Origin of the sequence: Mesorhizobium sp. WSM3859, from assembly GCF_002295065.1 — a bacterium.
Lineage (GTDB): Bacteria > Pseudomonadota > Alphaproteobacteria > Rhizobiales > Rhizobiaceae > Mesorhizobium.
Map to the genome: position 1 here is coordinate 273389 of NZ_NSGG01000002.1, position 226629 is coordinate 500017.

Here is a 226629-nt window from a genome sequence, read left to right on the forward strand (position 1 = left end):
GATCTGCGCGAGCTCGGCGGCCTTGCGCACTTCCTCCTCGCGCGCGCCGACGCGGCCGTAGCGGATGTTGTAGGCGATGGTGTCGTTGAAGAGCACGGTGTCCTGCGGCACCATGCCAAGCACGGCGCGCAGGCTCTCCTGGGTGACGTCGCGGATGTCCTGGCCGTCGATCATCACCTGGCCGCCCTGCACGTCGTAGAAGCGGAACAGAAGCCTGGAAATGGTCGACTTGCCGGCGCCTGACGGGCCGACGATCGCCACCGTCTTGCCGGCGGGCACCTCGAAGGAGACGCCCTTCAGGATCTTGCGGTTCAGATCGTAAGAGAAATGCACGTCGCGGAACTCGACCTTGCCGGGGCCGACCTTGAGCGGCGTGGCGTCCGGCTTATCGACGATCTCCTGGGGCACGTCGAGCAGGTCGAACATGTGCTCGATGTCGGTCAGCCCCTGCCGGATTTCGCGGTAGATGAAGCCGATAAAATTGAGCGGCACCGAAAGCTGGATCAGCATGGCGTTGATGAAGACGAAGTCGCCAACGCTCTGCGTGCCGGCCTGCACTTCCAGCGCCGACATGCACATGACGACGACGGTCCCGACGCCGAAGATGACCCCTTGGCCGAAGTTCAGCCAGCCGAGCGAGGTCCAGGTCTTGGTCGCGGCGATCTCATAGCGCGCCATCGAGCGGTCGAAGCGCTCGGCCTCCATGCGCTCATTGGTGAAATATTTGACCGTCTCGAAGTTGAGCAGCGAGTCGATTGCCTTGGTGTTGGCGTCGGTGTCGCTGTCATTCATGTCGCGGCGGATCGAGATGCGCCAGTCGCTGGCCTTGACGGTGAACCAGACATAGAGCCAGACGGTGGCGGCGACGACCGCGACATATTTCCAGCCATAGGTGAAGGCGAAGATGCCGGCCGTCAGTGCGAATTCGAGGATGGTCGGCGCCGTGTTCAGCATGATGAAGCGCACGATCGTCTCGATGCCCTTGGTGCCGCGCTCGATGATGCGCGACAGGCCGCCGGTGCGACGCTCGAGGTGGAAGCGCAGCGACAGCTCGTGCATGTGGACGAAGGTGCGGTAGGCGAGCTGACGCACCGCATGCTGGCCGACGCGGGCAAACAGCGCGTCGCGCAACTGGTTGAAGCCGAGCTGGATCAGGCGCAGCACGTTGTAGGCGATGACCAGCGCCACCGGCGCCAGCAGGAAGGACGGCAGCGGGGGCGGCGTCTTCGAGGCATGAGCCAGCGCATCCGTCGCCCATTTGAAGAAATACGGGCCGGCGACCAAAGTGAGCTTGGCCACGACCAGAAGCAGCGTCGCCCAGGTCACACGAGCTCTGAGATCGGCGCGCTCGGCCGGCCACATATAGGGCCAGAGGTTGCGCAGGGTCGTGAGAGTGCCGGCTTCGGCGGATACGGTCTTTTCGGCCACTAGTCTTGCCTTTTGGGTGCGGGGCAGCAGGAAGCAACGGGTTGGTTGAGCGAGGCGGAGACGCCCGCGAGCGCGATATGGTCGACCGCGTAGCGGGAGCGCTGGCGGTCGGCCTCGAAGCGGACGAGCCCGGCCTCGACCAGGATCTTCAGGTGCTGCGAAACGGTCGATTGGGCGAGATCGAGATGGTCGACCACCTCACGGCACGAGCAGCAGGCGCTGGCCGAGAGATGTTTCAGGATCTCGATGCGCGCCGGATGCGAGAGCGCCGCCAGGCGCAGCGCGATGGCGCGGCTGTCGGCGCAACGGCTTTCGGGGGATTCGGTCATCGTTCATCGGCGATAGACGATGGATACCGAGAGGGCAAGCTAGGCGGATGGGTAGAGGGAGCAATCTCCCCCCTTGAGGGGGAGATGTCGCCGAAGGCGACAGAGGGATCGCCGCGCGTAGAGCGCTTACCTGGCTGTGAGTAAGGGACGTCGGCGCTTCACGCGCGGCGGCCCCCTCTGGCCGTTTTGCGGCCATCTCCCCCTCAAGGGGGGAGATTACGCGCTCAAACGCCTCGCTCCTATTCCGTCTTCGGCGTGGTCATCTGCTCGCCCATGGCCTTCATATCGGCGTCCTCGCCTTCCTTGGACTTGGACGGCACCTTGAATACCTGGCCGGGCCAGATGCGGTCGGGATCGCGGATCTGGTCCTTGTTGGCGAGATAGATGGTCGAGAAGCGCGTGCCATGGCCGTAGACGCGGCGCGAGATGCGCCAAAGCGTGTCGTTGCGGCGGATGATGACGGCGCTGTCGGCATGTTCGAGCTTCGGCGCGACCGTCTCGGCCACGTCGGTCGACGGCGTCGCCTCGGCGACCTTGGCCGGAGCTTCGGCGGGCTTAGCCGCTTCGGCCGTCGCCGCCGGCTTGGCTTCCGCGGCCTGGGATCCGGCACCCTGGACCTGGGCGAGTTTGGTCTCGGCCGGCTTGGCCTCGCCCGTCTTCGTCTCATTCGGAGCGACGGCTGCGATCGACTCGCCAGGCTCGCGCTCGAACGGCACAGCGGCGCGAGCGACGACCTTGACGCCGTCGCTGTCCAGGCCATCGACATGGATGGTGTAGTTGCCGACCGGGATGTCGCGGGTCGCTTCGATCAGGAAATGGCCGTCAGCGGAGGTCCGCGCATCGCCAAGCAGGATGGCGTCGGCATAGGCGCGCACCTTGCGGCCGGGATCGGCCGTGCCGGCGACGAAGATCTTGCTGCCGTCGATCTCGACCGCTTCGACGGCGATCTTGGGCTCCGCCGACGCCGAGGCCGTGTCGGATGCAGCCGGCGCGGTCGTTGATGGAGCGGTCGATGCGGGGGCCTGGGCTGCCGGTGCCGCCTGCCCGGTGGCGGCCGGCGCCGCCGGCTTGGTCTCGGCCTGCGGCACGGTGATCAGTTGCGAGGCCTTGCCGGGCTCCTCGACCATGGCCAGCACCTGGCCGGTCGGGCTTTGCGGCACCGAGACGACAGCGGTCTGAGCCGAGGCGATGGCCGTGCCGCCCACCGTCTGGCGCAGCGTGATCGTATAGTCGCCCGGCTTCAGCGGATCGTCGAGCACGATGGCGAAGGCGCCGTCGGGGCCGGAATCGGTCGAGCCGAGCACCGTGCCGCCATTCAGGATCTCGACCTTGGCGTTGGGCGCGGCGCTGCCGGCGACGACGATCGAGCCATTGCTTTCGACGCGCACGACATCGAAGGTCGGCAGCGTCGGACCGGCCGCGGCTGCGGGCGCCTGGGCGGCCGGTGCCATGGCGTTGTTGGCCGGCGCCATCGTGTTGGCCGGAGCCTGGGGCACGCGCCCCTCTGTACTCGTGCTCGAGGATTCAGCCGGTTTTGCATCGGTCTGCGGCAGCGCCGCGACCTGCGCCGGCTTCTGGTTGTTGATGTAAGGGTCGAGCGCGCCCGACCCGTAGGCGACCGCCGCGACGACGACAACGCCGCCCGCCGCGAACAAAAACGCCTTCGAAGGATTGATAGCCATAACTTTATATTGCCCCCTTAGCCACCTAACGCCCGGTCTAGCGTGTTTTCCTGAGTCCGACAAGAAAAAGCCCGCCCGCGGGCTTGACCCCGCCGACCGTCCCTATAACCAATCATCGCCATGAACACGATTCGATCCGTCTGCGTCTATTGCGGCTCGTCTCCGGGCCGCGACGAGGCCTATATCAAGGCCGGCCACACGCTTGGCCGCTCGCTTGCCAAATCCGGGTTGCGCCTCATCTATGGCGGCGGCACCAAGGGCATCATGGGCGCCGTCGCCGATGGCGCGCTCAAGGCCGGCGGCAAGGTCACCGGCATCATCCCGCGCTTCCTGATCAACAGAGAAGCGACCGAGACCGCGCTCGACAAGCTCGACGAATTGCTGATCACCGACAACATGCACGAGCGCAAGCACAGCATGTTCGAAAAATCCGACGCCTTTGTGGCGCTGCCGGGCGGCATCGGCACGGTGGAGGAGATCGTCGAGATCATGACCTGGGCGCAGCTCGGCCATCACCGCAAGCCGATCGTCTTCGCCAACGTCAAGGGATTCTGGGACCCGATGCTGTCGCTGATCGAGCATATGTCGGAGGAAGGCTTCATCCACACCGCGCATCGCGTGAAGCCGCTGGTGGTCAACGACCCGGAAGCGATCGTCGCCGCCATCATGGTGGCGGGCTCGTCCGTCGACGCGCCGACGGAAGGCGTGCAGTCGGTGATAGACAAGATGTAGAGTGAATAGTGAATAGTGAAATGGGTGCATCGCAGATCGAAGTCTGTCGACTGCTAACTACTCACTACTGACTACTGACTACTGACTATTCACCATTCACCACTCACCGCCCTCCTCAAATCCCCAATCACCGACCGCCGGTCATTGCGCCGCCAGGCGAGATGGATTGACACGCTGCGCTTGAACCAGGGCAGGTCGCGGAAGATCACGCCGGGAGGGGCTGCGCTTCGCAGGCTTGCCTGGACCGTGGCGAGGCCGAGGCCGGTGCCGACCAGGCCGAGCGAGGTCAACGGGTCGGCCGTCTCATAGGCGATGTCGGGCATGAAGCCCGATTCGGCGCAGGCCGCCAGGAACTGCGCCCGGTTGGTGTCGCCGGGCTGGCGCACGACCGTGATCCAGACGCGGCCGTCGAGCAGGCCGGGCGTAATGTCGGCGACATCGGCGAGCGGGTCGCCCTCCGGCATTGCCAGCACCAGCGGCTCGCGCCGCACCAGCATGCTTTCAAGGTCGGGATCGCCCTCAAGCACCGGGGAATAGACGAAGCCGAGATCGAGCACGCGCTGCCGCAGATCCTCAAATTGCGCCGCCGTTCGGCGGCTGCGCAGTTGAAGGTGGAAATGCGGGCGCTCGTGGCGAAAATCCCGCAGCATCTTAGCGACCAGCCCCGAATGCACCGCGCCCTCGACATAGCCGATGGCGAGGCTGCCCGCGGCTCCGCTGGCGAGGTTGCGGCCGAGCTCTTCCAGCCGCGCCGCGTTGGCAAGCAAGGCGCGCGCCTCAGCGAGGAAGGCCCTGCCCTCGGCGTTGAGATGGACGCGCTGTTTCACCCGCTCGAACAAAGTGACGCCGAGCTGCTCCTCGAGCTGCATGATCTGCCGGCTCAAGGGCGACTGCGAAATGTGCAGTTGCTCGGCGGCGCGGCCGACATTGCCGGCCTCGGCGACGGCGACGAAATATCTGATCTGGCGCAGGTCGAGCATTTTTTCGCCCTCCGGATTAAGACCATGAAGGTCTGAACTGTAGCCTAATCAGTCTTAGACAGTCTGGCCAGCTAGCGCGATATCTCCAGCAATCAACCAGCCCAAAGGAGACCGCCATGCAGTTCTTTGCCCTGCTCACCCGCAACACCCAGAAATTCAGCGACGCCGATTTCGCGCCGTTGCTCCCGCCGGAGTCCGAACAGCGCAAGACGCTCTACGTGCAAGGCGCGGTGCGCCAGATCTGGAATCGCGGTGACGTCCCCGGCACGGGCATCATGTTCGAGGCGGCCGAAGAGAAGGAAGTGCGCGGCCATCTCGCCACGCTGCCGCTGATCGAGGCCGGCATGATGGACATAACGGCGATCGTGCCGCTCAACCCTTACCCGGGTTTTGGACCGAAGCGGTGAGGCAACGGCAGCATTAGCTGCCGCCGCCTTCCTGGCAGCGCCTATCCGCGACCGAAGAGACGGCCGAAAAGTCCTGGGCGCGCGCCGCCATAGCGCTCGGGCAGCGGGCGGGTGAGCAGGAACTGATCCAGGCCCTCGACGGTCTCCGTGCCGCAATAGCTGCATCGGAGCGAGCGGGCCAAGGGAACGATTTCCTTCAGCACGGCGCGGAATCCCTCACCATCGATCGGCACGTCCTTCGCCATCCTGAGCTCGTGCGAGACTATTTCCATGCCAAGGAAGCGATAGCCACGCTTTTCGAGCGCGGCGCGCAGCTTTGCCAGAGACGGCTCAGCGCCCCAGAACTCGAAGCGCGTCGGCCGGATGCGGGTGTCCGCCGCGATTTCCAGTCCGAGATCGCCGATCGCTTCGGTCGGAAGAATGAGCGGCGCCAACGCGGCAAGCGAATGCCGTTCCACGGCGAGCGGAAAGGCCAGCGCCTCGGCGACCCTGCCGGCTATCTGTTCGAAACCAGCGATTTCCTCGGTCGTGAAGTAGAAGTCGCGGCGGCCCTCGCCATGCTGCTCGGCGATAAAGCAGGCCGGGCAGTTTGCGGCGACCAGATCCTCGCAGAGCTTTTCCAGAAAAGCATAGTTGCGCTGCGACCCTTTGGGCGTCAGCAGCCCATCGCGCGGCATCAATTCGTTTGGCCGGGGTGTAATCTTCAGGCGCAGGATCGGCATCGACGCGGCGGCGCGCAGCAGCGCCATGTTCACCCTGGTATGGATGAAAAGCTCGCCGCCATCGGGGCGGTAGCGGACCAGGCCGCGATGCGGTTCCGCCTCGCGGATGACTTCTTCCGTCTCCTCGTTTGAGACCTGTTCGCCGGTGACCGGAAATTGCAGCAAGGTCATGCGATCGCCCCCAATCGCGGTGGTCGGGTCATCCTGCCAGTTTGTCGGGCCGGAGCCTAGTGGCTTACGGCCAGGCGTCCTGCATCGCGTTCACCGACAACCAGGCCATCATCGGCAACGCGACCAGCAGCGCCAGCCGCAGCCCCGCGGATCGCGCCTGGTCGGGCTCCTGACGCTGAAGCCGGCGCCAGATCTGGAATGCAGCGGCAAGGATGAGCAGCGCGTAGAAGCCGGCCAGCAGCCACAGCGCCGTCTGGCCGGATATCGCGATGCCGTTGTTCTCGAGCACCTTGCCGAGCAGCATAGCCGGCCCGGCGACGAAGAAGGCGATGGTGATGCCGAACAGGATGCCGATCATCGCGCCTGGAAAGGACGTCGCCGAGAGCGCGACGAGCAGCGCCAGCAGGATGAGCAGGGTGATGAACGCGCGCTGGCTCATGGCCACATTCCCCTATCGGATGCGGCGGAATGTACTGGTTCGGCCTTAATTGTACGTAACGGCAACGACCTGTCTTTCGAAGCGCTCCGGGCGCAGCTTGGCCAAAACCGCCCTCCCCTTGCCGGCAACGAAACCGTCGCTATTGTCGGCGGCGATCGAAGACGGACGCGGGTGAGAAACTCAATGAAACTTGGCTTTGTCGGCACGGGCGCGCTGAGCTCGGCCATCGTCACCGGGCTGAAGTCGCTACCGGGCGAGACGACGCCAGTGGTGGTCTCGCCGCGCAACGAGGCGATCGCCGCCGAGCTTGCCGCTCGCTACCCGGATGTGCGCATCGCCGCAGACAATCAGGCGGTGCTCGACCAGTGCGACACGGTCATGCTGGCGGTACGGCCGCAGATCGCGCGCGAGGTGCTGAAGGAACTGCGGTTCCGGCCGGACCATCACGTCATCAGCCTGATCGCCACCATGTCGCGCGAGGAGATCGCCGGCCTCGTGGCGCCGGCGGCGCATGTGAGCAAGGCCCTGCCCATGCCGATGATCGCGCGCCTGCAGGGCGCGACGCTTATCTGCCCGCCGGACCCGATCGTGGCGGGGTTCTTCGGCAGGCTGGGCGGTGTGATCGAGGTCGAGGACCAGGGCGAGTTCGACGCGCTCAGCGTCGTCACCGCGACCTATGCCAGCTATTTCAAATATCTCGACACGATCCATGCCTGGGTGCGCGGCCAGGGTGTGCCGGGCGACAAGGCACGCGACTACATCACCAGCATCTACAAGGCGCTGGCCAACGCGCCGGACACGGCGCCGAATGACGATTTCATGCATCTTGCGCAGGACTATGCGACGCGCGGTGGGATCAACGAGCAGGTGCTGCGCGAGCTGACCGAGTGTGGCACCTTCGAAGCCTTCGCGGAGAGCCTCGGCAGCGTTCACCAGCGTATTGTGGGGAAGTAGTCGTCGCTCCGCCGGAGCAAGCCGCAGCGCACCGTTACGGTCGAAAGCGGCGTGCTCCTACACGGACCATGGCCAGCAAGTCGCCTGGGGATTGCCGGAGAGATTCTCGCGAAAGCGTGCCTATCCGCCAGTCTAGAGCGTTTCACCGTTTCACGGAAACGGCGAAGCGCTCTATCTCTTTGTTTTTACGCAGTTCCGGACGGAAAACCGATCACACTTTTCCTGGAACTGCTCTAGCGCCGCTCCGGCAGCATCCGCAGAACAAAGCCGACCATCAGCCCGAGAATGAAGCCGAGCGGGCCTGTGATGAAGATGCCAAGCAGCGGACCCTGATTTGCTTCCGGCGTGAAGATGACCGGACCGACGAAACCGCCGAGAAAGCCGATCGCACCCAGGATGACACCCCATTTAAGCATTGGTCCCTCCGTCCGCTGCAGCAACCTCAACAGATTCCCGCATCGGAACCAAGCCACTGCATTAGCGTTGCCTCAGACACGACAACAATCTTTGGAGATCGTCATGCTGCGAGGCGGATTGCTTTGGCTTATCGGGATTCCGTTGCCCATCATCCTTATTCTTTGGCTCCTCGGCTATCTACACTAGCCAATGATGAAAGCAGGCCGGGACGGTAGCCGTTCCGGCCTTGCAGGCTCAGGCCGCGCCGGTCAATTCGACAGCCGTGCGCACGCGGGCGAGCACCTCACACAGCATGTCGTGCATGGCCTTGCGGGCCCCGGCGGGGTCGCCGGCCTCGATCGCTTTCAGCACCTTGCCATGCGCGTCGAGATCGCCCACCGGGTGACCGAACAGCGCGTTGGTGGTCGGCACGCTATATTGCAGCGCGGTGTGGATCAGCGCCGAGAGCGGCAGGAAGAAGCGGTTGCCGGTGGCGGCAAGCACCGCTTCATGGAAAGCGGCGTCCGACAGGACCGGATCGCCCTGGCCGCAGGACGCGGCGCGCATCGCTTCGAAGGCCTTGCGGATGGCCGCGATCTCGTCCGGGTTGTTGCGACTCGCGGCAAGGGCCGCTGCCTCGCATTCGAAGCCCAACCGCACTTCCAGAAGCTCGATGATGAAGTGGCGAGGTGTGGCGCTGGCGCGCAGCCAACCCAGCACGGAAGGGTCCAAAAAATTCCAGTCCTTCAGCGGGCGGATGCGCGAGCCGCGCCGCGGGCGGGTGAGCAGCAGGCCTTTGGCCCACAGGATCTTCACCGCTTCGCGCGCCGCACTTCGGCTGGCGCCGAAGCGGGTGCAGATCTCTTCCTCGCCGAGCAGCGTCGCGCCGGGCGGAAACAGCCCGCCGAGAATCTCGCGGCCGAGACTGTTGGTTATCTCGTCTGTCACCGACGCGGTCTGGTTGCCTGCCATTTGTCCCGGCCCGTTTTTAGCCTGCCAACAACCGGTCGGTGTTACCTCACCGAGCCGCGTCTGTCCATATCATCTGATTTGTCAGATAAATGCAGTTGAAGCCGCCGCGGCTTTCCTGTTAGCTGCGGGAAGAGAAAATTAGAGCGGAGCAGCGGAGAGCCGGTTTGTCGCCAACATCCTCCATGCGGGCTGTGGTGCTACGCCAGCCGCTCGACCTCAACGTCGAGGAGCGCACGACGCCGGAGCCCGGCCCCGGCGAGGTGCTGATGCGCATCGCGCGCGGCGGCATCTGCGGCTCCGACCTACATTATTTCCGCCATGGCGGCTTCGGCACCGTGCGCATGAAGGAGCCTATGATCCTCGGCCACGAGATCGCCGGCCGCGTCGAGGCGCTCGGCGCCGGCGTTTCCGGGCCGGCGGTGGGCACGGCGGTCGCCGTCAATCCGGCCAATCCTTGCGGCGTGTGCGCCTTCTGCCGCGCCGGACAGCCGATCCATTGCCTCGACATGCGCTTCCTCGGGTCTGCGATGCGCACGCCGCATGTGCAGGGCGGCTTTGCCGAGCATCTGGTCTGCCGCGCCGAAAACGCCGTGCCGCTGGCGAAGGGCTCCGATCCTACCGCCGGCGCCTTCGCCGAGCCTCTCGCCGTGACGCTGCATGCGGTGGCCCAAGCGCCGGTCTATGGCAGCCGCGTGCTGATCATGGGCGCCGGACCGATCGGCACGCTGCTGGTGCTCGCGGCGCGCTTTGCCGGCGCGCGCGAAGTGGTCGTCACCGACGTGCAGGACAGGCCGCTGCAATATGCCGCCAAGGCCGGCGCCGACCGCACGATCAATGTCGCCACACATGCCGAGGCGATGGACAGCTACGCCGCCAACAAAGGGTATTTCGACGTCGTCTTCGAGGCCGCCGGCCAGGGCGCGACAGTGGCCAGCGCCTTGCCTATCATCAAGCCGCGCGGCACGCTGGTGACCGTGGGCCAGGGCGCGACGGCGGAGCTTTCCATGTCGATCATCGTCACCAAGGAGATCCAGGTGAAAGGCAGCTTCCGTTTCGACACCGAATTTGCGCTTGCGGTCGACCTGATCGGCTCCGGCCGCATCGACGTCGCGCCGCTGCTCAGCAACACTTTGCCGCTAGCCGAGGCTCGAAAAGCCTTCGATCTGGCCAGCGACAAATCGCAATCGATGAAGGTGCAAATTGCGTTCGACTGATTATCTCGGCCGTCTCTTCGGCCTCGAAGGCAGGCATGCCTTCGTCACCGGCGCCAGCCGCGGGTTGGGCCTCGCCTTCGCGGAGGCGCTGGCCGCCGCCGGCGCGCGCGTCACGCTCGGCGGCCGCAAGATGGAGGAGCTGAACGCTGCCGGCGACAGGCTGCGTGCGGAAGGCCACACGGTCGCGGAATCCGTGATCGACGTCACCGACACCCAGTCGGTTGATGCGGCGATCGCGGCTTCGGAAGCCGGCACCGGGCCGATCGATATCCTTATCAACAATGCCGGCATCCAGCGCCGCGCGCCGCTCGAGACTTTTTCCGACGCCGACTGGGACGCGCTAATGGCGACCAATCTCGACGGCGTGTTCAAGGTCAGCCGCGCCGCGGTGAAGGGCATGATCCAACGCCGCAAGGGCGTCATCATCAACGTCTCGTCGGTGCAGAGCGCGCTCGCCCGCCCCTCGATCGCGCCTTACGCGGCGAGCAAGGGGGCCATCACCATGCTGACCAAATCGATGGCCGGCGAATGGGGACAGCACGGCGTGCGCGTCAACGCCATTGCCCCCGGCTATTTCAAGACCGAGCTGAATGCAGCGTTGGTCGCCGACGAAAAATTCTCGACCTGGCTCAGCGGCCGCACGCCGATGCGGCGCTGGGGGGATGTCGAGGAACTGGCGGGTGCTGCCGTGTTCCTGGCGTCGGATGCGGCAAGCTTCGTGACGGGGCAGACGCTGCTGGTGGATGGCGGGATCACGAGCGTGTTGTAGCCTCATAGGCAACAGTCAAACCGGCAAGCTTGTCTCCCCCACCAACAGATGCTGCTCGATGGGCGGATCGATCTTGGTGTCCTTCGAGAACCCGGTCAGCACCCTTTCCACCGAAAGCCTGCCGGCCCCGCTGAGCGCCAGGATGAACATCCCGCCGGCAATGGCGAGGTCCTTCTCAAAATGCAGCAGCTCGTTCTGGCTGGTGAAATTGGTGTGGAAGAGACCGGCTGTCATCAGGCAGAACAGGCCGAGCCCGATCGCGCCCAGTCGCGCCAGGACGCCGAGCGCCACCGACAAGCCGGCGCCGAGCTGCAGCAGGATGGTGGCGATGAGCAGCGGCGTGCCGACGCCAAGCGCGGCCATGGCCTTCTGAGCGCCCTCGAAATGCGTCGCCAGTTGCAGTCCCTCATGCACGAAGATCAGAGACAGGAGCAGTCGGCCGGCCAGCAGGACGACGTCTTTGGCGTGCAGCTTTTCGGCAAGTTCGATCGGTGTCATCGTCGGTTCCAATCTTTGGAAACAGGCGGGCGCCGCACGTCCCGGTGGACGTGTGCCGGCGCGCTCGACGTTGAAAGGTCGGAGCCGGCGCGAGGGAGAGAAACGCCGGCTCCGGTTTTCGGGCGCTACCGCCGTGCGCCCAAAATGTTGGCACTGAAAGGAGAGGTCAGCGCCAGGCCCCCTCTCCGGCCGCTTCGCGGCCACCTCTCCCCCACTTTGTGGGGGCGAGGAAACAGGCGGCTTTACTTCGTCACCTTGGTGTCGATGGCCTGCTTGAGGTCGGAAAGCTCCTCGCAGCCCGACGGGCACAGCTTCTCCAGCGAGGCGAGCTGCTCGTTCGCCTTGGCCATGTCGCCGGTCTCGACATAGAGCTCGCCCAGATATTCATGCGCGGCCTTGTGGTCGGGCTTAAGCTCCAGCGCCTTGGTGTAGTAGGTCAGCGAGGTCTGGTAGTCGCCGGTCTTGCGCAGCGTGAAGCCGAGCAGATTGTAGACGTCGGCCTGCTGGGTGTCCTGCGCGAGGTCGCGCAGATCGGCCAGCGCGCTTTGATAGTCCTTGGCGTCGATCTTGGCCTTCACGGCCGTCAGGTCGGGCGCATCGGCGCCTTCGATGTCATCCACCGCATAGGCCGGAACGGCGATGGCGATGGGGGCCGCGGCCAGGACCGCAATGGCGCCGAGCACCGCGAAAATTAAGTGTTTCATGGGAGTTGTCGCTTTCTGTTCAGGATCCGATTCAAAGTCAGATCTCGGTGGGGGTGAAGGCGTAGGCGTTGCCGTCCTTGACGAAGCTGCCTGTGCCGGGGAATGGGAAATGCGAGCCGCAGATGCGGACATTGTCGGCGATCACCTGGTCGATGATCCGGTGGCGCGTGGCGATCGCCATCGGCCCGTCCTGGTCGTAGGCGCCCTGCCATTCGGGATGCGGGGCAAGCAGCGCCGGCACGTACATGGTGTCGGCCGAGACGAGGAACTGCTCGGCGCCGGCATCGACATGATAGACGGAATGTCCAGGCGTGTGGCCGGGCGCGGCCATGAGGCGGATGCCTGGCACCACTTCCGCGCCGTCGTCGACCAGCTTCCAATTCTTCCATTTCGGGAAGTTCTCGGCGATGCGCTTGCCCGCGGGCTTGCGGCCCTCCGGCAACTTGGCGAGGCGGCTCGGATCCGTCCACCAATTGTACTCGGTGGCGTTGACGATCATCTCGGCATTCGGGAACACCGGATCGTTGGTGCCCTTCTCCATCAGGCCCCAGACATGGTCCGGATGGAAATGCGAGATCAGAATGGTGTCGATCGCCTTGTAGTCGATGCCGGCGGCCTTCATGTTGGCCGGCAGATGCGTGGCGTTGGCCTGCCATTGGCCGACGCCCGAGCCGGCGTCCATCATGATGGTGCGGCCGTTCATCTTGAGCACGACGACGGTGAGCGGGATCGGCATGAACTCGGTGGTCAGCCCCGCCTGGGCGAGCGCCGCCTTGGTGTCGTCGACCGACACGTCCTTGATGAAGGCCGGGTCGTGCGGCTTCCGCCAAATGCCGTCATAGACGGCGGTGACCTCGAGCGAGCCGACCTTGTATTTGTAGAAGCCGACCAGCGGCTCGACCGGGGTTTCGGCGTGAGCCGCGGGCACGAATTCCAGCTTGCCGGCAATGCCGAAGGCGGCAGTGGCGGCGGCGGATCCGAGCACCATGCGGCGTGTCATGTTGAACATCAGAAATCTCCTCTAGTGGCTGCGTGCAGCGGTGGTTCCCTGGAAAGGGCACCCTGCGGACTGGCGGCGCGAGGCCCGGGAAGGTTCGCCTCACTACCGCCAAGACCCGGAAGGCCCCGGCTTTATTCCCGGGGCGCGGAAGAATTTTTTTGGGGGCACGGAATCGGCGCGGGGGCCGGCAGCGCATCGGCCGTCATCTGACTGTCACACGCGGGCCGACGGCACGTGCTAGAAGGAGCGCTGGCCGCCCCCGCGACCCGACCGCATCAAGAGCCGGCGAAGCCCGCCATGAACATCGCCCTCCCCGCCGAAGGCACTGATCTCTCGCCCTACCTGCCGGACGAGCACGGGCTGTTCTTCATCTACCATTTCAAGGCCGACGGTTCCCGCACCACGGATCCAGCCGAGGCGCATTGGAGCTGGCGCAGCTACCAGATCACCGACATGCGCGCCCGCCGGGAGATCGGCGCGGAGCAGGCCTTGCCGGCGCCGGTGCGCGAGGCCTTCCTGTCGCCCAGCCATGGCTGCCAGATCGACTTCGAGGATGACTTCCTCTATGGCGACCTGCCCGACCTCAGGCACGATTTCGCCGAGGCGCGCGGGCTCACGCATTTCCGCTTCGCCTTCAACGACAGGATGCTGGTCGGCGCCCGCAAGCAGCCGCTGGAATCGGTCGACAGGATCCGCAAGCTGGTGGAGAGCGGCACGAGGAAATTCCGCACGCCAGCCGAGCTGATCGAGGCGGTGATGGGCCAGTCGCTCGACGGCATGGCGGTCGAGCTCGACAAGATGGGCGACACGCTCGACGGCATCGAGGACCGCATCGTGTGCGATGCATGGCACAATGAGCGCCAGGCGCTGGTCGACGCGCGCCGGCAGCTGGTGCTGATCCACCGGCAGATGGCCACGCTCACCAACCTTTTCCGCCACCTCGACCACTCGCATCGCAACGAGCTGCCGGACACGATCAACGACATGGCCACACGTCTCTCGCTCCGGGCGCATACGCTGCATCACGACGGCGAGCAGTTGCAGGCGCGAACGCGCCTGTTGCAGGACGAGCTGATGGCCAAGCTCACCGAGCAGTCGAACCAGCTGCTCTATATCCTCTCCGTCATGACGGCGGTGCTGTTGCCGACGACCATCATCTCCGGCCTGTTCGGCATGAATGTCGGCGGGCTGCCACTGGTCGACACGCCGCACGGCTTTTGGGTGGTGACCGCGATCTCGGTCGTCATCGCCGGCATCGTTTACAAGATCGTCCGGCGGCTGGGGCGCGTCTGAAGCAATCGGGACTACGCGGTTGCCCGCAGATCCACGACGATCGTGCCCGCGGCAGCGACTTCGGCTTCGTGGCCGGGCTCACGCCATGTCTCGGCCAGGCCGGCCGCGTACCATTCGCGCATGGCCGGCAGGTCGAGCAGCCGCTGTGGGTAGGCAGCGGCCGAGCCGTCGAAAGTCAGGCCATAGGACTGCGCCCGGAACGCGACGGGAGCGAAGAAGGCATCGACGGCGCCAAAGCGGTCGCCGGCCAGGAACGGCCCCCCGAAACGCGCAAGGCCGTCGTTCCACAAGTCTCCCATGCGAAAGAGGTCGTGCTTCAGCGAGGCGGACATCGGCAATGGCTCGACACGCACGCCACAACTCATCGGGCAGTCGTTGCGCAGCGCGGTGAAGCTCGAATGCATCTCGGCGGCGGCCGAGCGCGCCCAGGCGCGCGCCTTCGCGTCCGCCGGCCAAACGCCCGGATGGCGTTCGGCAAGATACTCAACGATCGAAAGTGAATCCCAGACCGCCCAGCCGTCATCGACCAGGCAGGGCACGCGACCGTTGGGCGAAAACTGCCTGTAGAGGTCGAAACTCGGCGCGGCCGGGAATGGCGTCAGCCGCTCCTCGAAGGGAATATCGAGGACGCGCATCAGCAGCCATGGGCGCAGCGACCATGACGAATAGTTCTTGTTGCCGATATGCAGAACGTACATCGGATGTCCTCCTCTGTTCGACGCGGTTGCGGACGGAAAACCGTCTCGCACTTTTGCTTATCTCGCAGGCGCCGCCGGGCGAACCTCGCGACCTCTGAACATCGACCAGCTGTACATCGCCAGCGCCATCCAGATCAGCGCGAAGGCGATGGCCTGCGTGGTTCCGAACGGCTCGTCGAAGATCAGCACGGCGATCAGGAATACCATGGTCGGCGCGATATATTGCATGATGCCGATGGTGGACAGGCGCAGCAGCCTGGCACCGAAGGCAAACAGCAGCAGCGGCACGGCGGTGATGGGACCGCAGCCGATCAGCAGGGCCGTGTCGGAACCGGTGCTGGAGATCAGATGATCCTGGCCGGTGGCGATCAGGTAGACGATGTAGCAGAGCGCCGGCATCGACAGCAAAAGCACCTCGAGCAGGAACCCCTGGCTCGGGCCGATCGGCAGCGTCTTGCGGAAGAAGCCGTAGGCGGCGAAGGAGAAGGCGAGCGCCAGCGATACCCAGGGTAATTTGCCTGCCTCGACGGTCAGCACCGTCACCGCGATCGCGGCCAGCGCAACAGCCGCGATCTGCAGCCGGTCGAGCCGCTCGCCGAGCAGCACGGCACCGACGACGACGTTGACCAGCGGGTTGATGTAATAGCCCAGCGCGGTCTCGACAGTGCGATCGACCGCGATCGCCCAGACATAGATGCCCCAGTTGACCGAGATCAGCACCGCCGTCAGCGCCGCCATGGCAAGGCTTTTGGGCGAGCGGATCGCCGCCTTGAAGTCGGCGGTGCGGCCGGCCCAGATGAGCACCGCCGCCGCGATCGGCACCGACCAGACGACGCGGTTGGCGATCACCTCGGCAAGCGGCAGATGCGCCACCGCCTTCATATAGAAGGGCAGCAGTCCCCAAAGGAAATAGGCGCCAAGCGCCAGAAGGAAGCCGCGGCGGCCCTTGGCGTCTTGATCGAGATCGGCTGTAGCGGTGACCATGGCCCGACGCTATGGCCCAGCGGATCGCCCAAGACCATCACAAAATTATGATGGATCAACGGACTTTTCGTGATGGTTCAAGACGCTACGCAAGTTCCTCGCCCCACGCAGTGGGGAGAGGTGGCCCGGCGAAGCCGGGACGGAGAGGGGTCAGCGCGGCGATTGACAATTACCGCTTCGGGATAAGTGTCTTTGTGACAAGCCTCGCATCCTCTCTTGCATCGACTCTGGCTTCGCGGAGGGCGTCCCCCGCTCCGTCCCGGCTTCGCCGGGCCACCTCTCCCCCGCTTAGCGGGGGCGAGGAAGGAGCCCTACTCCGCCGCCACCAATCCCGCCATCTCGCGGTTCTTCATCAGTTTGTAGATGATCGAATCCATCAGCGCCTGGAAGGAAGCGTCGATGATGTTTTCCGAAACGCCGACCGTCCACCAGCGGGCGCCGGTGGAATCATGCGATTCGATCAGAACACGCGTGATGGCCTCGGTGCCGCCATTGAGGATACGCACCTTGAAGTCGGCCAGTTCGAGGTCGACGATCTCGCTCTGGTATTTGCCGAGGTCCTTGCGCAGCGCGATGTCGAGCGCGTTGACCGGGCCGTGGCCTTCGGCCACCGACATCTTCTCCTCGCCGTCGACCTCGACCTTCACGATCGCCTCGGAGACGGTCTTCAGATTGCCGTTGGCGTCGAAACGGCGCTCGACCATGCAGCGGAAGGAGGTGACGTTGAAGAACTCCGGCAGGCCGTGTAGCATTTTTCGCGCCAGCAGCTCGAAGGACGCGTCGGCGCCTTCATAGGCATAGCCCTCGGCCTCGCGCTCCTTGACCACCGCGATCAGGGAGTCGAGCCGGTTGTCGTCCTTCGGTACATCGATCCCGCGCCGCTTCAGCTCGGCGAGGAAGTTGGCCTTGCCGCCCTGGTCCGAGACCATAACGCGGCGGCGGTTGCCGACGGCTTCCGGCGGCACATGTTCATAAGTCGCCGGCTCCTTGGCCAGAGCCGAGGCATGGATGCCGGCCTTGGTGGCGAAGGCGGAGGAACCGACATAAGGTGCCTGCGCTTCCGGCGCGCGGTTGAGCAATTCGTCGAAGGCGCGGGAGAGCCGCGAGATGCCGGTCAGCGCTTCGGCCGAAATGCCGGTTTCGAAACGGTCGGCGAAGGCAGGCTTCAGCGAAAGCGTCGGAATGATGGTGATCAGATTGGCGTTGCCGCAGCGTTCGCCGATGCCGTTCAGCGTGCCCTGGATCTGACGCACGCCGGCCTCGACGGCGGCGAGCGAATTGGCGACCGCCTGGCCGGTGTCGTCATGGGCGTGGATGCCGAGATGGTCGCCGGGGATGCCGCCGGCGATCACCTTCGCGACGATCGCGCGCACTTCCGAAGGCTGCGTGCCGCCATTGGTGTCGCACAGCACCACCCAGCGCGCGCCAGCATCGTGAGCCTTCTTGGCGCAGGCCAGCGCGTAATCCGGATTGGCCTTGAAACCGTCGAAGAAATGCTCGCAGTCGACCATGGCTTCCTTGCCGGCGGCGACCGCCGTCTCGACCGAGGCCTTGATCGATTCCAGGTTCTCCTCATTCGTGCAGCCGAGCGCGACGCGGACATGATAGTCCCAGCTCTTGGCGACAAAGCAGATGGCATCCGACTTCGATTGCACCAGCGCCGCCAGCCCCGGATCGTTGGAGGCCGAGACCCCTGCCCGCTTGGTCATGCCGAAGGCGATGAATTTGGCGCTCTCCGTCCGCTTCTGCTGGAAGAAGGCGGTATCGGTCGGGTTCGCGCCGGGATAGCCGCCCTCGACATAATCCATGCCGAACGTGTCGAGCAGCCTGGCGATCGCGATCTTGTCCTCGACGGAGAAGTCGATGCCCGGCGTCTGCTGGCCGTCGCGCAGCGTGGTGTCGAAAAGGAACAGTCTTTGTTTTTTCATCGTGGCAAGGCGCTTGAGCACCCCCCTCTGTCCTGCCGGACATCTCCCCCGCAAGGGGGGAGATCAGCAGCTTTGCCGACGGAGCTCGTCCTGCAACGTCGGCGATTGGCGAAAGCGAAGGCGACAGCCAATCTCCCCCCTTGCGGGGGAGATGGCCGGCAGGACAGAGGGGGGTGTGACGGAACGCCGTACATCGACTAGTTCTTCCCCGCAAACCGATCCGTCGCCCGGATCAGCCGATCGAGAATCCCTGGCTCGGAATAGGCGTGCCCTGCCCCTTCGATGAGGTGGAAATCCGCTTTCGGCCAGGCCTTGTGCAGCGCCCAGGCATATTTCGCCGGGCATGGCATGTCGTAGCGGCCGTGGACGATGGTGCCGGGAATGTCCTTGAGCTTCCAGGCGTCGCGCAGAAGCTGCCCTTCCTCCAGCCAGCCGGCATGGACGAAGTAGTGGTTCTCGATACGCGCGAAGGCGACGGCGTAGTCGTCCTGGGCGAACGGGTCGCTGGTCTCGGGTTCGGGAAGCAGCGTGATCGTCTCGCCCTCCCAGATGCTCCACGTGCGAGCGGCCTCGATCTGCGCCTTGGGGTCGGAGCCGACCAGCCGCTTGCGATAAGCGGCCATCATGTCGCCGCGCTCGGCCTCGGGGATCGGCGCCAGGAACCGCTCCCATTTGTCGGGAAACATCTCCGAGACGCCGAACTGATAATACCATTCGAGCTCGGCGCGGGTCAGCGTATAGATGCCGCGCACGATGAGCTCACTGACGCGCTCGGGATGCGTCTGCGCATAGGCGAGCGCCAGCGTCGAACCCCAGGAACCGCCGAAGACCAGCCATTTGTCGAAGCCGGCCATCTCGCGCAGGCGCTCGATGTCGGCTACGAGATGCCAGGTGGTGTTGGCCTCGAGCGAGGCGTTGGGCGTCGATTTCCCGCAGCCGCGCTGGTCGAACAGGATGACGTCGTAGAGCTTCGGGTCGAACAGCCGCCGGTGCTTTGGCGAGATGGTGCCGCCCGGACCGCCATGCAGGAATACGGCAGGCTTGGCGCCCCTGGTGCCGCAGCGCTCCCAATAGACCCTATGGCCGTCGCCGACATCGAGCATACCTGACTCGAACGGCTCGATTTCGGGATAGAGCGTGCGCAACGTACCGCTGTGGATCGTCATAGTTTCAAGCCTTGCTGCGGCCAGTTGGCCGTCTCGTGGTCGGGGTGCTGGAAGGAGATGATCTGCTCCTGCCGCCGATAGAAATCGGGATCGTCGAGGGTCGGCGCCTCGAAGATCTTCTCCACCCAGGGCAGGCGAACCGCGTAGTTGACCTGGATCTGCGGCGCGAGATCGGAGCGGTCGTCGAAGGCGCCGATGGCAATCTCCAGCGCGCCGGGCTGGCGATAGGTCAGCGGCGTGCCGCAGCGGGCGCAGAAGCCGCGGTCGATGTTGACCGAGGACTGGAAATAGCTCGGCTCCTCATGGGTCCATTCGACCCCGTCCTTCGGCACCGTCACGAGCGCGCCGAAGAAATTGCCGAACTGTTTCTGGCACATGCGGCAATGGCAGATGGACGGGCGTCCGAGCTTGCCGTGCACGCGGAAACGCACGGCGCCGCACTGGCAGCCGCCGGTTCGAACTTGATCGGTCATGGTCTTTCCTCCGGCGGCCATTGGTCGGTGTCGTGGTCTGGATGCTGATAGGAGACGAGCTCGGCAAGGTAAGGCGCAGAGCCGATATCGGCCATCGTGTCCTCGGACGGCAGCTTCGGGATGCCGTCGACATAGGGGAGCTTCGCTTCCGTCCCCCACTGGATGGTGGGCGCGATGCCGGTCGGATCGTCGAAAGCAGCGATCGCCAGCGCGATACCGTCGGGCGCCTCGAAAGTCAGCGGCGTGCCGCATTCGGCGCAGAAGCCGCGCCAGGCGGCGTTGGACGAACGGAAGCGCTTCGGCTCACCGCGCGTCCAGTCGAGCATGGCGCCGCGCACCGACACCAGCGGCAGATAGAAATTGCCGCTCGCCTTCTGGCACATGCGGCAATGGCAGATCGACGCCTCGCCCAGCGCGCCTTCGACGCGGAAGCGCACGGCGCCGCATTGGCAGCCGCCGGTGTAGACCGGCCTGTTGTCGAGGCTCATCGCTCACTCCGTTTCATGGGCTGCTTTAGGGGCTCACTCCGGTTCATGGCAGACAGCCTCGACATTGTTGCCGTCGGGATCGAAGACGAAGGCGCCGTAATAGTTGGGGTGATAATGCGGACGCAGGCCCGGCCCGCCATTATCCCTGCCGCCGGCGGCAAGCGCTGCCGCATGGAAGGCGTCGACCTCGGCGCGGCTGCGCGCGGTGAAGGCGATGTGCTGATGGTCCTTCGGCTTCTCCTTGCCGGCGCTCACCCAGAACACCGGTCGATCGCGGCCATAGCCGCCGACCTTGTCGCCGCCGGTATATTCCTGCGGCACTATGTAGAGCAGCGAAGCGCCGAGCGGCGCCATGGCCTTGTCGTAGAAGGATTTCGACGCGTCGAAATCGGATACGGTGATGCCGAGATGATCGATCATATGACGAGCTCCTCCCTTGGTGGCGCGGGCGCATCGGCCAGGCCGGCCACGATGACGATGTGCTGGCAGACATTGTCGATATCGCGGATCACGTCGTCGTTCCAGAAGCGCAGGATGGTCCAGCCGAGCGCCTCGATGGTGGCGGTTCGCGCAGCGTCAGACGCCGAGTTTTCAGGCGAAGCATGTTGCGAGCCGTCCAGCTCGACGATCAGCTTCTTCTTGGGGCAGGCAAAATCGACGATGTAGCCAGCTATGGGCATCTGACGCCTAAACGCCATTCCCATCAGCCTATCGGCGCGGACCTCATTCCAGAGCTTCAATTCGGCGTCTGTCATCGCCTTGCGCATCTTGCGCGCATTGCCGCGGTTGACAGGAGATATCCGGTGATGAGTCATCGCGAGGCCCCCCTCTCTGCCCTGCCGGGCATCTCCCCCTCAAGGGGGGAGATCAGCAGCTTCGCCGACGGCATCTCATCTGCCACGTCGGCGATTGGCGAAAGTCCGCGTGACATCCAATCTCCCCCCTTGAGGGGGAGATGCCCGGCAGGACAGAGAGGGGGGCCTCGCTCCAACCTCTCCCGCATGGGGGCAACCACCCTCACCGCTTGATCTCCCACGTCGTCACGCGCGCCCCGGTGACGGGATCCTTGCCGTCCTTCAACTGCACGCCCTGAGCCAATAGCTCGTCCCGGATGCGATCCGCCTCCGCCCAGTTCTTGGCGGCGATCAGCGCGAGCCGATCCGCGATTGCCTTGGCCACCGCATCCTCGTCCACCTTGGCCGCGCCGACATCGAAGCCGAGGAAGGCCAGCGCCGCCTTCAGCGAAGCGGCTGCGCCGTTCCCGACATCGCCGCCAGCCTCGACCGCCTCACCGGCCAGCTGCGTCAGCCGCTGGAAGGCGGTGTAGGTGGCGAGGTCGTCGGATAGCGCTTCCACCACCTCGACCGGCAGGTGCTTCGCGGCCACAGGCGCAAGATCGGCGGCGCGCTTCCATTTGCGCAGCGTGTTTTCCGCTTCCTCCAGCTTGCGCACGGAAAAGTCGATCGGCTCGCGGTAATGCGTCATCAGCATCGCCAGCCTGAGCACCTCGCCAGGCCATTTCCTACCGCCGAAAGTCTCGGTCTCCAGCAGCTCATGGATGGAGAAAAAATTGCCGAGGCTCTTCGACATCTTCTGGCCTTCGACCTGCAGGAAGCCGTTGTGCATCCAGACATTGGCCATGACCTTGGTGCCGTGGGCGCAGCGGGACTGGGCGATCTCGTTCTCGTGGTGCGGGAAGATCAGGTCCAGCCCGCCGCCATGGATGTCGAAGACCTCGCCAAGATAGGCGGCAGACATGGCCGAGCATTCGATGTGCCAGCCGGGCCGGCCCCTGCCCCACGGGCTTTCCCAGCCGGGCTCTTCCGGGCTCGACAGTTTCCACAACACGAAATCGCCGGGGTTCTTCTTGTGCGCGTCGACGGCGATGCGCGCGCCCGCCTGCTGCTCGTCGAGATTGCGCTTCGAGAGCTCGCCATAGTCCGGCATCGATGCGGTGTCGAACAGCACCTCGCCGCCGGCGACATAGGCATGGCCGCGCTCGATCAGCTGGCGGATCAGCGACAGCATGTCGGCCTTGCCGTCGGCGCGGGGCGCGACGAACTCGGTGGCCCGCGGCTCGAAGGTCGGCTGCAGGCAGCCGAGCGCCGCGACATCCTTATGGTACTGGTCGGCGGTTTTTTCGGTGACCTTGCGGATGGCGTCATTGAGCGACAGCTTGCCGGCCGCGATCTCGCCGCCGAAGTCTCGCAGCGCCCTAAGATTTATCTTGTCGTCGACATCCGTGATGTTGCGCACATACGTAACGTGCTGTTCGCCGTAGAGTTGGCGCAACAGGCGGAAAAGCACGTCGAAGACGATCGCCGGCCTGGCATTGCCGATATGGGCAAAGTCGTAAACGGTCGGGCCGCAGACATACATGCGCACATTTTGCGGGTCGATCGGAACGAAAGGTTCCTGCGTCCGCGTCAGCGTGTTGTAGAGGCTGAGGCCCTTCGATGCGTCAGACATGCGTGCCCTTCCGATCCCTTAGATTTGGATGGAGCCTTGCCTGCGCCACGGCGCAAAACGGACTCCAGCCTGCTGGCCGGGGCGTTTTTTCCGATCTGGGGAAAGATGAGGCGAAAACGTCCGGACCAGCGCGAGGCTAGCCAATAACGCAAATGCCACAAATGGCGAAAGACGTTTTCATGGCCGGCTTTATCGCGCTGGCGGGTGTTGCCGTCAAGTCGCTCGGCTTAGGAAAGATGTCGTTGGATCACAGGTAAAGACGAGGCGAAACATTTTATTAAACATGTCGGCACAGTGATGAAACATTCGCCGGCTAGACCGCCCGGTGTCACGATTTGGTCCGAATCGACCCGCAAACGCTGAACACGAAACCGTTACCAGGGAAGAGAACCATGGCTCGCAACAAGCAGGAACAGAACCGACAAACGCAGCCCGCGCTGGCCAACCACTACCGCGCGATCGGCCCGGCGGCCATCGTCGCCGCCCTCCTCCACACAGCGAAGAAGAAGAAGCCCGCGCAGAAGATCGTTTCGCCGCGCGCTGCCTAAGAAGGCACGACCGGCACGGTCCCGACGATGGGACGCCGGTGATGAGGGCGCCACAAGCGCCCTGGAGATGAAGGCCCCAAAGCAGCCTTTCGGGCAAGCAGCCTTCGCTAAAACAAAGTCATTTGGTTTTCGTCCGCGCCAGGCTTCTGGCGCCTGGCCTTTTCGGCTTGCGGCGAAACGATGCCGCGATCCTGGATTTCCGGCCCGGTGTTGGCGACCTTGTTGACCAGGTCGGAAACCGGTATCGCCTCGAAGAAATCCGGCTCGGCGGGTTTAAGCAGATCGAGCACGTGGCGCGGCTCCTGTGTGCGGCAATCGAGCCAACGAGCGAAGTCGCGTTCCTCGATGACCACCGGCATGCGGTCGTGGATATGGGCAATGCCGGCATTGGCCTCAGTCGTGATGATCGCGCCGGTGTCCATCTCGGAACCGCCCGGTTCTGAAAAAGTCTCGATCAGGCCGGCGAAGGCGATCACCCCACCACGCTTCGGCCGGATCCAGTAAGGCTGGCCCTTATTGCCGCCAGACTGCTGCCACTCGTAAAAGCCCGACGCAGGCACAAGAGCGCGGCGGTGGCGCATGGCGGTCTTGAACGAGGCCTTTTGCAGCACGCCCTCGGCACGGGCGTTGAAGAGCAGCGGGAATTCCCTGGTGTCCTCGACCCAGGCCGGGATCAGGCCCCATCGCACCAGCATCGCCTGACGGTCCGGCAGATTTGAGCCCGGCTCGCGCTGTGGGCCGGCAAGCGCCATCAGCACCGGCTGCGTCGGCGCAATGTTGTAGCGGGGCGGAAATGCCTCCAATTCGGCCAGGCCGAGGAACGCCGCGGTCTGTTCTGGCGTGGCGGTCAAGGCGAAGCGTCCGGCCATGGATCTGGGCTCGTCAGTTGGTGTTCGATGAAAGTGGCGATGGAACCGCGATGTCGCAACGGCTAAAGCTAGATTGGACCAACCGGTCCGCAACAAGGCTGCTAACAAATCGGCTCTCATGCAATCCAGAAAGATCGTCCCGGCCGTCTCCGTTGCCGTCGTGCGGGCCAAGACCGTATTATTGGTCAAGCGTGCACGCGCACCTTCCAAAGGGCTTTACGCCTACCCCGGCGGCAAGGTCGAGCAGGGCGAGACGCTCGAGGCGGCGGCGGCACGCGAATTGCTGGAAGAGACCGGATTGCGGGCCATCGGCTACCGCCCGTTGCGCGACATCCATATCGACGGCAGCGGCGAGAATCACGCTGTCGACTACCTGCTGACGGTGTTTGGCGCCGCCTATGCCGGCGGCGAACCCGTGGCCAGCGACGATGCCGAGACCGCGGCGTTCTACACGCTGGCGGAAATGGCAGAGATGCCGCTTGCCGGCGACGTGTTCTCGGTCGCCGAGGGATTGCTCGGTCCCGCGCAACGCGCCACGCGGTGAGCATCCAGAATGGCCTTGCAGGCGACAAAATGTTTCGCCACAAAGCCTTGCCCTTTCTTCGCAAGGCTCAGATGACCCGCGCTTCCCCACTTCTCGCCGCGTGCCTCGCCGTCGGCATCGCCGCCTCGCCGGCCCCGGCGCGCGCCACCGAGGCGCCGTTCGAGCCGGGGCTGATGCGGCTGGCGGAAGTGCTGGGATCGCTGCATTTCCTGCGCAACCTGTGCGGCGAAAAGGGCGACCAGTGGCGGGTCGAAATGGAAAAGCTGCTCGAGTCGGAAAATCCGGACCCCGACCGGCGCGCCCGCTTCATCGCCTCCTTCAACCGCGGCTACCGCTCCTTCAGCGGTACCTACACACAATGCACGCCTTCGGCGACCGCGGCCATTGCCCGTTACATGAAGGAAGGCGAGACGCTGTCGCGCGACATCGCTTCGCGCTACGGGAACTGAGGCCGGCTCGGCCGACAGCAAACGTTTTGCGCGGATTTCTTGCGACAATTGGCGTCAATGTGACCTGCCTTATTGTCTCCTGTCCCGCTCTGGTGCAATCATCTGTTGCGGTTTCGCAACAGTGTTAATGAAACGTTAGCGCGCGATTGCGGAATTAACTCAAACTGAAGGTTTTGATGCCGCAAGCCTGCCTAATCGGCTAAGCTCGGCATCGAGTGAGCGCAGTCTCACCGACAATGTGAATTTCGACCCTAAAAATGTCGTATTTACAATGACTTAATTGAGACTGCGGACGAACTGAAAGCCCAAGCTCGGTCCACTGTCGGATCGTCGCTTGCAGTAAGGTGGACATCGCAATGGAACATGGTGTCAGCGACATCGACGCATTGGTCAGGGAAGAAAAACGCCTGACCGCTGTTGAGAGCCACAGCGAGGCTTGGGCGGAAGGCCTGTCGGCTGGCATCGAACCGGAGATCATCGCCGAGGCAGCGCTGGAGACGGCTTTCGGCGAGATGTTGCGCGCCAATGGCGAGACCTCGGCGCTGGCGCTGCTCGACCGCATGCGGGAAAAGGTGATCGCCGGCGCCTTCGAGCCGGAACGGCTGAAGCACTAGTCATCCGTTTTAACGGCGACTTTTCGACAGTGACTTTTGACGGGGGCACGCCGTTTGGGCATCATGCCCATGCGCTTGACCATTCAAGGCGCCGCCCGGACCGGCCCGGGTAACAGAGGCAAGCGGTGAGATTTTCGATGTCAGGCCGGCCGCGTGGGCTGACCCTCAACATCCTGATCACCGCTTCCTGCCTGGCGCTGCCTTTATGCCTCGCCAGCACACCTTCCCACGCCCTGAGCGAGATCCAGCGCGAGGACCTGCCTTCCCCGGTGACCCCGCCCGCCAACAGCGACAGCGCCGCGCCCGGCAGCACCGCGCCGATACCGGAGGCCCCTGGCACCAAACCCACGGACGGCGGCCAGCCGGCCGACGACAGCGACAAGTCGGAGCCGGAAACGCCGCCTGCCAATGGCGGCATCACGAGCCCGCGCGCCGATCCTGATCAACCGCCGTCGGCGGTCGTCTATGACCTCGACACGCTCCCCGAACCCGTCAAGCGCATGCATGGGCTGATCATCGAGGCCTGCCGGACCGGCGACATCGAGAAGCTGCGGCCGCTGATCGGCAAGGGCGATGCCATGACGCAATTGTCGCTGGGCGACATCGACGGCGACCCGATCACCTTCCTCAAGGGCCTTTCTGGCGACAGCGACGGCCAGGAAATCCTCGCCATCCTAGAAGAGGTGCTTTCGGCCGGCTATGTGCATGTCGACACCGGCACGCCGCAGGAACTCTATGTCTGGCCGTATTTCTTCGCGCTGCCGCTCGACAAGCTCGATGCCAGGCAACGCGTCGAATTGTTCAAGCTGGTCACGGCCAGCGACTATGACGACATGAAGCAGTTCGGCGCTTACATCTTCTACCGCGTCGGCATCACGCCGACGGGCCAGTGGCTGTTCTTTGTCGCCGGAGATTGAGGCAGACCAGGTATGGCAATGTGGCGGGGCAACGAAACGATGTCCGTTAAGCCTATTGGTAGGGCCGTCGCGACGGCTTAGGCAGTGGTCAGAAGGATGCCATGGCCGAATTCGTCAGCCAACTTCATGATAAGCAGCTTCTCACGCGCCGTGAGGCCCTTTTGATCGACAAAGCGCCAGTTGCGCTCATAAAGCGCAAAGGCCTCTTTGGCGGGGATGGGGCGCGCGACATCGCGGTTCCATGCCAGCGCCTGAAGCTCCGGAAACTCTGCAGGAATGATCGGCGCGATGTTCTCGGTCATAGCGCATTCAAGATAATGCAGAGCGTTTAACAAATCCAATTTTGGCGGAGATGGAGCGTTTCACGGAAACGGTGAAACGCTCCATCCTTTTGTTTTGGCGCAATTCCGGACGGAAAATCGCTCACGCTTTTCCTGGAATTGCTCAAGCCGGCAGCGCCTCAGAAAACTCCACCGCTCTGCCCTGGCCGGGTGTCGCGATCTCACCTTCCCACATGACGCGCGTGCCGCGCAGGAAGGTGCCGACCGGCCAGCCGGTGACCTCCCTGCCGTCATAGGGCGTCCAGCCGGCCTTGGAGCCGGCCTGGGCGTTGGTGATGGTCTCGCGCCGCTTCAGGTCGACGATGGTGAAATCGGCATCGTAGCCGGCGGCGATGCGGCCTTTCCTGGCCATGCCGAAGATGCGCTGCGGACCGTGGCTGGAAAGGTCGACGAAGCGCTGCAAGGTGAGCCGGCCGGCATTGACGTGATCCAGCATGATCGGCACCAGCGTCTGCACGCCGGTCATGCCCGAGGGCGAGGCCGGATAGGGCTTTGCCTTCTCGGCCAGCGTGTGCGGCGCGTGGTCGGACCCCAGCACGTCGACGATGCCTTCATGAATGCCGTGCCAGACGCCGTCGCGGTGGCGCGAGGCCCGCACCGGAGGGTTCATCTGGATCAGCGTGCCAAGCCTGGCATAGTCGTCGGCGCTTAGCGTCAGATGGTGCGGCGTCGCCTCGCAGGTCGCGACGTCCTTGTGCTGTTCGAGGAAGACGATCTCCTCGGCCGTCGAGATGTGCAGCACATGGATGCGCGCGCGCGTCTGCCTGGCGATGCGCACCAGGCGCTCGGTGCAGCGAAGTGCTGCGATCTCGTCGCGCCAGACGGGATGCGACGACGGATCGCCCTCGACGCGCTCGCCGAGCCGCTCGCGCAGACGGAATTCGTCTTCCGAATGGAAGGCGGAGCGGCGGCGGGTGTTGCGCAGGATCGAGGCGACGCCTTCGTCGTCCTCGACCAGAAGGTCGCCGGTGGACGAGCCCATGAACACTTTGATGCCGGCCGCTCCCGGCAGCCGTTCCAGCTCGCCGACATCGCGAGCGTTGTCGCGCGTGCCGCCGACCCAGAAGGCGAAATCGCAATGCATGCGGCCGGTGGCGCGGCGCACCTTGTCGGCGAGCGCCGCCTCGCTGGTGGTCAGCGGATTGGTGTTGGGCATTTCAAAGACGGCGGTGACGCCGCCGAGCACCGCTGCACGGGAGCCGGTCTCCAGGTCTTCCTTGTGCTCCAGCCCCGGCTCGCGAAAATGCACCTGGCCGTCGACAACACCCGGCAGGATGTGCAAGCCCGTGCAGTCGATGGTTTCGCCGGCCGAGGCCTGGGCGAGATCGCCGATCCGCGCGATGCGTCCGGCCTTCACGCCGATGTCGCGGCGACCCTCTCCGTCATGGTTGACCACGGTGCCGCCTGTCAGGATGAGGTCGAAGGTGGTTGCCATGGGCAGGTCCAATCTCTTGCGGGGGGAGTGTGGCCGGCTTACGTAATGACCGAACGTTTTGCAAGATCAGGCCGATTTTACCCTCATGTCCTTTGCCCAGCTCAACGACCGCGCGCTCATTACCGTGTCAGGCCCCGAAGCCGAGCATTTCCTGCAGAACATCCTCACCACCGATCTCGATACGCTCGGCCCCGCCGAGGCCAAACCCGGCGCGCTGCTGGCGCCGCAGGGCAGGATCCTGTTCGATTTCCTGATCTCGCGCGCCGGCGACAACGGTTTTCGGCTCGACTGCCGGGCCGACATCGCTGACGACTTCGTGCGCCGGCTGATGCTTTATCGGCTAAGGGCAAAAGCGGAGATTGCCAAGCAGGATCAGGTGGTTGTCACGGTCGCGTGGGGCGATGAATCAACCGCCTCATCTTCCGATTCAACGGTGCTTGCCGACACGCGGTTTCGCGATGTGGCGGTAAGCCGTGCTTATGGCGGCGGGGCAAAGGACGGTGGCGATCCTGATGGCTGGAAAGCCGTTCGCATCGCCAACGGCGTCGCCGAAAGCGGCTCCGACTACCAGCTTGGTGACGCCTTCCCGCATGATGTGCTGCTCGACGAAACCGGCGGCGTCGGCTTCAAGAAAGGCTGCTATATCGGCCAGGAAGTGGTTTCGCGCATGCAGCATCGCGGCACCGCGCGGCGCCGGGTTCTGATCGCATCGGCTGACGACCCCCTGCCCGCTTCGAGGACCGAGCTCGCCGTCGCCGGCCGGCCGGTGGGCGCGCTCGGCTCGGTTAGCGGCAGGACCGGCCTTGCCATTGCCCGCATCGACCGGGTCAAGGCGGCGCTCGACGCCGGCGAGGCGATCGTGGCGGGCGATGTTCCGGTTATGCTCGCGATTCCCGCCTGGGCGAAGTTCAGCTTCCCTGAAGGCGCGGTCAGCGCGGAGGAGGCCTGATGGCCGCCGACCGGGCCGGCGCGCCGCCGCGCGCCTGGCAACGCATGCTTTCGGGGCGGCGGCTCGACCTGCTCGACCCCTCACCGCTCGACATCGAGATTGCCGACATTGCGCACGGCCTGGCCCGCGTCGCCCGCTGGAACGGCCAGACCAGCGGCGAGCATGCCTTTTCGGTCGCGCAGCATTCGCTGCTGGTCGAAGCGCTCTATGGCGAGCTGGCGCCGCAGGCCACGGCCGAGGCGCGGCTTGCCGCGCTGCTGCACGACGCGCCGGAATATGTCATCGGCGACATGATCTCGCCGTTCAAATCGGTGATGGGCGGCTCCTACAAGGATTGCGAGTTGCGCCTGCAGCGCGCCATCCATCTGCGTTTCTCGCTGCCAGCGGAGTTCAGCGCAGCCCTGCGCAAGGACATCAAGCGCGCCGACCAGATCGCCGCCTATTACGAGGCGACGCTGCTGGCCGGCTTTTCGACGGCGGAAGCGACGGAGTATTTCGGCCGGCCGCGCGGCTTCTCCGCCGACCGCTTCGACTTCACGCCAAAATCCGTGACCTGGGCGCAAACGGCTTTCCTCAAGCGTTTCAAGACACTGGAAGCCAGGCGCCAGTCCTCGCTTGCCGTGAATTCCGCCATCTAAAAGAACGCTAAATTAACCGGCGAGCAGGACAGTATTGCGTTCGGCCACGGTCCGAAGGCGTGCTCATGCCCGGCGCACATGTCAAGACTGGTTCGGTCGCCGGAAAGCGAAGAGCGGCCGGTGTTGGCCCGGTTCGACGAATAGCTGAAGAACTTCGTGCCCAGAACGAGCGTTTCGCGGCCGCCGTCGAGAACATGTCGCATGGGCTGTGCATGTTCGACGCCGATGAGCGGATGATCATCTGCAACCGAAACTATATCGACCTCTTCCGCCTCGACGCCAGGGTGGTGAAGCCTGGCATCCGCTTCTTCGACATTCTGCAGCACAGCGTCGATATCGGCGTCGCCTCGCAAAGCGCCGAAGAACTCTATGCCGTTCGCAAGCCTTACATCGACGGCGCCGGGCCTTCGACCTATGAGGAGACGCTGGCGGACGGACGCATCATCGTCATCTCGCATCGCCCGCTGGCTTCCGGCGGCTGGGTGTCGATCTATGAGGACGTGACCGTGCAGCGGCGCGCCGAAGAGGAGCTGAAGGAGCAGCACCGCCGCTTCGACGCCGCTTTGGCCAACATGTCGCAAGGCCTGCTGATGTATGACGCCGACGGCAAGATGATCGTGCGCAATCAGCGTTTTCTGGAACTCTACAAGGTCGCTGCGGCGGACTTCCCATATGGAACGACGCATCGCGACGCGCTCGAACGGCTGCTCGAACTCGGCATCTACACCAAGCTCGACGTCGACAGCGAAGTCACCAAGACCCAAGCCCGCCTGCAGGCGGGGAAGATGCACTCGACCTACCGCCACCTATCCGACGGCAGGACGTTCCTCGTCGTACGCCAGCCGATGGGCGGCGGCTGGGTGGTGACTTTCGATGATGTCTCCGAGCAGCGGCGCGCCGAGGAGCGCATGACGCATCTTGCGCATCACGACACCCTGACCAACCTGCCCAACCGCTCGATGTTTCGCGAAAAGCTGGACCAGGCGCTTGGCGAGGCCAAGGCCAAGCCGTTGGCGATCCTCTCGCTCGACCTCGACCGCTTCAAGGCAGTCAACGACACATTCGGCCACCCGGCCGGAGACTGGCTGCTGAAATGCGTCGCCATGCGGCTGCTGCACGCCGTGCGCAGCAGCAAAGACGTGGTGGCCCGCTTCGGCGGCGACGAGTTCGCCATCATCCAGTTCGGCACCAAGAGCGCCGCCGACGCCGAAAAGCTCGCCAAGCGCATCGTCGAGATCGTCGGCAAACCTTATCGCGACAAGGGACGCGAAATGCATGTGGGCGTAAGCCTGGGCATCGCGCTCTATCCCGGCGACGGACACGATGCCGACACGCTGCTCACCAACGCCGACATGGCGCTCTACCGGGGCAAGAGCGAAGGTCGCAACGTCTATCGCTTCTTCGAGCCGAGCATGGATGCCCTGATGCGGGAGCGCCGCGCGCTTGAAGCGGATCTCGAAGCAGCCCTTTCCAAGCGCGAGTTCGAGCTCGATTTCCAGCCGATCCTCAACATCGGCTCCGGCGAAATTGTCGGCGCGGAAGCCCTGATGCGCTGGCGCTCGCCATCGCGCGGCCTGGTGTCGCCGGAAAACTTCATTCCCGCCGCGGAGGAGACTGGACTGATCGTGCCCCTCGGCGACTGGGCGTTGCGCAAGGCGTGCAACGTGGCTGCCCATTGGCCGCCGGAGATGCGCATGGCCGTCAACGTCTCGGCCGCGCAGATCAAGAGCGGCGGCTTCGCCCGCAGCGTGATCTCGGCGCTCGCCTTTTCGGGCCTGGCGGCCGACCGCCTGGAGCTCGAAATCACCGAAACGGTGATGATGGACGAAAGCGACGCGGTGCTGAAGACGCTGAGCCAATTGCGCGGTCTCGGCGTGCGCATCGCGCTCGACGATTTCGGCACCGGCTATTCCTCGCTCGGCTATCTCAGACGCTTCCCCGTCGACAAGATAAAGATCGACCGCTCCTTCATCCGCGACCTCGACAGACGCGACACGGCGGCGATCGTGCGCACGGTGATCGGCCTTGGCGCCGAGCTCGGCATCACCGTCACCGCCGAAGGCGTCGAGACCGAAGCGCAGCTCGACATGCTGCGCAGGGCCGGCTGCGGTGAGGCGCAAGGCTATCTGATCGGCGTGCCCGCCAAGGCGGCCGACATGAGCCGGCTGCTCCGTTCGCAGGCGCTGCTGCGCCAGTCAGGCTGATTTCTGCCCCTTAACGCGTGTCGAGATTCAGGTCAGGCCGAGTCGAAAATGGCGAGTTCCGAGAACCGGAGCGGAGCGTACTTCAAGTACGTGAGCACCGGAAGCGCAGGAAATCGGCATTTGCAGGCCGGCCTCACCTGAATATCGACATGCGTTAGCGCAGCGTCTCGATGTACCTCTGGTGGAAGCTCACATAGCCGGGCTCGATCACCTTGAGGTGCCGCTCGATCAGCCGGTGGAATTCCGGCAACTGGTGGAACGGCACACCCGGATAGGCGTGGTGCTCGGCATGGTAAGGCATGTTCCAGGCGAGCTTGCGCACGAACCAGTTGGTCAGCGTCGTGCGGGTGTTTTCAAGCATGTTGGCGACGAAGGGACAGCGGCCGTGCTCGGCCAGCAGATAGAGCCTGAGGAAGGGCTGGCCGAGCAGCGCGGGCAGGATCCAGACAGTGAGCAGCACCGACGCTTTGAACCAGACCGCAAGCGCCAGCAGGACGACATAGAAGGCGATCATCGCCCGCGCCTCGGTCTTCACCTTCGGCAGACCCTTGGGCGGCACGTAGCTGTCCCGGCAGCGCCCCATCGCATTGGTGTAGAGCGTCTTGAAGTGGCCCCACCACACCGGCAGTCCTGAGACGTGGACGATGTACTGCCACAAGGTCTCTGGCTTCGGGAAAGCCAGTTCCGGATCGTTCTCCGGATCCTGGGTGAAACGGTGATGGGCGAAGTGGAAATAGCGGAACCAGTCGGCGGGCAGCGCGATCGCCAGGCTGCAGAAACGCGCGACGGCATCGTTCAACCACTGCGTTTCGAAGGCCGTGCGGTGCACGGTCTCATGCAGCAGGCTGAACAGGAAGACGATCAGGATGCCCTGCGGCAGCATCAGGGCCGGCCAGAACGGCACCTTGGCCGCGATCAGCACGCCAAGGACGATGACCGCCCCGAGATGGAGGGCGAACTGGAGAAGGCCCGGCCCATCGGATTTACCGGTCAGCCGGCCGCGCTCCTCATTCGTCAGCGAGGCTATCACGGAGCGATGGTCGATTGCTGCGTTGTGGTCGATGGCGTTCATGCAGCCACCATACCCAGAAAGAAACCTTTCGAAAAACGAGGATTTCTGCGAAATAGATAAGATCATCTTATCTTTCTGGTTGCCATGGTCGCCCTTCCCTCCTTGCGCGGACTTCAGGCCTTCGAAGCGGCAGCACGGACAGGCAGCTTTGCCGCCGCAGCGGAGGAGCTGTCGATCTCGGCCGCGGCCGTCAGCCTGCTTATCCGCACCGTCGAGGAGCAGATGGGACGACAACTGTTCCACCGGATCAACCGGCGGGCCGTGCTGACCGAGGCCGGGGTGGAGATGCTGCCGCGGCTTAGCATGGCCTTCCGGGAAATTGGCAGCGTTGCGCGCGATGTTGGCGGCGCGTTCCGGCCGAGGCTCGTGATCTCGGTGCCGCCTTCCATGGCGATGGGCTGGCTTTCCGAGCGGCTCGCCGGCTTCGTCGCATCCCATGGCGCCGCCGATATATCGCTCAGGGGCGACGACGATCCGGTGCCCTTCGATCATGAATTGATCGATATCCGCCTCTCCTATGGTCCGCACTACCGCGAGCATCCGACCGAGGAGATCGTCAAGGACGCCGTCTATCCCGTCTGCGCGCCGACGCTGGCCCGAGCGACCGTATCCGACGGCCTTGCGGACCTGCCGTTGATCCACACCGATTGGGGACCGACCGGAGCGTCCTTTCCATCCTGGCGCAACTGGTTCGAGGCGGCGGGAAGCGAGCCGGGCCGTGCGACACAACGCGGTCTCTCCGCGAACTCGTCACGAGCAGCGCTCGATCTCGCCATTTCAGGGCTGGGCGTGGCGCTGGCGCAAGGCATCTATTGCGCCCAAGCGCTGGAGGATGGCAAGCTGGTGCGGGCCGCCGCGCGATCCCTGGAACTGCGCCAGCCCTATTGCCTGACGATCCCCGAACGCGGCGCGAGGCGCGATATCGTGGGCGCGTTCCGGGAATGGCTGATCGGGGAGTGCGTGCGCGCGGTCAACTCGCCAGCGCTCGGCACCCGGTCCTCCGAGACATAGTTCAGGGAATTCGGGCAACGGAGCACCAATCCTTGGCGCCCGCCTGGCTTTTCAGTCAAACGAAGCAGCAGGAGATCTTTTGATGTCGCTCGAACTCATCAATCCGGCGGATCTGCCGGTTCCGGAGATGTACACCCAGGTTGTCGTCGCGACGGGATCCAAGCTGGTGTTCATCTCGGGTCAGCAGCCCGAAGACACAAACGGCAAGCTCGTCGGGCACGGTGATTTTGCGGCGCAAGCGCGCCTGTCATTCGCCAATCTCGGCCGAGCGCTGAGCGCGGCGGGTGCCCGGCCCGACCAGGTCTGCAAAATCACGATCTACATCGTCGACTACAACCGCGATGAACATGTTCCGATCATCGAGGCCGCGCAGATTTCGCTGTTTGGAGATCACAAGCCGGCGAATGTGATCGTCGGCGTGGCGATCATGTCACCAGGCTACCTGATAGAGGTCGATGCCATAGCGGTCATTTGAGGGAGCCATCGGAAGAATTGAACGAACGCAGTTAGCGCCAACCCGCGAGGTTAGCCGTATCGCCCGTCCCTTCGTCATACTCGGGCTTGACCCGAGTATCCATGCCGTGATCTCTGCCGCGGGGCGCAACGGTGCAGAATTCTGTAACCGTTGCAACGCCTTAGCGTAACGGCATGGATTCTAGGGTCTGCGCCGCGTCGCTTCGCTCCTTGCTGCGCCCCGGAATGACGATCGCGCGGATGTCTTTGCTGGCTGTGGCTCGGACGACAGCCCAAATTCGTTGACAGTGCACTTTCTGCGAGCAGGCATACGACAGCAAATTAGAGTGACACTGCACTATTTGGCTTCTGCCCCGAAACCTTTCAAAGATGTCCGGCCAATGCCGCGACCATGTCCCTGCTGCTGGCCACCGGAACGATCTCGAACTCGACCAGATCCGCCCATTCGATGACCCAGCGCTGCAGCACCGTCGCGTCATCGGCTTCGACCAGCATGAAGCAGCGGCTCATGTCACCCGCGATCCAGCTGTGATGCACCACGAGTTCATCCGGCTTCAGCCGGCCCTTGTCGCGGAAGCGGCGGTAGATTTCCTTGCGGTCCGAGCCGTGAAAGTCCTCGATTACGAAGAACAGCATACTTTTCCCTCGGTTTTAATGGATTGGGAATTGAAGAACTCAGGAACTGAGCAACTGAGGAGATTAGGAAATGATGGACTGATGGCGCAAGGACAGGCGGCTCCGCCAGACACCCCATTCTTCAATTCTTCAATTCTTCAATTCTTCAATTCTTCAATTCTTCGGTTCTTCAGTCCTCAATTCCCCAGTTCCCCTTCCCCCGCCCCTACTTCTCCGGCCGCTCCAGGCGTTCCAGGAACCACTGCGTCAGCCGCACCCAGAGCTCGTCCTTCTCGCCGGAATCCTCCCAGCCATGGTCGAGATTGGGATTGTCATTGACCTCGATGACGAAGACCCCGTCCTTGGTCTCCTTGAGGTCGACGCCGTAGAGGCCGTCGCCAATGCATTTTGCCGCCCGCACCGCCGTCTCGACGACATGCGGCGGCGTCTGCTTCAGCGTGAACGTCTTGATGCCGCCCTGGTCGGGCTTGCCGCTGGCCTTGTGGTTGACGATCTGCCAGTGCTTCTTCGCCATCAGATAGTGCACGGCAAAGAGCGGCTGACCGCCGAGCACGCCGACGCGCCAGTCATATTCGGTCGGGATGAATTTCTGCGCGATCAGGAGATCGGAATCTTCCAGCCATTCGGTCGCTAGCTTGGTCAGTTCCGCCATGTTCTCGCACTTCTTGACGCCGCGGGAGAAGGACGAATCCGGGATCTTCAGCACCAGCGGGAAACCCAGCGTCTGCGCCGCCACCTCGAAGTCGGAGGTGCCCGCGATCATCACCGTCGGCGGCACCGGCACCTTGTTGTAGGTCATCAGTTCGTTGAGATAGACCTTGTTCGTGCAGCGGATCATCGACAGCGGATCGTCGATCACCGGCATGCCTTCCTGCTGGGCGCGGCGCGCGAAGCGGTAGGTGTGGTTGGAGATCGACGTGGTCTCGCGGATGAACAGCGCATCGTAATTGGCGAGCTTGGCAAGGTCCTTCCTGGTGATCGGCTCGACTTCCACGCCCATCTTCTCGGCGATCCTCGCCCAGTAGCGCAGCGAGGAAATCTCCGACGGCGGCAATTCCTCATGCGGATCGACCAGCGTCGCGAACGTGTAGCGCGCCGGCGTGCGGCCCTTGGTGTCACGCCATTCGCGGCTGGTGTAGGTCTCCAGGCACTGCAGGAAGGACTCTTCCTCGCTCTCCGTCATGCGGGCTAAAGGCAGGAAGCCGATCTTGCGAATCGAAGCCCATTCGGCGCTGTCCTTGATGTGGACCTCCAGCGCTGGCGCGCGGAACCAGTCGAACAGAAGCCTGGTGAAGCGGTCCCAGACCTTGGACGGGCCGATGCCGAAGAAGATCCCGACCTTGGCCGGAAAAGTCCCGCCGAGGTCCTTGCGGCATTTGTTCAAGGCAAGCTCGAGTTCCGGCAGGGCGTGCTCGTAGAGCTTGCGCTCCGACAGGTCGATCATGGTCTCGACGGTCGGGATCACCCGGTGGCCGCGCGAGCCGGCCAGCAGCGAGGCATAGTAGCCTCGGCTCTGATAGCCGTAATTGTTCGACAGGTTGATCACCTTCGGCCGCTGGCCGCGGAACAGCGCCGGATGAGCGAGATAGTCGCGGTTGGTGATGATCTTGTGGGGCGTGGCCACCTGGTCGAGATCGTTCTGCCTGCCTGTCAGGATAACCCAGGTCATTGTCTCAGCGTTTTCCCAGAGTGATGGCGGCGCGCAAGCCGTCGCGGCCGAATTGCGCCATGTTCATGAAAATGTCGTAGGGCACCGGAATGTTCGCGGCATCGAGGATCGTTTCCTGCCTTTCATCCTCGACCCAGGGGTCGTGGATCAGGATATGGTCGCCATCGTCACCGATGGCCAGCACCCAATGCGGCACCTTCTTGCCGAACATCAGGAAGCCGCTGATCAGCACCACCACCAGCTTGCCCTCTGCCAGGGCGTCGCGGATGTCGCCGATGCCGAAGGGGCGATAATTGACGGGGATGCCGTAAAGCTCGGCGCGGCGGCGGAAATCGACCTGGGCGAGCTCCATCACCCGGCGCTTGTCCTCGCTCCTCACCGACTGCAGGAACAGCGCGCCGTAGAAGGACACGAATATCTCGGCGGCGAGCCCGCTCTCATAGCCGGCGACGGCCAGGCCGAAAGGCTCGCAGCCGCCGGGACCCGACATCATGAAGACCGTGGTCGCCTCGCGCCAGAGGCGAATTTCCATGACCGGATCGGGCACGAAGCCACGGTCGAAATTCGCCATCGCCATCATCAGGCAGCACGGGCCGCAGGTGAACTCGCAGGTCTGCTGGTAGAACGGCACTTTGGTTGCCGTGGGCGTGTCGCCGCGCAGCGTCTTTTCGTAGCGCAGCGCGGTCGCGCCATCCTCGTAGTAGTCGGGCTCGCGACCCAATTTCCGATAGCCGGCCTGCTCGTAGATACGGATGGCGCGATCATTGTCCTCGCGCACTTCGAGGCGCAGCAACAGACGGTCGTGCTCGAAGGCCGCCTCTTCCGCGGCCGCGAGCAGGAGCCGGCCAATACCGAGGCGGCCGAAGAAGGGACCGACAGCGATGGAATAGAGCCGAGCCACGCCGCTGCCCTTGCGAAACAGGACCACCGCATAGCCGGCGACACGGCCCTCGTTTTCGGCCACCAGCATCTCGGCGGTCTCGCGTTCGATGAACTGGCGAAAGGAGCGGCGCGACAGCCTGTCGCCAGGAAACACGGCCTTCTCGATGGCGGCGAGGTCATCGACGTCTGACGCGCGGGCCTTGCGGATCTCGGCAGGCATGCGGGCTTGGGAGAACCTCGATTGGGTTTAAGAAACGGCCCCGGTGGATGCGTCGCGAATACTGGCCGAAGCGCCAGTATTCATCAAGCGCTATCGCTCCTTGATTAGGGCCGAATTGTGACAGTTTCCGCGGCCGCAGCAAAGGGCCAAGCGTTTGAACAGAATTGCTGTTCAAGCGACTGCCGGCCGCCGAAAAACGCAGCCGGTTCAGCTTGATATGCCGGCCAGCAGCTGGCCATAGGCGCTCTTTGCGACGTCCGACAGGCGCTCCGGCGGCAATGAGCCGACGACCGCGCAGGCATAGCCCTTGTCGAGCCAATAGACTGCTGCCGGTCCGCCCGCCTCGGCCGCGTAGGTGCCCTTGGATGTCTCCGACGATTCGGCGGTGACGTAGAGCGAGATGCGCTCCCCCTTGGCGTCTTCATAAAGCAGCATCGCCGCCTTGCCTTGCTCACCGGCAGGCAACAGCCGGCCGCCGACCAGCTCGAACCCCTCGGCCGCAAGATCGGGCGCGACCAGCTTCAGCCCGACACGGTTCGACAGCCAGGTCTGGAGATGGTCCTTGTCGCTCGCCGGGACTTCGACGGCGTGGCGCTTCTCGGCAGCGTAGGTGACATGTGCGGCGATCGCCTGCTCGGCGAGTTGGTCGTCGCCGTCGCCGCCACGGGCGATGCTGTCGACACCGGCGACATAGCCGCCGAGCCCGCCGACTGCGAGCATCACGGCCGCGGCGGCCGACAGCCACCAGCGCGAGCGCCAGGCCGATGCTTTTGCAGGCGCCTCGCCGAGCACGACCTGCCGCAGCCTCGCCGGCACCGGCTCGTCCATCACGCCCGCCAAGGCGGCTCGCATGGCGGCGCGGTCGGCAATGTAGCGCGTGGACTTCGCCTTCATCTCGGGATTGGCCTCGAGCCAGGCGTCATAGGCCATGCGCTCCTCGCCCGGCAGCTCGCCGTCGAGGGCCATATGGATATCGCGTTCGGAAAAATCGCGGCGGGTCATTTCTCGACGATCCTTATCGAGCGGCGACGCGATGTGTCGTCGAGCAATCCTCGCAATTCCTCGCGGCCGCGCGCGATGCGCGACATCAGCGTGCCGGCCGGCACGCCAAGGATGTTGGCGGCCTCGGCATAGGAAAAGCCCTCGATGGCGACCATCACCAACGCCGCGCGGCGATCGGGGCTGATCGCCTGCAGGGCATCCATGATCTCGCGCGAGGCGATGGTCTCGACCTGATCGGCGGGCGCGGCTTGGGCCTCACCGGCTTCGAGGGGCAGCATCGCCGCCTCGCCGCGCCGGTTGACCTTGCGCATCTGGTCGATGAACAAGTGATGCATGATCGTAAACAGCCACCTCCGGGGGCTTTCTCCAGTCTGCCAGTTGTCGAGCCGCACAAGCGCCCGCTCCAGGCAGTCCTGGACAAGGTCGTCGGCGGAATCGCGGTCGCGCAGCAGCGAGCGCGCATAGCGCCGCAACCGCGGTATTTCGCTCAGGATCGCTGCCTTCTTGTCGTCCATGACCGCTTGTTTCGTGGTCGCTTTCCATCCCGATAGAACGCGCCTTCTGGGCGCGGTGCAAGCAGTCAGCGCGAAGCGGCCGAACCGCTGCGATTACCCAAGCACGTGGATAACGCGGGCGCAGGCCGGCTTATTCCCGCTTATCAAGGAGAAAGCCAATTATTTCAAATCGGTCAGCAGGAAATCATTACCCTTGTAAAGCAGCGGAACATCGAGCGTCTTGGCGCATGCATAGGCAAAGCAGTCGCCGAGGTTCAGATCAGCCTGGTGATCGACGGCCTTGCCGTAACGAGCGCTGGCGTCGATGGCACGCGAACCGATCTCGTCGCCGATCGGCAGACTTTCCGCGCCGATTTCCGTGACCAGCTGATCCACCAGATCGCGAGCCTTGAGGAGAGCTTCGGCCGTCGGCTTGCGCGAACCCGCGCCGGCTCGCGCCAGAGCCTGGGTCGCCTCAAACCGGACCATCGCTGAGACGTAGAACTCGACGGGTCCGGAGAGCTGTTTGGACAATTCCTCCCAGCCGGGTTCCTGGTTGAGGATGGCGACGATCGCCGAAGCGTCGACAAACATCAATCTTCCCACATCTCATCGGTGAACTTCTTCATGTCGAAATCGGGATTGGGCAGACCGATCTTCTTCGCCTCCTCTTGCAGCCTGACGATCCGGACGTGCAGCGGCACCTTGGCGCGATGACGTTCGAGTTCGTGCAGAAGCGCGGTCCGCACGGCCTCAGTCTTACTCTGCGCATTCGTCTCGCGCTGCAATTTTGTGGCCAGCGCATCCACTTCATCGTCACGTATGTAGAGCGGCATTTGAATATCCTCTCATGAATATTCAATATATGCAACTTCGAATATCCGGTCAAGAAATCTCCCTGCTCTCCCGCGCCGCCCGCGTCAGCAGCCGCTGGTAGAACAGGCCGATGCCGATCAGCACTGCGCCGAGGCCGATGAAGGAAAGCGCGCGCAGCACGCCTTCCAACTCCGACATGTCGAAGAGGAAGACCTTCACCACCGCGACCGCGATCAGCACCGCGGACGCGATGCGCAGCACCTGCGATTTCAGCCAGACGCCGGCGGTGAGCAGCGCCACGCCGATGACGAGCCAGAGCGCCGAATAGGTGTAGGTCTCAAGCTGTCCAAGCCCGCTCCACAGGGCGATAAACTCGCCCTTGAACAGGCGGCGCACCGAAAGAGTGGCATAGGCGAAGGCAAGCAGAGCGGCGATCAGCGCCAACATCGCCGCATACCATCGCGGGCGCTTGTCGCGGACATAGAGCGCCAGCGCGCCGGCGGCGACCGCCGGCAGCAGATAAGCGAGGAACAGAAGGTTGAAGACCGGGATCGTGCCGGTCGACTCGTCCGTCAGCAGCGGGTTCAGCACGACGAAATGCTGAATGGCGATGAGGCCCGCCGAGACAACGCCGGCGGCTATCGAGCCATAGCGCAGAACCGAGCTCGGCGAGCGCATGTCGATGGCGACCAGTATGGCGCCGGCGCCGAGCGCGATCAGCGTGTAGATCGCCTGTTCGGCAAGGGTCACCGCGCCGGTGTCGATAACACCGCCATGCATGGCATGGCGCACCAGCATGGCGATGGTGAGCAGCGTAAACAGCGCCGAGGCCGCCTCCATGGCAAGGCGTGCCCGGCCGTTGGTGGTGCGGCCGAGTTGCCAGGCGGCGAAGCCGAAGGCGAGCGCCGGCACGCCATAACCCGGCAGCAGCCAGTTGAAGACCGGCGTCCTGGACAGGAATTCAGCTCCGACGATGGTCGGATCGAAGGCGACGCGGCAAAGCACCGCGACCGCCGCGCCCACCGCGACCCAGCCCAGCACGGGGTAAGAGCGCCAGCGCGTGGCGAGCGCCGGCAGAATGGCGGCGGCGCCAAGCAGCACGGTCGTCCAGTCCGAGCCGAAGGCCATGTGCAGCATCAGCAGGCCGGCCACGCCGGCGCCGCCGAGCGCGAAGGACACGGCCGGGCCGCCCGCCAGCGGCGGCTGCTCGGCGCGCGCGATCCATTCGCCGCCAATGGCAAAGCCGAGCGTCAGCAGCAGGGCCGGCAGCGCGTAGCGGAGGTCGCGGTCGATATCGCCGAAGGTGAGCCACAGCGCGGTGAGCACCACCAGCGGAGCAATGACGCCCCAGGCCGCCCAGCAAGCCGCGCGTGTCGGAGCGGTAGCGGCGAAGCGGCGCGCTGCCCAGAAGCCGGCGGCAAGGAAGACCAGGCCGAGCGCGATGCCGATGCGGAAAGTCAGCGTATCGGCCGACGCCAAAGGCTGAGCGTCCAGCCCGACATCGAGCGCATTGGCGCCGATGGTGGCGGGCGGGATGATGCCGAGATAGATCAGCACGGTGGCGATGCCGGCGGCGAAGACCAGCGGAAGCGCGCGCGGCCGGTAGAGCGCCACCGCGACCAGCGCAGCCAGGAGAACCGCGCCGTGCAAGGCATCGCCAGCGCTGGCAAAAGCCGGATCGACGGACAGGTCTAGCGCGCTCAGGGCGATGAAGAAGCCGGGCACGATCGATGGCCAGTCGAAGCCTCGCGCCGCTTCGTCGCGGCCAGTGGTCAAGAACGGGGCGACCCAGACCAGGGCAAGCACGGCAAGCGTGGCGAGGCTGATGAACAGGACGGCGGCGAGGTTCACGTCCGGCGTGTCGACCATGTAGAGTATGGTCCAGATGCCGGTGCCGGCGAAAGCGGCTGCCACGAGCGCCTTCCAGTCGCGGATGCGGGCGGTTGCCGCGCTCGCCGCAAGCACGATCGCCAGATAGACGAACAGGGCCCAGGGATTGGGCGCCTGCGCTGCCACCAGCGCCGGCGTGACCATGGCGCCGACAAGGCCGATGCCGGCCAGCGCCAGGCCATGCACCAGCGAGGCGCTAATGGTGGCGACGCCGATGAGGCCAAGCAGCGCGAAGGCGGTCGCCGGCCCGATGAAGCCATAGATGCCATGCGCCGCGTAGACCGTGCCGAACAGGATGAAGGCGCCGGCAGCCGTCAGGATCGAGGGGATATAGGCGCCGGCGGCGCCCTGCACCGGCACCCTGAAGCCGGTGCGGCGGATGAATTCGGCGCCGGCAATCAGCGCCAGGCCGAGGATGCCGGCCATCGTCAGGCGCACGCCAGGTCCGAAGATGCCGGCCTCGATCGTGTAGCGGATCAGGAACAAGCCGCCCAACGCCAGCGCGATGCCGCCGACCCAGACCGCCCAGCGTGTGCCCAGCGCCGTCTCGACATCGGTCTGGCGCGCCGCCTTGGCGGGCGCGGGCGTCTCGGCCGCCGAAGGCGAGGCCGCGGCCGACTGGGCCTTCGTCCAGGGGCCGGCCACGGCCTCGCCTTCGGCGGCCTCGGGCTTTGCGACGACCTCCTCGGCAACGGTCGTGCCGTCGGCCAACGGCGTGACAGGCGCCGCGACTGCCTTGATCTCTTCGGAAAGACCTTCCTGCGCGGCGTCCACCTTGGGCGCGGACAGCGAAGCTCCCGACTGAACCAGGCCGCGCAGGATGCCGAGCTCGCGCTCGACCAGCGCGATGCGGTTCTGCTGCCGTGAAACGATGACGAAAAGAGCTATGACTGCGGCAATGGCGATCAGGCTGAAAAACATGGCGGTTTCCCTCAAAACCAGACCAGTCGTGGCCAACAAATGCGGCAACGAGGCGACTGGCTCAAATCAGCGTCTTGCCAATCAACAAGATCGGGCCGGCTAACAAGATCGAGCATGTTTCGCGGCCGATTGCCAGCAACTTGCCTGGTTATCCAATGGCGGGCCGCCGAGGCTGTCGGCATTGCAGGCGAGATTGCGTGACCTCTGCCCCGAAATACTCGTGCTAGTTTCGCGCGATCAGAAGGATGCCGTGAGGTGACCGATGCCGCAGCGAAGTGCCGGGCTGCTGATCCACAGACACATAGGCGGTGTGTTCGAATTTCTGCTCGTCCATCCAGGCGGTCCGTTCTGGGCGCGCAAGGATGAAGGCGCGTGGTCGATCCCGAAGGGACTGATCGCCGACGGTGAGGATGAGCTCAAAGCCGCCAAACGGGAAGCCGAGGAGGAGCTCGGCGTCGCCATCGACGGCGACTTCCGGCCGCTCGGCAGCTATCGACAGCCGGGCGGCAAGATCGTGGTGGCGTGGAGCGTCGAGGCCGATGTCGACACAAACGCAATCAAGAGCACCATGTTCACCATGGAGTGGCCGCCGAAATCGGGAAAGATGAAGGCGTTCCCCGAAGTGGATCGGGCCGGCTGGTTTTCGTTGCCCGAAGCTGGGCTCAAGATCCTCAAGGGCCAGCGCCCCATGCTCGATGATTTCCTGGAGCGGCGCGGCGCCGAGTAGGCGCTTGCCTCTGCTATCCGGCCTCGCCGGCAATCGCCTTCACTGCCGCATGATGCCGGCGCAGCGCGGCGAGGAAGCCGGCGCGGGCATCGGGCGGCTCGAGGCCGCGCGGCTCGTAAACATGGCGGCTGAAGAAGAAGCCACTCAGCCGGAAGGCGTCCTCGAGCGCCGCCGCGTCGGCGCGCAGGCCGGAGCCGCGCTGCAGGAAGGCGGGCAGCGCCAGCATCTTGTCGTGCCAGGCCGCACCCGCGGCGCGAGACACGGCGCGGCCGGATTTCGGCGAGACATAGGCGAGGTCCTGCCTGGAGCCGGTCGCCGCGCATTGGCTGAGGTCGAGGCCGAAGCCCAGTTCGTCGAGGATGAGCAGCTCGAAGCGCGCCACCAACTCGCCCGCCGCCTCGGCATCGCTGAGATGGGCAATCATCACGGCAAGCGCCTCATAGAGGCCGCCATGGGCATCGCGCTCGGGCAGGAGCCTGAGATGCGCGGCCATGGTCTGCAGGCCGTAGACGGCGATCGCGCTGTCCATGAGCCGCGCGGCATTCATCTCGATCGCCTCGGCCTGGAAGATGCCGAGATGCTCGTCGAGCCGCGCCCGCCACAAGAGATCGACGCGGTTGCCGGGCTGCAGCACCGGCTGCTGCTTGCGCGAGCGCCCTCCCCGCACCAGGCCGAGATGGCGGCCATGGGTGCGCGTCATCACCTCGAGGATGGCGCTGGTTTCGCCATGCCTGCGAGTGCCGAGAACGATTCCCTCGTCGCGCCATTCCATGAGCGGAGCTTTTCACCTGTTGGGCGGCGAAATCAAGATTTGGTCCGGCCCATGTCGTGAGACTGCTGCCACTGCAAAATATCGGAATTTTCTCAGAAAGCGTTCGGGATTTCGCGGTCGCGCGGGCGCCAAATACAGACGCGTGACCGGATGGCCGGCGCAGACCGCCGAAATGTCGACCTCGCGGGCGGGCGACTTTTCGCAACGATGGCCCGATGCGAGATTCGACATGAGCTCCTTTCTGGATCTGGTGTGGAAACACCGGTTGGCTGTTTTCTTTTCGCTGGCGCTCGGTCTGACCTGGCTGGCGTTCATCCCATTCTATTTGTCGCAGGGCGAGAGCATTCCCTGGTTCACCTTCGGACCGGCGGTCTCCGGCTTCATCGTGGCCGCACTTGCCGGAGGCTGGAGCGCGGTCAAGGCCATCCTGGCCTCAATGGTGAAATGGCGCATCCGGCCGATCTGGTATCTGGTGGCGTTCGGCTTGCCGTTCGGGGCGCAACTCGCCTCGATCCTGATCAATCCGCTGTTCGGCTCAGCGCCGCCTGCCTGGGGCAATATCCCGGCCTTCTCCGAAATCCTGCCGATGATCGCGCTCTACGCCGTCTTCAGCGGCCCGCTCGGCGAGGAGCCCGGCTGGCGCGGCTTTGCAGCACCGCGACTGCTTGCCAAACATTCGGCGCTCGCCGCCAGTCTGATCCTCGGCACGATCTGGGCAATCTGGCATTTCCCGCTCGGCCTGATCGGCGACCTCAGCCTTTACGGGACGATCAACGTCGTCCTGGCCGGCATCGTCTTCACCTGGCTCTACCAGAACACCGGCAGCGTGCTTCTCGCCATCCTGATGCATGTCACGCACCAGAACAGCGTGCGCTTCCTCGGCAAGGTGTTCATCGACGGCGACTATGTGCAGCAACAGTGGATCGGTGTCGCGATCTGGGCGGTTATCGCGGTCGCGATCGTTACCTATTACGGCACTGAAAGCTTCGTGCGCCAGCCGGCGGCGCGGCTTGCAGTTGCCTGAACCATCACGCCCATTTCCGGTGATCCGCCAGCACCTCGTCGATCACACGGCGCTGCCCTGCGGCCTCGGCCTGGTTGGCGTCATGTCCGGCAACGGTGATCAGCGCTTTCCACAGCGTCCAGCCGCGGCCGCGCGCCCAGGTCGCGTCATCGACGTCAATGCGTTCGCGAAAGGCTTCGCGGCTGTCGCCTTCGAAAAAGGTCCAAGCGATGGCAAGGTCGCAGGATGGATCGCCGATGCCTGATGTGCCGAAATCGATGACGGCACTCAAGCTGCCGTCCTCGACGAGGAGGTTGCCCCAAGCGACGTCGCCGTGGAACCAGACCGGCGAGCCGTGCCAGGCGGCGGCAAGGGCTGCCTCCCAGACGGTGGTGGCGGCTCGCGTGTCGATGCGGCCTTCGAGCGCGGCGATGGCTTGTCGCGCCTCTCCGTCATAAACGCTAACCGGACCGCCGCGGTAGAAATTGTGCTGGCCCGGCGCAGGTCCGTCCGTCGGATCGATACGCCTCAAGGCAACGAGGAAATCGGCCAGCGCGATTGCGAAAGCCTGAAGGTCGGTGATGTGCGCAGTCTTCGCCGTCTCGCCTTCGATCCAGCGATAGACGGACCAATACCAAGGATAGAATTCCGCCGGCTCGCCCATCGCGAGCGGCGTCGGAATGGGCAGCGGCAGCAGCGGGGCGAGTTTCGGCAGCCAGCGCTGTTCCTTTTCGACCTGCAGCGCATAGGGTGCGGCGCTCGGCAGGCGCACCGCCATCTCGTCGCCGAGATGGAAGGTGCGGTTGTCCCAGCCGCCGAAGGCGACCGGGCTCACCGGCAGATGCCGCCATTCAGGGAACTGCGTGTCGACCAGCCGGCGAACGAGACCGGCATCGATGGCGACGCTAATGGGGAAACTCCAGCCCCATCTCGCGGTAGCGCTCGGGGTCGTCGCCCCAGTTCTCGCGCACCTTCACGAACAGGAAGAGGTGCACCTTCTGTTCCAGGATCTCGGCGATCTCTATCCGCGCCGCCTGGCCGATGGCGCGGATCGTCTCGCCCTTGTGGCCGAGCACGATCTTCTTCTGGCTGTCGCGCTCGACATAGATGACCTGCTCGATGCGGACCGAGCCGTCCTTCTTCTCTTCCCATTTCTCGGTTTCGATATGCGAGGAATAGGGAAGCTCCTGGTGCAGCCTGAGGTACAGCTTTTCACGCGTGATCTCGGCCGCGAGCTGGCGCATCGGCAGATCTGAGATCTGGTCCTCCGGATAGTACCAGGGGCCCAGGGGAAGCGTCTCGGCGAGATAGTCGAGCAGATCCTTGCAGCCGGAGCCAGTGAGCGCGGAGACCATGAAGGTGCGCTTGAACGGCACGCGTTCGTTCGCGGTCGCGGCCAGCGCGAGAAGCATCTCGGGCTTGACGCGGTCGACCTTGTTGAGGACGAGCAACATCGGCTGGCGGACGTCCTTCAGCCGGTCGAGGATGGCATCGGCATCGCCTTTGATGCCGCGCTCGGCGTCGATCAAAAGCACCACGACATCGGCATCCTTGGCGCCGCCCCAGGCGGTGGTCACCATGGCGGTGTCCAGCCGCCGCTTCGGCTTGAAGATGCCGGGCGTGTCGACGAAGACGATCTGCGCGTTGTCGTGCGTGGCGATGCCGCGCACGATGGCGCGGGTGGTCTGCACCTTATGCGTGACGATCGACACCTTGGCGCCGACCAGTTGGTTGACCAGCGTCGACTTGCCGGCATTGGGCGCGCCGATCAGCGCGACGAAGCCGGAGCGCGTCGCGGGAACTTCAGAGGTTTCGATTTCCATCATGCGGCGCTCCATACGCCTTCGCGCAGCAAAAGAGTAGCCGCCGCGGCCTGCTCGGCTTCGCGCTTGGAGCGGCCGCTCCCGGTCGCCGGGGCAAAGGAGCCGACCTTGACGCTGACCGTGAACAGCGGGTCGTGGTCGGGGCCCTCGCGGGCGTCGATGCGGTAGGCCGGCACGGCGCCGGCGGCGGCCTGGTGCGCCCATTCCTGCAATTCGGTCTTGGCGTCGCGCCGCGCAGCGCCGATCGCCTGCGAGCGCGGCTGCCAATAGCGGTGGATGAAGGCGCGGGCAGCCTCGAGGCCACCATCCAGGTAAAGCACGGCGATCAGCGATTCCAGCGCATCGGCGCGCAGATTGGTGCGCTTGCGCCCTTCGAGATTGCGCACATCGGAGCCGGCGCGGATCAGCTCGGGCAAGCCGATCTCCTCGGCGATGTCGGAGAGCGCCTCGGCATTGACCAGCGCGTTGAGGCGCAGCGAAAGCTCGCCCTCGGCGGCCTCGGGGAAGGTCGCGAGCAGCATGTCGGCAATGACGAGGCCGAGAACGCGGTCGCCCAGGAACTCGAAACGCTCGTAATCGACGCCGGCATGGGTCGAGCGCGCGCTGGCATGGGTCAGCGCGCGCTGCAGGCGCTGGCGATCGGCGAAAGCATGGCCGGTGCGCGGGGCAAGCGCCTCGGCAAGGGCATCGGCGGTCAAACGCTTGCTGGCCGCCATCGCTCTAGTGGACGAAATGGAACAGGCGATCGGCACGCATCAGCGACGGCCACTTCCAGATCTCGAGCGGGCTCGCCTTGCCGGCGATCGAGAAGAAGATGAGGTTGGCGCGGCCGACCAGATTTTCGGCAGGAACAAAGCCGACGGTGAAGCGGCTGTCGGAGGAATTGTCGCGGTTGTCGCCCATCATGAAGTAGTGGCCGGGCGGCACGGTCCATTCGCGGGTGTTGTCGCCGATCGAATTCGGCGTCAGGTCGAGCGTGTCGTAGCTGACACCGTTCGGCAGCGTCTCGCGATAGACGTCGACGGGCTGCGGCACTTCGGTGATGTCGGGATTTTCGATCTGGCCGGTCTTCATGCGCGGCACGCCGACGTCGTTGATGAAGAGTTGGCCGTTCTTCATCTGGATCTTGTCGCCGGGCAGGCCGATTACGCGCTTGATGTAGTCGACCGACGGGTCCGGCGGGAACTTGAACACCACCACGTCGCCGCGCTTGGGCTCCGAGCCCCAGATGCGGCCGGAAAAGATATCGGGACCGAACGGCAGCGAATAGCGCGAATAGCCGTAGGCCCATTTGGTGACGAAGAGATAGTCGCCTTCGAGCAGCGTCGGCCGCATCGAGCCGGACGGGATGGAGAAGGGCTGGAAGAGCAGCGTGCGGATGACGAGCGCGAGCAGCAGAGCCTGGATGATGACGGAAAAGGTTTCACCAAGCCCGCCGGATTTCTTCTGCGATTTTTCAGCCACGCTCATGTCGTCCTCGATTGTGCGATGTTGGTATAGAGTCTCGGCGCGCGCTGGGCAACGTCATGCCGCTCGTGGTCAGATGGAATCAATGTGGCGCTTGTTCGGCGGTCACCGCCTCGATAATCACAAAGGCTTGAGCAAGCGGGAAATCGTCGGTGATGGTGAGATGGATCAGCGCGCGGTGGCCTTTCGGCAGTATCTTCTCCAGCCTGGCGGCGGCGCCGCCGGTCAGCGCCATGGTCGGCGCGCCGCTCGGCAGGTTGATCACGCCCATGTCGCGCCAGAACACGCCCTCGGCCATGCCCGTGCCCAGCGCCTTGGCGCAGGCCTCCTTGGCGGCGAAGCGCTTGGCGTAGGAAGCCGCGCGGGCGGCCCGCTTCTCCGATTTGGCCTGCTCGACCTCGGTGTAGATGCGCTGGACGAAGCGCTGGCCGTGCCGCTCCAGCGATTTCTCGATGCGTCTGATGTCGATGAGGTCGCTGCCGATGCCGATGATCATTCCGCCGGCACTTCCCGTCCGCCCTGCCGCGATTTCTTCTCGGCGCGCTCGGCCATGCGCTTCTTGCGCTGCTCGCGGAACACGGTCATGCCCCAGCGCGTGACGCCGTAGAACACGAGTCCGAAGACAAGGCCGAGCGGCACCGCGCCGATCAGCATCGGCTCCAGAACGGGATGCCAGAGCTTGGCGAAGGAGAGCTTGTGCAGCATTTCGCCGAGATGCTCGGGCGGCCCGTGCTTGGGCAGGTGCTCATGCAGGATCAGCTTGCCGATTTCCCAGGAAGCGCCCCACAGCAGCGGGGAGGTCAGCGGATTGCCGAAAAACACGGCGCCGAGCGCCGCCGCGACCAGATTGCCGGCGATCACCCAGCAAAGCACCGCGGCAACCACGAAATGGGCGCCAAGCGGGAAGAAGGAGGCAAAAACACCAGCGGCGACACCGGCGGCAACGGAATGCGGCGTCGCCTTCAGCCGCAGGATGCGCTTGGAGAAATACTGCACGGAACGCGAGAACGAGCGGCGCGGCCATAGATAAGTACGCACCCGCTCCAGGAGGCCATCAGGCTCTCGGCGTCGAAAAAGCACTCTGTTCCAGTTCCCGGTCCAACACGCGCTGCCCCTGCCCACCGGGTCGCGCCAACACATCTTGCGCTTCGATGGCGCAGAAAGGCAACAAACTTTGATATAGGCACGGCAGGGCCGCACAACAACGAAACGCCGCCGCGATGGTCTGCCGCAGCCTGTAACAAGGCCCTCATTCTGGCGAAACTGAGGAGAACGCCGGGGCTGGCAGCTACTCCCGGTACTCGCTGACCTCGACCAGATTGTCGTCCGGATCGCGGAAATATACCGACATCATCGGGCCGCGCGCGCCGGTGCGTTCGACCGGGCCGACTTCGATCGCCACGCCATTGGCCGCGAGGCTGGCTTGGACTTCGGCAAGCGGCACCGCCGCGACGAGGCAGAAATCGCCGGAACCCGGCGTCGGCGCCTTTGCCTTGGGCTCGAACGTGCGGCCGACCTCATGCAGGTTGATCTTCTGCGAGCCAAACAGAAGGGCGGTCGGCCGGTTCGGCTCATCGAGCCGCTTCATGCCAAGTACGCGCTGGTAGAAGTCGCAGGTCGCTTCGACCGAGCGAACCGTCAGCACGAAATGGTCGATGCCGGCGATCATTGTAGAGGCCTCAGATGTTGCGGCTTCCTGGCTTAACCGCCGGAATGGCGGCGAGTTCCGGCGGCAGGCGGTCGGCGGAATAGGCCGGCACCTCATATTCGGCAAGCGCGATAAGCGGCACGCCGACATCGGTCTTGCCGGCCGAGCGGTCGATGATGCAGGCGGCCGCGACGACCTCGGCGCCGATCTCGCGCAGGCAGTCGATGGTTTCGCGGATCGACAGGCCTGTGGTGACGATGTCCTCGACGATGACGACACGCGAGCCCTTGGCGATCTCGAAGCGGCGCAGCCTGAATTCGCCCCCTTCCCGCTCGACCCAGATCGCCGGCGCACCGAGGTGGCGCGAGGTTTCATAGGCCGGGATCAGGCCGCCGACGGCCGGGCCGACGACGTAATCGATCCTCCCGGGCACCGCCTTACGGATCTTCTCGGCCAGCGCCTTACACAGCCGCTCGGTCTTATCGGCATGCATGAAGACCCGCGCCTTCTGCAGGAAGACCGGGCTGCGCAGGCCGGACGTCAGGATGAAATGACCTTCAAGAACGGCGCCGGCCTCACGGAAAATGCCCAGCACTTCGTCGGTGTTCATTGTTGCTCCATGCCGTTGGTAGGTAGTGAGTGGTCAGTAGTGAGTAGTGCGTATCTTCCATTCACTACTCACTACTCACTACTGATTATTCACTATTCATCCATTCACGCGCCGCGCATCGCTGACGCTCGAATTGTCCTTGAGCTGCGACAGCAGCCGGTTGAGATGCTTCAGGTCCCAGACCTCAAGATCGATCAGCATCTCGGTGAAATCGGGCGCCGTGCGTATCATCGACAGCGTGTGGATGTTGGCGTCGTTGGACGCCACCACCTGGGCGATGTCGGCCAACGAACCCGGCGCATTGATGGCGGTGACCGAGATGCGCGCCGGAAAACGTTCCTTGGTGCGTTCGTCGATGTCCCAGCGCACATCGATCCAACGCTCGGGCTGGTCGTCGAAGGCCTGCAGCGCCGGCGACTGGATCGGATAGATGGTGATGCCGGTTCCGGGCTGGATGATGCCGACGATGCGGTCGCCGGGCACCGCGCCTTCGGGCGCGAAGCGCACCGGCAGGTCGCCGCGCACGCCGCGGATCGGCACGGCACCGTCGCGCGGCTGGTCCTTGTCCTTGCGCGCGGCCCGAGTGCCGGGCATCTGGAACAGCATGCCGGCGGCGTTGCGGATCTTCGACCAGCCCTCCTCGCGCTGCTTGGGCGCCGCGACGGTGACGCGTTCGTCCTTATAGTCGGGGAAGACCGCTTTCATGACGTCGGTGGAACTCAGTTCGCCGCGGCCGACCGAGGCCAGCACGTCCTCGATATCCTTGCGCGCCAGACGGTGCAGAACCGGCTTCAGGCTCTCCTTGGTGAAGGTCTTGCCGGCGCGCTCGAAGGCGCGCTCCAGGATGCGGGCGCCGAGGCCGGAATATTGCTTGCGGATCGCGTTCTTGGTGGCGCGGCGGATGGCGGCGCGCGCCTTGCCGGTGACCACGACCGATTCCCAGGCGGCGGGCGGCACCTGCGCCTTGGAGCGGATGATCTCGACCTCGTCGCCGTTCTTCAGCTCCGTCATCAGCGGCATGATGCGGCCATTGACCTTGGCGCCGACGCAGGTATCGCCGACATCGGTGTGCACGGCATAGGCAAAGTCGATCGGTGTGGCGCCGCGCGGCAGCGCGATCAGCATGCCTTTTGGCGTGAAGCAGAAGACCTGGTCCTGGAACAGCTCCAGCTTGGTGTTCTCGAGGAAGTCCTCCGGATTGTCGCCTTCGGCCAGCTGCTCGATGGTGCGCCTGAGCCAGGCATAAGCGTTGGTCTCCTTGGAGATCGCATGGCCGGCGCCGTTCATCTTGCCGCCACTGTCCTTGTAGATCGAATGGGCGGCGACGCCGTATTCGGCGATCTTGTTCATCTCCTTTGTGCGGATCTGCAGTTCGACGCGCTGGCGCGACGGGCCGACGATGGTGGTGTGGATCGAGCGGTAGTCGTTCTGCTTGGGCGTCGAGATGTAGTCCTTGAAGCGGCCCGGCACCATCGACCAGGTGGTGTGGATGGCGCCAAGCGCGCGGTAGCAGTCGTCGACCGAATCGACGACGACACGGAAGCCGAAGATGTCGGAGAGCTGTTCGAAGGAGAGCGCCTTGGCCTCCATCTTGCGGAACACCGACCACGGCTTCTTCTGCCGGCTCTTCACGCTCGCCTTGATGGCGTGCTTCTCGAACAGGCCCGACAGCGCCGTCTCGATCTCCTGCAGGACGCCCTTGTTGCGCTCGAAAATCTCGGCAAGCCTCGCGGTAACGGCGCGATAGGCCTCCGGATTGATGTAGCGGAAGGCGATTTCCTCCAGCTCCTCGCGCATGCCCTGCATGCCCATGCGCCCGGCCAGCGGCGCATAGATGTCCATCGTCTCCTCGGCGATGCGCAGGCGCTTGGACTCGGGCATATGGTCGAGCGTGCGCATGTTGTGCAGGCGGTCGGCGAGCTTGACCAGGAGAACGCGGATATCCTCGGAGATCGCGAGCAGCAGCTTGCGCAGGTTCTCCGCCTGCTCGGCCTTCTTGGAAACGAGATCGAGCTTCTTCAGCTTGGTGAGACCCTCGACCAGCTTGCCCATCTCCGGTCCGAAGAGCTCGTCGATCTCGGCCCTGGTCGCGGTCGTATCCTCGATCGTGTCATGCAAGAGCGCAACGGCGATGGTCGCCTCGTCCATGTGCATGTCGGTGAGGATGGCGGCGACTTCCAGCGGATGCGAGAAATAGGGGTCGCCCGAGGCGCGCTTCTGGTGGCCATGCTTCTGCATGGCGTAGACATAGGCCTTGTTGAGCAGCGCCTCGTTGACGTCAGGCTTGTAGCGCTGGACGCGCTCGACAAGCTCATACTGACGCATCATGGGCGGGATCTCGCGGTGCTGAAATGATTGATGCGCCGCACCAAGGTGCGACGCATCCCATAGATAGCCACGAAACCTGCGAGACGGAAGTGCCGGATGCTTGATCCAGGCAAGTTCCGGAATGCTTAGTAATCGTCGCTCTTTTCCGGCGGTACCAGGCCTTCGATGCCGGCGAGCAGGTCTTCCTCGCTCATGCGGTCGAAAGCGATGTTCTCCTCGGCGTCATCGGCGTCGGCTGCGACAGCGGTCGCGCCGGTCTGGTCGGTGATCGCCTCGCCCTCGGCCTCCGGCTCATCGACCTCGACATGCTTCTGCAGCGAGTGGATCAGGTCTTCCTTGAGGTCGTCGGGAGAGAGCGTCTCGTCGGCGATCTCGCGCAGCGCGATGACCGGGTTCTTGTCATTGTCGCGCGGAACGGTGATCTGCGCGCCCTGGCTGATCTGGCGGGCGCGATGGCCGGCGAGCAGCACGAGTTCAAAACGGTTGTCGACCTTGTCGATGCAATCTTCAACGGTTACGCGGGCCATGGACTGCCCCTTTCATGCGATGGATTTGATGGAAAGCTGGCGCGCTCCATAACGCGGGCGCGGCCGAAATACAAGCTTTATGGCAGCGTGGTCGGCTTTACCGGCCTTTGCGCGGCCCATCGCCGGACCGTACCATGATGTACTTCACATAGTCGCGATCACAATTGCTTGCAATGCGAGGCCTGCCCTTGGATATCCATAAATTGCGCGTTATCTCGGATGTGACGGGTGGCAAGCGCATTTGTGGGACCTGCCCGTCGACGCTTTTAAGACGACAGAAATTTTTGAAAGGGATGTTTTTCAATGTTCGATCCCCGTGAAAAGATCGCTCTTTTCATCGACGGCGCCAATCTCTACGCCACCTCGCGCGCGCTGGGCTTCGACATCGACTACCGCAAGCTTCTGTCGAGTTTCCAGAAGCGCGGCTATCTGCTGCGCGCCTATTATTACACCGCGCTGGTCGAGGATCAGGAATATTCCTCGATCCGGCCGCTGATCGACTGGCTCGACTATAACGGCTTCAAGGTGGTGACCAAGCCCGCCAAGGAATTCACCGACTCGACCGGACGCCGCAAGATCAAGGGCAACATGGACATCGAGCTGACAGTCGATGCGCTGGAGCTTGCCGATGTCGTCGACCACTATGTGATCTTCTCCGGCGACGGCGATTTCCGCACGCTGGTCGAAGCGTTGCAGCGGCGCGGTCGCAAAGTGTCCATCATCTCGACCATGGCTTCGCAGCCGCCGATGATTTCCGACGATTTGCGCCGCCAGGCCGACCATTTCATCGATCTGATGACGCTGAAGAGCGAAGTCGGCCGCGACCCGTCCGAACGGCCGGTGCGCCGGCCCGAACCCGCCGAAGTCGACGAGGACGATTATTGACGGGCGGCGGCCTTGACCGCCGCGCCCTCCCCCGAACCCAGCCGTGACTGCCCGCTTTGCCCGCGGCTGCATGATTTCATCGCAGCCTGGCGCGAGCGCGAGCCGGGCTGGTTCAACGCGCCGGTGCCGACCTTCCTGCCGCCGGAGGGTGAAGATTCAGTCCGCCTGCTGATTGTCGGGCTGGCGCCTGGCTTGCGCGGCGCAAACCGGACTGGCCGCCCCTTCACCGGCGACTTTGCCGGCGACCTGCTCTACGGCACGATGATCGCGCATGGCCTGGCGCGGGGCGAATTCAAAGCGCGGCCGAATGACGGGCTAGAACTTGTCGGCACGGCGATCACCAATGCGGTGCGCTGCGTGCCGCCGGAGAACAAGCCGGTGGGCGCCGAGATCGCCACCTGCCGGACTTTTCTGAAACCCACCATCGCGCGCTTCCCCAACCTGCGCGCCATTCTGACGCTGGGCTCGATCGCGCACCAGTCGACGGTGCGGGCGCTGGGCGAGCGCGTCGCGGCCATTCCGTTCCGCCATGGCGGAAGGCAGGAGGCCGGCGGCATCGCGCTGTTTTCCAGCTATCACTGCTCGCGCTACAACACCAATACGGGCGTGCTGACGGAAGAGATGTTCGTCAGCGTGTTCAGGGAGATTGCCGCGTTCCTGAAGAACTAGATTCAAGCCTTTGCAGGTCGGAGGTCCTCATACCGGCAGCAGCGCATCCGGCTTCACGTCGCCGATCGAGGCGTAAGTGTGCGTCTCCTTCACGCCGGGCAGCGGCAGGATGACCCGGGTGAGGAAATCCTGGTAGGCGGCCATCTCCGCGATGCGCGCCTTCACCAGATAGTCGAAGCCGCCGACAACCATGTGGCACTCGAGAACCTCGGGCGCCTTGGTTACGGCTTCGGCGAAGCGCTCGAAAATATGGGGCGCCGTATGGTCGAGACGCACCTCGATGAAGACGAGCGTGCCACGCCCGATCTTTGCCGGATTGAGCACGGCCCTGACCGCGGTGATGTAGCCTTCCCGAAACAGCCGCTTAACGCGCAGGCTGGTGCCGGTCGGCGACAAGCCGACATGCGCCGCCAGATCGAGCGTGGTACGGCGTCCATCCTCCTGCAGCAACCGCAGGAGATTGCGGTCGATCGCGTCGAGATCACCGGCTTCCGGATTCACTTTAAAACTGCCCCTTTGATGTGAATTCCACTGCCATTTCTCAAAACGAGTGTATTTCAACGCACAAGCCTGAACAATAGCCTGCGCTTTGACGCGGCTGTGGAAATGGTCTTCACCTCCGGTGACCTAAGGGTGGCAAGTCGTGGCGGACGCACGGGACACAGGAAATACGAGACTGGCGATTGTCGCCGGACTCACCATGATCGGCATCTACGCTATCCAATTCGTCGCCGCCCGCTTCAGCCTCAGGGAACATCTGACGGCGGCGGACCTCGCCGCCTTGCGATTTGGCGGCGCCGGGGTGGTCTTTCTGCCGATCGTCTGGCGCGGCGGCTTCGCAAGCATAAGGGCGCTTGGCTGGCGACGAGCCCTGGCCTTGGCGGCGCTGGCCGGATTGCCTTATCCGCTGATCATCAATTGGGGCCTGACCTATGCCCCTGCCGCCCATGCGGCGGCGCTCTGTCCAGCCTCGATCGTCTTCTTTTCGTTCCTGCTGTCGCGCATCGTCTTCCATGACGGCGCTTCGCAGCAACGGACCATCGGTGTCCTCGCGATCATCGCCGGCCTGTTCCTCTTCATCGCGCCGGCGCGTGACGGAGCTGGCAGCGTTTTGTTCGGCGATATGCTTTTCATCGGATCGGGGCTGATGTTCTCGACCTATGCCGTTCTTGTCAGGCGCTGGCATGCCGATCCCGTCACGGCGACGGCCGCTGTGGTGCTCCTGTCCTGCCTGCCGCTGCCGGCTCTTTGTCTCTTGGCGCCGAGCCGTATCCATGCCGCGGCGGCCACGGAGATCATCGCTCAGATAGCGATCCAGGGGATTCTGGCCGGCGCGGCCGCCATGTTCCTTTATACTTACATCGTCCGGCAACTGGGGCCGCAGACGGCATCGCTGTTCCTGCCCGGCATACCGATCGCCACCGCGGTTGTCGGCATGGCCGTACTCGGCGAAACGCCGATAACGATCCAGTTCGCAGCCATAGCCATCATGGCCGCCGGGATGGGCTTGTCGGCGATCGGAGGACGTATTGCCAGCAAACGTCTTACTGCACCGGCGACGGGAGGATCGTGAGCCTTCAGCGGTACGGCAAACACTTCAAGGGCCTGCAGTTCAAGGCGTCGGCGCGAACAGCTCGGCCAGCGTCTCGCGGCTGCCCTTCAGGACGTTCAGATCGACATCGCCTTCGATGCCGTCGACGCGGCCCATATTGTGATACTGCCAATAGATCCAGTCCCTCTCGCTCGGCCTGATCGCCAATGAACGCAGCCAGCGCTGGCGCGCGATGATGGTTGCGGAATAGGCGTCGGCCGCCTCATCGGTGAGATAGAAGATCGCCTGCTTGCCGAACGCCGTCTCGACCGGGCCGAGGAAAGCGGCAAGCTCGGTGTTCAACCGCTCGGGCGACGGCCGTTGCGGGCAGTTGCCGCCGAACTCGATGTCGACCACCGGCGGCAAAAGCGGCTCGCCGCGCGGCACCACGGCAATGAAATTCTTCGCCTGGTCGGCCCCCGGCCGACAGAAGGTGAAGAAGTGATAGGCGCCGACCGCCAGGCCGGCCGCGCGGGCTTCGCGTAGATTCGTGGCGAACAGGGTGTCGACATGCGTGCCGCCTTCAGTCGCCTTGATGATGGCGAAGGCGACATCGTCGGCCGCGACGCGCCGCCAGTCGATCTTTCCTTGGTGGTGCGAGACGTCGATGCCGCGGATCGGGAACTCCGCGCGATCTGGGGAAAAGCCACGGAACCAGAAATAGGCGCCGGCCGCGACGGCACAGACGACAACCACGCCTAAAAGGCTCCAGAATACGATCCGCTTCCCCAAAAATGGCCCCCTGTCGGAAGGTGCGTTCGCGCCGGAACAGAGGAGCGCCCGGTGGCTTTTTTCAGGCGCGTTGGTGCAGGCAACGATGAAAAGCCTAGAACGCTTCACACCGGGGATTGGCTGAAGCCTTCAAACCTCGTCATTCCAGGGCGGAGCAGCCGCGAAGCGGCGTCGCGGAGACCCTGGAATCCATTCCGTGACCCTGGTCGAAGAGTGCAGCGGAGCAGAATTCTGCACCGCGGCAGCGCTCATGCGTCACGGAATGGATCCTCGGGTCTGCGCGCGTCGCTTCGCTCCTTGCTCCGCCCGTGGATGACGACTGGATGGACGTTTCGGCTAGTCTCCAATGCGTGCCGCCTGCCAACGCAAACATGGCCAACCGGCCAAAATCCCTGTGCCGGGAAGCTCAGCCGCGCTCTTTCAGCAGCCGGCCCTTCTCGCGCGACCAGTCACGCTGCTTTTCGGTCTCGCGCTTGTCGTGCAGCTTCTTGCCGCGGGCAATCGCCAGCAGCAGCTTGGCGCGGCCGCGGTCGTTGAAATAGATTTTGAGCGGCACCAGCGTCATGCCCTCGCGCTCGACGCTTTGCGAGAGCTTGGCCATCTCACGCTTCGAGACGAGCAATTTGCGGCGCCGGCGCGGCTCATGGTTGAAGCGGTTGGCCTGCAGATATTCCGGCAGATAGGAATTGATCAGCCAGATCTCGCCGCCCTCCGCGGAGGCGTAGCTCTCCTGGATATTGGCCTGGCCCTGGCGCAGCGACTTGACCTCGGTGCCGGTCAGCACCAAGCCAGTCTCGATCGTGTCGAGCACCTCGTAGGAGAAGCGCGCCTTGCGGTTTTCGGCGACCGTCCTGTTGTTGGGGTCGGCTTTCTTGACTTGATTCATAATGCGGAGAGGTGGCGCCTCATCCCTAATTAATCAAGCCGGCGTGCTTCATCGCCTGATCGATCTTTTCGGCCGTCGAGGCCTCGATCGTCACCAGCGGCGAGCGCACCACGTTTTCGACCTTGCCAAGCTTCGAAAGCGCATATTTGGCGCCGCACAGGCCGGGTTCGATGAAGATCGCCTTGTGCAGCGGCAAGAGCCGGTCCTGCAGCTCGAGCGCCTTGGCGCTATCGCCGGAGAGCGTCGCTTCCTGGAACTCGGCGCAGAGCCGCGGCGCGACGTTGGACGTCACCGAGATGCAGCCGACGCCGCCATGGGCGTTGAAGCCGAGCGCGGAAGCATCCTCGCCGGAGAGCTGGATGAAGTCCTTGCCGCAGGTCATGCGCTGCTCGGAGACGCGCTCGACCTTACCGGTGGCATCCTTGACGCCGACGATATTCTTGAAGTCGTGCGCCAGGCGGCCCATCGTCTCCGGCGTCATGTCGATCACCGAGCGCGGCGGGATGTTGTAGATGATGATCGGCAGCGTGGTCGCCTTGGCGACGGCGGCGAAATGCGCGTAAAGGCCGCGCTGCGTGGGCTTGTTGTAGTAAGGTGTGACGACAAGGGCCGCATCGGCGCCGGCCTGTTCGGCATATTGCACCAGGCCGACCGCTTCCTCGGTGTTGTTGGAGCCTGCACCGGCCACGACCGGCACCCTACCCTTGGCCACCCCGATGGCGACCTTCACGACCTGCCGGTGCTCCTCATGCGACAGCGTCGGCGACTCGCCTGTGGTTCCCACCGGGACGAGGCCCGTGGTGCCCTCGGCGATCTGCCATTCGACGAAAGCGCGAAAGGCTTTCTCGTCGAAACGCCCGCTCTTTTCGAACGGTGTCACGAGCGCGGTCAGCGAGCCTCTCAGCATGTCTTCCAAACTCCTTGGAACTCTCAGGAACGTATCAGGTTTGTCGGTCGGGTTACTTGCGCGCCTTCTAACCGAAAGCGAAGCGGCGCACCATAGTCTCGACATGGTTCAGCGGCAAGCATCGGCGTAATGCCAGCAAGCGCAATTCGAACGGCCTCGATAACCTTTTGTTTACGAGCCCTTCACGACCTAAGTTTAGGCTCCGCATCGGGTTCTCTAGTGCCCGCGCCTGCTGACGATGTGCTAGGATTACAACCATGCCGACGAGGCGGCCTCATCTTTTCGCGCTTTTCGGCGCGATCGTCGCGCTGACGCCCACCATGGCGATCGGCGGCAGCGTCGACGCGCGCGCGACGGCTTCTATTCCCATGCCCGATGCGCCGCAGGCGCCTGGCCTCACCGCCCCATCCTCCGACATCGCGCAATTGAAGAGCGGGCTCGACGCGCTTGCCGCCAACAACATTGCCGGCGCGCGCAATGCCCGCGACACGCTGCCCGCCACTTCGCTCGACCGGCACATACTGGCTTGGGCGATCGCGCTTTATGGCGGCGACCAGGTGCCGAGCGGCCAGATTGCCGATGCCGCCAAGATGCTTCCCGGATGGCCAGGCACGATCGCGCTGCGCAAGAACAGCGAACGTGCGCTCTATCGCGAGAATCCGCCGCCGCAAGTGGTGGTTCAGGCTTTCGGCCGCAGCCAGCCGCTGACGCCCGAGGGCGTCATCATCCTTGCCCGCTCGCAGGTGGCGTTGGGCAACCAGGCCGCGGCGCGCGCGGTGCTGACGCCGTTCTGGCGCAGCGAGAAGCTGGAAGCCAAGGACGAGGCGACCATCATCAAGGAATTCGGCGCGCTGATCCCGGCGGCCGACCATCGCTATCGCATGGAGCGCATGTTCTATGCCGACCGGCCATCCTCAGCCCTGCGCGTCGCCGGTCTCGCCGGCGCACAGCAGCTGGCCGACGCCTGGGCGGCGGCCGACAAAGGCGACAAGAACGCCGCCAAACTGTTGAAGGCGGTGCCGGCGGCGCAGCGTTCGGCCGGCTATTTCTACGCCGAGGCGGAATATCTGCGCAGGCAGCAGAAATTCGCCGACGCCGCCGCTGTCGTAATGAAAGCGCCGACGGATCGTGATTCGCTGGTCGACCCCGATGCCTGGTGGGTCGAGCGCCGAGTGCTCTCGCGCGAGCTGGTCGATCAGGGCGACATGAAGACCGCCTACAAAATCGTCTCCATGCATGCGGCCGAAAGCCCGGCCAATGCCGCCGAGGCCGAGTTCCATGCCGGCTGGTACGCGCTGCGCGGCCTCAACGATCCGGCGACCGCCGCTAAGCATTTTTCGCGCATTGCCGAGCTCGCCCAGGGACCGGTGTCGCTATCGCGCGCCTATTACTGGCTCGGCCGCGCCGCGGAAGTCGGCGGCCCGGGCAGCGCCAAGGACTATTTCACACGCGCGGCCAGCTATGGCACGACCTTCTATGGCCAGCTCGCCGGCGAGCGCGTGGGGTTGAGGACACTCAACATCGCCTATCCGAAACCGAGCGCGGCCGACCGCCAGAGCTTCGACGGACGCGAGGCGGTGAGCGCGATCAAGCGACTGCAGGAGGCGGGCTACGACCGCTATGCCGAGACGCTCTATCGCGACCTTGCCGCGCAATTGACCAGCCCCGGCGAGCTGGCGCTGCTTGCGGTGCTGGCCGAACAGCAGGGCAACCATTTCATGGCGCTGAAGGTCGGCAAGATCGCCGCCCAGCGCGGCATCGATGTCGGCGCGCTGTCGCATCCGCTGGGCGTCATTCCCGATTCGGCCAATATTTCAGGATCCGGCAAGGCGCTCGCCTATGCCATTGCCCGCCAGGAAAGCGAATTCAATGTCGGCGCCGTTTCGAGCGCCGGTGCGCGCGGCCTGCTGCAGTTGATGCCGGGCACGGCCAAGCAGCTGGCGAAGAAGGCCGGCATGAGTTTCTCGCAGGCGCGGCTGACGAGCGATGCCGGCTACAATGCGACGCTGGGCTCGGCCTTTCTCGGCGAGCAGCTCGACCGCTTCGGCGGCTCCTATGTGCTGACCTTCGCCGGCTACAATGCCGGCCCCAACCGCGCCGCCCAGTGGGTGGCGAAATACGGCGATCCGCGCGGCAAGGACGTGGATGCGGTCGTCGACTGGATCGAGCGGATTCCCTATACGGAAACAAGAAGTTACGTGCAGCGCGTGATGGAGAATTACGAGGTCTACAAGATGCGTATTTCGGGCAAATACGACATCGTGGGCGATCTCGTGAACGGACGGAGTTGAGCGCTTTTCCTTCTCTCCTTGTGGGAGAAGGTGTCGCCGAAGGCGACGGATGAGGGGTGTTCCAGGGAACACCAACGTCGAACTCCGCTGGAACACCCCTCATCCGTCTCGGCGCTGTCGCGCCGATCCACCTTCTCCCACAAGGGGAGAAGGAAAGAACTCGCCATTTGACGATCCCTGCCCTCGCCTGTAGCTGTCGGTATCCCTGCGAGGAGCGGCATTCCGAGATGAGCGAAGGTTTCTCCGACTTTTTCTATACCGCACCCGATGGCCTGAAACTCCATGCGCGGATTTACGGCGATGCGAACACCGCTGGCTGGCCGGTCGTTTGCCTGCCCGGCCTGACCCGCAATGCCCACGACTTCCATGAACTGGCGCTCCACCTGTCAGGCAAGGCGAAGAGGCCACGCAAGGTGATAGTCTTCGACTATCGCGGGCGCGGACTGTCCGACTACGATCCGGATATCAGCCACTATAATGTCGGGGTCGAAGCCGGGGACGTGCTTGCCGGGCTCCCAGCGCTCGGCATCGAGCAGGCCGCCTTCATCGGCACTTCGCGCGGCGGCCTGATCATCCATGTGCTCGGCGCGCTGAAGCCGACCGTGCTGAAAGCCATCGTGATCAACGACATCGGCCCGGTGATCGAGGCGGGGGGGCTGGCCCATATCCGCTCCTATCTCGACCGCGCGCCGAAGCCGAAGACACTCGCCGAGGCGGTGGATACCCAGCGGCGCGTTCATGGCGCTGATTTCCCGGCGCTCACCGACGTCGACTGGGCGAGGATGGTGCGGGCAATCTGCCGCGAGACGGCGGCCGGCTGGGTGCCGGATTTCGATCCGGCGCTGGTCGACACGCTGGCCGGCATCGATTTCAGCAAGCCGTTGCCGGATCTGTGGCCGCAGTTCGACGCTTTAGCCGCCGTGCCGCTGCTTGCCATTCGCGGCGGCAATTCGAAGCTGTTTTCCGCCTTAACGCTCGAGGAGATGGGAAGGCGCCATCCCGGCATGGAGACCATCACGGCCGAAGGCCAGGGACATGCACCCTTCCTGGAAACCGGCAACCTGCCGCGGGACATTGCGGATTTCCTCGATCGAGCAGAGCGCAAGTCAAAATAAAGTAAAGACCGAGACTAACTCAACCTCGGGCTTGTCGATAAAATATAGATTCTCCGGCACCCAGCGCGTGCCTATTTGCCCTTGGAGCTCTTGCGCCGCGCCTTCGCTGGCTCCGCTCCGCTCTCCTTGCGAGCGGCTTTGCCAGGTGACGGCGCGGTCAGGGGAGAGGCAAACACGGAGTTCTCCGCGGCGCTCGGCGCCTGATCGGCACGCGGTTTCTCGAGAACGACGACACAGCCATCGAGATCGTTGGTGGCCAGATGCGCGTAACGCATCGTCATCGACAGCGTCTGGTGGCCAAGCCACATCTGGACGCGCCTGATATCGATGCCGCCCTGCACGAGGCGGGAAGCACAAGTATGACGCAAAATATGCGGCACCACCTGCTCGTCGGCGCCGAGACCGACCTCGGCCTTCGCCTCGTTCCAGATGGCGCGGTATTGCGCCTGGCTGAGCTTGGTGAACGGGCCCTTCGGCCGGCGGCCTTCGGTGTTTGGCGGCAGCTTGATCACCTCCTTGACCCGTTCGGTCATCGGAATGGTGCGGCTGCGGCCGGATTTGGTGATCCAGAAGGAGACGCGATGCTCCTGGATGTCGTTCCAGATCAGCCCGAGCGCCTCACCAAGACGGCAGCCGGTATCGACCAGGAAGACGGAAAGCCTGTAAGCATCCTCGCTGCGGCTCCTGATGGCGGCAAACAGCCTTGCCTCTTCGTCCCTTTCGAGGAAACGAATCCGTCCCGCCCGCTCCTTCTGGCGGCGGAACTCAGGCAGGCTGTGGATATCTCCCATCTTATGAGCCTTGCGCAGCAGCTTGCTGAGTGCAGCCATCTTGCGATTGATGGTTGCGTTGCTGTTCCCGCGCTGGCGCAAGGTACCGATAAGATTGTCCAGGGTGTTCTGGTCAAAGGTGCTGAAACGCTCTCCGAGAAGGATCTCGTCTATTTCACCGATGAAAGAGCTGACATTGTATTTATGCCGCCCATCATCCCAGAGTATATCCCGGTATGCTGCAAAGAGTTCCCCGATCCTGTACGATTTTACTTCCCGGATCTTGTTGTAGGTGTACCTAAACTTCGAGTTCTGAGAAGAAAATACCGCAAAATGACCAGAGGGCTCTCCCTCTTGAATCGCTTCGTTCGACATTTTTAGCCACACCCCCTGTGGTTAAGCCTTCAGCCCTAACCGTTCGGAGATGTCCTTTCAAGAGTTTTCGAATCTTGCAGCCGACTCCATCCGCCGGTAGCGGATCCCACAAAGTCGCTCCACAGACCCGATCAGCTTACCGTTTCACCCCCATCCTTTCGTTTGCTTCGACCAATCGCGAAAACAAAAACGGCCCGGGCGTGGAGACGCCCGGGCCGGATTTCAGTTGTAACAGTCCAGCCCTTAGAAGGAGCGCTGGAAGCGGAGGAGACCGCCGATGGCGTCGTCTTCGCCAGCAGAAATACCGGTCCAGTTGTGGTTCGTGCCACGGGTATCGGCTTCGTTGATGCTGCCTGCATTGACGTAGTCGACTTCGGCCGTAACCGTAAAGCCGGGAACGATGTCGTAGGCGATGTTGGCGGCGATGCCGAGGTTCTCACCTTCGTCATACGAGATCTGAGCGTTGAACGAGGTCTTCTCGTTGAACTTGTAGGTGCCACCGCCCCAGACTGCCCAGTTTTCGTCCCACTGCTTGTAGAAGCCGCGACCGCCAGCTGCGAAGGTATAGTTCGGGTCCGACAGGTTGTCATCGGAGCCATAGCCGCCCATGATGAACAGCGAGATGGCGTCGTTGACGGTCACGTCCAAGCGGACCTTGCCGGCAACTTCTTCGTAGTTGCTGTCGTAAGCGATAACGCCGGTGATGGCGCCCCACCCTTGAGTCCACTTCACGCCGCCGACGACATGCGGAACGTAGCTGTCGATCGTGCCCACGCCGTAGGAGCCGTCCGTGCCGCCGCCCGCGCCTTCTTCGAGCGAGATCACGGCCGAGAAGCCGTTGCCGGCGTCGAAGTAGTACTGGACGACGTTGGTGTCGAAATCACCGTAGGGAACCAGCGTATCCTGGATGACGTTGCCGGCGTAGCCGATGAACGTGTTGAAGGCCGATTCGTCCTTACCGACGCGCAGGCCACCGAGCTGGATCCAGGCGAAGTTCAGCGAAGTGCCCTTGTTGAAGGCCGGGTTGACGCCAAAATCGTCGTTGCCCGGATCACCAAGATCGGCGTTGCGGTTGCCGAAGTTCCAGCGGGTCTCGGTGTAGGTCTTCAACGTGCCGAGCTCAGTTTCCTGGCCGGTCCAGGTCTTCAGCGTGAAGCGAGCATTCTTGTAGAAGGTGTCGTTGCTGTCGCCGTCCTCAACATCGCGGGACGTCGCACCGTCGAACGAGCCGACGTCGCCGACGCCGATGTCGTAACGGACATAGCCGCCGATGCGCAGGCAGGTTTCGGTGCCGGGGATGTAGAAGTAGCCCGAGCCGTAGACGTCGCAGATCTTGACGTATTCAGCCGGTTCCGGCTCGGCGACGGTGACCGCGTCGGCGGCGCGGGCGCCCGAAACTGCGATCAGGGCCGCAGCTGAGCCGAGAAGAAGGCTCTTGATGTTCATTTTCTGACCTCCAGTCAAAAGTTAAAAAACGGGTCTGGGTATTTTTTGCTGAAGGACAGCGTTCCCTGCCCCATCCCCACTACCGAAAAAGATGCGCACCGCGCCGCTCCTTCGAACATGACCTTTACCCAGGCGGCGGCGGCGTTCAACCATGATCGTATCGGCGAAAGCCCGATCCGGGCGCTATCCCCGGACGTTGTTGCACAAATGACACGATTTGGCCTCACTCCGAAAGCTCTCGTTAACCAATGAGGCTCGCGAGACGATCGAATCCGGTCGAATCCGGCGATCAGCCGGCTGAATTGCGGCGTCCCGGCGAGTCGCCTTGTCCGGTTCTTGCCGCAGAATCGCCTTGCGAAAGGGACTTGTTGCGCACAGCGCAGGGGTGGATGGCGGAGAGGATGGGATTCGAACCCACGAGAAGCTTTTGACCTCTACTCCCTTAGCAGGGGAGCGCCTTCGACCACTCGGCCACCTCTCCGTCGCGCCGCTGGATAAAGAAAAGCGTGGGCACAATCAACAAGCCGGCGCCATAATCGCCGAAAAATCCTCTGGCCGGCAACTTGGGAGAGCGGTGGAGCATCGGCATCGCATCGGCCCAAATGTGGCGAATCGCGGCTTATGCGGCCTTTTCGAGCCGGCAGAGGCGCCTTCATTGGAGCGCCATCGTAGACCGGAAACCGGACACGCAATCACCGGCAGACGCCCTTCGTCACGCTGCACGGGGGCGAAAAAGAGCGCAATAACAAGGCATTGCCCATAATTTTGGTCGAAAGTTCACATCGCTTCCGTCCGATTCTGACTGGAGGTCAGAAAATGAACATCAAGAGCCTTCTTCTCGGCTCAGCTGCGGCCCTGATCGCAGTTTCGGGCGCCCGCGCCGCCGACGCGGTGACCGTCGCCGAGCCGGAACCGGCTGAATACGTCAAGATCTGCGACGTCTACGGCTCGGGCTATTTCTACATCCCCGGCACCGAGACCTGCCTGCGCGTCGGCGGCTATGTCCGTTACGACATCGGCGTCGGCGACGTCGGCTCGTTTGACGGCGCGAAGTCGTTCGACCACGAGGACGGCGATGAGCAGAGCACTTTCTACAAGAACACCCGCTTCACGCTGAAGACCTGGACCGGCCAGGAAACCGAGCTCGGCACGTTGAAGACCTACACCGAGACCCGCTTCAACTTCGGCAACCGCAACGGCTACCCGTCGCAAGACGATCCGACGACGGCAGCGGATGAATTCAACAGCAATCCTGCCGGCAACAAGAACGTCTCGTTGAACTTCGCCTGGATCCAGCTCGGTGGCCTCCGCGTCGGTAAGGACGAATCGGCCTTCGATACGTTCATCGGCTACGCCGGCAACGTCATCCAGGATACGATCGTTCCCTATGGCGACTTCGACACCAACGTCGTCCAGTACTATTTCGACGCTGGCAACGGCTTCTCGGCGGTGGTCTCGCTGGAAGAAGGTTCGGGCGTCGTCGGCACCATCGACAGCTACGTTCCGCATGTCGTCGGCGGCTTGAAGTGGACTCAAGGGTGGGGCGCCATCACCGGCGTCGTTGCCTACGACAGCAACTATGAAGAAGTCGCCGGCAAGGTTCGCCTGGATGTGAATGTCACCAACGAACTATCATTGTTCGGCATGTTCGGCTATGGCAGCGACGACAACCTCAACGACCCGACCTATGCCATCGGGGCCGGTGACCGCGGCTTCTACAAGATCTGGGGCGGCAACTGGGCGTTCTGGGCCGGCGGCACCTACAAGTTCAACGAGAAGACCTCGTTCAACCTCCAGGTGTCGGGTGACGAGGACAAGAACTATGGCGTGGCGGCGAACGTCGCCTATGACATCGTACCCGGCTTCACGGTCACCGCCGAAGTCGACTGGGATCACTTCGGCAAGTTCGATGATTGGGTTTCGGGTGCCGACGTCGTCAACTTCACCGGCGCCGACAAGAAGAACAGCGTCGGCGGTCTGCTCCGCTTCCAGCGCTCGTTCTAACAGGCTTTGCCTGATTGAATCGAAAACCCGGCGGGCGACCGCCGGGTTTTTTGTGCGGAGTGGCCATTGGATCAAGCTGCTACGATAGCGCTGAATGCCTGACGGGCTATCATCCGCTGGAAATCGGACCGGAGACTGAAGCTAAGCTCAGGTGTCGGCAAGATCTCCCAAAGCGTCCATCAGCGGCTGGATCCCGCTTTCGTAATTCTTCCATCGCTTGACCGACGACTTTGTAGATCGGCTGGCGAACCTGCCAATTGCTATAGGTGTTTACTGAGCCGTCCCTGTCAAAAAATCGGAGGCAAGCATCATCCCAGGGCAGCCCGAGACAGCGCAACGATAAGTCCTGAGCCTCCTCCAGCCGTTTGGCCTGCTGAGGCGCATAGGCTTGCCTCAACAGCACGTCGTCGGCCTGCGCGCTGCAAGCGAACTTGTTTTGAACGGGCTGGCTTGCGGCAATCTGGGTTTCGCCTGGCCGGCTTTGATGTGCTTGGACCAAGCAGGAGGCAGACCATTTTTATGGCGCCTCGCTACCAAAAAAGAGGCGTTGGAATCCAGTCCGGGCCACGCCGCAAGCCATCACGGACTCACCCAACTTGCACCCACTCCCCGCCCGCGCTAGCAAGAAGCCCCCTTTTCAAGCGAGCCAATGCCATGCGCCAGCGCCCTTCCCTCACGCCGATCATCGGCGCGCTTCCCACCACGGTGCCGTTCGTCGGGCCGGAGGCGCAGGAGCGCGAGCGCGGCAGGCCGTTCCGCGCCCGCATCGGCGCCAATGAAAGCAGTTTCGGGCCTTCGCCGCGCGTCATCGCCCGCATGGAGAGCGTCGCGCGCGATCAGTGGATGTATTGCGATCCCGACAATTACGAGCTGAAGGTGGCGGCCGCGGCCCATCACGACGTGGCCGTCGAGAACGTGGTCGTCGGCGAAGGCATTGACGGCCTGCTCGGCCTGGTGGCGCGCATGTATGTCGCCCCGGGCGACGCGGTCGTGACCTCGCTTGGCGCCTACCCTACCTTCAATTTCCACATCGCCGGCGTCGGCGGCCGGCTGGTGACGGTGCCGTATGCCGACGACAAGGAGGACCTGGACGGGCTCCTCGCCAAGGTCATCAGCGAAAAGGCCCCGCTGGTCTATCTCTCCAATCCCGACAATCCGATGGGCAGCTGGTGGGAGGCGCCGGATGTCGTCCGCTTCATCGAGGCGCTGCCGGAAACCACCATGCTGGTGCTCGACGAGGCCTATGGTGAGTTGGGCCCAGCCTCGGCGCTGCCGGCGATCGATGTCGCGCGGCCGAACGTCATCCGCATGCGCACTTTCTCCAAGGCTTACGGCCTGGCCGGCATACGCTGCGGCTATGCCGTGGCGGAGGCCGAGGTGATCCGCGACTTCGAGAAGATCCGCAACCACTACGGCGTCAGCCGCATGGCGCAGATCGCCGGCCTCGAGGCGCTTGCCGACCAGGACTACCTGCGCTCGGTGGTGGCGCGCGTGGCCGCGGGCCGTGAGCGCATTTCAGCCATCGCCAGGCAGAACGACCTCAATCCATTGCCGTCGGCAACCAACTTCGTCACCATCGACTGCGGCCGCGAGGGTGCTTTCGCGCTGAAGATTATGCAGGGCCTGTCGTCGCGCGACGTGTTCATCCGCAAGCCGATGGCGCCAAGGCTCGACCGCTGCATAAGGGTCAGCGTCGGGCTCGACCATGAGCTCGACATCTTTGCCGAGGAACTGCCGGGCGCGCTCGCGGCAGCGCGGGGGAACTGACCGAACCCCGGCCCCTGCTTCCCGGGGAGCAGGGCGCTTCACATTCCCGCGGCTGCCAGCAGGCGTGCCACGCGGTTCAGCGCATCGGAAAGCTCAGCGGCTTGTTCGTCCTCGAGCTTGACGGTCAGGCGGGCGAGATCGCGGTTCGTTGCCGCCTCGAGATCGACCAGCGCGGCCTTGCCGCTTCTGGTCAGCACAAGAATGGGCTGCCTGTTCTCCGGGTCGTCGCGCATTTCAGCCAACCCGATGGCGGCGAATTTCCGAAGCACCTTCATGAGATAGGCAGGGGCGAGGTTGAGTTCGCCGGCCAGCTCCGACGCTGCGGGCGCGAGATCGAGGTGAAACATGCGCGCCAGCAGACCGGCCCTTCGACGGCCCGGTCGGGGCTTGCGCCCGAGCTCGAACAGCACGCGGGCCTCGGTCAGCGTATAGGGGCTCTGCATCAACGTCTCATCGAGCAGCCCGACCAGTCCGGTATAGAACCGGTTGAAGCGACGGATCTCATGGACCAGGGCTTCGGGCTGCATGCTGACCTCCTCAGAGACATTGCATCCGATAATTTCCTCATTGATTGACTGAGTCAATCATTTAATCCACCGCGTCACCTATCCCTCAAACGGTTGCATTTGACCTTTCGTGCGCCAGATTGATGGGGGAAGATTCTGGAGCGGACGATGCAGGATGAGCAAAGAGCCGTTCGGGCGCGTGTTTCCGGTACGGTGCAAGGCGTGAGCTACCGTGTCTGGACACGTGGAGAAGCCATGCGTCTCGGGCTGACAGGCTGGGTCCGCAATGAGCGCGACGGCTCGGTAACCGCGCTGATTGCTGGCGCCGATGCCGCTGTCACGGCAATGATCGAACGCCTGTGGCAAGGGCCGCGGGGCGCGCTCGTCTCGAAAGTCGAGATCGAGGATGCGGGCGACGACGCGCCAGCGGATTTCAGGATCATCGTGTGAGTTGGTCTCTCCTCTCTTGAGGGCAGGGCTATCGCATATGGGCCTGGGAGTTCGGATAACCTGCAGGCCTCGATGCCGTCATCCTCGGGCTTGTCCCGAGGATCTACCGCCTCCCCGAACTGGTCGCGCTCTTCCGCGTGCGACGGCGGATCCTCGGGACAAGCCCGAGGATGACGGCGTTGTGTTGGCATTCGCAATAAACCCATAGGCGATTGCCTTGCTCTTGAGGGGGAGATGGCCGGCGGCCAGAGGGGTCGTCTCACCTAGGTCTCAGGCGTTGGCCTTGTCGCAATGGCGTTGGCGCTTCATGCGAGACGACCCCCTCTGTCGCCTTTGGCGACATCTCCCCCTCAAGGGGGGAGATTTGGCGCTTGAATTAATTGAACGTTCGTTTTATTATTATGGCTGGAGGCGAATGTGGCGCGCACAACCGGTTCAGACGGGGAAAAGACCGAGGCGGCCGTCCGCGAGGCGGCGGTCAGCCTGATCGCGCGGCTGGGTTATGAGGCGATGTCGATGCGGCAGCTGGCGGCGGAGGTCGGCGTGCAGGCGGCAGCGCTCTACCGCTACTTCCCGACCAAGGAAGACCTGCTGTTCACGCTGATGCGCGAGCATATGGAAGGTCTGTCGAAGGCCTGGGACAAAGCGCGCCCGGCAGCGGCCGATCCGGTGGCGCGGCTCGCCGCCTATGTCGAGAACCACATCGCCTTCCATATCGCGCGGCGCCACGCCACCCATGTCTCCAACATGGAATTGCGCAGCCTCTCGCATGAACGGCTGACGCAGATCCTCAAGATGCGCACAGCCTATGAGAAGGAGCTCCGCACGGTGCTGCGCGAAGGCGTCGAAACCGGCGCTTTCGAGATCGACGATACAGGCCTGACCGCCATGGCGCTGATCCAGATGATGACCGGCGTCATAGTCTGGTTCCGGCCCGGCGAGCGGCTGTCGATCGCCGAGGTCACGGCATCATATCTTTCGATGACAATGCGCCTGGTCGGCGCGACAATCAGCCATGGCACCGCGCGTCCTTCCGGGCGCGCCGGGAACGCCGTGGCACTCTGATACAGGCATGATCCCCGCGAAAACCGGGGTTGTGCGGGAGGAACGGCATGTACACAAACACGCTGAATTTCGGGCTCGATCCGGATATCGAGGCGCTGCGCGACACGGTGCGGCGCTTCGCCCAGGATAGGATCGCGCCGATCGCGGCGGAGATCGACCGCGCCAACGAATTCCCGGCGCATCTGTGGGCCGAGCTCGGCGCGCTCGGCCTCCTCGGCATCACCGCCGATCCCGATTTCGGCGGCAGCGGCATGGGCTATCTCGCGCATGTGGTTGCAATGGAAGAAATCTCCCGCGCGTCCGCCTCCGTCGGCCTCTCCTATGGCGCGCATTCGAATCTCTGCGTCAACCAGATCAACCGCTGGGCCACTCCGGCGCAGAAGGAGAAGTACCTGCCTGCCCTTTGCTCGGGCGAAACCGTCGGCGCGCTGGCGATGTCGGAACCGGGCGCCGGCTCGGACGTGGTGTCGCTCAGGCTGCGCGCCGAAAAGCGCAACGACCGCTATGTGCTCAACGGCTCGAAAATGTGGATCACCAACGGCCCCGACGCCGGAACGATGGTGGTCTACGCCAAGACCGATCCGGACCGGCATTCGCGCGGCATCACCGCTTTCATTGTCGAAAAGACGATGGCCGGCTTCTCGGTCGCGCAGAAGCTCGACAAGCTCGGCATGCGCGGCTCCAACACCGGCGAGCTCGTCTTCGAGAATGTCGAGGTGCCGTTCGAGAATGTGCTGCATGAGGAAGGGCGCGGCGTCGAGGTGCTGATGTCGGGGCTCGACTATGAGCGGGCGGTGCTTTCCGGCGGGCCGATCGGACTTATGGCCGCCTGCCTCGACGTCGCTGTGCCTTACGTGCATGAGCGCAAGCAGTTCGGCCAGCCGATCGGCACGTTCCAGCTGGTGCAGGGCAAACTCGCCGACATGTACACGACGATGAACGCCGCGCGGGCTTACGTCTATGCGGTGGCGGCCGCCTGCGATCGCGGCGAGACCACGCGCAAGGACGCCGCCGGCTGCGTGCTCTTCGCGGCCGAGAAGGCCACGCAGATGGCGCTCGACGCGATCCAGCTGCTCGGCGGCAATGGCTATATCAACGATTACCCGACCGGACGGCTGCTGCGCGACGCCAAGCTCTACGAGATCGGCGCCGGCACCAGCGAGATCCGCCGCTGGCTCATCGGGCGGGAGATCATGGCGGAGGGGGTTTAGTGAGCGCGGGTTTTGACCTTGGTCGACCCTTCGTCGACGCGCTTTTGCGCGACCTCGGCGAGCGTATCGGAAATCCATTGGTTGATCGATTTGCCATCGCTGGCGGCGGCCCTTCCCAACAGGGCGTGGATTTCGGGCGTAGTACGCAGAGCCAGCTTGCCGGAATAGGGCTTTTGCGGGTCAACGCCGCGCTCCTTGCAGAAAGCAAGATAGTCATCGACGCTGTCGTGAAACGCTTGAGGCAAATCTTCCGCCGAATAAGCTTCGAAATGAACGGTGTCGCGTATTCCATGCACAATTCCGTGGAAGGCGGCATCATCCTCCTCGTACCAAATTTCCGCGACATATCCCTTGTATGGCTTCATGGCCTGATACCTGCTTCAGTCAAAAAACGTCTGACTGCCTTGACCGCGCCTTTGTCCGTATCCGGGCTTGGGTGTGGACGATGGAAGACAGCGCGATTTCTTCCAATCTCGACAAGCACACGTGAACCGTTTCCTTCGGAAAGCTCCGCGCCAAGTGCTATCAAGAGCGCTTCGATCTCCCGCCATTTTATCGAACCACTTACCGGATCGGCAAAAATGGCTTTCAGTGTTTGTCTGTGTTTGCCGCGCATGATGACCTCCATGGAAAATGACCCGGCCAAAAGTGCCAGGGTCGCCGTTGGTGGTCGCACGTCCTGCGCGACGAGATTGATAGCAAAATATGATATCATCTAAGGTTCGTCAATGGCCACACTGCAAACCCAAATCTCCCCCTCCTCCGACACCTTCCGCGCCAATGCCGAGCGCATGCGAGCGCTGGTCGCCGACATCGCCGAGAAAGCGGCAAACATCGAGCGCGGCGGCTCGGATGAGGCGCGCGAGCGCCACGTCTCGCGCGGCAAGCTGTTGCCACGCGAGCGCCTGGCGCAACTGCTCGACACCGGCTCGCCCTTCCTCGAGGTCGGACAGTTCGCGGCATGGTCGATGTATGGCGAGGATATTCCCGCCGCCGGCATCATCACCGGCGTCGGCCGCGTCGAGGGCACCGAGGTGATGGTCGTCGTCAACGACGCGACGGTGAAGGGCGGCACCTATTATCCGCTGACGGTGAAGAAGCATCTGAGGGCGCAGGAGATCGCGCTGCAGAACAATTTGCCCTGTGTCTACCTGGTGGACAGCGGCGGCGCCAACCTGCCGAACCAGGACGAGGTCTTCCCCGACCGCGAGCATTTCGGCCGCATCTTCTACAACCAGGCCAACATGTCGGCCGCCGGCATCCCCCAGATCGCCTGCGTCATGGGCTCCTGCACGGCGGGCGGCGCCTATGTGCCGGCCATGTCGGACGAGACGATCATGGTGCGCAACCAGGCGACCATTTTTCTAGGCGGCCCGCCGCTGGTGAAGGCCGCCACCGGAGAGGATGTCAGCGCCGAGGAGCTCGGCGGCGCCGATGTCCACACGAGGCTTTCCGGCGTCGCCGACCACTACGCCATGGACGACGAGCACGCCCTGGCCATTTGCCGGCGCATCATCCGGAATCTGAATCGGAACAAGGCCCTAAGGCTGAATTTGCAAAAGCCGATTCAACCGCTTTACGATCCGCAGGAGCTCTACGGCGTCGTGCCGACGGATCTGCGCCAGCCCTATGACGTGCGCGAGGTGATCGCGCGTCTCGTCGACGCCTCGGAGTTCGACGAGTTCAAGCAGAACTACGGGACGACCTTGGTCACCGGCTTTGCGCATCTGCACGGCATGCCGGTCGGCATTCTCGGCAACAATGGCGTGCTCTTCTCGGAAAGCGCGCTGAAGGGCGCGCATTTCATCCAGCTTTGCTGCCAGCGCGGCATTCCGCTGATCTTCCTGCAGAACATCACCGGCTTCATGGTGGGCAGGAAATACGAGGCCGGCGGCATCGCCAAGGACGGCGCCAAGCTGGTCATGGCGGTTGCCACGGCCAAGGTGCCGAAGCTCACCGTGATCATCGGCGGCTCGTTCGGTGCCGGTAATTACGGCATGTGCGGCCGCGCCTATTCGCCCCGCTTCCTGTGGATGTGGCCGAACGCACGCATCTCGGTGATGGGCGGCGAGCAGGCGGCGACCGTGCTCGCCATGGTCAAGCGCGACGGCATCGAGCGCAAGGGCGGTGCGTGGAACGCCGAGGAGGAAGCGAAGTTCAGGAAGCCGATCCTGATGAAATACGAGCATGAGGGCCACCCGCTCTATTCCTCGGCAAGGCTCTGGGACGACGGCATCATCGATCCGGCCAAGACCCGCGACGTGCTGGCGCTCAGCCTTTCCGCGGCGCTCAACGCCGGTGTCGAGGAGACGAAGTTCGGCGTATTCAGGATGTGACGATGAGCATTAGCGATCGGATCCGCATCCACACCGGCGACATCACCAAGCTGGCTGTCGACGCCATCGTCAACGCCGCCAATTCGTCGCTGCTCGGCGGCGGCGGCGTGGACGGCGCCATCCACCGCGCGGCGGGGCCGGAGCTGGTCGCCGAGTGCCGCATGCTTCATGGCTGCAAGACCGGCGACGCCAAGCTTACCAAAGGCTATCAGCTGCCGGCGCGCTATGTCATCCACACGGTCGGGCCGGTCTGGCAAGGCGGCGGCCAGGGCGAAGCCGAGCTGCTCGCCTCCTGCTACCGGCGCTCGCTCGCAATCGCCCGCGACCAAGGCTTTCTGACGATCGCGTTCCCAGCCATCTCGACCGGCATCTACGGCTATCCGAAGGTCGAAGCGACCAGCATTGCCGTGGCCACGACAGCCGACTTCCTGCGGCAAAACACGCTGCCGGACATCGTTACCTTCTGCTGCTTCGATGCGCAGACCGCTGAACTATACCGGCTAACCCTTGCTTCCCCTGGGGAAGGTTGAACTTATGGCCCAGATTATTTCCCAATATAGGCAAATGCGAATTTCCGGGCACCTGCTAGCGCCGGCAAAAAATATTCGCTATTTCTCATCTTGCACTGGGCAAATGGGGTGGCGTGGAAATGACCTTGAAATATTGCAGCAAGTGGACCGTCTCGGCACTTGCGGGATTTCTAATATTTGTGGCGCCGAACGCTTGGGCGGCCGAATCACTGTCCGGCAGCAAGGGCAATATCCACTTCCCTGTGTACATATCGCCGGGATCGACTGGCGGCTGCGGCAAGCATTACGGCGAATATATCGCGGCGCGGAGTCATTCCGCCTTTGCCATGACGCCCTTCAACTGGGCGACAGAATTTACGATCTGCGCCGTCGCGATCAATGCGCCTTCGGAGCAAGCCGCGCAGGCTCGCGCTCTTCAATCCTGCGAATCCGGCCGCAAGAAGTGGAAGGTTTCCACGGCCGGAGCCTGCGGCGTCGCCGCATCCAAATAGGTTATGAGCCACAGGCTTTTTCTTCCCAAGGGGGGCGGAATGAAATCAATAGACTTGAGACGGGCGGCTGCGGCGATGATGGCGGCGGCGCTGGTTTTGACGGCGCCCGGCATAGCCATGGCCGGGTCGCTATCGGGCAGCGTGGGCGACAAGCGCTTTTCGCCGGTTCTGCCCAGCAGCCTCAAGGACCCATGCAACAAGGCCTACAAGGCCTATGTCGCCGCAGGTGGCCATTCGGCCTATGCGACGACAGGGTTTATAAGGGTCATGGATGGCTACGTCCTCTGCGGCGCCAACTACAATTCGCCGTCGCAAAAGGCGGCCGAGGATCTGGCGATGAAATCCTGTCAATCTGGACTGGCGCACTACAAAGTGGCTGCCGGCAGCCACTGCCAGATCGCCGCTTCAAAATAGGCGGCTTCTCATCCGACGTAGAGGTCGAGACTGCACAAATACGCACCTGGATAGGCCGGCGGGACAGCGCCCCCCTCTGGCCTGCCGGCCATCTCCCCCGCAAGGGGGGAGATCAGCAGCTTTGTGGACGGCGCCTTTCCTGCAACGTCGATAGTTGGCGAAGGCGGCGGCGACATCCAATCTCCCCCCTTGTGGGGGAGATGTCCGGCAGGACAGAGGGGGGCGCGAAGGAACGCCGTCATTCCCCCGATGATACTCTCACCGCGGAGGCTCCATGTTCGGCAAGATCCTGATCGCCAATCGCGGCGAGATCGCCTGCCGCGTCATTCGCACCGCCCGTAAGCTCGGCGTGCGCAACGTGGCCGTCTATTCGGATGCGGATGTCCGCACCTTGCATGTCGAGATGGCCGACGAGGCGGTGCATATCGGCGCCTCGCCTGTCGGTGAAAGCTATCTGCGCGGCGACAAGATAGTTGCGGCGGCGCTCGCCACCGGCGCCGAGGCGATTCATCCCGGCTACGGCTTCCTGTCGGAGAATCCGGACTTCGTCGACCAGGTGACGGCGGCAGGCTTGGTCTTCATCGGTCCGAGCGCCGCCTCGATCCGCGCCATGGGACTGAAGGACGCCGCCAAGCGGCTGATGGAGACGGCCGGCGTGCCTGTCGTGCCCGGCTATCATGGCGAGGCGCAGGAGATCGTGCTGCTCGCTTCCAAGGCTCGCGAGATCGGTTATCCCGTTCTGATCAAGGCGCGCGCCGGCGGCGGCGGCAAGGGCATGCGGCGCGTCGACCACCCCGACGATTTCTCCGAAGCGCTGTCGGGCGCGCGGCGCGAAGCGAAAGCGGCGTTCGGTGACGACCGGGTGCTGGTCGAAAAATATGTCGATAAGCCGCGTCATGTCGAAGTGCAGGTCTTCGGCGACAATTTCGGCAATGCCGTGCATCTTTTCGAACGCGACTGCTCGGCGCAGCGCCGCCACCAGAAGGTGATCGAGGAAGCCCCTGCCCCCGGCATGACGCCAGCGCTGCGCAAGGCGATGACGGAGGCCGCAGTGAAGGTCGCCAAGGCGATCAATTATTCGGGCGCCGGCACCATCGAGTTCATAGTCGATGCATCGGAAGGACTGAAGGCCGACCGCTTCTGGTTCATGGAGATGAACACGCGGCTGCAGGTCGAGCACCCGGTCACCGAGATGGTCACCGGCGTAGACCTCGTCGAATGGCAGTTGCGCGTCGCGTCGGGTGAAAAGCTGCCGAAGACGCAAGGCGAGATCGCGCTTTCCGGCCACGCTTTCGAAGCACGCCTCTATGCCGAGGACGCCGCAAAAGGCTTCCTGCCGGCGACCGGCACGCTGCATCATCTGAAATTCCCAGACGCGCCGCCGGAAGGCGCCACAATGCGCATCGAGACCGGCGTGCGCGCCGGCGATGCGATCTCGCCCTTCTATGATCCGATGATCGCCAAGCTGGTGGTGCACGGCAAGGACAGGACCACCGCGCTCGGCGCGCTGCGCGATGCCCTCACCCGGACCGAAGTGGCCGGCTCGACCGTCAACACCGCCTTCCTGGCGGCGCTCGCTGCCGACGCCGATTTCGCGGCGGGCGATGTCGATACCGGGCTGATCGGCCGGCATCAGGAGGCGCTCACCGCCATTCCCGCGCCGAGCGACGAGACGATCGCCGCCGCGGCGCTGGCCGCGACCGACGCCGGCGGGCCGGCGGCGGCCGCCGATCCGTGGTCGACGCTTTCAGGCTATGCGCATTTCCACACGCTCGCGCGCCGCGTCCGCCTGCGCCATGGCGAGGAGAACATTCTGGCGCGGGTGTCGGCACGGCCGGACGGCCGTTTCCAGGTGGCGCTGGAGGCGCCGCATGATGCGGTGAACACGCATGATCTAAGGACCATGCCGCACGCGGCCCGCTGGCCCGGCCACGTCACCGTCTTCGAGGGCGCAGTCGGCTACACCTTCACGGTTCCCGACCCGCTGGCCAAGGCCGACGAGGCGGGGGCCGCCTCGGGCAGCCTGCGCGCGCCGATGCCCGGGCTGGTCAAGCTGGTGCGGGCGGCGGCCGGCGATGCGGTGATCAAGGGCCAGCCGCTTCTGATCCTCGAGGCGATGAAGATGGAGCACATGATCGCCGCCCCGCATGACGGGGTGATCGCCGAGATCGCGGCCGAGGGTGCTCAGGTCAGCGACGGCACCGTGCTGGTGCGGTTCGCGGAGGACCAGCGATAAAACGAAAGTGGCCGGGACGAGCCCCGGCCACTTTCGCACAAACAGAACCGACTTACTGCTGGATCGGCGCGTATTTGCCGTCGTGCCACTGGTTGATGTCGTAGCTGGCGTTCTTGAGGTCGCCCTTCTCGTCGAAGATGACGTCGCCGACGACTGTGCTGATCGGCTTGCCATTCTTCAGCGCCTCGGCAACCTTGGCGGGATCGTCGGTGCCGGCGCGCTTGACGCCTTCGGCGACGGCCTGGATCACGGCGTAGGAGAACAGCGTGAAGCCTTCAGGCGTGAAGCCGCCCGCCTTGATCTTGGCGACCGCGTCCTTTGCCTCGGGCTTCGCCTGCGGGTCCGACGGGAAGACGAACATGGTGCCTTCGCCGGCCGGGCCGGCGACCTGCCAAAATTCCGGCGAGGCGATCGAGTCCGGCATGATCAGCTGGAACTTGACGTTCTGCTCGGCCGCCTGGCGCAGGATGAGGCCCGCCTCAGGGTGATAGCCGCCGAAATAGACGACATCGGCCTTGAGTTCCTTCAGCTTGGTGACGAGGGCCGAATAGTCCTTCTCGCCGGCATTGATGCCTTCATAGTCGACCTCCTTGAGGCCGCCCGCATTCATCGTCGCCTTGACGGCGTCGGCAACGCCCTGGCCGTAGGCGCTCTTGTCGTGCAGGACGACGACGTTCTTGCCGGCGTATTTCTTGGCGATCCACGGGCCGATGAAGGCGCCCTGCGCGTCATCGCGCGTGTAGAGGCGCATGATCGTCGGCCAGCCGGACTTGGCGGCGGCATCGGTCAGCACCGGGTTGGACGAGGCCGGGCTCATCATCAGCGTGCCGGCTTCGGCATAGACGGCCGAGGCCGGAATGCTCGAGCCCGAGCAGGCATGGCCGTCGACGAACTTGACGCCGTTGGCGACGATGCGGTTGGCGACCGAAACCGCCTGCTTCGGATCGCACTGGTCGTCCTCGATGTCGAGCTTGATCTGGGAGCCGTTGACGCCGCCGGCGGCGTTGATGGCGTCGGCGGCGGCCTGAGCGCCCTGCTTGAACTGGTCGCCGATGGTGGCGAGCTGGCCGGTCATCGGGCCGACCACCGAAATGGTGATGTCGTCGGCGAAGGCAACCGGGGCGCTCATCATCAGGCCAAATGCAGCCGCGCTCAAAATACCCAATTTTTTCATGATAATAGAACTCCTCCACTTGTGCGCGGCGGCATGGCCGCGCTTCTTCCATAGAGCCGGGACAATTTCACCCTTCGCCGAGACTGTCGAGGGGACAGCGAGGCCGGTTTTGGTTCATTCCGGCGAGGATTTCTTGGGCCACACGCCCCGTGATTACCAGGCGTAATGCAAAAAGCCGCGCCGACCTTGTTTCGGTCGGTCGCGGCTTTTGCAGTCGAGCTCCCCGGACGCCCCCACGCCTGAAACCCGCTCGCTTTCCCTGTTTACTCGCGCGGCGTTGCCTTTATTGACCTGCCGCGTTCTTGGTCTTGTGGGCTGGCCGTCTTTTCGCGGCCTTGTCCAAATCAACGTCCCGGCGCTGTGCGCAGGATCAGTGCATCGTCATCCATTCGCGGGCTTCGCGCAGCGCCATGGCGATCTCCACCTTCGACATCGTGGCCGACAGTTCCGAGCGCAGCTCGGCGGCGCGGAGCGAACCCTTGATCGCGGCGATGTTGAACCATTTGTGGGCGGCAACGACGTCGGTCTCGCAATCGCGGCCGGTCGCATACATCATGCCCAGTTCGAAAAGAATGTCGGCCTGGGCAGTTGCCCCCATGGCGCCGAAGCCGTCTTCAAGCATTTCAAAACGTGCCATTTCAATCCCCTGTCTGGCTCCCGAGAGCTGCCTCCTTCTGTCCCTTGATTTCGCTCGGGGCGGGCCGCTCTTTCGATGCTTTCGAGGATGAAGCCTGGCCTTGAATCCGTCGTTAAATGGCTTGCTTAATTTGAAGAAAACAAAGCTAAAACAAGAGGTAAACGCTAAAAACCGTTAATCATGGGAATCCAGCGTTTGCGCGGTTTTGGGTCAAATTCGATGAAAATTGGCGAGAGCGGAATCAAGACTTTGCTAACCACGGGAACCGAAGCGTTTTTCGGGTCCCGTTTATTTTCGGCCATGCGCTAAGCGAAAAACCTGGCAACCTTCCGTGGCGGCACCGCTTTCGTTTTGGCGGGAGCTGGACTAGCCTTACCTTTGCGTAAGGGACTGGAAGGCGGACCGGAGCCCGCCGCATGCCCATTGGGAGGAGGACAAGATGTTTCGAATGACGAGCCTGGCCCTGGCGGCCACCTTGATCACGGCGGGCGCCGCCTGGGCCGACCCGATCGAAGGCAATTGGAAGACGCAGGCCGGCGACACCGCGGCGATCGGCGGCAGTGGCTCCTTCTCCATTACACTCACAACCGGCAAATATGCGGGCAAGACGATCGGTTCGCTGAAGGCGACCGGCGACAACAAATATGCCGGCAGCATCACCGATCCGGCGAACGACAAGACCTATTCCGGCAAGGCGACGCTCTCGGGCACCTCGCTGAAGATGAGCGGCTGTGTGCTCGGCGGCCTGATCTGCAAGAGCCAGACCTGGCACAAGCTCTGATTACCAATCCCAGATCGTCCAGACGGGGCCTAAGCGGCCCCGTTTTCTTTTGGAGCGGCAGGCGCTCCGCCGAACGGCCTTGTCACCGCGATGGCTCGAGACCTCGTCAGTCAATTTGAACCGCAGATGAATGCCGGTCTCAGAACCGGTTCAGAGGCCCTTTGGCATTCTCTCCCGCATTGAAGGAGAGAGAAATGCTTGCCCGTCGCTTCACCATCGTCTGCCTGCTGATGAGCCTGTTCGGCATGTTCTTCGCCATCCTGGTGGCCGAGGGCGGCCACTCGGCCCGCTCGTGGCAACGGCCCGTGGCTGTGTTCTCGGCTCCGTGAACCAAGTGACGCGCTGAAGCGACAAACTGAAAATCGAGCAAGAAGTTACAAACAGGGCACCACGAAGATGAACCGCATCGCCGTCAACACAACGAAGATACTGAGGCTGCTGCCGCGGGCGACGCTCATCCTCATGCTGCTCGCCGCCCCGGTTCTGGCAGTGCCGATGATGCGCGCCGACACCGGCCACCGGATCGAAGCGCCGGCGAACAAGAACAGGAGCGTCGGTTTTGTGCTGCTGGTCAGCCTACAGCGCGGCCAAGCTCTATAGAGTGTCGGACGGCGCGACCGGCTCGTAGCCGGCGCGCCTTAAAGCGCGTCGCGCTGAACGGGGTTCAGGCGACGCGCTTTAAGTCTTTGTTTTGCTGCATGTCGTTGTCCCAGAACCGCGCACACTTCTGGGCGACATGCATTAAACACATCCGAAGAAAATCGACGCTGTCGGCCCTCGCGGCCCCGCTTTCCCCTCCCAACCGCTCTTCCAAATCCCTATATTGAGCCATGGAAAAGCGAATCTACCCCCAAGCCATCGAATCGGTCGTCATGCCGGAGCCTTTCTGCGCGCAGAGCTTCCATGACGCCAAAAAGGCCGTCGCGGCGCTGCAGGCGCTCTATGACCGCAACACCAAATTCCTGCGCGAGTCATTCGCTGCGCTGGCCGCAGGCGGCGACGAGAGCAAGCGCTACCGGGCCTTCTATCCGCAGATCGGCGTCACCACGACCTCGTTCAGCCAGGTCGACTCCCGCCAGGCATACGGCCACATGCCGACGCCAGGGAATTTCTCCACGACGGTCACGCAGCCGCAGCTGTTCGAGAACTATCTCATCGAACAGCTGAAGCTCATCATGCGCAATCACGGCGTGACGGTGACGGTGTCGGAATCGACGACCCCGATACCGCTTCACTTCGCCTTCCTGGAAGGCACCTATGTCGACGGCGCTGCCGCCGAGCGCATCAAGCGGCCGATCCGCGACCTGTTCGACGTGCCGGACCTCGACGGCACCGACGACCAGATCGCCAACGGCACGTTCGAGGTGGCGTTCGGCGAGCCGCGGCCGCTGGCGCCGTTCACCGCGCAGCGTATCGACTATTCGCTGCACCGCATGACGCATTACACGGCGACCAGCCCGCAGCACTTCCAGAATTTCGTGCTGTTCACCAACTACCAGTTCTACATCGACGAGTTCGTGGCGCGGGCCCGCGAATTGATGGAGAGTGGTGGAGGCGGCTACAGTGAATTCGTCGAGCCGGGCAATGTCGTGACCAAAGCGGGAGCCGGCGCGCCGAGCGAAGGCACGCCGCCGCAGCGCCTGCCGCAAATGCCGGCCTATCATCTGAAGAAGCCCGGCCATGGCGGCATCACCATGGTCAATATCGGCGTCGGCCCCTCAAACGCCAAGACGATCACCGACCACATCGCCGTGCTTCGGCCGCATGCCTGGGTCATGCTCGGCCATTGCGCGGGCCTGCGCAACACGCAGGCGCTGGGCGATTATGTGCTGGCGCATGCCTATGTGCGCGAGGACCATGTGCTGGACGACGACCTGCCGGTCTGGGTGCCGATCCCGCCGCTGGCCGAGATCCAGGTGGCGCTGCAGGAGGCGGTCGCCGAAGTCACTGGACTTTCCGGCTACGACCTCAAGCGCATCATGCGCACCGGCACCGTCGCCACCATCGACAACCGCAACTGGGAACTGCGCGACCAGCGCGGACCGGTGCAGCGCCTGTCGCAGTCGCGCGCCATCGCGCTCGACATGGAATCCGCCACCATCGCCGCCAACGGCTTTCGCTTCCGCGTGCCCTACGGCACGTTGCTGTGCGTTTCCGATAAGCCGCTGCATGGCGAACTGAAGCTACCCGGCATGGCGACCGAGTTCTACAAGCGGCAGGTGGCGCAGCATCTGACCATCGGCATCAGGGCGATGGAGAAGCTTGCCGAAATGCCGATGGAGCGACTGCATTCGCGCAAGCTCAGAAGTTTCTCGGAAACGGCGTTCCAGTAGGCACGTGCCGGCGAGCCACTGGCGAGGCAATCCGTCGTCTTGCTTGAGCCGCAATTTGGCCGATAAGCATCAGAACGGATTGCCGGGGCAATAAGATGACTACGGGCGGTGCGCGCTTGAGCATGATGGCTCAGCTGACATTCCTGGCGATGATGGGATTCTCGGCCGCGCTGCTGGCCGGGTTCTTCGGCACGCTGCATCCGGCCTTCGATTCCTTCTCGCATTTCCGCATGCATCTGAGCGTGCTGACGGTGCTGCTCGCGCTGCCGCTGCTTGCCGGTTCCTATCGGCTGCAGGCGGTCGCGGCGCTGGTCTTCGCCATTGCCTGCCTCGCCACGACGACGAGCGCGCTGCCCAGACTGTCGACGCAGCAGGCGGTCGCGAAAACGGCCGACCGGATCACCTACAGCCTCCTGCAGATGAACCTGCGCTTCAACAACCCGACGCCGAAGAGCGTGCTGTCGCTGATCGGCCGGACCAATCCGGATGTCATCACGCTCGACGAGGTGTCCGGCATGTGGGCGAAAGAGCTCGGCTATATTGCCAGCGCCTACCCCTATCGCATCCTGTGCGACTATCCCAACGGCATATTCGGCGTCGCGCTGCTCTCACGCCGGCCGTTCGCCGCCGGCACCGCGCCGCGTTGCGAGCCGCGCGGCGCGATGGCGACCGCAATGATCGACTTCAACGGCGTTCCGGTCGACGTCGCCGCGATCCATCTGAGCTGGCCCTGGCCGATGGAGCAGTCCTGGCAGATCGGCGAGCTGGCGGAACCGCTGGCCGCGCTCGGTGAAACCGCCATCATGGCCGGCGATTGCAACGCCGTGCCGTGGAGCGCGGCGGTGCGGCGGGTGGCGCGGCTCAGCGGTATGACGCTGATGCCCTCGGCCGGCCCGACCTGGATCCACCGCACGCTGCCCGACGCCCTGCGCCGCTATGCGGGCCTGCCTATCGACCAGGTGTTCAGCAAGGGCGGGGTCACGATCCTCTCGTCGGCCCGGCTGGAGGATACAGGCTCCGACCACCTGCCGGTGCTGGTCGAATTCACGCTGCCGCCCGCCAGCGACCCGCCCGAGGAGGAGCACAAGTCGGCGCTGGCGGCGAATGACGCGCCGGACAAGCCGCGAAGCTAGATTAGCCCGCGTCGACCGCCTTCGCAACGCGCGACAAAGTCGGATATGCTTGCCGCAAAATCATGGACCGGTGATATGGCGCGAGTTTGGAAGATTGTACGCCACGGGCACCGGACCAATGGGAGGATTCCATCCCAGAGAAGTCGCTGCCTGAAGGTCAACTAGTTGTGCTTCTCTCGCAGCTAGCTTGCCATCTACCACCCTCCGCGACGTTGCCACGAAACGCTCCGCGCCACACAACCTCCCTCACTGTCAAAAACGATGGACTGGGCAACAAGAGCTTCACCGTGTACGCGAGCGGCAGCCGAATACACTACATTGCCACCTTGGAGGATGCTTCGGGTGCCGACCAACCTGAAGGTCTGGAATCCCTCTCCAAGTAGCCCGCAGCTTGGAAGGCGCTCCTGCGCCTATTTCTTGATCAGCGCATTGACCAGCCGGTCGACATGGCCGCCGTCGCGGTGCTCGCGCGCGTCGAAGGCGTTCTGTTTCGCTTCAAATTCCGCGTAGACGGCATCGATCCGGCGCCTGGCCTCGCGATGGGTGGCGGTGCAGAACCAATTGTCGGCAAGCTTCAGGCCGGCAATGGACTTTGCGGTGGCGCGCATCATGGTCGTGGCAATGCGACCGTGGTGATGCTCGTGGGCATGAACGCCGGCGAGGAAGCGCCGCCAGCGCCGCTCGAGCTTGGGTGTTGGAGGCGAGGCCAGGCGAGGAAAATTGTAGGTGAGTTCCATCGTTCCGTCGGCGCCTCGCAACCTGCAGACCCCGGCATCGCGGTCCACGTCCAGCTTCCAGTTCACCACATAGCTGGTGTCGGCGATGGCGCGGGTCATGAAGCCATGCTTGGGACCTTTGCGGTTCATCGCTTCGACCAGGGCAGCACCCGTCGCGCCGGCGATGTCATAGTTGCGCGTCGTGACCAGCACCTTGGTGCCGGCCAGGGCCTCCGGGGCGGCGCCGTACAGGCCGCCGAGCGTGATGAGGCATGTAAGAACCGCCAGGCGCATGGCCCATTTGCTCCCTATCCGCAAAGAAGGAACTATAAGCCGCTTGCAATTTCAAGCCTAAGGAGCCGGTCGGCCCGAACCGCAGATGGTTGTCGGTGGAGCAGACCACATGCCCCGGTAGACCGGGCCTTCGCCGGCTTTGTTGGAGCGGCGGTCGAGACGGCCCGGTCGGAGCGGCTCACATGCCCTGGTAGACCGGGCCTTCGCCGGCTTTGTTGGCGCGGCGGTCGAGACGACCCGGTCGGGAGCGCGCCTCACATGCCTTGGTAGACCGGGCCTTCGCCGCCTTGTGGCGGCACCCAGTTGATGTTCCGGTTCGGGTCCTTGATGTCGCAGGTCTTGCAGTGGACACAGTTCTGCGCGTTGATGACGAAGCGAACGTCCTTGGCGGACGGATCGGCGGCGGCGTTGCCGTCCTTGTCCACCCATTCATAGACGCCGGCCGGGCAGTAGCGGGTCGAGGGACCGGCAAAGACGTCGTGCTCGGAGCGCTGCTGCAGCGCCATGTCGCCGACGATCAGGTGCACCGGCTCGTTTTCCTCATGGTTGGTGTTGGACAGGAACACCGAGGAGAGCCGGTCGAAGGTCAGCACGCCGTCCGGCTTCGGATAGGCGATCTTCTGATGCTTGTATGCCGGTTCGAGCGTCGCATAGTCGGCCTTGCCGTGCTTCAGCGTGCCGAAGGGCGAGAAGCCGAACAGCGTGTTCAGCCACATGTCGAGGCCGCCGATGCCTACGCCGACGATGGTGCCGAAGCGCGACCACAGCGGCTTGACGTTGCGCACCTTCTTCAGGTCCTTGCCGATGTCGCTGCCGCGCCAGGCTTCTTCGTAGGACACAAGCTCGTCATTGGCGCGGCCGCCGGTGATCGCCTCGGCCACATGCTCGGCCGCCAGCATGCCGGACAGCACCGCATTGTGCGACCCCTTGATGCGCGGCACGTTGACGAAGCCGGCCGCGCAGCCCATCAGCACGCCGCCCGGGAAGGACAGCTTCGGCACGGACTGCCAACCGCCCTCGGTGATGGCGCGCGCGCCATAGCCGATGCGCTTGGCCCCCGCGAAGGTGCCGGCGATCGCCGGATGTGTCTTGAAGCGTTGGAACTCCTCAAAGGGCGAAAGCCAGGGGTTCTTGTAGTTCAGGTGGACGACGAAGCCGACCGCCACCTGGTTGTCCTCGAGATGGTAGAGGAACGAGCCGCCGCCGGTCTTCATGTCGAGCGGCCAGCCGAAGGAGTGCTGCACCAGACCCGGTTTGTGGTTCTCCGGCCTGACCTGCCACAGCTCCTTGAGGCCGATGCCAAACTTGCCCGGCTCGCGACCGTCAGCAAGCTGATACTTGGCGATGAGCTGCTTGGCCAAAGAGCCGCGCGCGCCCTCGCCGATCAGCACATATTTGCCCATCAGCGCCATGCCGGGCGCGTAGGCCGGGCCATGCGTGCCGTCCTTCTCGACGCCCATGTCTCCGGTGATGACGCCGGTGACAGCGCCGGCATCGTTGTAGACGAGGCTTGCCGCGGCGAAGCCCGGATAGATCTCGACGCCCAGCGCTTCGGCCTTGGTCGCCAGCCAGCGGCAGACATTGCCGAGCGAGACAATGTAATTGCCGTGATTGTTCATCAGCGGCGGCATCAGGAAGTTCGGCAGGCGGAACGAACCGGCCGGGCCGAGCACCAGGAAATGATCGTCGGTCACCGGCGTCTTGAAGGGATGATCGCCCTCCTCGCGCCAGCCGGGCAGCAGCCGGTCGATGCCGATCGGATCGACGACCGCGCCGGACAGGATGTGCGCGCCGACCTCGCCGCCCTTCTCCAGCACGACGACGGAAAGCTCAGGGTTGAGCTGCTTCAGGCGGATCGCCGCGGCAAGGCCGGCGGGACCCGCGCCGACGATCACCACGTCGAATTCCATGCTTTCGCGTTCGATATCGCTCATCGACCCCCTCTATAGCTTGCCGCATTCTCGCATTGTGCTGGCTCACGCGCTGCATAGCGCATCAATTCGCGACGCGAAACCGGCGCTGACGTGACAACGCCGATTTCGACAAAAAGTCGCGGTTTCCCTACGAAAAGGCAGCAGCACAGGCCATGGCCAAGCATAGGCCAGACCCGGCAGGTTGGCAGGCCAGGCGGCGCCTGCATGTTTTTAATTGTTCGACGGCTTGGTTATCGGCAATACTTCGCGCCATGCGCAGTCCAGGGCCCTCCGGCATTCCATCGAAGCGCTTACTCTTCACGCCAGGCTTGGCCTGGCGGGCGGTTCTTCCGCTCCTCTTTTTCAGCGTGCCGGCCTTTTTTGCTACGCTAGTCCGGGCCGATCCGGTGAAGGTCTGGACCACCGGCGCCTATTCCTTCTCCGACGAGCTGGGCGGCTTCCGCATCACCGGCGCTTCCGGCATCGGCACCAAGGAAGACCCGCTGGTCATCAGGGAGGAGTTGAACACGGCGACGCCGGTGACGCTGACCATTCGCGCGACCAAGCCGATCGAGCCCTTCGGCAAGGCCGGCCAAGTCGCCAACGGCGTGATGTATATGCGCATCGACGTGCTCAACAACAGCGCGCTCCCCTGGGTGGAGTTCCAGTTCGAGCTGCAGGAAATCCTCGACCAGCCGAGCGTGTTCGGCGATGGCCTGTCCTTCGACCAGCGCAACAAGACGCCCGACAACATCTGGTCGAGCAATTTCGCTGACTTCGAGCGCAAGTTCGAACCTTACGACCAGTTGCTGTTCAGGAACGGCAAGGTTGATCCGCTAAAGTCGGCAACCTTCGATTTCCTGATCACCGATTACACGCCGCGCTGGACGTTCTATATCGTGCAGGATCCGAGGATCCCGACCGGGTGAACAGGCGAAGCGGTTGGCGAAAGCCGCGGAGCGCGTGATCTCCCCCCTCGAGGGGGAGATTAGCAGTCGCCAACCTTGCAAATTTGAACCGCGCGGACGATGGTGGCGCCATGACTGCCGCCTCCCCCAGAACACCAGCCGAGATCGCCGAGTTGCTCGCCTTCTATGCCAGCGCCGGCGTCGACGACGCGCTCGAAGACACGCCGATCAACCGGTTTGCCGAAGCGGCGACAATGCCAGTTGGACGCGGGCCGGCCGAACGCAGACCTGCCGAACGGACGCCGGCAGCGCCGCGCCGCGAAGCCGTGCCCGAGAGCCGAACGGTACCCGAGCAGGCTGTGGAACGCGTTGAGAACCCGCCAGCGCCCTTATCCGGCCTCGACGCCAGCAATATTCCGGACGCACCCGCGCGGGCGCCGGCGGCCGCGGCCGTTCCCGACGAGGCACAGGCGGCCGCGGCGCGCCAGCTCGCGGCAAGCGCTTCGACGCTCGATGAACTGCGCCAGTACATGGCCGCCTTCGACGGCTGCAATCTCAAATTCACCGCCAAGAACCTGGTCTTCGCCGACGGCAATCCGAACGCCGACCTGATGCTGGTCGGCGAGGCGCCGGGACGGGACGAGGACCTGGAGGGCCTGCCCTTCGTCGGCCGCTCCGGCCGGCTGCTCGACCGCATGCTGGCGGCGATCGGCCTCGACCGCGGTTCAGCCTATATCGCCAACGTCATTCCATGGCGGCCGCCGGGCAACCGCACGCCCACGCCGCACGAGACCGAAATCTGCCGCCCCTTCATCGAAAGGCAGATCGAACTGGTCAATCCGAAGGTGCTGGTCAATCTCGGCGGCCCGTCGGCCAAGACGCTGCTCAACACGACCGAGGGCATTCTGCGCCTGCGCGGCAACTGGCGGGTGCACACGACCGCATCGGGCATAGCCATTCCGGCGATGCCGACGCTGCACCCGGCCTATCTCTTGCGGACGCCGGCGCACAAGAAGCTGGCCTGGCGGGATTTTCTCGAAGTGAAGGCGAAGCTGAGGGCGATGGCGGCTTCCCCTTCTCCCCTTGTGGGAGAAGGTGGCGCCGAAGGCGACGGATGAGGGGTGTTCCAGGGAATGCCAGCGTCTCACTCCGCTGGAGCACCCCTCATCCGTCTCGGCGCTTCGCGCCGATCCACCTTCTCCCACAAGGGGGAGAAGGGGGAGCTATAACCTCCCAGGTAATTGAATTGCGCCGCCCGCCGCCTTACTCATCCGTCCATGACCACATCCGAACCGTCCGCCGGCAGCCTCATCCGCGAATGGCGCACGCGGCGGCGCATGAGCCAGCTCGATCTCGCCATGGAGGCCGATATATCGCAGCGGCATCTCTCCTTCGTCGAGAGCGGCCGCGCCCAGCCGTCGCGGGAGATGGTGCTGCATCTGGCAGAGCAGCTGTCGATCCCGCTGCGTCAACGCAACCAGCTGCTGCTCGCCGCAGGGTTCGCGCCGAGCTTCAGCGAGAGATCGCTCAGTGACGCAACGCTGGCGCCAGCGATGGCCGCGGTCGAGACCGTGCTCAAGGGCCACGAACCCTTTCCGGCGCTGGCGGTGGACCAGCACTGGAATCTCGTCTCCGCCAATGCCGCGATCGCCCCGTTCCTCGCCGATATATCCGAGCCGTCCCTGCTCCAGCCGCCGGTCAATGTGCTGCGGCTCAGCCTCCATCCAGGCGGCGTCGCGCCGAGGATCGTCAATCTAGCCGAGTGGCGCGCGCATCTGCTGGAACGGCTGAAGCACCTGAGCGACGCCACCGGCGATCCGGTGCTGATCGAATTGGAGCGGGAGTTGCGCGCCTATCCGTCCGGCATGAAAAGCAGCCGCCCGACGCCAGTCGAACCGAGCGGCATCGTGCATCCGCTGCGGCTCGCGCATGGCGATCAGGTGCTGTCCTTCATCAGCACCATCACCGTGTTCGGCACGCCGCTCGACGTCACGCTGTCGGAACTGGCGATCGAATCCTTTTTCCCGGCCGACGAGCAGACGCGGACAGTGCTGGTGCGGCTGGCGAAAGAGCGTGCCCCCAACCGGTAGCGTCGGCGGGACAGCACCCCCCTCTGGCCTGCCGGCCATCTCCCCCGCAAGGGGGGAGATTGGCAGCTCCCGCGCCTCGCATGTCCTGCACCGTGGGTGGTTGGCGAAAGCAGCGACGACAGCTGATCTCCCCCCTTGCGGGGGAGATGGCCGGCAGGCCAGAGGGGGGTGTGACGGAACTCAGCCTTTGAAGCTGTCTCTTTGAAACAGCTCACCCCTGCGGTGGCGTCGCCGTCCTGGTGCGGGTACGCTCCAAGCCCAATCGCCGCTCGCGCCAGATGATGAAGATGCCGGCGGCGACCACGATCACGCCGCCGATCAGCGTGTTGAGCGAGGTCACGTCGCCGAAGACGAAATAGCCGACGACGACGCCGAGGATCATCGAGGTGTATTCGAACGGCGCCACGACGGAAGCCTCGGCATGGCGATAGGCCGCCGTCATCAGGATCTGGCCAAGCCCGCCGCAGAAGCCGCCAATAACAAGCAGCGCCGCCTGCAGCGGCGTCAGCGCCTGCCAGCCGAAAGGCAGCGTGAACAGCGACAGCACCGAAGCCGTCGAGGAGAACCATAGAACGATGGTCGCCGTCTTCTCCGTCTGCACCAGATTGCGCACCAGGAGCATGGCGACCGCCGAAATCGCGGCGGCGATCAGCGCGGCCAAGACGCCGAGCACCTCCTGGTCGTCGAGGCCTTGATCGGAATTGAGCAGCGTCAGTTCGGGCCAAGAGATGACCAGCACGCCGGCAAGACCGATGACGACCGCGCTCCAACGATAGACGCGGATCGTCTCGCCGAGGAAGATCGAGGAGAACACGACGACCAGCAGCGGCTGGGCGTAGTTCAGCGTGATCGCCTCGGGAAGCGGCAATCTGGTCAGAGCGAAGAAGCCGAGCCCCATGGCGCCGACGCCGACAAGGCCGCGCGCGATATGGTTGAACGGCCGCCTGGTCGTGAAGGCGGTGGCGAGCTCGCCCTTGAAGGCCAGGAAGGCGATGATCGGGAAGATGGCGAAGAAGGACCGGAAGAAGACGATCTGCCCCGCGGGCACGTCGCCGGCCGCCTTGATGCAGGTCTGCATGCCGACGAAAACCGTCACCGAGACGATCTTTAGTGTGATGCCGCGCAGCGTGCTGTGGCCGACGGCATGATCGACGGTCATCTTGCCTCGTAAGGATGATCGGGAAACGAAGCCGCAAATGAGGCCTTTGCGCAGTTTTGTCGAGTGGCGGTTTCGTGTAAAGAGCGCGCACCTCAAAATTCTTGGACCAGCAAGCCCCGCTGGCCCACCCAAATCGACAGGAAAAGCCCAAGGAATGCGCACCGATACCCGCCATGTCTTCAAGCTCGAAGACTATCGCCCCAGCGACTATCTCATCCCGAGGACCAGCCTCGACTTCCGCCTGTCGCCGGACGCGACCCATGTCACCGCGCTGCTCACCATCGAGCGGCGCGAGGGCGTCGCGGCAACGGCGCCGCTGGTGCTCGACGGCGACGGGCTGACGCTGCTCGGCGTTGCGATAGACGGGCAAGCGCTCGCGGCCGGCGACTATGAGGCGACGCCGGACCGGTTGACGATCCTGAAGCCGCCGGCAGCGCCGCGCTTCGAGCTTCGCCTGGAGACGGAGATCGCGCCTTCGCGCAACGAGGCGCTGATGGGCCTCTATCGCTCCAACAACGTCTATTGCACGCAATGCGAGGCGGAGGGCTTTCGCCGCATCACCTATTTCCTCGACCGTCCCGACATCCTGTCGGTCTATAGCGTGCGTATCGAAGCTCCGCACAATGAGGCGCCGCTGCTGCTCTCCAACGGCAATCCCGTCGAACGCGGCGCGCTCGCCAACGGCAGGCATTACGCGGTCTGGCACGACCCCTTCCCCAAACCCTCCTACCTCTTCGCGCTGGTGGCGGGCGCACTCGGCAAGGTGGCGGACAGCTTCACCACCATGTCCGGCCGCGAGGTCGAGCTCGGCATCTATGTCGAACCCGGCAAGGAGCGGCTTGCCGGCTACGCGATGGACGCGCTGAAGCGTTCGATGAAGTGGGACGAGGAAGCCTTCGGCCGCGAATACGATCTCGACGTCTTCAACATCGTCGCCGTGTCGGACTTCAACATGGGGGCGATGGAGAACAAGGGCCTCAACGTCTTCAACGACAAATATGTGCTGGCCGACGAGGAGACCGCGACGGACGCCGACTTCGCCAATATCGAGGCGATCATCGCGCATGAGTATTTCCACAATTGGACCGGCAACAGAATCACTTGCCGCGACTGGTTCCAGCTCTGCCTGAAGGAAGGGCTGACAGTTTACCGCGACCACGAGTTCTCCGCCGATCAGCGCTCGCGAGCGGTGAAGCGCATCGCCGAAGTGCGCACGCTGCGCGCGCACCAGTTCCCGGAGGACCAGGGGCCGCTGGCGCACCCCGTGCGGCCGCGGCGCTACCGCGAGATCAACAACTTCTATACGGCGACCGTCTACGAAAAGGGTTCGGAAGTGGTGCGCATGATCCGCACCATCCTCGGGCCGGAGACCTTCCGTGCCGGGATGGACCTCTATTTCGAGCGGCATGACGGCCAGGCCGCGACGATCGAGGACTTTCTCAAAGTCTTCGAGGACGTATCGGGCCGCGACCTGGCGCAATTCGCGCTCTGGTATCACCAGGCCGGCACACCGAACCTGACGGTGAGCTCCACGCACAATGCGGCGGCCAGGGAGTTCACGCTGGAGATCGAGCAGTCGGTGCCGCCGACGCCGTCGGAAAGCCGCAAACGGCTGATGCATATTCCCCTTGCGTTCGGACTTGTCGGCGCCGACGGCAAGCCTGTCACCTGGGACGCCGTCGAGGGCGCGACGGTGGATGACGGCGTCATCCATATCCGCAAGCGCCGGCACACGGTGCGCTTTTCAGGCGTTTCGGAACGGCCTTCGGTGTCGCTCAACCGCGGCTTCTCGGCGCCGATCACGCTTTCGGTGCAGCAGAGGGCAGACGACCAGTTCTTCCTCGCGGCGCATGACAGCGACGCCTTCTCGCGCTGGCAGGCGTTCAACACGCTTTTGACCGACGCGCTGATCGCGGCCTTCCGCCAGATTCTCGGCGGCAAGGAGCCGATCTTCGCGGCACGGCTGGCCGAGCTTGCCGGCAGGATTGCCGGCGACGAGGGGCTGGAGCCGGCCTACCGGGCGCTGGCGCTCGCGCTTCCAGGCGAAGCCGACATTGCCCGCGACATCGGCAAGGGCATCGACCCCGACGCCATCTTCGCCGCGCGCGAGGCGCTGGCACGGGCGATTGCGGAGGCAAACCGCGAGGCCTTCCTGGCGCTCTACGGCAGCCTTGCCGACAAGGGTCCGTTCCTTCCGGACGCGACGAGCGCCGGACGCAGGGCGCTGCGCAACACCTTGCTCGACTATCTTTCGCTGCTGCCGGAGGGCGCGGGCCTCGCCGCGCGGCACTTCAACGCCGCCACCAACATGACCGACCGCGCGGCGGCACTTGCCGTGCTGGCGCACCGCCATTCGGGCACGGCCGAGGCCGAAGAGGCGCTGGCAGCCTTCGAGGCCCGCTATCGCGGCGACGCGCTGGTGCTCGACAAATGGTTCCAGATCCAGGCCGGCGTGCCCGGCGGGCGCACCGTCGACAAGGTGCGCGACCTCATGCGGCATCCAGCCTTCTCGATCGCCAACCCGAACCGCGTGCGTTCGTTGATCGGCACCTTCTCCAGCGCCAACCAGACCGGCTTCCACCGCGCCGACGGCGAAGGCTATCGCCTGTTCGCCGAGACGGTGCTGGAGGTCGAGAAGCGCAATCCGCAAGTGGCGGCGCGGCTGGCGACGGCGCTGCGCTCCTGGCGCTCGCTGGAGCCCGGACGCCAGGCCAAGGCCAAGCAGGCGCTGCTCGACATGGCCAAGGTCGAGAACCTGTCGGCTGATTTGCGGGATATTGTGGAGCGGACGCTGACGTAGCGCTGCCTCTCCTCCCCCCCTTGTGGGGGAAGGTGTCGCCGAAGGCGACGGATGAGGGGTGCTCCAGATGCCACGAGCGTCGCACTCCGCTGGAATACCCCTCATCCGTCTCGGCGCTGCGCGCCGATCCACCTTCTCCCGCAAGGGGAGAAGGGAAGGCGAAACGACAAATTTCAATCAACTTTTAATCTTTTTCGCCCGCGCCTCTGGACAATGCGAATCGGCTTTGATTCTTTAATGGCGATTCGGGCGTGCGGCGTATCCGGGTCATCCAGTATACGGCAGATCGGGGAGTGCCATTTATGGCCAAGGCGGACGCGTGGGGCGCGCCCGGAGGGAAGGCTTTTGCGCGTCGTAAGGCAAGGAGCGATGGACTTGCCGGCAATACGCGCCTGATCGCCGAACCCACCTATCAGCGGCTCTTGGCCGCCGAGCCGTTTCTGCGCCGATCGATCCCGGCGCTGATCGTTATTTTCCTCATCGTCATCGCGGCGCTGCGCTTCCTGTCACTGATGAACGAGCATGACGAGATCGAGCGCGACGCCAAGGCGGTGCTGGCGCTGGCCGCCGGCCAGATGGCGCAGGCGATCACGGCGGACCCCAACGCTGCGGGCGCCAACGCCATCAGCCTGCTGGAAAACACCAGCCGCCAGGGCGCCATGAGCCGCGCCCATGTGCTCGCGATCACCGATGCCAACTTCAAGGTCATTGCCGTCTCGCCGTTGTCGACGGGTTGGCAGGGCCGCACGCTGGACAGTGTGGTGTTGGGCGGCCAGCCGCTGTTCATGTTCGGCGACCGCGCCGGCGTGATGGATGTCAGCATCTCAGGACAGGACTGGTTTGCCGCCGTCAGCCTCAGCGGCGATCGCAAGCACGCGGCCGCCGTGCTGGTGCCGCAGGGGGCGGTGTTCGACAGCTGGCGCAAATCGATGTCGCTGAACGTCACGCTGTTCGTGCTCACGGCCGGCGTGCTGATCGTCATCCTCTACGCCTATTTCGGCCAGGCGGCGCGCGCCCAGGCGGCGGACCGCATCTATCTCGAGGCGCATCAGCGCATCGACATGGCGCTGGTGCGCGGTCGCTGCGGGCTGTGGGACTGGGACATGGTGCGCGGCAAGATGTACTGGTCGCGCTCGATGTACGACATGCTGGGCTATGAACCCTGCGACGCGATGCTGTCCTTCGGAGAGGTCGACGAGATCATCCACCCCGAGGATGGCGACCTGTTCGAACTCGCCAACCGCATCGTCGAACGCGAGATCGATCATATCGACCAGGTCTTCCGCATGCGCCATGCCGACGGACAATGGGTGTGGATGCGGGCCCGCGCGCAGGTGATCGACCCGGAAGCGCCGGAGATCCAGCTGATCGGCATCGCCGTCGACGTCACCGAACAGCGGCACCTGGCGCTGCGTTCGGAAGCGGCCGACATGCGGCTGAGGACCGCGATCGAGAACATCAACGAATCCTTCGTGCTGTGGGATGCCTCCGAGCGGCTGATCATGTGCAATTCGAAGTTCCAGAAGGACAATGGGCTGTCGGACCGCGATGTCGTGCCGGGCGTAGGTCGCGACGCGCTCGAGGAGCGGATGCTGGCCTTCGCCTCGGAGCGCAGGCTTGCCAACGCCAACGGACCGCATGGCGGCGTCACCCTGGAGCGCCAGCTTGCCGACGGGCGCTGGCTGCAGGTCAACGAGCTCAGGACCCGCGACGGCGGCATCGTCTCGGTCGGCTCCGACATCACCCAGATCAAGCTGCATCAGGAGAAGCTGGTCGACAGCGAGCGCCGGCTGATGGCGACGATCCACGATCTCAGCCTCGCCCGCCGCGCCGAGGAGGAACGCTCCAGCGAACTGGTCGAGCTCAACCGCAAATACATGAAGGAAACCGAGCGTGCCGAGGCGGCGAACCGCGCCAAATCGGAGTTTCTCGCCAATATGTCGCATGAGCTGCGCACGCCGCTCAACGCCATCATCGGCTTCTCCGAACTGATGCAGCAGGGTCTGTTCGGGCCGCTCGGCTCCGAGCGCTACGAGGAGTACGCGACCGACATCAACGGCAGCGGCAAATACCTGCTCGGCGTCATCAACGATATCCTCGACATGTCGAAGATCGAGGCGGGCCAGTTCTCGCTCGATCGCGAGGAGATCGACCTCTGCCCGCTGATCAGGGAAACGGTGCGGGTGATCTCGCTGCAGGCGGCGGAAAAGTCGATCAATGTCGAGACGCGCATCGCCGACACGATGCGGGTCTATGCCGACCGCCGCGCCATCAAGCAGATCGCCATCAACCTGCTCTCCAACGCGGTGAAATTCACTGGACAGGGCGGCAAGATCACGGTCAGGGCGCGCAACACGTCGGGCGCGCTGCTGCTCACCATCGAGGACAATGGCTGCGGCATTCCCAAGCAGGCGCTGAGCAAGCTCGGCCGGCCGTTCGAGCAGGTGCAGAACCAGTTCTCCAAGAACCACACCGGCTCGGGCCTCGGCCTCGCCATCTCGCGCTCGCTGGCCGAGCTGCAGGGCGGCGCATTGAAGATCCGCTCGACCGAAGGCGTCGGCACGATCGTGTCGGTGCGCATCCCGCTGAAGAAGGCGCCGACCGCGGTGAAGGCGGCGGCTTAGGCCAGACCCGTTTCACCCGCTGTGCTGCCCAAAACAGGAGAAAACGTCCGCTCCTGGTTTATCGCAGAATTGCTAATATTACGATTGACTCAGCCGGCTTGCCCCCCGCCGGTCAGGCCCGGCGGTCGATCGAACCCACCCCAACGGACTGTCGGGTCGCTAAACTGAGCCAGTGGGGTTTAGATCGTTTACGGCCGCCGGCGGCGGGCTTGCCTCGGCGCCTTTCGATGCCCGTCTATAGACCAAGGCGACGACGAGACCGAAATATCCGACCTGCAGAATGACCATGGCCAGCATTGCCCATCCGAGCGCCGCCCAGACGGAACCAGTTTCTATGCCAGCCCAGACCGCCACCATGAATGACGCTGCAAACATGCCCACCAAGAATTTTCGAAGATCCATAGTTGCCCAGCGCCCCAGGTTTTGGCGATTTGGGGGGCTTCAAGTCAGCCGTCGAAAGAACCCGCCGCTCCATTTGCGAAGCGGCGAGGCCCCCCTTCGTCGGGGTGAATTGACTCCCCGGCATTGCTGACAGTGCAATTGCGATGCCAGACCCATTGACCCATTACGGGACACCTCTGCCAATGGCGCAAGACCGGATCGCCGATTAATATTAACTGTGGCTAATGTGACACCCGGGGAATCTCACGGCGCCGGTGCGGTTGATGGCGACGCTCCCGCACGAAGCAGACGGTCGAAATCTCTCCTGACCTTCCGCGACGTCTCCTTGAGATGCGCTTCCAGCACAGCGAAATCCGGCAGGTCGGTGACAGCCAGGAGCAGGTCCGAAAGACCCGGCGGGACATCGTCGCGCTGGAACTCGCCGGTGAGGCAAAGCCTGATCATCTGGGTCAGCGCCAGATAGAGCCGGTAGGCTTCGCAAAGCTCTTCGCGGATATCGGGCGCGGCGAAACCGGGGGCTAGCCGGGCCAGAATGTCGGCCGTCGCCGTTACCCGGCGGCCGGGCCCGACATTGCCGGTGATGGTCGCGACCTGGGCGATGAATTCCAGATCGATGAGCCCGCCCGGGATCAGCTTGATGTCCCAGAGGTCGCGCGGCGGCTTTTCCTTCTCGATGAGCGCGCGCATGTCCGAGGCTTCGGTTTTCACCTTGGCGGCATCGCGCGGCTGCGCCAGAACCGCCGCCACCTCGTCGTCGAGCTCGGCGCAGAGTTCGGCGTCGCCGCCGATGGCGCGAGCCCGCGCCAGTGCCATGTGCTCCCAGGTCCAGGCATCCTGGCGCTGGTATTTCTTGAACGCATCGATATGGGTGGCGACCGGCCCCTTGTTGCCGGAGGGACGCAAGCGCAAATCCAATTCATAGAGCACGCCTTCGGCCGTCGGCGCCGAGACGGCGGCGATCAGGCGCTGCGTCATGCGGGTATAGTAATGCGACGGCGCCAGCGGCTTGTCGCCGTCGGACTCTTCTGCGTCGGCGTCATGATCGTAGAGCAGGATGAGATCGACATCCGAACCGGCGGTGAGCTCGCGGCTGCCGAGCTTGCCCATGCCGAGCAGCGCCACCCTGCCCCCGGCGATCCTGCCGTGGCGCAGCGCGAATTCGGCGATCACCGCACTTAGCGCCGCCTCGATGGTGAGGTCGGCGAGGTCGGAGAAGGCGCGCCCCGCCCGCGCGGGATCGATAGCGCCGGCAAGCAGGCGCACGCCGATCAGGAATTTCTGCTCGGAGGCGAAGATGCGCAGGCGGTCGAGCACATCCTCATAGGCGCGGTCGCCCTCGATGAAGGCGGCAAGCCGCGCCGAAAGATAGGCGCGGTCCGGCAGTTCGGTGAGCAGCGCCGGGTCGAGCAGGCCGTCAAAGACATGCGGGCGGCGCGTGATGATCGCCGCCAGCCGGGGCGCGGCGCCCATGATGGTCGCCATCAGCTTCAAGAGCGCCGGATTGGACTGCAGCAGCGAGAAAAGCTGGATGCCCGCCGGCAGGCCGGCGAGGAACTCGTCGAAGCGGATCAGCGCCTCGTCGGCGCGTCGCGTCTGGCCGAAGGCTTTGAGCAGCGCCGGCGTCAGTTCCGTCAGCCGCTCGCGCGCTTCGGCCGACTGGGTGACGCGGTAGCGGCCGAAATGCCAGCCACGGATGACGCGGCAGATGTCGCTCGGACGGTGGAAGCCGAGCCGGTGCAAGGTCTGCAGCGTATCGGGATCGTCGACATCGCCCGTGAAGACCAGATTGCCGACGCCGGCCGACAGTTCGGGCGCTGTCTCGAACAGCGCCGCATAGTGGCGCTCGACCTGCTGCAGCGAAGCGCGCAAGGCCTGCGTGAACTCCGCCTCGCCGGCAAAACCCAGCATCAGCGCGATGCGTTCCAACTCCTCGTCGCTGTCGGGCAAGATATGCGTCTGCTCGTCCGCCACCATCTGGATGGCGTGCTCGACGCGGCGCAGGAACCAGTATTGGCGCGTGAGCGCATCGCACGCGTCGGCGGTGATCCAGCCGCGCGCGGCGAGCGCGCCCAGCATCGGCACGGTCTCGCGGCCGCGCAGTTCCGGGAAGCGGCCGCCGGCGATGAGCTGCTGGGTCTGGACGAAGAACTCGATCTCGCGGATACCGCCGCGGCCGAGCTTCACGTTATGGCCTTTCACCGCGATCTCGCCATGGCCCTTATGGGCATGGATCTGGCGCTTGATCGAATGGACGTCGGCGATCGCGGCATAGTCCATGTATTTGCGCCAGACATAGGGCTGCAATTCCTTGAGGAAGGCAGCGCCAGCGGCGAGGTCGCCGGCAACCGGGCGCGCCTTGATCATGGCGGCGCGCTCCCAGTTCTGGCCGCGCGCCTCGTAGTAGCGAAGCGCCGCTTCGATCGGGATCGCCAGCGGCGTCGAGCCGGGATCGGGGCGCAGCCTCAGATCGGTGCGGAACACATAGCCATGCTCGGTGCGGTCCTGCAGGATGCGCACAAGACGGCGGGTGAGCCTGGAGAACAGCTCGGTCGCGTCGAGCGGATCGATGACCGCCGGCGCCTCCGGGTCGAAGAAGACGACCAGATCGATATCGGAGGAAAAATTCAGCTCATACGCGCCGAGCTTGCCCATGCCGAGCAGGATCCAGCCTGAATCCCTCGCTGGCACTGCCGGCTTCGGCAGCTTGAGCTTGCCTTGCCGGTGCGTGTCGAGCAGCAGGAAATCGACGGCAGCGTTTGTACAGGCGTCCGCGAGATCGCTGAGGCGGCGCACCGTCACCGAGGTCTCCGCCTCGCCGGAGAGATCGGCCAGCGCGATCAGGAAATGCGCTTCGGTCTTCCATTGCCTGAGTTGCATCATCAGCCCGGATTCCGAGACATCTTCGGCCTGGGCCACGCCGCCGATCGCCGTGCTGATGGCGGCGAGCCGCGCTTCGACCGTCTCGTCGAACAGTGTCTCGAGGATAGCCGGCCGCCGGCGCGCGACGTCGCGCAGGAAGGGCGACAGGTCGAAGATGGCCGCCAGCAGGTCCTGCAGCGGCCCCTCGCCCGCCAGAAAGGCGGCGAGACGGGAAAGCTCGTCTTCCTCGGCGGCATCGGCGATTTCCGACAATTCGCGCCGGGCATGTTTCGCGTCCAAAGGCCGGAGCGCCAATGTCGGGCTAAGCCGGAACTCGGATTCGATTTTCTTCTTCGCCATTCATCCGCGCCATTAAAGCATGTCTCCCGAAAGTGGGCCCGGTTTCGGGACAAAGACATGCTTAAATCAAAAACTTAAAACAGGTCGCGTGTTCTCGCGACCTGCTTTAATGCGTCTCCCGCAACGGGAAACTCATGACCACGGACAATCCGGGATTGGCGGGCAAAAGATCAAGCCTGCCGTTGTGGAAAGTCATGATGGCCTTGGCGAGGCTGAGGCCGAGGCCCGAGCCTGGCTGCGAGCGGCTCTTTTCCAGGCGCACGAAGCGCTCAGTGGCGCGGGCGCGGTCGGCGTCGTCGGGAATGCCGTGGCCATTGTCGGTGACGGTGAGCTTGAGTTCGCTTCCGGCGCGCTCCAACGCCACTCGCACTTTCGGCGCCTCGGCGGCGTCAGTCGAGTATTTGATGGCGTTGTCGACGATGTTGGACAGCGCCTGACCGATCAGCTCGCGATTGCCGTTGATCGTGAAGGCTTCGGGCACGGTCGCTTCGAGCGAAACCCCCGCTTCCTCCGCCACCGGCTCGTAGAGCTCGACGACGTCGCTCACCGTGGCGGCGAGATCGACGGGACCGGTCTGTTCCGAGGAATAGCCAGCCTCCAGGCGCGAGATCATCAATATGGCGTTGAACGTCTTGATGAGCTGGTCGGATTCCGCGATCGTGCTTTCCAGCGCCTGGCGGTAGTCCTCCGTCTTGTGCCGGCCGGCGAGCGTGGCCTCGGCGCGGTTGCGCAGCCTGGTCAGCGGCGTCTTCAGGTCGTGGGCGATGTTGTCGGAGACCTGCTTCAGCCCCTCGTTCAGCATGGCGATCCTGGCCAGCATCGCATTGAGGTTTTCCGACAGGCGGTCGAATTCGTCGCCGGCGCCGGTCACCGGCAGCCGTCCGCTGAGGTCGCCGCCCATGATGCGGCGGCTGGCATCCGACACGCTGTCGATGCGCTTCAGTGCGGCGCGCCCGACGAAGAACCAGATCAGGAGCCCGCCCAGGCCCATCATGCCGAGCGCCAGCGTCAGCGCCCGGCTGATGACGGCGCGGAAGCGCTCGGGCTCGCCGAGGTCGCGGCCGACCAGCATGATCATCTGGTTTGGCAGCCGCAGCACAAGGGCGATGGCGTTGTGGCCCTTTTCGCCTGTCGACTGGGGATTGCTGCCGTCGCCGGTCTGGGGTGCGGGCTGGTCGGTAGCTCCGCTGCGCAGCCGGTCGAGCTCGCCCTCGCCGAAGCGCTGGTAGGAAAAGGGTTCGGTCGTCCAGCCTTCCGTCTCGATGACCCCCGGCTCCAGGCTCTGCACGTTGCCGGTCAGGATCTGGCCGTTGGCGTCGGCGATAAGATAGAGGTTGGCGCCCGGCTGGCGCGAGCGGTTCTCGACGACGCGCACCAGCACAGGCAGGCCGCCGCGCTGATAGGCTTGGGCCAGGCCCAGCACCTCGTCGTTGATGGTTTCCTGCGTCTGCGCGGTCAGCATGCGCGCCGACAGCGATGTCATGTAGAGGACGAGCAGCACCGCGCAGAGCGCGAAAAGCAGAAGATAGAGCGCCGAGAGCCGGGCCGCCGTCGTCTTCATGATGGCCGGCAGGGAAAGAGCCATGATCGGCTTTACCCACCCTTCAGCATGTAGCCGGCGCCGCGGATCGTGTGCAGGATCGGCTTGTCGAAGCCTTTTTCGATCTTGCCGCGCAGGCGAGAGACATGGACGTCTATGACGTTGGTCTGCGGATCAAAATGATAGTCCCAGACATTTTCCAGAAGCATGGTGCGCGTCACCACTTGGCCGGCATGGCGCATCAGATATTCGAGCAGGCGGAACTCGCGCGGCTGCAGCGTGATCTCGCGGCCGGCGCGCCTGACCGAATGCGACAGCCGGTCGAGCTCGAGGTCGCCGACCCGGTAGACGGTCTCGGACTCGCGCGCGCCGGCGCGGCGGTTCAGCACCTCGACGCGGGCGAGCAATTCCGAAAAAGCGTAGGGCTTGGTAAGGTAATCGTCGCCGCCGGCGCGCAGGCCCGTGACGCGGTCGTCGACCTCGCCCAGCGCGGACAGGATCAGCACCGGCGTGGTGTTGCCGCGCGAGCGAAGGGCGGCGATCACCGACAGGCCGTCGCGGCGCGGCATCAGGCGGTCGACCACCATCACGTCATAATCGCCGGCATCGGCGAGCGCGAAGCCGGTCTCGCCGTCGCCGGCGACATGGGCGGTGTGGCCCGCTTCGGCAAAGGCTTTCTGCAAGTAGTCCGCCGCCTCGCGATCGTCTTCCATGACGAGAATCTTCATGGAGCCGTTATACGCGATTTCATTGGAAGATTGAGGGGCAGCCATATCGCCTTGCTTTCAAGTTAAAGCGGCAGCGGGTGATGGGAAACCCGCTGCCGCCAGGAGCGAAACACGGTGACTGACTTGCGTGCTCGGCCCCATGTTTCCCCACGGCGGCTCGGGGGTGTTGATACCGCCATGGGGAAAGCTGGAAGTTGAAGTCAGCCCTTGCCGACCGGCAGCGCGACGAAGCGGTTCGAGTCGTCGCGGGTTATCTGCATCAGCACGGCCTTGCGGCCGGCCTTGGCGGCATCGGTCATCGCCTTGGAGACATCGTCGGTGGTGTTGACCTCGCTCGAGTTGATCGAGGTGATGACGTCGCCGGGCTGGATGCCGCGGTCGGCCGCGTCGCTGTCGGGGTCGACATCGGTGACCACAAGGCCCTTGCCGCTTTCCGCCTTAGTGACGGTCAGGCCGAGGTCGGCAAGCGTGTCGGGCTTGGCGGCCGGCGCCGACTGCTTGCTGTTGTCCTCGTTCGAGGCCTGCTTGTCGCTCGCGGGCAGCGTGCCGAGATCGACCTTGACCGTCTCGTCCTTGCCGTCGCGCCAGACAGTGACATCGACCGATTTGCCCGGGGCGAACGCACCGATCATGCGGGCGAGCTCCTTCGGCGAGGCGACGTCCTTGCCGTCGACCTGGGTGATGACATCACCGGCGGTGATGCCCGCCTTCTTGCCCGGACCTGCGTCCTGGGCGCTCGACACCAGCGCGCCCTTGTCCGACTTCAGGCCGAGCGACTCGGCGATGTCGGAGGTGACCGGCTGGATCTCGACGCCGAGCCAGCCGCGCTGGACGGAGCCGCTCTTCATCAGGTCCTGGACGACCTGCTTGGCGGTCGAGGCCGGGATGTCGAAGGCAATGCCGACGCTGCCGCCCGACGGCGAGAAGATGGCGGTGTTGATGCCGATCACCTGGCCGCTGAGGTTGAAGGTCGGGCCGCCCGAATTGCCGCGGTTGACCGAAGCGTCGATTTGGATGAAGTCGTCATAGGGGCCGGCGCCAATGTCGCGGCCGCGGGCCGAGACGATGCCGGCGGTGACGGTGCCGCCAAGGCCGAACGGATTGCCGACGGCAACCACCCAGTCGCCGATGCGGATCTTGGAATCGTCGGCGAAGTCGACATAGGTGAACTTGTTGGCGCCGCCATCGACCTTCAGCACGGCGAGGTCGGTGCGCGGATCGGTGCCGATCAGCTTGGCGTCGAGCTCCTTGCCGTCATTGGTGACGACGGTGAAGTCCGAGCCTTCCGAGACGACATGGTTGTTGGTGACGAGGTAGCCATCCTCCGAGATGAAGAAGCCCGAGCCCTGGGCAACCGGGCGTGGCTCGCCATTGCCGTGGTTGCGGTGGTTGAACGGGCGCATGCCGAACTGCTGGCCGCCCTGGTCGCCGAAGCCGCGGAACTCCTTGAAGAAGCGGCGCAACTGCGGATTGTCGGGCAGGTTGTCGAAACCGTTCTGGTCGTCGGAGCCGTCATCGGCGGTCGGCTGGATCTTGGCCTTGACCTTGACGCTGACCACCGCCGGCGAGACGTGCTCGACGACATCGGCGAAGCTCGGCACCTGCGGGGCCTCGACGCGCACGGCATCGGCCAGCACGGGGGCAGTGCCGGTCGCGAGCGCGCCGGCACCGACCGCACCGATAACGGCCAGGGACGCTGCAGCCGCCATCAGGCGCTTGCGGGTGCTGGAAAATGAATTGGGGGCATTATTCATGGGGTTTCTTATCCTCTATCGAAGCGGATGCGCTCAGGCGAAGCATCCTCGGGCAAGAGGATTAGAGAGCCGCACATTACGGCGCCATTTCCGATACATGAAAGTTTTGTAATGTTGGGATTGGTGGCGACGCGCGGTATCACGAGGTTCAAAATGACAAAAGGCCATGCCAACCGAATTCCAGTCTCAGTCGATCGTGAGACTAAGACGATCGAAGGCATCAAGCGCGGGATAGCCGATGCAAAGGCGGGCCGTGTGGTGCCTCACGAAGCGGCAATGGCGGAAATCGACGCGGTGATCGAGGCCGTGAAAGCCGAGCGGACACGCGAGGTGTAGCCGCCCCTTTGGAGATTAGCTGAGACCTCCGATGTCGTCATTCCAGGGCGGAGCAAGGAGCGAAGCGACGCGCGCAGACCCTGGAATCCATGCCGTTACCTCGCGCGAGGGGTGCCACGGAGCAGAATTCTGGACGGCCGCGACGCCTCGAAGTCACGGAATGGATTCTATGGTCTGCGCGCGTCGCTTCGCTCGTTGCTCCGCCATAGAATGAGATTCGAAGGCGGTTGCAGTCAATCGCCAAGCACAGCGATGGCGCTATTCGCTTAGCATCCTGTCCAGCGCCGCCTTTTCCTCGGCGCTGAGAGCGCTGTCAGACGCCGGGCGGCGCGAGCGGGCGCTGAGCAGAATGAACAGGCCGCCGGCCAGGAGCAGCAGCGCCGGTGTGCCCCATAGAAGCGCGTTGCGCAGGCTGAAACGCGGCTTCAAGAGCACGAACTCGCCATAGCGCGAGACGATGTAATCCATCACCTGCTGGTCGGTGTCGCCGGCGACGAGGCGCTGGCGCACGAGGATGCGCAGATCGCGGGCCAGGTCGGCGTCGGATTCGTCGATCGACTGGTTCTGGCAGACCATGCAGCGCAGGCCTTCCGACAGCGCACGCGCCCTCGCCTCCAATGCCGGGTCCTGCAACACTTCGTCAGGCTTCACCGCCTGCGCGGCGCCCGTAAACGCCAGGGCGAGCAGAAGGATCAGCGAGGCGAGCGAAAACCTTGCCCTCATGTCGGGCTCGTCAACGCGGCGGCCGGCTTGCGGCGCCTCGCGGGCGCGCCGACACGCAGGCGGCGGTCGGCCAGCGACATGGCCGCGCCCGCCATCATCACCAGCCCGCCGCCCCAGATCAGCGTCACCAGCGGTTTCCACCATAGGCGCACGACGACGGAGCCGTCATTACCCTCGTCACCGAGCGACAGATAAAGCTGGCTCAAGCCGAGCGTCCTGATGCCGGACTCGGTCGTCGCGGTCTGCCGGGCCTGAAAGAAGCGTTTTGCCGAAGAGATCTCGCCCTTGGCATTTCCATCTGCGCCGATCAGCAGGAAGCGGGCGCGATCCTCGGTGAAGTTCGGACCTCTCTGGGGAAAAAGCCCTTCGAAGCGCAGCGTGTGGCCGGAGAGTTCCACCGTCTCGCCGGGCCGCATGGTGAGGATCCTCTCGGTGCCGAAGCAGAGCGTGCCAACGATGCCGAGCAAGGTCACCCCGAGGCCGAGATGGGCAAGCGCCGTGCCGAAGACCGAGCGCGGCAGGCCGGCGAAACGGCGAAGCATGACGGCCGGCGCCACCGAGCCGGCGCCGGATTTGACGGCAAGGTCGGTCAACGCCCCGGCGACGAGCCAGACGGCGAGGCCGACACCAAGTGCTGCAAAAACCGAGGCGCCGTTGATGAACAGGCCGGTGACAAGCATCGCGGCGATCGCAATGGCGAAGGCCGCCATCAGCCGCTGCGAGGCGGCAATCACATCACCGCGCTTCCAGGCGAGCAGCGGGCCGAACGGCACGATGGCAAGCAACGGCAGCATCAGCGGGCCGAAAGTCAGGTCGAAGAAGGGCGCGCCGACCGAGATCTTGCCGCCCGTAAGCGCTTCGAGCGCCAGCGGGTAGAGCGTGCCGACCAGCACCGTCGCGGTGGCGGTGGTGAGAAAGAGGTTGTTGAGGACCAGCGCGCCCTCGCGCGAGATCGGATGGAACAGGCCGCCGGCGGTCAAGCTTGATGCGCGCAGCGCAAACAGCGCCAGCGAGCCACCGATGAACAGCGTCAGGATGCACAGGATGAAGACGCCGCGCGCCGGGTCGGTGGCGAAGGCGTGCACGGAGGTCAGCACGCCCGAACGCACCAGGAAAGTGCCGAGGAGCGAGAGCGAGAAGGTGAGGATGGCAAGCAGCAGCGTCCAGATCTTCAACGCCGAGCGCTTCTCCATGACGATGGCCGAATGAAGCAGCGCGGTGCCGGCAAGCCAGGGCATGAAGGAGGCATTCTCGACCGGATCCCAGAACCAGAAGCCGCCCCAGCCGAGCTCGTAGTAGGCCCAGTAGGAACCCATGGCGATGCCGCCGGTGAGGAACATCCAGGCGACCAGCGTCCACGGCCGCACCCAGCGCGCCCAGGAGGCGTCGATGCGGCCTTCGATCAGCGCCGCGACCGAGAAGGAAAAGCAGACCGAGAAGCCGACATAGCCGAGATAGAGCAGCGGCGGATGGATGGCGAGGCCGAGGTCCTGCAGGACCGGGTTGAGGTCGCGCCCCTCGACCGGCGCCGGGTTGAGGCGGATGAACGGGTTTGACGTGGTCAGGATGAACAGGAAGAAGGCCGCGCCGATCATGCCTTGCACGGCCAGCACATTGGCCTTGAGCGTTGCCGGCAGATTGTTGCCGAAGACGGCGACGAGCGCGCCGAAGAAGGTCAGTATCAGCACCCACAGCAGCATCGAGCCTTCGTGGTTTCCCCAGGTGCCGGTGATCTTGTAGATCATCGGCTGCAGCGAATGGGAATTCTCCCACACGTTCGCCACCGAGAAGTCCGAGCCGGCATAGGCGCTTGCAAGGGCCGCGAAGGACAGCGCCGTCAGCGCGAAGCCGGTGACCGTCACCGGGCCGCCGACCGCCATCAGCCGCTGATTGCCGGTGCGGGCGCCGACCAGCGGCACCAGCATCTGCACCAGCGACAGCGCGAAGGCGAGCACGAGGGCGAAATGTCCGGTCTCAACCATTATTGGCTCTTGCTTTCCACCCAGACGCCCTTGGCCTTCAGGCCGTCGGCGACTTCCTTCGGCATATAGCGCTCGTCATGCTTGGCCAAGACGCTGTCGGCGACGAAAACCCCGTCCGGACCGAAAGCGCCCTCGGTGATGACGCCCTGCCCCTCGCGGAAGAGATCGGGCAGGATGCCGGTATAGGTCACCTTGACCGATTTCTGCGTGTCGGTAACCGAGAAGGCCACGGTTGCGCCACTGCCGCGCACGACGGTGCCGTTTTCGACGAGACCGCCAAGGCGGATGCGCTGTCCGGGCGGGACGCTTGCCGTTGCCAGCTCTGCCGGCATGTAGAAATAGGAGGCCTTCTGGCCGAGCGCGTAGAAGGTGAGTCCGGCGGCCGCGGCGAGGAAGGCCAGCCCCGCCACGATCACCGACAATCGCTTCTGCTTGCGCGTCATTGCCTTACTCCGTCGCCGTCACGCCGAGGGAGGCGGCGAAGGCGGTGAACTTCTTGGCCTGCTCGCTCTCGGCCCCAAAGGCGGCGACAGCGCGACCGAGCGCCTCGCGCGCCTGATCGGCCTTGCCGAGCACGGCATAGGAACGAATGAGGCGCATCCATCCTTCCTCGTCACGGGGATTCTGCTTCAATCTGTCGTCGAGGCCCGCGACCATGGTCTCGATCATCGCCTGCCGGTCCTGCGGCGACATCTGCTGCGCGGCTTCCATCTGCTGGGCATCGGGCCCACTCGCCGGCGCGCCCGCAGCGACCGCCGGCTGGCCAGCCTCGGCAAGCGCTTGCTGGACAGCGCCGCGCCAGGGCGAATCCGGCGGAAGCTGGCCGAGCATCCTTTGCCAGGCCGCGACAGCCTCGTCCTTCCTGCCTTCCTGGGCAAGGCCGACGGCCAAGTAGAAATTCGCCTTGGCATTGGCCGGATCGAGCTTGAGCGCCGCCTCGAAGGCGTTCTGGGCATCGGCCGAAACGATGCCGCCCGCGGCGCTGGCAATCGCCTCGCCGAGACCCGACTGGCGCGCCGCGCTGTCGCCGTCGAGGCGAATGGCGTTGCGGTAGGCAGTTACCGCGTCGGGAAAACGCTGCAGTCGAAGATAGATCGGCGCCAGCACGTCCCAACCCTTGCCGTCCGACGGATTGGCGGCGAGATGCGCTTCAGCGCGAGCGACCAGCTCGTCGACCGAGGAATCGGCGGGATTTTTGGCGAGACGTTCGGCCAGGGGCTGCGAAGGCAGATCGGGAGAGCCGAGCACGCCGTACAGCCCCCAGCTCAGCAGCGGCACGGCAAGCACGGCCAGGCTGGCGACAAACCTGATGCCGCGGGAGGAGCCGGGGCTGGCGGAGCCCGGCCGCTCGGCCGCGCCGAGACGCAGGATGCGGCGGCCGATCTCGGCACGCGCCTCCTCAGCCTCGCCCGGCTGGATCAGGCCGCGCGCCACGTCGCGATCCAGCTCGGAAAGCTGGTCGCGATAGACTTCGAGGTCGTGATCGCCAGGCGCCGATGCGCCCTTCATGCCGCCGGTGAGCGGCAGAAGCACCGCCAGGCTGGCGCCCAGCGTGAGGATTGCGGCTATGACCCAGAACAGCATGGCTCTTCCAATAAAGGCAGAGCCCTGCCCTGCCAACATAAGCATACTGCGACGCTTTGACGGCGGATCGACCGCCTCACCTTGATTGAGGTCAACCTAGCCGAATAATGGGGCTGGGCCGTGTCCTTTCTAGGTCAGCGGCGTCCAGCTGCCATCGGAATTGCGGCAGGCGGTGCCGCGCGCGGTGACGCCCGCGCCGCCAGTGAAGACAGTGTGGGTGTATTGGCGGCAATCCTGGGAGCCGACCCGATAGGGCTGAGCCGCGACCACCTCGCCATAATGCGAGGCGTTGTCGCCCTTCCATGTCACCTTCTGGCCACTGGTGTTGTACTCCAGCGCCTTGTACTCCGCCTCCAGCCCCTTGCGCTTTTCGGCATCGCTCAGGCCCGAGCCGATCGATCCGCCGACAAGCCCGCCATTCATGGCCGAGACGATGCTGGTCGAGACCTTGCCACCGGAAGGCGGCGTCGAAACAGGCGTGACCGGAGAGGTTGGACCGCCCCTGCTGAGTGTCGAGCAGCCGGAAACGGCGAGCAGGGCGGAAACGAGCGCGACGCGGATCTTCATGCCAACAACCGGTTCTCTTGAGCGGGATGAGCTTCTTGAGCGAAATGGACTTCTTGAGAGATGGATTGGGGGCCGCGCCATCAGGGAAGCATCCTGGCCATAGTGTTGATATTTGTCGGAAATTTGGCCGTCAGCCACTGCTCGCAAATCGATAAAAAACATCATTGAAGGCTCCGCAATCTCACCACCACCCTCAAGCCGCCCATGCCGGACCGTTCCAGCGCCAGCGAGCCTCCATACTCGTTGACGAGGTCGGCGACAATGGCAAGGCCAAGCCCCGTTCCCGGCTTCGTCTCGTCCAGTCTCTTGCCACGCTTCAACACCTCTCGTGCGCTGTCCTCGGGAATGCCCGGACCGTCATCCTCTATAACGATTTCAAACAGGTTGCCGCTTCCCGAAATAGTGGCGATCGTCACCGCGGCGGCGCTCTTTGCCCATTTCATCGCATTGTCGAGCAGATTGCCGAGCAGTTCCTCGAGATCCTCGCGCTCGCCCGCAAAGACGATCTCGGCCGGCGGCAGGGACAGCGTCAGCCGCGTTTGCGGGTTGAGCTTGCGCAGAACGCGCACCATGCGCTCGACCAGCGGCGAAACCGGCGTGCGAAAGACGACGCTGTCGCGCTGGGCGGCGACGCGGGCGCGCTGCAGGTAGTGATCGACCTGCTTCTGCATGGAAGCTGCCTGGTCGGCGATCAGCTGGCCCTTGGCGCCGCCGAGCGCGCGGCCCTCATTGATCAGCACGGCTAAAGGCGTCTTCAGCGAGTGGGCAAGGTTGCCGACCTGGGTGCGCGAGCGCTCGACGATGCGCCGGTTGTTCTCGATCAGCGCATTGGTCTCGTTCGCCAGCGGCTCGATCTCGGCCGGGAAGCTGCCGTCGAGGCGCTGGGCCGTGCCTTCGCGCACCATGGCGAGCGCGTTGCGGACCCGGCGCAAGGGCTGGAGACCCAACAGGATGGCGATGGCGTTGATGGCGATCATGCCGACGCCGAACAGCGAGAGATAGGTGAGCAGGCGGCGCTGGAAGCTCGCGATCTCCTGCTCGAGCTCGCTGTGGTTGCCCATGACGCGGAAGCGGGCGGCGCGGTTCTTGGCATCGAGGACGAACTCGCTCTCGAACACTTCGAGCTGCTCGCCCTTTATGCCTTCCATCGAGTAGCTGCGCTGGAAGTTCGCGTTGAACGGGACCTCCGCGACACTCGGCGAAAGGAGCGAGGTCGTCATCGAGGAGGAATGGATTTCGCCATGCACGCCTTCTGAGGCCGGTTCCACCGACCAGTACCAGCCGGAATTCGGCTCGGAAAAGCGCAAATCGCCGAGGTCAGGAGAGCCGGTCAGCGCGCCGTTGTCAGAAATGCCGACGGAGCCGATCAAGTTGAACAGATGCGCCGAAAGCAGGCTGTCGAAACCGCGCTCGCTGGCCTGGCGGTAAAGCGTGGTGATGAGGGTGAAGATGACGACCAGCGTCAGGATCGCCCATATGGTCGAAAAAGCGATGACGCGGAAGGTCAGCGAGCGCGGCCAGAGCCGTAGCCTTGCAATCCACCTTCCCATCGCTGGCTTCAGCGGTTCCGCGTCACGCCTCCGGCTCTCGCATGCGATAGCCCATGCCACGCACGGTTTCGATCATGTCGATGCCCATCTTCTTGCGAAGCCTGCCGACAAACACCTCGACGGTGTTGGAATCGCGGTCGAAATCCTGGTCGTAGAGATGCTCGACCAGCTCGGTGCGCGACACCACCTCGCCCATATGATGCATCAGATAGGCGAGCAGCCGGAACTCATGCGAGGTGAGTTTCAGCGGCATGCCGTTCACATCGGCCTTGGACGCCTTGGTGTCCAGCCGCAGCGGCCCGCAGGTGAGTTCGGACGAAGCATGGCCGGCCGCGCGGCGGATCAGTGCCCGCACCCGGGCCAGCACCTCCTCGATGTGGAAAGGCTTCGTCACATAGTCGTCAGCGCCGGCGTCGATGCCGGCCACCTTGTCGCTCCAGCGGTCGCGCGCGGTCAGGATCAGCACCGGCATCTTGCGCCCGCCGCGGCGCCAGCGCTCCACGACGCTGATGCCGTCCATCTGCGGCAGGCCGATATCGAGCACGACGGCGTCGTAAGGCTCGGTGTCGCCGAGGAAATGCCCCTCCTCGCCGTCATAGGCCCGGTCGACCACATAGCCGGCATCGACCAGCGCATCGGCCAGTTGCCGGTTGAGATCCTTGTCATCCTCGACGACGAGCACGCGCATGGGTTGAAGCCTGTTGCTGGATGGAGGTATAGGCCGATTCCGCCTGCCTGGGAAACGAGAGGGGTCAGCCCATCGGGACGACGATTTCCGAGCGGCGCGGACGCTGTCCATCCTTGCCGGGGACGAGCACGACGATGACGCAGACCTGCTGGCCGCCCCGCGTCGCCTGCGAGGCCTTGGCCAGCGTCCCGCCATTCTGCGCGGCGACCTGCTGGCCTATGGCGTAGCAATCGCCGGCGGCGAGCAGCACCGGCTGATCGGCCGATGGCTCGATGACAGGCAGGGCGATCGCCTGCGACGCAAGAAGACCGGCCGCGGCAAGCGCCAGCACTGCTTTGCGAAGATGGGAGCCAAGATCTTTCATGATCACGGTTCTAACGCATATGGGCTGAACGTGAAATGAACGGTGACTAACCGAAAAACCATGCCCGCCATTCCCCTGCGCGAGACAAATGAATGCACCCCGTAGATGCCAAGGCTCCCTCGGGCCCGGGGTGCAAATTCATAGCCGGAAAATCAGTCGGCCCGCTACGCTTTTCGGGTGCGGATTCCCCGTCCGGCCCTAGCTAGTGTAGAAACGCCGGACGACCACAGGAGCATGCTATGACCCGGGAGGATATTGCCGCTCTCTATCGGGGCTACATCGCCTGCCTGAACGAGCAGGATTGGGACAATCTCGGCCGCTTCGTCGGCGAGGAGGTCCAGTATAATGGCGAGACGATCGGGCTTTCGGGCTACCGCCGCATGCTGGAAGGCGATTTCGAGGCCATTCCCGACCTGCGCTTCAACATCGAGCTTCTGGTCTCGGAGCCACCACGCGTGGCGGCGCGTCTGCATTTCGACTGCCGGCCCAAGGGCGTGCTGTTTGGCCTGCCAGTCCACGGCAAGCGCGTTTCCTTCGCCGAGAACGTCTTTTACGAGTTCCATGACGGGCGGATTCGCGAAGTCTGGTCGCTCATCGACAAGGCCGCCATCCAAGCGCAGCTGTAGACCAAGGCACATCGCGCGAAACCGATTCAAACGGCGCGCTTAAGCCCTTGTTTTGATGCATGTTCCCACCCTTACTTGCGGGCGACATGCATCAGCGCGGTCTCTCAGACGGCCTCCTGGGTCAGCGCGCGAAAACGCAGCAATCCATGATGGACGGCCAGATCCTCGTCATAGCGAGCCTCGGCGAATTCCAGCGACAGGCGCGTCTGGCCGCGCGAGCCAATCGAAAATGCCGCGCCGTCGAGGCGCGCCTTGATGCTATCCATGATGAGGCGCGTCTCGGCCTCGCCTTGCGCTTTCGACCAGACATGCAAGGTGATCAGTTGGTCGCCATCATTATCAGCGCCGGTGTCGAGGTCGAAGGCACTGGTGCGGCCGTAGGTCACGTGTGGAAAGGCAGCCTTGTCGCTCGCCTGCTCGAGCAGGCCGGCGCCGCCGAGCAGCGCCGACAGCGACGCATCGGTCTTCAGCCTCAGGAACAAGGCCTGCATCAAATCGCCAGGCGCCGTCATCTACCGTCCATCGCCAATACATATCTCCTCACGCTGCCCGGCAACGTAGCCGCGCTCGCGATCCGATGCCAGATCGCGAATCGATATGACTATAACGTGAATGGCGAAGGTCTCGAATTTATTACGCTTTTCGTCAAATCAGGAGACCGGCGTGGCGCCACCCTCCTCGGTGCGCCTGGCGATGAACTCGTCGAGCGCGTCCGCGGTGGCGGCAGCAGAGGCCGGCGGCTGGAAGTCGGAAAGAATCCGCTTCCAGATGCCGGTCGCGCGCTCGGTCGCGGTCTTGCCGCCGGATTGCGTCCAGTTGCCGAAATTCGACCAGTCGGCGACCAGCGGCTCGTAGAAGGCGGTGCGGTAGCGCGACATGGTGTGGGCGGCGGAGAAGAAGTGGCCGCCCGGCTGCACTTCGGCGATGGCCTCGAAGCCGATGGCATCCTCGTCGCCCGGGGTCTTCGCGCAAAGCTCCGCGACCGTCTGCAAGGCCTCGATGTCGGTGATCAGCTTTTCCAGGGAAACGCTGAGGCCACCTTCCAGCCAGCCGGCCGCGTGGATGCAGACAGTGGCGCCGGCAAGCACCGAGCCCCACAGCGCGAACTGCGTCTCGTGTGCCGCCTGCGCGTCGGCAATATTGGCGGCGCTGCCGCCGCCGGACCGCCAGGGCAGGCCGGTGAAACGCGCGAGCTGGCCCGCGCCCAGCGTCGCCTTGATGTGCTCCGGCGTGCCGAAGGCGGGCGCGCCGGACTTCATGTCGACATTGGATGAGAAGGAGCCATAGACCACCGGCGCGCCGGGGCGCACGATCTGGGCCAGCGCCAGGCCCGCCAGCGCCTCAGCATGCTGCAAGGTCAGCGCGCCGGCGACCGTGATCGGCGCCATGGCGCCCGCCAGGCAGAAGGGCGTGATGATCAGGACCTGGCCGGCCTTGGCGAAGTCGATGATGCCTTGCGCCATCGGAATATCCAGCTGGCGCGGCGAATTGGTGTTGATGACGGTGTAGCAATGGGCGCCGGCGCGGAACTCGTCCTGCGAAAGGCCGCGCGCCAGGCGGATCATCTCGAAACCGTCCTCGACCTGCGGCGTGCCGCGCGCGAAGATGAAGGGGAATTTGTCCGACAGCGTCAGCTGCGCCCGGTTGGCCGCATAGTGGCGGAAGCGGTTGTCGATGTCCTGCGGCTCGACACAGGGCCCAAGCATGTGCAGCACATCGAAATGCTGGATCAGCTTGATGAATTCCTCGAAGGCGGCGAGCGTGCCCGGCCGGCGGCCGCGCTCGAGGTCGATGACGTAGGGGGCGCCGGAGCCGGCCAGGAAGGCCATCGAGCCGAGCTCAAGCGTCAGGTCGCGCGAGCGGTCGCCGCCAAGTGCCGGAATGGAGCGCGGCGCCGAGGCAAGTGCTGCCTCGACCATGTCGCGGCCGATCCTGACCATCTGGCTGCCTTCGTCGACCAAGGCGCCGGCCTTGGCGTAGACGGCGCGGGCCTCGGGCAGCAGCACCTTGATGCCGAGTTCTTCCAGCACGCGCAGCGCGGTAGCGTGGATGGCGGCGACCTGGTCTTCGGAAAAGATCGGCTGCGGCAGGAACGGGTTCTTCAGCGACCGGTAGTTCGGGTGCCGGCTCGACTCGCTGCCCGCCTCGCCGGTGCGTCCCCGCCGGCGCTCGCGCCTGAGATCACGTGCGGCCTCGTCAATCATGGCGCTTCCTCCTTGGAATGGGATGACTTTTCTTCGAAACGTCATCCCGTTCCATCTTATCCTCTTGTTTGAGCATGATCTTTTCCGAAAACCGGTTCCCACTTTTCGGGATCATGCTCTATTGCCGCATCGCCTGGCCTTCGGGGTCGTAGGGCGAGGCGGCGATGACACGCGCCGGCCGTTCGACCCCGACAATGTGGACGGAAAGCTCGGTGCCCTCCCCGGTGAAATCGTCATCGAGCAACGCCAGGGCGACGCTCTTGCCGAGCGTATAGCCGTAGCCGCCGGAGGTGACGAAGCCGACGCGCCGGCCCTTCGACCAGACCGGTTCGAAGCCGCTGGCATCGGCGTCGACGGCGTCGACCTCCAGCGTCACGACGCGTCGCGAGACACCCGCCTCGCGCTCCTTGAGCGCCGCCGCGCGGCCGATGAAGTCGCCCTTGTCGAAAGCGATGAAACGGTCGAGCCCGGTCTGGCCGGGCGTGTAGCCTTGCGTGAATTCGCGCGACCAGATGCCGAAACTCTTTTCCAGCCGGAGCGAATTCAGCGCGTAGTAGCCGATCTCGGCCAGGCCTAGGTCTTCGCCCGCGGCAAGCAGGGTTTGGCGCAGCGTCGCATGCAAGGTGGCCGGGCAGTTGATCTCGAAGCCGAGCTCCCCGGCAATGGACAGCCTTGCCACCCGGGCTCGCACCATGCCGATGTCGAAGATGCCACACGCCATGAACGGAATCGCCTCGGCGGAGAGGTCCTGATGCGTGGTGCGTTCGAGGATCTTTCGTGCATTCGGTCCGGTGACGAGGAAACCGGATGTGGCATCGGAAATGTCAGTAACCCTGACGCCACCGGCCAGATGCGCTTCGAACCAGCGCATGTGGAATTCGCGCAAATAGTAGGAGCCCATGATCCAGTATTCGCCGCCGCCCCAGTTGAGCGCGGTGAGGTCGCCCTTCAGTCGGCCATCGGAGCCAAGCATCGGCGCGAGCTTCGCCCGTCCGGGCCTCGGCAGCTTGCAGGCGAGCAGCTTGTCGAGCCAGGCTTCCGCGCTCGGGCCGGACACGACGTAGCGCGAGAAGGCCGTGGTATCTACGAGGCCGGCGGCGCGGCGGACCTGCAACACCTCGTCGCCGACGATGTCGAAGGCGTTGGAGCGTTTCAGCGTCGTCTCCTCGCGGAACCCCATCGGCGCGAAATAGGCCGGGATCTCCAGGCCCCAGGATGCCGTCCATTCGGCGCCGGCGGCGCTCATGCCGTCATAGGCGCCGGGGCGCTTCAGCGGCCGGCCCGCCGGCAGGCGCTCATTGGGGAAGGTCATGACGAAGCGGCGGGCATAGAACTGGCCCGTCGTCTGCCGCAGATATTCGCGGTTGCCGGCGAAGGCGCCGTAGCGGGCGATGTCCATGCCGAAGATATCGGCTTCCGGCTCACCGTAAATCATCCACTCGGCCAGCGACTTGCCGACGCCGCCGCCCTGGCTGAAGCCTGCCATGACGCCGCAGGCGACCCAGTAGTTCTTCAGCCCTCGCACCGGGCCGACCAGCGGATTGCCGTCCGGCGTGAAGGTGAAGGCGCCGTTGACCCATTTGCGGATGCCGGCATTAGCCAGGCAGGGAAAGCGCTCATAGGCCTTGGCAAGCTCGGGGCTGATGCGATCGATATCTTCGGGGATCAGCTCGATGCCGTAATCCCAGGGCGCGCCGTCCATGTTCCAGTGTTTCGGGTTCTGCTCGTAAACGCCGAGCAGCACGCCCTTCCGCTCCTGGCGAAGATAGGAGAAGCCGTCGAGATCGACGGCCAGGCCGAGCTCCTTGTCGAGCGCGGCGACTTCCGGAATGTCCTCGGTGACGAAATAATGATGCTCCATCGGCGTCACCGGCAGGTTGACGCCGGCCATCAGCCCGACCTGCTTGGCCCAGAGACCGCCGGCGTTGACGACATGCTCGGCGACGATCGTGCCCTTCTCGGTGACGACGTCCCAGCCGCCGTCGGCGCGTTGCTTCAGCTCGACGACGCGGTTGCGCAGGATGACGTCGGCGCCGCGCTTCCTGGCGGCGCCGGCATAGGCGTGCGTGGTGCCATAAGGGTCGAGATGGCCCTCGTTGGAATCATAGAGGCCGCCGAGCACGCCGCTGACATCGACGATCGGGCAGATCTCCTTGATTTCCTCGGGCGTCACCAGCCTCGCCGTCTCGATGCCGACCGACTGGAACACCGCCCAGGCCGATTTCAGCCATTCCCAGCGCTGCGGGTCGCTCGCCATGTTGACGCCGCCGGTCATGTGCAGCCCGGCTTTCTGCCCAGACTCGGCCTCGATCTCGCGATAGAGCTTGATCGTGTAATCCTGCAGCGCGGCGACATTGGGATCGGCGTTGAGCGCGTGGAAGCCGGCCGCCGCATGCCAGGTCGAGCCGGCTGTCAGCTCGGCGCGCTCAATCAGCGCCACGTCGCTCCAGCCAAAGCGCGTCAAGTGATAGAGCACCGAGGCGCCGACCACCCCTCCGCCGATGACCACTGCCCGGTAATGCGACTTCACGAGCCTCTCCCCTCTCGTTGGAGGCTCTCAAGATATACGCCCCGTACACATGTGTCTAGACACTTCTGTCCAGAGCTTGCGCGCTGCTCCGCGCCGTGCCACTTGTTGGCTCATGACCATGACTGCTCCCCAGGACGAGCCGGCGCCCGGCAATATCAAGGTGACCCGCGCGGACTGGATCAACCTCGCGCTGCAAATGCTGATTTCCGACGGCATCGAGAGCGTGCGCGTGCTGACGCTGGGACAGAAGCTCGGCGTCTCGCGCTCGAGCTTCTACTGGTATTTCGAAAGCCGGCAGGACCTGCTCGACCAGTTGCTCAAGCATTGGCACGAGACCAACACCACGGCGATCGTCGAGCGGGCGCGCCGGCCGGCAGACACCATCATCATGGGTGTGATGAACGTGTTCGAATGCTGGGCGGACGAGCGTCTGTTCGATCCCAGGCTCGATTTCGCCGTTCGCGAATGGGCAAGGCGCTCGGACGACGTGCGGCGCATGATCGACAAGGCCGACGAGGAGCGCCTGCTGGCCATACGCGACATGTACCGCCGGCACGGCTATGAGAGCGAGGACGCCTTCATCCGCGCCCGCGTCCTCTACTACATGCAGATTGGCTACTACGTGCTCGACCTCAAGGAACCGGTCGAGGCACGTGTCAGCCACCTCGCCGCCTATCTGCGCTCCTTCACCGGACTGGAGCCGAGCAAGGCGGATGTGGCGCATTTCATGCGCTTCATCGCGGCGCGGTGATATCGCTCTCAGTATTTGTTTTACGCATTCCGGACGGAAAACCGCTGCACACTTTTCCTGGAATTGCTCACTTTTCCTGGAATTGCTCCGGGCATAATCAACCATGGCGTTCAACAAAGCCTGGGTGTGGCTTCGCTGCCCTTGTGAGTGGTGCTAAAATGGTCGATTAGTCTGGCACGGAGGGCGCCCCGGAACTGCCACGGCTGTTTCGGGCGGAAGTGCCGGGGTGGAATTCTGGAATGGACAATCCCTCTAAACCACGCAGGAGAAGAGGCCGGATCGCTTCGGCGCTGCTCGCCGTGGACGCATGGCTCGACACCTCGCTCTACGAGATCGGTTTCAAGGGGCGCGAATTCTGGGAAGCGGCGACCATCTTTTCCCGCCGGTTCCGTGTGCATGGCTGGCGCCGCGCCATCATCGAGGTGCTGAGCGAAGGTTTCACCATGGGCGCCGGCGGCTTCGTGGTGCTGCTCGCGCTCGCCATGCCCGCCTTCGACATCACCACCGGCGACTGGCGCAACCAGGGCGACTTCGCCGTGACCTTCCTCGACCGCTACGGCAATGAGATCGGCCAGCGTGGCATCATCCAGCGCGATTCCGTGCCGGTCGACGAGATGCCGGACATCGTCATCAAGGCGGTGCTGGCGACGGAGGACCGACGTTTCTTCGACCACTACGGCATCGATGTGCTGGGCCTGTCGCGCGCGATCTTCGAGAATGTGCGGGCCAATTCGGTGGTCCAGGGCGGCTCGAGCATCACGCAGCAGCTCGCCAAGAACCTGTTCCTGTCCAACGAGCGCACCCTCGAGCGCAAGATCAAGGAAGCCTTCCTGTCGCTGTGGCTGGAAGCGAACCTCTCCAAGAAAGAGATCCTGCAGCTCTATCTCGACCGCGCCTACATGGGCGGCGGCACGTTCGGCATCGAGGCGGCTGCGGATTTCTATTTCGGCAAGAGCGTCAAGGACCTGAACCTCGCCGAGGCGGCAATGCTGGCCGGCCTGTTCAAGGCGCCCACCAAATACGCCCCGCACATCAACCTGCCGGCGGCCCGCGCGCGCGCCAATGTGGTGCTCTCCAATCTCGTCGATTCCGGCTTCATGACCGAGGGCCAGGTGCTGCAGGCGCGGCTGCATCCGGCCGATGTTGTCGACCGCGGCGAGCAGAAGAGCCCCGACTACTTCCTCGACTGGGCCTTCGACGAGGTCAAGAAGATCGCCAAGCCCGGCCAGCATTCGCTGGTCGCCCATACGACCTTCGACGCCAATATCCAGAAGGCGGCGGAAGAGTCGGTCGAATACCACCTCAGGCAGTTCGGCAAGGAATACAACGTCACCGAGGGCGCGGTGGTGGTGATCGAGACCAACGGCGCGGTGCGCGCCATCGTCGGCGGCCGCGACTATGGCGCCAGCCAGTTCAACCGCGCCACCAAGGCGTTGCGTCAAACGGGTTCATCCTTCAAGCCCTATGTCTATGCCACGGCGATGGAGCATGGGTTCACGCCGGACTCGGTGGTTTCGGGCGGCGCCGTCAGCTGGGGCAGCTGGTCGCCGCACAATTACAGCGGCGGATCGGCCGGCAACGTCACGCTGCTGACCGCAATCGCGAAGTCGATCAACACCGTGCCGGTGCGACTCGCCAAAGATCATCTCGGCATCGGTCCGATCAAGGCGATGGCTGAATCGATGGGTGTCGAATCGCCGCTGGAATCGCACAAGACCATGGTGCTCGGCACATCCCTCATGACGGTGATGGACCAGGCGACCGGCTACAGCGTCTTTGCCCAGAACGGCTTCGTCGGCTCGCGTCACGGCATCACCCAGCTCGTCACCCGCACCGGCGAGGTGGTCTATGACTGGGCCAAGGATGCGCCGCCGCCACACCGCGTGCTGTCGGAAAAGGCGCTGAAATACATGAACACCATGCTGGCGGCGGTGCCGGTCATCGGCACGGCGCGGCGCGCCCAGCTGCCCAACATCGTCGTCGCCGGCAAGACCGGCACCACGCAATCCTATCGCGACGCCTGGTTCGTCGGCTTCACCGGCAATTACACGGCGGCCGTGTGGCTCGGCAATGACGACTTCACGGCAACCAACAAGATGACCGGCGGCTCGTTGCCGGCGATGGTCTGGCAGCGCCTGATGGTCTATGCGCACCAGAACATCGACCTGAAGCCTATCCCCGGTCTCGACCATCCGTTCGTCGACCCGGAGGTCGCGGCCAAGGCAGAGGAAGCGGCCAAGAAGGAAGCCGACGCCGCAGAGGCGCAGGCCGAGGCCGAACGGCCGCCGGTGCTTTCCGGCCGCACCACCCAGACGCTGAGGGACATGACGAAGGCGTTCCAGGCCGCGCCCGTGCTCGATGCGCCCACCCTGCCGGAAGCACTTTCGGCGCTTTAGAGCATGGTACCGAACCGAAGGACCGCGATAGCGAAAAGTGGGAACCGGTTTTCGGATAAGATCATGCTCCATCAAAAAGATAGATCAGGACGACGTTTCAGCGAAACGTCGTCCTGATCTAGCCACCCCTCGCGTGAAGCCGGCTTGCCACGGCACCCCGCGCCGCGATATCCCGGACAACCTCCTCTGTTTGCGGCTCTCATGCTCAAGAACGCCATCCTGACGCTGCTTTCGCTTGCCATAGCCATTGGGCTTGGCGGCTACAGCGTCTGGTATGCGCTCAACGCGCAGGACGGCGTCGGGGCGATCCGCATCGGCCAATGGACCGCCTTCCCCGAAGTCGGGACTTTAGCCGCCGACCCTTATTCCAAGGCGCGCGTGGCGCGCGAGGGCGTGCTGGCGCTCGGCCGGGCCGAGGGGCTGGCCTTCGTCGCCGAGCGTGATGACGCCGGCGAGCCGCTGAAGCGCGAATGCACCTACACGATCGAAGGCGGTTATCCCACCGCCCGCTTCTGGACGCTCTATGCCGCCGACCAGTCGCTTGGCGTGATCGATACCGGCAAGCCGAGGCAGGCGGCGCTGCAGTCCTACGAAGTGCTGCGCCGGCCCGACAATTCCGTTGTCATTTCGGTCGGCAATCGCCCGGCCCCCGGCAACTGGCTGCTCACCGGCGGATCCGGCAAGATGTATTTCGTGCTGACCTTCTACGACACGCCGATAGCCTCGAGCACCGGCCTCTCCGATGTGACGCTGCCGCGCATCCTGAAGGCGGGCTGCAATGCGTAGGCTGCTGCATGCTCTGATCCTCGGCCTGCTCGGCGCCGGCATCGTGCATATCGTTGTGCTGTTCCTGGTGCCGGAATTTTCCGAACGCGATGCCTGGTCGCGGCTGGCGATGGCCTCCGACCTCTACAAGATGACGCGGCTTGATGCCGAAGCCGGCGGCGCGCCGGTGGTGAAATCGGTCGATCCGCTGTTTTATGCCGCTGCCTGTCGCTTCAACCTTGCCGACGGCCTGGTGCGGATCAAGGCGCCGGGCGACGTGCCGTTCTGGTCGGCCTCGGTCTATGACCGCAGCGGCCACAACATCTATTCCTTCAACGACCACAACGCCAATGGCGAGAAACTCGATACGGTGGTACTGACGCCGGCGCAGATGATCGATGTGCGGCGCGACCTTCCGGAGGATCTGCAAGGTGCGATCTTTGTCGAGGCGCCGATCGAGGAAGGCATTTTCGTCGTCCGCGCCTTCGTGCCGGACGAGAGCTGGAAGCCGATCGTGTCGCGCTTCCTCGAGCAGAGCACCTGCAATTTGCAGGACTACTGAGACAGGCGAGCCCGTTCAGTGATGCGGCTTGGCGGGCGGCGGGGAGCCTGGCCTGCCGGAGCCGCTGTCGCCGGGCCGGGCCGCATCGGCCTGCGGGTGCAACTCATAACGGACGCCGGGGAAAATGATGACCGCCGCCGCCGCCGTAGCGGTGTCGTGACTTGCTCGATTTACAGGTGCCGTTCGCGGCACAAAAGACAGGACCATGCCCATGGTTCGCGCATTCCTCTCGGTTTGACCGGAGCACAACGCAACGCCTCCAAAGTTGATTAAGGGGCGTAGAGGGTTAACGGAGCGCTAACGGATCGCGGCTAATTTGATGTTTGTTTTCCTGAAGATGCGAAACCGGCCCGGCCGGATTGCGCGGTTCAGGAGTTGTGTCGAGTGTCGGGCGTATCCTCCGTGTCATCTTCGGATTTCAGGCAAATCGCTATCCGGACCGAAGCGGGAAAGGCCGAAAGGCTGTTCCGCGCCGCGGTCTCGGCCTTCTGCTCGCTGACGCGCCCCTCGCGCCGCGAGATCGCCCAGCTCGAGGATCTGACGCTGCCGCTGTTCGACGAAGTCTCGGTCGAGTCGCGCCGCTATGTCGCCGCGGCCCTTTCCGAATGCGAATATGCGCCGACCGCGCTGGTGCGGCGGCTGGCCGAGGAGCCGGTCGAGATCGCGGCACCCCTGCTCACCCGCTCCGACGCGCTGAGCGACATCGACCTCATCGCGCTGATCGGTCGGCATGGGCTGCCGCATGCGCGCGCCATAGCGCGCCGCAAGGAGCTCAACCCGACGATCGCCGACCTGATCCGCGCGCTGGAAAGACCGACACTGGTCAAGACGCCGCCGCCTGACACGATCACGAAGCTCACGCCGAGACCGGAGCCCGCTGCCAAGGCGGACGCCGACCGTGCTGCATCCGGCGAAGCGGCTGATAACGCGCGGCGCCGCCTGCGCTCGATGATGCGCCCGGCCGCCGACGCCGCCGACGTCAATACCTTCCTCGGTCAGCCAGCTTATGTGAGGCTGCGCGAGACGGCGCTGACCGGCAACGCGGCCTTCTTCCAGACCGCGCTTGCCGATGCGCTGGAGATCGACTTCGCGACCGCCCGCGCGGTGACCGGGCAGTCGGGTTATGCCGCACTGCTTACGGCGCTGCGCGCCCTCGACCTCAGCGAGGACAGGGCCTTCCTGATCGCGGTCGCGGTCTATCCCAGCGAGTTCCCGCATCCGCAGGCGATCCGGCTGTTCCTCGACCGCTACCGGCTGCTGCACCGTGAGGCGGCGCTGGACAAGGTGCGCGCCTGGAAGGCCGAGGCCCTTTCGCGGTCCATCCGCGACAAAGCGGCCGACACGACTACAGTGGAGCGACGCGACGCTTCGAACGGCGACGACGCGAGTTCCAGCCTCAAGGCATCCTGACCGGCTTGAAGCTCCTCGCGCTGAAAGAATCCAGGGGACGCGCTTTAGCATGTTGTCGCGAACCTTTAGCATTTCCGCGACACGACGAAGTGACAAACGCCTCTTGACTTAGAGCGCACTCTAACTCGTAGCTTTATGCGCGTCGTGACGAAAGAAGGGCGTTGATGAAGATTGGCGAGCTGGCGAAGCGTTCGGGATTGTCTGCCTACACCATCCGTTACTATGAGCGGATCGGGCTGCTTCCCCATGCCGACAGGAACCAATCGGGCCAACGTGACTACGACGCATCAATCCTGACCTGGATAGAATTTCTCGACCGCCTTAAAACGACCGGGATGCCTATTCGGGAAATGCTGCGTTACGCGGCCTTGCGGGAGCGCGGCGTCGACACAGAAGCGGAGCGCGGCGCGTTGCTCGAGCAGCACCGTGAGCGTGTGCGTGCGCATGTGGCCAAACTGCAAGCCTGCCTTCTCGTCCTCGACACCAAGATTGCCGGATATGCCGGCGTTGAAAAGAGGATGAAGGACTATGACGCATCAATCCCCGAACGTCAGCGAAAGCCGGCTGGAACGCGGCAAGCGGGCGCTCGCTGAAATCGACGGTGAAGCGGGCCACAATGTCATTGCCGCCCTGGCCGACATTGCCCCCGACTTCGCGAACTACGTGTTCGAGTTCTCGTTTGGCGACATCTACAGCCGCCCCGGCCTCGATCTGCGCGCCCGTGAGATCGCGACCATCGCGGCGCTGACAGCGATGGGAACCGCGACCCCGCAACTGAAAGTCCATATCGAGGCCGGGCTCAATGTCGGACTGACCAAGGACGAAATTATCGAAACCATCATCCAGATGACGGTTTATGCCGGCTTTCCTGCGGCGCTCAACGGGCTGTTTGCAGCCAAGGAAGTCTTCGCTGCCCGGTTTCCCGTCCACAAGGGGGAAGCGGCATGATGAACCTTCTCGCCCGGCGCTCTTGCTCTCATCGCGATTCCGGTCCCATGGGACGCCCTAGTCGGCCTTCACCGAAAGAAGCTCTTCAACCGGAACGGCTCCCGCCTCGATCTCGACCACCCAGATGTCGGGATCGAATTTCTTCTCCCGCTCCAGCCGCGCATCCAACGCCGAGCCATCCTCGCCAGCACCAAGCAAGGTGAAGAAGCGCTCATCCGGCTTCGCCGAATCGTAGCTCGTCTGCGGCGCCGGCCCATAGAGGGCAACCTCCCCCATCCGCCCGCGCGACAGCACGAAGACGGCGCCCGCCTCGGTGGCGCCGCGCTTTACCACGGCGGCAAAACCGCCGGCGCCGAAGACACGGCGCAGAAGGGCCGAAACCCAAAGATCGGTGGTTACGCGCATGGGTAGTTTCCGGATGTCATGCCGATTGTTTAACGAGATTCCGGCTTGTCCGCGAGCGCCGGGCAGCGACAGGTTTGGATTGCTGGGGTCGCGCGCGTTCCCTGGCGGTGGTGTTGGCGGTGGTGTTGCTTTGCCTGACAGGTCGGCGCTGCCCCTCATTGCCCTGCCGGGCATTTCTCCCCGTATAGTGACGGGGAGAAAGAAGCTTGCGCTGACGATTTCGCCAATCTCAGAAGTTGCAGGAAGAGCGCCGGCGCCGCGGCCAGCCGCTTCTCCCCGTTCACGGGGAGAAGATGCCGGCAGGCAGATGAGGGGCGGCGCCGGCTTCGACAATTGGCAAATTTCGTAAATGCACCGGATAATGCTATCGTTGCGCATGGAAGCAACAATCCGACCCCTAACCGACCATGAACTGAATCAGCTCAAGTGTGCATATGCTGAAGGCATGGCGAGCGGTGAAGGCCAGAGCGTGGACCGCAATGCCTTCTTCCGCGCTCTAAAGGCTGAACGCGCAGCCCAAAACTAGATTGGCATTGCGGCCGCTCAGTTTGTCAGGCCGATCTCGCGCATCTTGACATAGACTGCCTCGTCCGGCTCGCCGGTCTCGGGCAGGCCGAACAAGGCCTGGAATTCCTTGATCGCAGCCTTGGTGCGGGCGCCGACCTTGCCGTCGAGCTGCATGTCGTTGTTGCCGAAAGCCTTGAGGCCGGCCTGTATCTTGACTATGCGGGCATCGGGCGATTGCGTGGCGACATCGGCTGGGGCCGAGACCGGGACCACCGGCGGCTTGGCCGAAGCGTCGGCGGCGCCATCGGCTGGCCGCGGCGCTGGATGTGGAATCGCCGCCGTCGTCTGGTGGGTGCCAAGCTGGTCGAGCAGCGCGCCGTCGATCTCACCCGACCCCGGCAGCCCGACTTTCAGCTGATAGGCCTGGATCGCCTTGCGCGTTGCGGGTCCAGTGAGACCATCGACCGTGCCGTCATAGAAGTTGAGGTCCTTCAGGATGCCCTGCACCTGCTGGACGATCGGATCCGGCTTGGCCACCGGCTGGCGCACGATGTTGATGGTGGTCTCCGGCTCGTCCGAGACCGTATGCGGGAAATTCTCGATGCTGCGGGTCTCGAAGAAGGCGCCGGTATGCGGAAAAGGCTGATACCAGAGCGCATTGGCCGAGACGTAGAACAGTGTCACCAGGAAGGCGGTCGAACCGCCGACCAGGACGGGATTGGTTGCGATCAGCTGACCGACGGCGACCGCGCCCTCGGCAAGGACGCCGCGCTCGGCTTCGACGACCTTACGCCGTTTTGCGGAGCGAGCCATTTCTCTCCCCATCTCTATCCCCCTTCGGCTTCGCCGCCGGCATGGCCAGCACGCCGGGCTGCGCACCGGAATGCCGCTTCGGCCCGCTCACCGGCAGGCCGATCGTCACCGTGGTGCCCTCACCCGCCGCGCTCTCGATCGACATCGTGCCGTCGTGCAGCGCCACCAGGCCCTTGACCAGCGACAGGCCGAGCCCGGTCCCCTCGAAGCGGCGCGTGTAGTCGTTCTGGATCTGCATGAACGGCTTGCCGAGATTGGCCATATCCTCTTCGGCAATGCCGATGCCGGTGTCGCTCACCCAGAAATGCAAGCGCGAGCCGACGCGCTTGGCGCCGATCACCACGCTGCCGCCATCGGGCGTGAACTTGACGGCGTTCGACGCGAGATTGATCAGGATCTGCTGCACGGCGCGGCGATCGGCATTGATCTCGCCGGCATCCGGCGCGATCTGGGTGGCAAGAACGATGCCCTTTGCGTCGGCCAGCGGCCGCATCATCGAGCGGCACATGTCGACGGCCTCGACGAAACGGAACGTCTCCAGCTCGGTCGCATAGGCGCCCGCCTCGATGCGCGAGACGTCGAGGATCGAGGTGACGACGGACAGAAGGTGCTGGCCGGACTCCCTGACCAGGCCGACATATTCCTTCTGGCGCGGATCCTTGAAGGCGCCGAACATCTCATGCAGCAGCATGTCGGAAAAGCCGATGATGGCGTTGAGCGGCGTGCGCAGCTCGTGGCTGACCACCGCCAGGAAGCGGCCCTTGGCCACTTCGGCGGCCGCGGCAGCCTCCCTGGCTTCCGCAAGCTCCTCGCGCAGCGCCGCGGCATCGTCGTTTTCGCGCAGCACCAGCATGAAGACGTCCCGGTCGGCCTCGCCGCGCATCAAGTCGAGATTGAACGGACGGAAATTGTCGGCCGCGCCGGAACCCTCCCGCGGCAAGCGAATGCGCAGCTCAAGCCGGCGCTTCTGCGCCCCCTCGCGCATGTCGGCCAAGGCGGTGAGATAGGCGACGCGGTCGGACAGATGGACGCGGTCGAACAAGCCGGTGCCGAGCAGGAGTTCCGGCGCCAGTTTCAGCACCGAACGCGCCCTGGCGGACGCGTCTAGCACTTCGCCTTGGCGGCCGACGCGCAGCACGACGGCGTCGATCACATCCTCGAGACGATCGCCGGCCGGCCCCGCCGGCCGCAGGCCGGCGGGATTGGCGAAGGCGGCGGCACGCGGCAACAATGTCAGGGCCCAGGCCAGCGGCAGCAGCCAGTGCCAGGCGGCGATTTCGCCGAGCGGCAGGACCTGGCCGCCAAAGGGCTGGAGAACGATCGCGGCGACCGCCGCCAGCACGCTCGACAGCGCGGCACGCCGCGACCCGGAAATCCACCAGGTTTCGACCGGCAATGCGAGGCCAAGCAGCGCGACCGGCGAGGCCAGTCCGCCCGCGGCCGCTATGGCGCCGGCAAGGGCGAGGCCGCCCAAGGCCACCGCCATGCGGCCGGCGAGCGTCATGTGACCGGTGGCGGCGACCAGAAGTGCGGCGAACCAGCACAAGCCGAAAGCGACAAAGATGGCGGCCATGGTGACGGCCGCGCCGAGGCTCGAAGTGACCAGCGTCACCGCAGCACCCGCGGCAAGGAAAGGCGCGGCGAGCATGACGCCGATGAAGCGGCGCTGGTGCAAGCGTTCCGCCTCACCCGTCACGGTGGGGTGAACCAAGCGTTCGCAGCCGGCCGCAACCGCGCCAGGCAATTGAACGTATCTGGCTGAAATCGAACTCAACGCACGCGTACCCGGTCTTAAAAACCCTGCCTGGCAGGTGACTCGTCAATCGGCTTGAAACTCGCATCCAGCGTTTAAGGAATGGATAAGGCTGATGGAGCTGGCGGCCCGGCCAAGGCAAATATTGCGATGCCAGCCCCGCAAAGCACGCCGAGTTGGCGCCATGGTAAACGGCGCGTTAGCCGCGAGGCCTGTGCCAAAACGGGCCCAAACTTGATGCGGCTAAACTCTATCTGGAATAAAATCGAATAATTACAATGTGATATATGGTTATCATAAAGTTAATGCTATCGATGAGATTCGACACAAGTCCGCTTCAAAACCAATTCCTTTCGAATTCGTCTAAAATTTGAGGAAAATTCGCGGCTTCGACGCAAGCCGTCCTTTGCGTGACCGTGCCATTATCGTGCCCATAAAAGAGGTCATGCCGATGGATGCATGATCCGTCACGGATGGATAAACGATCCATCCCGCACGAGAGGCAAGTAAGATGGGCTTTCTGATCAGGATGGCTTTCTGGTTTTCGCTGGTTCTGCTGGCGCTGCCGCTCGGCGTCGGCCCAGGCGAGGACGGCCAGCAAAGCGTCGGGCCGATCCAGGCGCTCTTTGCGGCGCGCGAGGCGGTGGGCGACATTGCAGGGCTCTGCGAGCGCAAGCCCGATGTCTGCGAAACCGGCAAATCGGCCATGTACACCATCAGGGTTCGTGCCAAGGAAACGGCCAAGATCGCCGCGGCCATGATCGACGACAAATCAGAGCAGGCAGGCGCGGCAGAGACGACGGTTGCGGACACGGCCAAGATGACCACCGGCAGCGTCGCCGAGGAAATCGTGCTGCCCGCCAAGGTCAACATACCAGTGCTGTTGACGGCGAAGAACTGAGACAATCCTCAGCCGCTACTCGGCTACGCCGCGGGCCCGTCCGACCTCTCGACGCCCGCGGCGTCTTTCTTTTTCCGTGACGCGGCCGCGCCGCGCCACTATATGCGGGCAATGACGACCCCGATCCAGACGATCCGCGACGACTTTTCCCTGCTCGACGAGTGGGAGGACCGCTATCGCTATGTGATCGAGCTTGGCGAAGGCCTGCCGCCTTTCCCCGAGAAAGAACGCACGCCCGCGAACAAGGTACCTGGCTGCGTGAGCCAGGTGTGGCTCACCACCGAGCAGGGAGCGGGCGCCGACCCGGTGATCAGCTTCCAGGGCGATTCGGACGCCCATATCGTGCGCGGCCTCGTCGCCATCATGCTGGCGCTGTTTTCGGGCCGGCCGGCAAGCGAGATCCAGAGCACGGACGCTGAATCGACGCTGAAGGAACTCGGCCTCGACGAGCATCTGTCGCCGCAGCGCGCCAATGGCCTGCGCTCGATGGTCAAGCGCATCAAGCGCGACGCGGAAGCGGCTTTGAAGCAGACGGCCTGATCCAGGGTCGACGTCCCTTTGTTCTGACGCCATTCGGGACGGAATGGCTACGGCGAAGTCGCCGAGCCCAACCTCTTCGCACTTTTCCTGGAACTGTTCCGGAAAGCAAAACGGCGCCGCAAGGGCGCCGTCGAACTGCTTGCAGAGCTGAAGCCGATCAGCGACCCTTGCGCTTGCGGCCCAGACCCATCTTCTTGGCGAGCTGCGAACGGGCAGCCGCGTAATTGGGGGCGACCATCGGATAGTTGGCATCCAGGCCCCACTTCTCACGGTATTCTTCCGGCGTGAGATTGTAATGGGTCATCAGGTGCCGCTTCAGCGACTTGAACTTCTTTCCGTCCTCGAGACAGACGATGTAGTCGTCATGGACGGAGCGCTTGGGATTGACGGCCGGCTTCTGCTTCTCGGCCGACGGCTGCTCCGGCGAACCACCGACGCGGCCCAACGCGGCATGGACGTCGGCGATAAGGTTCGGCAGTTCCCCAACCGGCACCGGATTGTTGCTGACATAGGCGGCGACGACATCGGCAGTCAGCTCGATCAGCGCATCACCGTTTTTCGAAGGTGTTTCGACGATTTCCATAGTGCTAAGGCCCCAACGAGAGTTGTTTCTAAAACTGCGCCCTTTTTTCAGGATCGGGCATCGCGCGAATTCATTCAGGAAAGGCTCTGCGATTCGCGTCGGTTATCTTAATGACGCCGCATTGAAAGTAAGTCAATTCGCATACTGATTTATATTGGTCGATATTCATCAAATATTGCCGATTCAGCTTCAAAAATTCGTGCACCGTGTAACTTCGCGAGATTTTTCTGGTCAGACCAGCATGCCATGACGTTGCGTCACCCGCACGTTAGACATCCGATCGCCGCTCGAACCGGCGTTCAATGCTTGGCCAATGCTTGGGCGCCTGTTGTGCCAGCATAACGAATCCTGCGGCGCAACGAGCGCAAGGATGTCGCCTTGGCGACCGCTGCAACAAGGCGGCGCGACGGTATCCCTCAGTAAGGTGCGATATATTTGCCGTAGACCCAGCCGGTGACGAAATGGCCATTCTGCGCCGGGTCGTGCCAGACCTCGCACCAGCGATAGCGGATTGCCTGACGCTGCTTCCAGGGCGGCTGCCGGGCGATATCGAGGAGATTTACGCCACCTGTGCAACGGCCGGTCATCTGCAGCACGGTGCCGTTCGGATACGCGGCCTGTTTCTGCGATGTGTTGGCGGGATACTTGCGCGCATTGAGGGTGTCGCCCAACGGCACGCCCGCCACTTGCCAGGCGGCAAAGACGGTTGCATGAGACTGGTTGGAAAAAGCAAGCATTGCCGCGACGACAGCAGCAGACATTGCGGTAGAAACACAGGATTTCATCTTCCCCCCTTCAACTTGGCTTCTGTCGACCATCTTGAGCCGCGCCCCTTGAACCGCCGCTGAGCGGCGTGTTCATTCGTCATTCAAGCAAATTCCGCAGCGAGACGTAATGACCAGAACTTCCGCCTTCCAGATCGCCAACCCTCCGACGCCCGAGAAACATCCGGTGTCCGACACGCATCACGGCATCACCCGCAGCGATGACTATGCCTGGATGCGGGCCGAGAACTGGCAGGCCGTGTTCCGGGACCCTTCCCTGCTCGACGGCCGGATCCGCGCCCATCTCGAGGCCGAGAACGCCTATCAGGCCGTTCTGATGGCCGGCACCGCGGATCTGCGCGGCAGGCTGTTTACCGAGATGAAGGGACGCATCAAGGAGGACGATTCGACGGTGCCGATGAAGGATGGCCCCTATGCCTATGGCTCTTCCTTCCAGCAGGGCGGCGAGCAGCCGCGCTATTTCCGCACCTCGCGCGATGGCGGCAGCGAGGAAATCCTGCTCGATGGCGACGCGGAGGCCGAGGGCAAGGCCTATTTCCGGCTCGGCGGGGTCGATCATTCGAGCGACCACAGGAAGCTAATCTGGGCGTTCGACGACAAGGGCTCGGAATTCTTCACGCTGCGCGTGCGCGATCTTGCCGGCGACGCCGAACTTGGCGACCTGATCCCGGATACGGGCGGCGGTGGGGTCTGGAATGCCGGCGATGACGGCTTCTTCTACACCCGCCTCGACGACAACCATCGCCCGTCGAAAGTGTTCTTCCACGCGCTCGGCGACAAGCCCGAGAACGACCGGCTGATCTATGAGGAGACCGATCCGGGCTTCTTCATGGATGTCAGCGGCACGCGCGCCAATGACTGGATCATGATCGGCATCAACGACCATGAGACGTCCGAGTACCGGCTTCTGCCGGCCGATGACCCATCCGCGGCGCCCAGGCTGGTGGCGGTGCGCGAGGCCGGGCTGCAATACGACCTGGAAGAAGGCGGCGACGTCTTCTTCATCCTCACCAACGCCGACGGCGCCAAGGACTTCAAGATCATGACCGCGCCGGTCGACAATCCGGTGCGCGCCAACTGGCAGGAATTGGTGCCGCACGAACCTGGCCGGCTGATCCTCTCGGTGCTTGGCTTCAAGCATCACATGGCGCGGCTCGAGCGCAAGGACGGCCTGCCGCGCATCGTGGTGCGCGAACGCGCCAGCGGCGAGGAGCATTTCATCTCCTTCGACGAGGAGGCTTTCTCCCTCGGCCTTTCCGGCTCCTACGAATATGACACCGAGACGATGCGCTTCACCTATTCGTCGATGACAACGCCGGCGCAGGTGTTCGACTACAATATGCGCAGCCGCGAGCGCGTGCTCCTGAAGACGCAGGAAGTGCCCTCCGGCCACGATCCGGAGCACTATGTCACGCGCCGGCTGATGGCGCCGGCCGTGGACGGCGAGTTGGTGCCGATCTCGCTGCTCTACCATCGCGATACGCCGCTCGACGGCTCGGCGCCCTGCCTGCTCTACGGCTACGGCTCCTATGGCATTACGGTGTCTTCGGCCTTCAACACCAACTGCCTGTCGCTGGTCGACCGCGGCTTCGTCTATGCCATCGCGCATGTGCGCGGCGGCAAGGACAAGGGCTATGGCTGGTACGAGGACGGCAAGCGGGCGAAGAAGATGAACACCTTCACCGATTTCGTCGCCTGCGCCCGCCATCTCGTCGCCGAGCGTTACACACGGCATGACCGCATCGTCGCGCAAGGCGGCTCCGCCGGCGGCATGCTGATGGGGGCGATCGCCAACATGGCGCCGGAAAGCTTCGGTGGCATTGTCGCCGAGGTGCCGTTCGTCGACGTGCTCACCACCATGCTCGACGCCAGCCTGCCGCTGACGCCGCCGGAATGGCCGGAATGGGGCAACCCGATCGCGTCCGCCGACGACTACAAGACGATCGCGGCCTATTCGCCCTACGACAATGTCGCGGCGCTCGACTATCCGCCGATCCTGGCGCTGGCGGGTCTGACCGACCCGCGCGTGACCTACTGGGAGCCGGCGAAATGGGTGGCCAGGCTGCGCGAACGCAAGGCCGGCGGCAACCCGGTCCTGTTCAAGATCAACATGGATTCCGGTCATGCCGGCGCGTCGGGCCGCTTCTCGCGGCTGGAGGAGATCGCCTACATTTACGCCTATGCCCTGAAAGTGACCGGGAAGGCCTGATTTTCCACTCGCAATTAACAAGGGCTCGCGTTACGCAATGCTCTGCTTTTTTGGACGTGGTCCTGGGACCGCGCCGACAGCTTATTCACAAGGTTCGTCATGCTGCTCGTCGACGTTTATCTCGACAAATCGCCCATCCAGGGCATCGGCGTCTTCGCCAAACACCGCATTCCAAAGGGCACGCTGATCTGGAAACTAGACCCAAGGTTCGACCGGCGCATTCCCGTCGACACTTATGAGGGCGAGAGTGGGCCGATAAAGTCCTATCTCGACCGCTATTCCTATCCGGACCGGCGCGACCCCAACTACATCGTCTTCGAGGCGGACGACGCGCGTTACATGAACCACTCGGACGAGCCGAACTGCGACGTCTCCTCGCCCGAGGAAACCTACGCGCTGCGCGATATCGCGCCCGGCGAGGAACTGACCTGCGACTACAACCACTTTTTCGAAAACGGCTTCGACTTCCTGGGCGACCGCCACGCGTGAATGTGGCAGTCGCCAGTGTGAGCCGGCCTAGCTCGCGGGCTTGCGCGCCGGATAGCCGTTGGGGTGCGGTGGGACAGCCTTGAGATAGGCAGCGATCGCTGCGCGGTCGTCCGCCGTCAATTGCGCCATGTTCTTTTGCACCTCGACCATGGCGCCGCCGACGGAATCGAAATCGGGCGTGAAGCCGGTTTCGAGATAGTTGGCGATGTCGGCTTCCGACCAGTTCTTGATGCTCTTCCCGTCGGGAGTGATGTTGGGCACGACGCCCGAGCCTTCGGCCGCCACGGCGCCGGCCAGCCACTCGCTCTTCTTGATGCCGCCGGCGAAATCGCGCGGCGTATGGCATTCGCCGCAATGGCCGGGCCCCTCGACTAGGTAGCGGCCGGCCAGCACCTTGTCGGGCGTGCCGTCGGGCAATGCGATCACCGGCTCGGGACTGAGATAAAGAAGCTTCCACAGGCCGATGCCGCGGCGGATAGTGAAGGGGAAGGAGAGCTTATGATCCGGCGCCTTGCCGGCGACCGCCGGCAGCGACTTCATGAAGGCGTAGAGATCGGCGATGTCGGCCGGCTTCATGCGCGCGTAGGACGCATAGGGAAAGGCCGGATAGAAATGCTCGCCCGAAGGCGAGACGCCTTTCAGCATGGCGTTGGCGAAGTCCTCCTCGCTCCAGGCGCCGATGCCGTCCTTCTGATCCTGCGAGATGTTGGGCGGAACGAAGGTGCCGAATGGCGTCTTGAGCTCCAGCCCGCCGGCCAGCCGCAGCCGGGCGTCGCCCTGGGCGCCGGGCTTGGAATGGCATGACGTGCAGCCGCCTGCATTGAAGATGCGCTTGCCCCTGGCGGCGTCGCCGGGGCCGATCTGCGCCATGGCCCCGGCGTCAAGCCTGACCGGTGCCGACAGCGCCCAGCCGGCGGCGGCGGCCGCGCCGCCAAGCACGATGACGGCGCCGACGAGCTTCTTCAGCCAGGCCATATCAGGCGATCAGCCCTTCTTGACCCTGTAGCTCTGATGACAGGCGCCGCAATCGCCGCCCAGCGTGTTTAGCTGCGCCTTCAGGCCATCGACATCGCCCGGCGGTGAGGCGACCGCTTCCTTGGTGTTGGCCAGGAACTTGTCCTCTGCGGCCTTGAAGCCGGCCATGTCTTCCCAGATCTTCGGCGCGGCCGTGGTGTCGCCCTTGTCGGAGCCGGCTGGGAAAAGCTTTTCGGTATCGAACTTCTCGGCATTGGCTTGCAGGGCCTTCAGCGTCGTCAGCACGGCAGCCGCGTCGAAATCCTCCTCGCCCTTGACCACTTTGGACAACTGGCCGGCGAGCTTGCCGCGCTCCTTCATCAGCGCCTGGCGCTCCTGGATCGGATCGGCAAAGGCGGCCGAACCGGCAAAGGCGAGCATGGAGATGGCAAGGACAAGCTTTCTCATTCAATCGGCTCCGTGGTGAAAAAAGTTCGCGACTACGGCATTCCACCGTTTCACGGCGAAATGCCCTATCTCCTCGTTGGCACAATTCCGGACGGAAACTGTTCCACACCTCGCCTGGAATTGCTCCAGACGTTAACGGACCCGACCATGGAAATATTCCCCCGGTGCCGTCACGATTTTCCCGCCCGCGATCAATCTGCTGTGTTGGTAGATAAAGAAAAGCCCCGTTTCCGGGGCTTTTCAGTAGGATCGATCAGCCTTTACAGCGCCGCGCGCCTTTCGGCGCGCAAAGGACGCTGTAACGCTTTGATTCTGCGCATGAACCTTTCCGAAAATCGATTTCGATTTTCGGGGTCATGCGCGGGCCTTTTCGTACATCTCCAGGACGTGGTCCCAGTTGATCAGGCTGTCGACGAAGGCTTCGAGATATTTCGGCCGCGCGTTGCGGTAGTCGATGTAGTAGGAGTGCTCCCACACGTCGACGCCGAGGATCGGCGTGCCGCCATGCACCAGCGGGTTCTCGCCGTTCGGCGTCTTGGAGATTTCGAGCTTGCCGTTCTTGACCGAGACCCAGGCCCAGCCGGAGCCGAACTGGGTGGTGCCGGCAGCGATGAAATCCGCCTTGAACTTGTCATAGCCGCCGAGATCGCTGTCGACGGCCTTCTGCAGCGCGCCCGGCAGCTTGTTGCCGCCGCCGCCCTTCTTCATCCATTTCCAGAAATGGATGTGGTTGTAGTGCTGGGCTGCGTTGTTGAAGAGCCCGGCATTCTTGCCGAAGGACTGCTTGACCACGTCTTCGACCGACAGGTCGCCAAGGCCGGCCTCGGCGGCCAGCTTGTTGCCGTTGTCGACATAGGCCTTGTGGTGCTTGTCGTGGTGATACTCCAGCGTCTCCTTCGACATATAGGGCTGAAGCGCCTCGTAGTCGTAGGGCAAGGCGGGCAACTCAAAAGCCATGGATGGTACTCCCTCGAGGAAAAAATCCGGTGAACTACCGAATTTAGATAGGTCTGGAATGGGTTGGGGCAACTCCGGAATGAAGCGCCGAGCGACTTTAGAGCAATTCGCGGAAAAGTGTGAAAGGGTTTTCCGTCCGCAATTGCGCCTCACAAGAGAAAGAGTGGGTCGCCGTTTCGTGAAACGCTGAAACTCGTACGGCTCAAGCGGCGGACGTCGAATGCGCCCAGTCCCAATAGAGCTCGCGCGCCTTCTTGGCCACGGGTCCGGGCTGCAGGTCGCGGCTCTCGATGCGCGTGACCGGCACGACCTTGGAATGGTTTCCGGTCGAGAAGATTTCGTCGGCCTCGAGAAAATCGCGAACCGACAGCGTCTTCTCGATGGTCCTGAAGCCGTAGTCGCCAAGCAGGTTGATGGTGCGCGAGCGGGTGATGCCCGACAGGAACGTGCCGTTCGGGGCGGGCGTCATCACATGGCCGTCCTTGACCAGGAAGATGTTGGACGTGCCGGTCTCGGCGACATTGCCCAGCATGTCGAGCACGAGCGCGTTGTCGAAGCCGCGGTTCTTGGCCTCCAGGATGGCGCGGCCGTTGTTGGGATAGAGGCAGCCCGCCTTGGCGTTGGTCGGCATGGTCTCGATGGTCGGGCGCCGGAACGGCGAGACGCCGACCGAGAAACCGGATGGCGGGATCATCGGCGATTCGTAGAGGCAGAGGCAGAAGCGGGTCGAATCCGGATCGGCCGGCACGCCCATATAGCCCCCATGCTCGGCCCAATACATCGGCCTGATATAGACTGCCGTCTTGCCGTCGAACTTCTTCAGGCCGTCCCAGGTCAGGCCGACGATCTCTTCCGTCGTCATCGACGGCTTCAGGCCGAGCGCCGTCGCCGAGGCGTTGACGCGAGCGGAGTGAAGCTCGAGGTCAGGCGTGACGCCTTCGAACCAGCGGCCGCCGTCGAAGACGCTGGTGCCGAGCCACATGGCGTGGCTGCGCGGTCCGAGAATGGCAACGTTGCCCTCGTACCAGTCGCCGTCCACATAGGTCCATGTCGCGGATTGCGCCGCCGTCGCCAGTGTCATGTTCGTCGTCCAAACCGGTGATTTCAGGCGGCCATAGGACGATGCTTTGACGTCCGGCGTCAACCGACATCGGGAAAAATCGTTGAGGCCAGAGGCACTTGACTGCAATCAATGCTTGCACGGCAGGCCCGCGCGCCCCAAAACTTAAGCCATGCATCATGCGGCCTATGTCTTCGACGCCTATGGTACGTTGTTCGACGTGCACGCCGCCGTGCGCCGCCACGCCGGCGAGATCGGGCCGGACGGCCAGTTGCTGTCGGAAATCTGGCGCGCCAAGCAGCTCGAATATTCCTGGGTGCGGACGCTGATGGGCTCTTACGCCGACTTCTGGCAACTGACCGAGCAGGCGCTGGATTTCGCGCTGCGCAAGGTGCCTTCGGCCGATCCGGCGCTGCGGACGAAACTGCTCGAAGCCTATTGGCGGCTCGATTGCTATCCGGAAGTGCCCGCCGTGCTGAAGGCGCTCAAGGCGTCCGGCGCGAAGCTTGCGATCCTTTCCAATGGGTCGCCGGAAATGCTCGACGCCGCGGTCAAATCCGCCGCGCTCGACCAGATCCTCGACAATGTGTTTTCGGTCGATCAGGTCAAGCGCTTCAAGACCGACCCCGCGGTCTACGACATGGTGGTCACGAGCTGGCGACTTTATCCGGGAGCGGTGTCGTTCCAGTCGTCGAACCGCTGGGACATAGCCGGCGCGACCAAATTCGGTTTCCGTACGGTCTGGATCAACCGGACCAACCAGCCGGATGAATACTGCGACTTTCCGCCAGGGCTGATCCTGCCTTCGCTCGACGGCCTGCTGGCGGGTGTCTGATGCCTCTGTTGCTGCAGCGCAACAGCGGCGGCACAGTCACAGCTTCGCCTTTTTCTGTCCACCGTCAGGCCAGAATTGGAACCGCCTATCACGGCCGACTGTTATGGATGCCGTCAGCAATGAGCCTTCGCATTCATGCTTTCTTGTGAATTGAGACCCAGAAAAGGCAACCATGTCAGACGCTTCCTTCCGCATCAGCCGCCGTGGCTTCCTCAACTTCACAGCCCTTGGCGCTGCTTCGGTTGCCGTGTCCGCCTGCACCACGACTAGCGATCAAGGCCCGGCACCCATCCAAACGCCGCCGCCTCAGGCCCCTGTCGAGCCGCCCCTTGGCGACTATGAGACGATGTATGGCGCGATGTCCGACAATGGCTTCGACCTGCCGGCCATTCCGGTGAACAAGATCGATCACAGATTCCTGCGCCAGATCGTTCCCGATCCGACCGGGCAGCGCCCGGGCACCATCGTCGTCGATACCACCGGCCACTTCCTCTATCTGGTGCGCGAGGGCGGCCAGGCGATCCGCTACGGGGTCGGCCTCGGCCGCGCCGGCTTCGAATGGTCGGGCGACGCGGTCGTGCAGTGGAAGCAGAAATGGCCGAAATGGACGCCGCCGGACGAGATGGTCGCGCGCCAGCCGGAGCTGACGCAATACAGCGCCAAGAATGGCGGCATGCCCGGCGGACTGAAGAACCCGCTCGGCGCGCGTGCGCTTTATCTCTTCCAGGGCAGCCAGGACACGCTCTACCGCCTGCACGGTTCTCCCGAATGGTGGTCGATCGGCAAGTCGGTTTCGTCGGGCTGCGTGCGCCTGATCAACCAGGACATCATCGACCTTTACGACCGTGTGCCCACGAAGACCCCGGTCGTCGTGACGGCCAATATCGGCGCGCCGGAAGAGGACATGCCGGATCGCCAGGCGATCCCGATCGACAACGGCGTGCCGACGGGCTCGATCCTGCTCGGCCCGGTGAAGCGGCTCACCAACGAGATTTTCTGAACTGACGATCCGTCAGCGGTGCCAGCACAAATGATGGCCGGCATCGCGGCCGGACGCCCTGGCGGGATCCGCGGCGCCGGGCCACTGGCATCGGCGCATCACGACTTCCGGCTGGACCACACAAAAACGTCAAAACCGGGTGTTCTAAGCAGGCCAGACTTCAGGCATTTTATGCCGGCAAGAGTTTTGCCATGTACACACCGCCCGCCTTCCGCGATGACGATCATGAGAGCCTGAGCGCGACGATCCGCGCCGCGCGGCTGGCGACGCTGGTCACCGCCACGGCGGACGGGCCGATGGCGACGCCGTTGCCGCTTTTCCTCGATGACAGCGAAGGCGAGCACGGCGTGATCTACGGCCATGTCGCCAAGGCAAATCCGCAGTGGCGCGTGCCGGCCGTAGGCGATGGCCTGGCGATCTTCATGGGCCCGGACGCCTATGTGACGCCGGCCTGGTATCAGGCCAAGCAGGAGACCGGGAAGGTCGTGCCGACCTGGAACTACGTCGCCGTCCACGCGCATGGGCCGATCGAATTCTTCGAGGATACCGACAGGCTGCTCGAGGTGGTGACCCGCCTGACCAATTTGCATGAAGGCGGGCGCAGCGCGCCCTGGGCGGTGTCGGACGCGCCGGCGGATTTCATCCAGTCGCAGTTGAAGGGCATCGTCGGCCTGCGCATGCCGATCACGAAGCTCGAAGGCAAGCGCAAGATGAGCCAGAACCGCAACGCGGCCGATCGCGCCGGCGTGCATGCCGGCCTGGCGGCCAGCGAGCGGCCCTCCGATCGCGAGGTCGCGCCGCTCATTCCGTTGTGAACCGCGCGACCGCCTGTAGGCTTGGTCCGATGAACTGATCGGCTGATGCGCTAAGCGCGTCGCGATCCTTCGGATTCGCTCCATGCGCTTTAGGTCTTTGATTTTACGCATGTCTTTATCCCGAAACCGGTTCCCACTTTCGGGAGACATGCTTTAGCTTCGCAGTGCCTCGCCGATGGCATCGCCGAGACGCTCGACGATCGCGTCGATGGCCGCGACATCGCAAATGAAGGGTGGCGCGAGCAGCACATGGTCGCCACTGGCGCCATCGATCGTGCCACCCATGGGATAGACCAGAAGCCCATTCGCCATGGCCGCCTTCTTGATGCGCGCATGCAGCTTCCGTTTCGGATCGAAAGGCTGCTTGGTCGAACGGTCCTCGACAAGCTCGACGCCCATGAACAGGCCACGCCCGCGAATATCGCCGATATGGGGATGGTTGCCGAAGCGCTCGCCGAGCCGGCGGGCCAGATGCGCACCCATCGCCTTCACATTGTCGAGCAGCCTGTCGCGGGCAATAACCTCCTGAACCGCGAGCGCGGCGGCGCAGGCCATGGGGTGGGAGATATAGGTGTGACCGTGCTGGAAGAGACCCGAGCCGTTGGCGAAGGCGTCGAAGATCTTCTGGCTAAGCAGCACCGCACCGATCGGCTGATAGCCGCCGCCGAGCCCCTTGGCGATCGTCATCAGGTCGGGGGCGACGCCATCCTGCTCGCAGGCATGCAGCGTCCCGGTGCGGCCCATGCCGCACATCACTTCGTCGAGGAGCAGCAGCACACCGTAACGGTCGCAAATCTCGCGGATGCGGCGCAAATAGTCCGCCACCGGCGGAACCGCGCCGGCCGTCGCGCCGACCACCGTTTCGGCGACGAAAGCCATGACCGTCTCCGGTCCAAGCTCGATGATCTTGTCCTCCAGCGCCTGCGCAGCGCGAGCGGCATAGTCCTGGTCGGTCTCGCCGGCCTCCTGGAAGCGGTAGGCGAAGCACGGGTCGATGTGATGCGTTTCGATGAGCAGCGGCCGGAACTGCGCGCGCCGCCATTCATTGCCGCCCGTCGCCAGCGCGCCAAGCGTGTTGCCGTGATAGCTCTGCTTGCGCGCGATGATGTTGCGGCGCAGCGGCTGGCCGATCTCGACGAAGTACTGCCGCGCCATCTTGAGCGCCGCTTCGATTGCTTCCGAGCCGCCCGAAACGAAATAGGCATGGCTGATGCCGGCCGGCGCGTCGGCGACCAGCCGGTCGGCGAGCGCTTCGGCGATATCGCTGGTGAAGAAACTGGTATGGGCATAGGCAAGCGTGTCGGCCTGCCGGTGCATGGCGGCGATCACATCGGGATGGCCGTGGCCGAGGCAGGAAACTGCGGCGCCACCGGACGCGTCGATATAGGCGCGCCCGTTGCTGTCGAAGAGCTCGACGCCCTTGCCGCCGCTGGCGACCGGCAGCACGGCGCTGATCTGGCGATGCAGGATATGGGTCATGATTTCCTCCGGCCGCGCGGCGGCAAGATGTGGATGTCGAGTTGGGAGAGCTGGTCCTCGGTTCGGCGAATGGCCGCAAGGGCCTTGTCCGCGCCCTTGCCGGCGATCAGCGCCGCGAGGATCTCCCCGACGACGAAGGCCGGCGCCATGGCGTGGAAGAAGGACGGGCTTTCCGTTGGCACCAACACCGACGACGCGGCCAAACCGGCGAGCGGTGACACGGCGCTGTCGGTCAGAGCGATCACCGGCACTCCAGCGGCCGCGCCGCGGCGGGCAAGATCGACGGTCAGCCTGGTGTAGGGAGCGACGCTGACCACGAACAGGACGTCTTCGTCGGTCGCGAGGCGAATGGCGTCGGTGCCTGCTCCCGAGGCGCCGTCGAGTATCACCGCCTTCTCGCCCAGGAAGGACATGACATAGGAAAAATGCGCGACGACCGGATGGCTGGAGCGCAGCCCGAGGCAGAATATCCGGCGTGCTGCGTAGAGCCGCTCGGCCGCCGTGGCAAGCGCGTCGAGCTGTTCGGGCTCGCCCAGTTGAGCGATCTGCTCGGCCAGCGACCGCACCATCTCGGCGGCCAACGCGCGGTCGCCGACCTCCTGCTGGTGCGCGAGCTGCGCGCCGGCTTTGCCGGCAAAGCCGAGCTCACCCTGCCGCATCGCATTGGCGTAGAGCGAGCGCAGAGGCTCGTAGCCGTCGAATCCCAACCGCTTGGCCAGGCGCACCATCGTCCAGGGTTGCAGGCCGGCACGGCGCGCCTGCTCGCGCATCGACAACAGCGCGACGTCCTCGGGGTTGTCCAAAAGGTAGCGGGCAGCGTCCTGCAACTGCGAGGGCAAGCTGTCGAAGGCCTCGACAATGGCATCGGTAAGTGGCGCGCGGATCATGCCACGACCATAGACGCGAACGGATGATCATGCAATATATGTTGCATAAATTGTCCATATGCAACAAATGGAGCAGTCGATGCCGAAACAAGATCGCGTGGCGATCGCCGTGGCGCCAAACGGTGGCCGGCGCACCAAAGCCGACCACCCGGCCCTGCCGATCACCCCAGATGAATTGGCTGATTTGGCCGCCGCCTCGCTCGAGGCCGGCGCCGCCATGATCCATGTCCATGTCCGCGACCGCGACGGACGCCATCTGCTCGACACCGATGCCTATCGGGCCGCGACCGCAGCGATCAGGGCCAGCGTCAGCGACAGGCTCGTTCTTCAGATCACCAGCGAGGCGCTGGGTATTTATAGGCCCGAAGAGCAGATGCGGGTGGTGCTGGAAGCACGGCCCGAGGCGGTTTCGCTGGCCTTGCGCGAGCTGGTGCCCGATCCTACGCGTGAAGCGGCCTTCGCCTCATTTCTCGAAACGCTGCGCGTGGAAAAAGTCATGCCGCAGATCATCCTTTATACGCCCGAGGAGGCGAGCTATCTCGCGGCGCTGGAGGGTCGCGGCCTGATCCCCTTCGACAATCTGCCGGTTCTCTATGTCCTCGGCCGCTACACGGTCGGACAGACGTCCCGCCCCGCCGACCTGCTTCCCTTCCTGGCGCCTGGCATGCCCGCGGCGAGGCACTGGATGGTCTGCGCCTTCGGCGACCAGGAAGCGGCCTGCGTGACGGCCGCTGCTCTGCTCGGCGGACATGCGCGCGTTGGTTTCGAGAACAATCTTTTTCTCCCTGACGGGACGCTGGCTTCCGGAAACCAGGACCTCGTCGCGGCCACAAGGCGGGCAGTCGAAGCCTGCGGGCTCACGCTCGCCAATGCGGACGCGTTGCGAAGCCAGTGGTCCAATGCCTAATGCGTCGGCATTCTGCAAATATTCAGTGCATTCTATATTAGAATGCATTTTCGATTTGCGCTACCGGATCGACAGTGCTACGCTTCACGGGCAATCCAACAAAAAAGGGGAACCCGAAAAATGAAGTTCGCACTCGCAAGCCTCACCGCCGCCGCGGCCGTCGCGGCAACGCTCACTTTCGGCCAGCCGGCCTTCGCCGACGACCTGATCGTGGCGACCGACACCGCCTTCGTTCCGTTTGAGTTCAAGGAAGGCGACAAATATGTCGGCTTCGACATCGACCTTTGGGCCGCGATCGCCAAGGATATCGGCGTGACCTACACACTTCAGCCGATGGACTTCAACGGCATCATCCCGGCGCTGCAGACCAAGCAGGTCGATGTCGGCCTGGCCGGTATCACCATCAAGGACGAGCGCAAGAAGGTCATCGACTTCTCTGACGGCTATTACGACAGCGGCTTCCTTCTGATGGTGCCCGTCGACAGCACGATCAAGGGTCCGGATGATCTCGTCGGCAAGACGCTTGCCGTGAAGACCGGCACGTCGGCGACCGACTATGCCAAGGAACATTTCAAGGGCACGGAGCTGCGCCTGTTCCCGAACAGCGACAACGCCTATCTCGAAGTCGCGACCGGCCGCGCCGACGCCGCCATGCACGACACTCCGAACGTGCTCTACTACGTCAAGACCAACGGCCAAGGAAAAGTGAAGACCGTCGGCCCGCAGATGATGGCTCAGCAATATGGCATTGCCTTCCCGAAGGGCAGCCCGCTCGTTGCCAAGGTGAATGCTTCGATCGCCAAGCTGAAGGGCGACGGCACTTACGAGGCCATCTACAAGAAGTGGTTCGGCACCGAGCCGCCGAAGAGCTGATCCACCGGTTTCCCGTTGGATCTCCTGGCGCGCCGGCATGGCCGGCGTGCCTTCCCTGAAGGATGGCTCTCATGGATTTCGACTGGTCCGTCATCTGGCAGGCCTTGCCCGAGCTGTTGAAGGGCGCCCGCCTCACCGTACTGATCGCGCTCGCCGGGCTTGCCGGCGGCCTTATTATCGGCTTCGCCGCCGGGCTGGCGCGCGCTTACGGCAACATGGTGCTCAACGCCATCGCCATGGTCTATGTCGAGATCATACGCGGCACCCCGATTATCGTACAGGTGATGTTCATCTATTTCGCGCTGCCGATCCTGGCGGATGTCCGCATCAACCCGTTGGCGGCGGCAATCATGGCGATCATCATCAACGCCGGCGCCTATATCGCCGAGATCGTGCGCGGCGCCTTCCTTTCCGTCCATCGCGGCTTGCGCGAGGCCGGCCTGGCGCTCGGCCTGCCGTTCTGGAAAGTGCTTTTCTACATCATCGGCCCGCTTGCCTTCCGCCGCATGATTCCGGCGCTCGGCAACCAGTTCATCGTCAGCCTGAAGGATACCTCTCTGTTCATCGTCATCGGCGTCGGCGAGCTCACCCGGCAAGGCCAGGAAATCATGGCGGCCAACTTCCGCGCCGTCGAGATCTGGTCGGCCGTGGCGATGTTCTACCTGATCATGACGGGCACGCTTACGCTCATCCTGCGGCTGACCGAAAAGAGGATGCGCATCCTGTGAGCATCGTGGCGTTCAACAAAGTCACCAAGCGCTTCGGTCAGGTCACCATCCTCGACCAGGTGGATCTCTCGATCGAGGCCGGCGAGAAGGTCGTCCTGATCGGCCCCTCCGGCTCCGGCAAGTCGACGCTGCTTCGCTGCATCAATGCGCTAGAGGAGATCAATGGCGGCGACCTCGTCGTCGACGGCATCAGCGTCAAATCCGGCGGCCGCAAGGTCCGCCTGATCCGCCAGGAAGCCGGCATGGTCTTCCAGCAGTTCAACTTGTTTCCGCAGATGACGGCGCTGGAAAACGTCGCCTTCGGTCCGCGCCGCGTGCGTGGCGAGACGCGACAGGAGGCACGCAAGCAGGCGCTGGAAATGCTCGCCAAGGTTGGCCTTGCCGAACGCGCGCATCATTATCCGAGCGAGCTTTCCGGTGGCCAGCAGCAGCGCGTCGCCATTGCGCGTGCGCTTGCCGTCAAACCGAAGCTGATGCTGTTCGACGAGCCGACCTCGGCGCTCGATCCCGAACTCAGGCACGAAGTGCTACGCGTGATGCAGGCGCTGGCCGAGGAAGGCATGACGATGATCGTCGTTACCCATGAGATGGCCTTTGCCCGCAAGGTCGGAACCAGGCTGATCTTCATGGAAGGTGGTAAGATCGCCGTCGACGGCGAGCCGCGGGAGCTGCTTGCAAACCCGCAAAATCCTCGCTTGAAAGAGTTTCTGCAGCATGTCGCATGACGCCGGCCGCCGGCTTTCCTTCATCGATGTCTCGGGGTCGCCCTACGACGTCGGGGCCGCTATCGGGCGCTTCGGCCGAGCGGCGCTCAACGACCATTTCCAGACGTCCGCCGCATGGCGCGAGCTCAACGCGCGCCGGGCCGATCCCCGCATCGGCACGATGGCGACGATCGTGCGGGAGCGGTTCCCTCGATACTGGGCCGAGCTGCAGGGCCTCGCCGCCGGGCTTGAATTGGCGTTCGACGACGTCTTCCTGTGGAACTGCCGCGGCGACATCTGGGCAATGGCGCCCGATGGCTGCACGACGGTGCAGTTGCCCGGCTCCCCGCATGTCATCGGCCACAATGAGGACGGCGACCCGGACTTCGCTGGCCATTGCGCGCTGGCCCATATGGCTTCCGAAGGCGGCAATGAATTCACGGCCTTCGTCTATCCCGGCTCGCTGCCCGGACATACATTTGCGGCGACGTCGGCGAAGCTGGTGCTGACGGTCAACAACACCAGGCCGCTGGCCGGCGGCGCCGGGGCGCCGCGCATGGTGCTGGCGCGCGCCGTGCTCGACGCACCGGACCTTGACGCGGCGCTGGCCCTGCTCAAATCGGTGCCCCGCGCCGGCGCCTTTCACCTGACCCTGGCGCAGGCCGGCGACGAGCGGCTGCTCAGCGTCGAGTTCACCGCGCAGGCCCTGTCGGTTGATCGCCTCGTATCGGCGCGCGTCCACTCAAACCACCTCATCCATGCCGACACCGGGCGCAGGTCGCAGATCGTCACCGGCTCCTCCGGCGTGCGCCAGCGACGCGGCGAAGCGCTGCTGGATCAGACGCCTCAGTCCGAGCCGCAACGCCGCGCGCTCGCCATCTTGTGGGACGCGGCCGACCCGGAGCTGCCGATCTATCGCACCGACCCGGCCGACAGCGATGTCGAGAACACGCTTGCCAGCGCCGTCTTCCGCGTCGGGGCTGACAAGGTCGAGTGGGCTGTCTACGATGCGGCACACGAAGCAGCGCGCTTCGACATGCGGGATGGGCTGGTCCCTGTCGCGGGGTGAACGGGAACAATGCCAGAGCAAGCCGCTGCGGAGCCGCCACGCACCATCGAGGATCTGAGGGCGCTGGCGCTATCGGTCGGCCGCGACGAAGCGGGCTTTTCCCTCGGCTCCAAGGCGCATGATGTCTTCGCCAAGCTTGTCGAGGCGCCCGAACAATCGGCGGTCCGCACGATCTCGGAACTCGCCGATCAATTCGGCATCAATCCGTCGACGCTGACGAGACTGGCGAAGCGTCTCGGCTTCGAAGGTTTCAGCGATTTCCAGGCCGTCTTCCGCAAGGCGATCGCCGACGACCAGCAATATTTCTACAGTCGCCAGGCCGGAAGGCTGATGACGACGCCTTCGGCAGGTGGCGCCGAGGTCGAGGTCTTCGAGCGGCTGGCACGCGAAACGGCGGCGAATGTCGACGGCTTCCTCGGCCAGTTGGACAGCGCCTCGCTGAAGGGGGCGGTCGCGCTGCTGGCCGGCGCGCGGCGTGTGCGCGTGCATGGCGTTCGTCAGTTCCATTCGCTGGCGAGCTTCCTCACCTATTGCCTGGGCATGGTGCGCTCGGACGTGGCTCTGCTCGATGCGCCGCGCCTCGGCGTCGCCGAGGCGCTGTCGCAGCTCGAGCCGGGCGACGTCGTCATCACAGCCAGTTGCGCGCCCTATACGCGCAGCGTCGCCGAGGTCGGCCGCATTGCTGCGGCGAACGGCCAGAACGTGATCGCGATCACCGATTCCCGGTCCTCGCCGCTCGTGCCTCCGGCCGAGCACGCGTTCTTCATCCCGCATGCCAGCAGCTTCTATTCGAACAGCATGGGCGCCTATGTCGTGTTTTGCGAAGCGATGCTCAACCTCGTCGCCCGCGAGCTTGGCGACAAGGCGCTGAACTCGCTAGCCGGGCGCGAGCGGCTGATCGCCGAGATGAACATCGAGGTCGGCTGATCTCCTCAGCCACCCGAATTCCGTCGCGGAGTCAGGTGCAGACCCACTCGCGGATCTTGCACTCCTTCCCCTCGCCGCCGCATTGCGCCGTGGCCTTGTCCTGCGCGTCCTTGCGGGTCGTGGCCGATGCCGCGCCCCAGAACGGCGTCGCCGCGCCACGGCTCTTGCCGACCGAGAGCGCCGCGCAGTGCTCATAGGGAAAGCCGGTGCCGTCATCATCGTCCCAGTGGCGGTGGTTGCGGAACACTTCGACCACCCTGCAGCCCTTGCCGTCCGCGTTCTCGCAGTATTTGAGCGCGATGTCTTCGGCCTCCTGGCGCTTGTCGGCCCCCCAGAAGAAGCCGTGGCGGCCGTCATCCGGCGAATAGGCGATCGCGCCCCAGATGCCTTTTTCCTCGCCGGTCTCAGCTGGCGGCGGCGCCACCAGATCGGCGGCATGGCTGGCGATGGTAAGCCCGGCCAGTGCCGCCAGCAGCGGGAATGAGAGGCGACGGTTGATCAGCATTTTCGTGCTCCAGCTTGTAGCCATTCAAAACCCTTGGCGATGCTTCTATCCGCCCATGCGCGCGACCGAGACGACGATGCAGGTGTTGCCGGTGGGGACCAGCAGCGCCTGGCCGCCATTGTTGGCCAGGTTGAAAAGGCTGGTGTTCGACAGATTGTCCGCCGGAACGCTGCCTTTCGGCAGGGTCTGCGCGACCTCCTGGCAGGACTTCTGGAAAGGCGCCACCCGCACGAGGCTCCCCTCGCAGCTCTGGCCGACAGGCGAAGCAATGACGACGCCGGCGGCTTGCGTCTTGTAGCCCGGCAGATCGTAACTCATCCCGGCGACGGCCTGCACGGCATGGGCATCGGGCGAGGTGTTGTCCCATTGTGTCTGGATCGCATAGGTCGATCCCGCGGTCAGCGCCTGCCCGAGCGCGGCAAAGAGGTTGGCGCAGGTGTGGACGCCTGCCTGGCTCGCATGCGTCTGAAACGGAGTTCTGCCGGCCGAAGCGTCTCCCGCGACGGGCTTGACATCGGTCGGCTTGGCAGCGACCGGCGCCTGCGATTGCGCCGAGGCGGTGCCCGCAACGAATTCGCCCAGCGCCGGAAAGAAGCGGAGCGACGATATGACCGCCGCCGCAACCAGAGCGGCGAACGCGCCAAGCAGAGCTGTGTTTCGCACCAGCCGCCAGGCCGATGAGCGCGCCAGCGGCGAGATTGCCGGCGGTTCCGGCAGCGGAACGGGCTCGGGGCGGTTTAGGATTCTATCCTCGATGGATTGGCGGGTCATTTCGCGGATCTCTCTATTTGATGGTCGACAGCGCGGTCTTGAGGCCCTTGAAAGGAGCATCGAGGCTGACGGTCGCTCCCGACGGCAGGGAATAGGAAACTTGGACGGTGGTCTCCTTGCCGATCTGCTCGCGAAGGACCGGGCCTACCGGCACATAGCCGACACAAACCGACGCATCACAGCCCTGCAGCTGAACGTCGACGGGCTGCTTGCGGCCGGCAAGTTTGAGCGAAAGCCTGCTTCCCGCACCAGCCTGGCTGGGAGTCCGCAAGATCATGAAGGGCTTGCCTTTCTCGTCGGCCGCGAGCGACCAGCTGAAGACCAAGGTCTGGCTTTGGTCGACGAAGGACTGGCTGATGTTGCAGACCCTCTTCCTGGCCTGCAGATTCTCGTCGCAGATCAGCGTCCAGTTCTCGAACGGGCGGGTGGTCCGTTGGTAGTCGCCGAGCTTCACGCCCGCAGGCACCGCGACGTCCGAAGGCTTTATCCGATAGGCCGACGGTGCCGCCTCCTGCCCGGCCGCGCGCGGTCCGGACAGGAGCAGGCAAGTCATGCAGATTGCGACAACAGAGCCGGCTTGCCTGACCATAAATAAACTCAGTTCAAGGTGAAGCTGAGGCCCGCGCCGACACCCCAGTGCCCGCCCGCCGTCGTGCCGGACACATTTGCCCGGGCTCTTCCGTCCTCGCTGGTGTAGCCGGCGCCGAACGCCACAGCCCCCTCGCCGCGCCAATAGCCGCCGCCGGCCGCCACGCTCAGCTTGCCGGGACGGTCGTCATAGCGCAGCGAGGCGGCCGCGAGGCCGATCGCCGCCGCCTGGCGGGCTTCGCCGCGAACCTCACCCATGTCCATGTTGAGCTGACTGAGTTTGGAGTCGGTATAGGCATTGGCCGTCTGGAGCGTGGTGGCCGCCACCTGGTTGGTGTAGGTCTTGGAGTTGTCGAACGTCGTCGCCAATCCGGTGTTGAGCTGTTGGACGTTGACCGCATCGGTGTTCGCCGTGCCCGCGCCGACATTGTGGATGACGACAGGCGCATTGACGTCACCGCCGACGAGCGTCAGCGAGTTGGACTTGGTGCCGTCCGGGTTCTTGTCGTACTGGACCGCGAACTCGTTCAGGTCGCCGACGCTCCCCTGCACGGCTTCCACAGCCTGGTTCGTCGCATAGAGTTGGCTGCCGTTGATGGCGTCGGTCGAAGTCTGACTGATCCTGCCCGCCGCGACATTGGTGACGGTTCGCTCCTTGCCGACGTCGCCGACGCTCACCGTGCTCGTCGGAGCGGTTCCGGCGAAGGTGTAGGCGACGCCGTTTATCGTCGTGCCGGTGGTGGCGACCGCCGCCGCGGTCGTCGAGCCCGCGCCGAGCGCGACGCTGCCCGGCTCGTTGGCCGTGGCGCCGGCGCCAAGCGCCATCGACTGGGCGCCGTTGGCGGTCGAGTTCGTGCCGAGCGCGATGCTGTCCGCCGCATTGACGGTCGAGGTCTGGCCGATCGCGATGCCGCCGGGCGCCGTCTGCTGGACGATGGCGCCGTTGCCCATGCCGATGCCGTTGTCGCCATTGACGGTGGTGCGCGGACCGATTGCCACCGAATCGGTGCCGACCGCGGCCGAATCCGAAGCAGTCGAATTGGCGTGGAAGTACATGGTCGGCGTCACCGCGAACGAGCTCAGCGCGCCCTTCAACTGGCGCAGCGTGACCGCATCCTGGTCCTGCGTGCCGTCGGCCACGTTGATGATCTGGCGATAGGAAGTGGAAGTGCCGACCGAGACGGCGCCGAGCAGGGTCTTGTCCGTGGTGTTGTAGGGGACGAGGCCGGTGCCTGCGAGGATCGATCCCGAAGCCGGCGCCACTGCGCGGTCGGAAACCGAGCCGGAGCCGAGCGCCACGCCGTCGGTGATGGAGACCGTGGTGCCGCGGCCGAGCGCCAGCGAATTGGCGGCAGAGGCCGTCGCCTGGTAGCCGAGCGCGGAGGAGCCGATCCCTTGCGCGAAGGCGTCCGTGACGGGAAGCGTCGTGTCGTTGGTACGCACATAGCGGATGCCGTCGCCATTGGCGTCGGTATAGGCCGTCGAGGTGTCGCCGGCAAAGTTGTTGATCGTGTTGCCAAGCGTGGTGATGTCGGCCGTGTTGGCGGCGATGTCGGTGGTGTTCTGCGTCACCTGCTGGTTGGTGGCGAAGAGCTGCGAGCCGTTGACCGCGTCGGTCGACGAACCGCTCAACTGCCCGGCCGCGACGTTCTGGATCTGGCGCTCCGCGCCGACCGAGCCGACCGAGAAGGCACCGGCCGGCGTGGTACCGGCGAAGGTGTAGGCGACGCCGCCGATCGTCGTGCCGCCGACCGCGGTCGTGGTGCCTGACACCGAATTCAGGCCGATCGCCACGTCGCCGGCATTGTTGGCGATCGCATTCGGGCCGACGGCGACCGAATCCGCCCCCAGCGCCTGGGAATCCGCAAGCGTCGAATTGGCGTGGAAATACTTGATGCCGCCGCCGGTGTTGATGTTGTTGATGGTGTTGCCGAGAGTGGTGATGTCGGCCGTGTTGGCGGCGATATCGGTGGTGTTCTGCGTCACCTGCTGGTTGGTGGCAAACAGCTGCGAGCCATTGATTGCGTCGGTCGACGAGCCGCTCAACTGTCCGGCCGCGACGTTCTGTATCTGGCGCTCGGCGCCGACCGAGCCGACCGAGAACGCGCCGGCCGGCGTGGTTCCGGCGAAGGTGTAGGCGACGCCGCCAATCGTCGTGCCCCCAACCGCCGTCGTGGTGCCGGATGCGGAATTCAGGCCGATAGCAACATCGCCGGCATTGGTAGCGACGGCATTTGGCCCGACCGCCACCGAATCCGCTCCCAGCGCCTGGGAATCGGCAAGCGTCGAGTTGGCGTGGAAATACTTGATGCCGCCGCCGGTGTTGATGTTCGTGACCGTGCTGCCGAGACTGTCGACGGCCTGATTGGTCGCGAAGAGCTGCGAGCCGTTGACCGCGTCGGTCGAGGACCCGCTGATGCGCCCCGCCGCGAGATTGGTGAGCGTGCGTTCCGCGCCGGGCGCGCCGATGCTGACCGTCGAGGTCGGAGCGGTTCCCTGGAAGGCGTAGGTGGTGCCGTTGATCACCGCACTCGGCGTGCCGACCGCTACGGCGGTCACCGAGCCCGAGCCCAGCGCGACATCGCCGGAGCTTGCCGCCGCCGTCGCGCCATTGCCCAGCGCGACATTGCCGACGAAGCCGGCAGCGCCGGCGGTGGAGCCGTTGCCCAGCGCCACGGAGCCTTGGCCGATCGCCTTGTTGCTGTTGCCGATGGCGACGGCACCGTTGGCCATATTGGCGGCGGTGGCGGTCGCCGTGCCGTCGCTGTTGGCGATGTTGTTGGCGCCGCCGGTGAAGGCGCCGGTGCCGCTGGCGTAGCTCGGATCGCCGATGGCGACCGCGCCGTCACCATAGGCCGTATTGCCGGCGCCGATGGCAACGGCCTTGCCGCCATCGGCGATCGCCCCCGTGCCGACAGCGACGGAGTCGGCGGAGAGCGCGCCGGCGGCGGTGCCGACGGCGATCGCGTTTACGTCTTGTGCCACCGCGCCCGCTCCAAGTGCTGTCGAGCTTGCCGCCGTAGAGACGGCCGTCGTGCCGATGGCGATGGAATCGTCACCGCCGGCATTGGACGAACGGCCGCCAGCGAACGCACGGGCGCCGGTGGCTTTGGAGGTGGAACCGATGGAAGTGGCGTACGTTCCGCTCGCCGTGGCGCCCAATCCCAGGGCGCTGGCGTTCGCGGCGGTCGCCGCGGCGTTGTTGCCGAGCGCGGTGGTCGAGACGTCCGTGGCCTGGGCGCCCGAGCCCGCCGCGACCGAGCCCACGCCGCTCGACGTGGCCGAATTGCCCAGGGCGAGCGAGAAATTTCCCGAGGCCACGGCGACGTTGCCGAGCGCTGCCGAGTTTTGCGCCGTGGCATTTGCCTGGGGACCAATGGCGATGGTGTTGGTCGCCGTGGCCTGGCTCTGCAAACCAAACGCCATGCTTGTGATGCCGGTCGCCTTGCTTGCTCGCCCAATCGCCATGGCGTCGGCCTGAGACGCCGTCACATCGGTGCCAATGCCGATGGCGCTCTGAGCCAACGCTCCCGTCCCCACGGCTGTGCGCGAGCCGAGATAGACGGAGTTTATGGCACTCGCGGTCGCCTGGAATCCGACAGCGATGGCATTTTGGCTGCCTGCGTTGGCGTTGGTACCTTGGGCAAGAGAATCGATTCCGCTCTGCGTTGCTTGATATCCAAGCGCGATACCGCGTAGCCCGCCGGCAGTGGCCTGATAGCCTATGACGGACGAGTATTGAGCGCTGGCTACGGACCCGTAGCCAGCAGCGAACGCATAGTTGTTGTTGGCCGTAGCGCCGACACCGACTGCGGTGGAATTCCCTCCCGAAGCGTTGGCGTTGGTGCCCAACGCGCTGGCCCCAGGCCCAGTGGCACTAGCGGCAACGCCGATCGCTACCGTATTGATGTTGCTTGAGATCGCGCCGCCGCCAACGGCCACCGCGCCGCCGGTACCTGTCGCCTGCGCATCTTGGCCGATTGCCACCCCATACTGTGTCGACGAGACGGATCGGGTTCCGATCGCAATGGCATTGAGCTGAGAGGCCGTCGCGGGCGTGCCGATAGCGATGGAGCCGCCACCGGTCGCGGAGCCGCCACCGGCGGCATATTGTGCTGATGCCGGCGTGGCGATGCCGCCCAATGCGATCGCACTCAGCGCCGCTGCCAGCATCTTGCCGAGACCGAGCGTTCCGAGCCCCAGGCCCTTGCGTCGCATGCCGAGCACGCGATGGGCATTGCGCAGCGCCGCCATCAGGCGGCGACGCAGCGAGCGGCTGTCGGTGCCGCCGGAAACCCAGTTTCCGGCAAATCGGTCGCGCCCGATAGTACGTCCTTGCCTGAAAGTCATTGCGAGAATGCCTCCTGTGGTGCGTCGCGCTCGATGACGACAGGTTCCGCCGACCCTGCCGCCGAAGCGTGTCTGTTCGAAAAAGGAATGACGACGTCGGCGCCGCGCTAGCAGCGCATGGCCTTGCTTCTCGCCGATCGCCTCGACGCGATCGAGCGTGTTCTCAAGCCAGGAATCGCCCTCTTCGGGCACGGCCTGCAGCGCCAACGTGGCACGCTCCTTTGAAATCAACCGTTCGAGATAAGATCGCAATGCCGCCAGATGGACGGCAGGCTCATCGCCGGCGTGGACCACTGCCGTGAGGCCGTAGAGATAGTGGGCCAGCAGGGCATCCTGCTTGGCCAAAGGCACGCCATCGCCATAGCGCTTCTCGAGCGTCCTGGAGGCCGACTCCAACCAGTAGCCGATCTCCTCGGAAAGGCTTCGGCGAATCACCTTGTCTTCGCTCATGTCCCCTGCAGCCAGCTCAGAATCCGAATTAACCGGACTTGCCGCAGGAGGACACGCTTTCTGAATCGCGTATTCCAATAAATTGCTGTTTATCCGAAAATATACCGCAGATATTCTAGAGGTTAACGGGAAATTACTTTAGACATACCTTCTATAAGCCGACGCATAAATAACCTGCCGATAAACTGGGCAATTAGCGATCGCCTTACTCACTAGCCTGCGATTGACCCTGCCTAGCCCGCACCTGCTGTGGGGTGGCGTTACGATATTTTTTCATCATGGTGGTGAGGTGGCTCTGGCTCGAAAAGCCAGCCAGATCGGCAATGTCCGTGATCGACATGCGGCTGTCGGCCAGCAGCTTCTCGGCAAGGTCGAGGCGGAGACCCAGAACATATTGATACGGCGACACGCCGAACGTCTTCGAAAAAGCGCGGGCGAAATGGTAAGGGGACAAGTCGCACACCGCCGCCATCTCGGACAGCGATAGCTTGCGCGAGAAATTCTCTTTCAGGAATTGCTGGATCTGGTCGGTATGCCTTGCCGACAATCCGCCTTTCGCGTTCGGCAAGGGAGCCCTGTCGGAAGCGATCTCCGACAGTAGGGCCGGTAGGTCATCGTCGCGCCGCAACGGGGCCTCCTGATGCTCAGCCCCCGCCCGTCTTGGCCCAACCTCAACACGTGTTTTCGGTTCCCCAGGCAAAACAATTCGTGATCATGCGCATGGTTGGTGAACGCCACCGGATTCCGATCCGACGACAACCATGCAACAGCCATGATTTGAGGCATCCGGTATTTCACGAAATTGCGGTTCGGCGAGGAAAAACCTCGATCACGAAAACTTTAGATGCCGCTGCTGCTATCCGCTTGTTCTCAAGTAAGATTTTTTCGTCGCGAGGTAACAAAGGCGGCCTCTCACGGGTGGAGAGCGCTATGCAAATTCGCCTGGGGCGGCGATCGTCGGACCAACCCACTGTGATGTGGAAGCTACCCGTCCCACGACGGCGACCATACCGCGGCGGGACGATCACGTGTTTGACCTGGCAGGCCAGGAAAGGGAGCGTTCCGGCCCAGCACTAGCGTCCGCGCGCGAGACTGCCCAGGATACCGCGCACGATGGCGCGGCCAACGGAGGAGCCGACCGAGCGCACCACCGACTTGATGGCGGCCTCGGCCACGGTCTGGCGATTGGAAGACCGCCGGTTGCCTGTTCCCAAAACATCGTCGAAGCCGGGAATGGTCCAGCGCGAGCCGCCGCTGTTCTGCTGCTGTGCCTGCGCCTCGGCGTCCTGCGCTTCCTTGGCTTTCTTCTGCAGGATCTCGAAGGCCGATTCGCGATCGACGACCTGGTCGTACTGGCCGGCGACCGGGCTCTCGGCGATGATCTTGCGGCGCTCATCCGGCGTGATCGGGCCGAGCCGCGAGGACGGCGGCCGGATCAGCGTGCGCTGGACCATGGCCGGCACGCCCTTGTCTTCCAGCATCGAGACCAGCGCCTCGCCGGTGGCGAGCTGGGTGATGGCGGTGGCGCAGTCGAAATCGGGATTGGGCCGGAAGGTTTCGGCGGCGGTGCGCACTGCCTGCTGCTCGCGCGGCGTATAGGCGCGCAGCGCGTGCTGGACGCGGTTGCCGAGCTGAGCCAGCACCTTTTCCGGGATATCGAGCGGGTTCTGGGTGACGAAATAGACGCCAACGCCCTTGGAGCGGATGAGCCGCACCACCTGCTCGACGCGGTCGATCAGCACCTTCGGCGCGTCCTCGAACAGAAGATGCGCCTCGTCGAAGAAGAAGACCAGCTTCGGTCTGTCGAGGTCGCCAACCTCGGGCAGCTCCTCGAACAGCTCCGACATCAGCCAAAGCAGGAAGGTGGCGTAGAGCCTGGGATTCATCATCAACTTGTCGGCGGCGAGCACGCTGATCGCGCCGCGGCCGTCGCGCGTCGTGCGCATGATGTCGCCAATGCGCAGCGCCGGCTCGCCGAAGAAGTTCGCGGCGCCCTGTTGCTCCAGCACCAGAAGCGTGCGCTGGATGGCGCCCACGGAAGGCTTGGTGACATTGCCGTAGCGCGCGCTGAGCTCGTCGGCGCGCTCGGCGATGTTGGCGAGCAGCGCCTGCAGGTCCTTCAGATCGAGCAGCAGCAGGCCTTCCTCATCGGCGATGCGGAAGGCGATGTTCATGATGCCTTCCTGCGCTTCGGTGAGGTTCATCAGCCGCGAAAGCAGCAACGGCCCCATCTCCGAGATGGTGGCGCGGATCGGATGGCCCTGCTCGCCGAACAGATCCCAGAAAATAACCGGGAATTCCTGGAACTGGTACGGATCGAGCTTCACCTCGCCGGCGCGCTTGACCAGGAAATCCTTGGCCTCGCCTATCATGGATATGCCGGAAAGGTCACCCTTGATGTCGGCGCAGAAGACCGGCACGCCGGCATTCGAGAAGCCCTCGGCCAGGATCTGCAGGCTGACTGTCTTGCCTGTGCCCGTGGCGCCCGTGACGAGGCCGTGGCGGTTGCCGTAGCGCAGCAGCAGCTCTTCGGCGCGCTGATAGGAATCGTCGGGCTTGCGGCTGGCGCCGATGAAGATGCTGGTCTCGTCAACCATGTCCGGTCTCCGGAATCTCGTTCCGCTCAAAGGCCTCACCCGAGGTATAGTAACGCAAGCGGCAGGCGGCAATGATCAGTTTCGCGTTTGGAGCGGGCGCCGAATTTGGCCTTTGGCGCTTGCGGATTTTGCGCATGTTTGGCAATCGGTTAGCTGGCCGCCAGGGAAGCCGGCCGCATGACGCATTGTGATATCCGGTTACTGACCCTAGATTGGCTGGACCGGCTGATGCGGCCGAGAAGGGAGGAGAGCGATGGGCGCCGGCGCCTTGACAAGGGATGTCGACCTTCCGAACCCGGACGCCAAGCGTTGGCAGGCGCTGGCGGAAAAGGTGCTTGCCAGCGGTTCCTTCGAGGAAAAACTCGTTTCCCGCACCGATGACGGTATCCGCATCGAGCCGCTCAGCCAGCGTTCGACGGCTGCAGAGCCGTTGCTGCGCACAAATCCGACCGCACCCTGGATCGTCAGCCAGCGTGTCGACGACCCGGACATCGCCCGGGCCAGCGCGCAAGCCCTGGAAGACATCGCCCAAGGCGCCACCGGCCTGTCGCTTGTGTTCGAGGGCGCGCCGAATGCCTTCGGCTACGGCCTGCCGCGCACCGCGGAAGCGCTGGAAAGGGTGCTCGACGGCGTGCCGCTCAACCGCGTGCAGGTGCGCATCGACGCGCATCCCTGGAGCCGTGCCGTGGCCGACTGGCTGCTCGCCTTCTTGAGCAAACGCCGCTCCGATCCGACCAAGCTCAACCTCTCCTTCGGCATCGACCCGGCGGCGATCTTCGCAGGCACCGGGCGGCTGCGCACCTCGATCGATGCGCTGCAGGAATCGATGCCGCAGTCGCTGGCGCATTTCTTCTCGATGGGAGTGCCTGGCGTGCTGCTAGAGGCCGACGGCCGCGTCTTCCACAATGCCGGCGCCACCGAGGCGCAGGAGCTCGGCACGATGATGGCCTCCGTCGTGTCCTATCTCAGGATGTTCGAGAAGGCGCGCCAGCCGCTGGTCTATGCAGCACCGTATATCGGCTTCGCGCTCAGCGTCGACCAGGACCAGTTCCTGTCGATGGCCAAGGTGCGGGCTTTGCGCAAGCTCTGGGCGCGCATCCAGGAAGCCTGCTCGATCCCGGCCTCGACCGCCAGCATCCATGCCGAGACCTCCTATCGCATGATGACGATGGCCGACCCGGAGACCAACATCCTGCGCACGGCGATCGCGGCCTTCGCGGCGGCAACCGGCGGCGCCGATTCAATCTCGATCCTGCCGCACACGATCGCGCATGGATTGCCGGCGGGCTTTGCCCGCCGCATCGCCCGCAACGCCCAGCTCATCATGGCCGAGGAGAGCCATCTCGGCCAGGTCGCCGACCCCGCCAGCGGCTCGGGCGCAGTCGAAGCGCTGACTGACAATCTCTGCGCCGCCGCCTGGGAAGAATTCCAGCGTATCGAGGCCGAAGGCGGCGTGCTCGCCAGCCTGCAGCAGGGCTATATCCAGAACCGCGTGCAGACCGCCGCCGCCAAGCGCAACGGCGCCTACCGGTCGGGCGAACGCGGCATTGTCGGCACGACGCTCTACCGTGTCGGCACGGAGCGCCCGGTCCAGACGCTGCCGCAGGAGCGGCGCCCGGCGCTGACCGAAGGCGTGGCGACCTGCGAGCCGCTGTTTCCCGTGCGCATCGACCAGTCGATCGGAGCCGGATCATGATCCCGGATTTCAGCCAGATCGGCTGGTCAGCGCCGCGTCGCGTGCCGGTCGAGATCAAAGGCCAGCGGATGACGCCGGAAGGCATCGCCGTAAAACACCTCTACACGCAAGGTGACCTCAAGGGGCTCGCCAATCTCGACACCTATCCAGGCCTGCCGCCCTTCGTGCGCGGCCCCTACCCCACAATGTATGTCCAGCAGCCCTGGACGATCCGGCAATATGCCGGCTTCTCGACGGCCGAGGAATCCAACGCCTTCTACCGACGCAACCTCGCGGCCGGCCAGAAAGGCCTGTCGGTGGCTTTCGACCTCGCCACGCATCGCGGCTATGACAGCGACCATCCGCGCGTCGCCGGCGATGTCGGCATGGCCGGCGTTGCGATCGATTCCATCCTCGACATGCGCCAGCTTTTCGACGGCATTCCGCTGAACGAGATGACGGTGTCGATGACGATGAATGGCGCCGTGCTGCCGATCATGGCGCTGTACATCGTCGCGGCGGAGGAACAGGGCGTCGCGCAAAAAGATCTCAGTGGCACCATTCAGAACGACATTCTGAAGGAGTTCATGGTCCGCAACACCTACATCTATCCGCCAAAACCTTCGATGCGGATCGTGTCGGACATTTTTGCTTACACCTCCAAGCATATGCCGAAGTTCAATTCGATCTCGATCTCCGGCTACCACATGCAGGAAGCCGGAGCGACGGCCGACCTCGAACTTGCCTACACGATCGCCGACGGCATCGAATATGCGCGCGCCGGCGTCGCCGCAGGCCTGGACATCGACCGCTTCGCGCCGCGCCTCTCCTTCTTCTGGGCGATCGGCATGAATTTCTTCATGGAGGTCGCCAAGCTCAGGGCCGCGCGGCTTTTGTGGTCGAGCCTGATGCAGAAGAACTTTTCGCCGAAGGACGAGCGCTCGCTGTCGCTGCGCACCCATTGCCAGACATCGGGATGGTCGCTGACGGCGCAGGACCCCTACAACAACATCACCCGCACGATGATCGAGGCGATGGCGGCGACGCAGGGGCACACCCAGTCGCTGCACACCAACTCCTTCGACGAGGCGATGGCGCTGCCGACCGACCATTCGGCGCGAATCGCTCGCAACACGCAGCTCATCCTGCAGAAGGAATCCGGCACCACGCGGATGATCGACCCGTGGGGCGGCTCGGCCTATGTCGAGCGGCTGACGCATGACCTGGCGGCGCGCGCGCTCGCCCATGTCGAGGAGGTCGAAAGCCTCGGCGGCATGGCGGCGGCGATCGAGAAAGGCATTCCGAAGCTGCGCATCGAGGAAGCTGCGGCGCGCACCCAGGCGCGCATCGATTCCGGCGAGCAAATTCTGGTCGGCGTCAACGCGCACCGGCCGCAGACGGACATCGAGGTCGATGTGTTGAAGATCGACAATGCCGAGGTCAAGGCCCGGCAATTGGCGAAGCTGCAACGGCTGAAGGGCACGCGCGATGTGGCGGCCCTGGAAAATGCCCTGGCGGCGCTGACCCGCGCCGCCGAGGGCGGCGAGAACCTGCTCGAATTCGCGATCCGCGCCGCGCGCGCCAACGCCACGGTCGGCGAGATTTCGCTGGCATTGGAAAAAGTGTTCGGCCGCCACACGGCTGCGGTGCAGACGATCTCCGGCGTCTACCGGGACGCGCTCGGCGACAATCCGGCGCTCGACCCGCTGCAGGAGAAGATCGAGGCATTCGAGAAGAAGACCGGCGGCAAGCCGCGCATCCTGGTCGCCAAGATAGGCCAGGACGGCCACGACCGCGGCCAGAAGGTGATCGCCAGCGCCTTCGCCGATCTCGGCTTCGACGTGACCGTCGGGCCGATGTTCCAGACGCCGGACGAGATCGCCAAACTGGCGGTGCAGCACGACGTCGACATCATCGGCGCCTCCTCTTTGGCCGCCGGACACCTGACGCTGATCCCCGAGCTGAAGGAAGCGCTGAAGAAGCTCGGCCATGGCGACATGCTGATCGTCGCTGGCGGCGTCATCCCGCCGCAGGACTATGACGCGGTGCTGGCGGCGGGTGCTGCGGAGATTTTTCCGCCGGGGACGGTGATCCCGGAAGCGGCGAACCGGCTGATGGATCGGTTGCTGGCTTGACAATTGAGCGCCCGCTGTTATAATCACTGTTACAACAGTGTAATAGACAGATACGTAGATCTCCTCCACTCTCGGTTCCCTACCAAGTTGGTGGAATTGATCTGAACGCTCAATTCCACCAACTTGGTAGGGAACCGAGAGTGGAGGAGACTGAAGGAGTTTCGCCAATGAACATTGTAGTACGCAAGATCGGCAATTCCGAAGGTGTAATTTTGCCTCGGGAAATGCTCGACCGGCTAAATGTTCGCGCCGGGGATACGCTTATTGCTGCAGAGAACGCAGGTGAGCTTCGGCTTCGTCGACTTGAGAGCGACCCAGAAGCATTTGAAAATAAAATGAACATAGCTCGCGAGCGCATGAAAAAATATGAGGTTGCCTACCGCGCTCTCGCGAAATGATCGAGCATCATTCGCGGGAGTTCGTTGAGGCAATGCACGCCGAGCAGTTGCGCCTACACGGCGGCGCGCCGGGTATGCGGGATGAAGGTATGCTAGAATCGGCCCTTGGGCGGCCGCAGCAGAAAGAGGCCTATGGCGAGCCGGATCTTTGCGAGCTTGCTGCGGCCTACCTCTTCGGTATCGCGAAGAATCACCCATTTGTCGATGGCAACAAGCGGACGGCCTTTGCTGCCGCCGACTTGTTTCTTTATTTCAACGGGTTAAGCGTCGAGGCCGAGCAGGAAGAGATTGTCCAATTGGTGATGATGGTTGCCGCTGGTGAAATCGACGAGGCTGGCGCCGCCGCCTTCTTCCGCGACCATACCGTCAAGCTCGAAGCCTAGTTCTCGGCCTTGTCCGAGAGCTTGACGATCTCCCATTCCTTGCCGTTCACGGCGGCCACATCGCCAACCTTCTTGCCGAACAGCGCGACAGCCATCGGCGAGACGTGGGAAATCGAGCCCTTGGACGGATCAGCCTCGTCCTCGCCGACGATGCGCCAATGCACCTTCTTGCCGTCGTCGCCTTCCAGCGTCACACCCATGCCGAAGCGGACCACGTCGCTGCCCGGCTCAGGCACGGAAAGCTCCGCGCTCTCGCGCCGCGCGGTCCAATAGCGCAGGTCGCGCGAAACCACGGCGATGCGCTCGCGGTCACCCTTGCGTTCGGCCTTGGCGAGCATATCACGCAGCTCGGCGAGATTGTCCTCGATCATTGCGAGGCCGCGCTCGGTCACCAGATTGCGGAGGGTGCTCACTGGGCGTTCGCCGACGCCGGCAATGGCGTTTTCGCTGTCTTCTTCTCGGGTAAAAGCTCTGCTCATACAATGAACTTAGGCTTGGTGAGGCAAGTGCACAAGCGGTTTGCCGGTGGGCCCACCCTGGCACGATTCCTGCGAAGGACGAGGCGAAACGCCAGGACCTGTGCCGATGTTGAACAGACGAACGCTGCTTGCCCGGACTGCCGGCTTCGCCGTCGCCGGCGTCTTCGCCGGCAAGGCATCGGCGAAATCGCTGCCCGGCATCGAGATGGCCGCGATGCGCGGCTCGATCGACGCCACCGAGATCGGCGTGCAGCCGGGCGCATTCGACGACCAGAGCAAGGTTTTCGCCAAGATGCTGGCCGAGGCCAGCGATCGCGACCAGCCGGTGTTCCTGCCGCCCGGCACCTATCTCGTCTCCAACCTCAAGCTGCCGGCCCGCGTGCGTCTGTCGGGCGTGCCCGGCGCGACGCGCATCGTCTATGGCGGCAACGGCCATCTGATGATGGCCGAACAGGCCGAGCATATCGAGCTCAGCGGCCTCGTCTTCGATGGCACCAACCGCTGGCTGGCCGACTACACGCAAGGCCTGCTCGATCTGCGCCGCGTCGCCCATCTGACAATCGACAATTGCCAGGTGACCGGCAGCGGCAAGAACGGGCTGGCGCTCGAACATGCCGTCGGCCGTGTCGGCCGCTGCGATATTTCCGGCGCAGCGGACGCCGGCATCTATTCGGTCGAGGCCGGCGGACTTGAGATTTCCGGCAACAGCGTTTCGGACTGCGCCAATGGCGGCATCCTCGTGCATCGCTGGCAGGCAGCGGAGGACGGCACCATCGTCAACGGCAATCGCGTCCAGAGGATCGGCGCGCGCAGCGGCGGCACCGGCCAGAACGGCAACGGCATCAACGCCTTTCGCGCCGGCAATGTGATCATCTCCGGCAATGTCGTCTCCGACTGCGCCTTCACCGCGATCCGCGCCAACAGTGCGAGCAATTTGCAGATCAGCGGCAACACCTGCTCGCGCTCCGGCGAGACGGGGATCTATTCGGAATTCTCCTTCGAAGGCGCGATCCTCAGCAACAATCTGGTCGACGGCGCCGCCAACGGCATCTCGATCGTCAATTTCAACGAAGGCGGCCGCATGGCGGTCTGCTCGAACAACATCGTGCGCAACCTGACGACGGTTGGCCCTTACACCGCCGATCCGCCCGGTTTCGGCGTCGGCATCAGCGCCGAAGCCGACACCACGGTTTCCGGCAATGTCGTCGAGAACGCGCCGCTCTATGGCCTGCAGCTCGGCTGGGGACCGTATCTGCGCAATGTCGTGGCGAGCGGAAACATCATCCGGCAGGCGGGCACCGGCATCGTCGTTTCGGTCGTCGAAGGCGCCGGCACCGCGGTCATCTCGGACAACGTCATCGACGGCGCTAAAAACGGCGCCATTGTCGGCCAGCGCTGGGCCGATCCGGTGACCGGGGACCTTACCCAGTCAACAGATACCGGCTACGCGCATCTCACCGTCGAGCGCAACAAGGTGAGCTAGGCCGCAGCGACTATGATATGGGCCTGGATCTTGGCGGCAACCGCGCCACGGCCGTGCCTGTCGGCGATCGCGGCTTCCGCATAGTCGGTCGCAGCCTCAAGCTTCCCGGCATCTCTCGCCTCGATCTCGTTGCGAAGCAACGTTCCCTTGCAGTAGGCGACGGCCGGAACGCGCGGCGAGGATGCGCGGCTCTGCTCGGCCCTGGTGTCGATGGCCACATCGGAGAAGCCGGCGGCTGAAAGATCGGCGCGGATCAGATCCTTGTTGTGATAGCCGTGCGGCGTGCGAGCCAGGAAGCGTGGCGGATCGTGCGGAAAAATCCGGGCCAGAGCATTCGTCACGTCATCGGCGAATATATTCTCCTCGATGCGGTCCCACACGCTGAACAGGAAATGCCCGCCGGGCTTCAGGACGCGCTTTGCCTCGCGATAGGCGGCGGGGCGATCGGGAAAGAACATGGCGCCGAACTGGCAGCAGACGAGGTCGAAGGCCGCATCCTCGAAAGGCAGGTTCAACGCATCCGCCTGGCGCCAAGTGATGCGGCTGTCGGGCCCCTGGCGCGAAGCTGCGTAATCGAGCATCGGCTGGTTGAGATCGGTCACGGTGTAGCTCGCGCCGGGCGGCAGCTGCGGTGCCATGGCGCGGGTGACTGCTCCGGTGCCCGCGGCGGTTTCCAGAACGGCTAAGGGTGCCAAGGACGCGGCCCGCCGCGCGGTCTCGGCGGCATAGGCCTCGAAAATCAATGGCACCATATGGCGATCGTAGTTTTCCGGGATCGACCCGGCAAACACCTTGTCCGCTTCCAGCATGGCCAGCACCCGGCGCCCGTTTTGATAGTCACGGAAACTAGCACATGTTCTTTATCTTGAGCTCATCGCGGCGGATGAGCGTCGGAAAGTCTGCGCGTTAGCTAAGCGCCGCCGTCGGCCGCAGCAAGCCGACCTTGGCGCCTATGCGGCTTTCCACTGGAGGGTGAGCGAGCTTGGTGAGCCTCGCCGCAACCGCGTCATCGCCGCGCAGCAGCTTCGCCAGCACCGCGGCGATCATCACCTCCGCCGCCCTGCCGGCGCCGTCGTCGCATTTCAAGGCGATGCCGAGGCCGAGCTCGGGCAATGCCGCGCAATAGACGCCTTCGGCGCCGGTCTTGACGAAGATCCGGCCCGGTGCTGCCTGCATCAGCGCGACATCGGCCTTGCCGGTGCCGGCGACGAGGAACGGCTCGGCCATGCAGGCCGCAAGCAGACGCTTCGCCGCCTTGGCGCGCTCGGGCGAAAAGCCCCTGCCCGTCGCCATGCGGGCAAAGCCTTGCGCAAAACTCTTCAACGGCACGGCATAGGTCGGGATCGAGCAGCCGTCGATGGCGCTGTTGTCGGTGTTGTGGGCAGCGCCAGTAACGGATTGCATGGCGTCGCGCACCATCTCCTGCTGCGCGTGTCCCTCCTTGACGTAGCCCTGATGGGCGATGCCCGAATGCACGCAGGTGCAGAGGAAGCCGGCGTGCTTGCCGGAGCAGTTGTTGTGCAAGGCGCTCGGCACAGCGCCGGCGCGGGCGAGCGATAGGGTGGCTTCGTGGTTGGGCCAATGCGCGCCGCATTCCAGCGCCGTCTTGTCGAGTCCGGCCTTGGCAAGCATCGCCGTGGCCAGCTCGACATGAGCAGGCTCGCCCGAATGCGAGGCGCAGGCCAGCGCCAGCTCGCGGTTGCCGAAGCCGTAGGCGTCGGCAGCGCCCGATTCGACCAGCGGCAGCGCCTGGATCGCCTTCACCGCGGAGCGCGGGAAAACCGGACGGTCCGTGTCGCCGATCTCCCAGACGGTCTTGCCGTCGGCGTCGAAGACCGAAGCCGCGCCGCGATGCCTGCTTTCGACCACCGCGCCGCGCGTGACTTCGACCAGAACCGGATTGGACATGCTGCCTCCCGCGAGCGCCCCGGGGCGCTTTTAATGCGGGCCGCTTCTACCTGATGCGGTCGAGAATGGAAACGTAATTGGCGACGGCAGCACCCCCCATGTTGAAGATGCCACCGAGCTTCGCGCCCGGCACCTGGATGCCGCCGGCTTCACCGGTCAACTGCATGGCGGTAAGCACATGCATCGATACACCGGTGGCGCCGATCGGATGGCCCTTGGCCTTCAGGCCGCCCGAAGGATTGACCGGAAGGCGGCCGTCCTTGGCCGTCGTCCCGTCCAGCGCCAGCCTGGCGCCCTCGCCTGGCTGGGCCAGGCCCATCGCTTCGTATTCTATCAATTCAGCGATGGTGAAGCAGTCATGCGTCTCGACGAAGGAGAGGTCGTCGAGCGTCACGCCTGCCTTCTTCAGCGCCTGGTTCCAGGCGTGCTCGCAACCCTCGAAGGCTAGGATGTCGCGCTTCGACATCGGCAAGAAGTCCTGGACATGCTCGTTGGCGCGGAAGGTGACGGCACGGCGCATCCTCAACGCCGTGGCGGTATCGGTGAGCACAAGAGCGGCCGCGCCGTCCGAGACCAGCGAGCAATCGGTGCGCTTCAACGGACCGGCGACGAAGGGGTTCTTCTCGCTTTCCTGGCGGCAGAACTCATAGCCGAAATCCTTGCGCATCTGGGCGTAGGGATTGTCGACGCCATTCTTGTGGTTCTTGGCGGCGATCATGGCCAGCGCATCCGACTGGTCGCCATAGCGCTGGAAATAGGCTTGCGCAATCTTGCCGAAGACGCCGGCGAAACCGGCCGGCGTGTCGCCATCTTCCGGCAGGTAGGATGCCTTGAGCAGGTTCTTGCCGATCTCGGGACCGGGCGTGGTCGTCATCTGCTCGGCGCCGACCACCAGCACGATGCGGGCGGCGTTGGCGTCGATGGCGCGGACGCCTTGCCGGACGGCGGCCGAGCCGGTGGCGCAGGCATTCTCGACGCGCGTCGCCGGCTTGAAGCGCAGCCGGTCGTCGGCCTGCAGCACGAGGCTGGCGGTGAAATCCTGCGGCGAGAAGCCGGCGTTGAAATGGCCAAGCACGATCTCGTCGACATCGTCCGGGCCGATTCCGGCGTGGTCGAGCGCCTCGACGGCAACCTTGGTGATCAGGCCCTCCAGCGTCTCGCCTTCGAGCTTGCCGAAGCGCGAATGCGCCCAGCCGACGATGCATGCGGTCATAACAGCCTCCATTTGCCGCCGAGCCCAGCGTATGTTGATCTTCAGGTGATGCCGGCCTGCGAGTGGCGGTTTCCTGCGCTTCCGGTGCTCACGTACTTAAGTACGCTCCGCTCCGGTTCTCGAAAATCGCCATTCTCGACGCGGCCTGACCTGACCTCAACACACGCTAGCACGATCGCGCGCGGCACGTGATTCAATATTGTTCAATAGTGAACCGTTTTCCAGCCCATGCCATGGGCCAGAACGACACGATCGGTTGATCCCGGTGTCGATTTTTTATTGATTGACGCGTCAATAAAAAATAATCTCGGCTCGAACCGGACCCCCAAAATGCCGAAAATCGGAATGGAACCCGTGCGCCGCAAGGCGCTGATCGACGCGACGATCTCTGCGATCGGCAAGCGCGGATCGCTGGACGTGACGATGTCGGAGATCGCCGGCCGGGCCGGCGTGTCGTCGGCGCTGGCGCACCACTATTTCGGCGCCAAGGACGAACTGCTGTTCGCGACGATGCGGCACATCCTGACGGAGCTCAACATCGACACCAGGCGCACGCTTCACACCGCCGGCACAGCGCGTGAACGCGTCTCGTCCGTGGTCGCTGTCAGCTTCTCCGACGATCAGTTCCAGGCCGAGATCATCGCCGCCTGGCTCGCCTTCTATGTCGAGGCGCAGAAATCGACCGAGCTGCGGCGGCTGCTGCGCATCTATGCGCGGCGGCTTCATTCGAACCTGATGAGCGGGCTGACCGGCATCCTGCCCCGGAGCGAGGCCGACCGCGTGGCGGAAGCGACCGCGGCGCTTATCGACGGGCTCTATATCCGCCGCGCGCTGAAGGATGGCGTGCCGGACGCACAGACCGCGATCGCGCTTGTGGAAGACTATCTCGAAACCAAGCTCAACGGACGGAGCCTGTCTTGACCACCCGGCGACCCAATTTCCTGATCGTCATGGTCGATCAGCTCAACGGCACGTTCTTTGCGGACGGTCCGGCCGAGTTTCTGCATGCGCCCAATCTGAAGGCGCTGGCCCAGCGCTCGGCGCGCTTCGCCAACAACTATACCGCCTCGCCGCTCTGCGCACCGGGCCGCGCCTCCTTCATGAGCGGCCAGCTGCCGTCGCGCACCCAGGTCTATGATAACGCCGCGGAATTCGCCTCCTCAATTCCGACCTACGCGCATCATCTCCGCGGCGCCGGCTATCACACGGTGCTCTCCGGCAAGATGCATTTCGTCGGTCCCGACCAGTTGCACGGTTTCGAGGAACGGCTGACCACCGACATCTACCCGGCCGATTTCGGCTGGACGCCGGACTACCGCAAGCCCGGCGAGCGCATCGACTGGTGGTACCACAATCTGGGTTCGGTCACCGGCGCCGGCGTCGCCGAGATCACCAACCAGATGGAGTATGACGACGAGGTCGCCTTCCACGCGACGCAAAAGCTCTATGAGTTCGCCCGCGTGTCGGATGACGCGGACCGGCGCCCCTGGTGCCTGACCGTCTCCTTCACGCACCCGCACGACCCCTATGTCGCGCGGCGCAAATACTGGGGCCTTTACGAAGACTGCCCAGCCTTGGAGCCGGATGTTGGCTTCATTCCCTACGACCAGCAGGATCCGCATTCGAAGCGACTCTACAAGGCATCCGACTACGACAGTTTCGACATCACGCCGGAGCAGGTGCGCCGCTCTCGGCGCGGCTATTTCGCCAACATCTCCTATCTCGACGACAAGGTCGGCGAGTTGCTCTCGGTGCTCGAACGCACCCGCATGCTGGACGACACGATCGTGCTGTTCTGCTCCGACCATGGCGACATGCTGGGCGAGCGCGGCCTGTGGTTCAAGATGTGCTTCTACGAGGGCGCGGCGCGGGTGCCTTTGATGATGGCCGGCAAAGGCCTCAAGGCCGGGCTGATCGGGACGCCCGTCTCCAATCTCGACGTGGCGCCGACGCTCTGCGACCTCGCCGGCATCGACATGAGCGGGATCGCGCCATGGACCGACGGCCAGTCGCTGCTGCCGCTCGCCGGCGGCAAGGAGCGCTCGGCGCCGGTGCTGATGGAATACGCGGCCGAAGGCTCCTACGCGCCGATGGTGGCGATCCGCGAGGGCAAATACAAATTCGTCCATTGCGAGCTCGATCCGCCGCAGCTCTTCGACCTCGACGCCGATCCGCGCGAGCTCGACAATCTTGCCGCCAGCCCGGCTCACGCCGATCTGGTCTCGGCCTTCATGGAAAAGGTCCGCACGCGCTGGAACATGGCGAACTTCGACGCCGCCGTGCGCGAAAGCCAGGCGCGCCGCTCGGTCGTCTACCCGGCGCTGCGCAACGGCGCCTACTACCCCTGGGAGTTCCAACCGCTGCAGAAGGCGTCGGAACGCTACATGCGCAATCACATGAACCTCGACAATCTCGAGGAGAGCAAACGGTATCCGAGAGGCGAATGATGGCAGACATTCTCGTCCCCACCCTTGATCATCTGAAGCACGCCTATGCCGTCACCTCGGCGGCGACGCAGGTGACGCCGCTCTTGGAGTCGGCGGCTTTAGCCAGGGAAACCGGCGCCGCGCGCGTCTTCGTCAAGCCGGAGTCGCTGCAATGGGCCGGCTCCTTCAAGGTGCGCGGCGCCTATTGGCGGCTGAAGCGGCTCTCGCCCGACGAGGCGAAGCAAGGCGTCGTCGCCTATTCCTCCGGCAATTTCGCGCAGGGGCTGGCGGCCGCCGGCCAGGCGCTCGGCATCCCGGTCACCATCGTCATGCCGATCGACGCGCCGGGCGCCAAGCGCGATGCCACCGCCGGCTATGGCGCGCGCGTGGTATTGACCGACCATGGCGACCGCGCGCGTGAGGAGGTCGCCGCCGCCAAGGCGCGCGAGATCGCCGAGACCGAGTATCTTACGCTGCTCCATCCCTTCGACGATCCGGAGATCGTCGCCGGACAGGCCGGCGCCGGGCTGGAGGCGCTCGACCAGTTGGCGGCGAAGAAAGCGCGCGCCGACCTGGTGTTCTGTGCGGTCGGCGGCGGCGGGCTGATCGGCGGCGTTTCGCTGGCCTTCCATTATCTGTCGCCGAAGACCGAGATCATCGCCGTCGAGCCGGAGGGCTTCAACGGCATGGGCTCATCGCTCGCGCATGGCGCGATCGAGACCATGCCGATCGGGCCGAAATCAATCTGCGACGGGCTGATGGCCCGAAAACCCGGCGACGCACCCTTCGCGGCGGTGAGCGCTGCCGGCGTGCGCGGCGTCACCGTCGACGATGCCTCGGTGCGGCGGGCGATGAAGATCGCCTTCGAGCGCATGAAGCTGGTGCTGGAGCCTTCTGGTGCGGCATCGCTCGCCGCCCTTCTCGGCGGCAAGGTGGATGTGGCGGGAAAAACCGTCCTCGTGGTTGCAACCGGCGGCAATGTCTCGCTCGCCGATTTCATCTCACACATGAACGATGGGCGCATTTGAACAATGCTTGAAGCGGATTTCGTCATTATCGGCTCCGGCTCGGCCGGCTCGGCCATGGCCTATCGCCTGTCGGAAGACGGCAAGCACTCGGTGATCGTCATCGAGTTCGGCGGCACCGATATGGGGCCGCTGATCCAGATGCCGTCAGCGCTGTCGATCCCGCTCAATATGAGCCTTTACGACTGGGGCTTCGCCAGCGAGCCGGAGCCGCATCTCGGCGGTCGCGTGCTGGCGACGCCGCGCGGCAAGGTGATCGGCGGCTCGTCCTCGATCAACGGCATGGTCTATGTGCGCGGCCATGCGCACGACTTCGACCACTGGGCCGACCAGGGCGCGACCGGCTGGGGCTTCGCCGACGTGCTTCCCTACTTCAAGCGCATGGAGGATTCCGACGGCGGCGAGGATGGCTGGCGGGGCCACGGCGGACCATTGCATGTGCAGCGCGGCACACGGAGGAATCCACTCTACGGCGCCTTCGTCGAGGCGGGCCGCCAGGCAGGGTTCGAACTCACCGACGACTATAACGGCTCCAAGCAGGAAGGCTTCGGTCCGATGGAGCAGACCATTCTTGGCGGCCGCCGCTGGTCGGCTGCGAACGCCTATCTGAAGCCGGCTCTCAAACGCAAGAATGTGAGTCTGGTCAAAGGCTTCGCCCGGCGCGTGGTGATCGAGAATCAACGCGCGGTCGGCGTCGAGATCGAAGCTAACAAAAAGATTCAGGTTGTTAAGGCGCGGCGTGAAGTGATCGTCGCGGCATCGTCGATCAACTCGCCGAAGATCCTGATGTTGTCCGGCATCGGCCCAGGCGCGCATCTGCAGGAGAACGGCATAAAGGTGATCGCCGACCGGCCGGGCGTCGGCGCCAATCTGCAGGACCACCTGGAACTCTATATCCAGCAGGAATCGACTAGGCCGATCACGCTGAACTCGGTGCTCAATCCTTTCTCCAAGGCATTGATCGGCGCGCAGTGGCTGTTCTTCAAGAGCGGGCTCGGCGCCACCAACCATTTCGAGGCGGCGGCCTTCGTGCGTTCGCAGGCCGGCGTCGACTACCCCGATATCCAGTATCACTTCATCCCCGCGGCGGTGCGCTATGACGGCAAGTCGGCCGCGAAGGCGCACGGCTTCCAGGCGCATGTCGGGCCGATGCGCTCGAAGTCGCGCGGCTCGGTGACGCTGCGCTCCCCCGATCCGAAGGCGAAGCCAGTGATCCGCTTCAACTACATGTCGCATGCGGACGACTGGAGCGAGTTCCGCCACTGCATTCGGCTGACGCGCGAGATTTTCGGGCAGAAGGCTTTCGACGGCTTTCGCGGCAAGGAGATTTCGCCGGGCTCTCATGTGCAGACCGACGACGAGCTCGACGCCTTCATCCGCGACCATGCCGAGAGCGCCTACCACCCCTGCGGCACCTGCCGGATGGGCCGCGCCGACGATTTGACCGCCGTCGTCGATCCCGAATGCCGTGTGATCGGCGTCGAGGGCCTGCGCGTCGCCGACTCCTCGATCTTCCCGCGGGTGACCAACGGCAACCTCAACGCGCCATCGATCATGACCGGCGAGAAGGCGTCCGACCACATTCTCGGCCGCACGCCACTGGCGCCATCCAACCAGGAACCCTGGATCAATCCGCGCTGGCAGGTGGCGGACCGATAGGGCATTGTCGGGCTGACCGCCCTCCCGGCGAACAGACTTGGAGAAAGCCATGCGCGCCCAGCCAACCGCATCGCACTATGTCAACGGCCGCTACATCGAGGATGAGGGCGGCACGCCGCTGCCGGTGATCTATCCGGCAACCGGCGAGACCATCGCCACCCTGCATTCGGCGACGCCAAACGTGCTGGAGTTGGCGATCGAGGCCGCGCGCTCCGCCCAGCCGGCCTGGGCGCGGCTGAAGCCTGTCGAGCGCGGCCGCATCCTGCGCCGCGCCGCCGACATTCTGCGCGCGCGCAATGCCGATCTCGCCCGCATCGAAACGCTGGACACCGGCAAGGCGATCCAGGAGACGCTGGTGGCGGACGCGCCGTCGGCCGCAGATTGCCTGGAGTATTTCGCCGGCGCGGTCGCCGCCTTCAATGGCGAGATGATCGACCTTGGCGGACCATTTGCCTACACGCGCCGCGAGCCGCTCGGCGTTTGCGTCGGCATCGGCGCCTGGAACTATCCGATCCAGATCGCCGGCTGGAAGTCGGCGCCGGCCCTGGCCATGGGCAACGCCATGGTGTTCAAGCCGTCGGAGAACACGCCGCTGTCCGCCCTGGCGCTGGCCGAGATCTACAGCGAGGCGGGTTTGCCGGATGGCCTGTTCAATGTCGTGCAAGGCTATGGCGATGTCGGCGCCGGCCTCGTCGGCCATGATGTGGTGGCAAAGGTTTCGGTGACCGGCTCGGTGCCGACCGGCCGCAAGGTGCTGTCGCTCGCCGGCTCCAAAATGAAGCACGCGACGATGGAGCTCGGCGGCAAGTCGCCGCTGATCGTCTTCGACGACGCCGACCTCGAAAACGCCATCGGCGGCGCCATGCTCGGCAATTTCTATTCGAGCGGGCAGATCTGCTCCAACGGCACGCGCGTCTTCGTGCAGAAGGGCCTGCATGACCGCTTCGTCGACCGATTGGTCGAGCGCACCAAGAAGATCCGCATCGGCGATCCGCTCGATCCGGAAACGCAGATGGGACCGCTGGTCAATCGGCTGCAGCAGGAGAAGGTCGTCTCCTACATCGCAGCCGGCCAGCAGGACGGAGCGATACTCGCCTGCGGCGGCAATGTACCGTCGCTGCAGGGTTTCGAGGGCGGTTTCTTCATCGAGCCGACCGTGTTCACCGGCGTCACCGATACCATGCGCATCGCGCGCGAAGAGATCTTCGGACCGGTGATGAGCGTCTTGAAGTTCGACAGCGAGGACGAGGTGATCGAGCGCGCCAACGATACCGAGTTCGGCCTCGCGGCCGGCGTGTTCACCCGCGATCTGCCACGCGCGCATCGGGTGATCGCCGAGCTGCAGGCCGGCACCTGCTGGATCAACGCCTACAATCTGACGCCGGTGGAGATGCCCTTCGGCGGCGTCAAGCAATCCGGCATCGGCCGCGAGAATTCGCTCGCCGCGCTGGCGCACTATTCGCAGCTCAAGGCGGTTTATGTCGAGACGGGTGACGTGGCGGCGCCTTATTGAGTCCATGACGGCTCCAACTCAGCGTCGGCGGGACAGCGCCCCCCTCTGTCCTGCCGGACATCTCCCCCACTTGGGGGGAGATCAGATGTCGTCACCGCTTTCGCCAATCGCTAACGCCTCAGGAAATGCGCTGTCGCAGGAACTGCCAATCTCCCCCCTTGTGGGGGAGATGTCCGGCAGGACAGAGGGGGCGCGAAGGAATGAGACGCAAGGTCTCTTCTGCTACCCTTCTTTCACCCCTTCTGCGCCGTCCCGTCCAGATACTGCGTCAGCGCATAGACCAGATGGTAGAAGATGCTGGCCGGCACCTCGGTCGCCAGTGAGCGGCCGCGCTCGTCGATGCGGTCGATCCACAGACCGAGCGGCGCCGGGTCGATGTGCCAGCGGAACAGGCGGCCGACGCGCGCCTCGATCTCGGGCTTGAGGTCCGGCCCGCCCGACCCGTCCAGCGCGATCGCCGCCTTGATCGCCTCGGCCTGTGGCCAGCCGCGCGACACCGTATCCAGCGGCAGACCCTGGCGCGAGACGGCACCATAGGCGAGGCCGGTGGAGCGGTTGAGGCCGTTCGCGATGGCCGAGGCATAAAGCTTGCGGGCGAAGGCGGTGAGTTCGCTCTGGCCGCTGCGGGCGGCGAAATCGACCAGCAGGGACGCCCATTCGAAATGATGGCCAGGCTCGGTCCAGTTCCCCTTCTCGCCCGCGGCCGGCTTCCAGCCCTTGTCGAAATACTCGCCAATCGTCCAGCTTTCGGCATCGAAGAAATGACTGCGGAAGAGGTCGATGATGCGCGCGGCGCGGCGCAGATAGGCGCGCTCGCCCGTCGCCTTGTGCCAGGCGAGAAAGGCCTCGAGCAGGTGCATATGCGGGTTGGAGCGCCGCTCCTCCGCCCCCTCGGAGGTTTCCAGAAAGCCGGTCATGCGGGCATCTTCCAGATGCGCGTCGAGGAAGGCAAACGTCTCCTCGCCGAGCCGCAACGCATCTGGATGGCCCGACATATGGGCGTGCGCCAGCGCCAGAAGAACGCAGGAATGATCGTAGGCATCCTCGACAGGATCGGCGACCGAGCCATCGATGTTGAGCGTGCGGACCCAGCCTCCGCGGTCGGTGCGGCCCTGCCCGGCCATGAAGTCGATGCCGTGGGCGATCAACCTGTCCGCCGGACCGTCCCAGCCACGCTCCTTGGCCACCGCGAAGGCGTAGACCTGGCGCGCCTGCGTGCGCATTCGCTTAGGTTTCATCAACGGCGCGGCGTCAAAGCCGAGCGCCTCGTGGAAGCCGCCATGGCGCTCATCGACGCCGACCGTCGACCACAGCGGCAGCGTCTCCTCGAACAGCCAGTGGCGCACGCGCCGCCGCCAGGCGCCGCTCTCGATGACGCGATCATGCGCCGGCGTGAATCTCGTCTCCAGCCGGCCGGATTTCTCCAGCTGCTCGACGATCCTCTTGACGTGCTGGCTGTGGCTGACCGGCGCGACGAAGGTGGCGTCGGCCGTCGAAACGATAGCGACATCCTTCATGCCAATCGCCGAAAGCAGGCGGCCATCGCCGCGGATATAGGAGTTTTCGCAATCGATGGCGACGACATCGCCGAGGATGACGTTGCCGTCCTTGTCGGACGGGCCGACATCGAGCAGCGACTGCCAGGAGCCGAGGTCGTTCCAACGGAAGCCGGCCGGCACCATGGCGATGTCCTTGGCGCGCTCCATGATGGCATAGTCGATCGAGGTCGACGGGATGGCCGAGTAGAGTTCCAGCGGCATGTAGAGGCCCGAGAGATCGCTGGTCGCGGCCTTGTAGGCGGCCTCCGTCGCCTGCCAGATTTTCGGTTCATAGGCCGCGAAGGCATCGCGCATGGCGCCGGCGCGGAACAGGAAGATGCCGGTGTTCCAGTAGAAGCTGCCGGCGTCGAGATAGGCCTGCGCGGTGGCGAGATCCGGCTTCTCGACGAAACGCGAGACAACGAAGACGCCGTCCTTGCTGGTCCCGACCTCGATATAGCCATAGCCGGTCTCGGGCTGGGTCGGCTTGAGGCCGAACACCACGAGCCGCCCGGCATTTGCCGCGGCCGCGCCCGCCTCGATGCTCTGCCAGAACTGGGCGGTGGTCGATATCTCGTGGTCGGACGGCACCACCAGCACCAGCTCGTCGCCATATTCGGAGAGCGTGCGCAGGCTGGCCAGCGCGACGGCGGCGGCCGTGTTGCGGCCAGTCGGCTCGAACAGCGGCCCGCCGCCGCCGAGATCGATGCCGGCAAGGTCGGCATGGACGCGCTCGGCGTGACGCTCCGCGGCGATCAGGAAGATCGGCGTCTCGCCGTCCGGCCGCGCCGCCAGCCGGCGCAAGGTCCTGGCCAGCATCGAGCCATCGCCGGAAAAATCGTGGAACTGCTTAGGGTTGTCCTCGCGCGACAGCGGCCACAGCCGCGACCCTACGCCGCCACTCATGACGAAACTGACGATGCGCTGAGGCAAGATTCGGAACTCCAGGCGGCCGAGGGACCCGTTTTAGCGGGGTCATGGTTGGTCGCACAAGGCTGGAACTCGCCTTTCACGAACTGCCTCGATCCGCTGCCGTCCCGACCGGCGCGACGAAAGCCGACGAAATGCGACAGAAGTGCTGCCATTGCCGCTTGCAGTATCGAAAAGCGGCGGCTATAAGCCCGCCGTCTGGTCACGGAGTGTAGCGCAGTCTGGTAGCGCACCTCGTTCGGGACGAGGGGGTCGCAGGTTCAAATCCTGCCACTCCGACCAGAAAAACAAGCACTTGGCTTTTCCCGAAATCAGTCTGCGCCGTAGCTCTCCGGCAGATGGCGCCGTAGTTCCATCGCGTCGTGAAGAACGCGGCCAATTCCGATGACCTGAAGGGTCGTCCGGTAGAGCAAGAAGTGGCGGGGTCGTAGCACGATGCCATGTTCGGTCCGCGCGCGGTCCCGACTGTAGCGCAGGTGATAGCTGCGGATATTGTTTCCCAACTCCGCACGGACGATGCTGCCCACCCGCTCGGGATCGGCGGCAATGTCGCGCAGAGCCACGATCAACAGCCGTTCGTACCGGACACGCGCGACTTCACCGAAATTGACTTCCGTGTAGGCGAGTATCTGAACGATGTCTTCCCTCGCGGCCCCGGAAAGCCGGTATAGGGCCATGGTCTTACAGGCCGGTTTTTTTCGCGCATGCGCTCGCCTGTTGTCCCAGGCCGCTTATGAATTCTTCGAGGCCGTCTTCAGCAAAATCCTCGAAACGACCTTGTTCTATGTCGTGGAAGCCGATGTTAGCAGCCTCCCTGAGTGCCGCGAGCTTTGCCGTCTCCCTCGCCTCGCGCTGCTCGACAAGCCGCAAGCCGTCACGCAACACCTCGCTTGCGTTCTGATAACGCCCGGTTTTCACCAGCCGATCGATCACTTCTTCGAGGTGTTCCGTCAGCACAACATTGCGTGTCGGCATCGCGATATCAGCTCCAATTCAACCGGAATGATATAGGCATATGGCATATTATGCCAACAGCGGGTGAGCGCGACCGGCTGATCTTCAGAAACAGAATCGTGCGACAACGCTCGACAACGGTTTGTGACTTTGGCCTAATGGGCAGCCCGCTTTGCTCGGGGATGCGCGGGACGGCAGAACAGTGAACCAGGGTCGAGAGTATGAAGTTCACGCCGACGGCCATTCTACCGATACTCGCATTCCTCCTGTCCACGGCAGGCTGCTCGTCGACCACCGCGTCGGTCAGCCCGGCGAAATACGACAAGATGAACTGCGCCGAACTCAACAATGCGGTGGGCGACACCGCCACGGATATTTCGCGCACCGCAATCGCCCGCGGCAAGGTCGCCAGCACCAGCGTGCCGAACTGGCTGCTCGGCGGCGAGCGGGTGAAGTCGGTGGTGGCCAATCGCGAAACCGCCCGGATCGAACGGCTGCAGCAACAGCAGCAGGCGATCGCCACAGCCAGAAGGCAACGGTGCCCCTCCGCGCAGTGAGTCGCCGCCCGGTCGGGCTCGCCCGGCCTCAAGCGCTGACGCGGAATCGTGTCGAATCGATCGCCGCTTTCATCAGAGTCTGCGTATAGACTTCGCGCGGATTGTCGAAGATTTCCTGCGTCGGGCCTTCCTCGACGATCTTTCCCTGCTTCATGACGATGATGTAGTCGGCCATGGCGCGCACCACCGCGAGGTCGTGGCTGATGAAGAGGTAGGACAGCTCGTGGTCGGACTGCAGCTTGCGCAGCAGTTCCACGATCTGCTTCTGCACCGAGCGGTCGAGCGCCGAGGTCGGCTCGTCCAGCACCACCACTTTCGGCTTCAGGATCATGGCGCGTGCAATGGCGATGCGCTGGCGCTGGCCGCCGGAGAATTCGTGCGGGTAGCGATTGCGGGCGTTGGGATCGAGGCCGACCTCGCGCAGCGCCTCGACGGCGCGCTGGTCGCGCTGCTTGCCGGTGAGCGAGGGCTCATGCACCAGAAGGCCCTCGGTGATCACCTGGCCGACGGTCATGCGCGGCGACAGCGAACCGAACGGATCCTGGAAGACAAGCTGCAATTCGCGCCTGAGCGGCCGCATCGCCTGGCGATCGGCTTCTGAAATGTCGCGGTCGCCGAAACGGATGACGCCGTCGCTGGGGAGCAGCCTGAGCAGCGCGCGGCCGAGAGTGGATTTGCCCGAACCCGACTCGCCGACGATACCGATCGTCTGGTTTCGCTTCAGCCGGACCGATATCTTGTCCACGGCGCGCAGCATCAGCGGCTCGCCGCCGAGGAAACCGCCGCCGATCTTGAAGACGACCTCGACATTGCGGCCCTCGAGCAATACCGGCGAATTGGCTGGCGGCGCTGCCTTGCTGCCGGTCGGCTCGGCCGCGAGCAGCATTTTTGTATAGGCGTGCTGCGGATTGGCGAAGAGCGCTTCCGCCGCGCCCTCCTCCACCACTTCGCCCTGGCGCATGACATAGACGCGGTCGGCGAAGCGGCGCACGATGCCGAGGTCGTGGGTGATGAAGACGATCGCCATGCCGAGCTTGCGCTGCAGTTCGGCCAGCAGCATCAGGATCTGCGCCTGGATGGTGACGTCGAGCGCCGTCGTCGGCTCGTCGGCGATCAGGATGTCGGGATCGTTGGCCAAAGCCATGGCGATCATGACGCGCTGCCGCTGGCCGCCCGACATTTCGTGCGGATAGGATTTCATGCGCCGCTCGGGATCGGGGATATGCACCAGCTTAAGCAGCTTGAGCGCTTCTTCCCGCGCTGCCGCCCCGGAAAGCCCGCGATGCCGGCGGATCGGCTCCATCAACTGGTTGCCGATGGTGTAGAGCGGGTCGAGCGAGGTCATCGGCTCCTGGAAGATCATGCTGATCTTGCGGCCGCGCACCTTGTTGAGCTCGCTCTTGGTCATGGTCAACAGGTTGCTGCCACGATAGTCGACATGGCCGGTTGCTTCGCCATTGGAGGACAAGAGGTTCATCGCCGCCATCATCGTCTGGCTCTTGCCCGAGCCGGATTCGCCGACGACGGCAACCGTCTCGCCTGCTTTAACGTTGATGTTGATGCCCTTCACAGCCTCGACGGTGCCGTCGAGGGTCTGGAAGCGGACGCGCAGGTCCTTGACGCTGAGGATCGTTTCGGAAGCCATGTCAGCGGTCCTTCGGATCGAGCGCGTCGCGCAGTCCGTCGCCGACGAAATTCAGCGCGAACAGCGTCGAGACGAGGAAGAAGGCTGGGAACAGGAGCAACCAGTTGGCGTAGCCGATGTTCTTGGCGCCGACCGAGATCAGCACGCCCCAGCTGGTCATCGGCTCCTGCACGCCGAGGCCCAGGAAAGAAAGGAAGCTCTCCAAGATGATGACCTGCGGCACCAAGAGCGTCATGTAGATGACGACCGGGCCAAGCAGGTTGGGGATGACATGGCGCAGCAGAATGCCGCGCTGGCCGACGCCCATCGCTTCCGCCGCCTGGACATATTCCTGCCTGCGTATCGACAGCGCCTGGCCGCGCACGATGCGCGCCATGTCGAGCCACAGCACCGCGCCCACCGCCAGAAACATCAGCACGAAGTTGCGGCCGAAGAACACCACCAGCATGATGACGAAGAAGATGAAGGGCAGCGAATAGAGCACGTCGACAATGCGCATCATCACCTCGTCGACCCTGCCACCGGCAAAGCCGGCCGTCGCGCCGTAGATGACGCCGATGACGCCGGCGACGACGCCGGCAAGCAGGCCGATGGCGAGCGATATGCGGCCGGCCATCAGCGTGCGCGAAAGCAGGTCGCGGCCGGTGTTGTCGGTGCCGAAGTAGAAATATTGCTGCTTGATGGCCGAGCTCATCGTCACTTCGAGGCCGTCCGGCGACTTATTCTCGATCCTGGTGTCGTCGAAAGCGTCGGAACGGTCGAGATAGCGGATGTTGCGGTCGTCGATCGGCTTGGTCGAAGTGACGGTGACGATGACGCGGTTGCCGTCCTGATGCCACTCCTTGATGTCGGCGCGCATGCGCTTGATGGCATCCCCCAGCGCACCCTGGATCATGTCGGGCTTCGGATAGGCCGAGAGGCTCGGCGGCATGCGAACATAGTCGCCGTAGATGGTGGTGTATTCATGCGGCACGACCATTGGGCCGAACACGCTGATGACGGCGATGAAGGCCAGGTAATAGAGGCTGAACATGGCGGCGCGGTTGCGCTTCAGCCGCGCCCAGGCATTGCCCCAGAGCGAACGGCCGGCGATAGGCTCGGGCACGGCGACGGCGAGATCAGTCATAGCGCACCCTCGGATCAACGACCGCATAGAGAAGATCGACGATCAGGTTGAAGACAATGGTGAAGAGCGCGATCACCACCACGGTTCCCATGACCAGCGTGTAGTCGCGGTTGAGGGCTGCGTCGACGAAGTAGCGGCCGACTCCGGGGATGGAAAAGATCGTCTCAACGATGATCGAGCCGGTCAAGAGCGCCGCCGCCGCCGGACCGGTGAAGGAGACGATCGGCAAGACAGCGCCGCGCAGCGCGTGCTTGACCACCACCGACCAGTCGGAGAGGCCGAGCGCGCGGGCGGTGCGGATATGGTGCGAGCGCAGGCTCTCGATCATCGAGCCGCGCATCAGGCGCGCGACGATGGCGATCTGCGGCAAGGCGAGCGTCAGCACCGGGCCGACCTTGTTGATCAAGGCGCCGTCGCCCCAGCCGCCGATCGGCAACAGCTTCCAGGACAGTCCGAAGACAAGCTGGATCACCGGCGCGATGACGAAGGTCGGGATGGTGCTGCCGGCGGTGGCCAAGGCGATCACCGAATAGTCGGCGATTTTGTTCTGGTTGAGCGCCGCGATCGTGCCCAGGATCGAGCCCACAATCAGCGCCAGCACCAATGCCGACGTGCCGAGCTGAACGGAGATCGGCAGGCCCTTGGCGAAGAGTTCGGTGACGGTGAAGTCCGGCAGGTTGTAGCTCGGGCCGAAACTCCCGCGCAAAAGATTGCCGAGATAGTGGACATATTGCAGCCAGAGCGGATCGTTGAGGCCGAACTGGGCTTCGAGATTGGCCCTGATCTCGGGGCTCAGGCCCCTTTCCTGGTTGAACGGGCCGCCAGGCGCGACCCGGATCAGGAAGAACGCCACCGTCACGATGACGAACAGCGTCGGGATGGCGGTCAACAGCCGCCGGAAGACATAACGCAGCATCGGCGCCCCGCTTCAGCCAGGGCGACGGCTCTCCAGACGAGATCGTGGCGCGCTGGCATCTCTGATCTTCGCACCGAGGCACTCGAAAATCCAATCCGACTTTCGGTCCGGCACGATGACAGACCGTGTCGCCGCCCTCAAAAAGAGAGCGGCGGCACGGCCAAGGTTACTTGTCAGTCCTTGGAGATGAAGCGGGACGGATGAATGTCCATCACATTGTCATCGAAGCCATGCAGCTTCGAGGAAACGATGTCGTGGTAGCTGTAGTAGAGCAGCGGGATCTGGCCGACGTCGTCGACGAGGATGCGCTCGGCCTCGGCGAGGTCCTTCATGCGCTCTTCCGGCTTGCCGCCGGCAGCGGCCGCCTTGTCCATCGCGGCTTCATAGGCCGGGCTGTTGTAGTCCGAGTAGTTGTTGCCGCTCGCCTTGCGCGAGATGCCGAGGAAGGTCTCCGGATCCTTGTAGTCGGCGATCCAGGCGGCGCGGGCGACGTCGTAATTGCCCTTCTGCTCGAGGAAGCCGTAATGGGTCTTGGTGTCGGTGTTGAGCAGCGTCACCTCGATGCCGAGCGGCTTCAGCTGTTCCTGGATGGCGACCGCCGTGTTCTTGTGGTTCTCCGAGGTGTTGTAGCGGATCTCCATCTTCAGCGGATGCTCGGGCGTATAGCCGAGCTTCTCCAGGATCTTCTTGGCCGCATCCTCACGGTCGATCTGCGGCATGTCGGCGTATTTGGCCAATGCCGGCGTGTAGCCCTCGATGCCCGGAGGCACCATCGAATATCCAGGCAGCATCGAGTTCTGCCAGACCTTCTCGGCGAGGAAGTCGCGATCGATCGCCATCGAGATGGCGTTGCGCAGCTCGACATTGTCCCAAGGCGCCTTGTCGGTCTTGACCGCATAATAATAGGTGCCGAGATATGGTCCGACACGGACCTGATCACCGAATTTGGCTTTGAGATCGGCGAGCTGCTCGGTCGGCAGGTCACCATAGCTGTCGAGTTCGCCGGCCTCGAACCGCTTCATCGCCGACGAGCGATCCTCGGTCGGGATGTAGTTCACCACGTCGAGCTTGACGCTCGCTGCGTCCCAGAATTTCGGATTCTTGACCATCTTGAGATGGTCGTTGGGCACCCATTCGGCCAGCGTATAGGCGCCGTTGGAAACCAGCTTGCCGGGTTTGATCCAATCGGCGCCGAGCTTGTCAATGGAAGCCTTGTTGACCGGATAGGTCGCCTGATGGGTCAGCATCTCCAGGAAATAAGGCGTCGGCGCCTTCAGCGTGACTTCCAGCGTGTTGGCGTCGATCGCCTTGACGCCCATATCCTCGGCCTTGCCCTTCTTGGTGTTGAAGTCCTCGGCTCCCTTCACCGGGTAGAGCATCGAGGCATATTCGGCAGCGGTGGCCGGATCTTCCAGCCGATGGAACGAATAGACGAAGTCGTCCGCCGTCACCGGGCTGCCGTCCGACCAGAGGCCGTCCTTGCGCAGCTTGAAGGTGTAGACAGTGCCGTCGTCGGACACCGTCCAGCTTTCGGCGGCGCCCGGAATGAGGTTCGTCTTCTGGTCATGCATGACGAGACCCTGGAACAGGTCGCGTATTATATCGGCCTCGTAGGTCGTCGACGTCTTGTGCGGATCGACCGTCTCCGCCTCCGCGGCGGCGCCGCGGTTGTAGACGGTTTCGGCGAAAGCATGGGTGTAAAAGGAGCCCGTGGCCAGAGCCAAGGTGGTGGCGAACGCCGTCGCCTTCAGCATGTTTTTCAGCATGAAGTCTCTCCCGGTCGGCGCAGCCCCTCAGCCGCGCCTTCTTAAGTGTTGACGCCCCGGAACCGTTGAAACAGCCCCGTTTCAGGCGTGCCGCCGGTTCCTTCCGGCGACTGGTGGCAGGAGACTAGACAGAGCGAAATCTTATTTCAACCATTGCCTGCTTGACGCAAAGTGAGCGTCGCCACGCTAAAACAGCAATCCCTAATGTTTATAGTTGACTTTCAACTTGGCACACCTGCCGGTTGTTCGAGGCGTTTTCTGTTTTTGTAGGCAGGGTTTGGCATTCTTAGTACCATGCTGAAGAACCGAAAATTCCACGTTTCTTGGTCTCGTTTCCGGGCCGACGCCACGGGCACGTCGGCGGTCGAATTCGCCATGCTTGCGCCGATCTTCATCCTGCTTCTGCTCGGCATGGTTGCATACGGAATCTATTTCGGCGCCAGCCACTCAGTGCAGCAGATCGCCGCCGATGCGGCGCGCACGGCTATCGCCGGCCTCGACCAGACCGAACGGCAGGCACTGGTCACCGATTTCATCATGCATGACGTCTCGGGATATCCATTCGTCGATCCCAAAAAGCTCACCGTCAACGCACAGGACAGTGTCGCCGACGGCAGCCAGTTCGTCGTCTCCGTCACCTACGATGCGCGCAACCTGCCGATCTGGAACCTGTTCAAGACCCTGCCCCTGCCGGGCACGACGATACAGCGCCAGTCGACGATCCGTGTCGGAGGCATATGATGCCCGCCAAGGGGGGATTGATGTCGGCGACGCGGAGGCTGCTCGCCGATCGTAGCGCGAATTTCGCCGTCATGACGGCGCTGTGCACGCCGGTGGCGGTGGCACTGACCGCCTTCGCGATCGACGAGGGCTCGCTTTACAATGAACGCCGCGCCGCGCAGTCGATCGTCGACCTTGCCGCCATCACCGCGGCCTCGAACATCACCAACGCCCGGCAGGCGGTGCTGACGACGCTCGCCGACAACGGCATCACCTCGGTCGCGGTGCAGCAACAAGGCACCGATGTGGCGCCAACCGCCACCAAGGCGGTCGTCCAGATCGTGCCGGGGCGCTACACAGGCGTCAGCACCATTGCCGCCGGCAACCGGTTCGAGGCGGGGAAGCTGCCCTACAATGCCGTGCAGGTGTCGCTGAAGAAGCAAGGCACGCTCTATTTCGCCGGGTCGATCATGGCGCCGCCCACGCTCGGCACGACGGCAATCGCCAGCGCGCAGCCGCAAGCTGCTTTCTCGGTCGGCTCGCGACTCGCCAGTCTCAACGGCGGCATTCTCAACGCGCTTCTCGGCGGCCTTCTCGGCGGCAACATCTCGCTCAGCGTGATGGATTACAATTCGCTGGTCTCGGCCGATGTCGACGTTCTTTCGTTCACCGATGCGCTGGCGACGCAATTGCACCTGACCGGCGTGAGCTATTCCGACGTGCTCGCCTCCAAGGCAACGATCGGCCAGATCGCCACCGCCATGGCCAACGTGCCCGGGCTCGACCGCACGGCCAAACTCGCGCTGCAGACCATGGCTTCCAGCGCCACCAGCGGCGTCAAGATTCCGCTCAGCACTCTCATCGATCTCGGCTCCGTCGGCGATCTCGGCCTCGGGCAGAAACCCGCCGGGCTGTCGGTCGATGCCAGCGCGCTCAGCATGCTCACCGCGGCGGCCGCTCTGGCCAACGGCACGAACCAGGTCGCGGTCAATCTCGGCGCCACCATACCGGGGCTGACATCGACGACGCTTTCGATAGCCATCGGCGAGCCGATGCAGAACTCGGCCTGGCTGGCGGTGGGAGAAGCCGGCACGGTGGTGCGCACGGCGCAGACCCGCATCAAGCTCAACGCCAGCGTCACGCTCGGCAATTCCAATCTCGGCGGCGGCATCAATCTGCTTGCCGTCAACTTGCCGCTCAATGTCGAAGTCGCCTATGCCGAGGCCAGGCTGACCGATATCACCTGCCCGACCGGTCCCTCCAGCATCAAGGTTTCGATCGCAGCGCGGCCGGGTGTCGTTGAGGCTCACCTTGCCAAGAGCAGCGCCAGCGGGTTCGCCGACTTCACCAAGCCGCAATCCTTCTCGGACGCCGAGATCGCGGATGTCAGCCTCAAATTGCTCCTGATCAACCTCAACCTGCTGCAGATCAATGGACAGTCGGCCTTCTCGGTCACCAACATGACGCCGACCAACCTGACCTTCAACGCCGCCGACATCGCCAACAAGGCGATCAAGACGGTGTCGACGAAGAACCTGACGCAGTCGCTGACGACATCGCTGGTGAACAACCTGTCGCTGTCGGTCAATGCGCTGGGGCTCGGCCTCGACGTGACCGCCCTGCTCGGCGCGGTCAAGCCGGCGGTGACAACTCTGCTCACCGGCGTGACCGCGCCGGTCGACGACTTGGTCTACAATGTGCTTGGGGCACTTGGCGTCCATGTCGGCGAGGCCGATGTGCGCGTGACCGGCGCGACATGCGGCCGGTCGGTGCTCGTCCAGTAGGCCGCTATCAGCCAATCCTGCCGACAAAACTGCCCAGGGGCGGCAGGGCCAGCGCGCTCTCCTCGACAACGCCGCCAAGAACGCCGGCGACATCAACGGCAAGAGGCGTTATCTCGACATCCCCTAGCTCGGCCGGCAGCGCCCAGTTCGCCGGCTCCGCGGCGAAGTTGAAGACGCACAGCAATATCTCGTCCTCCTGCTGGCGGATGAAGGCCAGCACATCGCCCTCGGCCTCGAGAAAACGGATGGAGCCAGCGATCAGCGCCGAATGAAGCTTGCGCAGGGCAAGGATCGAACGATAGGCCGCGAGCACGGAACCGCCTTCGCCGTCCTGAATGTCGACCGCGCGGCCGCGATGCGCCAGCGGCACCGGCAACCAGGGCTTGGCCGTCGAGAATCCGGCATTTTCCGCCTCCGCCTGCCAGACCATCGGCGTGCGGCAGCCGTCCCTGCCCTTCACGCCCGGCCAGAAGCGGATGCCGACTGGATCGCGCAGATCCTCGTAGGCGAGTTCGGCTTCCTCCAGCCCCAGTTCCTCGCCCTGATAGAGGCAGATCGATCCGCGCAGGCATGACAGCAGCGCGATCGAGAATTTGGCCATCGCGTCCGGGCTCTCGCCGGGCCGTGTCCAGCGGCTGGCGTGGCGCACGACGTCATGGTTGGAGAAGGCCCAGCAGACCCAGCCGTCCGGAGCGGTCGTCTCGAATGCCTCGACACAGCCGCGCACATGGGCGGCGGAAAATTGCGGGCTAAGCAGATCGAAGGTGTAGCACATCTGCAATTTGTCGCCGCCGGAGACATAGGCGGCGAGCGTCTGCAGCGAACGCTCCTCGTCGCCCACCTCGCCGACCGCGGCGCGGTCCGGATACTCGTCGAGCAGCGCGCGGAAGCGTTTCAGGAATTCGAGGTTTTCGGGACGCGTCTTGTCGAAGAGATGCTCCTGGAACCCATAAGTGCTGGTCGAGCCGTTGGTGCCGGCGACGCTTGACGCCAAGGGCGGGTTGTCGCGCAGCCAGCGGTCGTGGACATAGTAGTTGACGGTGTCCAGCCGGAAGCCGTCGACGCCGCGCTCCAACCAAAAGCGCACCGTGTCCAAAAGCGCGTCCTGAACATCCGGGTTGTGGAAATTCAAGTCCGGCTGGGCGGCCAGGAAATTGTGCATGTAGTACTGCCGGCGGGTGGCGTCCCACTCCCAGGCGGGGCCGCCGAAAAGCGATTGCCAATTGTTGGGCGCGCTGCCATCCGGCTTCGCATCGGCCCAGACGTACCAGTCGGCCTTGGCATTGTCGCGGCTGGCGCGGCTTTCGGCGAACCATTCATGCTTGTCGGAAGAATGCGAGATCACCTGGTCGATGATGAGCTTCAGACCGAGCCGATGCGCCTCGGCGACCAGCGCGTCGAAATCCTCCAGCGTCCCGAACATCGGATCGACGTCGCGGTAGTCGGACACGTCATAGCCCATGTCGGCCATCGGCGATTTGAAGAAGGGCGACAGCCAGACGGCGTCGACGCCGAGCGAGGCTATATGGGCGAGCCGCGCGGTGATGCCCTTGAGGTCGCCGCTGCCGTCGCCGGTCGTGTCCTGGAAGGAGCGCGGATAGACCTGATAGATGACGCAGCCGCGCCACCATTCGCTCCCTTGCCCGGAATTGTCGCCAGCCATCATGAGCCTTTCCTGTTGCGCGATCCAGCGGCGCGCCGCTCGATCATGAAACCGACGCTTCGACCGGGCAACGGCCGCGTGAGATCGACCGGTTGCGTCTCGATCGCCGGGCGCCACTCGAAGCCTTCCCGCGCCGGCAAGGTGAAGACGCATTGCCGGCGATCGCCATTGATCATCACGGCAAGGCGGCCGCCTCCGCTGTCGCCGAGCAGCATGACGAGGCGATGTCGGCCCGCATCGTTCCAGTCCGTATCGCCGAGCGGCGCGCCGGTCTCGATCAGCCAAGCCACGTCGGGAAATTCCTCTCCGTCGGCGGGCTCGCCGGTCAGGAAGTGTGGATCCGCCAGCACCGGGAAGGCGCGCCGCAGCGCGGCCAGCGACGATGCGTATTGCTCCAGCGCGTGATCGCGGCCAGCCCAATCGAGCCAGGTGATGGCGTTGTCCTGCGCATAGGCGTTGTTGTTGCCCTTCTGCGTGCGGCCGAACTCGTCGCCTGCAGTCAGCATGATGGTGCCGCGCGATGCAAAGAGCGTGGCGAGCAACCCGCGCCGGTCGCTGGAGCGGGCCAGGCTGATCGCCTCGTCGTCCGTTTCACCCTCGGCGCCGTTGTTCCACGACAGATTGTCGTTGTGGCCGTCGCGATTCTGCTCGCCGTTGGCCTCGTTGTGCTTGCGCTCATAGGCGACGATGTCGGCGAGCGACATGCCGTCATGCGCGGCGATGAAGTTGACACTGCGGGTCGTCGGTCGGCCTTCCCGGCCGAAGACATCGGAAGAACCGGCAAGCCGCGTGGCCAGGGCGCCGATCGCGCCGGCATCGCCGCGCCAGAAGCGTCTGACATCGTCGCGGTAGCGGTCGTTCCATTCCAGATAGGGCGGGCGGAAGTTGCCGAGCTGATAGCCGTTCGGGCCGATATCCCAAGGCTCGGCGATCAGCACGCGGTCGGCAAGCACGGAATCGCCGGCGATGGCCCGAAGCAGCGGCGCGTCCGGATCGAAGGCGCCGTCGACGCGGCCGAGCACCGGCGCCAGGTCGAAGCGGAAGCCGTCGACGCCGGCGAAGCGGACGAAGTGGCGCAACGTGTCGAGCACCATCTCGCGCGCCACCGGATGGTCGCAGGCGACGGTGTTGCCGGTGCCGGTGTCATTGACCAGCCTGCCGTCCGGCTGATGCCGGTAATAGGCCAGCGCATCGAGCCCGCGCAGCGACAGCGTCGGCCCGAGCCGGTCGCTTTCGCCGGTATGGTTGAAGACGAGGTCGAGGATGGTGCCGATGCCGGCTTCGCGGAGCGCGGCGACGGTGTCGCGCAGTTCCTTGAGACCGCCGGGCGCCAGGCGCGGATCGAGCGCCATGAAGGTGACGGGGTTGTAGCCCCAGGCGTTGCTCAGCCCCAATGGCGGCAGGTGCCGCTCGTCAATCGAGGCGGTGACCGGCATCAATTCGACGGCCGAGACGCCGAGACGTTTCAGGTGCTCGATGATGGCAGGGTGGGCGAGCGCGGCGATGGTGCCGCGCTGCGCCCCCGGAATGTCGGGATGGAGCTTGGTGAAGGAGCGGACATTGAGCTCGTAGATCAGGCCACCGGGTTTGAAGAGGGGTGGCAAAGGCGCCACAGCTTCAGGTGGCGCTACCACGATTGCTTTGGGCATCAGCGAGGCGGTGTCGGCGCCTTCGTTGCGCTTCGCGGCCAATCGCCAGTGGTACTGATATGGCCGGTCGATTTCGATGGCGTAGGGATCGGTGAGCAGCTTGTCCGGGTCGAACCATAGGCCACGCTCCGGCGCATAATCGCCATCGGCGCGGAAGCCGTAGCGCGTGCCTGGAACGGGGCCGGAGACAGAGAGCGCATGCACGCCCTCGCCTTCAGGCTTCAACTCCAGCCGCTCAACCTCGCGGGTGCCGCTGTCGTCGAAGAGTGAGACCCAGAGGCGGCGAGCCGATGAGGACCAGGCGGCGAAGCGGATGCCTTCGGGGGTGATGGTTGCGCCGAGGGTCATGTAGGCTCCCCCTTCTCCCCTTGTGGGAGAAGGTGTCGCCGAAGGCGACGGATGAGGGGGGCTCCAGCTTGGCGACGACGGCGATCCGGCCAGCACCCCTCATCCGTCTCGGCGCTGCGCGCCGATCCACCTTCCCCCACAAGGGGGGAAGGAAAGGCGCGCCCCGCCACCCTCAAGTAATCACGCTCGGCTTGTTGCGGCCGGTATGGCTCTTGATGCCGGCGATGTCGTCGGCGGCGGCGATCAAGTCGGCCAGCGCTTCCTGGGTGTCGAGGTCGTGTCTGGCCTTGTCCGGTTCGTAGCGCTCGATATAGACGCGTAGCGTAGCTCCCGAGGTGCCGGTGCCGGAAAGGCGCAGCACGACGCGCGAGCCGCCTTCGAACAGGATCCTGATACCCTGGTTCTTGCTCACCGATCCATCGACCGGGTCGTGATAGGCGAAGTCGTCGGCCTTGGCGATCTTGAGGCCGCGCACGGTCGTGCCGGGCAGCGAACCGAGCTTGGCGCGCAGCTCGTCCACCAGCGCGTTGGCGCGGTCGCTCTCGACCTCCTCATAGTCGTGGCGCGAATAGTAGTTGCGGCCGTAGGTCGCCCAGTGCTCGGTGACGATCTGCTTGCAGCTCTCGCCGCGCGCGGCGAGGATGTTGAGCCACAAAAGCACGGCCCACAATCCGTCCTTCTCGCGCACATGGTTGGAGCCGGTGCCGGCGCTTTCCTCGCCGCAGATGGTCGCCATGCCGGCGTCGAGCAGGTTGCCGAAGAACTTCCAGCCGGTCGGTGTCTCGTAGATGCCGATGCCAAGCTTTTCGGCGACCCGGTCGGCAGCACCACTGGTCGGCATCGAGCGGGCGATGCCCTTCAGGCCCTCCTTGTAGCCCGGCGCCAGTTTGGCATTGGCGGCAAGCATCGCCACCGAGTCCGACGGTGTCACGAAAATGCCTTTGCCGATGATCAGGTTGCGGTCCCCGTCGCCGTCCGAAGCCGCGCCGAAATCCGGCGCATCCGGTCCCATCATCTCGTCATAGAGATGCTTGGCGTGCACTAGGTTCGGGTCGGGATGGTGGCCGCCGAAATCGGGCAGCGGCTTGAAGTTGCGACAGGTGCCATCCGGCGCGCCGAGCCGTCGTTCGAGGATCTCCTTGGCATAGGGACCGGTCACCGCGTGCATGGCATCGAAGCGCATGCGGAAGCCCGATTTGAAGAGCTTCCTCAGCGCCTCGAAGTCGAACAGGCTCTCCATCAATTCGGCATAGTCCTTGACCGGGTCGATGATCTCGACCGTCATGTCTCCGGCCTTGACGGTGCCGATCGTATCGATGTCGATCTCGCCGATATCGGCGATCTTGAAGCTCTTGATCTCCTTCGACTTTGCGAAGATCGCGTCGGTGATCTTTTCCGGCGCCGGGCCGCCATTGCCGGCATTGTACTTGATGCCGAAGTCCTCGTGGGGCCCGCCGGGATTGTGGCTGGCCGACAAGATGATGCCGCCGAAGGTCTTGTATTTGCGGATGACGTTGGAGGCGGCCGGCGTCGAGAGGATGCCACCCTGGCCGACCATCACCTTGCCGAAGCCGTTGCCGGCGGCGATGGCGATGGCCTTCTGGATGACCTCGCGGTTGTAGAAGCGGCCGTCGCCGCCGATCACCAGCGTCTTGCCCTGAAAACCGTCCAGCGCGTCGAAGATCGACTGGATGAAGTTCTCGGCATAGTGCTCCTGCTGGAACACCGGGACCTTCTTGCGCAGGCCGGACGTGCCGGGCTTCTGGTCGGTATAGGGTTTGGTGGGGACGGTTTTTATCATGCCTCAGGCAGCCCTTTTCGAAAGCAGCAAGCGATAGAGTTCGACGTATTTTTCGGCGCTCTTGTCCCAGGAGACATCGGCCTTCATGCCCTGGCGCTGGATCGAGGCCCAGACCGCCGGCCTGGCGTGAACCTCGACCAGACGTTGGATGGCATGGAGCATCGCGCCGCCATTGTTGGGCGCGAACTGGAAGCCGGTGGCGACGCCTGCCGACAACGCCGCCTCGTTGGCGTCGATGATGGTGTCGGCGAGGCCGCCGGTGCGGGCGACGACTGGCACACAGCCATAGCGCAGGCCATAGAGCTGGGTCAGCCCGCAAGGCTCGAAGCGCGACGGGATGATGATGGCGTCGCAGCCGCCCTGCATGACATGCGAAAGGCCCTCGTCATAACCCACGACGACGCCGACACGGCCGCGATGGCGTGCCGCGGCGGCGAGCAGCGTGCCTTCGAGGCCGGCGTCGCCCGAGCCCAGGATGGCGAGTCGCGCGCCGGCGGCGACGATGCCGTCGACGACGGCGGCCAGAATGTCCATGCCCTTCTGCCACGTCAGCCGGCTGATGACGCAGACGATCGGGCTGCCGTCCGCCTCAAGGCCGAACCGCTCCTCGACCGCCTTGCGGTTCTTGGCGCGGGCTTCGAGCGTCGCCGCCGAGTATTTGGCGACCAGATGCTTGTCCGTCTCGGGATTCCAGATGTCGACATCGATGCCGTTGACGATGCCGTAGAGGTCGGTGGCGCGCATGTTGATCAGCCCGTCGAGGCCCATGCCGAATTCCGGCGAGCGGATTTCCTGCGCATAGGTCGGGCTCACCGTGGTGATCGCCCAGCCAGCCTGTAGCCCGGCCTTCAGATAGCCGACGCCGCCATAATATTCGACGCCGTCGAGCTGCATCGCCACACCCGGCAGGCCGAGCTCGCCGAAGATGCCGGCGCCGAACTGGCCCTGGAAGGCAAGGTTGTGCACGGTGATCAGCGACGGCACTCCGACCGCCTTGCCGTAGCGCATATAGGCAAGCGTCATCGCCGACTGCCAGTCATGGGCGTGCACGATGTCGGGCTGGTAGCCGGAGATGCCGCCGCCGGCAATGTCGCCGCCGACCTGGCTGAGCGCCGCGAAACGCCGCCAATTGTCCGGCCAGTCGGCGCCGGAAGCGGTGCCGTAAGGGCCGCCCTGACGATCGAAGAGATGCGGCGCGTCCAACACGAAGAGGTCGAGATCGCCGATCTTGACGGCATGGACCGAGGCCTTGCCGCCCTGCAGCAGCGGGTACTGGTAGACGGGTTTCTTCTTGGTGAAGGCCGCCATCACCACGGGATAGCCGGGAACCAGCGTGCGCATCGCCACGCCCTTCCCGGCCAGCGCGATCGGCAAGGCGCCGGTCACGTCAGCGAGCCCGCCGGTCTTGATCAGCGGGAAGATTTCGGGCGTGACCGAGAGAACCTGCATGCGCTCCACATTCCCCTCTCAACATGACAGGTCAAAGTGACAATCTGTTGATCAAGTCGTCAGCTTGCTGATCGACCCGTCAGCTTGCTGATAGACCCGTCAGCTTGCCGATCAACCCTAGCGGGTTGACGGCAACCCTATCAGGTCGACAACTTGCTAATCGACCTTATCAGGTCGACAGCTTGTTGATCGACCCTACGGGGTCGACAACTTGTTGATCATGTCCTGCGTGATCAGGCAGATGCCCTTTTCCGATACGCGAAAACGCTTGGCGTCGAGGGCCGGATCCTCGCCGACCACCAGGCCCTCCGGGATCTGCACGCCATGGTCGATGACGACGCGCTTGAGGCGCGCGTTGCGGCCGACGGTCACGTCGGGCAACATCACCACCTCCTCGAGCTTGGAGTAGGAATTGATGCGCGCGCCGGTGAAGATCAGGCTGCGGCGCAGCGAGGCGCCGGAGACGATGCAGTCGCCGGACACCAGCGAGGAGATCGCCTCGCCGCGGCGGCCATCCTCGTCATGCACGAACTTTGCCGGCGGCTTCAATTCCGCATAGGTCCAGATCGGCCAGTCGCGGTCGTAGAGATCGAGCTCGGGCGTGATGTCGGTGAGGTCGATATTGGCTTCCCAATAGGCGTCGACGGTTCCGACGTCGCGCCAATAGGGTTCGGATTCATGCGAGGAGCGCACGCAGGATTTTGCGAAGCGATGCGCGATCGCCTTCCCGTGCTGCACGATATAGGGGATGATGTCCTTGCCGAAGTCGCGGCTGGAGCCGGGCTCGGCGGCGTCGCGGCGCAGCTGCTCCATAAGGAACTTGGTCTTGAAGACATAGATGCCCATCGAGGCGAGCGCGAATTCCGGCTTGTCTGGGATGCCCGGCGGATCGGCCGGCTTTTCGACGAAAGCGATGATGTTGTCCTTGGCGTCGACATGCATGACGCCGAAACCGGTCGCCTCCATGCGCGGCACCTCCAGGCAGCCGACGGTGACGTCGGCGCCGGCATCGACATGCTGGCGCAGCATCAGCTCGTAGTCCATCTTGTAGATGTGGTCGCCGGCGAGGATGACCATGTATTCCGGGCCATAGGCCTCGATGATGTCGATGTTCTGGTAGACCGCGTCGGCAGTGCCTTCGTACCATTGCGTTTCCGAAACGCGCTGCGAGGCAGGCAGGATGTCGAAGCTTTCGTTTCGCTCGGGCCGCAGGAAGTTCCAGCCGCGCTGCAGGTGGCGGATCAGCGAATGCGCCTTGTACTGGGTGGCGACCCCGAGGCGGCGGATGCCGGAGTTCAGCGCGTTGGAGAGCGCGAAGTCGATGATGCGCGTCTTGCCGCCGAAATAGACGGCGGGTTTGGCGCGCCGGTCGGTCAGCTCCTTCAGGCGGCTGCCGCGGCCCCCGGCCAGCACATAGGCCATGGCGTCGCGCGCCAGCGGCTGGGTTCTTTTGAGTTCTGCCATTTTGTTACCCTCCCAAATAAGCTGCCCGGATCGTTGCAAGAGCAGGATGACACATCATCTGCTTCAATCCGTGACGAATTCCAGCATGATCGTCGACAGCGGCGGCAGAAGCATCGTCGCCGATACGCCGCCCCCTTCCCCGCTTGCCTTGACCCCGCCGCCATTGCCCATACCGGAGCCGCCATAGTCGGCGGCGTCCGTATTGATGATTTCGCGCCACGTTCCCGCCCTTGGCAGCGGCACACGATAGTTCTCGCGCGGCACCGGCGTGAAATTGGAGATGACGGCGATCGGGTTGCCGTCCGGCGCGCTGCGCAACCAGGCGAAGACCGAATTGTCGCGATCGTCGACGATCAGCCAGGAAAAGCCTTCCGGCTCGCAGTCGCGCGCGTGCAGCGCCGGGCGGGAACGGTAGAGATAGTTCAGGTCGCGCACCGTCTGCCAGACGCCGCGATGCGGCGCGAATTCGAGCAGGTTCCAGTCGAGCGCGCGTTCCTCGCTCCACTCGCGGCGCTGGGCGAATTCCTGGCCCATGAACAGTAGCTTCTTGCCGGGATAGCCCCACATGAAGGCGTAATAGGCGCGCAGCGTCGCAAATTTCTGCCAGTCATCGCCTGCCATCTTGTGGAGCAGCGTGCCTTTGCCGTGCACGACCTCGTCATGCGACAGCGGCAGCACGAAATTCTCAGAGAAAGCATAGACCAGGCCAAAGGTAAGTTCGTTGTGGTGGTGCTTGCGGAAGATCGGCTCCTTGGAAAGGTACTCCAGCGTGTCATGCATGAAGCCCATGTTCCACTTGAAGCCGAAGCCGAGGCCGCCTTCATGCACGGGACGCGACACTTTCGGCCATGAGGTCGATTCCTCGGCGATCGTCATCACGCCGGGGTGGTGGCCGTAAAGCTCCTTGTTCATCTTCTGCAGGAAGCTGACGGCCTGCAGGTTCTCGCGCCCGCCCTTCTCATTGGGGATCCACTCGCCCGCCTTGCGCGAATAATCGAGGTAGAGCATCGAGGCGACCGCGTCGACGCGCAATCCGTCGACATGGTATTTCTCCGCCCAGAACAGCGCGTTGTTGACGAGGAACGACACCACCTCGCGGCGGCCGAAATTGTAGATCGCGGTGTTCCAATCGGGATGGAAACCCTGGCGCGGATCGGCATGCTCGTAGAGCGCGGTGCCGTCGAATTTCACCAGCCCGTGCTCGTCGACCGGGAAATGCGCCGGCACCCAATCGAGGATGACGCCGATGCCGGCGCGGTGCGCACCGTCGACGAAACGGGCGAAGCCGTCGGGGTCGCCGAAACGGGCCGTCGGCGCATAAAGGCCGGTGGTTTGGTAGCCCCAGGACGGGTCGTAAGGATGCTCCGAGATCGGCAGGAACTCGATGTGGGTGAAGCCCGTATCGACCGCGTAAGGGATCAGCCGCGCAGCTAGCTCGTCCCAGGAGAGGAACGTGTCGTCGTCGCGGCGCTGCCAAGAGCCGGCATGGACCTCGTAGATCGAGATCGCCTCGCGCCGGGGATCGGCCTTGCGCCAGTAGCCGCGATGCGCCTCGTCGCCCCATTGATGCGCCATCGGCGGCGCCGTCACCGAGGCGGTCGCCGGGCGCAGTTCCGATTCGAAGGCGAACGGGTCGGCCTTGAGCGGCAGGCGCACGCCGTCGGGCGCGATGATCTCGAATTTGTAGGGCTGGCCCGCGCCGATATCGGGAATGAACAGCTCCCAGATGCCGGTGTCCTTGCGGTCGCGCATGGTGTGGCGGCGGCCATCCCAGTCGTTGAAAGCCCCGACCACGGAGACGCGCCTGGCATTGGGCGCCCAGACCGCGAAATGCACGCCGGTGGCGCCTTCGTGGTCGATGATGTGGGCGCCGAGCTTGTCGAAGAGCCTCAGATGCGAGCCCTCGGCCATGTAATAGTCGTCCATCGGCCCCAGCACCGGGCCGAAGGAATAGGGATCGGCCAGCCACCAGTTGCCGCCGGCATTCCTGGCATGGTAGCGCAGCGGCTGGCGCTTGCGGATCGAGACCTTGCCCTCGAAGAAGCCGGCATCGTCGCGGCGCGACAGCTCGCCGGCCTCCTTGCCGGTCAGCGTATGGGCGGTGACGAATTCGGCGTTGGGCACGAAGCAGCGGGCGACGAAGCCCTTGCCGGCCTCATGCACGCCCAGAACCGCGAAAGGATTGCCATGCGTTCCGGCGACAATCGCCGCGACATCTCCGGCTGGCGCCAGTCCGTCCGGCCCGCTTGTCGCAGCGGTCGCGCGCGGCTTCCTCATCAAGCGGTCGCCCTCCCCGGGCATCTTGTTCTGGCGCATGCCTTGGTGCGGCATGCGCTATTCTTTGTCTTGGTGCATGTGGTAGCCCCAAAACTGCTACGCACTTTTGGGCGACATGCACCTGGGCCACATTCTTCGTGGCTCATGCAATCATATCAGACGGGCACGTTCCAGATGTCTTTCGCATATTGGCGGATTGTGCGATCGGACGAGAACCAGCCGACGCGGGCGACGTTGCGGATGGCGCGCGCGTACCAGTCGGGGCTGTCGCGCCAGACGGCGTCGACCTCGCGCTGGCAGGCGGCGTAGGAATCGAAATCGGCCGCCACCATGAACCAGTCGCTCTGGTAGAGGCCGTTCATCAAGTCGCGGTAGCGGCCCGGATCGTCGGGCGAGAAGACGCCGGAGGAAATGGCGGACACCGCCTGTGACAGTTCCGGCGAGGCCTCGATCACTTCGCGCGGATTGTAGCCATTGTTGCGTCGCTCGGCGACTTCGGCGGTGGTGAGGCCGAAGATGAAGATGTTGTCGTCACCGACATGTTCCTTGATCTCGACATTGGCGCCGTCGAGCGTGCCGATGGTCAGCGCGCCGTTCAGCGCGAACTTCATGTTGCCGGTGCCGGACGCCTCCATGCCGGCGGTCGATATCTGCTCGGAGAGGTCGGCGGCCGGCATCATCACCTCGGCCAGGCTGACATTGTAGTTCGGCACGAACACGACCTTCAGCAGGCCGCGCACCGACGGATCGCCGTTGACGACCTTCGCGACGTCGTTGGCCAGTTTGATGATCAGCTTGGCGTTGTGGTAGCTCGGCGCCGCCTTGCCGCCGAAGAACTTCACGCGCGGCATCCAGTCCCGCTCGGGATGCGAGCGGATCTGGTCGTAAAGCGCGATCGCTTCGAGGATGTTGAGCAATTGGCGCTTGTATTCGTGGATGCGCTTGACCTGGATGTCGAACAGCGCCGATGGGTCGAGCCTGATGCCCAGCCGGTCGGCGACGAGGTTGGCAAGCCGCGCCTTGTTCTGCCGCTTCACGGCGGCGAACTTTTCGCGGAAGGCCGCGTCGTCGGCGAGCGGATCGAGCGCCTTGATCTTCTCGATGTCGTCCATGAAGCGGTCGCCGATCGCCTCGCGCGCAAGCGCGGTCAGGCCGGGATTGCACTGGATCAGCCAGCGGCGGGGCGTGATGCCGTTGGTCTTGTTGTTGATGCGGTCGGGATAGAGCTTGTGGAGATCGGCGAACACCGTCTCCTTCATCAGTTCGGTGTGCAGGGCCGAGACGCCATTGATCGAATGCGAGCCGACAAAGGCCAGATTGCCCATGCGCACGCGGCGGTCGCCATTTTCCTGGATCAGCGAGATCCGGGCGATCTGCTCGCCCGAGAATTTTCCGGTGGCCCGCGCCTCCAGCAGCACCTGGGCATTGATGGCGTAGACGATCTGCATGTGGCGCGGCAAAAGCCGCTCGAACAGCGGCACCGGCCAGCTTTCCAGCGCCTCGGGCAGCAGCGTGTGGTTGGTGTAGCCGAAGGTGCGCTTGGTGATGTCCCAGGCAAGGTCGAAATCCATGCCATGGACGTCCATCAGCAGCCGCATCAGCTCCGGCACCGCGACCGCGGGATGGGTGTCGTTGAGATGGATCGCCGCCTTGTCAGGCAATGACTTCAGGTCGCCATACTGGCTGAGGTGGCGCTGGACGATGTCCTGCAGCGAAGCGGTCGAGAAGAAATATTCCTGCCGCAGCCTCAACTCCTGGCCGGCCATGTGGGAATCGGCCGGATAAAGCACGCGCGACAGCGCGTCGGCCTTGTTGCTTTCGGCCAGCGCGCCGATGTGGTCGCCGGCGTTGAACTTGTCGAGCAGGATCGGGTCGATCGGCATGCCGGACCAGAGCCTCAGCGTGTTGACGCGCCTGGCGCGCCAGCCGGCCACCGGCGTGTCATAGGCGACGGCAAGCACGTGCTCGGTCGGCTTCCAGACATGGCGCTCGAGCCGGCCGTCCTTCGCGGTGATCGATTCCACCGAGCCGCCGAAGCCGACCTCGAAGGAGCGTTCGCGCCGCTCGAACTCCCATGGATTGCCGTGGTCGAGCCAGGTCTCCGGCAGCTCCACCTGCCAGCCACCCTGGATTTCCTGGCGGAACATGCCGTTGGCGTAGCGGATGCCGTAGCCATGGGCGGGAATGTCGACGGTCGCCATGCTTTCCATGAAGCAGGCGGCGAGACGGCCGAGGCCGCCATTGCCGAGTGCTGCGTCCGGCTCGAGGCCGGCGATCAGGTCGAGGTCGACGCCGAGCGAGGACAGCGCCTCGCGCATGTTCTCCATCAGGCCGAGATTGGAGAAGGCGTCGCGCATCAGGCGGCCGATGAGGAATTCGAGCGATAGGTAATAGACGCGCTTTTCCTGCTGGTCGTAGGCTTCCTTGGTCGCCTGGATCCAGTGATCGAGGATGCGGTCGCGCACGACCTTGATCGAGGCGGTCAGCCAGTCATAGGGCGTTGCGACGGTGGTGTCCTTGCCGACCCGGTATTTGAGCGACATCAAGACCTCTTCGGCGAGCGTCTTGGGATCGGGATGGTCGAGGACAGGGACTTCGATCGTCATGGCGGATGTCATTTCGCCTCTCGTTCAGTTGGCCTGATCATAGCGGCTTTCGCCGTTTCTCCCAGCCCATCCTATCGCATTGCAGCATGCGTTCAATCGATTTAGCGATCGAGCCAACAGCTTGCCTGCCGCAATTGACTTATCCTGGAGATCAGGCCGCCAGCGCATCCTCCGGCGGCTTCTTGGCGCCCGTCATGAGCGCGACGGCATCCGACATGGAAATCTGCTTCGGATCGACGACACAGAGGCGGCGGCCGAGGCGGTGGATGTGGATGCGATCGGCGACCTCGAAGACATGCGGCATGTTGTGCGAAATGAGCACGATCGGCAGGCCGCGCTTCTTGACGTCGAGGATCAGCTCCAGCACGCGCCGGCTTTCCTTGACGCCGAGCGCCGCGGTCGGCTCGTCCATGATCACGACTTTGGAGCCGAAGGCGGCGGCGCGCGCCACCGCCACGCCCTGGCGCTGGCCGCCGGACAGCGTTTCCACCGCCTGGCTGATGTTCTGGATGGTCATCAGCCCGAGCTCGGTCAGCTTGTCGCGGGCGCGCTTTTCCATCGCCGGACGATCGAGCATGCGGAACCAGCTTCCGAGTGGGCCGGGCTTACGGATTTCGCGACCGAGAAACATGTTGTCGGCGATCGACAGCGCCGGCGACAGCGCCAGGTTCTGGTAGACCGTCTCGATGCCGGCTTCTCGAGCCTCCATCGGCGACTTGAAGGCAACGGGCTTGCCTTCAAGCCGGATTTCACCTTCATCGGGCACGGCCGCGCCGGAAATCGCCTTGATGAGCGATGATTTGCCGGCGCCGTTGTCGCCGATCACCGCCAGGATTTCGCCCGGATAGAGGTCGAAATCGGCATTGTCGAGGGCCGTGACACGACCATAGCGCTTGGTAAGACCGCGCGCGGTGAGGATGGGGTCCTGGGTCATGGCTATGCCGAAACCTTTCTGATCCATTGATCTACCGCCACGGCGCCGATGATCAGCACCCCGGTGAGCAACACTTTCCATTGCGGATCGGCGCCCAGCATGTTGAGGCCCATCGAGACGACGCCGACGATCATGGCGCCGAACAGCGTGCCGAGGATCGAGCCGCGGCCGCCGAAGAGCGAGATGCCGCCGATCACCGTCGCGGTGATGGCCTGCAGATTGTAGTCGGTGACGGCGGCGGACGGTGAGATCGAGCCGTTGCGGCCGATCGAGACCCAGGCCGCGAAAGCGGCGATCAGCCCCGCAAGGGCGTAGACCGTAATCAGCACCTTCTTGGTCTGGATGCCCGACAGTTTCGCGGCCTCCTGATCGTCTCCGACGGCATAGACATGGCGGCCCCAGGCGGTGTGGTTGAGCACGTACCAAAGCACCGCCACCAGCACGACCGTGGCAATGACACCGGCCGTCAACACGGCGGAGCCGACCCTGAAGCTCATCGCGAACAGGTGCAGAAGCGGCGCCTGCGCATCGACATCGGCGTCGCGGATCGTCTCGTTGGCCGAATAGATGAAATTCGTGGCCATGACGATGTTCCAGGTGCCGAGCGTGACGATGAACGGCGGCAGCTTCATGTAGGCAACTAGAAGGCCGTTGAGCAGCCCGCAGGCGCCGCCGGCGGCAAGACCCACGATAACGGCGAGGATGGTCGGCATACCGTAGGTGATGGCGCAGTTGCCCATGATGACGGCAGAAATCACCATGATCACGCCGATCGACAGATCGATGCCGGCGGTCAGGATGACCAGCGTCTGGGCGGCGCCCAGAATGCCGACGATGGCGATCTGCTGCAGGATCAGCGTCAGGGTGTAGGACGAGAAGAACCGTCCGCCGATGGCGATACCGAAGATGATGATCGACAAGACCAGCACGATCAGCGGCACGGCGGCCGGCGTGGAGTGCAGGAAATGCTGGGCGCGCTTCACGAACGACTTGCCGTGCTCATCGAAGGCGGCGACGCTGGTGTCGCTGCTCGAGAGAACTTTCTCGAATTCCTGGATTTGAGACATATATCCTCCCGTCTCACGGAGCTTCGTCATGGCTCCGTGCCGCGTTTACGCATTCCGGTCTGTCGCCGGGCTTATCAGCGCTTACGAAAATGCATCGTCCACCCGATGCGGCCGGGGATCAAGCCCCCAGCCGCGAGGTTTGTGCGCTCAGGCAACCATCAGCCCCAGCACTTGGCGAGGCCTTCCTTGGTGTCGATCGACTTGACACCGTTTGCCGGCTTGTCGGTGACGAGGTTGACGCCGGTGTCGAAGAAGTTCTTGCCTTCGGTCGGCTTCGGCTTGGTGCCGTCCTTTGCGAAAGCGGCGATCGCCTCGATGCCGAGCGCCGCCATCTGCAGCGGATATTGCTGCGAGGTGGCGCCGATCACGCCTTCGGTGACCGACTTGACGCCGGGGCAGCCGCCGTCGACCGAGACGATCAGCACCTGCTTTTCCAGACCGACGGCCTTGAGCGCCTGATAGGCACCCACAGCGGCGGGCTCATTGATGGTGTGGATGACATTGATGGTGTTGTCCTTCTGCAGAAGGTTTTCCATCGCCTTGCGGCCGCCTTCCTCGTTGCCGTTGGTGACGTCATGGCCAACGATGCGCGGATCGTCCTCATCGCCGATCTTGTTGGGGTCCTTCACGTCGATGCCATAGCCCATCATGAAGCCCTGGTCGCGCAGCACGTCGACGGTCGGCTGCGAGGGGGTGAGGTCGAGGAAGCCGATCTTGGCGTCCTTGGCCTTGTCGCCGAGCGTGGCGGCAGCCCAGGCGCCGATCAACTTGCCGGCTTCGAGGTTGTCGGTGGCGAAGGTGGCGTCGGCGGCATCGATCGGATCCAGCGGCGTGTCGAGCGCAATCACCAGCAGGCCGGCGTCACGCGCCTTCTTCACCGTCGGCACGATGCCCTTGGTGTCGGAAGCGGTAATCAGGATACCCTTGGCGCCGTCGGCGATGCAGCTTTCGATCGCCGCAACCTGGCTTTCGCTGTCACCGTCGATCTTGCCGGCATAGGTCTTGAGGTCGACGCCAAGCTCCTTGGCTTTGGCGGTCGCGCCTTCCTTCATCTTGACGAAGAAGGGATTGGTGTCGGTCTTGGTGATCAGGCAGGCGCCGACGCCGGCGGCGGATGCCGACGAAGCGAACGCCATCAGGCCCAAGCCGGCGGCCGCAAACACGGTAGACTTCAGCAGTGATTTCTTGGTCACGATTTTCCTCCCAATGGAACTGTTGCGGACGCCGGCCACCCGGCGCCTCAAGCGCATCCACCTTTTCTCCCAGCGTGGACACACCTCAAAAAACACCAGGACTGAACGGCTGTCAATAATTAAATCACTCTTATTTATTATTGACACTCTTGCGTCGTTCACTCATTCTGAACGAAAAGCATCGCGGGGAAACAGACGGGAGGAACAGGGTGGAGACCGGCATTGCGAGGCGCGGTTCGCCCGAGGCTTTGAAGAGCCGGCTGCATCGCGGCACCAACCAGAGCGGCATGCGCGACCATAATGAGCGGTTGGTGCTGTCCCTGGTGCGCCAGCACGGCAGCCTGGCCAAATCCGATATCGCGCGCATGACCGGGCTGTCGGCCCAGACGGTGTCGGTCATCATGCGCGAGCTCGAGGAAGACAAGCTGCTGGTGCGCCAGGCGCCGCTGCGCGGCAAGATCGGCCAGCCTTCGATCCCGATGGCGCTCAACCCGGAAGGCGCCTTCTTCATGGGCCTCAAGATCGGTCGCCGCAGTGCCGAGCTGGTGCTGATCGACTTTCTCGGCAATGTGCGCGCCATGCTGCAGCACTCCTACCGCTATCCCGCACCGCGCGAGACCGTCGAGTTCGTCACCGCCGGCATCAGGACGATGCGCGGCGAACTGACGCCGGCGCAGGACAAGCGCATTGCCGGGCTCGGCGTCGCCATGCCGTTCGAACTGTGGAACTGGGCCGACACGGCTGGCGCGCCGCGCGACGTGATGGAGGAATGGCGCCATCGCGACATACGCGCCGACATCCAGGCGCAGTGCGAGTTCCCCGTCTACCTGCAGAATGACGCGACTTCGGCCTGCGGCGCCGAGCTTGTCTTCGGCCAGGCGGGCGCGGCGCGCGACTTCGTCTATTTCTATATCGGCGCCTTTGCCGGCGGCGGCATCGTTCTCAACGGCCGTCTTTACAGCGGACCGAAGGGGAACGCCGGCGCGCTCGGATCAATGCCGGTGCCGGGGCCGGACGGCAAGCCGACGCAGCTCATCGACGTCGCCTCGATTGCAATGCTGGAGAAGGCGCTTTCCGCCAAGGGCATCGACGGCTCCTATCTGTGGACCTCGCCGCAGGAATGGGGCGACATCGGCGCCGAGCTCGACGAGTGGATCGCCAGCGCCTCGCGCGCGCTTGCCTATGCCATCGTCGCAGCCTCGTCCGTCATCGATTTCGAAGCGGCGGTGATCGACGGCTGGATGCCGCTCGAGGTGCGGCGCCGTCTTGTCGAGGCAATCCGGCAAGCCATTTCCGGCATCGACGCCGAGGGACTGAAGCTGCCTTTCGTGCGCGAGGGGACCGTCGGCATCCATGCGCGGGCGCTGGGCGGCGCCAGCTTGCCGCTTTCCGAGCGCTTCCTGATCGGGCCGAACACATCCGGGGGCGCCTGACGATGTTGATCGGAGTCCCCTCGCTGCTCGGGCCGCAGTTCCTGGCAACGCTCAGGGCAATGGGCCATGGAGACGAGATCGCCATCGTCGACGGCAATTATCCGGCCGAGGAACAGGCGCGCCGGCTGATCCGCGTGGATGGCCACCATATCATCCCGGTGCTTGACGCCGTGCTCAGCGTGCTGCCGGTGGACGAGGCGGTGCCGGAAGCGCTGTTCCGTGCCTCGGTCAACGGCGACCCGGCGCTGGCCGACCCCGTGCATCGCGAGATGGAAGCGGTTTGCGCCAGACGCGCGCCGGGCCATAAGGTGGTTGCACTGGCCGGGCCCGACTTCTATGCACGCGTCAAGGTCGCGCACGCGATCGTGGCGACCAGCGAACCCAGGCTCTTTGCCAATATCATCATCCGCAAGGGCGTGATCCATCCGCCGGAGACCAAGACGACATGATCCTTTGCTGTGGCGAAGCCCTGATCGACATGCTGCCGCGCATCACGACGGAAGGCGAAGCCGCCTTCGCGCCCTATGTCGGCGGGGCGGTGTTCAATTCGGCGATCGCGCTCGGCCGGCTCGGCGCCCCGGCGGGATTCTTCTCGGGCCTCTCCTCCGACCTGTTCGGCGGCCAGTTCCGCGAGGCGCTCGGCGCCAGCAAGGTGAGCTCCACCTATGCGCACACGTCCCCTCGCCCGACCACGCTCGCCTTCGTACGGCTCACCAACGGCCAGGCGACCTACACTTTCTATGACGAGAACACCGCCGGGCGCATGCTGACCATCGAGGACCTGCCGAAGCTCGGCGCCGAGATCGAGGCGATGCTGTTCGGCGCGATCAGCCTGATCTCGGAGCCGGCCGGGTCGGCCTATGAGGAGTTCATGCGGCGCGAGCACGAAAGCCGCGTGATGATGCTCGACCCGAACATCCGGCCCAACTTCATCCCGGACAAGGCCAAGCATCTCCGGCGCATCCGCGAGATGATGGCGATGGCCGACATCGTCAAGCTCTCGGACGAGGACCTGAAATGGTTCGACGAGGCCGGCTCGCATGAGGATGTGGTGCGCAACTGGCTGGATCGCGGACCAAAATTTATCGTCGTCACCCATGGCAGCGAAGGCGCCGTCGGCTACAACAAGGCGCACAAGGTCACGGTCATGCCGCAGAAGGTGAAGGTGGTCGACACGGTCGGCGCCGGCGACACCTTCAACGCCGGCATCCTTGCCTCGCTGCACGAGCAGGGCCTGCTCACCAAGGCGGCAATCGGCAGCCTCTCCGAGGACGCCATCCGCAAGGCGCTGGAGCTCGGCGCCAAGGCAGCCGCGGTGACCGTTTCGCGGGCCGGCGCCAACCCGCCCTGGCGGCATGAGATCGCATAAGCGGTTGTCCGGATGGGCGAAAGGCCTTCGCCAGCCGATCACTTTATGTTTCTGAAGTTGGAACGACGCGATAAAAGGCATTGAAAATGCTCGTTTTAGCCCGGTTTTCCGGCTTGTTCGGGCATTGCGCCGGCAAAGAGCGGTAACAGGCTGCGACACATAGGCAATTTGCCCCGGACCCGGCCGGCTTTCTCAGCCGCGCCAAGTCTGGTACCAGCGGGCCGGTTTATTTGGCAGCAATCGAGGCCGACATGCAGTTCATCGATCTTGGCGCGCAGCGCGAACGTATCCGCGACCGGCTGAAGGCCGCGATCGACCACGTCGTCGAGGACGGCCGCTATATCCTGGGACCCCAAGTCACCGAATTCGAGAACAAGCTCGCGGCCTATATCGGCGTCAAGCATGTTGTGGCCTGCGCCAACGGCACCGACGCGCTGCTTCTGCCGCTGTTTGCTGCCGGCATTGGCCCGGGCGACGCGGTGTTCGTGCCGAGCTTCACCTTCGCCGCGACGGCCGAGGTGGTGGCGTTGGCCAAGGCCGAGCCGGTCTTCGTCGACGTCGACCGCGATACCTACAACATTGACATCGCCAGCCTCGAAGCGGCGATAGAAATGATCAAGAAGCAAGGCCGGCTGAAGCCAAGGGCGATCATCCCGGTCGACCTGTTCGGCCTTTCGGCCGACTACGACGCGATCATGGCGATCGCCAAGCGCGAGAACCTTCTGGTGATCGAGGACGCCGCGCAGTCGATGGGGGGTTCCGCCGACGTCCAGGCGATCGGCGGAACCGCCGACGCCAAGATGTGCGGCGCCTTCGGCCATGTCGGCTCGACCAGCTTTTACCCCGCCAAGCCGCTTGGCTGCTACGGCGATGGCGGCGCGATGTTCACCAATGACGGTGCGCTGGCCGACAAGCTCCGTTCCTTCGCCTTCCACGGCAAGGGCGAGACGCAATACGACAATGTCCGCGTCGGCATCAATTCGCGCCTCGACACGCTGCAGGCGGCGATTCTGATCGAGAAGCTCGCCATCCTCGAAGAGGAGATGGTGGCCAGGCAGGTTGTGGCGGACCGCTATGCCAAGGGTCTCGGCGACATCGTCAAGGCGTCACGCAATCTGGGCCACGGCCGCTCGGCCTGGGCGCAATACGCGATAGAGACCCCGAAGCGCGACGGACTGAAAGCGCATCTCGGCGAAAAAGGCATCCCGTCGGTGATCTACTATGTGAAGCCGCTGCATGAGCAGGTGGCCTACAAGGACTATCCGCGCACGCCCACCGGCCTTGCCGTCTCGGAAACGCTGCCGAAGCAGATCCTCTGCCTGCCGATGCACGCCTATCTCAGCGAAGCCGACCAGGACCGCATCATCGAGACGATCCGCAACTATATCGGCTCGAACTCGGCGCATGTGGCGGCGGCGTAGGAGTGCGTAATCTCCCCCCTCGAGGGGGAGATGGCCGGCAGGCCAGAGGGGGTCGCCGCGCGTGAAGCGCCGACGCCCCTGCTGAAAAGAAATGACGCTGGCGCTCTACGCGCGGCGACCCCCTCTGTCGCCTTCGGCGACATCTCCCCCTCAAGGGGGGAGATCAGGTCGCCGCGCCCTTCCCCGTCGCGATGAAATGCGGGTTGGCGAAATCGCTGTCACTGGCCTGGTTGCGCTTGCCGTAGACGAGCGGCAGGCCGTCCAGCGTGCGTGTCATGCCGCCGGCGGCGCGCAGCACGGCGTCTCCCGCCGCCGTGTCCCATTCCATGGTGCGGCCGAAGCGCGGATAGACGTCGGCCTCCGCCGCGGCGAGCAGGCAGAATTTCAGGGACGAGCCGACCGAGACGATCTCGGCGGCACCGAGGTCGCGGATGAAGGCGTCGGTCTCGGGCGTGTTGTGCGAACGGCTGGCGACGACCGCGAGTGGCGTGCCCCCTGCCCTCACCGTAATCGGCCGGCGGCCGGCGATGCGATAATCGGCGTCGACCTCCAGTGCCTCGGCCTTGCCAGGCCGTCCGCTGAAAAAGCGCCCAGTGCATGGCGCGTAGACGACGCCGACTTCCGGCACGCCATGACGCACCAGCGCGATGTTGACGGTGAAATCGGTGCGGCGGTTGACGAATTCCTTGGTGCCGTCGAGCGGATCGATCAGGAAGAACGCGCCGTCGAGGTCGGGCGTGGCGATGCCGGCGGCCACCTCTTCCTCGGCCACACATGGGATATGTGGATAGGCGGCGCGCAGACCGGCGAGGATGATCTTCTCGCTTTCGCGGTCGGCTTCTGTCACCGGCGAGGAGTCGGCCTTGCTGTCGACGGCGCAGCCTTCATGGAAGACGCGCATGACCTCGCGCCCTGCTTCCAGCGCCAGGCGCTCGAAGACACCCAGCATCGCCTCGTCGTCAGATACCGCCGCCATTGTCATACTGCTCCTCGGCAATGTCGCGCTCGGTCAGCCAGTGTTCCAGGGCTTCCGCCATCTCCTGCGGGCTTCTGCCGAGGGTCTTGAGATGGATTTCCGGGTTCTCCGGCGCCTCATAGGGAGAATCGACGCCGGTGAAATTCTTGATCTCGCCGCTCAAGGCGCGCGCATAAAGCCCCTTCGGATCACGGCGCGCGCATTCCTCGAACGGCGTGTCGACGAATACCTCGACGAACTCGCCCTCGGCCATCAGCTCGCGGGCCACGCGCCTCTCCGCGGCAAAGGGCGAGATGAAGGAGACAATGACGATCAAGCCGGCATCGGCCATCAGCTTGGCCACTTCGGCGACGCGGCGGATGTTTTCGACGCGGTCCGCGTCGGTGAAGCCGAGATCGCGGTTCAGCCCGTGACGGACATTGTCGCCATCGAGGATATAGGTGTGGCGCCCGGACGCGAACAGCTTCTTCTCGAACAGGTTGGCGATGGTCGACTTGCCCGAGCCGGACAACCCGGTGAACCAGAACACCGCCGGGCGCTGATTCTTCAGATCGGAGCGGCCGCGCTTGCCGACATCGAGCGACTGCCAGTGGATGTTTTCCGCGCGGCGCAGCGAATGCAGGATCATGCCGGCGCCGACGGTGGCGTTGGTAATGCGGTCGATCAGGATGAAGGCGCCGGTGGTACGGTTCTCGGCAAACGGATCGAAGGCGATCGGCGCGCGGGTCGAGAGGTTGCAGACGCCGACCTCGTTAAGGTCGAGCGACTTCGCCGCCTCATGCGCGAAATCGTTGACGTTGACGCGGTATTTGAGGTCCGTGACCGTGGCGCTGACCTGGTCGGTCTCGGTGCGCAGGATGTAGGAGCGGCCGGGCAGCAGCGCCTGCTCGTCGAACCAGACGATGTTGGCCGCGAACTGGTCGGCGACCTGCGGACGCGCTGACGGCGACACCAGCATGTTGCCGCGCGACACCTCGACCTCATCCTCGAGGACCAGCGTAATCGCCTGGCCGGCAACAGCCTGCTCGAGGTCGCCGCCCTGCGCCACGATGCGCTTGACCCGGGACGCCTTGCCGGACTTGGCAACGACGACCTCCTCGCCCTGCGAAACCGTGCCCGAGGCGATGGTGCCGGCGAAGCCGCGGAAATCGAGGTTCGGGCGGTTCACATACTGAACCGGGAAGCGGAACGGCAGCTCGACGGCGGCTTCGTCGACCGACACGGTTTCCAGATGCTCGATGAGCGAAGGGCCAGAATACCAGGGCGTGCGCTCCGAGCGACTGGTGACATTATCGCCGAAACGCGCCGACATAGGGATCGGCACGACGCTGACGAAGCCGAGCCCTTTTGCGAATTCGCCATAATCGGCGACGATCTGGTCGAACGCAGCCTTGTCGAAGTTGATAAGGTCGATCTTGTTGACCGCCAGCACGATGTGACGGATGCCGAGCAGCGAGGCGATGATCGAATGACGCCTGGTCTGGCGCAGCACGCCCTGGCGCGCATCGATCAGCACGATGGCGAGATCGGCGGTCGAGGCGCCTGTCGCCATATTGCGCGTGTACTGCTCGTGCCCGGGCGTATCGGCGACGATGAACTTGCGCTTCGGCGTGGCGAAGAAACGATAGGCGACGTCGATGGTGATGCCCTGCTCGCGCTCGGCCTCAAGCCCGTCGACCAGCAGCGCGAAGTCGATGTCGTCGCCGGTGGTGCCGTGCTTGCGCGAGTCCTTCTCCAGCGCGGCAAGCTGGTCCTCGAAGATCTGCTTGGTGTCGGAAAGCAGGCGGCCGATCAGCGTCGACTTGCCGTCATCGACGGAGCCGCAAGTGAGGAAGCGCAGCAGCGATTTCTTCTCCTGAGCGGCCATGTAGTCGCGGATCGAATCGGTCGGGGCGAGGCTCTTGGCCATGATGTGGCGCATTATCAGAAATAACCCTCGCGCTTCTTCTTTTCCATCGAGCCCGCCTCGTCGCGGTCGATGAGGCGGCCCTGGCGCTCGGAGGTGCGGGCGGTCAGCATCTCGCCGACGATGGCCTCCAGCGTGTCGGCGTCCGATTCGATGGCGCCGGTCAGCGGATAGCAGCCTAATGTGCGGAAGCGCACGAGGCGGTTCTCGATGGTCTCGCCGGGTCGCAACTGCATGCGGTCGTCGTCCTTCATGATCAGCATGCCGTCGCGCTCCACCACCGGCCGCTCCTTGGCGAAATAGAGCGGCACGATCGGGATGTTTTCCTGCAGGATGTATTGCCAGATGTCGAGCTCGGTCCAGTTGGACAACGGGAAGACACGGATCGACTCGCCCGGCGCGATGCGGGTGTTGAAGATCTTCCACATTTCCGGCCGCTGGTTCTTGGGGTCCCAGGAGTGCTGCGCGTTGCGGAAGGAGAAGATGCGCTCCTTGGCGCGCGACTTCTCCTCGTCGCGGCGGGCGCCGCCGAAAGCGGCGTCGAAGCCGTATTTGTCGAGCGCCTGGCGCAGCGCCACCGTCTTCATCACATGGGTGTGGGTGTTGGAACCATGGTCGAAGGGGTTGATGCCGTCGCGAACACCGTCTTCGTTGACATGGACGAGCAGGTCGAAGCCGAGCTTCTGCGCCATCTGGTCGCGAAACGCGATCATCTCGCGAAACTTCCAGGTGGTGTCGACATGCAGGAAGGGAAAAGGCGGCTTGGCGGGATAGAAGGCCTTCATCGCCAGATGCATCAGCACCGAGGAATCCTTGCCGACGGAATAGAGCATCACCGGCTTGGAGAAAGAGGCCGCGACCTCGCGGAAGATGTGGATGGACTCGGCCTCGAGCCGTTGCAGATGCGTGAGCGCGATATTCATGGACTGTCGAGCGTTCTCTCGTGCCGTCGAGCGGAAATCCTGCATTGCGGGCGCAATTCCATGCCGCCCGGGCGCAAGTTTCACTTGGACAAACTTGTTTCGTGCGGGCGTTCTAACAGATCGGCGCTGTTCATAACAATGCAGGACGCGCCGGACGCATGATGATTAAGGAACGAATTTTCCAAGCGAGGCCTGGAAAGCGGAAAATCCTGCCAGGGCGCTGAAAACGCGGGAGCAGGGAAAGGACCGTAAGTTCCGAAGATGTCAGCCGTTCCGAACCAAGGATTTCTGTCGGAACATCGTCAACCGGCCTATCGCAGAACGGCGCCAGCGGCTATACGGGCTCGGGGAACGGGCAAGGCGCGGCGAACAGAGTCGGTCCAGCCGGCCGTCGGCTGGCGTCACGGATCCGGGCGCAATCTGGAAATTGCGAAGCAAGCATTTGAACCCGTTTTCTACGCTCCGGCGCCACCTCTCGCCCGCACAGATCAATTTCTATTTTTCGATCATCTGCTTTTTTTCGCCGCCGGTGCTGGGTTCGCTGGTCAGCATCGCCTTCAATGCCGGTGGTGTGTGGTCGGTATTCCTGCTGGCCGCGAAGCGGCGGCGCTTCAACATCGACCGGCCGATGCTCGCCTTGACGACGGCGATCTATGCCTATTGCGCGACCATGGTGCTTGCTTCGATCGTCAACGGCACGCTGGCGGCCGATCTGCGGCTCTTCCTGCCGCTGATCACCTTCCTGCTCTTTCCCATCTCCTACTCGACCTGGAGCATCACCGAGAAGACCACGCTGGCGCGCATCGCCATTCTGGCAAGCGCAGCGGCCTGTTTCGGCGCATTGGCGATCGCCATCGTCCAGTATCACTGGCAGGGCATAAGGGCCGAGGGCGGCGCCGGAAACGCGATCGTCTTCGCAACCGTCACCTGCCTTGCCGTCATGCTATGCCTGGCCGGCGCCCTGTCGGGCATCGAGACGCGCTGGAAGATGCTGGTCCTGGCGGCGACCGCCGGAAACGTGGCAATCCTCTATTCGGGCTCGCGCATGATCTGGGTGGCCGTGCCGATTACCGGCATCGTCGTCCTTCTCGTCAATCGCCGCCGGTTCGCCCGCGCCAGCGTGGCGCGCTTCCTGGCGATTGGCCTGGTGGCCGCCATTGTGATCGCCGCCATCGGCTCTCGCGTCATCCTGGATCGAACCGACTTCCTGGTCAGCGACTGGGATGCGCTGAACGCCAATGGCGACCATTCGACGGCGCTGGGTCTGCGCGTGGCGATGTGGGAAATCGGCGTCAACGCATTTCGCGAGATGCCGATTTTCGGCCATGGTATCGCGGCCAGCCGGGCGCTGATGAATCAAGCGCTTCAGGACCGGTTCGGCTTGCAGGAGACCCTCAGTCATTTCCACAATGGCTTCCTGACGGCGCTGGTCCAGGCCGGCCTGCTGGGAGCGCTGTCCCTGGCGTCGATCTTCATCGTTGCCGCCTGGAATGCGGCAAGGACGCTGCGTTTCAGCGCGGACCCGCTGGAGCGGTTCGGCGCGACGGTGATCCTTGTCGCAATCATCACCTATCTCATCGCCGGAATGACCGGTATCCTCATCGGCCACGATATCCTCGACGCGACGCTGATGGTGTTCCTGGTTTCGGGAACCTACCTTGCGTCCGGGCGGACGGTGGCGCCGATCGGGAAAAGCGCGCCCGCCATGTCGCCGGACGCCAGCCCGCAACCATGAAGGTCCTGGTCACCGGCGCGACAGGCTTCGTTGGACAACGGATCGCCAGCCGGTTGCGCGAGGCGGGGTTTGACTTGCGGATCGCCTCTCGCCTGCCGCAACGGCTTGCGGGCGCGGATGATGCCGTCGCCTTGCCCGGCGCCGATGCGCCACAGGAAGCCTTTCTCGCGCTGATGCCGGATGTGACGCATGTCGTCCACTGCGCGGCGCTCAACAATGATCGCGGCGCCGGCGAGGCCGACCTGCGGGCCGTCAACGCGACATTGACCGGACGGCTCGCCCAGGCGGCCGCCAAGCGCGCCGGAGGGCGCTTCATCTACCTCTCCTCGATCCGCGCCGTCGTGGGGGCCGATTTCAGTGGCATGATCGACGAGGCCACGCCCCCTGCCCCGCAATGCGCCTACGGACGCTCCAAGCGCGGAGGCGAGATCGCAATGCTGGAGGCTTTTGCGACCGCCGGACACGTCGGCGCGACGGCGCTGCGGCTGCCGCCGGTCTATGGCGAAGGCATGAAGGGAAATCTGCGCGGGCTGATGCGTCTCGCCGCCACCGGCCTGCCGCTGCCCGCAGCCGCTTTGACCGCGGTTCGTTCGCTGGTCTCCCATGACGCGGTGGCTGGCGCCGTGACGCATCTCCTGGCCCGTCCGACGCCGCCGCGCCCGACCTATGTCCTGGCCGATGCCTCGCCGGTTGCGCTGTCTGAAATCATCGCCGCGTTCCGGCGCGGATATGGCCGGCCGGCCCGACTGCTCCCCATGCCGGCCTGGCCGTTCCGGCTGCTGGCGACGCTCAGTGGCCGACAGGCGTCGTGGCGGGCTTTGGTGGCCACGCAGATCTGCGATCCGTCGCTGCTGGCCTCGGAAGGCTGGATGCCGGAGACCGACACGCTCGGCCGGATCGAGGAACTGGCGCGGCAGGCCGGTTAGGGCGGTTCCAGCGCAGGCGGTTTTCGCCCGGAATTGCGCCAAACCAGGAGCGTTTCACCGTTTCCGCGAAACGCCCTATGCGCGGTAGAACGTGCCCAGCAATATCCTGAGGTCCAGGCGAATGGTGGCGGCCTGGACGTAGGCCGCGTCGGTCTCGGCGCAGCGTCTCGGATCCGACATGTCGATCCCCTTGATCTGCGCCAAACCGGTTATGCCCGGAAGTGCTGTGAGCACGCCCAGTTGCTTGCGCCGCTCGATCAGTTCCGTCTGCGTCGGCAGGCACGGACGCGGTCCCACGAGGCTCATCTCGCCCTTGAGCACGTTCCAGAGCTGCGGCAACTCGTCGATCTTGGTTGCGCGCAGCACCTTGCCTACCGCGGTGACCGAATTGGCCGGTGCCTGGTGGGTAGGCAAGGAGGGGGTGTCGCGACGCATCGTGCGCAGCTTGCGGCAGGAAAAGAGCGCGCCCTCCCGCCCGACGCGGATTTGCGAGAAGATGGCGGGGCCCGGCGACGTCGCCCGGATCGCCAGCATCGCGACCAGCACAATCGGCGACGTAGCCGCCAGCATCACCGCCCCAACAGCCAGATCAAAGGCGCGCTTTGCCGTCACGGTTCAGATCCGGCGCGAAAGGAAAGCGAGGTAGAGCCCCAGCGTTCCCATGAGGGTCTGCCGGTAGACGCCGCTTTTGCCGAGCAGGCTGAAGCGCCTGAAGGTGCTGCCCTTGCGCGCCCTGATGAACAGGCGCAGGCAAAGCGCCGCATCGCGCGCGATGAGGTCGCGGTTGACGGCAAGGCCCCTGAGGTTGCTGTCGGTCCAGGTGGCGAACTGGCCCTGAAACAGCCGTCCGAGCCGTGAAAGCCTTGCCTTCCACGAGACGTTGGCGCCGACGAGGTTTGCCGCGTGCTGGCGGTACCGGACCAGCGGCCGCGGCTCGTAGCGCACCTTCCCGCCGGCGGCGGTGACGATGAGATAGGCCCACCAGTCATGGCTGACGAAGTCGGTCCTTGCCGATGCTTTCGCCAGGAGGTCGCGCGCCTTGCGGTTGAAAAGCATGGTGTTGCCGCCGGCGATGCTTTGCACCAGCGCGTTGCGGAAAGACGGCGGGCGGCGAAACAGCGGCGAATAGCCGGCTGGGATGCCGGTCTGCGAAATGGTTGCCGTGCGCGAGCAGAACAGGAGCGGCATGTCGATATCCTCTCCCTCCATCCAGCGGATGGCGCTCTCCAGCCGATCCGGCTCCCAGACATCGTCCTGGTCGCAAAAGGCATAGTAATCGGCATCGATGCGGGGATCGATGATCATCGATCGGAAATTGGCGGCGAAGCCCTTTCGCGGGCCATCCACCAGCGTAAGGGAGCCCTTGTTCCAGCGGGATCGCCAAGCCTCGACGATCGCGACCGTGGCGTCCGTCGAGCCATCGTCGGAAACCCACAGATCGACCGCAGGCCAGGACTGCGCGAAAAGGGATTCCAATTGCTCGCCGATGAACGCCGCGCCATCCCTCGTGCCCATGAGAACGGCCACGCGCTGATCTTTTGCGGTCACGGTCTCTGAACCCGCGGGGGCATTCGAACAGGCTTCAACTGCCGATTTCGGGCGGGCGGCACTGGTCTAACCGATCTGACCGGCCGTTTTCGGCACCGCCTGCCCGCGAGCGCCGATGTCTTCCTCGATCGGGTTGAACCCGGCCAGGACGGCAAGCGCTGCGGCCCTGTCCCGATCGTGCATCGCGGCCACCAGGGCCGGCAGCGCGGCCTCGATCCTGGGCCATTGCACGACGGCGCTCCTGAGGCCGAAGATCTTGGCGATGTCGAGCTTGACGACCTCTTCATTCTCGCCATGCAGCATCTCGTGCAGCTTCTCGCCGGGCCTGATGCCGGTGAAGCGGATCGGAATGTCCGTGTAGGGGCTTTTGCCGGTCATGCGGATCATGGTTTCGGCGACTTCGAGGATCGGCACCGGCTGGCCCATGTCGAGCATGTAGATGGCGTAGTCGTCCTTGCCCTGGCGCTGCTCGGCATCGGCGGCCGACATGATGACGAGATCGACTGCCTCGGCCACGGTCATGAAATAACGGGTCATGCGCCGGTCCGTGATGGTGACCGGCCCGCCGGCTTCGATCTGCGCCTGGAAGATGGTCGCCACCGAGCCATTGGAGCCGAAGACATTGCCGAAGCGCACGGCAATGAACTTGGTGCCGGAACGATGCACGCCCTCGTGATGGGAGTGATGCGCGCCGGCCCGATGACCGTTCGCGGCATGCAAGGGCGATGGCGCGGCGTGGGTTTCATGCAGCGAGGAGACGATCTGTTCGGCCGCGCGCTTGGTGACGCCGAGCACGGAAGTCGGGTCGACGGCCTTGTCGCTGGAAATCAGCAGGAACTGCGGCACCCCGCATTCGGCGGCGATCTCGGCGCAGGCGAGCGTGCCGAAGACATTCGTCTCGATCGCCGCTTCCCAGTTCTCTTCCAGCAGCGGCACGTGCTTCAGCGCCGCGGCATGAAAGAGGATCGAGGGTTTGAACTCGCTGACGAGACGCATCATGTGAGGCCGGTCGGTCACGTCCACGATGCGGCTGGTCAGCCGGTCGCGGTAATGATCGTCGATCAGCTGATCGAGCTGGAAAATGCCGAATTCGGAATTGTCAGCCACCAGCACCGCCTCGGCGCCAAGCTCCAGCGCGCGCTTGACGAGCACGCGGCCGATGGAGCCGGCGCCGCCGGTGACCATCACCCGCTTGCCGCCGACGAAGGCGCCGATTCGCGCGGTGTCGGTGGCGACCGCCGAACGGCGCATGATGGTTTCCATCTCCACGGCATCGAGAACCAGCCTGCCGCCCTGCCCCAGTTCGGACAGGCCCGAAAACTGGACCACGGCGATGCCGCTGTGACGCGCGACGCGCACCAGCTCGGCATAGTCCTCGATCTCGCGCTCGACCCCCTTGCCGAAGATCAGCAGGTCGAGGCTTTCCGTGCCATTGACATAGTCCTCCAGCACCTCGACCAGTCGCGGCCTGAGCGCCACGACCGGAACGCCCTGGATCCGCGTGCCGAGCGGCGCGTCCATCTCGGTCGCCATGATGCCGGCGATGGCGTACTCGGCCGGCACCGCCGTGCGGGTGAAGCGCACGATCACGTCCGCCTCGCTCAGCCGGCCGATGAACAGCGCCTGCTTGACCGGCGCGTCGCCCGTAGCGCGGCGCAGGATGCGCCAGGACGCGCCGTCGCGAAGAAAGCGATAGTAAAGCCGGGGCGCCGAAATGATGGTGAAGGAGACCAGGAAAAAGACGATGAACTGGCGTTCGTTGAGGCCGGCGACCGGCTGGAAAAAGAAGCGGAAGGCAAGCGAGGCCAGGTAAAGGACCACCGTCAGGCTGCCGCAGCCCTTGAGGATGTTGAAGAAGTCGGGCGTGGAGGCAAAGCGCCAGACGGTGTTGTAGAGGCCGCAAGAGCGAAACAACAGATGGGCGATAAGCACGATGACCGCCCAACAGGCCAGCCCGCCGGGGGAGAAGGCGGCAAAGGAAAGCCGCGACTGCGAAAGGATGAGGCTGAGTGCCACCGCCACCAGGACCATGACGAGATCCTGCACCATGATGATGGCGCGCCGCATCCTTGGTCTGAGTTCCGATACGGCTTCTACGTATGCGGTCATTGGGTGGCACTGAACTCCAGGCGTGAGCACATGCTATCAGAACGGCGCAGGACAAAACATCGTCCGCCGCCACTCTGGATTGCAAATCCCCAACCCCGTAACCCGATTATCGCCTTAGCGCGGAGTTGAAGGGAGGGCCAGAGGTTTTTTGGGGAACTGGCAAGACTTGTTGCCGATGTGTTGCCCCTCGAGTTCTCGAGGGCTATTGAAGTTAGATGATTCAAAAACCCGACTTCGAGAACACCGACTACTCCTATGAGCCCTATCTCGATGAGTGGCAGGAGGAAGGAATCCTGCCCCAATCGAGGGTTGACTATGCTTCGCGCGGCGCAGTTATTAGCAATGTGCGTATAGAGAACGTCATGGGACAGAGAGTGAACTCACTTCGCCTCAACCGGCAATACCGCTACCGATACGATGTTGAATTTACAGAGGACTGCCATTCTGTGTCGTTTGGGATGCTCATCAAGACGACGAGTGGTTTAGAACTAGCTGGTGCTACAAACGAAATTGACCCGAATTCCTTTTGTTTTGGCAAGGCTGGCACGAGGCAGGAGGTAATCTTCCTTTTCTGCAACCGTTTCCTGCCCAGCGTATATTTCATGAATGCCGGGGTGGTGGGAAAAATCGGTGATGATCGTGTTTTCCTGCACCGCATTCTAGATGCCTACTCTTTCCGTTCTCAGGCTGATCCCGGGCAGATCGGAAACGTTTATCTGAACATCGACGCAAGCCTGCTTCTACCTGCTCCGCACGAGACAAGAGATGGCGTCTGATAGTCATTATGGCGTGCAATCTTTTTAGTTTTTATAAGAACGCACTATTGGTTCACCTCTTTTTGTTCGTGTCATACGAATACTTGAACCCAAGTCGATTTTCCCGGTCGCGATTAGATCCGCCTCCTGAGCAGTGCGCGCCGTTACGGCGTCGATGATCCGATGCATCTCGATCTGCTCCGCACCAATGGTCCCAGAGACACCACAGTTGAAAAAGTAGATTCCAGGAAGCGCCAAGCAGGTAAATTCTATTGAAATATTAATAGTATCTCCTTTTTCCACCTGACGCATACGGTACGACGGAGATCCATTTGACTGTACCCCAGCTATGAGGACTCCATCTAAAGATTTCATCCACATGCTAAAGCCTAAATCCGTTGCTTCTTCATCGAAATCAACAGAATACTGCATCAGATATCGCTTTCCCAATCGAAGTATATTTGCTCTATGCCCGTTTAGGGTAGTGATCCGGACGTCGTTGATAGTGGCTCCCCTTCTTTCAAGCACCAGAGGAGATTTTGAGACGAGATTCGCATCAAAATAGTCGGCAAGGCCATCTTCGCTCTGCGAATTTATTCTATCCTTGACCCCCGCATTATAAGTTTCGATCTTCGGCGCGATTGATTCGGCCGAAGGTCGCTGGCCAGCATCTCGCTTGGAGTCGCCAGCCTCGCTTGAAACAGGACCGACTTTGATGTTCGCATTCAGCGCCACAATAGCTGCGCGAATTTCTGCGGCACTCGATGAGCTGGCATTCGCTAGACGCTGGTATTGGCTAACCACCATCTTCGGACTTCCCTCGAGTATCTTCTCGCCTCCATCGATAAGTATCGCCCTCGTACACAGTTGGACAATCGCCTGAGTACCGTGGCTAACGAAGAGGATTGTGCCGCCCTTGTCCTTGATATCCTCGATCCGAGCGAAGCACTTGCGTTGAAAGGCCTCGTCGCCAACCGCCAACGCTTCGTCGACCACAAGGATGTCAGGGTCGACGTTAATCGCGGTGGCGAAAGCGAGGCGTACATACATGCCCGACGAATAGGTCTTCACAGGCTGGTCAATGAAGGGGCCGATATCCGCAAAGCGCGCGATATCATCGAAACGCCACTCCATTTCTTTATACGGAACGCCGAGGATCGAGGCGTTAAGGAAGACGTTCTCCCGGCCGGTGAACTCTGGATTAAACCCCGCGCCCAGTTCGAGCAGCGCGGCGATTCGGCCATTGACTTCGACCGTTCCGCTGGTCGGCTGAAGCGTGCCGCAGATGATCTGTAGCAAGGTCGACTTTCCGGAACCGTTGCGCCCGACGATGCCCACTGTCTGGCCATGCCCAATGTCGAAAGAGATGCCAGACAGTGCCGCGAAATCACGAAAATACCTCCTCGGCGAGCGACCGATCAACCGTTCTAAGCGCGGCACAAACATTTGCTTGAAACGATCTTCAGGCCGCTCGAACATCACATAGTGCTTCGAGACCTCGCGCACGCTGATCGCGATGCCCGAGCCCCGAGCGCCGGCACTATCAAAGGACATCGGCAAAACCCCTACGGGTCTTCTGGAAAAAATGGTAGCCAAAGAGTGCGATTACAATCGCCACGAGCGAGTAACTACCAAAAGCTGTCCATTCCGGCGGAATGCCAAAGATGACGACGTTGCGTAGGCTTTCCACCGGAACTGCGAGCGGATTGAGCGAAAGCCATGGCTGCAACCAAACTGGCAGCGCGGTTCTTTGAAAGAAAACTGGTGACAAGAACAAAATCGCCGTCACCAATGGAGATACGATTTGGCCCATATCACGAAAATAAACGCCGATCGATGCCAGCATCCAAGCGATACCAACCACAAAAACGACAAATGGCGCAAAGACCAATGGCGCCAGAGCCACAGTAAGCGGTACCCTACCGAAGACACCATAAACGAACGCCAGGAGAACTACCAAATTGACCGCCACGTGAAACAAGGCCGCGCCGGCTGAAACCACAGGAAGAACCTCTATGGGAAAGACGATCTTCTTAACGAAATTGGCATTTGCCACAATCAGTCCTGGCGAAAGCGAGATCACTTCTGCAAAGAATTGAAAAACGATGAGACCACAGAATAGTACGACCGCAAACTCTCCAGTGGAGTGTGCAGCTGCGGGATGGTCGGGGATCGTCCAACGAGTTTTCATTACCACGCCAAAAACGAAGGTGTAGACGGCCAACATGAACAAGGGATTGAGCAGCGACCACAGCAGACCAAACACAGAACCGCGATACCTCCCAACGACCTCGCGGCGAATCAACATTGATACGAGCGTGACATCCTGCTGCAGCATCAAGATAGAGTCCTACTCGTTTGGCCCGCGCGCCGGCGCAGATTTGCCGCCGACGAAGTCACCGCTTTCTAAATACCCAAACATCTTGATAATGATGAAAACATACTTCGCTTAACATGATATCGAAACCTTCTCCCCAGATACTTTGAACATACCTATCGGAAACCCAAGTGTTACGATAGTAATCTTGATCAGAAATAACTGAGTCGATGTCCGTATTCTTTGCCCCATCATAGATGCCATTCATGCGTAAGGCGGTTTCGATACTGCTCTCACCACTCGGATGAAGCCACGGAAGGGAGGAAACGCCAAGCGTCGTGAAGATAAAGTGCCCACCAGGGCGCAAAATGCGGTGAATCTCTTCTATCCATCTTTCGGCGTCCCGCTTTCGCAAATGCGTAAGAACGGAGTAGGCATAGATGACGTCAAATGAGGCATCTGGGTAATCGACAGGTGGATTCAATTCGCAAGTCTTGAATTCGACCCCCGGTACCCGGGATTTACACCAATCGATCGCGACCGAATCAACATCGATGCCGGCGATCGTTGACATGGCGTCGCCATAAAGGTGCTTGATGTGCTGAAGAACGCGCGCCGGCCCGCACCCCCACTCCAAGACCGCCGTTTGCGACTCGAAGCCCTTTCCATGCACGGCGCGTAGCGCGGCGTCGAACTGCATCGCGAGGGTGCGACCCGTTTGGATGAACATTTGTGGTGGCGTCGCGCCGATGTGAGAAATTAAGTCCGCGTCGGGGACGACGATGAGGCCCTCATCGGAAAAGTCAAACATCATCCTGTGTTTTATAGGTAGCATGCCGCCATCAGCAGCGCGGATATCAAAAACCAGCAAGCCCTCGGCACGAGTGCCCGACAATTGGGGCCAGCTCGCTCGGAATGACGCGGCACCAGCATTTGGCCAAGTTGGAAACATCTCTTCGACGACAGTGTCTGTTTCGAACTGCATTTCTGCACGAACGCCGTTGCAGTAGAGAAACGTATTGTCCACCAGTCCATCTAAAGGCAGCGCCCATCCAAGTACTTTCAAACCGGCACTTGTTCGAGAGATATGATTTATGTTCCAGCCATAGAACATCTGAGGATTTAACGACGCGTGATTGTGCAGAACCTCGTTACTTATCCTGCTGTTGATTAAGCCTGTCATCTGTATGCCTTGTCGATCTGCGTCGAGATTCCAACGGTGTATTGTAGGACGGTACCTAGGGGAGGAGTGAACGTGATTTGCCGCCTTACAAGCGCTGCATGACGACCACGGCCTGCCAAAAGCGTGACGCATCATCAATGTGGACCCGCACTGTGAACTCTGGCCCCCAGTTGGCCATCAGATACTGGATTGGGCAAATTGCGTCGCCGTAGATATCGGCTGAGCGATGGTCGCCGCCGCCGGTGGGAAGGTATACCAATCGCCCTGCATCGAAATCTGCCAACCGGCTTTTTGCCTCAGCAGAGAATCGCTGGAGCCCGGCATGCCAACCACTCTCAGGAGCCTTTCCCTCAAGCGAGGCGACGAACTCCAAGAAACGGCGCGGTTCAAGCGTAAGGGCCACGATCGCTCTGTGGCGCGTCACGCGCTTGAACTCCTCCATCCAATGCAAATGAACAGGCTCGGGCAGGTGAGTGAATACCGAGTAAGCAAGGATTGCATCAATGCTCGCGTCAGGCAGTTTCAACTTGCCCAGCGGATCAATTACCGAGAGGTTGCCAGCTACACCATTGGACTTCGTCAGAGCGATAACGTCCGGGTCGATGTCCACGCCAAATAGACAGTTTTCCGCGACGTCCTTCCAAGCAAAGCGAAGGAAACGGCCCCAGCCGGTGCCAAAGTCCAAGAAAGCGCTATCTCTACCAATCGGATTACCGTGTCGTTTAGCGGTCAGCTTCATTAATGCATAGAAATTATGTGCTTCTTGAAGCGCGTTTTCATTAGCGGAACCGACGAACATGGATTGCAGGGCATCGGGCGGAAACGACGGAAATTTAAGGCCGGAAACTACCGGACTCCGAACACTCGCGACGAGCATCTCAAGCCACTCACTGTCCGAGCATTTTCGAAAATCCTCGATGGTAGTCATTTTTATCCTTTAGCGAGAATCGGTTTCGCCGACTGAGTAGTCCTCGTGCAAAGCCACTGCGGCGGTCAGTCGCTCGATTGCATGGGCGAGCGTTCCGTCGATCTGCCCGACCTCCTCCTCAAAATCGTCAGGACCCAGCGATAAATCTGCGAACGGCTTGAGAGCTTTCGGCCTAAACCAGAACATCGAGCCTGCAGGAAAAACAGTGTCGTAACGACCGACTTGAGCCTGCATTCCGAGCCTGGGGAACAGCCGGTCCAACCAACTGCGATTGAGGATGTTCCTATCCAGCTCACCCAAATCAAGAAGCGTTCCGGCCGGGGCCAATAGCCCCAACTTACGGTCCTTTTCGAAACGTCGGACAATTTGCTCCACGCGTTCTCGCGATCCCAAAAGGCTGCTCAAAGCGCTGCTCCTAAGGGCATCGCCATCACGCCGATGTGGCGACTTCTTGCTATGAACCTTGCAGGCCAACTCGTAGCCTTCGCTTACAAGAAGTGGCAAAAGCTGGAGAAACGGCTGCATATCGCGGCCGCGATTGCGGAAATACCAAAGACGCGCATTAGGACAAGCGCCGAGAACTCGCTCAGCAGTAGTGCCCGGAGCGTCGCGCCGCAACGTGACGAAAAGGTCGGCGCCACTAACATTCGAGAGGTTTTCGAGAATGTCCTCGAACAGATCGTCATAGTGCAAGTGCAAAACAATCGCCAACCTCGATCGCTTCCGAAATGCCTTCTGAGACTGTTCAACCAGTTCAACTAGGCGGGGGTCCGGTGCAATGAAGTCTCGCATTACGTTGGCTGTGGCATGCAGATAGCCGTACCCGAATTTTCGATCGGGCTCCAAATGCGCACCTTCCGCCCACTCATTCCACGCATTGACGAACACTACCGGTGGTTGCGTTGGATCGTTCGCCAAGTTCTCGATCGTGATGTCGCATGCACTCCTGAGCCACTTGGCATATGAAGCCGGATTAGCACCATAAAAACTGTGCCCACTGCCCGGCTTGCGCGCCTCGTTGTCCCAACTGGGGCTTACTGTCTTGATAAGCTGGTACGGTGGACGCTTCTTTTGGCCGTAGGAAGCCGCAAGCTCTTCATAGCCGTAGATCTGACCACGAAAATCCGGGTTCACGATTTTCAGCTGACCGTTGAGGCCCGATGCCATTCCCATATGTGGTGGAAATTCAATGGCCGCGTCAAAGCCGAGTGGGCGTGGGTCCAATATGCCAAAAGTTTGCGCGGCGACGAGATAGAGATCACCGACGCCTGCGGCTTTGGCGCGCTCGCGCCAACGGGCTGCGGTTGCGGCCGAATCAGGAAGCAAGCTGGCGCGATAGACGATGAGGACTGCGCGACCCTCATGCCGCAAGTACCTCCGGTCCTGCAATGCGGGAAGGATGTCGTCTAGAAAAGCAACATCATCGCTTGGCGAGTGCTGCTGCGCCATCAGCACGTCTTGCTCTTGTCCGTCCCATCGTCTTGTCCAGTTTTCGTTGGCCCAACACAAGCAGAAGTCGATGTCGATTTCTGTGTTCTCAAGGAATTGCCGGACCGGCTTCTCAAGCAGCCTTTTGCCACCGAACCAATAGTGGTGGAAACAGAATCCCGCCACGCCATAGGACTTGGCCAGGGCTGCTTGTTGCCGCATGACATCGGCGACCCGCAGGTCATAGAATCCCAATTCCCCGGGCAAATGTGGTTGATAATGACCAATATATTGAGGGACTGCCTTGGTGACATTGGTCCATTCGGTGAAACCCTTCCCCCACCATTCGTCGTTTTCGGCTATGGGGTGGAATTGCGGCAGGTAGAACGCCATTACCTTCAATGGCGAACGCGCGAAATCGATGACCTCTTCCGAGCGCGGCACATAATCCAAGTCCGTGCCTGCGGGACGCTTCGCGATTGCGAGAACTTGGCGAATATATTCGGCCTCAACGCTAGGGCTGCTGCCGAAAGCTAATGGAGCAGCAGCAATAGTTGCGCTGCTGCTCGTCACGCTACCGGTCGCCTCTCTACGCGACAAACTCCCAGCCTTTCGCACCACATCGTATTTTAGAAGGCGCATTTTGACAGAATGCTTCATGTGGACTGGAATCGGTAGACGACGCGCGGCCCGTCTCCCAACCGCAAGTAAAGCGCGAGCGGAACCAACCGGACTGGTGAACAAACACTTCATTGCACGAATAGGGCTGCTAACACGCCAACTTGTGCTATTGCGCATTTCCCTAATCGCATTTGTGTAGCGCGCGACTTCGGTCTGGCTGCGGGCGAGTGCGATTTCCAGTTGCTGGCGTTCATTTTGAATAATGGAGAGTGCGCCATTATTGACAACCGTTGTCTCCAGCGTACGACGTATGCTGGTTAGCTCATCTCTTATTTCGGCCAATTGTTCAGCTTTCGCCCGAGCACTCACTGCTTGCTCTTGCTCAAGCATCTCAACCAGACTCTTCTCCTTCTTTCGCTGCTCGCTCGCAGCCGTCCGTGCTTTTTTCAGTTGGTCTTGCAACCTATTTTCGCGCGACTGAAATTCGATCCGCTGTTCTTCCAGTGCCTGCTTGGAAGCTTCAATCTCGGCAGCGCTTTCCGCAGTGACACTCTGTATGCGATTGTTGGCGGCTGCCAGAGCGGTATTGAGTGCATGAAGGTCGGGATAGATCGCATCACCGAACGTCGTGGAAACCGCATCGAATGCGTGTCTCACACGATCTAATGTCTTGGAGGCCTGCTGATCGTACGGGTCGCGCTCCAGAGATTGGAGGGCTGCGTAACTATCTTTCACCCAGCCCGCCACCGTCGTGCTCGCGTCAAGTTCGCCCTGACCTGCGTGATGGTGCTGGTTCGCGGATGAGATGAAGGCATCGACGTCCGATCGCGCGTCATCAAGGGATCTCGGCCAATCCAGCGAAAGCGTGCTTGTGACCTTCTGCAGGCATGGCCGCCAATTCTCGACAATGGCTTCATATGAAACCAGCGCCCTCTGCTTGCCGCGGCTGGCTTGCTCGGCATCCAAGACGTGACGTAGCCACACTAGTGTTCCAAATCCCCGACTAGAGCCACCCCGCCTTTCGAGCGATGCAGCAACCGCCAACGGATTCCGGGATACGAGCACATAGCGGACATCGATTCGCAGCGACTGCAGGATTTCGGCGTACATTCCGGCGAAGCGTGAAATGCGAGGTTCTTTGATGACGAATAAAGGCGCAGCGCCGTATTCTTGGCCAATAATCCGAGCGATTTCGCTTCGATAAAACTTTCGGCGTTCCTCCGACAGTCTTGTCACATCGTAGGGCCGCCAGTCATCCCAACTGCTGCCAGCTTCCGCGAGCATCCTCTCGTTAAGAGTGTTAAGGCTAGTCGGCTCCCAATAGCCGTTGGCATTGTTCTCGTCCGGGGCAATGACTTGTTCAGGAAGTACTGCGCCCAAGAGATTGAGCACCCGGGTGACCGCACTCGTACCCGAGCGGTGCATGCCCAGCACCATGATGCAGGTGCGCTTCGCCTGCTTCGTCTTCGATGAGTTGGCCTTAGCGCGCTTCTTCGGCGCCGCTTGATCGGCCGGCTGCGCGCTCGCATCGCGCAGTTGCTCCGGTGATGGATTTTCGTTCATGCACTCAATGCCTGTTTCGTCTCGCTGCCCCCCAGCCTCCTTACCACCCTCTCCGCCGCATCCCGCCAATGCGGCGCCTGCCATCCGAACACGTTCGCAAACTTCGCGCTCGACAGCCGCGAATTTTGCGGGCGCCTCGCCTTGGTCGGGTAATCCGCCGTGGCGATATCGCGCACTTTCGCATACGGGCCACCCAACGCCCGGCTTGTGTCGAGGATGTGGCGGGCAAAGCCGCTCCAGCTGGTGTCGCCTTCGCCCGCCAGATGGTAGACGCCGAAGGCAGCAAAATTCCTGTCGTCTCGCAGCCTCGCCGCCGCACGTAGAATCGCGTCGGCGATGTCGCGCGCGGAGGTCGGATTGCCCCATTGATCGGCGACCACGGCGATCTCGTCGCGGTCGGCGGCCAGCCGCAGCATCGTCTTGACGAAGTTCCTGCCGAAGGGGCTGTAGACCCAGGCCGTGCGCAGGATGAGGTGGCGCGGATTGGCGGCGGCTACCGCCTCTTCGCCGGCGAGCTTGGAAGCGCCGTAGACGCCGAGCGGTGCGGTAGCGTCTGTCTCGACATAGGCGCCGTCCTTGGTGCCGTCGAATACATAATCGGTCGACAGATGGATGACCGGAACGCCGAGCCTTGCCGCGGCTTCCGCCACCTTGCCGGCGCCGGCAGCGTTCACGGCGAAGGCCAGGTCCTGCTCGTCCTCAGCCTGGTCGACGGCGGTGTAGGCGGCGGCGGAAACGACGATGTCCGGCCTTGCCGCCTCAAGCGCCGCGAACACCGTGTCGGGCCGCGCCAGGTCGAGCGCCGGGCGGCCGACGGCGACGACTTCCACGTCGTCGCGATCCCGCGCCGCCTCGACCAGGCTTGCGGCAACCTGGCCGTCGCGTCCGGTGACGGCAAGCCTCACGTCGGCACCTTCCGGCTTCCGGCCTCTGTCCCGGTGGGGTTGGTTGCGACCGGACTGTTTTGGCTGTTTGCCGCCGCACCGTGGCCCAGCCGCTCGCCGGCGTAGCGCTGCTCGCGGATCGGCCCCCACCACCATTTGTTGTCGAGGTACCAGTCGACGGTCCTGGCCAGGCCGCTGTCGAAATTCTCCCGCGGCGTCCAGCCGAGATCGCGCGCGATCTTGGAGGCGTCGATCGCATAGCGTCGGTCATGGCCGGGGCGGTCGGTGACGAAGGTGATCAGCTCGCGATAGCGCTTGCCTCCCGCGCGCGGCCGCCTGACGTCGAGCAGATCGCAGATCGTCTCAACGACGGTGAGATTGGTGCGCTCGGAATTGCCGCCGACATTGTAGTTCTCGCCCGGCCGCCCCTTGGTGGCCACCAACTCGAGGGCCCGCGCGTGATCCTCGACGAACAGCCAGTCGCGCACATTGGCGCCGGCGCCATAGACCGGCAGCGGCTTCTCGTCGAGCGCGTTGAGGATGACCAGCGGGATCAGCTTTTCGGGGAAATGGTAGGGGCCGTAATTGTTCGAGCAGTTGGAAAGCACCACCGGCAGGCCGTAGGTCTCGTGCCAGGCCCGCACCAGATGGTCGGATGCCGCCTTCGAGGCCGAATAGGGCGAGGACGGCGCATAAGGCGTCTCCTCGACGAACATGCCGCCGTCGAAAGGAAGATCGCCAAAGACC

208 protein-coding genes, 2 tRNA genes and 2 pseudogenes (2 of these 212 only partly in view) are annotated in these 226629 nt (G+C 63.9%); 87 read left to right on the forward strand and 125 right to left on the reverse strand.

Annotated features, from left to right (window positions below; translation table 11 throughout):
• The 3 genes from CK230_RS05120 to CK230_RS05130 form a co-directional block, all read right to left on the reverse strand.
• On the reverse strand, positions 1-1428 hold the 5' portion of the coding sequence (locus CK230_RS05120) for an ABC transporter ATP-binding protein/permease (RefSeq protein WP_095816101.1). The gene continues 456 nt to the left of window position 1, outside the view; the window shows 1428 of its 1884 coding nt (coding positions 1-1428); the start codon lies at positions 1426-1428; its stop codon lies off the left edge, out of view.
• Entirely contained in the window at positions 1428-1757 is a 330-nt protein-coding gene (locus CK230_RS05125) for a metalloregulator ArsR/SmtB family transcription factor (RefSeq protein ID WP_095816102.1), read from the reverse strand. The genes CK230_RS05120 and CK230_RS05125 overlap by 1 nt, the downstream gene beginning before the upstream one ends.
• A 239-nt stretch (positions 1758-1996) precedes the next feature.
• Entirely contained in the window at positions 1997-3439 is a 1443-nt protein-coding gene (locus CK230_RS05130) for a LysM peptidoglycan-binding domain-containing protein (RefSeq protein WP_095816103.1), read from the reverse strand.
• 120 nt (positions 3440-3559) lie between these two features.
• Between CK230_RS05130 and CK230_RS05135 the strand changes: the two genes are divergently transcribed.
• Complete coding sequence (locus tag CK230_RS05135) at positions 3560-4171, forward strand: TIGR00730 family Rossman fold protein (protein ID WP_095816104.1); 612 nt, start codon at positions 3560-3562, stop codon at positions 4169-4171.
• 89 nt (positions 4172-4260) lie between these two features.
• Here the strand turns inward: CK230_RS05135 and CK230_RS05140 are convergent, their stop codons facing one another.
• On the reverse strand, positions 4261-5151 hold the full coding sequence (locus CK230_RS05140) for a LysR substrate-binding domain-containing protein (RefSeq protein WP_095816105.1): 891 nt from the start codon (positions 5149-5151) through the stop codon (positions 4261-4263).
• Positions 5152-5267: 116 nt separating this feature from the next.
• On the opposite strand from CK230_RS05140, the gene CK230_RS05145 reads away from it, so the two are divergent.
• Positions 5268-5558, forward strand: a complete 291-nt coding sequence (locus tag CK230_RS05145; RefSeq protein ID WP_095816106.1) for a muconolactone Delta-isomerase family protein — start codon at positions 5268-5270, stop codon at positions 5556-5558.
• Positions 5559-5599: 41 nt separating this feature from the next.
• On the opposite strand, the gene CK230_RS05150 is transcribed toward CK230_RS05145, so the two are convergent.
• Positions 5600-6451 carry a hypothetical protein gene (locus CK230_RS05150; RefSeq protein WP_095816107.1) on the reverse strand — a complete coding sequence of 284 codons (852 nt, stop codon included), beginning with the start codon at positions 6449-6451 and terminating at the stop codon, positions 5600-5602.
• 64 nt (positions 6452-6515) lie between these two features.
• A complete protein-coding gene (locus CK230_RS05155) occupies positions 6516-6890 on the reverse strand; it encodes a hypothetical protein (RefSeq protein ID WP_095816108.1) in 375 nt (124 codons plus the stop codon).
• 183 nt (positions 6891-7073) lie between these two features.
• Between CK230_RS05155 and CK230_RS05160 the strand changes: the two genes are divergently transcribed.
• On the forward strand, positions 7074-7844 hold the full coding sequence (locus tag CK230_RS05160; protein WP_095816109.1) for a pyrroline-5-carboxylate reductase: 771 nt from the start codon (positions 7074-7076) through the stop codon (positions 7842-7844).
• 233 nt (positions 7845-8077) lie between these two features.
• Here CK230_RS05160 and CK230_RS05165 read toward each other — a convergent pair whose 3' ends face one another.
• Positions 8078-8260, reverse strand: a complete 183-nt coding sequence (locus tag CK230_RS05165) for a hypothetical protein (protein WP_095816110.1) — start codon at positions 8258-8260, stop codon at positions 8078-8080.
• Between the two features lie 235 nt (positions 8261-8495).
• Positions 8496-9212 (reverse strand): FadR/GntR family transcriptional regulator, encoded by a 717-nt coding sequence (locus CK230_RS05170; protein ID WP_095816111.1) that lies wholly within the window; start codon positions 9210-9212, stop codon positions 8496-8498.
• Between the two features lie 182 nt (positions 9213-9394).
• Here CK230_RS05170 and CK230_RS05175 point away from each other — a divergent pair, with 182 nt between their 5' ends.
• Both CK230_RS05175 and CK230_RS05180 read left to right on the forward strand, forming a co-directional pair.
• A complete protein-coding gene (locus CK230_RS05175; RefSeq protein ID WP_095816112.1) occupies positions 9395-10426 on the forward strand; it encodes an L-idonate 5-dehydrogenase in 1032 nt (343 codons plus the stop codon).
• The gene (locus tag CK230_RS05180; RefSeq protein ID WP_095816113.1) at positions 10413-11195 is read left to right on the forward strand and encodes a glucose 1-dehydrogenase; all 783 of its coding nucleotides are present in this window, start codon (positions 10413-10415) and stop codon (positions 11193-11195) included. Before CK230_RS05175 ends, CK230_RS05180 begins: the two co-directional genes overlap by 14 nt.
• Positions 11196-11210: 15 nt before the next feature.
• Here CK230_RS05180 and CK230_RS05185 read toward each other — a convergent pair whose 3' ends face one another.
• From CK230_RS05185 to CK230_RS05195, 3 genes are all read right to left on the reverse strand, one after another.
• Positions 11211-11693 carry a DoxX family protein gene (locus CK230_RS05185; protein ID WP_095816114.1) on the reverse strand — a complete coding sequence of 161 codons (483 nt, stop codon included), beginning with the start codon at positions 11691-11693 and terminating at the stop codon, positions 11211-11213.
• Between the two features lie 242 nt (positions 11694-11935).
• Positions 11936-12397 (reverse strand): tetratricopeptide repeat protein, encoded by a 462-nt coding sequence (locus tag CK230_RS05190; RefSeq protein WP_095816115.1) that lies wholly within the window; start codon positions 12395-12397, stop codon positions 11936-11938.
• A 37-nt stretch (positions 12398-12434) separates the two neighbouring features.
• Positions 12435-13406: an MBL fold metallo-hydrolase gene (locus tag CK230_RS05195; RefSeq protein ID WP_095816116.1), complete on the reverse strand. Its 972-nt coding sequence runs from the start codon at positions 13404-13406 to the stop codon at positions 12435-12437.
• A gap of 288 nt (positions 13407-13694) precedes the next feature.
• On the opposite strand from CK230_RS05195, the gene CK230_RS05200 reads away from it, so the two are divergent.
• Positions 13695-14690 (forward strand): transporter, encoded by a 996-nt coding sequence (locus tag CK230_RS05200; RefSeq protein WP_095816117.1) that lies wholly within the window; start codon positions 13695-13697, stop codon positions 14688-14690.
• Between the two features lie 11 nt (positions 14691-14701).
• On the opposite strand, the gene CK230_RS05205 is transcribed toward CK230_RS05200, so the two are convergent.
• From CK230_RS05205 to cysS, 9 genes are all read right to left on the reverse strand, one after another.
• On the reverse strand, positions 14702-15388 hold the full coding sequence (locus CK230_RS05205; RefSeq protein WP_095816118.1) for a glutathione S-transferase family protein: 687 nt from the start codon (positions 15386-15388) through the stop codon (positions 14702-14704).
• 57 nt (positions 15389-15445) lie between these two features.
• Entirely contained in the window at positions 15446-16372 is a 927-nt protein-coding gene (gene rarD, locus CK230_RS05210; protein ID WP_095816119.1) for an EamA family transporter RarD, read from the reverse strand.
• 311 nt (positions 16373-16683) lie between these two features.
• Positions 16684-18300, reverse strand: coding sequence for a citramalate synthase (gene cimA / locus CK230_RS05215; protein ID WP_095816434.1), 1617 nt, complete (start codon positions 18298-18300; stop codon positions 16684-16686).
• A 197-nt stretch (positions 18301-18497) separates the two neighbouring features.
• The gene (gene pip / locus CK230_RS05225; protein ID WP_095816120.1) at positions 18498-19466 is read right to left on the reverse strand and encodes a prolyl aminopeptidase; all 969 of its coding nucleotides are present in this window, start codon (positions 19464-19466) and stop codon (positions 18498-18500) included.
• Complete coding sequence (locus CK230_RS05230; RefSeq protein WP_095816435.1) at positions 19463-19939, reverse strand: GFA family protein; 477 nt, start codon at positions 19937-19939, stop codon at positions 19463-19465. Before CK230_RS05230 ends, pip begins: the two co-directional genes overlap by 4 nt.
• Positions 19936-20427 (reverse strand): GFA family protein, encoded by a 492-nt coding sequence (locus tag CK230_RS05235; RefSeq protein WP_095816121.1) that lies wholly within the window; start codon positions 20425-20427, stop codon positions 19936-19938. The genes CK230_RS05230 and CK230_RS05235 overlap by 4 nt, the downstream gene beginning before the upstream one ends.
• A 33-nt stretch (positions 20428-20460) precedes the next feature.
• Positions 20461-20847, reverse strand: a complete 387-nt coding sequence (locus CK230_RS05240; RefSeq protein ID WP_095816122.1) for a VOC family protein — start codon at positions 20845-20847, stop codon at positions 20461-20463.
• Positions 20844-21194, reverse strand: a complete 351-nt coding sequence (locus tag CK230_RS05245) for an endonuclease domain-containing protein (protein ID WP_245429828.1) — start codon at positions 21192-21194, stop codon at positions 20844-20846. Before CK230_RS05245 ends, CK230_RS05240 begins: the two co-directional genes overlap by 4 nt.
• A gap of 250 nt (positions 21195-21444) precedes the next feature.
• Positions 21445-22896: a cysteine--tRNA ligase gene (cysS, locus tag CK230_RS05255; protein ID WP_095816125.1), complete on the reverse strand. Its 1452-nt coding sequence runs from the start codon at positions 22894-22896 to the stop codon at positions 21445-21447.
• A gap of 392 nt (positions 22897-23288) precedes the next feature.
• Between cysS and CK230_RS05260 the strand changes: the two genes are divergently transcribed.
• Positions 23289-23444, forward strand: a complete 156-nt coding sequence (locus CK230_RS05260) for a hypothetical protein (protein WP_095816126.1) — start codon at positions 23289-23291, stop codon at positions 23442-23444.
• Positions 23445-23551: 107 nt separating this feature from the next.
• On the opposite strand, the gene CK230_RS05265 is transcribed toward CK230_RS05260, so the two are convergent.
• Positions 23552-24313, reverse strand: a complete 762-nt coding sequence (locus CK230_RS05265; protein ID WP_095816127.1) for an SOS response-associated peptidase — start codon at positions 24311-24313, stop codon at positions 23552-23554.
• 118 nt (positions 24314-24431) lie between these two features.
• On the opposite strand from CK230_RS05265, the gene CK230_RS05270 reads away from it, so the two are divergent.
• The 4 genes from CK230_RS05270 to CK230_RS05285 all read left to right on the forward strand — a co-directional run bounded on the left by CK230_RS05270 (position 24432) and on the right by CK230_RS05285 (position 26837).
• The gene (locus CK230_RS05270) at positions 24432-24857 is read left to right on the forward strand and encodes an NUDIX domain-containing protein (protein WP_095816128.1); all 426 of its coding nucleotides are present in this window, start codon (positions 24432-24434) and stop codon (positions 24855-24857) included.
• Positions 24858-24928: 71 nt separating this feature from the next.
• Positions 24929-25306, forward strand: coding sequence for a TIGR02301 family protein (locus tag CK230_RS05275; protein WP_095816436.1), 378 nt, complete (start codon positions 24929-24931; stop codon positions 25304-25306).
• A gap of 356 nt (positions 25307-25662) precedes the next feature.
• Positions 25663-25920, forward strand: a complete 258-nt coding sequence (locus tag CK230_RS05280) for a hypothetical protein (RefSeq protein ID WP_040984202.1) — start codon at positions 25663-25665, stop codon at positions 25918-25920.
• A 125-nt stretch (positions 25921-26045) separates the two neighbouring features.
• Positions 26046-26837, forward strand: coding sequence for a hypothetical protein (locus tag CK230_RS05285; RefSeq protein ID WP_176480017.1), 792 nt, complete (start codon positions 26046-26048; stop codon positions 26835-26837).
• A gap of 77 nt (positions 26838-26914) precedes the next feature.
• Here the strand turns inward: CK230_RS05285 and CK230_RS05290 are convergent, their stop codons facing one another.
• Together CK230_RS05290 and CK230_RS05295 are read right to left on the reverse strand one after the other, a co-directional pair.
• Positions 26915-27139 carry a hypothetical protein gene (locus CK230_RS05290; RefSeq protein WP_095816130.1) on the reverse strand — a complete coding sequence of 75 codons (225 nt, stop codon included), beginning with the start codon at positions 27137-27139 and terminating at the stop codon, positions 26915-26917.
• 142 nt (positions 27140-27281) lie between these two features.
• Entirely contained in the window at positions 27282-28613 is a 1332-nt protein-coding gene (locus tag CK230_RS05295; protein ID WP_095816131.1) for a dihydroorotase, read from the reverse strand.
• An 85-nt stretch (positions 28614-28698) separates the two neighbouring features.
• On the opposite strand from CK230_RS05295, the gene CK230_RS05300 reads away from it, so the two are divergent.
• The 3 genes from CK230_RS05300 (at position 28699) to CK230_RS05310 (ending at position 32404) form a co-directional block, all read left to right on the forward strand.
• A complete protein-coding gene (locus CK230_RS05300) occupies positions 28699-29562 on the forward strand; it encodes a folate-binding protein YgfZ (RefSeq protein WP_095816132.1) in 864 nt (287 codons plus the stop codon).
• Complete coding sequence (locus CK230_RS05305) at positions 29562-30200, forward strand: HD family hydrolase (RefSeq protein ID WP_095816133.1); 639 nt, start codon at positions 29562-29564, stop codon at positions 30198-30200. The genes CK230_RS05300 and CK230_RS05305 overlap by 1 nt, the downstream gene beginning before the upstream one ends.
• Positions 30201-30412: 212 nt before the next feature.
• A complete protein-coding gene (locus CK230_RS05310) occupies positions 30413-32404 on the forward strand; it encodes an EAL domain-containing protein (RefSeq protein WP_245429829.1) in 1992 nt (663 codons plus the stop codon).
• 154 nt (positions 32405-32558) lie between these two features.
• Here the strand turns inward: CK230_RS05310 and CK230_RS05315 are convergent, their stop codons facing one another.
• A complete protein-coding gene (locus CK230_RS05315) occupies positions 32559-33449 on the reverse strand; it encodes a fatty acid desaturase family protein (RefSeq protein WP_095816437.1) in 891 nt (296 codons plus the stop codon).
• 111 nt (positions 33450-33560) lie between these two features.
• On the opposite strand from CK230_RS05315, the gene CK230_RS05320 reads away from it, so the two are divergent.
• The gene (locus CK230_RS05320; protein WP_095816135.1) at positions 33561-34487 is read left to right on the forward strand and encodes a LysR substrate-binding domain-containing protein; all 927 of its coding nucleotides are present in this window, start codon (positions 33561-33563) and stop codon (positions 34485-34487) included.
• An 82-nt stretch (positions 34488-34569) separates the two neighbouring features.
• Positions 34570-34962, forward strand: a complete 393-nt coding sequence (locus CK230_RS05325) for a RidA family protein (RefSeq protein WP_095816136.1) — start codon at positions 34570-34572, stop codon at positions 34960-34962.
• A gap of 362 nt (positions 34963-35324) precedes the next feature.
• Here the strand turns inward: CK230_RS05325 and CK230_RS05330 are convergent, their stop codons facing one another.
• The 8 genes from CK230_RS05330 to CK230_RS05365 form a co-directional block, all read right to left on the reverse strand.
• Positions 35325-35597 (reverse strand): DUF3303 family protein, encoded by a 273-nt coding sequence (locus CK230_RS05330; RefSeq protein ID WP_095816137.1) that lies wholly within the window; start codon positions 35595-35597, stop codon positions 35325-35327.
• 205 nt (positions 35598-35802) lie between these two features.
• Positions 35803-37266 carry a RimK family protein gene (locus CK230_RS05335; protein ID WP_095816138.1) on the reverse strand — a complete coding sequence of 488 codons (1464 nt, stop codon included), beginning with the start codon at positions 37264-37266 and terminating at the stop codon, positions 35803-35805.
• A gap of 4 nt (positions 37267-37270) precedes the next feature.
• Complete coding sequence (locus CK230_RS05340) at positions 37271-38368, reverse strand: GNAT family N-acetyltransferase/peptidase C39 family protein (RefSeq protein WP_095816139.1); 1098 nt, start codon at positions 38366-38368, stop codon at positions 37271-37273.
• A 207-nt stretch (positions 38369-38575) separates the two neighbouring features.
• On the reverse strand, positions 38576-39370 hold the full coding sequence (locus CK230_RS05345) for an anti-sigma factor (protein ID WP_095816140.1): 795 nt from the start codon (positions 39368-39370) through the stop codon (positions 38576-38578).
• On the reverse strand, positions 39367-39885 hold the full coding sequence (locus CK230_RS05350; protein WP_042637861.1) for an RNA polymerase sigma factor: 519 nt from the start codon (positions 39883-39885) through the stop codon (positions 39367-39369). Before CK230_RS05350 ends, CK230_RS05345 begins: the two co-directional genes overlap by 4 nt.
• Before the next feature lie 159 nt (positions 39886-40044).
• Positions 40045-40458 carry a type II toxin-antitoxin system VapC family toxin gene (locus tag CK230_RS05355; protein WP_095816438.1) on the reverse strand — a complete coding sequence of 138 codons (414 nt, stop codon included), beginning with the start codon at positions 40456-40458 and terminating at the stop codon, positions 40045-40047.
• Positions 40458-40700, reverse strand: a complete 243-nt coding sequence (locus CK230_RS05360; protein ID WP_095816141.1) for a type II toxin-antitoxin system VapB family antitoxin — start codon at positions 40698-40700, stop codon at positions 40458-40460. Before CK230_RS05360 ends, CK230_RS05355 begins: the two co-directional genes overlap by 1 nt.
• Before the next feature lie 49 nt (positions 40701-40749).
• Entirely contained in the window at positions 40750-43491 is a 2742-nt protein-coding gene (locus CK230_RS05365; protein ID WP_095816142.1) for a DUF2339 domain-containing protein, read from the reverse strand.
• A 262-nt stretch (positions 43492-43753) separates the two neighbouring features.
• Between CK230_RS05365 and CK230_RS05370 the strand changes: the two genes are divergently transcribed.
• The gene (locus tag CK230_RS05370) at positions 43754-44218 is read left to right on the forward strand and encodes an NUDIX domain-containing protein (protein WP_095816143.1); all 465 of its coding nucleotides are present in this window, start codon (positions 43754-43756) and stop codon (positions 44216-44218) included.
• 13 nt (positions 44219-44231) lie between these two features.
• On the opposite strand, the gene recO is transcribed toward CK230_RS05370, so the two are convergent.
• On the reverse strand, positions 44232-44990 hold the full coding sequence (recO, locus tag CK230_RS05375; protein ID WP_095816144.1) for a DNA repair protein RecO: 759 nt from the start codon (positions 44988-44990) through the stop codon (positions 44232-44234).
• A 229-nt stretch (positions 44991-45219) separates the two neighbouring features.
• Here recO and CK230_RS05380 point away from each other — a divergent pair, with 229 nt between their 5' ends.
• Positions 45220-46014 carry a type II CAAX endopeptidase family protein gene (locus CK230_RS05380; RefSeq protein ID WP_095816439.1) on the forward strand — a complete coding sequence of 265 codons (795 nt, stop codon included), beginning with the start codon at positions 45220-45222 and terminating at the stop codon, positions 46012-46014.
• Positions 46015-46018: 4 nt separating this feature from the next.
• Here CK230_RS05380 and CK230_RS05385 read toward each other — a convergent pair whose 3' ends face one another.
• From CK230_RS05385 to rpoZ, 10 genes are all read right to left on the reverse strand, one after another.
• The gene (locus CK230_RS05385) at positions 46019-46828 is read right to left on the reverse strand and encodes an aminoglycoside phosphotransferase family protein (RefSeq protein ID WP_245429831.1); all 810 of its coding nucleotides are present in this window, start codon (positions 46826-46828) and stop codon (positions 46019-46021) included.
• A gap of 70 nt (positions 46829-46898) precedes the next feature.
• Positions 46899-47831, reverse strand: coding sequence for a GTPase Era (gene era / locus CK230_RS05390; protein WP_095816146.1), 933 nt, complete (start codon positions 47829-47831; stop codon positions 46899-46901).
• Positions 47816-48532, reverse strand: coding sequence for a ribonuclease III (gene rnc / locus CK230_RS05395; RefSeq protein WP_095816147.1), 717 nt, complete (start codon positions 48530-48532; stop codon positions 47816-47818). Before rnc ends, era begins: the two co-directional genes overlap by 16 nt.
• A 4-nt stretch (positions 48533-48536) precedes the next feature.
• On the reverse strand, positions 48537-49286 hold the full coding sequence (lepB, locus tag CK230_RS05400) for a signal peptidase I (protein WP_095816148.1): 750 nt from the start codon (positions 49284-49286) through the stop codon (positions 48537-48539).
• Between the two features lie 79 nt (positions 49287-49365).
• Positions 49366-49779, reverse strand: a complete 414-nt coding sequence (acpS, locus tag CK230_RS05405; protein ID WP_095816149.1) for a holo-ACP synthase — start codon at positions 49777-49779, stop codon at positions 49366-49368.
• Positions 49776-50363: a DUF2062 domain-containing protein gene (locus CK230_RS05410; protein WP_095816150.1), complete on the reverse strand. Its 588-nt coding sequence runs from the start codon at positions 50361-50363 to the stop codon at positions 49776-49778. The genes acpS and CK230_RS05410 overlap by 4 nt, the downstream gene beginning before the upstream one ends.
• A gap of 208 nt (positions 50364-50571) precedes the next feature.
• On the reverse strand, positions 50572-50952 hold the full coding sequence (locus CK230_RS05415) for a VOC family protein (protein WP_095816151.1): 381 nt from the start codon (positions 50950-50952) through the stop codon (positions 50572-50574).
• Between the two features lie 10 nt (positions 50953-50962).
• Positions 50963-51541 carry an orotate phosphoribosyltransferase gene (pyrE, locus tag CK230_RS05420; RefSeq protein ID WP_095816152.1) on the reverse strand — a complete coding sequence of 193 codons (579 nt, stop codon included), beginning with the start codon at positions 51539-51541 and terminating at the stop codon, positions 50963-50965.
• A 96-nt stretch (positions 51542-51637) separates the two neighbouring features.
• A complete protein-coding gene (locus CK230_RS05425; RefSeq protein WP_095816153.1) occupies positions 51638-53869 on the reverse strand; it encodes a bifunctional (p)ppGpp synthetase/guanosine-3',5'-bis(diphosphate) 3'-pyrophosphohydrolase in 2232 nt (743 codons plus the stop codon).
• A gap of 125 nt (positions 53870-53994) precedes the next feature.
• The gene (gene rpoZ, locus CK230_RS05430) at positions 53995-54396 is read right to left on the reverse strand and encodes a DNA-directed RNA polymerase subunit omega (RefSeq protein ID WP_042637845.1); all 402 of its coding nucleotides are present in this window, start codon (positions 54394-54396) and stop codon (positions 53995-53997) included.
• Positions 54397-54699: 303 nt separating this feature from the next.
• On the opposite strand from rpoZ, the gene CK230_RS05435 reads away from it, so the two are divergent.
• Positions 54700-55281 carry an NYN domain-containing protein gene (locus tag CK230_RS05435; RefSeq protein WP_040984251.1) on the forward strand — a complete coding sequence of 194 codons (582 nt, stop codon included), beginning with the start codon at positions 54700-54702 and terminating at the stop codon, positions 55279-55281.
• Positions 55282-55293: 12 nt separating this feature from the next.
• Positions 55294-55950, forward strand: a complete 657-nt coding sequence (locus CK230_RS05440; protein ID WP_095816154.1) for a uracil-DNA glycosylase — start codon at positions 55294-55296, stop codon at positions 55948-55950.
• A 27-nt stretch (positions 55951-55977) separates the two neighbouring features.
• On the opposite strand, the gene CK230_RS05445 is transcribed toward CK230_RS05440, so the two are convergent.
• Complete coding sequence (locus CK230_RS05445) at positions 55978-56451, reverse strand: Lrp/AsnC ligand binding domain-containing protein (protein ID WP_095816155.1); 474 nt, start codon at positions 56449-56451, stop codon at positions 55978-55980.
• A gap of 142 nt (positions 56452-56593) precedes the next feature.
• On the opposite strand from CK230_RS05445, the gene CK230_RS05450 reads away from it, so the two are divergent.
• Positions 56594-57523: a DMT family transporter gene (locus CK230_RS05450; RefSeq protein ID WP_095816156.1), complete on the forward strand. Its 930-nt coding sequence runs from the start codon at positions 56594-56596 to the stop codon at positions 57521-57523.
• Between the two features lie 39 nt (positions 57524-57562).
• On the opposite strand, the gene CK230_RS05455 is transcribed toward CK230_RS05450, so the two are convergent.
• The 3 genes from CK230_RS05455 to dapA all read right to left on the reverse strand — a co-directional run bounded on the left by CK230_RS05455 (position 57563) and on the right by dapA (position 60066).
• Complete coding sequence (locus CK230_RS05455) at positions 57563-58273, reverse strand: GH25 family lysozyme (RefSeq protein ID WP_095816157.1); 711 nt, start codon at positions 58271-58273, stop codon at positions 57563-57565.
• Between the two features lie 406 nt (positions 58274-58679).
• Positions 58680-59159, reverse strand: coding sequence for an SsrA-binding protein SmpB (gene smpB / locus CK230_RS05460; RefSeq protein ID WP_041002108.1), 480 nt, complete (start codon positions 59157-59159; stop codon positions 58680-58682).
• A 25-nt stretch (positions 59160-59184) separates the two neighbouring features.
• Positions 59185-60066 (reverse strand): 4-hydroxy-tetrahydrodipicolinate synthase, encoded by an 882-nt coding sequence (gene dapA, locus CK230_RS05465; protein WP_095816158.1) that lies wholly within the window; start codon positions 60064-60066, stop codon positions 59185-59187.
• Between the two features lie 257 nt (positions 60067-60323).
• Here dapA and CK230_RS05470 point away from each other — a divergent pair, with 257 nt between their 5' ends.
• Both CK230_RS05470 and CK230_RS05475 read left to right on the forward strand, forming a co-directional pair.
• Positions 60324-62357, forward strand: coding sequence for a lytic transglycosylase domain-containing protein (locus CK230_RS05470; protein WP_095816159.1), 2034 nt, complete (start codon positions 60324-60326; stop codon positions 62355-62357).
• Between the two features lie 227 nt (positions 62358-62584).
• On the forward strand, positions 62585-63472 hold the full coding sequence (locus tag CK230_RS05475) for an alpha/beta hydrolase (RefSeq protein WP_095816160.1): 888 nt from the start codon (positions 62585-62587) through the stop codon (positions 63470-63472).
• A gap of 71 nt (positions 63473-63543) precedes the next feature.
• Here CK230_RS05475 and CK230_RS05480 read toward each other — a convergent pair whose 3' ends face one another.
• Both CK230_RS05480 and CK230_RS05485 read right to left on the reverse strand, forming a co-directional pair.
• Entirely contained in the window at positions 63544-64617 is a 1074-nt protein-coding gene (locus CK230_RS05480) for a site-specific integrase (protein ID WP_095816161.1), read from the reverse strand.
• A 243-nt stretch (positions 64618-64860) separates the two neighbouring features.
• The gene (locus tag CK230_RS05485; protein WP_095816162.1) at positions 64861-66063 is read right to left on the reverse strand and encodes a porin; all 1203 of its coding nucleotides are present in this window, start codon (positions 66061-66063) and stop codon (positions 64861-64863) included.
• 45 nt (positions 66064-66108) lie between these two features.
• Here CK230_RS05485 and CK230_RS32340 point away from each other — a divergent pair, with 45 nt between their 5' ends.
• Positions 66109-66315: a hypothetical protein gene (locus CK230_RS32340; protein WP_141245997.1), complete on the forward strand. Its 207-nt coding sequence runs from the start codon at positions 66109-66111 to the stop codon at positions 66313-66315.
• A 138-nt stretch (positions 66316-66453) separates the two neighbouring features.
• Here the strand turns inward: CK230_RS32340 and CK230_RS05490 are convergent.
• Positions 66454-66544, reverse strand: a tRNA-Ser gene (locus tag CK230_RS05490).
• A 335-nt stretch (positions 66545-66879) separates the two neighbouring features.
• Between CK230_RS05490 and CK230_RS05495 the strand changes: the two genes are divergently transcribed.
• The gene (locus CK230_RS05495) at positions 66880-68067 is read left to right on the forward strand and encodes a porin (RefSeq protein WP_095816163.1); all 1188 of its coding nucleotides are present in this window, start codon (positions 66880-66882) and stop codon (positions 68065-68067) included.
• Between the two features lie 147 nt (positions 68068-68214).
• On the opposite strand, the pseudogene CK230_RS33530 reads toward CK230_RS05495, so the two are convergent.
• A pseudogene (locus CK230_RS33530) lies at positions 68215-68395 on the reverse strand (sulfotransferase); the annotation flags it as partial.
• Positions 68396-68721: 326 nt separating this feature from the next.
• Here CK230_RS33530 and CK230_RS05505 point away from each other — a divergent pair.
• On the forward strand, positions 68722-69834 hold the full coding sequence (locus CK230_RS05505; RefSeq protein ID WP_095816164.1) for a pyridoxal phosphate-dependent aminotransferase: 1113 nt from the start codon (positions 68722-68724) through the stop codon (positions 69832-69834).
• Between the two features lie 38 nt (positions 69835-69872).
• Here the strand turns inward: CK230_RS05505 and CK230_RS05510 are convergent, their stop codons facing one another.
• Positions 69873-70361 (reverse strand): MarR family winged helix-turn-helix transcriptional regulator, encoded by a 489-nt coding sequence (locus tag CK230_RS05510; RefSeq protein WP_095816165.1) that lies wholly within the window; start codon positions 70359-70361, stop codon positions 69873-69875.
• 147 nt (positions 70362-70508) lie between these two features.
• On the opposite strand from CK230_RS05510, the gene CK230_RS05515 reads away from it, so the two are divergent.
• The 3 genes from CK230_RS05515 to CK230_RS05525 all read left to right on the forward strand — a co-directional run bounded on the left by CK230_RS05515 (position 70509) and on the right by CK230_RS05525 (position 73066).
• On the forward strand, positions 70509-70790 hold the full coding sequence (locus CK230_RS05515; RefSeq protein WP_095816166.1) for an acylphosphatase: 282 nt from the start codon (positions 70509-70511) through the stop codon (positions 70788-70790).
• A 417-nt stretch (positions 70791-71207) separates the two neighbouring features.
• Positions 71208-71855: a TetR/AcrR family transcriptional regulator gene (locus CK230_RS05520; RefSeq protein ID WP_095816167.1), complete on the forward strand. Its 648-nt coding sequence runs from the start codon at positions 71208-71210 to the stop codon at positions 71853-71855.
• A gap of 47 nt (positions 71856-71902) precedes the next feature.
• The gene (locus CK230_RS05525) at positions 71903-73066 is read left to right on the forward strand and encodes an isovaleryl-CoA dehydrogenase (RefSeq protein WP_095816168.1); all 1164 of its coding nucleotides are present in this window, start codon (positions 71903-71905) and stop codon (positions 73064-73066) included.
• Here CK230_RS05525 and CK230_RS05530 read toward each other — a convergent pair.
• A complete protein-coding gene (locus tag CK230_RS05530) occupies positions 73063-73431 on the reverse strand; it encodes a type II toxin-antitoxin system HicB family antitoxin (protein WP_095816169.1) in 369 nt (122 codons plus the stop codon). The genes CK230_RS05525 and CK230_RS05530 overlap by 4 nt on opposite strands.
• Positions 73428-73682, reverse strand: coding sequence for a type II toxin-antitoxin system HicA family toxin (locus CK230_RS05535; RefSeq protein WP_095816440.1), 255 nt, complete (start codon positions 73680-73682; stop codon positions 73428-73430). The genes CK230_RS05530 and CK230_RS05535 overlap by 4 nt, the downstream gene beginning before the upstream one ends.
• A 112-nt stretch (positions 73683-73794) precedes the next feature.
• Between CK230_RS05535 and CK230_RS05540 the strand changes: the two genes are divergently transcribed.
• The 5 genes from CK230_RS05540 to CK230_RS05565 all read left to right on the forward strand — a co-directional run bounded on the left by CK230_RS05540 (position 73795) and on the right by CK230_RS05565 (position 79073).
• Complete coding sequence (locus tag CK230_RS05540) at positions 73795-75402, forward strand: carboxyl transferase domain-containing protein (RefSeq protein ID WP_095816170.1); 1608 nt, start codon at positions 73795-73797, stop codon at positions 75400-75402.
• A gap of 2 nt (positions 75403-75404) precedes the next feature.
• Positions 75405-75932, forward strand: coding sequence for an O-acetyl-ADP-ribose deacetylase (locus tag CK230_RS05545; RefSeq protein ID WP_095816171.1), 528 nt, complete (start codon positions 75405-75407; stop codon positions 75930-75932).
• A 119-nt stretch (positions 75933-76051) separates the two neighbouring features.
• The gene (locus CK230_RS05550) at positions 76052-76423 is read left to right on the forward strand and encodes a hypothetical protein (protein WP_095816172.1); all 372 of its coding nucleotides are present in this window, start codon (positions 76052-76054) and stop codon (positions 76421-76423) included.
• A gap of 39 nt (positions 76424-76462) precedes the next feature.
• A complete protein-coding gene (locus tag CK230_RS05555) occupies positions 76463-76837 on the forward strand; it encodes a hypothetical protein (protein WP_176480018.1) in 375 nt (124 codons plus the stop codon).
• A gap of 274 nt (positions 76838-77111) precedes the next feature.
• A complete protein-coding gene (locus tag CK230_RS05565; RefSeq protein ID WP_095816173.1) occupies positions 77112-79073 on the forward strand; it encodes an acetyl/propionyl/methylcrotonyl-CoA carboxylase subunit alpha in 1962 nt (653 codons plus the stop codon).
• A 52-nt stretch (positions 79074-79125) separates the two neighbouring features.
• On the opposite strand, the gene CK230_RS05570 is transcribed toward CK230_RS05565, so the two are convergent.
• Together CK230_RS05570 and CK230_RS05575 are read right to left on the reverse strand one after the other, a co-directional pair.
• Positions 79126-80247 (reverse strand): ABC transporter substrate-binding protein, encoded by a 1122-nt coding sequence (locus CK230_RS05570; RefSeq protein WP_095816174.1) that lies wholly within the window; start codon positions 80245-80247, stop codon positions 79126-79128.
• A 370-nt stretch (positions 80248-80617) separates the two neighbouring features.
• Entirely contained in the window at positions 80618-80884 is a 267-nt protein-coding gene (locus CK230_RS05575; protein ID WP_095816175.1) for a sel1 repeat family protein, read from the reverse strand.
• Between the two features lie 439 nt (positions 80885-81323).
• On the opposite strand from CK230_RS05575, the gene CK230_RS05580 reads away from it, so the two are divergent.
• From CK230_RS05580 to CK230_RS05595, 5 genes are all read left to right on the forward strand, one after another.
• Positions 81324-81665, forward strand: coding sequence for a DUF2147 domain-containing protein (locus tag CK230_RS05580; protein ID WP_095816176.1), 342 nt, complete (start codon positions 81324-81326; stop codon positions 81663-81665).
• A gap of 194 nt (positions 81666-81859) precedes the next feature.
• Positions 81860-81994 (forward strand): hypothetical protein, encoded by a 135-nt coding sequence (locus tag CK230_RS33980; RefSeq protein ID WP_280952517.1) that lies wholly within the window; start codon positions 81860-81862, stop codon positions 81992-81994.
• A 67-nt stretch (positions 81995-82061) separates the two neighbouring features.
• Positions 82062-82265 (forward strand): hypothetical protein, encoded by a 204-nt coding sequence (locus tag CK230_RS05585; protein WP_095816177.1) that lies wholly within the window; start codon positions 82062-82064, stop codon positions 82263-82265.
• Between the two features lie 272 nt (positions 82266-82537).
• Positions 82538-83998 (forward strand): AMP nucleosidase, encoded by a 1461-nt coding sequence (locus CK230_RS05590; protein ID WP_245429846.1) that lies wholly within the window; start codon positions 82538-82540, stop codon positions 83996-83998.
• Positions 83999-84120: 122 nt separating this feature from the next.
• On the forward strand, positions 84121-85131 hold the full coding sequence (locus tag CK230_RS05595; protein WP_095816442.1) for an endonuclease/exonuclease/phosphatase family protein: 1011 nt from the start codon (positions 84121-84123) through the stop codon (positions 85129-85131).
• Positions 85132-85541: 410 nt separating this feature from the next.
• On the opposite strand, the gene CK230_RS05600 is transcribed toward CK230_RS05595, so the two are convergent.
• Together CK230_RS05600 and CK230_RS05605 are read right to left on the reverse strand one after the other, a co-directional pair.
• Positions 85542-86141, reverse strand: coding sequence for a DUF922 domain-containing protein (locus CK230_RS05600; protein WP_095816179.1), 600 nt, complete (start codon positions 86139-86141; stop codon positions 85542-85544).
• A gap of 254 nt (positions 86142-86395) precedes the next feature.
• Positions 86396-88075, reverse strand: coding sequence for an electron transfer flavoprotein-ubiquinone oxidoreductase (locus CK230_RS05605; RefSeq protein ID WP_095816180.1), 1680 nt, complete (start codon positions 88073-88075; stop codon positions 86396-86398).
• A gap of 251 nt (positions 88076-88326) precedes the next feature.
• Here CK230_RS05605 and CK230_RS05610 point away from each other — a divergent pair, with 251 nt between their 5' ends.
• The 3 genes from CK230_RS05610 to CK230_RS05620 all read left to right on the forward strand — a co-directional run bounded on the left by CK230_RS05610 (position 88327) and on the right by CK230_RS05620 (position 91052).
• Complete coding sequence (locus CK230_RS05610; RefSeq protein WP_095816181.1) at positions 88327-88983, forward strand: hypothetical protein; 657 nt, start codon at positions 88327-88329, stop codon at positions 88981-88983.
• Positions 88984-89093: 110 nt separating this feature from the next.
• Positions 89094-90080, forward strand: a complete 987-nt coding sequence (locus tag CK230_RS05615) for a uracil-DNA glycosylase (RefSeq protein ID WP_095816182.1) — start codon at positions 89094-89096, stop codon at positions 90078-90080.
• A gap of 159 nt (positions 90081-90239) precedes the next feature.
• On the forward strand, positions 90240-91052 hold the full coding sequence (locus CK230_RS05620) for a helix-turn-helix transcriptional regulator (RefSeq protein WP_095816183.1): 813 nt from the start codon (positions 90240-90242) through the stop codon (positions 91050-91052).
• 211 nt (positions 91053-91263) lie between these two features.
• On the opposite strand, the gene CK230_RS05625 is transcribed toward CK230_RS05620, so the two are convergent.
• Positions 91264-92211, reverse strand: coding sequence for a DMT family transporter (locus CK230_RS05625; protein ID WP_095816184.1), 948 nt, complete (start codon positions 92209-92211; stop codon positions 91264-91266).
• Positions 92212-92365: 154 nt separating this feature from the next.
• On the opposite strand from CK230_RS05625, the gene pepN reads away from it, so the two are divergent.
• Positions 92366-95011 carry an aminopeptidase N gene (gene pepN / locus CK230_RS05630; RefSeq protein WP_095816185.1) on the forward strand — a complete coding sequence of 882 codons (2646 nt, stop codon included), beginning with the start codon at positions 92366-92368 and terminating at the stop codon, positions 95009-95011.
• 302 nt (positions 95012-95313) lie between these two features.
• On the forward strand, positions 95314-97635 hold the full coding sequence (locus CK230_RS05640) for a PAS domain-containing sensor histidine kinase (protein WP_095816187.1): 2322 nt from the start codon (positions 95314-95316) through the stop codon (positions 97633-97635).
• Between the two features lie 645 nt (positions 97636-98280).
• Here CK230_RS05640 and CK230_RS05650 read toward each other — a convergent pair.
• The 4 genes from CK230_RS05650 to CK230_RS05665 all read right to left on the reverse strand — a co-directional run bounded on the left by CK230_RS05650 (position 98281) and on the right by CK230_RS05665 (position 105278).
• Entirely contained in the window at positions 98281-101256 is a 2976-nt protein-coding gene (locus CK230_RS05650) for a bifunctional [glutamine synthetase] adenylyltransferase/[glutamine synthetase]-adenylyl-L-tyrosine phosphorylase (RefSeq protein WP_095816189.1), read from the reverse strand.
• A 106-nt stretch (positions 101257-101362) separates the two neighbouring features.
• On the reverse strand, positions 101363-102841 hold the full coding sequence (locus CK230_RS05655; protein WP_095816190.1) for a HAMP domain-containing sensor histidine kinase: 1479 nt from the start codon (positions 102839-102841) through the stop codon (positions 101363-101365).
• 8 nt (positions 102842-102849) lie between these two features.
• Positions 102850-103524 carry a response regulator transcription factor gene (locus tag CK230_RS05660; RefSeq protein ID WP_095816191.1) on the reverse strand — a complete coding sequence of 225 codons (675 nt, stop codon included), beginning with the start codon at positions 103522-103524 and terminating at the stop codon, positions 102850-102852.
• Positions 103525-103724: 200 nt separating this feature from the next.
• Positions 103725-105278: a Do family serine endopeptidase gene (locus CK230_RS05665; protein ID WP_095816192.1), complete on the reverse strand. Its 1554-nt coding sequence runs from the start codon at positions 105276-105278 to the stop codon at positions 103725-103727.
• A gap of 189 nt (positions 105279-105467) precedes the next feature.
• On the opposite strand from CK230_RS05665, the pseudogene CK230_RS05670 reads away from it, so the two are divergent.
• Positions 105468-105614 (forward strand): annotated as a pseudogene (locus tag CK230_RS05670) (CopG family transcriptional regulator); the annotation flags it as partial.
• Positions 105615-105872: 258 nt separating this feature from the next.
• On the opposite strand, the gene CK230_RS05675 reads toward CK230_RS05670, so the two are convergent.
• The 8 genes from CK230_RS05675 to CK230_RS05710 all read right to left on the reverse strand — a co-directional run bounded on the left by CK230_RS05675 (position 105873) and on the right by CK230_RS05710 (position 113072).
• On the reverse strand, positions 105873-106337 hold the full coding sequence (locus tag CK230_RS05675) for a cytochrome c-type biogenesis protein (RefSeq protein WP_095816193.1): 465 nt from the start codon (positions 106335-106337) through the stop codon (positions 105873-105875).
• A complete protein-coding gene (locus CK230_RS05680; protein ID WP_095816194.1) occupies positions 106334-108319 on the reverse strand; it encodes a heme lyase CcmF/NrfE family subunit in 1986 nt (661 codons plus the stop codon). The genes CK230_RS05675 and CK230_RS05680 overlap by 4 nt, the downstream gene beginning before the upstream one ends.
• Entirely contained in the window at positions 108319-108762 is a 444-nt protein-coding gene (ccmE, locus tag CK230_RS05685; RefSeq protein WP_042642035.1) for a cytochrome c maturation protein CcmE, read from the reverse strand. Before ccmE ends, CK230_RS05680 begins: the two co-directional genes overlap by 1 nt.
• Before the next feature lie 4 nt (positions 108763-108766).
• Entirely contained in the window at positions 108767-109903 is a 1137-nt protein-coding gene (gene ccmI, locus CK230_RS05690) for a c-type cytochrome biogenesis protein CcmI (RefSeq protein ID WP_095816195.1), read from the reverse strand.
• A 129-nt stretch (positions 109904-110032) separates the two neighbouring features.
• Entirely contained in the window at positions 110033-110470 is a 438-nt protein-coding gene (locus CK230_RS05695) for a hypothetical protein (RefSeq protein WP_095816196.1), read from the reverse strand.
• 161 nt (positions 110471-110631) lie between these two features.
• On the reverse strand, positions 110632-112020 hold the full coding sequence (locus tag CK230_RS05700) for an ATP-binding protein (protein ID WP_095816197.1): 1389 nt from the start codon (positions 112018-112020) through the stop codon (positions 110632-110634).
• 22 nt (positions 112021-112042) lie between these two features.
• The gene (locus CK230_RS05705; RefSeq protein WP_095816198.1) at positions 112043-112708 is read right to left on the reverse strand and encodes a response regulator transcription factor; all 666 of its coding nucleotides are present in this window, start codon (positions 112706-112708) and stop codon (positions 112043-112045) included.
• 64 nt (positions 112709-112772) lie between these two features.
• A complete protein-coding gene (locus CK230_RS05710; RefSeq protein WP_095816199.1) occupies positions 112773-113072 on the reverse strand; it encodes a hypothetical protein in 300 nt (99 codons plus the stop codon).
• A gap of 239 nt (positions 113073-113311) precedes the next feature.
• Here CK230_RS05710 and CK230_RS05715 point away from each other — a divergent pair, with 239 nt between their 5' ends.
• Positions 113312-113698 carry an ester cyclase gene (locus CK230_RS05715; protein WP_095816200.1) on the forward strand — a complete coding sequence of 129 codons (387 nt, stop codon included), beginning with the start codon at positions 113312-113314 and terminating at the stop codon, positions 113696-113698.
• Between the two features lie 104 nt (positions 113699-113802).
• Here the strand turns inward: CK230_RS05715 and CK230_RS05720 are convergent, their stop codons facing one another.
• The 3 genes from CK230_RS05720 to CK230_RS05730 form a co-directional block, all read right to left on the reverse strand.
• The gene (locus CK230_RS05720) at positions 113803-114210 is read right to left on the reverse strand and encodes a DUF3168 domain-containing protein (protein ID WP_095816201.1); all 408 of its coding nucleotides are present in this window, start codon (positions 114208-114210) and stop codon (positions 113803-113805) included.
• 138 nt (positions 114211-114348) lie between these two features.
• On the reverse strand, positions 114349-115902 hold the full coding sequence (locus CK230_RS05725) for a trimethylamine methyltransferase family protein (RefSeq protein ID WP_095816202.1): 1554 nt from the start codon (positions 115900-115902) through the stop codon (positions 114349-114351).
• Between the two features lie 118 nt (positions 115903-116020).
• Positions 116021-118432 carry an FAD-dependent oxidoreductase gene (locus CK230_RS05730; RefSeq protein WP_095816203.1) on the reverse strand — a complete coding sequence of 804 codons (2412 nt, stop codon included), beginning with the start codon at positions 118430-118432 and terminating at the stop codon, positions 116021-116023.
• Positions 118433-118544: 112 nt separating this feature from the next.
• Between CK230_RS05730 and CK230_RS05735 the strand changes: the two genes are divergently transcribed.
• The 7 genes from CK230_RS05735 (at position 118545) to CK230_RS05770 (ending at position 125264) form a co-directional block, all read left to right on the forward strand.
• Entirely contained in the window at positions 118545-119183 is a 639-nt protein-coding gene (locus tag CK230_RS05735; protein WP_095816204.1) for a TetR/AcrR family transcriptional regulator, read from the forward strand.
• Between the two features lie 239 nt (positions 119184-119422).
• Positions 119423-121579 carry a penicillin-binding protein 1A gene (locus CK230_RS05740; RefSeq protein ID WP_095816205.1) on the forward strand — a complete coding sequence of 719 codons (2157 nt, stop codon included), beginning with the start codon at positions 119423-119425 and terminating at the stop codon, positions 121577-121579.
• Positions 121580-121780: 201 nt separating this feature from the next.
• Entirely contained in the window at positions 121781-122365 is a 585-nt protein-coding gene (locus CK230_RS05745) for a DUF1214 domain-containing protein (RefSeq protein ID WP_095816206.1), read from the forward strand.
• Positions 122358-122906, forward strand: a complete 549-nt coding sequence (locus CK230_RS05750) for a DUF1254 domain-containing protein (protein WP_095816207.1) — start codon at positions 122358-122360, stop codon at positions 122904-122906. The genes CK230_RS05745 and CK230_RS05750 overlap by 8 nt, the downstream gene beginning before the upstream one ends.
• A 402-nt stretch (positions 122907-123308) precedes the next feature.
• Positions 123309-124316, forward strand: a complete 1008-nt coding sequence (locus CK230_RS05760; protein ID WP_095816443.1) for a DUF2336 domain-containing protein — start codon at positions 123309-123311, stop codon at positions 124314-124316.
• A 164-nt stretch (positions 124317-124480) separates the two neighbouring features.
• The gene (locus CK230_RS05765) at positions 124481-124909 is read left to right on the forward strand and encodes a MerR family transcriptional regulator (protein WP_095816209.1); all 429 of its coding nucleotides are present in this window, start codon (positions 124481-124483) and stop codon (positions 124907-124909) included.
• Positions 124845-125264, forward strand: coding sequence for a carboxymuconolactone decarboxylase family protein (locus CK230_RS05770; RefSeq protein WP_095816210.1), 420 nt, complete (start codon positions 124845-124847; stop codon positions 125262-125264). The genes CK230_RS05765 and CK230_RS05770 overlap by 65 nt, the downstream gene beginning before the upstream one ends.
• A 57-nt stretch (positions 125265-125321) precedes the next feature.
• Here the strand turns inward: CK230_RS05770 and CK230_RS05775 are convergent, their stop codons facing one another.
• From CK230_RS05775 to CK230_RS05790, 3 genes are all read right to left on the reverse strand, one after another.
• Entirely contained in the window at positions 125322-125669 is a 348-nt protein-coding gene (locus tag CK230_RS05775; RefSeq protein ID WP_095816211.1) for a DUF1491 family protein, read from the reverse strand.
• A 543-nt stretch (positions 125670-126212) separates the two neighbouring features.
• Positions 126213-126989, reverse strand: coding sequence for a peptidoglycan-binding protein (locus CK230_RS05785; protein WP_095816212.1), 777 nt, complete (start codon positions 126987-126989; stop codon positions 126213-126215).
• Positions 126964-128700, reverse strand: a complete 1737-nt coding sequence (locus CK230_RS05790; RefSeq protein ID WP_095816444.1) for a PAS domain-containing sensor histidine kinase — start codon at positions 128698-128700, stop codon at positions 126964-126966. The genes CK230_RS05785 and CK230_RS05790 overlap by 26 nt, the downstream gene beginning before the upstream one ends.
• 553 nt (positions 128701-129253) lie before the next feature.
• Between CK230_RS05790 and CK230_RS05795 the strand changes: the two genes are divergently transcribed.
• Both CK230_RS05795 and CK230_RS05800 read left to right on the forward strand, forming a co-directional pair.
• On the forward strand, positions 129254-129643 hold the full coding sequence (locus CK230_RS05795) for a DUF5330 domain-containing protein (RefSeq protein WP_095816213.1): 390 nt from the start codon (positions 129254-129256) through the stop codon (positions 129641-129643).
• 111 nt (positions 129644-129754) lie between these two features.
• The gene (locus tag CK230_RS05800) at positions 129755-130183 is read left to right on the forward strand and encodes a SufE family protein (RefSeq protein ID WP_095816214.1); all 429 of its coding nucleotides are present in this window, start codon (positions 129755-129757) and stop codon (positions 130181-130183) included.
• A gap of 157 nt (positions 130184-130340) precedes the next feature.
• Here the strand turns inward: CK230_RS05800 and CK230_RS05805 are convergent, their stop codons facing one another.
• Complete coding sequence (locus CK230_RS05805; protein WP_027164827.1) at positions 130341-130766, reverse strand: MucR family transcriptional regulator; 426 nt, start codon at positions 130764-130766, stop codon at positions 130341-130343.
• Between the two features lie 416 nt (positions 130767-131182).
• Positions 131183-131584 (reverse strand): SH3 domain-containing protein, encoded by a 402-nt coding sequence (locus CK230_RS05810; protein WP_245429832.1) that lies wholly within the window; start codon positions 131582-131584, stop codon positions 131183-131185.
• Positions 131585-131660: 76 nt separating this feature from the next.
• Here CK230_RS05810 and CK230_RS05815 point away from each other — a divergent pair, with 76 nt between their 5' ends.
• Entirely contained in the window at positions 131661-133760 is a 2100-nt protein-coding gene (locus CK230_RS05815) for a S9 family peptidase (protein WP_095816216.1), read from the forward strand.
• 99 nt (positions 133761-133859) lie between these two features.
• Positions 133860-134249: an SET domain-containing protein-lysine N-methyltransferase gene (locus CK230_RS05820; RefSeq protein WP_095816217.1), complete on the forward strand. Its 390-nt coding sequence runs from the start codon at positions 133860-133862 to the stop codon at positions 134247-134249.
• Between the two features lie 27 nt (positions 134250-134276).
• Here the strand turns inward: CK230_RS05820 and CK230_RS05825 are convergent, their stop codons facing one another.
• The 4 genes from CK230_RS05825 to CK230_RS05840 form a co-directional block, all read right to left on the reverse strand.
• On the reverse strand, positions 134277-135224 hold the full coding sequence (locus CK230_RS05825; protein WP_095816218.1) for a cytochrome c: 948 nt from the start codon (positions 135222-135224) through the stop codon (positions 134277-134279).
• Positions 135225-135233: 9 nt separating this feature from the next.
• A complete protein-coding gene (locus CK230_RS05830) occupies positions 135234-135671 on the reverse strand; it encodes a cytochrome c (RefSeq protein WP_095816219.1) in 438 nt (145 codons plus the stop codon).
• A gap of 354 nt (positions 135672-136025) precedes the next feature.
• Positions 136026-136628: a superoxide dismutase gene (locus CK230_RS05835; protein WP_095816220.1), complete on the reverse strand. Its 603-nt coding sequence runs from the start codon at positions 136626-136628 to the stop codon at positions 136026-136028.
• Positions 136629-136830: 202 nt separating this feature from the next.
• Positions 136831-137709, reverse strand: a complete 879-nt coding sequence (locus CK230_RS05840; protein ID WP_095816445.1) for a branched-chain amino acid aminotransferase — start codon at positions 137707-137709, stop codon at positions 136831-136833.
• A gap of 151 nt (positions 137710-137860) precedes the next feature.
• On the opposite strand from CK230_RS05840, the gene CK230_RS05845 reads away from it, so the two are divergent.
• From CK230_RS05845 to CK230_RS05855, 3 genes are all read left to right on the forward strand, one after another.
• On the forward strand, positions 137861-138523 hold the full coding sequence (locus CK230_RS05845; RefSeq protein WP_095816221.1) for a haloacid dehalogenase type II: 663 nt from the start codon (positions 137861-137863) through the stop codon (positions 138521-138523).
• A 172-nt stretch (positions 138524-138695) separates the two neighbouring features.
• The gene (locus CK230_RS05850) at positions 138696-139523 is read left to right on the forward strand and encodes a L,D-transpeptidase (protein WP_095816222.1); all 828 of its coding nucleotides are present in this window, start codon (positions 138696-138698) and stop codon (positions 139521-139523) included.
• 191 nt (positions 139524-139714) lie between these two features.
• Complete coding sequence (locus CK230_RS05855; RefSeq protein WP_095816223.1) at positions 139715-140338, forward strand: FMN-binding negative transcriptional regulator; 624 nt, start codon at positions 139715-139717, stop codon at positions 140336-140338.
• Positions 140339-140491: 153 nt separating this feature from the next.
• On the opposite strand, the gene CK230_RS05860 is transcribed toward CK230_RS05855, so the two are convergent.
• Positions 140492-141817 carry an aspartate aminotransferase family protein gene (locus CK230_RS05860; protein WP_095816224.1) on the reverse strand — a complete coding sequence of 442 codons (1326 nt, stop codon included), beginning with the start codon at positions 141815-141817 and terminating at the stop codon, positions 140492-140494.
• Entirely contained in the window at positions 141814-142704 is an 891-nt protein-coding gene (locus tag CK230_RS05865) for a MurR/RpiR family transcriptional regulator (protein ID WP_095816225.1), read from the reverse strand. Before CK230_RS05865 ends, CK230_RS05860 begins: the two co-directional genes overlap by 4 nt.
• A 79-nt stretch (positions 142705-142783) precedes the next feature.
• Here CK230_RS05865 and CK230_RS05870 point away from each other — a divergent pair, with 79 nt between their 5' ends.
• From CK230_RS05870 to CK230_RS05895, 6 genes are all read left to right on the forward strand, one after another.
• Positions 142784-143611, forward strand: coding sequence for a 3-keto-5-aminohexanoate cleavage protein (locus tag CK230_RS05870; protein ID WP_095816446.1), 828 nt, complete (start codon positions 142784-142786; stop codon positions 143609-143611).
• Positions 143612-143731: 120 nt separating this feature from the next.
• Positions 143732-144484 carry a glutamine ABC transporter substrate-binding protein GlnH gene (gene glnH, locus CK230_RS05875; RefSeq protein WP_095816226.1) on the forward strand — a complete coding sequence of 251 codons (753 nt, stop codon included), beginning with the start codon at positions 143732-143734 and terminating at the stop codon, positions 144482-144484.
• A 71-nt stretch (positions 144485-144555) separates the two neighbouring features.
• On the forward strand, positions 144556-145212 hold the full coding sequence (glnP, locus tag CK230_RS05880; protein ID WP_095816227.1) for a glutamine ABC transporter permease GlnP: 657 nt from the start codon (positions 144556-144558) through the stop codon (positions 145210-145212).
• Positions 145209-145937, forward strand: coding sequence for a glutamine ABC transporter ATP-binding protein GlnQ (glnQ, locus tag CK230_RS05885; protein ID WP_095816228.1), 729 nt, complete (start codon positions 145209-145211; stop codon positions 145935-145937). Before glnP ends, glnQ begins: the two co-directional genes overlap by 4 nt.
• The gene (locus CK230_RS05890; protein WP_095816229.1) at positions 145927-146985 is read left to right on the forward strand and encodes a C45 family peptidase; all 1059 of its coding nucleotides are present in this window, start codon (positions 145927-145929) and stop codon (positions 146983-146985) included. The genes glnQ and CK230_RS05890 overlap by 11 nt, the downstream gene beginning before the upstream one ends.
• Before the next feature lie 9 nt (positions 146986-146994).
• Complete coding sequence (locus tag CK230_RS05895; protein ID WP_095816230.1) at positions 146995-147912, forward strand: MurR/RpiR family transcriptional regulator; 918 nt, start codon at positions 146995-146997, stop codon at positions 147910-147912.
• Positions 147913-147943: 31 nt separating this feature from the next.
• Here the strand turns inward: CK230_RS05895 and CK230_RS05900 are convergent, their stop codons facing one another.
• From CK230_RS05900 to CK230_RS05925, 6 genes are all read right to left on the reverse strand, one after another.
• Positions 147944-148417: a DUF4189 domain-containing protein gene (locus CK230_RS05900; RefSeq protein ID WP_095816231.1), complete on the reverse strand. Its 474-nt coding sequence runs from the start codon at positions 148415-148417 to the stop codon at positions 147944-147946.
• A 45-nt stretch (positions 148418-148462) separates the two neighbouring features.
• On the reverse strand, positions 148463-149188 hold the full coding sequence (locus tag CK230_RS05905; RefSeq protein ID WP_095816232.1) for a hypothetical protein: 726 nt from the start codon (positions 149186-149188) through the stop codon (positions 148463-148465).
• A 13-nt stretch (positions 149189-149201) separates the two neighbouring features.
• Positions 149202-149741 carry an invasion associated locus B family protein gene (locus tag CK230_RS05910; protein ID WP_245429833.1) on the reverse strand — a complete coding sequence of 180 codons (540 nt, stop codon included), beginning with the start codon at positions 149739-149741 and terminating at the stop codon, positions 149202-149204.
• A 44-nt stretch (positions 149742-149785) separates the two neighbouring features.
• On the reverse strand, positions 149786-154126 hold the full coding sequence (locus tag CK230_RS05915) for a YadA-like family protein (protein WP_095816447.1): 4341 nt from the start codon (positions 154124-154126) through the stop codon (positions 149786-149788).
• A gap of 655 nt (positions 154127-154781) precedes the next feature.
• Entirely contained in the window at positions 154782-155204 is a 423-nt protein-coding gene (locus CK230_RS33535; protein ID WP_245429834.1) for an AraC family transcriptional regulator, read from the reverse strand.
• A gap of 445 nt (positions 155205-155649) precedes the next feature.
• Positions 155650-157173: a helicase HerA-like C-terminal domain-containing protein gene (locus CK230_RS05925; protein WP_095816234.1), complete on the reverse strand. Its 1524-nt coding sequence runs from the start codon at positions 157171-157173 to the stop codon at positions 155650-155652.
• 253 nt (positions 157174-157426) lie between these two features.
• On the opposite strand from CK230_RS05925, the gene CK230_RS05930 reads away from it, so the two are divergent.
• The 4 genes from CK230_RS05930 to CK230_RS05945 all read left to right on the forward strand — a co-directional run bounded on the left by CK230_RS05930 (position 157427) and on the right by CK230_RS05945 (position 161764).
• On the forward strand, positions 157427-158869 hold the full coding sequence (locus CK230_RS05930) for a methylmalonyl-CoA mutase subunit beta (protein WP_095816235.1): 1443 nt from the start codon (positions 157427-157429) through the stop codon (positions 158867-158869).
• On the forward strand, positions 158866-160983 hold the full coding sequence (gene scpA / locus CK230_RS05935) for a methylmalonyl-CoA mutase (RefSeq protein WP_095816236.1): 2118 nt from the start codon (positions 158866-158868) through the stop codon (positions 160981-160983). The genes CK230_RS05930 and scpA overlap by 4 nt, the downstream gene beginning before the upstream one ends.
• 167 nt (positions 160984-161150) lie before the next feature.
• A complete protein-coding gene (locus CK230_RS05940) occupies positions 161151-161381 on the forward strand; it encodes an AbrB/MazE/SpoVT family DNA-binding domain-containing protein (RefSeq protein WP_095816237.1) in 231 nt (76 codons plus the stop codon).
• Complete coding sequence (locus CK230_RS05945) at positions 161378-161764, forward strand: type II toxin-antitoxin system death-on-curing family toxin (RefSeq protein ID WP_095816238.1); 387 nt, start codon at positions 161378-161380, stop codon at positions 161762-161764. The genes CK230_RS05940 and CK230_RS05945 overlap by 4 nt, the downstream gene beginning before the upstream one ends.
• Here CK230_RS05945 and greA read toward each other — a convergent pair.
• Entirely contained in the window at positions 161761-162243 is a 483-nt protein-coding gene (gene greA, locus CK230_RS05950; protein WP_095816239.1) for a transcription elongation factor GreA, read from the reverse strand. The genes CK230_RS05945 and greA overlap by 4 nt on opposite strands.
• A 106-nt stretch (positions 162244-162349) precedes the next feature.
• Here greA and CK230_RS05955 point away from each other — a divergent pair, with 106 nt between their 5' ends.
• Complete coding sequence (locus CK230_RS05955) at positions 162350-163726, forward strand: TIGR03808 family TAT-translocated repetitive protein (RefSeq protein ID WP_095816449.1); 1377 nt, start codon at positions 162350-162352, stop codon at positions 163724-163726.
• On the opposite strand, the gene CK230_RS05960 is transcribed toward CK230_RS05955, so the two are convergent.
• From CK230_RS05960 to CK230_RS05970, 3 genes are all read right to left on the reverse strand, one after another.
• A complete protein-coding gene (locus CK230_RS05960; protein WP_095816450.1) occupies positions 163723-164535 on the reverse strand; it encodes a methyltransferase domain-containing protein in 813 nt (270 codons plus the stop codon). The two genes, CK230_RS05955 and CK230_RS05960, sit on opposite strands and share 4 nt — an antisense overlap.
• A gap of 97 nt (positions 164536-164632) precedes the next feature.
• Positions 164633-165634, reverse strand: a complete 1002-nt coding sequence (locus CK230_RS05965) for an asparaginase (protein ID WP_095816240.1) — start codon at positions 165632-165634, stop codon at positions 164633-164635.
• 46 nt (positions 165635-165680) lie between these two features.
• On the reverse strand, positions 165681-166847 hold the full coding sequence (locus tag CK230_RS05970) for an acetyl-CoA acetyltransferase (RefSeq protein ID WP_095816241.1): 1167 nt from the start codon (positions 166845-166847) through the stop codon (positions 165681-165683).
• A 330-nt stretch (positions 166848-167177) separates the two neighbouring features.
• On the opposite strand from CK230_RS05970, the gene betI reads away from it, so the two are divergent.
• The 5 genes from betI to betB are packed head-to-tail and all read left to right on the forward strand — an operon-like array spanning position 167178 to position 173470.
• Positions 167178-167768, forward strand: coding sequence for a transcriptional regulator BetI (gene betI / locus CK230_RS05975; protein ID WP_095816242.1), 591 nt, complete (start codon positions 167178-167180; stop codon positions 167766-167768).
• Positions 167765-169294 carry a choline-sulfatase gene (gene betC / locus CK230_RS05980; RefSeq protein ID WP_095816243.1) on the forward strand — a complete coding sequence of 510 codons (1530 nt, stop codon included), beginning with the start codon at positions 167765-167767 and terminating at the stop codon, positions 169292-169294. The genes betI and betC overlap by 4 nt, the downstream gene beginning before the upstream one ends.
• Positions 169291-170301, forward strand: a complete 1011-nt coding sequence (locus CK230_RS05985; protein WP_176480019.1) for a threonine/serine dehydratase — start codon at positions 169291-169293, stop codon at positions 170299-170301. Before betC ends, CK230_RS05985 begins: the two co-directional genes overlap by 4 nt.
• Positions 170302-170304: 3 nt before the next feature.
• On the forward strand, positions 170305-171957 hold the full coding sequence (gene betA / locus CK230_RS05990; RefSeq protein ID WP_095816244.1) for a choline dehydrogenase: 1653 nt from the start codon (positions 170305-170307) through the stop codon (positions 171955-171957).
• Between the two features lie 49 nt (positions 171958-172006).
• Positions 172007-173470 carry a betaine-aldehyde dehydrogenase gene (gene betB, locus CK230_RS05995; RefSeq protein ID WP_095816452.1) on the forward strand — a complete coding sequence of 488 codons (1464 nt, stop codon included), beginning with the start codon at positions 172007-172009 and terminating at the stop codon, positions 173468-173470.
• A gap of 233 nt (positions 173471-173703) precedes the next feature.
• Here the strand turns inward: betB and CK230_RS06005 are convergent, their stop codons facing one another.
• A complete protein-coding gene (locus CK230_RS06005; protein WP_095816245.1) occupies positions 173704-175941 on the reverse strand; it encodes an AGE family epimerase/isomerase in 2238 nt (745 codons plus the stop codon).
• A 202-nt stretch (positions 175942-176143) separates the two neighbouring features.
• Here CK230_RS06005 and CK230_RS06010 point away from each other — a divergent pair.
• A tRNA-Pro gene (locus CK230_RS06010) sits at positions 176144-176220 on the forward strand.
• Positions 176221-176249: 29 nt separating this feature from the next.
• Here the strand turns inward: CK230_RS06010 and CK230_RS06015 are convergent.
• Both CK230_RS06015 and CK230_RS06020 read right to left on the reverse strand, forming a co-directional pair.
• On the reverse strand, positions 176250-176615 hold the full coding sequence (locus tag CK230_RS06015; RefSeq protein ID WP_095816246.1) for a type II toxin-antitoxin system RelE/ParE family toxin: 366 nt from the start codon (positions 176613-176615) through the stop codon (positions 176250-176252).
• 4 nt (positions 176616-176619) lie between these two features.
• The gene (locus tag CK230_RS06020; RefSeq protein ID WP_095816247.1) at positions 176620-176913 is read right to left on the reverse strand and encodes a type II toxin-antitoxin system ParD family antitoxin; all 294 of its coding nucleotides are present in this window, start codon (positions 176911-176913) and stop codon (positions 176620-176622) included.
• A 200-nt stretch (positions 176914-177113) separates the two neighbouring features.
• On the opposite strand from CK230_RS06020, the gene CK230_RS06025 reads away from it, so the two are divergent.
• Positions 177114-177449 carry a hypothetical protein gene (locus CK230_RS06025; protein ID WP_095816248.1) on the forward strand — a complete coding sequence of 112 codons (336 nt, stop codon included), beginning with the start codon at positions 177114-177116 and terminating at the stop codon, positions 177447-177449.
• 28 nt (positions 177450-177477) lie between these two features.
• Here CK230_RS06025 and CK230_RS06030 read toward each other — a convergent pair whose 3' ends face one another.
• The 4 genes from CK230_RS06030 to CK230_RS06045 form a co-directional block, all read right to left on the reverse strand.
• Positions 177478-179094 carry an ABC transporter ATP-binding protein gene (locus tag CK230_RS06030; RefSeq protein WP_095816249.1) on the reverse strand — a complete coding sequence of 539 codons (1617 nt, stop codon included), beginning with the start codon at positions 179092-179094 and terminating at the stop codon, positions 177478-177480.
• A 1-nt stretch (position 179095) separates the two neighbouring features.
• The gene (locus CK230_RS06035) at positions 179096-180220 is read right to left on the reverse strand and encodes an ABC transporter permease subunit (protein ID WP_095816250.1); all 1125 of its coding nucleotides are present in this window, start codon (positions 180218-180220) and stop codon (positions 179096-179098) included.
• Positions 180213-181136: an ABC transporter permease subunit gene (locus CK230_RS06040; protein WP_095816251.1), complete on the reverse strand. Its 924-nt coding sequence runs from the start codon at positions 181134-181136 to the stop codon at positions 180213-180215. Before CK230_RS06040 ends, CK230_RS06035 begins: the two co-directional genes overlap by 8 nt.
• 173 nt (positions 181137-181309) lie before the next feature.
• Positions 181310-182902 carry a peptide ABC transporter substrate-binding protein gene (locus CK230_RS06045; protein ID WP_095816252.1) on the reverse strand — a complete coding sequence of 531 codons (1593 nt, stop codon included), beginning with the start codon at positions 182900-182902 and terminating at the stop codon, positions 181310-181312.
• Between the two features lie 294 nt (positions 182903-183196).
• Here CK230_RS06045 and CK230_RS06050 point away from each other — a divergent pair, with 294 nt between their 5' ends.
• Both CK230_RS06050 and CK230_RS06055 read left to right on the forward strand, forming a co-directional pair.
• Positions 183197-183643: a TadE/TadG family type IV pilus assembly protein gene (locus CK230_RS06050; protein ID WP_095816253.1), complete on the forward strand. Its 447-nt coding sequence runs from the start codon at positions 183197-183199 to the stop codon at positions 183641-183643.
• 20 nt (positions 183644-183663) lie between these two features.
• A complete protein-coding gene (locus CK230_RS06055; protein ID WP_245429835.1) occupies positions 183664-185406 on the forward strand; it encodes a pilus assembly protein TadG-related protein in 1743 nt (580 codons plus the stop codon).
• 7 nt (positions 185407-185413) lie between these two features.
• Here the strand turns inward: CK230_RS06055 and CK230_RS06060 are convergent, their stop codons facing one another.
• The 10 genes from CK230_RS06060 to CK230_RS06105 all read right to left on the reverse strand — a co-directional run bounded on the left by CK230_RS06060 (position 185414) and on the right by CK230_RS06105 (position 201800).
• Entirely contained in the window at positions 185414-187072 is a 1659-nt protein-coding gene (locus tag CK230_RS06060; RefSeq protein ID WP_176480020.1) for an alpha-glucosidase family protein, read from the reverse strand.
• Positions 187069-189066: a glycogen debranching protein GlgX gene (glgX, locus tag CK230_RS06065; protein ID WP_095816255.1), complete on the reverse strand. Its 1998-nt coding sequence runs from the start codon at positions 189064-189066 to the stop codon at positions 187069-187071. Before glgX ends, CK230_RS06060 begins: the two co-directional genes overlap by 4 nt.
• Before the next feature lie 172 nt (positions 189067-189238).
• Positions 189239-190867, reverse strand: coding sequence for an alpha-D-glucose phosphate-specific phosphoglucomutase (locus CK230_RS06070; RefSeq protein ID WP_095816256.1), 1629 nt, complete (start codon positions 190865-190867; stop codon positions 189239-189241).
• Positions 190868-190870: 3 nt separating this feature from the next.
• Entirely contained in the window at positions 190871-192316 is a 1446-nt protein-coding gene (gene glgA / locus CK230_RS06075; RefSeq protein ID WP_095816454.1) for a glycogen synthase GlgA, read from the reverse strand.
• Positions 192317-192511: 195 nt separating this feature from the next.
• Positions 192512-193780 carry a glucose-1-phosphate adenylyltransferase gene (gene glgC / locus CK230_RS06080; RefSeq protein WP_095816257.1) on the reverse strand — a complete coding sequence of 423 codons (1269 nt, stop codon included), beginning with the start codon at positions 193778-193780 and terminating at the stop codon, positions 192512-192514.
• Positions 193781-193843: 63 nt separating this feature from the next.
• Positions 193844-196057, reverse strand: coding sequence for a 1,4-alpha-glucan branching protein GlgB (glgB, locus tag CK230_RS06085; RefSeq protein ID WP_095816455.1), 2214 nt, complete (start codon positions 196055-196057; stop codon positions 193844-193846).
• Positions 196058-196212: 155 nt separating this feature from the next.
• Complete coding sequence (locus CK230_RS06090; RefSeq protein WP_095816258.1) at positions 196213-198675, reverse strand: glycogen/starch/alpha-glucan phosphorylase; 2463 nt, start codon at positions 198673-198675, stop codon at positions 196213-196215.
• 139 nt (positions 198676-198814) lie between these two features.
• On the reverse strand, positions 198815-199597 hold the full coding sequence (locus CK230_RS06095; protein ID WP_176480034.1) for an ATP-binding cassette domain-containing protein: 783 nt from the start codon (positions 199595-199597) through the stop codon (positions 198815-198817).
• 2 nt (positions 199598-199599) lie between these two features.
• Positions 199600-200664, reverse strand: coding sequence for an ABC transporter permease (locus CK230_RS06100; protein WP_095816456.1), 1065 nt, complete (start codon positions 200662-200664; stop codon positions 199600-199602).
• Between the two features lie 158 nt (positions 200665-200822).
• Positions 200823-201800 carry a sugar ABC transporter substrate-binding protein gene (locus CK230_RS06105; RefSeq protein WP_176480035.1) on the reverse strand — a complete coding sequence of 326 codons (978 nt, stop codon included), beginning with the start codon at positions 201798-201800 and terminating at the stop codon, positions 200823-200825.
• Between the two features lie 266 nt (positions 201801-202066).
• Here CK230_RS06105 and CK230_RS06110 point away from each other — a divergent pair, with 266 nt between their 5' ends.
• From CK230_RS06110 to CK230_RS06125, 4 genes are all read left to right on the forward strand, one after another.
• A complete protein-coding gene (locus tag CK230_RS06110) occupies positions 202067-203290 on the forward strand; it encodes an ROK family transcriptional regulator (RefSeq protein WP_095816259.1) in 1224 nt (407 codons plus the stop codon).
• A gap of 2 nt (positions 203291-203292) precedes the next feature.
• Positions 203293-203739, forward strand: a complete 447-nt coding sequence (locus CK230_RS06115) for an RbsD/FucU domain-containing protein (RefSeq protein WP_095816260.1) — start codon at positions 203293-203295, stop codon at positions 203737-203739.
• Positions 203736-204659 (forward strand): carbohydrate kinase, encoded by a 924-nt coding sequence (locus CK230_RS06120; protein WP_095816261.1) that lies wholly within the window; start codon positions 203736-203738, stop codon positions 204657-204659. Before CK230_RS06115 ends, CK230_RS06120 begins: the two co-directional genes overlap by 4 nt.
• Before the next feature lie 251 nt (positions 204660-204910).
• Positions 204911-206080 (forward strand): DegT/DnrJ/EryC1/StrS aminotransferase family protein, encoded by a 1170-nt coding sequence (locus CK230_RS06125; protein ID WP_095816262.1) that lies wholly within the window; start codon positions 204911-204913, stop codon positions 206078-206080.
• A gap of 163 nt (positions 206081-206243) precedes the next feature.
• Here CK230_RS06125 and cysQ read toward each other — a convergent pair whose 3' ends face one another.
• The 3 genes from cysQ to cysD are packed head-to-tail and all read right to left on the reverse strand — an operon-like array spanning position 206244 to position 209885.
• Positions 206244-207029, reverse strand: coding sequence for a 3'(2'),5'-bisphosphate nucleotidase CysQ (cysQ, locus tag CK230_RS06130; RefSeq protein ID WP_176480036.1), 786 nt, complete (start codon positions 207027-207029; stop codon positions 206244-206246).
• Between the two features lie 10 nt (positions 207030-207039).
• Positions 207040-208977 (reverse strand): sulfate adenylyltransferase subunit CysN, encoded by a 1938-nt coding sequence (gene cysN / locus CK230_RS06135; protein WP_176480021.1) that lies wholly within the window; start codon positions 208975-208977, stop codon positions 207040-207042.
• 2 nt (positions 208978-208979) lie between these two features.
• A complete protein-coding gene (gene cysD / locus CK230_RS06140) occupies positions 208980-209885 on the reverse strand; it encodes a sulfate adenylyltransferase subunit CysD (RefSeq protein ID WP_245429836.1) in 906 nt (301 codons plus the stop codon).
• 442 nt (positions 209886-210327) lie between these two features.
• Between cysD and CK230_RS06145 the strand changes: the two genes are divergently transcribed.
• Complete coding sequence (locus CK230_RS06145; RefSeq protein ID WP_095816265.1) at positions 210328-211620, forward strand: O-antigen ligase; 1293 nt, start codon at positions 210328-210330, stop codon at positions 211618-211620.
• Positions 211617-212546 carry an NAD-dependent epimerase/dehydratase family protein gene (locus CK230_RS06150; RefSeq protein ID WP_095816266.1) on the forward strand — a complete coding sequence of 310 codons (930 nt, stop codon included), beginning with the start codon at positions 211617-211619 and terminating at the stop codon, positions 212544-212546. Before CK230_RS06145 ends, CK230_RS06150 begins: the two co-directional genes overlap by 4 nt.
• 75 nt (positions 212547-212621) lie before the next feature.
• On the opposite strand, the gene CK230_RS06155 is transcribed toward CK230_RS06150, so the two are convergent.
• The 3 genes from CK230_RS06155 to CK230_RS06165 form a co-directional block, all read right to left on the reverse strand.
• Positions 212622-213158, reverse strand: coding sequence for a sugar transferase (locus CK230_RS06155; protein WP_280952519.1), 537 nt, complete (start codon positions 213156-213158; stop codon positions 212622-212624).
• A 3-nt stretch (positions 213159-213161) separates the two neighbouring features.
• Positions 213162-214073: a glycosyltransferase family 2 protein gene (locus CK230_RS06160; protein WP_245429837.1), complete on the reverse strand. Its 912-nt coding sequence runs from the start codon at positions 214071-214073 to the stop codon at positions 213162-213164.
• An 87-nt stretch (positions 214074-214160) separates the two neighbouring features.
• Complete coding sequence (locus tag CK230_RS06165) at positions 214161-216203, reverse strand: nucleoside-diphosphate sugar epimerase/dehydratase (RefSeq protein WP_176480022.1); 2043 nt, start codon at positions 216201-216203, stop codon at positions 214161-214163.
• A 215-nt stretch (positions 216204-216418) separates the two neighbouring features.
• On the opposite strand from CK230_RS06165, the gene CK230_RS06170 reads away from it, so the two are divergent.
• A complete protein-coding gene (locus CK230_RS06170) occupies positions 216419-216979 on the forward strand; it encodes a Wzt carbohydrate-binding domain-containing protein (protein WP_095816269.1) in 561 nt (186 codons plus the stop codon).
• 24 nt (positions 216980-217003) lie between these two features.
• On the opposite strand, the gene CK230_RS06175 is transcribed toward CK230_RS06170, so the two are convergent.
• The 7 genes from CK230_RS06175 to rfbB all read right to left on the reverse strand — a co-directional run.
• The gene (locus CK230_RS06175) at positions 217004-218512 is read right to left on the reverse strand and encodes an ABC transporter ATP-binding protein (protein WP_095816270.1); all 1509 of its coding nucleotides are present in this window, start codon (positions 218510-218512) and stop codon (positions 217004-217006) included.
• On the reverse strand, positions 218502-219296 hold the full coding sequence (locus CK230_RS06180; RefSeq protein ID WP_095816271.1) for an ABC transporter permease: 795 nt from the start codon (positions 219294-219296) through the stop codon (positions 218502-218504). The genes CK230_RS06175 and CK230_RS06180 overlap by 11 nt, the downstream gene beginning before the upstream one ends.
• Before the next feature lie 58 nt (positions 219297-219354).
• A complete protein-coding gene (locus tag CK230_RS06185; RefSeq protein ID WP_176480023.1) occupies positions 219355-220458 on the reverse strand; it encodes a class I SAM-dependent methyltransferase in 1104 nt (367 codons plus the stop codon).
• Between the two features lie 85 nt (positions 220459-220543).
• Positions 220544-221386 (reverse strand): class I SAM-dependent methyltransferase, encoded by an 843-nt coding sequence (locus CK230_RS06190; RefSeq protein WP_095816273.1) that lies wholly within the window; start codon positions 221384-221386, stop codon positions 220544-220546.
• A 9-nt stretch (positions 221387-221395) separates the two neighbouring features.
• Complete coding sequence (locus CK230_RS06195; RefSeq protein WP_176480024.1) at positions 221396-224998, reverse strand: glycoside hydrolase family 99-like domain-containing protein; 3603 nt, start codon at positions 224996-224998, stop codon at positions 221396-221398.
• Positions 224995-225903, reverse strand: a complete 909-nt coding sequence (gene rfbD, locus CK230_RS06200) for a dTDP-4-dehydrorhamnose reductase (protein ID WP_095816275.1) — start codon at positions 225901-225903, stop codon at positions 224995-224997. The genes CK230_RS06195 and rfbD overlap by 4 nt, the downstream gene beginning before the upstream one ends.
• A protein-coding gene (rfbB, locus tag CK230_RS06205) for a dTDP-glucose 4,6-dehydratase (RefSeq protein WP_095816276.1) crosses the window boundary here: on the reverse strand, positions 225900-226629 show its 3' portion. Its footprint extends 404 nt past the window's final position; 730 of the gene's 1134 nt are visible here — the last part of the coding sequence; its start codon lies off the right edge, out of view; its stop codon occupies positions 225900-225902. The genes rfbD and rfbB overlap by 4 nt, the downstream gene beginning before the upstream one ends.

What these genes read in the sequence shown, in the direction of transcription:
- CK230_RS05125 (WP_095816102.1), bottom strand. Translation starts at nt 1,757, where the DNA reads ATGACCGAATCCCCCGAAAGCCGTTGCGCCGACAGCCGCGCCATCGCG.
- CK230_RS05130 (WP_095816103.1), bottom strand. Translation starts at nt 3,439, where the DNA reads ATGGCTATCAATCCTTCGAAGGCGTTTTTGTTCGCGGCGGGCGGCGTT.
- CK230_RS05135 (WP_095816104.1), top strand. Translation starts at nt 3,560, where the DNA reads ATGAACACGATTCGATCCGTCTGCGTCTATTGCGGCTCGTCTCCGGGC.
- CK230_RS05140 (WP_095816105.1), bottom strand. Translation starts at nt 5,151, where the DNA reads ATGCTCGACCTGCGCCAGATCAGATATTTCGTCGCCGTCGCCGAGGCC.
- CK230_RS05145 (WP_095816106.1), top strand. Translation starts at nt 5,268, where the DNA reads ATGCAGTTCTTTGCCCTGCTCACCCGCAACACCCAGAAATTCAGCGAC.
- CK230_RS05150 (WP_095816107.1), bottom strand. Translation starts at nt 6,451, where the DNA reads ATGACCTTGCTGCAATTTCCGGTCACCGGCGAACAGGTCTCAAACGAG.
- CK230_RS05155 (WP_095816108.1), bottom strand. Translation starts at nt 6,890, where the DNA reads ATGAGCCAGCGCGCGTTCATCACCCTGCTCATCCTGCTGGCGCTGCTC.
- CK230_RS05160 (WP_095816109.1), top strand. Translation starts at nt 7,074, where the DNA reads ATGAAACTTGGCTTTGTCGGCACGGGCGCGCTGAGCTCGGCCATCGTC.
- CK230_RS05165 (WP_095816110.1), bottom strand. Translation starts at nt 8,260, where the DNA reads ATGCTTAAATGGGGTGTCATCCTGGGTGCGATCGGCTTTCTCGGCGGT.
- CK230_RS05170 (WP_095816111.1), bottom strand. Translation starts at nt 9,212, where the DNA reads ATGGCAGGCAACCAGACCGCGTCGGTGACAGACGAGATAACCAACAGT.
- CK230_RS05175 (WP_095816112.1), top strand. Translation starts at nt 9,395, where the DNA reads ATGCGGGCTGTGGTGCTACGCCAGCCGCTCGACCTCAACGTCGAGGAG.
- CK230_RS05185 (WP_095816114.1), bottom strand. Translation starts at nt 11,693, where the DNA reads ATGACACCGATCGAACTTGCCGAAAAGCTGCACGCCAAAGACGTCGTC.
- CK230_RS05190 (WP_095816115.1), bottom strand. Translation starts at nt 12,397, where the DNA reads ATGAAACACTTAATTTTCGCGGTGCTCGGCGCCATTGCGGTCCTGGCC.
- CK230_RS05195 (WP_095816116.1), bottom strand. Translation starts at nt 13,406, where the DNA reads ATGTTCAACATGACACGCCGCATGGTGCTCGGATCCGCCGCCGCCACT.
- CK230_RS05200 (WP_095816117.1), top strand. Translation starts at nt 13,695, where the DNA reads ATGAACATCGCCCTCCCCGCCGAAGGCACTGATCTCTCGCCCTACCTG.
- CK230_RS05205 (WP_095816118.1), bottom strand. Translation starts at nt 15,388, where the DNA reads ATGTACGTTCTGCATATCGGCAACAAGAACTATTCGTCATGGTCGCTG.
- rarD (WP_095816119.1), bottom strand. Translation starts at nt 16,372, where the DNA reads ATGGTCACCGCTACAGCCGATCTCGATCAAGACGCCAAGGGCCGCCGC.
- cimA (WP_095816434.1), bottom strand. Translation starts at nt 18,300, where the DNA reads ATGAAAAAACAAAGACTGTTCCTTTTCGACACCACGCTGCGCGACGGC.
- pip (WP_095816120.1), bottom strand. Translation starts at nt 19,466, where the DNA reads ATGACGATCCACAGCGGTACGTTGCGCACGCTCTATCCCGAAATCGAG.
- CK230_RS05230 (WP_095816435.1), bottom strand. Translation starts at nt 19,939, where the DNA reads ATGACCGATCAAGTTCGAACCGGCGGCTGCCAGTGCGGCGCCGTGCGT.
- CK230_RS05235 (WP_095816121.1), bottom strand. Translation starts at nt 20,427, where the DNA reads ATGAGCCTCGACAACAGGCCGGTCTACACCGGCGGCTGCCAATGCGGC.
- CK230_RS05240 (WP_095816122.1), bottom strand. Translation starts at nt 20,847, where the DNA reads ATGATCGATCATCTCGGCATCACCGTATCCGATTTCGACGCGTCGAAA.
- CK230_RS05245 (WP_245429828.1), bottom strand. Translation starts at nt 21,194, where the DNA reads ATGCGCAAGGCGATGACAGACGCCGAATTGAAGCTCTGGAATGAGGTC.
- cysS (WP_095816125.1), bottom strand. Translation starts at nt 22,896, where the DNA reads ATGTCTGACGCATCGAAGGGCCTCAGCCTCTACAACACGCTGACGCGG.
- CK230_RS05260 (WP_095816126.1), top strand. Translation starts at nt 23,289, where the DNA reads ATGGCTCGCAACAAGCAGGAACAGAACCGACAAACGCAGCCCGCGCTG.
- CK230_RS05265 (WP_095816127.1), bottom strand. Translation starts at nt 24,313, where the DNA reads ATGGCCGGACGCTTCGCCTTGACCGCCACGCCAGAACAGACCGCGGCG.
- CK230_RS05270 (WP_095816128.1), top strand. Translation starts at nt 24,432, where the DNA reads ATGCAATCCAGAAAGATCGTCCCGGCCGTCTCCGTTGCCGTCGTGCGG.
- CK230_RS05275 (WP_095816436.1), top strand. Translation starts at nt 24,929, where the DNA reads ATGACCCGCGCTTCCCCACTTCTCGCCGCGTGCCTCGCCGTCGGCATC.
- CK230_RS05280 (WP_040984202.1), top strand. Translation starts at nt 25,663, where the DNA reads ATGGAACATGGTGTCAGCGACATCGACGCATTGGTCAGGGAAGAAAAA.
- CK230_RS05290 (WP_095816130.1), bottom strand. Translation starts at nt 27,139, where the DNA reads ATGACCGAGAACATCGCGCCGATCATTCCTGCAGAGTTTCCGGAGCTT.
- CK230_RS05295 (WP_095816131.1), bottom strand. Translation starts at nt 28,613, where the DNA reads ATGGCAACCACCTTCGACCTCATCCTGACAGGCGGCACCGTGGTCAAC.
- CK230_RS05300 (WP_095816132.1), top strand. Translation starts at nt 28,699, where the DNA reads ATGTCCTTTGCCCAGCTCAACGACCGCGCGCTCATTACCGTGTCAGGC.
- CK230_RS05305 (WP_095816133.1), top strand. Translation starts at nt 29,562, where the DNA reads ATGGCCGCCGACCGGGCCGGCGCGCCGCCGCGCGCCTGGCAACGCATG.
- CK230_RS05310 (WP_245429829.1), top strand. Translation starts at nt 30,413, where the DNA reads ATGTTCGACGCCGATGAGCGGATGATCATCTGCAACCGAAACTATATC.
- CK230_RS05320 (WP_095816135.1), top strand. Translation starts at nt 33,561, where the DNA reads ATGGTCGCCCTTCCCTCCTTGCGCGGACTTCAGGCCTTCGAAGCGGCA.
- CK230_RS05325 (WP_095816136.1), top strand. Translation starts at nt 34,570, where the DNA reads ATGTCGCTCGAACTCATCAATCCGGCGGATCTGCCGGTTCCGGAGATG.
- CK230_RS05330 (WP_095816137.1), bottom strand. Translation starts at nt 35,597, where the DNA reads ATGCTGTTCTTCGTAATCGAGGACTTTCACGGCTCGGACCGCAAGGAA.
- CK230_RS05335 (WP_095816138.1), bottom strand. Translation starts at nt 37,266, where the DNA reads ATGACCTGGGTTATCCTGACAGGCAGGCAGAACGATCTCGACCAGGTG.
- CK230_RS05340 (WP_095816139.1), bottom strand. Translation starts at nt 38,368, where the DNA reads ATGCCTGCCGAGATCCGCAAGGCCCGCGCGTCAGACGTCGATGACCTC.
- CK230_RS05345 (WP_095816140.1), bottom strand. Translation starts at nt 39,370, where the DNA reads ATGACCCGCCGCGATTTTTCCGAACGCGATATCCATATGGCCCTCGAC.
- CK230_RS05350 (WP_042637861.1), bottom strand. Translation starts at nt 39,885, where the DNA reads ATGGACGACAAGAAGGCAGCGATCCTGAGCGAAATACCGCGGTTGCGG.
- CK230_RS05355 (WP_095816438.1), bottom strand. Translation starts at nt 40,458, where the DNA reads ATGTTTGTCGACGCTTCGGCGATCGTCGCCATCCTCAACCAGGAACCC.
- CK230_RS05360 (WP_095816141.1), bottom strand. Translation starts at nt 40,700, where the DNA reads ATGCCGCTCTACATACGTGACGATGAAGTGGATGCGCTGGCCACAAAA.
- CK230_RS05365 (WP_095816142.1), bottom strand. Translation starts at nt 43,491, where the DNA reads ATGTTTTTCAGCCTGATCGCCATTGCCGCAGTCATAGCTCTTTTCGTC.
- CK230_RS05370 (WP_095816143.1), top strand. Translation starts at nt 43,754, where the DNA reads ATGCCGCAGCGAAGTGCCGGGCTGCTGATCCACAGACACATAGGCGGT.
- recO (WP_095816144.1), bottom strand. Translation starts at nt 44,990, where the DNA reads ATGGAATGGCGCGACGAGGGAATCGTTCTCGGCACTCGCAGGCATGGC.
- CK230_RS05380 (WP_095816439.1), top strand. Translation starts at nt 45,220, where the DNA reads ATGAGCTCCTTTCTGGATCTGGTGTGGAAACACCGGTTGGCTGTTTTC.
- era (WP_095816146.1), bottom strand. Translation starts at nt 47,831, where the DNA reads ATGGAGCGCCGCATGATGGAAATCGAAACCTCTGAAGTTCCCGCGACG.
- rnc (WP_095816147.1), bottom strand. Translation starts at nt 48,532, where the DNA reads ATGGCGGCCAGCAAGCGTTTGACCGCCGATGCCCTTGCCGAGGCGCTT.
- lepB (WP_095816148.1), bottom strand. Translation starts at nt 49,286, where the DNA reads ATGAGCGTGGCTGAAAAATCGCAGAAGAAATCCGGCGGGCTTGGTGAA.
- acpS (WP_095816149.1), bottom strand. Translation starts at nt 49,779, where the DNA reads ATGATCATCGGCATCGGCAGCGACCTCATCGACATCAGACGCATCGAG.
- CK230_RS05415 (WP_095816151.1), bottom strand. Translation starts at nt 50,952, where the DNA reads ATGATCGCCGGCATCGACCATTTCGTGCTGACGGTTCGCTCGGTCGAA.
- pyrE (WP_095816152.1), bottom strand. Translation starts at nt 51,541, where the DNA reads ATGAACACCGACGAAGTGCTGGGCATTTTCCGTGAGGCCGGCGCCGTT.
- CK230_RS05425 (WP_095816153.1), bottom strand. Translation starts at nt 53,869, where the DNA reads ATGATGCGTCAGTATGAGCTTGTCGAGCGCGTCCAGCGCTACAAGCCT.
- rpoZ (WP_042637845.1), bottom strand. Translation starts at nt 54,396, where the DNA reads ATGGCCCGCGTAACCGTTGAAGATTGCATCGACAAGGTCGACAACCGT.
- CK230_RS05435 (WP_040984251.1), top strand. Translation starts at nt 54,700, where the DNA reads ATGTTCGATCCCCGTGAAAAGATCGCTCTTTTCATCGACGGCGCCAAT.
- smpB (WP_041002108.1), bottom strand. Translation starts at nt 59,159, where the DNA reads ATGAATCAAGTCAAGAAAGCCGACCCCAACAACAGGACGGTCGCCGAA.
- dapA (WP_095816158.1), bottom strand. Translation starts at nt 60,066, where the DNA reads ATGCTGAGAGGCTCGCTGACCGCGCTCGTGACACCGTTCGAAAAGAGC.
- CK230_RS05470 (WP_095816159.1), top strand. Translation starts at nt 60,324, where the DNA reads ATGCCGACGAGGCGGCCTCATCTTTTCGCGCTTTTCGGCGCGATCGTC.
- CK230_RS05475 (WP_095816160.1), top strand. Translation starts at nt 62,585, where the DNA reads ATGAGCGAAGGTTTCTCCGACTTTTTCTATACCGCACCCGATGGCCTG.
- CK230_RS05480 (WP_095816161.1), bottom strand. Translation starts at nt 64,617, where the DNA reads ATGTCGAACGAAGCGATTCAAGAGGGAGAGCCCTCTGGTCATTTTGCG.
- CK230_RS05485 (WP_095816162.1), bottom strand. Translation starts at nt 66,063, where the DNA reads ATGAACATCAAGAGCCTTCTTCTCGGCTCAGCTGCGGCCCTGATCGCA.
- CK230_RS05495 (WP_095816163.1), top strand. Translation starts at nt 66,880, where the DNA reads ATGAACATCAAGAGCCTTCTTCTCGGCTCAGCTGCGGCCCTGATCGCA.
- CK230_RS05505 (WP_095816164.1), top strand. Translation starts at nt 68,722, where the DNA reads ATGCGCCAGCGCCCTTCCCTCACGCCGATCATCGGCGCGCTTCCCACC.
- CK230_RS05510 (WP_095816165.1), bottom strand. Translation starts at nt 70,361, where the DNA reads ATGCAGCCCGAAGCCCTGGTCCATGAGATCCGTCGCTTCAACCGGTTC.
- CK230_RS05515 (WP_095816166.1), top strand. Translation starts at nt 70,509, where the DNA reads ATGCAGGATGAGCAAAGAGCCGTTCGGGCGCGTGTTTCCGGTACGGTG.
- CK230_RS05525 (WP_095816168.1), top strand. Translation starts at nt 71,903, where the DNA reads ATGTACACAAACACGCTGAATTTCGGGCTCGATCCGGATATCGAGGCG.
- CK230_RS05530 (WP_095816169.1), bottom strand. Translation starts at nt 73,431, where the DNA reads ATGAAGCCATACAAGGGATATGTCGCGGAAATTTGGTACGAGGAGGAT.
- CK230_RS05535 (WP_095816440.1), bottom strand. Translation starts at nt 73,682, where the DNA reads ATGCGCGGCAAACACAGACAAACACTGAAAGCCATTTTTGCCGATCCG.
- CK230_RS05540 (WP_095816170.1), top strand. Translation starts at nt 73,795, where the DNA reads ATGGCCACACTGCAAACCCAAATCTCCCCCTCCTCCGACACCTTCCGC.
- CK230_RS05545 (WP_095816171.1), top strand. Translation starts at nt 75,405, where the DNA reads ATGAGCATTAGCGATCGGATCCGCATCCACACCGGCGACATCACCAAG.
- CK230_RS05550 (WP_095816172.1), top strand. Translation starts at nt 76,052, where the DNA reads ATGACCTTGAAATATTGCAGCAAGTGGACCGTCTCGGCACTTGCGGGA.
- CK230_RS05555 (WP_176480018.1), top strand. Translation starts at nt 76,463, where the DNA reads ATGAAATCAATAGACTTGAGACGGGCGGCTGCGGCGATGATGGCGGCG.
- CK230_RS05565 (WP_095816173.1), top strand. Translation starts at nt 77,112, where the DNA reads ATGTTCGGCAAGATCCTGATCGCCAATCGCGGCGAGATCGCCTGCCGC.
- CK230_RS05570 (WP_095816174.1), bottom strand. Translation starts at nt 80,247, where the DNA reads ATGAAAAAATTGGGTATTTTGAGCGCGGCTGCATTTGGCCTGATGATG.
- CK230_RS05575 (WP_095816175.1), bottom strand. Translation starts at nt 80,884, where the DNA reads ATGGCACGTTTTGAAATGCTTGAAGACGGCTTCGGCGCCATGGGGGCA.
- CK230_RS05580 (WP_095816176.1), top strand. Translation starts at nt 81,324, where the DNA reads ATGTTTCGAATGACGAGCCTGGCCCTGGCGGCCACCTTGATCACGGCG.
- CK230_RS33980 (WP_280952517.1), top strand. Translation starts at nt 81,860, where the DNA reads ATGCTTGCCCGTCGCTTCACCATCGTCTGCCTGCTGATGAGCCTGTTC.
- CK230_RS05585 (WP_095816177.1), top strand. Translation starts at nt 82,062, where the DNA reads ATGAACCGCATCGCCGTCAACACAACGAAGATACTGAGGCTGCTGCCG.
- CK230_RS05590 (WP_245429846.1), top strand. Translation starts at nt 82,538, where the DNA reads ATGCCGGAGCCTTTCTGCGCGCAGAGCTTCCATGACGCCAAAAAGGCC.
- CK230_RS05595 (WP_095816442.1), top strand. Translation starts at nt 84,121, where the DNA reads ATGATGGCTCAGCTGACATTCCTGGCGATGATGGGATTCTCGGCCGCG.
- CK230_RS05600 (WP_095816179.1), bottom strand. Translation starts at nt 86,141, where the DNA reads ATGCGCCTGGCGGTTCTTACATGCCTCATCACGCTCGGCGGCCTGTAC.
- CK230_RS05605 (WP_095816180.1), bottom strand. Translation starts at nt 88,075, where the DNA reads ATGAGCGATATCGAACGCGAAAGCATGGAATTCGACGTGGTGATCGTC.
- CK230_RS05610 (WP_095816181.1), top strand. Translation starts at nt 88,327, where the DNA reads ATGCGCAGTCCAGGGCCCTCCGGCATTCCATCGAAGCGCTTACTCTTC.
- CK230_RS05615 (WP_095816182.1), top strand. Translation starts at nt 89,094, where the DNA reads ATGACTGCCGCCTCCCCCAGAACACCAGCCGAGATCGCCGAGTTGCTC.
- CK230_RS05620 (WP_095816183.1), top strand. Translation starts at nt 90,240, where the DNA reads ATGACCACATCCGAACCGTCCGCCGGCAGCCTCATCCGCGAATGGCGC.
- CK230_RS05625 (WP_095816184.1), bottom strand. Translation starts at nt 92,211, where the DNA reads ATGACCGTCGATCATGCCGTCGGCCACAGCACGCTGCGCGGCATCACA.
- pepN (WP_095816185.1), top strand. Translation starts at nt 92,366, where the DNA reads ATGCGCACCGATACCCGCCATGTCTTCAAGCTCGAAGACTATCGCCCC.
- CK230_RS05640 (WP_095816187.1), top strand. Translation starts at nt 95,314, where the DNA reads ATGGCCAAGGCGGACGCGTGGGGCGCGCCCGGAGGGAAGGCTTTTGCG.
- CK230_RS05650 (WP_095816189.1), bottom strand. Translation starts at nt 101,256, where the DNA reads ATGGCGAAGAAGAAAATCGAATCCGAGTTCCGGCTTAGCCCGACATTG.
- CK230_RS05655 (WP_095816190.1), bottom strand. Translation starts at nt 102,841, where the DNA reads ATGGCTCTTTCCCTGCCGGCCATCATGAAGACGACGGCGGCCCGGCTC.
- CK230_RS05660 (WP_095816191.1), bottom strand. Translation starts at nt 103,524, where the DNA reads ATGAAGATTCTCGTCATGGAAGACGATCGCGAGGCGGCGGACTACTTG.
- CK230_RS05665 (WP_095816192.1), bottom strand. Translation starts at nt 105,278, where the DNA reads ATGAATAATGCCCCCAATTCATTTTCCAGCACCCGCAAGCGCCTGATG.
- CK230_RS05675 (WP_095816193.1), bottom strand. Translation starts at nt 106,337, where the DNA reads ATGAGGGCAAGGTTTTCGCTCGCCTCGCTGATCCTTCTGCTCGCCCTG.
- CK230_RS05680 (WP_095816194.1), bottom strand. Translation starts at nt 108,319, where the DNA reads ATGGTTGAGACCGGACATTTCGCCCTCGTGCTCGCCTTCGCGCTGTCG.
- ccmE (WP_042642035.1), bottom strand. Translation starts at nt 108,762, where the DNA reads ATGACGCGCAAGCAGAAGCGATTGTCGGTGATCGTGGCGGGGCTGGCC.
- ccmI (WP_095816195.1), bottom strand. Translation starts at nt 109,903, where the DNA reads ATGCTGTTCTGGGTCATAGCCGCAATCCTCACGCTGGGCGCCAGCCTG.
- CK230_RS05695 (WP_095816196.1), bottom strand. Translation starts at nt 110,470, where the DNA reads ATGAAGATCCGCGTCGCGCTCGTTTCCGCCCTGCTCGCCGTTTCCGGC.
- CK230_RS05700 (WP_095816197.1), bottom strand. Translation starts at nt 112,020, where the DNA reads ATGGGAAGGTGGATTGCAAGGCTACGGCTCTGGCCGCGCTCGCTGACC.
- CK230_RS05705 (WP_095816198.1), bottom strand. Translation starts at nt 112,708, where the DNA reads ATGCGCGTGCTCGTCGTCGAGGATGACAAGGATCTCAACCGGCAACTG.
- CK230_RS05710 (WP_095816199.1), bottom strand. Translation starts at nt 113,072, where the DNA reads ATGAAAGATCTTGGCTCCCATCTTCGCAAAGCAGTGCTGGCGCTTGCC.
- CK230_RS05715 (WP_095816200.1), top strand. Translation starts at nt 113,312, where the DNA reads ATGACCCGGGAGGATATTGCCGCTCTCTATCGGGGCTACATCGCCTGC.
- CK230_RS05720 (WP_095816201.1), bottom strand. Translation starts at nt 114,210, where the DNA reads ATGACGGCGCCTGGCGATTTGATGCAGGCCTTGTTCCTGAGGCTGAAG.
- CK230_RS05725 (WP_095816202.1), bottom strand. Translation starts at nt 115,902, where the DNA reads ATGATTGACGAGGCCGCACGTGATCTCAGGCGCGAGCGCCGGCGGGGA.
- CK230_RS05735 (WP_095816204.1), top strand. Translation starts at nt 118,545, where the DNA reads ATGACCATGACTGCTCCCCAGGACGAGCCGGCGCCCGGCAATATCAAG.
- CK230_RS05740 (WP_095816205.1), top strand. Translation starts at nt 119,423, where the DNA reads ATGGACAATCCCTCTAAACCACGCAGGAGAAGAGGCCGGATCGCTTCG.
- CK230_RS05745 (WP_095816206.1), top strand. Translation starts at nt 121,781, where the DNA reads ATGCTCAAGAACGCCATCCTGACGCTGCTTTCGCTTGCCATAGCCATT.
- CK230_RS05750 (WP_095816207.1), top strand. Translation starts at nt 122,358, where the DNA reads ATGCGTAGGCTGCTGCATGCTCTGATCCTCGGCCTGCTCGGCGCCGGC.
- CK230_RS05765 (WP_095816209.1), top strand. Translation starts at nt 124,481, where the DNA reads ATGAAGATTGGCGAGCTGGCGAAGCGTTCGGGATTGTCTGCCTACACC.
- CK230_RS05770 (WP_095816210.1), top strand. Translation starts at nt 124,845, where the DNA reads ATGACGCATCAATCCCCGAACGTCAGCGAAAGCCGGCTGGAACGCGGC.
- CK230_RS05775 (WP_095816211.1), bottom strand. Translation starts at nt 125,669, where the DNA reads ATGCGCGTAACCACCGATCTTTGGGTTTCGGCCCTTCTGCGCCGTGTC.
- CK230_RS05785 (WP_095816212.1), bottom strand. Translation starts at nt 126,989, where the DNA reads ATGGCTCGCTCCGCAAAACGGCGTAAGGTCGTCGAAGCCGAGCGCGGC.
- CK230_RS05795 (WP_095816213.1), top strand. Translation starts at nt 129,254, where the DNA reads ATGGGCTTTCTGATCAGGATGGCTTTCTGGTTTTCGCTGGTTCTGCTG.
- CK230_RS05800 (WP_095816214.1), top strand. Translation starts at nt 129,755, where the DNA reads ATGACGACCCCGATCCAGACGATCCGCGACGACTTTTCCCTGCTCGAC.
- CK230_RS05805 (WP_027164827.1), bottom strand. Translation starts at nt 130,766, where the DNA reads ATGGAAATCGTCGAAACACCTTCGAAAAACGGTGATGCGCTGATCGAG.
- CK230_RS05810 (WP_245429832.1), bottom strand. Translation starts at nt 131,584, where the DNA reads ATGGTCGACAGAAGCCAAGTTGAAGGGGGGAAGATGAAATCCTGTGTT.
- CK230_RS05815 (WP_095816216.1), top strand. Translation starts at nt 131,661, where the DNA reads ATGACCAGAACTTCCGCCTTCCAGATCGCCAACCCTCCGACGCCCGAG.
- CK230_RS05820 (WP_095816217.1), top strand. Translation starts at nt 133,860, where the DNA reads ATGCTGCTCGTCGACGTTTATCTCGACAAATCGCCCATCCAGGGCATC.
- CK230_RS05825 (WP_095816218.1), bottom strand. Translation starts at nt 135,224, where the DNA reads ATGGCCTGGCTGAAGAAGCTCGTCGGCGCCGTCATCGTGCTTGGCGGC.
- CK230_RS05830 (WP_095816219.1), bottom strand. Translation starts at nt 135,671, where the DNA reads ATGAGAAAGCTTGTCCTTGCCATCTCCATGCTCGCCTTTGCCGGTTCG.
- CK230_RS05835 (WP_095816220.1), bottom strand. Translation starts at nt 136,628, where the DNA reads ATGGCTTTTGAGTTGCCCGCCTTGCCCTACGACTACGAGGCGCTTCAG.
- CK230_RS05840 (WP_095816445.1), bottom strand. Translation starts at nt 137,709, where the DNA reads ATGACACTGGCGACGGCGGCGCAATCCGCGACATGGACCTATGTGGAC.
- CK230_RS05845 (WP_095816221.1), top strand. Translation starts at nt 137,861, where the DNA reads ATGCATCATGCGGCCTATGTCTTCGACGCCTATGGTACGTTGTTCGAC.
- CK230_RS05850 (WP_095816222.1), top strand. Translation starts at nt 138,696, where the DNA reads ATGTCAGACGCTTCCTTCCGCATCAGCCGCCGTGGCTTCCTCAACTTC.
- CK230_RS05855 (WP_095816223.1), top strand. Translation starts at nt 139,715, where the DNA reads ATGTACACACCGCCCGCCTTCCGCGATGACGATCATGAGAGCCTGAGC.
- CK230_RS05860 (WP_095816224.1), bottom strand. Translation starts at nt 141,817, where the DNA reads ATGACCCATATCCTGCATCGCCAGATCAGCGCCGTGCTGCCGGTCGCC.
- CK230_RS05865 (WP_095816225.1), bottom strand. Translation starts at nt 142,704, where the DNA reads ATGATCCGCGCGCCACTTACCGATGCCATTGTCGAGGCCTTCGACAGC.
- CK230_RS05870 (WP_095816446.1), top strand. Translation starts at nt 142,784, where the DNA reads ATGCCGAAACAAGATCGCGTGGCGATCGCCGTGGCGCCAAACGGTGGC.
- glnH (WP_095816226.1), top strand. Translation starts at nt 143,732, where the DNA reads ATGAAGTTCGCACTCGCAAGCCTCACCGCCGCCGCGGCCGTCGCGGCA.
- glnP (WP_095816227.1), top strand. Translation starts at nt 144,556, where the DNA reads ATGGATTTCGACTGGTCCGTCATCTGGCAGGCCTTGCCCGAGCTGTTG.
- CK230_RS05890 (WP_095816229.1), top strand. Translation starts at nt 145,927, where the DNA reads ATGTCGCATGACGCCGGCCGCCGGCTTTCCTTCATCGATGTCTCGGGG.
- CK230_RS05895 (WP_095816230.1), top strand. Translation starts at nt 146,995, where the DNA reads ATGCCAGAGCAAGCCGCTGCGGAGCCGCCACGCACCATCGAGGATCTG.
- CK230_RS05900 (WP_095816231.1), bottom strand. Translation starts at nt 148,417, where the DNA reads ATGCTGATCAACCGTCGCCTCTCATTCCCGCTGCTGGCGGCACTGGCC.
- CK230_RS05905 (WP_095816232.1), bottom strand. Translation starts at nt 149,188, where the DNA reads ATGACCCGCCAATCCATCGAGGATAGAATCCTAAACCGCCCCGAGCCC.
- CK230_RS05910 (WP_245429833.1), bottom strand. Translation starts at nt 149,741, where the DNA reads ATGACTTGCCTGCTCCTGTCCGGACCGCGCGCGGCCGGGCAGGAGGCG.
- CK230_RS05915 (WP_095816447.1), bottom strand. Translation starts at nt 154,126, where the DNA reads ATGACTTTCAGGCAAGGACGTACTATCGGGCGCGACCGATTTGCCGGA.
- CK230_RS05925 (WP_095816234.1), bottom strand. Translation starts at nt 157,173, where the DNA reads ATGGTTGACGAGACCAGCATCTTCATCGGCGCCAGCCGCAAGCCCGAC.
- CK230_RS05930 (WP_095816235.1), top strand. Translation starts at nt 157,427, where the DNA reads ATGGGCGCCGGCGCCTTGACAAGGGATGTCGACCTTCCGAACCCGGAC.
- scpA (WP_095816236.1), top strand. Translation starts at nt 158,866, where the DNA reads ATGATCCCGGATTTCAGCCAGATCGGCTGGTCAGCGCCGCGTCGCGTG.
- CK230_RS05940 (WP_095816237.1), top strand. Translation starts at nt 161,151, where the DNA reads ATGAACATTGTAGTACGCAAGATCGGCAATTCCGAAGGTGTAATTTTG.
- CK230_RS05945 (WP_095816238.1), top strand. Translation starts at nt 161,378, where the DNA reads ATGATCGAGCATCATTCGCGGGAGTTCGTTGAGGCAATGCACGCCGAG.
- greA (WP_095816239.1), bottom strand. Translation starts at nt 162,243, where the DNA reads ATGAGCAGAGCTTTTACCCGAGAAGAAGACAGCGAAAACGCCATTGCC.
- CK230_RS05955 (WP_095816449.1), top strand. Translation starts at nt 162,350, where the DNA reads ATGTTGAACAGACGAACGCTGCTTGCCCGGACTGCCGGCTTCGCCGTC.
- CK230_RS05960 (WP_095816450.1), bottom strand. Translation starts at nt 164,535, where the DNA reads ATGCTGGAAGCGGACAAGGTGTTTGCCGGGTCGATCCCGGAAAACTAC.
- CK230_RS05965 (WP_095816240.1), bottom strand. Translation starts at nt 165,634, where the DNA reads ATGTCCAATCCGGTTCTGGTCGAAGTCACGCGCGGCGCGGTGGTCGAA.
- CK230_RS05970 (WP_095816241.1), bottom strand. Translation starts at nt 166,847, where the DNA reads ATGACCGCATGCATCGTCGGCTGGGCGCATTCGCGCTTCGGCAAGCTC.
- betI (WP_095816242.1), top strand. Translation starts at nt 167,178, where the DNA reads ATGCCGAAAATCGGAATGGAACCCGTGCGCCGCAAGGCGCTGATCGAC.
- CK230_RS05985 (WP_176480019.1), top strand. Translation starts at nt 169,291, where the DNA reads ATGATGGCAGACATTCTCGTCCCCACCCTTGATCATCTGAAGCACGCC.
- betA (WP_095816244.1), top strand. Translation starts at nt 170,305, where the DNA reads ATGCTTGAAGCGGATTTCGTCATTATCGGCTCCGGCTCGGCCGGCTCG.
- betB (WP_095816452.1), top strand. Translation starts at nt 172,007, where the DNA reads ATGCGCGCCCAGCCAACCGCATCGCACTATGTCAACGGCCGCTACATC.
- CK230_RS06015 (WP_095816246.1), bottom strand. Translation starts at nt 176,615, where the DNA reads ATGGCCCTATACCGGCTTTCCGGGGCCGCGAGGGAAGACATCGTTCAG.
- CK230_RS06020 (WP_095816247.1), bottom strand. Translation starts at nt 176,913, where the DNA reads ATGCCGACACGCAATGTTGTGCTGACGGAACACCTCGAAGAAGTGATC.
- CK230_RS06025 (WP_095816248.1), top strand. Translation starts at nt 177,114, where the DNA reads ATGAAGTTCACGCCGACGGCCATTCTACCGATACTCGCATTCCTCCTG.
- CK230_RS06030 (WP_095816249.1), bottom strand. Translation starts at nt 179,094, where the DNA reads ATGGCTTCCGAAACGATCCTCAGCGTCAAGGACCTGCGCGTCCGCTTC.
- CK230_RS06035 (WP_095816250.1), bottom strand. Translation starts at nt 180,220, where the DNA reads ATGACTGATCTCGCCGTCGCCGTGCCCGAGCCTATCGCCGGCCGTTCG.
- CK230_RS06040 (WP_095816251.1), bottom strand. Translation starts at nt 181,136, where the DNA reads ATGCTGCGTTATGTCTTCCGGCGGCTGTTGACCGCCATCCCGACGCTG.
- CK230_RS06045 (WP_095816252.1), bottom strand. Translation starts at nt 182,902, where the DNA reads ATGCTGAAAAACATGCTGAAGGCGACGGCGTTCGCCACCACCTTGGCT.
- CK230_RS06050 (WP_095816253.1), top strand. Translation starts at nt 183,197, where the DNA reads ATGCTGAAGAACCGAAAATTCCACGTTTCTTGGTCTCGTTTCCGGGCC.
- CK230_RS06055 (WP_245429835.1), top strand. Translation starts at nt 183,664, where the DNA reads ATGTCGGCGACGCGGAGGCTGCTCGCCGATCGTAGCGCGAATTTCGCC.
- CK230_RS06060 (WP_176480020.1), bottom strand. Translation starts at nt 187,072, where the DNA reads ATGATGGCTGGCGACAATTCCGGGCAAGGGAGCGAATGGTGGCGCGGC.
- glgX (WP_095816255.1), bottom strand. Translation starts at nt 189,066, where the DNA reads ATGACCCTCGGCGCAACCATCACCCCCGAAGGCATCCGCTTCGCCGCC.
- CK230_RS06070 (WP_095816256.1), bottom strand. Translation starts at nt 190,867, where the DNA reads ATGATAAAAACCGTCCCCACCAAACCCTATACCGACCAGAAGCCCGGC.
- glgA (WP_095816454.1), bottom strand. Translation starts at nt 192,316, where the DNA reads ATGCAGGTTCTCTCGGTCACGCCCGAAATCTTCCCGCTGATCAAGACC.
- glgC (WP_095816257.1), bottom strand. Translation starts at nt 193,780, where the DNA reads ATGGCAGAACTCAAAAGAACCCAGCCGCTGGCGCGCGACGCCATGGCC.
- glgB (WP_095816455.1), bottom strand. Translation starts at nt 196,057, where the DNA reads ATGAGGAAGCCGCGCGCGACCGCTGCGACAAGCGGGCCGGACGGACTG.
- CK230_RS06090 (WP_095816258.1), bottom strand. Translation starts at nt 198,675, where the DNA reads ATGACATCCGCCATGACGATCGAAGTCCCTGTCCTCGACCATCCCGAT.
- CK230_RS06095 (WP_176480034.1), bottom strand. Translation starts at nt 199,597, where the DNA reads ATGACCCAGGACCCCATCCTCACCGCGCGCGGTCTTACCAAGCGCTAT.
- CK230_RS06100 (WP_095816456.1), bottom strand. Translation starts at nt 200,664, where the DNA reads ATGTCTCAAATCCAGGAATTCGAGAAAGTTCTCTCGAGCAGCGACACC.
- CK230_RS06105 (WP_176480035.1), bottom strand. Translation starts at nt 201,800, where the DNA reads ATGGCGTTCGCTTCGTCGGCATCCGCCGCCGGCGTCGGCGCCTGCCTG.
- CK230_RS06115 (WP_095816260.1), top strand. Translation starts at nt 203,293, where the DNA reads ATGTTGATCGGAGTCCCCTCGCTGCTCGGGCCGCAGTTCCTGGCAACG.
- CK230_RS06120 (WP_095816261.1), top strand. Translation starts at nt 203,736, where the DNA reads ATGATCCTTTGCTGTGGCGAAGCCCTGATCGACATGCTGCCGCGCATC.
- CK230_RS06125 (WP_095816262.1), top strand. Translation starts at nt 204,911, where the DNA reads ATGCAGTTCATCGATCTTGGCGCGCAGCGCGAACGTATCCGCGACCGG.
- cysQ (WP_176480036.1), bottom strand. Translation starts at nt 207,029, where the DNA reads ATGCTGGGTGTCTTCGAGCGCCTGGCGCTGGAAGCAGGGCGCGAGGTC.
- cysN (WP_176480021.1), bottom strand. Translation starts at nt 208,977, where the DNA reads ATGCGCCACATCATGGCCAAGAGCCTCGCCCCGACCGATTCGATCCGC.
- cysD (WP_245429836.1), bottom strand. Translation starts at nt 209,885, where the DNA reads ATGAATATCGCGCTCACGCATCTGCAACGGCTCGAGGCCGAGTCCATC.
- CK230_RS06150 (WP_095816266.1), top strand. Translation starts at nt 211,617, where the DNA reads ATGAAGGTCCTGGTCACCGGCGCGACAGGCTTCGTTGGACAACGGATC.
- CK230_RS06165 (WP_176480022.1), bottom strand. Translation starts at nt 216,203, where the DNA reads ATGACCGCATACGTAGAAGCCGTATCGGAACTCAGACCAAGGATGCGG.
- CK230_RS06170 (WP_095816269.1), top strand. Translation starts at nt 216,419, where the DNA reads ATGATTCAAAAACCCGACTTCGAGAACACCGACTACTCCTATGAGCCC.
- CK230_RS06175 (WP_095816270.1), bottom strand. Translation starts at nt 218,512, where the DNA reads ATGTCCTTTGATAGTGCCGGCGCTCGGGGCTCGGGCATCGCGATCAGC.
- CK230_RS06180 (WP_095816271.1), bottom strand. Translation starts at nt 219,296, where the DNA reads ATGCTGCAGCAGGATGTCACGCTCGTATCAATGTTGATTCGCCGCGAG.
- CK230_RS06185 (WP_176480023.1), bottom strand. Translation starts at nt 220,458, where the DNA reads ATGACAGGCTTAATCAACAGCAGGATAAGTAACGAGGTTCTGCACAAT.
- CK230_RS06190 (WP_095816273.1), bottom strand. Translation starts at nt 221,386, where the DNA reads ATGACTACCATCGAGGATTTTCGAAAATGCTCGGACAGTGAGTGGCTT.
- CK230_RS06195 (WP_176480024.1), bottom strand. Translation starts at nt 224,998, where the DNA reads ATGAACGAAAATCCATCACCGGAGCAACTGCGCGATGCGAGCGCGCAG.